General features: G+C 47.9%; 194 protein-coding genes and 1 pseudogene (2 of these 195 only partly in view). 125 read left to right on the top strand and 70 right to left on the bottom strand.

The genetic code is table 11. From position 1 onward, the window contains the following. The 3 genes from V5J77_RS02380 to V5J77_RS02390 form a co-directional block, all read right to left on the bottom strand. A protein-coding gene (locus V5J77_RS02380) for a cation:proton antiporter (RefSeq protein ID WP_338554192.1) crosses the window boundary here: on the bottom strand, positions 1-785 show its 5' portion. Its footprint begins 454 nt before the window's first position; only the first 785 of its 1,239 coding nucleotides appear in the window; it begins with the start codon at positions 783-785; its stop codon lies beyond the left edge, outside the window. 2 nt (positions 786-787) lie between these two features. Next, positions 788-1,279 (bottom strand): cation:proton antiporter regulatory subunit, encoded by a 492-nt coding sequence (locus V5J77_RS02385; protein WP_046229531.1) that lies wholly within the window; start codon positions 1,277-1,279, stop codon positions 788-790. Positions 1,280-1,353: 74 nt separating this feature from the next. Next, positions 1,354-1,719: a hypothetical protein gene (locus tag V5J77_RS02390; RefSeq protein WP_338554193.1), complete on the bottom strand. Its 366-nt coding sequence runs from the start codon at positions 1,717-1,719 to the stop codon at positions 1,354-1,356. A 154-nt stretch (positions 1,720-1,873) separates the two neighbouring features. Here V5J77_RS02390 and V5J77_RS02395 point away from each other — a divergent pair, with 154 nt between their 5' ends. Together V5J77_RS02395 and V5J77_RS02400 are read left to right on the top strand one after the other, a co-directional pair. After that, complete coding sequence (locus V5J77_RS02395) at positions 1,874-2,335, top strand: cupin domain-containing protein (protein WP_046229529.1); 462 nt, start codon at positions 1,874-1,876, stop codon at positions 2,333-2,335. Between the two features lie 329 nt (positions 2,336-2,664). Next, positions 2,665-3,885 (top strand): MFS transporter, encoded by a 1,221-nt coding sequence (locus V5J77_RS02400; protein WP_338554194.1) that lies wholly within the window; start codon positions 2,665-2,667, stop codon positions 3,883-3,885. Positions 3,886-3,977: 92 nt separating this feature from the next. On the opposite strand, the gene V5J77_RS02405 is transcribed toward V5J77_RS02400, so the two are convergent. Continuing rightward, a complete protein-coding gene (locus V5J77_RS02405) occupies positions 3,978-5,537 on the bottom strand; it encodes an HD domain-containing phosphohydrolase (RefSeq protein WP_338554195.1) in 1,560 nt (519 codons plus the stop codon). A gap of 204 nt (positions 5,538-5,741) precedes the next feature. Here V5J77_RS02405 and V5J77_RS02410 point away from each other — a divergent pair, with 204 nt between their 5' ends. Next, positions 5,742-6,935 (top strand): MFS transporter, encoded by a 1,194-nt coding sequence (locus tag V5J77_RS02410; RefSeq protein ID WP_338554196.1) that lies wholly within the window; start codon positions 5,742-5,744, stop codon positions 6,933-6,935. A 70-nt stretch (positions 6,936-7,005) separates the two neighbouring features. Here the strand turns inward: V5J77_RS02410 and V5J77_RS02415 are convergent, their stop codons facing one another. After that, the gene (locus V5J77_RS02415; RefSeq protein WP_338556514.1) at positions 7,006-8,841 is read right to left on the bottom strand and encodes a 5'-nucleotidase C-terminal domain-containing protein; all 1,836 of its coding nucleotides are present in this window, start codon (positions 8,839-8,841) and stop codon (positions 7,006-7,008) included. A gap of 209 nt (positions 8,842-9,050) precedes the next feature. Here V5J77_RS02415 and V5J77_RS02420 point away from each other — a divergent pair, with 209 nt between their 5' ends. Genes V5J77_RS02420 through V5J77_RS02430 form a run of 3 tightly spaced genes read left to right on the top strand, consistent with a single transcriptional unit; the run spans position 9,051 to position 12,147 of the window. Beyond that, positions 9,051-10,007 carry a sugar-binding transcriptional regulator gene (locus V5J77_RS02420; RefSeq protein WP_338554197.1) on the top strand — a complete coding sequence of 319 codons (957 nt, stop codon included), beginning with the start codon at positions 9,051-9,053 and terminating at the stop codon, positions 10,005-10,007. 41 nt (positions 10,008-10,048) lie between these two features. After that, the gene (gene deoC, locus V5J77_RS02425; RefSeq protein ID WP_338554198.1) at positions 10,049-10,729 is read left to right on the top strand and encodes a deoxyribose-phosphate aldolase; all 681 of its coding nucleotides are present in this window, start codon (positions 10,049-10,051) and stop codon (positions 10,727-10,729) included. Between the two features lie 5 nt (positions 10,730-10,734). Further along, a complete protein-coding gene (locus tag V5J77_RS02430) occupies positions 10,735-12,147 on the top strand; it encodes a SulP family inorganic anion transporter (protein WP_338554199.1) in 1,413 nt (470 codons plus the stop codon). A 204-nt stretch (positions 12,148-12,351) separates the two neighbouring features. Here V5J77_RS02430 and V5J77_RS02435 read toward each other — a convergent pair whose 3' ends face one another. Continuing rightward, the gene (locus tag V5J77_RS02435) at positions 12,352-13,473 is read right to left on the bottom strand and encodes a peptidylprolyl isomerase (protein WP_338554200.1); all 1,122 of its coding nucleotides are present in this window, start codon (positions 13,471-13,473) and stop codon (positions 12,352-12,354) included. Between the two features lie 294 nt (positions 13,474-13,767). On the opposite strand from V5J77_RS02435, the gene mgrA reads away from it, so the two are divergent. The 4 genes from mgrA (at position 13,768) to V5J77_RS02455 (ending at position 21,060) form a co-directional block, all read left to right on the top strand. Then, entirely contained in the window at positions 13,768-14,760 is a 993-nt protein-coding gene (gene mgrA / locus V5J77_RS02440; protein WP_338554201.1) for an L-glyceraldehyde 3-phosphate reductase, read from the top strand. Positions 14,761-14,927: 167 nt separating this feature from the next. Next, positions 14,928-18,761 carry a response regulator gene (locus tag V5J77_RS02445; protein ID WP_338556516.1) on the top strand — a complete coding sequence of 1,278 codons (3,834 nt, stop codon included), beginning with the start codon at positions 14,928-14,930 and terminating at the stop codon, positions 18,759-18,761. A 127-nt stretch (positions 18,762-18,888) separates the two neighbouring features. Continuing rightward, a complete protein-coding gene (locus V5J77_RS02450; RefSeq protein WP_338554202.1) occupies positions 18,889-19,611 on the top strand; it encodes a response regulator transcription factor in 723 nt (240 codons plus the stop codon). A 156-nt stretch (positions 19,612-19,767) separates the two neighbouring features. Then, positions 19,768-21,060: a bifunctional diguanylate cyclase/phosphodiesterase gene (locus V5J77_RS02455; RefSeq protein WP_338554203.1), complete on the top strand. Its 1,293-nt coding sequence runs from the start codon at positions 19,768-19,770 to the stop codon at positions 21,058-21,060. A 280-nt stretch (positions 21,061-21,340) separates the two neighbouring features. Here V5J77_RS02455 and V5J77_RS02460 read toward each other — a convergent pair whose 3' ends face one another. The 4 genes from V5J77_RS02460 to V5J77_RS02475 all read right to left on the bottom strand — a co-directional run bounded on the left by V5J77_RS02460 (position 21,341) and on the right by V5J77_RS02475 (position 23,418). Next, positions 21,341-21,559: a hypothetical protein gene (locus V5J77_RS02460; RefSeq protein ID WP_046229519.1), complete on the bottom strand. Its 219-nt coding sequence runs from the start codon at positions 21,557-21,559 to the stop codon at positions 21,341-21,343. Positions 21,560-21,686: 127 nt separating this feature from the next. Then, positions 21,687-22,325, bottom strand: a complete 639-nt coding sequence (locus tag V5J77_RS02465; RefSeq protein ID WP_338554204.1) for a TraX family protein — start codon at positions 22,323-22,325, stop codon at positions 21,687-21,689. 62 nt (positions 22,326-22,387) lie between these two features. Next, on the bottom strand, positions 22,388-22,696 hold the full coding sequence (locus V5J77_RS02470; protein WP_338554205.1) for a hypothetical protein: 309 nt from the start codon (positions 22,694-22,696) through the stop codon (positions 22,388-22,390). Between the two features lie 242 nt (positions 22,697-22,938). Next, positions 22,939-23,418 (bottom strand): superoxide dismutase family protein, encoded by a 480-nt coding sequence (locus V5J77_RS02475; protein ID WP_338554206.1) that lies wholly within the window; start codon positions 23,416-23,418, stop codon positions 22,939-22,941. Between the two features lie 234 nt (positions 23,419-23,652). Here V5J77_RS02475 and V5J77_RS02480 point away from each other — a divergent pair, with 234 nt between their 5' ends. Continuing rightward, complete coding sequence (locus tag V5J77_RS02480) at positions 23,653-24,069, top strand: hypothetical protein (protein ID WP_338554207.1); 417 nt, start codon at positions 23,653-23,655, stop codon at positions 24,067-24,069. 814 nt (positions 24,070-24,883) lie between these two features. On the opposite strand, the gene V5J77_RS02485 is transcribed toward V5J77_RS02480, so the two are convergent. After that, positions 24,884-25,516, bottom strand: a complete 633-nt coding sequence (locus V5J77_RS02485; protein ID WP_338554208.1) for an NUDIX domain-containing protein — start codon at positions 25,514-25,516, stop codon at positions 24,884-24,886. 89 nt (positions 25,517-25,605) lie between these two features. Beyond that, positions 25,606-26,112 (bottom strand): large conductance mechanosensitive channel protein MscL, encoded by a 507-nt coding sequence (mscL, locus tag V5J77_RS02490; protein ID WP_338554209.1) that lies wholly within the window; start codon positions 26,110-26,112, stop codon positions 25,606-25,608. Positions 26,113-26,498: 386 nt separating this feature from the next. On the opposite strand from mscL, the gene V5J77_RS02495 reads away from it, so the two are divergent. The 4 genes from V5J77_RS02495 (at position 26,499) to V5J77_RS02510 (ending at position 31,540) form a co-directional block, all read left to right on the top strand. Next, positions 26,499-28,253, top strand: coding sequence for an ATP-binding protein (locus V5J77_RS02495; protein WP_338554210.1), 1,755 nt, complete (start codon positions 26,499-26,501; stop codon positions 28,251-28,253). Between the two features lie 88 nt (positions 28,254-28,341). Next, the gene (locus V5J77_RS02500; RefSeq protein ID WP_338554211.1) at positions 28,342-29,112 is read left to right on the top strand and encodes a sporulation protein; all 771 of its coding nucleotides are present in this window, start codon (positions 28,342-28,344) and stop codon (positions 29,110-29,112) included. Between the two features lie 206 nt (positions 29,113-29,318). Continuing rightward, complete coding sequence (locus tag V5J77_RS02505; protein ID WP_338554212.1) at positions 29,319-30,458, top strand: DNA alkylation repair protein; 1,140 nt, start codon at positions 29,319-29,321, stop codon at positions 30,456-30,458. After that, positions 30,455-31,540 (top strand): aromatic acid exporter family protein, encoded by a 1,086-nt coding sequence (locus V5J77_RS02510; RefSeq protein WP_338554213.1) that lies wholly within the window; start codon positions 30,455-30,457, stop codon positions 31,538-31,540. Before V5J77_RS02505 ends, V5J77_RS02510 begins: the two co-directional genes overlap by 4 nt. 126 nt (positions 31,541-31,666) lie before the next feature. Here V5J77_RS02510 and V5J77_RS02515 read toward each other — a convergent pair whose 3' ends face one another. Together V5J77_RS02515 and V5J77_RS02520 are read right to left on the bottom strand one after the other, a co-directional pair. Next, the gene (locus tag V5J77_RS02515; protein ID WP_338554214.1) at positions 31,667-31,978 is read right to left on the bottom strand and encodes a transposase; all 312 of its coding nucleotides are present in this window, start codon (positions 31,976-31,978) and stop codon (positions 31,667-31,669) included. 91 nt (positions 31,979-32,069) lie between these two features. Beyond that, complete coding sequence (locus V5J77_RS02520) at positions 32,070-32,672, bottom strand: TVP38/TMEM64 family protein (protein ID WP_338554215.1); 603 nt, start codon at positions 32,670-32,672, stop codon at positions 32,070-32,072. 451 nt (positions 32,673-33,123) lie between these two features. Between V5J77_RS02520 and V5J77_RS02525 the strand changes: the two genes are divergently transcribed. Further along, positions 33,124-34,101 (top strand): aldo/keto reductase, encoded by a 978-nt coding sequence (locus V5J77_RS02525; RefSeq protein WP_338554216.1) that lies wholly within the window; start codon positions 33,124-33,126, stop codon positions 34,099-34,101. Positions 34,102-34,123: 22 nt separating this feature from the next. Here V5J77_RS02525 and ilvA read toward each other — a convergent pair whose 3' ends face one another. After that, a complete protein-coding gene (gene ilvA, locus V5J77_RS02530; protein ID WP_338554217.1) occupies positions 34,124-35,392 on the bottom strand; it encodes a threonine ammonia-lyase IlvA in 1,269 nt (422 codons plus the stop codon). 324 nt (positions 35,393-35,716) lie between these two features. Here ilvA and V5J77_RS02535 point away from each other — a divergent pair, with 324 nt between their 5' ends. The 9 genes from V5J77_RS02535 (at position 35,717) to V5J77_RS02575 (ending at position 42,757) form a co-directional block, all read left to right on the top strand. Then, positions 35,717-36,556: a hypothetical protein gene (locus tag V5J77_RS02535; RefSeq protein ID WP_338554218.1), complete on the top strand. Its 840-nt coding sequence runs from the start codon at positions 35,717-35,719 to the stop codon at positions 36,554-36,556. 120 nt (positions 36,557-36,676) lie between these two features. Then, positions 36,677-37,129, top strand: a complete 453-nt coding sequence (locus tag V5J77_RS02540) for a flavodoxin (RefSeq protein WP_338554219.1) — start codon at positions 36,677-36,679, stop codon at positions 37,127-37,129. Between the two features lie 54 nt (positions 37,130-37,183). Beyond that, positions 37,184-37,975 (top strand): hypothetical protein, encoded by a 792-nt coding sequence (locus V5J77_RS02545; protein ID WP_338554220.1) that lies wholly within the window; start codon positions 37,184-37,186, stop codon positions 37,973-37,975. Positions 37,976-38,135: 160 nt separating this feature from the next. After that, positions 38,136-38,990: an AraC family transcriptional regulator gene (locus tag V5J77_RS02550; RefSeq protein WP_338554221.1), complete on the top strand. Its 855-nt coding sequence runs from the start codon at positions 38,136-38,138 to the stop codon at positions 38,988-38,990. Between the two features lie 104 nt (positions 38,991-39,094). Continuing rightward, complete coding sequence (locus V5J77_RS02555; protein ID WP_338554222.1) at positions 39,095-39,766, top strand: SOS response-associated peptidase; 672 nt, start codon at positions 39,095-39,097, stop codon at positions 39,764-39,766. Between the two features lie 359 nt (positions 39,767-40,125). Beyond that, the gene (locus tag V5J77_RS02560) at positions 40,126-40,329 is read left to right on the top strand and encodes a hypothetical protein (protein WP_338554223.1); all 204 of its coding nucleotides are present in this window, start codon (positions 40,126-40,128) and stop codon (positions 40,327-40,329) included. A 218-nt stretch (positions 40,330-40,547) separates the two neighbouring features. Continuing rightward, positions 40,548-40,736 (top strand): hypothetical protein, encoded by a 189-nt coding sequence (locus V5J77_RS02565; RefSeq protein ID WP_046229494.1) that lies wholly within the window; start codon positions 40,548-40,550, stop codon positions 40,734-40,736. Between the two features lie 153 nt (positions 40,737-40,889). After that, complete coding sequence (locus tag V5J77_RS02570; protein ID WP_338554224.1) at positions 40,890-41,618, top strand: M24 family metallopeptidase; 729 nt, start codon at positions 40,890-40,892, stop codon at positions 41,616-41,618. 482 nt (positions 41,619-42,100) lie between these two features. Continuing rightward, positions 42,101-42,757, top strand: a complete 657-nt coding sequence (locus tag V5J77_RS02575) for a hypothetical protein (RefSeq protein ID WP_338554225.1) — start codon at positions 42,101-42,103, stop codon at positions 42,755-42,757. A 128-nt stretch (positions 42,758-42,885) separates the two neighbouring features. On the opposite strand, the gene V5J77_RS02580 is transcribed toward V5J77_RS02575, so the two are convergent. Continuing rightward, a complete protein-coding gene (locus tag V5J77_RS02580; protein WP_338554226.1) occupies positions 42,886-43,860 on the bottom strand; it encodes an alpha/beta hydrolase in 975 nt (324 codons plus the stop codon). A 14-nt stretch (positions 43,861-43,874) separates the two neighbouring features. Beyond that, positions 43,875-44,486, bottom strand: coding sequence for a TetR/AcrR family transcriptional regulator (locus V5J77_RS02585; protein WP_338554228.1), 612 nt, complete (start codon positions 44,484-44,486; stop codon positions 43,875-43,877). A 361-nt stretch (positions 44,487-44,847) separates the two neighbouring features. Here V5J77_RS02585 and V5J77_RS02590 point away from each other — a divergent pair, with 361 nt between their 5' ends. From V5J77_RS02590 to V5J77_RS02635, 10 genes are all read left to right on the top strand, one after another. After that, positions 44,848-46,086, top strand: coding sequence for a molybdopterin-dependent oxidoreductase (locus tag V5J77_RS02590; protein WP_338554229.1), 1,239 nt, complete (start codon positions 44,848-44,850; stop codon positions 46,084-46,086). 274 nt (positions 46,087-46,360) lie between these two features. Then, on the top strand, positions 46,361-46,777 hold the full coding sequence (locus V5J77_RS02595; RefSeq protein ID WP_338554230.1) for a hypothetical protein: 417 nt from the start codon (positions 46,361-46,363) through the stop codon (positions 46,775-46,777). A 154-nt stretch (positions 46,778-46,931) separates the two neighbouring features. Then, positions 46,932-47,747 carry a response regulator transcription factor gene (locus V5J77_RS02600; protein WP_338554231.1) on the top strand — a complete coding sequence of 272 codons (816 nt, stop codon included), beginning with the start codon at positions 46,932-46,934 and terminating at the stop codon, positions 47,745-47,747. Next, entirely contained in the window at positions 47,744-48,892 is a 1,149-nt protein-coding gene (locus V5J77_RS02605; RefSeq protein ID WP_338554232.1) for a HAMP domain-containing sensor histidine kinase, read from the top strand. The genes V5J77_RS02600 and V5J77_RS02605 overlap by 4 nt, the downstream gene beginning before the upstream one ends. 94 nt (positions 48,893-48,986) lie before the next feature. After that, positions 48,987-49,835: a sulfurtransferase gene (locus V5J77_RS02610; RefSeq protein WP_338554233.1), complete on the top strand. Its 849-nt coding sequence runs from the start codon at positions 48,987-48,989 to the stop codon at positions 49,833-49,835. A gap of 423 nt (positions 49,836-50,258) precedes the next feature. Further along, a complete protein-coding gene (locus tag V5J77_RS02615) occupies positions 50,259-52,862 on the top strand; it encodes an NB-ARC domain-containing protein (protein ID WP_338554234.1) in 2,604 nt (867 codons plus the stop codon). A gap of 626 nt (positions 52,863-53,488) precedes the next feature. Then, positions 53,489-53,659: an Arm DNA-binding domain-containing protein gene (locus tag V5J77_RS02620; protein WP_338556518.1), complete on the top strand. Its 171-nt coding sequence runs from the start codon at positions 53,489-53,491 to the stop codon at positions 53,657-53,659. Between the two features lie 368 nt (positions 53,660-54,027). After that, entirely contained in the window at positions 54,028-54,471 is a 444-nt protein-coding gene (locus V5J77_RS02625; protein ID WP_338554235.1) for a hypothetical protein, read from the top strand. Positions 54,472-54,899: 428 nt separating this feature from the next. Beyond that, complete coding sequence (locus V5J77_RS02630; protein WP_338554236.1) at positions 54,900-55,340, top strand: hypothetical protein; 441 nt, start codon at positions 54,900-54,902, stop codon at positions 55,338-55,340. Positions 55,341-55,659: 319 nt separating this feature from the next. Next, positions 55,660-55,980: an Arm DNA-binding domain-containing protein gene (locus V5J77_RS02635; RefSeq protein ID WP_338554237.1), complete on the top strand. Its 321-nt coding sequence runs from the start codon at positions 55,660-55,662 to the stop codon at positions 55,978-55,980. A gap of 350 nt (positions 55,981-56,330) precedes the next feature. Here V5J77_RS02635 and V5J77_RS02640 read toward each other — a convergent pair whose 3' ends face one another. Further along, complete coding sequence (locus V5J77_RS02640) at positions 56,331-56,633, bottom strand: hypothetical protein (RefSeq protein WP_338554238.1); 303 nt, start codon at positions 56,631-56,633, stop codon at positions 56,331-56,333. 392 nt (positions 56,634-57,025) lie between these two features. Between V5J77_RS02640 and V5J77_RS02645 the strand changes: the two genes are divergently transcribed. The 9 genes from V5J77_RS02645 (at position 57,026) to V5J77_RS02685 (ending at position 66,419) form a co-directional block, all read left to right on the top strand. Next, positions 57,026-57,868 (top strand): VOC family protein, encoded by an 843-nt coding sequence (locus V5J77_RS02645; protein ID WP_338554239.1) that lies wholly within the window; start codon positions 57,026-57,028, stop codon positions 57,866-57,868. A 365-nt stretch (positions 57,869-58,233) separates the two neighbouring features. After that, positions 58,234-60,033 carry a LamG-like jellyroll fold domain-containing protein gene (locus V5J77_RS02650; RefSeq protein WP_338554240.1) on the top strand — a complete coding sequence of 600 codons (1,800 nt, stop codon included), beginning with the start codon at positions 58,234-58,236 and terminating at the stop codon, positions 60,031-60,033. Between the two features lie 280 nt (positions 60,034-60,313). Continuing rightward, complete coding sequence (locus V5J77_RS02655) at positions 60,314-60,760, top strand: effector binding domain-containing protein (protein WP_338554241.1); 447 nt, start codon at positions 60,314-60,316, stop codon at positions 60,758-60,760. 443 nt (positions 60,761-61,203) lie between these two features. Next, positions 61,204-63,279: a methyl-accepting chemotaxis protein gene (locus tag V5J77_RS02660; protein ID WP_338554242.1), complete on the top strand. Its 2,076-nt coding sequence runs from the start codon at positions 61,204-61,206 to the stop codon at positions 63,277-63,279. Between the two features lie 118 nt (positions 63,280-63,397). Further along, on the top strand, positions 63,398-63,688 hold the full coding sequence (locus V5J77_RS02665; protein ID WP_338554243.1) for a hypothetical protein: 291 nt from the start codon (positions 63,398-63,400) through the stop codon (positions 63,686-63,688). A 29-nt stretch (positions 63,689-63,717) separates the two neighbouring features. Further along, entirely contained in the window at positions 63,718-64,263 is a 546-nt protein-coding gene (locus V5J77_RS02670; RefSeq protein ID WP_338554244.1) for a DUF3267 domain-containing protein, read from the top strand. Positions 64,264-64,885: 622 nt separating this feature from the next. Beyond that, positions 64,886-65,260: a hypothetical protein gene (locus tag V5J77_RS02675; protein WP_338554245.1), complete on the top strand. Its 375-nt coding sequence runs from the start codon at positions 64,886-64,888 to the stop codon at positions 65,258-65,260. Positions 65,261-65,398: 138 nt separating this feature from the next. Continuing rightward, positions 65,399-65,695 (top strand): hypothetical protein, encoded by a 297-nt coding sequence (locus tag V5J77_RS02680; protein WP_338554246.1) that lies wholly within the window; start codon positions 65,399-65,401, stop codon positions 65,693-65,695. Positions 65,696-65,828: 133 nt separating this feature from the next. Continuing rightward, positions 65,829-66,419: a hypothetical protein gene (locus V5J77_RS02685; RefSeq protein WP_338554247.1), complete on the top strand. Its 591-nt coding sequence runs from the start codon at positions 65,829-65,831 to the stop codon at positions 66,417-66,419. A 52-nt stretch (positions 66,420-66,471) separates the two neighbouring features. On the opposite strand, the gene V5J77_RS02690 is transcribed toward V5J77_RS02685, so the two are convergent. From V5J77_RS02690 to V5J77_RS02705, 4 genes are all read right to left on the bottom strand, one after another. After that, positions 66,472-68,754 (bottom strand): DEAD/DEAH box helicase, encoded by a 2,283-nt coding sequence (locus tag V5J77_RS02690; RefSeq protein WP_338554248.1) that lies wholly within the window; start codon positions 68,752-68,754, stop codon positions 66,472-66,474. 97 nt (positions 68,755-68,851) lie between these two features. Further along, on the bottom strand, positions 68,852-69,568 hold the full coding sequence (locus tag V5J77_RS02695; RefSeq protein WP_338554249.1) for an ABC transporter permease: 717 nt from the start codon (positions 69,566-69,568) through the stop codon (positions 68,852-68,854). After that, the gene (locus V5J77_RS02700) at positions 69,565-70,410 is read right to left on the bottom strand and encodes an ABC transporter ATP-binding protein (protein ID WP_338554250.1); all 846 of its coding nucleotides are present in this window, start codon (positions 70,408-70,410) and stop codon (positions 69,565-69,567) included. The genes V5J77_RS02695 and V5J77_RS02700 overlap by 4 nt, the downstream gene beginning before the upstream one ends. A gap of 137 nt (positions 70,411-70,547) precedes the next feature. Further along, positions 70,548-71,366, bottom strand: coding sequence for a LytTR family transcriptional regulator DNA-binding domain-containing protein (locus tag V5J77_RS02705; protein WP_338554251.1), 819 nt, complete (start codon positions 71,364-71,366; stop codon positions 70,548-70,550). A gap of 470 nt (positions 71,367-71,836) precedes the next feature. Here V5J77_RS02705 and V5J77_RS02710 point away from each other — a divergent pair, with 470 nt between their 5' ends. Together V5J77_RS02710 and V5J77_RS02715 are read left to right on the top strand one after the other, a co-directional pair. After that, a complete protein-coding gene (locus V5J77_RS02710) occupies positions 71,837-73,693 on the top strand; it encodes a methyl-accepting chemotaxis protein (protein WP_338554252.1) in 1,857 nt (618 codons plus the stop codon). Positions 73,694-73,954: 261 nt separating this feature from the next. Continuing rightward, positions 73,955-74,725: a methyltransferase domain-containing protein gene (locus V5J77_RS02715; RefSeq protein WP_338554253.1), complete on the top strand. Its 771-nt coding sequence runs from the start codon at positions 73,955-73,957 to the stop codon at positions 74,723-74,725. 27 nt (positions 74,726-74,752) lie between these two features. Here the strand turns inward: V5J77_RS02715 and V5J77_RS02720 are convergent, their stop codons facing one another. Further along, positions 74,753-76,189, bottom strand: a complete 1,437-nt coding sequence (locus tag V5J77_RS02720) for an MDR family MFS transporter (protein WP_338554254.1) — start codon at positions 76,187-76,189, stop codon at positions 74,753-74,755. Positions 76,190-76,271: 82 nt separating this feature from the next. After that, positions 76,272-76,511: a hypothetical protein gene (locus tag V5J77_RS02725; protein ID WP_338554255.1), complete on the bottom strand. Its 240-nt coding sequence runs from the start codon at positions 76,509-76,511 to the stop codon at positions 76,272-76,274. A gap of 380 nt (positions 76,512-76,891) precedes the next feature. Here V5J77_RS02725 and trpB point away from each other — a divergent pair, with 380 nt between their 5' ends. The 3 genes from trpB to dnaN all read left to right on the top strand — a co-directional run bounded on the left by trpB (position 76,892) and on the right by dnaN (position 79,628). Further along, a complete protein-coding gene (trpB, locus tag V5J77_RS02730; RefSeq protein ID WP_338554256.1) occupies positions 76,892-78,052 on the top strand; it encodes a tryptophan synthase subunit beta in 1,161 nt (386 codons plus the stop codon). Between the two features lie 187 nt (positions 78,053-78,239). Then, a complete protein-coding gene (locus V5J77_RS02735; protein ID WP_338554257.1) occupies positions 78,240-78,476 on the top strand; it encodes a ribbon-helix-helix protein, CopG family in 237 nt (78 codons plus the stop codon). Positions 78,477-78,500: 24 nt separating this feature from the next. After that, a complete protein-coding gene (gene dnaN, locus V5J77_RS02740; RefSeq protein WP_338554258.1) occupies positions 78,501-79,628 on the top strand; it encodes a DNA polymerase III subunit beta in 1,128 nt (375 codons plus the stop codon). A gap of 267 nt (positions 79,629-79,895) precedes the next feature. On the opposite strand, the gene V5J77_RS02745 is transcribed toward dnaN, so the two are convergent. The 3 genes from V5J77_RS02745 to V5J77_RS02755 all read right to left on the bottom strand — a co-directional run bounded on the left by V5J77_RS02745 (position 79,896) and on the right by V5J77_RS02755 (position 82,217). Further along, entirely contained in the window at positions 79,896-81,350 is a 1,455-nt protein-coding gene (locus tag V5J77_RS02745; RefSeq protein WP_338554259.1) for a M56 family metallopeptidase, read from the bottom strand. A 9-nt stretch (positions 81,351-81,359) separates the two neighbouring features. Beyond that, complete coding sequence (locus tag V5J77_RS02750; RefSeq protein WP_338554260.1) at positions 81,360-81,734, bottom strand: BlaI/MecI/CopY family transcriptional regulator; 375 nt, start codon at positions 81,732-81,734, stop codon at positions 81,360-81,362. Positions 81,735-81,938: 204 nt separating this feature from the next. After that, positions 81,939-82,217, bottom strand: coding sequence for a DUF2564 family protein (locus V5J77_RS02755; protein ID WP_338554261.1), 279 nt, complete (start codon positions 82,215-82,217; stop codon positions 81,939-81,941). Positions 82,218-82,901: 684 nt separating this feature from the next. Between V5J77_RS02755 and V5J77_RS02760 the strand changes: the two genes are divergently transcribed. From V5J77_RS02760 to V5J77_RS02780, 5 genes are all read left to right on the top strand, one after another. Next, positions 82,902-83,081: a hypothetical protein gene (locus tag V5J77_RS02760; RefSeq protein ID WP_338554262.1), complete on the top strand. Its 180-nt coding sequence runs from the start codon at positions 82,902-82,904 to the stop codon at positions 83,079-83,081. Between the two features lie 5 nt (positions 83,082-83,086). After that, positions 83,087-83,752 carry a hypothetical protein gene (locus V5J77_RS02765; RefSeq protein ID WP_338554263.1) on the top strand — a complete coding sequence of 222 codons (666 nt, stop codon included), beginning with the start codon at positions 83,087-83,089 and terminating at the stop codon, positions 83,750-83,752. Between the two features lie 353 nt (positions 83,753-84,105). After that, a complete protein-coding gene (locus V5J77_RS02770) occupies positions 84,106-84,825 on the top strand; it encodes an SDR family NAD(P)-dependent oxidoreductase (protein WP_338554264.1) in 720 nt (239 codons plus the stop codon). A gap of 212 nt (positions 84,826-85,037) precedes the next feature. Next, the gene (locus V5J77_RS02775) at positions 85,038-85,535 is read left to right on the top strand and encodes a sigma-70 family RNA polymerase sigma factor (RefSeq protein WP_338554265.1); all 498 of its coding nucleotides are present in this window, start codon (positions 85,038-85,040) and stop codon (positions 85,533-85,535) included. Continuing rightward, the gene (locus V5J77_RS02780) at positions 85,516-86,088 is read left to right on the top strand and encodes a hypothetical protein (protein WP_338554266.1); all 573 of its coding nucleotides are present in this window, start codon (positions 85,516-85,518) and stop codon (positions 86,086-86,088) included. Before V5J77_RS02775 ends, V5J77_RS02780 begins: the two co-directional genes overlap by 20 nt. A 132-nt stretch (positions 86,089-86,220) precedes the next feature. On the opposite strand, the gene V5J77_RS02785 is transcribed toward V5J77_RS02780, so the two are convergent. Continuing rightward, on the bottom strand, positions 86,221-87,645 hold the full coding sequence (locus V5J77_RS02785; RefSeq protein WP_338554267.1) for an alpha-L-fucosidase: 1,425 nt from the start codon (positions 87,643-87,645) through the stop codon (positions 86,221-86,223). Continuing rightward, positions 87,638-89,686 (bottom strand): beta-galactosidase, encoded by a 2,049-nt coding sequence (locus V5J77_RS02790; RefSeq protein ID WP_338554268.1) that lies wholly within the window; start codon positions 89,684-89,686, stop codon positions 87,638-87,640. The genes V5J77_RS02785 and V5J77_RS02790 overlap by 8 nt, the downstream gene beginning before the upstream one ends. Before the next feature lie 213 nt (positions 89,687-89,899). Between V5J77_RS02790 and V5J77_RS02795 the strand changes: the two genes are divergently transcribed. The 5 genes from V5J77_RS02795 to V5J77_RS02815 all read left to right on the top strand — a co-directional run bounded on the left by V5J77_RS02795 (position 89,900) and on the right by V5J77_RS02815 (position 96,777). After that, the gene (locus V5J77_RS02795) at positions 89,900-91,546 is read left to right on the top strand and encodes an extracellular solute-binding protein (RefSeq protein WP_338554269.1); all 1,647 of its coding nucleotides are present in this window, start codon (positions 89,900-89,902) and stop codon (positions 91,544-91,546) included. Positions 91,547-91,630: 84 nt separating this feature from the next. Continuing rightward, positions 91,631-92,542 carry an ABC transporter permease subunit gene (locus V5J77_RS02800; protein WP_338554270.1) on the top strand — a complete coding sequence of 304 codons (912 nt, stop codon included), beginning with the start codon at positions 91,631-91,633 and terminating at the stop codon, positions 92,540-92,542. Positions 92,543-92,562: 20 nt separating this feature from the next. Beyond that, positions 92,563-93,432: a carbohydrate ABC transporter permease gene (locus tag V5J77_RS02805; protein ID WP_338554271.1), complete on the top strand. Its 870-nt coding sequence runs from the start codon at positions 92,563-92,565 to the stop codon at positions 93,430-93,432. A 29-nt stretch (positions 93,433-93,461) separates the two neighbouring features. After that, positions 93,462-95,222 (top strand): sensor histidine kinase, encoded by a 1,761-nt coding sequence (locus V5J77_RS02810; RefSeq protein ID WP_338554272.1) that lies wholly within the window; start codon positions 93,462-93,464, stop codon positions 95,220-95,222. Then, positions 95,200-96,777: a response regulator gene (locus V5J77_RS02815; RefSeq protein WP_338554273.1), complete on the top strand. Its 1,578-nt coding sequence runs from the start codon at positions 95,200-95,202 to the stop codon at positions 96,775-96,777. The genes V5J77_RS02810 and V5J77_RS02815 overlap by 23 nt, the downstream gene beginning before the upstream one ends. A gap of 25 nt (positions 96,778-96,802) precedes the next feature. Here V5J77_RS02815 and V5J77_RS02820 read toward each other — a convergent pair whose 3' ends face one another. Then, positions 96,803-97,630 carry an AraC family transcriptional regulator gene (locus tag V5J77_RS02820; protein WP_338554274.1) on the bottom strand — a complete coding sequence of 276 codons (828 nt, stop codon included), beginning with the start codon at positions 97,628-97,630 and terminating at the stop codon, positions 96,803-96,805. A gap of 224 nt (positions 97,631-97,854) precedes the next feature. Then, positions 97,855-98,310, bottom strand: a complete 456-nt coding sequence (locus tag V5J77_RS02825; protein WP_338554275.1) for a GyrI-like domain-containing protein — start codon at positions 98,308-98,310, stop codon at positions 97,855-97,857. 420 nt (positions 98,311-98,730) lie between these two features. On the opposite strand from V5J77_RS02825, the gene V5J77_RS02830 reads away from it, so the two are divergent. Then, the gene (locus V5J77_RS02830; RefSeq protein WP_338554276.1) at positions 98,731-99,384 is read left to right on the top strand and encodes a GntR family transcriptional regulator; all 654 of its coding nucleotides are present in this window, start codon (positions 98,731-98,733) and stop codon (positions 99,382-99,384) included. Between the two features lie 65 nt (positions 99,385-99,449). Here V5J77_RS02830 and V5J77_RS02835 read toward each other — a convergent pair whose 3' ends face one another. Together V5J77_RS02835 and V5J77_RS02840 are read right to left on the bottom strand one after the other, a co-directional pair. Continuing rightward, positions 99,450-100,214 carry an SDR family NAD(P)-dependent oxidoreductase gene (locus V5J77_RS02835; RefSeq protein WP_338554277.1) on the bottom strand — a complete coding sequence of 255 codons (765 nt, stop codon included), beginning with the start codon at positions 100,212-100,214 and terminating at the stop codon, positions 99,450-99,452. Positions 100,215-100,331: 117 nt separating this feature from the next. After that, positions 100,332-101,096 carry an SDR family oxidoreductase gene (locus V5J77_RS02840; protein ID WP_338554278.1) on the bottom strand — a complete coding sequence of 255 codons (765 nt, stop codon included), beginning with the start codon at positions 101,094-101,096 and terminating at the stop codon, positions 100,332-100,334. A 242-nt stretch (positions 101,097-101,338) separates the two neighbouring features. On the opposite strand from V5J77_RS02840, the gene V5J77_RS02845 reads away from it, so the two are divergent. The 8 genes from V5J77_RS02845 to V5J77_RS02880 all read left to right on the top strand — a co-directional run bounded on the left by V5J77_RS02845 (position 101,339) and on the right by V5J77_RS02880 (position 110,914). Next, complete coding sequence (locus V5J77_RS02845) at positions 101,339-102,979, top strand: helix-turn-helix domain-containing protein (protein WP_338554279.1); 1,641 nt, start codon at positions 101,339-101,341, stop codon at positions 102,977-102,979. 97 nt (positions 102,980-103,076) lie between these two features. Next, on the top strand, positions 103,077-104,066 hold the full coding sequence (locus V5J77_RS02850) for an ABC transporter substrate-binding protein (RefSeq protein ID WP_338554280.1): 990 nt from the start codon (positions 103,077-103,079) through the stop codon (positions 104,064-104,066). Next, positions 104,067-105,095, top strand: coding sequence for an NAD(P)/FAD-dependent oxidoreductase (locus V5J77_RS02855; protein WP_338554281.1), 1,029 nt, complete (start codon positions 104,067-104,069; stop codon positions 105,093-105,095). Positions 105,096-105,283: 188 nt separating this feature from the next. Beyond that, a complete protein-coding gene (locus V5J77_RS02860; protein ID WP_338554282.1) occupies positions 105,284-105,556 on the top strand; it encodes a helix-turn-helix transcriptional regulator in 273 nt (90 codons plus the stop codon). Positions 105,557-106,388: 832 nt separating this feature from the next. Continuing rightward, a complete protein-coding gene (locus tag V5J77_RS02865) occupies positions 106,389-106,955 on the top strand; it encodes a sigma-70 family RNA polymerase sigma factor (protein ID WP_338554283.1) in 567 nt (188 codons plus the stop codon). After that, positions 106,927-108,546: a DUF4179 domain-containing protein gene (locus V5J77_RS02870; protein WP_338554284.1), complete on the top strand. Its 1,620-nt coding sequence runs from the start codon at positions 106,927-106,929 to the stop codon at positions 108,544-108,546. Before V5J77_RS02865 ends, V5J77_RS02870 begins: the two co-directional genes overlap by 29 nt. 126 nt (positions 108,547-108,672) lie before the next feature. Beyond that, positions 108,673-109,830, top strand: a complete 1,158-nt coding sequence (locus V5J77_RS02875) for a glycerate kinase (RefSeq protein ID WP_338554285.1) — start codon at positions 108,673-108,675, stop codon at positions 109,828-109,830. 157 nt (positions 109,831-109,987) lie between these two features. Beyond that, positions 109,988-110,914 carry a hypothetical protein gene (locus V5J77_RS02880; protein WP_338554286.1) on the top strand — a complete coding sequence of 309 codons (927 nt, stop codon included), beginning with the start codon at positions 109,988-109,990 and terminating at the stop codon, positions 110,912-110,914. Between the two features lie 108 nt (positions 110,915-111,022). On the opposite strand, the gene V5J77_RS02885 is transcribed toward V5J77_RS02880, so the two are convergent. The 4 genes from V5J77_RS02885 to V5J77_RS02900 all read right to left on the bottom strand — a co-directional run bounded on the left by V5J77_RS02885 (position 111,023) and on the right by V5J77_RS02900 (position 114,964). Then, the gene (locus tag V5J77_RS02885; protein WP_338554287.1) at positions 111,023-111,499 is read right to left on the bottom strand and encodes a hypothetical protein; all 477 of its coding nucleotides are present in this window, start codon (positions 111,497-111,499) and stop codon (positions 111,023-111,025) included. Positions 111,500-111,735: 236 nt separating this feature from the next. Further along, entirely contained in the window at positions 111,736-112,317 is a 582-nt protein-coding gene (locus V5J77_RS02890; protein ID WP_338554288.1) for a nitroreductase, read from the bottom strand. Continuing rightward, complete coding sequence (locus V5J77_RS02895) at positions 112,317-113,285, bottom strand: iron-siderophore ABC transporter substrate-binding protein (protein ID WP_338554289.1); 969 nt, start codon at positions 113,283-113,285, stop codon at positions 112,317-112,319. Before V5J77_RS02895 ends, V5J77_RS02890 begins: the two co-directional genes overlap by 1 nt. A 71-nt stretch (positions 113,286-113,356) precedes the next feature. Next, positions 113,357-114,964 (bottom strand): helix-turn-helix domain-containing protein, encoded by a 1,608-nt coding sequence (locus tag V5J77_RS02900; protein WP_338554290.1) that lies wholly within the window; start codon positions 114,962-114,964, stop codon positions 113,357-113,359. 258 nt (positions 114,965-115,222) lie between these two features. On the opposite strand from V5J77_RS02900, the gene V5J77_RS02905 reads away from it, so the two are divergent. Continuing rightward, a complete protein-coding gene (locus V5J77_RS02905; protein ID WP_338554291.1) occupies positions 115,223-115,654 on the top strand; it encodes a ribosomal-processing cysteine protease Prp in 432 nt (143 codons plus the stop codon). Continuing rightward, positions 115,651-116,184, top strand: a complete 534-nt coding sequence (locus tag V5J77_RS02910; protein WP_338554292.1) for an isochorismatase family protein — start codon at positions 115,651-115,653, stop codon at positions 116,182-116,184. Before V5J77_RS02905 ends, V5J77_RS02910 begins: the two co-directional genes overlap by 4 nt. A 725-nt stretch (positions 116,185-116,909) precedes the next feature. Here V5J77_RS02910 and V5J77_RS02915 read toward each other — a convergent pair. The 6 genes from V5J77_RS02915 to V5J77_RS02940 all read right to left on the bottom strand — a co-directional run bounded on the left by V5J77_RS02915 (position 116,910) and on the right by V5J77_RS02940 (position 122,406). After that, positions 116,910-117,305 (bottom strand): hypothetical protein, encoded by a 396-nt coding sequence (locus tag V5J77_RS02915; RefSeq protein WP_338554294.1) that lies wholly within the window; start codon positions 117,303-117,305, stop codon positions 116,910-116,912. A gap of 55 nt (positions 117,306-117,360) precedes the next feature. Next, entirely contained in the window at positions 117,361-118,134 is a 774-nt protein-coding gene (locus V5J77_RS02920) for an MBL fold metallo-hydrolase (RefSeq protein ID WP_338554295.1), read from the bottom strand. 264 nt (positions 118,135-118,398) lie between these two features. Beyond that, complete coding sequence (locus tag V5J77_RS02925; RefSeq protein WP_338554296.1) at positions 118,399-119,745, bottom strand: peptidase; 1,347 nt, start codon at positions 119,743-119,745, stop codon at positions 118,399-118,401. Between the two features lie 204 nt (positions 119,746-119,949). Then, positions 119,950-120,258 (bottom strand): hypothetical protein, encoded by a 309-nt coding sequence (locus tag V5J77_RS02930; protein WP_338554297.1) that lies wholly within the window; start codon positions 120,256-120,258, stop codon positions 119,950-119,952. 39 nt (positions 120,259-120,297) lie between these two features. Further along, on the bottom strand, positions 120,298-121,494 hold the full coding sequence (locus V5J77_RS02935) for an MFS transporter (protein WP_338554298.1): 1,197 nt from the start codon (positions 121,492-121,494) through the stop codon (positions 120,298-120,300). Positions 121,495-121,836: 342 nt separating this feature from the next. Then, positions 121,837-122,406 (bottom strand): hypothetical protein, encoded by a 570-nt coding sequence (locus V5J77_RS02940; protein WP_338554299.1) that lies wholly within the window; start codon positions 122,404-122,406, stop codon positions 121,837-121,839. A 429-nt stretch (positions 122,407-122,835) separates the two neighbouring features. Here V5J77_RS02940 and V5J77_RS02945 point away from each other — a divergent pair, with 429 nt between their 5' ends. The 8 genes from V5J77_RS02945 to V5J77_RS02980 all read left to right on the top strand — a co-directional run bounded on the left by V5J77_RS02945 (position 122,836) and on the right by V5J77_RS02980 (position 133,387). After that, entirely contained in the window at positions 122,836-124,482 is a 1,647-nt protein-coding gene (locus tag V5J77_RS02945) for a helix-turn-helix domain-containing protein (protein WP_338554300.1), read from the top strand. Between the two features lie 123 nt (positions 124,483-124,605). Continuing rightward, positions 124,606-125,625 carry an ABC transporter substrate-binding protein gene (locus V5J77_RS02950; RefSeq protein WP_338554301.1) on the top strand — a complete coding sequence of 340 codons (1,020 nt, stop codon included), beginning with the start codon at positions 124,606-124,608 and terminating at the stop codon, positions 125,623-125,625. Positions 125,626-125,629: 4 nt separating this feature from the next. Further along, positions 125,630-126,376, top strand: coding sequence for a (2Fe-2S)-binding protein (locus tag V5J77_RS02955; protein WP_338554303.1), 747 nt, complete (start codon positions 125,630-125,632; stop codon positions 126,374-126,376). Positions 126,377-126,578: 202 nt separating this feature from the next. Next, positions 126,579-128,621: a family 16 glycoside hydrolase gene (locus V5J77_RS02960; protein ID WP_338554304.1), complete on the top strand. Its 2,043-nt coding sequence runs from the start codon at positions 126,579-126,581 to the stop codon at positions 128,619-128,621. A gap of 157 nt (positions 128,622-128,778) precedes the next feature. Then, a complete protein-coding gene (locus V5J77_RS02965; RefSeq protein WP_338554305.1) occupies positions 128,779-129,351 on the top strand; it encodes a TetR/AcrR family transcriptional regulator in 573 nt (190 codons plus the stop codon). A gap of 182 nt (positions 129,352-129,533) precedes the next feature. After that, complete coding sequence (locus V5J77_RS02970; protein ID WP_338554306.1) at positions 129,534-130,286, top strand: SDR family NAD(P)-dependent oxidoreductase; 753 nt, start codon at positions 129,534-129,536, stop codon at positions 130,284-130,286. 248 nt (positions 130,287-130,534) lie between these two features. Continuing rightward, on the top strand, positions 130,535-131,608 hold the full coding sequence (locus tag V5J77_RS02975; RefSeq protein WP_338554307.1) for an S-layer homology domain-containing protein: 1,074 nt from the start codon (positions 130,535-130,537) through the stop codon (positions 131,606-131,608). A 207-nt stretch (positions 131,609-131,815) separates the two neighbouring features. Beyond that, the gene (locus tag V5J77_RS02980) at positions 131,816-133,387 is read left to right on the top strand and encodes an ABC-F family ATP-binding cassette domain-containing protein (protein ID WP_338554308.1); all 1,572 of its coding nucleotides are present in this window, start codon (positions 131,816-131,818) and stop codon (positions 133,385-133,387) included. A 139-nt stretch (positions 133,388-133,526) separates the two neighbouring features. On the opposite strand, the gene V5J77_RS02985 is transcribed toward V5J77_RS02980, so the two are convergent. Further along, positions 133,527-134,156: a YfbR-like 5'-deoxynucleotidase gene (locus V5J77_RS02985; protein ID WP_338554309.1), complete on the bottom strand. Its 630-nt coding sequence runs from the start codon at positions 134,154-134,156 to the stop codon at positions 133,527-133,529. A 303-nt stretch (positions 134,157-134,459) separates the two neighbouring features. Between V5J77_RS02985 and V5J77_RS02990 the strand changes: the two genes are divergently transcribed. From V5J77_RS02990 to V5J77_RS03025, 8 genes are all read left to right on the top strand, one after another. Then, on the top strand, positions 134,460-135,425 hold the full coding sequence (locus V5J77_RS02990; protein WP_338556520.1) for an ABC transporter permease subunit: 966 nt from the start codon (positions 134,460-134,462) through the stop codon (positions 135,423-135,425). A gap of 17 nt (positions 135,426-135,442) precedes the next feature. Further along, a complete protein-coding gene (locus V5J77_RS02995; RefSeq protein ID WP_338554310.1) occupies positions 135,443-136,330 on the top strand; it encodes a carbohydrate ABC transporter permease in 888 nt (295 codons plus the stop codon). Positions 136,331-136,367: 37 nt separating this feature from the next. Beyond that, positions 136,368-138,038, top strand: coding sequence for an extracellular solute-binding protein (locus V5J77_RS03000; protein ID WP_338554311.1), 1,671 nt, complete (start codon positions 136,368-136,370; stop codon positions 138,036-138,038). A gap of 123 nt (positions 138,039-138,161) precedes the next feature. Beyond that, the gene (locus V5J77_RS03005) at positions 138,162-140,060 is read left to right on the top strand and encodes a histidine kinase (RefSeq protein WP_338554312.1); all 1,899 of its coding nucleotides are present in this window, start codon (positions 138,162-138,164) and stop codon (positions 140,058-140,060) included. After that, positions 140,050-141,642 (top strand): response regulator, encoded by a 1,593-nt coding sequence (locus tag V5J77_RS03010; protein WP_338554313.1) that lies wholly within the window; start codon positions 140,050-140,052, stop codon positions 141,640-141,642. The genes V5J77_RS03005 and V5J77_RS03010 overlap by 11 nt, the downstream gene beginning before the upstream one ends. A gap of 123 nt (positions 141,643-141,765) precedes the next feature. Then, positions 141,766-142,053 (top strand): hypothetical protein, encoded by a 288-nt coding sequence (locus tag V5J77_RS03015; protein ID WP_338554314.1) that lies wholly within the window; start codon positions 141,766-141,768, stop codon positions 142,051-142,053. A 178-nt stretch (positions 142,054-142,231) separates the two neighbouring features. After that, complete coding sequence (locus tag V5J77_RS03020) at positions 142,232-143,191, top strand: ABC transporter substrate-binding protein (RefSeq protein ID WP_338554315.1); 960 nt, start codon at positions 142,232-142,234, stop codon at positions 143,189-143,191. 8 nt (positions 143,192-143,199) lie between these two features. Next, the gene (locus V5J77_RS03025; protein WP_338554316.1) at positions 143,200-143,454 is read left to right on the top strand and encodes a hypothetical protein; all 255 of its coding nucleotides are present in this window, start codon (positions 143,200-143,202) and stop codon (positions 143,452-143,454) included. A 67-nt stretch (positions 143,455-143,521) separates the two neighbouring features. Here the strand turns inward: V5J77_RS03025 and V5J77_RS03030 are convergent, their stop codons facing one another. Further along, a complete protein-coding gene (locus V5J77_RS03030) occupies positions 143,522-145,507 on the bottom strand; it encodes an AraC family transcriptional regulator (protein WP_338554317.1) in 1,986 nt (661 codons plus the stop codon). Between the two features lie 171 nt (positions 145,508-145,678). Between V5J77_RS03030 and V5J77_RS03035 the strand changes: the two genes are divergently transcribed. Then, positions 145,679-146,035 (top strand): nucleotide excision repair endonuclease, encoded by a 357-nt coding sequence (locus tag V5J77_RS03035; RefSeq protein WP_338554318.1) that lies wholly within the window; start codon positions 145,679-145,681, stop codon positions 146,033-146,035. A gap of 99 nt (positions 146,036-146,134) precedes the next feature. Here V5J77_RS03035 and V5J77_RS03040 read toward each other — a convergent pair whose 3' ends face one another. Next, positions 146,135-150,163 (bottom strand): S-layer homology domain-containing protein, encoded by a 4,029-nt coding sequence (locus tag V5J77_RS03040; protein ID WP_338554319.1) that lies wholly within the window; start codon positions 150,161-150,163, stop codon positions 146,135-146,137. Positions 150,164-150,447: 284 nt separating this feature from the next. Between V5J77_RS03040 and V5J77_RS03045 the strand changes: the two genes are divergently transcribed. Next, positions 150,448-151,074: a TetR/AcrR family transcriptional regulator gene (locus V5J77_RS03045; protein WP_338554320.1), complete on the top strand. Its 627-nt coding sequence runs from the start codon at positions 150,448-150,450 to the stop codon at positions 151,072-151,074. After that, the gene (locus V5J77_RS03050) at positions 151,075-151,824 is read left to right on the top strand and encodes a (S)-benzoin forming benzil reductase (RefSeq protein WP_338554321.1); all 750 of its coding nucleotides are present in this window, start codon (positions 151,075-151,077) and stop codon (positions 151,822-151,824) included. Between the two features lie 130 nt (positions 151,825-151,954). On the opposite strand, the gene V5J77_RS03055 is transcribed toward V5J77_RS03050, so the two are convergent. Continuing rightward, complete coding sequence (locus V5J77_RS03055) at positions 151,955-153,436, bottom strand: methyl-accepting chemotaxis protein (protein WP_338554322.1); 1,482 nt, start codon at positions 153,434-153,436, stop codon at positions 151,955-151,957. A gap of 14 nt (positions 153,437-153,450) precedes the next feature. Next, the gene (locus tag V5J77_RS03060; RefSeq protein WP_338554323.1) at positions 153,451-154,050 is read right to left on the bottom strand and encodes a GNAT family N-acetyltransferase; all 600 of its coding nucleotides are present in this window, start codon (positions 154,048-154,050) and stop codon (positions 153,451-153,453) included. A 288-nt stretch (positions 154,051-154,338) separates the two neighbouring features. On the opposite strand from V5J77_RS03060, the gene V5J77_RS03065 reads away from it, so the two are divergent. From V5J77_RS03065 to V5J77_RS03080, 4 genes are all read left to right on the top strand, one after another. Further along, entirely contained in the window at positions 154,339-156,276 is a 1,938-nt protein-coding gene (locus V5J77_RS03065) for a helix-turn-helix domain-containing protein (RefSeq protein WP_338554324.1), read from the top strand. 146 nt (positions 156,277-156,422) lie between these two features. Beyond that, complete coding sequence (locus tag V5J77_RS03070; protein WP_338554325.1) at positions 156,423-158,024, top strand: AraC family transcriptional regulator; 1,602 nt, start codon at positions 156,423-156,425, stop codon at positions 158,022-158,024. 103 nt (positions 158,025-158,127) lie between these two features. Next, on the top strand, positions 158,128-159,099 hold the full coding sequence (locus tag V5J77_RS03075) for an ABC transporter substrate-binding protein (protein ID WP_338554326.1): 972 nt from the start codon (positions 158,128-158,130) through the stop codon (positions 159,097-159,099). A gap of 321 nt (positions 159,100-159,420) precedes the next feature. After that, positions 159,421-161,397 carry a sensor histidine kinase gene (locus V5J77_RS03080; protein WP_338554327.1) on the top strand — a complete coding sequence of 659 codons (1,977 nt, stop codon included), beginning with the start codon at positions 159,421-159,423 and terminating at the stop codon, positions 161,395-161,397. A 128-nt stretch (positions 161,398-161,525) separates the two neighbouring features. Here V5J77_RS03080 and V5J77_RS03085 read toward each other — a convergent pair whose 3' ends face one another. Beyond that, on the bottom strand, positions 161,526-162,239 hold the full coding sequence (locus tag V5J77_RS03085) for a response regulator transcription factor (protein ID WP_338554328.1): 714 nt from the start codon (positions 162,237-162,239) through the stop codon (positions 161,526-161,528). Between the two features lie 117 nt (positions 162,240-162,356). Between V5J77_RS03085 and V5J77_RS03090 the strand changes: the two genes are divergently transcribed. Next, the gene (locus V5J77_RS03090) at positions 162,357-168,518 is read left to right on the top strand and encodes an S-layer homology domain-containing protein (protein WP_338554329.1); all 6,162 of its coding nucleotides are present in this window, start codon (positions 162,357-162,359) and stop codon (positions 168,516-168,518) included. 160 nt (positions 168,519-168,678) lie between these two features. Here V5J77_RS03090 and V5J77_RS03095 read toward each other — a convergent pair whose 3' ends face one another. The 4 genes from V5J77_RS03095 to V5J77_RS03110 form a co-directional block, all read right to left on the bottom strand. Beyond that, positions 168,679-170,634, bottom strand: coding sequence for an AraC family transcriptional regulator (locus V5J77_RS03095; protein WP_338554330.1), 1,956 nt, complete (start codon positions 170,632-170,634; stop codon positions 168,679-168,681). 171 nt (positions 170,635-170,805) lie between these two features. Then, positions 170,806-171,678: an S-layer homology domain-containing protein gene (locus V5J77_RS03100; RefSeq protein WP_338554331.1), complete on the bottom strand. Its 873-nt coding sequence runs from the start codon at positions 171,676-171,678 to the stop codon at positions 170,806-170,808. 142 nt (positions 171,679-171,820) lie between these two features. Continuing rightward, positions 171,821-172,759 (bottom strand): aldo/keto reductase, encoded by a 939-nt coding sequence (locus V5J77_RS03105; protein WP_338554332.1) that lies wholly within the window; start codon positions 172,757-172,759, stop codon positions 171,821-171,823. A 48-nt stretch (positions 172,760-172,807) separates the two neighbouring features. Further along, positions 172,808-173,806 carry a Gfo/Idh/MocA family oxidoreductase gene (locus V5J77_RS03110; protein ID WP_338554333.1) on the bottom strand — a complete coding sequence of 333 codons (999 nt, stop codon included), beginning with the start codon at positions 173,804-173,806 and terminating at the stop codon, positions 172,808-172,810. Positions 173,807-173,928: 122 nt separating this feature from the next. Here V5J77_RS03110 and V5J77_RS03115 point away from each other — a divergent pair, with 122 nt between their 5' ends. Beyond that, the gene (locus tag V5J77_RS03115) at positions 173,929-174,780 is read left to right on the top strand and encodes an AraC family transcriptional regulator (RefSeq protein WP_338554334.1); all 852 of its coding nucleotides are present in this window, start codon (positions 173,929-173,931) and stop codon (positions 174,778-174,780) included. 158 nt (positions 174,781-174,938) lie between these two features. On the opposite strand, the gene V5J77_RS03120 is transcribed toward V5J77_RS03115, so the two are convergent. Both V5J77_RS03120 and V5J77_RS03125 read right to left on the bottom strand, forming a co-directional pair. Further along, on the bottom strand, positions 174,939-175,223 hold the full coding sequence (locus V5J77_RS03120; protein ID WP_338554335.1) for a hypothetical protein: 285 nt from the start codon (positions 175,221-175,223) through the stop codon (positions 174,939-174,941). Further along, complete coding sequence (locus tag V5J77_RS03125; RefSeq protein WP_338556522.1) at positions 175,214-176,104, bottom strand: AraC family transcriptional regulator; 891 nt, start codon at positions 176,102-176,104, stop codon at positions 175,214-175,216. Before V5J77_RS03125 ends, V5J77_RS03120 begins: the two co-directional genes overlap by 10 nt. Positions 176,105-176,271: 167 nt before the next feature. Between V5J77_RS03125 and V5J77_RS03130 the strand changes: the two genes are divergently transcribed. The 10 genes from V5J77_RS03130 to V5J77_RS03175 all read left to right on the top strand — a co-directional run bounded on the left by V5J77_RS03130 (position 176,272) and on the right by V5J77_RS03175 (position 187,996). Further along, positions 176,272-177,435 carry a Gfo/Idh/MocA family oxidoreductase gene (locus V5J77_RS03130; RefSeq protein ID WP_338554336.1) on the top strand — a complete coding sequence of 388 codons (1,164 nt, stop codon included), beginning with the start codon at positions 176,272-176,274 and terminating at the stop codon, positions 177,433-177,435. A gap of 204 nt (positions 177,436-177,639) precedes the next feature. After that, positions 177,640-178,059: a GNAT family N-acetyltransferase gene (locus V5J77_RS03135; RefSeq protein WP_338554337.1), complete on the top strand. Its 420-nt coding sequence runs from the start codon at positions 177,640-177,642 to the stop codon at positions 178,057-178,059. A 28-nt stretch (positions 178,060-178,087) separates the two neighbouring features. After that, the gene (locus V5J77_RS03140; RefSeq protein ID WP_338554338.1) at positions 178,088-178,945 is read left to right on the top strand and encodes an aminoglycoside 6-adenylyltransferase; all 858 of its coding nucleotides are present in this window, start codon (positions 178,088-178,090) and stop codon (positions 178,943-178,945) included. Positions 178,946-179,027: 82 nt separating this feature from the next. Then, a complete protein-coding gene (locus tag V5J77_RS03145) occupies positions 179,028-179,807 on the top strand; it encodes an SDR family oxidoreductase (protein WP_338556524.1) in 780 nt (259 codons plus the stop codon). Between the two features lie 852 nt (positions 179,808-180,659). After that, positions 180,660-182,156 (top strand): aminotransferase, encoded by a 1,497-nt coding sequence (locus V5J77_RS03150; RefSeq protein ID WP_338554339.1) that lies wholly within the window; start codon positions 180,660-180,662, stop codon positions 182,154-182,156. Next, positions 182,137-183,408, top strand: a complete 1,272-nt coding sequence (locus V5J77_RS03155; protein WP_338554340.1) for a M20 family metallo-hydrolase — start codon at positions 182,137-182,139, stop codon at positions 183,406-183,408. Before V5J77_RS03150 ends, V5J77_RS03155 begins: the two co-directional genes overlap by 20 nt. Positions 183,409-183,488: 80 nt before the next feature. Continuing rightward, complete coding sequence (locus V5J77_RS03160; RefSeq protein ID WP_338554341.1) at positions 183,489-184,847, top strand: NAD(P)-dependent oxidoreductase; 1,359 nt, start codon at positions 183,489-183,491, stop codon at positions 184,845-184,847. Positions 184,848-184,936: 89 nt separating this feature from the next. Then, complete coding sequence (preA, locus tag V5J77_RS03165; RefSeq protein ID WP_338554342.1) at positions 184,937-186,241, top strand: NAD-dependent dihydropyrimidine dehydrogenase subunit PreA; 1,305 nt, start codon at positions 184,937-184,939, stop codon at positions 186,239-186,241. Between the two features lie 3 nt (positions 186,242-186,244). Beyond that, complete coding sequence (hydA, locus tag V5J77_RS03170; RefSeq protein ID WP_338554343.1) at positions 186,245-187,696, top strand: dihydropyrimidinase; 1,452 nt, start codon at positions 186,245-186,247, stop codon at positions 187,694-187,696. Between the two features lie 30 nt (positions 187,697-187,726). After that, positions 187,727-187,996 carry a hypothetical protein gene (locus V5J77_RS03175; protein ID WP_338554344.1) on the top strand — a complete coding sequence of 90 codons (270 nt, stop codon included), beginning with the start codon at positions 187,727-187,729 and terminating at the stop codon, positions 187,994-187,996. A 23-nt stretch (positions 187,997-188,019) separates the two neighbouring features. Here the strand turns inward: V5J77_RS03175 and V5J77_RS03180 are convergent, their stop codons facing one another. The 3 genes from V5J77_RS03180 to V5J77_RS03190 form a co-directional block, all read right to left on the bottom strand. Next, the gene (locus V5J77_RS03180) at positions 188,020-189,321 is read right to left on the bottom strand and encodes a PucR family transcriptional regulator ligand-binding domain-containing protein (protein WP_338554345.1); all 1,302 of its coding nucleotides are present in this window, start codon (positions 189,319-189,321) and stop codon (positions 188,020-188,022) included. Between the two features lie 197 nt (positions 189,322-189,518). After that, positions 189,519-192,398: an S-layer homology domain-containing protein gene (locus V5J77_RS03185; protein WP_338554346.1), complete on the bottom strand. Its 2,880-nt coding sequence runs from the start codon at positions 192,396-192,398 to the stop codon at positions 189,519-189,521. Between the two features lie 319 nt (positions 192,399-192,717). Then, positions 192,718-193,266: a hypothetical protein gene (locus tag V5J77_RS03190; RefSeq protein WP_338554347.1), complete on the bottom strand. Its 549-nt coding sequence runs from the start codon at positions 193,264-193,266 to the stop codon at positions 192,718-192,720. A gap of 156 nt (positions 193,267-193,422) precedes the next feature. Between V5J77_RS03190 and V5J77_RS03195 the strand changes: the two genes are divergently transcribed. Next, positions 193,423-193,857, top strand: coding sequence for a GNAT family N-acetyltransferase (locus V5J77_RS03195; protein WP_338554348.1), 435 nt, complete (start codon positions 193,423-193,425; stop codon positions 193,855-193,857). Positions 193,858-193,942: 85 nt separating this feature from the next. Here V5J77_RS03195 and V5J77_RS03200 read toward each other — a convergent pair whose 3' ends face one another. Beyond that, the gene (locus V5J77_RS03200; protein WP_338554349.1) at positions 193,943-195,403 is read right to left on the bottom strand and encodes an alpha-L-fucosidase; all 1,461 of its coding nucleotides are present in this window, start codon (positions 195,401-195,403) and stop codon (positions 193,943-193,945) included. A gap of 126 nt (positions 195,404-195,529) precedes the next feature. On the opposite strand from V5J77_RS03200, the gene V5J77_RS03205 reads away from it, so the two are divergent. After that, on the top strand, positions 195,530-196,354 hold the full coding sequence (locus V5J77_RS03205; RefSeq protein ID WP_338554350.1) for an AraC family transcriptional regulator: 825 nt from the start codon (positions 195,530-195,532) through the stop codon (positions 196,352-196,354). A 121-nt stretch (positions 196,355-196,475) separates the two neighbouring features. After that, positions 196,476-197,375 (top strand): manganese catalase family protein, encoded by a 900-nt coding sequence (locus tag V5J77_RS03210; RefSeq protein ID WP_338554351.1) that lies wholly within the window; start codon positions 196,476-196,478, stop codon positions 197,373-197,375. 118 nt (positions 197,376-197,493) lie between these two features. Here V5J77_RS03210 and V5J77_RS03215 read toward each other — a convergent pair whose 3' ends face one another. From V5J77_RS03215 to V5J77_RS03225, 3 genes are read right to left on the bottom strand one after another with little or no spacing between them, the layout of a single operon-like run. Beyond that, positions 197,494-198,270: an ABC-2 family transporter protein gene (locus tag V5J77_RS03215; protein ID WP_338554352.1), complete on the bottom strand. Its 777-nt coding sequence runs from the start codon at positions 198,268-198,270 to the stop codon at positions 197,494-197,496. A gap of 7 nt (positions 198,271-198,277) precedes the next feature. Then, positions 198,278-199,087, bottom strand: a complete 810-nt coding sequence (locus V5J77_RS03220) for an ABC transporter permease (protein ID WP_338554353.1) — start codon at positions 199,085-199,087, stop codon at positions 198,278-198,280. Next, entirely contained in the window at positions 199,084-199,956 is an 873-nt protein-coding gene (locus V5J77_RS03225) for an ABC transporter ATP-binding protein (protein WP_338554354.1), read from the bottom strand. Before V5J77_RS03225 ends, V5J77_RS03220 begins: the two co-directional genes overlap by 4 nt. Before the next feature lie 281 nt (positions 199,957-200,237). Between V5J77_RS03225 and V5J77_RS03230 the strand changes: the two genes are divergently transcribed. Next, complete coding sequence (locus tag V5J77_RS03230) at positions 200,238-202,196, top strand: AraC family transcriptional regulator (RefSeq protein WP_338554355.1); 1,959 nt, start codon at positions 200,238-200,240, stop codon at positions 202,194-202,196. 181 nt (positions 202,197-202,377) lie between these two features. Continuing rightward, on the top strand, positions 202,378-202,791 hold the full coding sequence (locus V5J77_RS03235) for a GNAT family N-acetyltransferase (RefSeq protein WP_338554356.1): 414 nt from the start codon (positions 202,378-202,380) through the stop codon (positions 202,789-202,791). 111 nt (positions 202,792-202,902) lie between these two features. Here V5J77_RS03235 and V5J77_RS03240 read toward each other — a convergent pair whose 3' ends face one another. Beyond that, the gene (locus tag V5J77_RS03240; protein ID WP_338554357.1) at positions 202,903-203,985 is read right to left on the bottom strand and encodes a M23 family metallopeptidase; all 1,083 of its coding nucleotides are present in this window, start codon (positions 203,983-203,985) and stop codon (positions 202,903-202,905) included. A 222-nt stretch (positions 203,986-204,207) separates the two neighbouring features. Between V5J77_RS03240 and V5J77_RS03245 the strand changes: the two genes are divergently transcribed. The 4 genes from V5J77_RS03245 (at position 204,208) to V5J77_RS03260 (ending at position 209,796) form a co-directional block, all read left to right on the top strand. Next, entirely contained in the window at positions 204,208-204,969 is a 762-nt protein-coding gene (locus tag V5J77_RS03245; RefSeq protein ID WP_338554358.1) for a response regulator transcription factor, read from the top strand. Next, on the top strand, positions 204,966-206,780 hold the full coding sequence (locus tag V5J77_RS03250) for a HAMP domain-containing sensor histidine kinase (protein WP_338554359.1): 1,815 nt from the start codon (positions 204,966-204,968) through the stop codon (positions 206,778-206,780). Before V5J77_RS03245 ends, V5J77_RS03250 begins: the two co-directional genes overlap by 4 nt. Positions 206,781-207,491: 711 nt before the next feature. Then, complete coding sequence (locus tag V5J77_RS03255) at positions 207,492-208,751, top strand: Glu/Leu/Phe/Val dehydrogenase (protein ID WP_338554360.1); 1,260 nt, start codon at positions 207,492-207,494, stop codon at positions 208,749-208,751. Positions 208,752-208,818: 67 nt separating this feature from the next. Then, a complete protein-coding gene (locus V5J77_RS03260; protein WP_338554361.1) occupies positions 208,819-209,796 on the top strand; it encodes a diaminopimelate dehydrogenase in 978 nt (325 codons plus the stop codon). A gap of 224 nt (positions 209,797-210,020) precedes the next feature. On the opposite strand, the gene V5J77_RS03265 is transcribed toward V5J77_RS03260, so the two are convergent. The 4 genes from V5J77_RS03265 to V5J77_RS03280 form a co-directional block, all read right to left on the bottom strand. Further along, entirely contained in the window at positions 210,021-210,779 is a 759-nt protein-coding gene (locus V5J77_RS03265) for an HAD family hydrolase (RefSeq protein WP_338556526.1), read from the bottom strand. 76 nt (positions 210,780-210,855) lie between these two features. Further along, on the bottom strand, positions 210,856-211,584 hold the full coding sequence (locus V5J77_RS03270) for a sulfotransferase family 2 domain-containing protein (protein WP_338554362.1): 729 nt from the start codon (positions 211,582-211,584) through the stop codon (positions 210,856-210,858). Between the two features lie 50 nt (positions 211,585-211,634). Continuing rightward, on the bottom strand, positions 211,635-212,237 hold the full coding sequence (gene cysC / locus V5J77_RS03275) for an adenylyl-sulfate kinase (RefSeq protein WP_338554363.1): 603 nt from the start codon (positions 212,235-212,237) through the stop codon (positions 211,635-211,637). Between the two features lie 207 nt (positions 212,238-212,444). Continuing rightward, on the bottom strand, positions 212,445-213,179 hold the full coding sequence (locus V5J77_RS03280; protein WP_338554364.1) for an SDR family oxidoreductase: 735 nt from the start codon (positions 213,177-213,179) through the stop codon (positions 212,445-212,447). A 201-nt stretch (positions 213,180-213,380) separates the two neighbouring features. Here V5J77_RS03280 and V5J77_RS03285 point away from each other — a divergent pair. The 5 genes and pseudogenes from V5J77_RS03285 to V5J77_RS03305 all read left to right on the top strand — a co-directional run. Beyond that, a pseudogene (locus V5J77_RS03285) lies at positions 213,381-213,683 on the top strand (helix-turn-helix domain-containing protein); the annotation flags it as partial. Positions 213,684-213,801: 118 nt separating this feature from the next. Further along, the gene (locus V5J77_RS03290; protein ID WP_338554365.1) at positions 213,802-214,740 is read left to right on the top strand and encodes an aldo/keto reductase family protein; all 939 of its coding nucleotides are present in this window, start codon (positions 213,802-213,804) and stop codon (positions 214,738-214,740) included. Between the two features lie 475 nt (positions 214,741-215,215). Next, positions 215,216-216,259, top strand: coding sequence for an NAD(P)/FAD-dependent oxidoreductase (locus tag V5J77_RS03295; protein ID WP_338554366.1), 1,044 nt, complete (start codon positions 215,216-215,218; stop codon positions 216,257-216,259). A gap of 37 nt (positions 216,260-216,296) precedes the next feature. After that, entirely contained in the window at positions 216,297-217,997 is a 1,701-nt protein-coding gene (locus tag V5J77_RS03300; RefSeq protein ID WP_338554367.1) for an ABC transporter substrate-binding protein, read from the top strand. A gap of 93 nt (positions 217,998-218,090) precedes the next feature. Next, positions 218,091-219,143 (top strand): ABC transporter substrate-binding protein, encoded by a 1,053-nt coding sequence (locus tag V5J77_RS03305; RefSeq protein ID WP_338554368.1) that lies wholly within the window; start codon positions 218,091-218,093, stop codon positions 219,141-219,143. Positions 219,144-219,237: 94 nt separating this feature from the next. Here V5J77_RS03305 and V5J77_RS03310 read toward each other — a convergent pair whose 3' ends face one another. Together V5J77_RS03310 and V5J77_RS03315 are read right to left on the bottom strand one after the other, a co-directional pair. After that, complete coding sequence (locus tag V5J77_RS03310; protein ID WP_338554369.1) at positions 219,238-220,245, bottom strand: ABC transporter substrate-binding protein; 1,008 nt, start codon at positions 220,243-220,245, stop codon at positions 219,238-219,240. Between the two features lie 119 nt (positions 220,246-220,364). Next, a complete protein-coding gene (locus V5J77_RS03315; protein WP_338554370.1) occupies positions 220,365-221,996 on the bottom strand; it encodes a helix-turn-helix domain-containing protein in 1,632 nt (543 codons plus the stop codon). A gap of 142 nt (positions 221,997-222,138) precedes the next feature. Here V5J77_RS03315 and V5J77_RS03320 point away from each other — a divergent pair, with 142 nt between their 5' ends. The 6 genes from V5J77_RS03320 (at position 222,139) to V5J77_RS03345 (ending at position 229,633) form a co-directional block, all read left to right on the top strand. Next, entirely contained in the window at positions 222,139-223,113 is a 975-nt protein-coding gene (locus tag V5J77_RS03320) for an AraC family transcriptional regulator (protein ID WP_338554371.1), read from the top strand. A 225-nt stretch (positions 223,114-223,338) separates the two neighbouring features. Further along, positions 223,339-223,896, top strand: coding sequence for a nitroreductase (locus V5J77_RS03325; protein ID WP_338556528.1), 558 nt, complete (start codon positions 223,339-223,341; stop codon positions 223,894-223,896). Between the two features lie 44 nt (positions 223,897-223,940). Next, entirely contained in the window at positions 223,941-225,866 is a 1,926-nt protein-coding gene (locus tag V5J77_RS03330; protein WP_338554372.1) for an ABC transporter ATP-binding protein, read from the top strand. Beyond that, a complete protein-coding gene (locus V5J77_RS03335) occupies positions 225,829-227,553 on the top strand; it encodes an ABC transporter ATP-binding protein (RefSeq protein ID WP_338554373.1) in 1,725 nt (574 codons plus the stop codon). The genes V5J77_RS03330 and V5J77_RS03335 overlap by 38 nt, the downstream gene beginning before the upstream one ends. Before the next feature lie 204 nt (positions 227,554-227,757). Beyond that, complete coding sequence (locus tag V5J77_RS03340; protein WP_338554374.1) at positions 227,758-228,681, top strand: hypothetical protein; 924 nt, start codon at positions 227,758-227,760, stop codon at positions 228,679-228,681. Between the two features lie 97 nt (positions 228,682-228,778). Next, on the top strand, positions 228,779-229,633 hold the full coding sequence (locus V5J77_RS03345) for an AraC family transcriptional regulator (protein WP_338554375.1): 855 nt from the start codon (positions 228,779-228,781) through the stop codon (positions 229,631-229,633). Between the two features lie 166 nt (positions 229,634-229,799). Here V5J77_RS03345 and V5J77_RS03350 read toward each other — a convergent pair whose 3' ends face one another. After that, positions 229,800-230,686 carry the 3' portion of a sensor domain-containing diguanylate cyclase gene (locus tag V5J77_RS03350; protein ID WP_338554376.1) on the bottom strand. The gene runs 100 nt beyond the window's last position, so 887 of the gene's 987 nt are visible here — the last part of the coding sequence; the start codon falls outside the window, past its right edge; it ends in the stop codon at positions 229,800-229,802.

A 230,686-nucleotide genomic window follows, 5' to 3' on the forward strand; every position in this document is an offset into this window, starting at 1 on the left:
ATATGAGCGGTTTCGGCAAGTACGAGTCCAACGAGCAGGGCACCGATCGCTTCTGCGACGTGAATCGTTTCGGAGAAGCCTGCAACGAGGAACAGGGCGCCAAAGATCAGCAGAAGAAACAACTCATTCGAGCGGATATTTAATACTTTGTTCAACAGAGGAACAGCTTTGCGACCAACTACGAGAACAAGGAGCATAAATCCAAGCGCATAGGATGCGGAGAGGAGTACACCGCCAACCGAGCTGGAGCCGCTGAGTACAAGCCCGGAGAGGATGGAAATATACACAGCGAGGAAAACATCCTCGAACATAATAATGCCGAGAATCATCTCGGTTTCACGATTCGCGGTTCGCTTCAAGTCCACAAGCACCTTCGCAACGATGGCGCTTGATGAAATCGTTGTAATACCGGCCATTATGAGCGTTTCCTCAAGCGGGAAGCCTAGGGAGAAGCCATAAACAAGTCCAAGCGTGAAATTGATAATAATATAAATGGTACCGCCTACGGCGATGCTTTTACCTGATTTCATCAGACGTCCGACCGAAAATTCCAGACCGAGATAGAAGAGCAGGAACAATACGCCTAATCGGCCGAGAAATTCAATGAAGGGGGCGCTTTCGATAAAGCGGAAATCGAAAACGCCGAATTTTGGAGCATGTGGCCCCACAGCCATCCCGATCAAAATATAAAACGGTATGACTGAAAATTTTACTTTATTTGCTAGTAAGCCGACTAGGGCAATCAAAGTGACGGCGAGACCAATCTCCAGCACCAGATGATCCATAATTAACGGCTCCCATTCACGAGCAATTGCTTAAGCGTCTTAAGATGCGGGCGTTCACCTGCAACAATCAGTGTAGAGTCGGCTTTGAAAATATAATCCGGACCCGGATTAATATGCTTGCCATCTTTATCAATCGCGGCGATAATCGTCGTCCCCGTCCGCTTACGGATATCCGAACCCCCGATTGTTTTGCCTACGCAGCTTGCGCCGGCTTCGACTTTATACCACTCAATGGTCAAATCGTCGAGCGCGACTTCAATCGTCTCAAGCGCCTTCGGCGTGTAGGTCATTCCTCCAATAATGGCAGCAACCTGACGGGCCTCCTCGTCATCCATGGATACCATGGAAATGCTGTCATCTGGATCATCGTATTCAAAATGGTACATTTCTCTTCTTCCGTCATCATGGATGACGACAACGAGCTTGTCGCCGCCTCTCGTCTCCATTTGATACTTACGTCCAATGCCTGGTAAATCCGATTCTCTAATATTCATTTTCGCCAGCTCCTATATTGTGAGTTTGTGTAGTTATCGCAATAGGACGGATACGTATAATGCTGGCAAACGAACTATATAAAGCTTCCGGTGAATTTAACAGGCATCAAAAATAAATCCTTTAAATGCTGCGGTATAAAGGCACGGCGAATAGATAGTGGGATCAGCCGCTGCTTTCGGCATGCGAGCAAGCCTAAAATGAGGGTGATGCCTACAAGCGTTGTCTGGGAAAGCTGCTTCAAAATGCCGGAATGATATCGGATCGCCACACCATGATGATCGCCTGCTGCAATCGTTAATTGATCGGAGGGAGATTTTAATTCGGGCAGATCCTCCGCTTGATAAGCAAATAGTAAGGCTGTACATAGCAAGGCTAATATGATCAGGCCTTTCACTAGCCGGCTTTGCCTTGCCAACTGCTGCAAAACATCGTTGTTCATCTGTTCACCCCCTGTCTCTTATTACTATTATAAATGATTGTAGGCCGAATGTCACAAGGCTGCCGCGAAAGGTATTGACGTTGTCCCAAGTGTTGGATACACTGGGGGAATTAAATGAAATAAGCATTTTTTCCAGCTGGAAGGAGACTGAATGATGAGTGAAGCGAACAAGGCGATTTCGCCGTTAGTTGAAGCGTTGGGCTTAAAACCGCATGTAGAGGGCGGTTGGTATAAAGAATTGTGGAAGGCTTCCTTCCAAATTCCGCAGGAGCTGCTTGGTGAGGCTTATTCTGGACCGCGTGCCGCAGCATCCTCGATTTATTTTTTATTGCATCCGCATGAGATGTCAGATTGGCATAAAGTACTATCTGATGAGCTGTGGATTTGGCATTCGGGCGGCCCAATTACGCTCTCACTAGGCGGCACGGCAGACGATCCAACGCTCAGAAAGGAAATTATTGTAGGCGGCGATGTGCTGAACGGTCAGCAGCCGCAAGCGGTAGTGCCGGCAGGCGAGTGGCAAATGTCGCAGCCGATTGGCGATGAGCCATCGCTGTTCTCCTGTATTGTTTCTCCGGGGTTCCATTATGATGATTTCCAATTAATTAAACGTTAATCCAAACTTTCAAACGTCTTTATAAAAATTTGCTTCAAAAAGCTTATAGAGATGTCGAGGAGCCCAGGTCATTTACACGACCTGGTTTTTTTATTTAATTCGAATCAGAAAAATGAAAATTTGAGGAAGTTACCTTCATAGCTCTCGTAGAGGAGACGACGAAATATTGGTAGGCACTCATCACAAGTACCTATAAAAATAGTTGTAAAAATTAAGTGATTATGATAAAAGTATTAATGGAATAAAAATACACAAAAAATAATTAAAGGTGTATAAATGTGAGGATTTTCAAAAAGGATGAGGTTCTCTTTATCTAAATGGAGGAAGTTATGAATCATATGAAATGCGAGCATAAGATATCCATTTTCTTCGTTTCTCTGTTTGTATTATTTGAGTTATTTAGAAGCTTCTTTCAAGCTATATACTCTGTATATTACTTAGATAGAGGACTAACTATCGGAGATGTTAGTTCGGTAAAATCATTCCAGATCGTTGCTCTATTAATATTTGCTTTGCCCGCGGGTTACTTATCAGATCGTTTTGGGCGTCTTAAGGTGCTATCATTATCCGCTTTGACAATGGCAATTAGCTTCTTATTATTAGCAAATTCATATAATTATAGCAGCTTTGCTGTCGCTGAGTTTGTTTATGGTATGGGTTTTGCTTTTTCATCAGGCACGCTTCTTTCGTACACAAATCAATACCAACAAGAGCATAATGTTAGAATTAAGCCGAGTATTATGGGCTATACAATCTCGTTATCAAGCTTATTCACTTTTATTAGCGGGAGTGTAGGAGCTTATCTATATAAGCATAGCATAGAAATTCCATTTATTTTAAGCTTCGCTGGGATGTTCTCGTACCCTATTATTATTTATATATTGTTAAAGCTATTAGGATTTAAAGATAATAGAGCGAATGTATTGGATAAAAGCGTGAATAAAGACGTGAAGAAAAATAAATTTGAAAGTATATCTGAAATAAAGAAACCGGAATTTTTCCTGTATTTATTGTGCTCCATTCTATTTGTAGGCGGGTCACAGTTTATTTATCAATATTGGTCTGTTTTTTTTATTGTCCAAAATGGTTTTAACTCAAACCTAGCGTATGCCTGCACAACGGTATCTTCCATTCTTGGTGGTGTAATCTTTGCTCGATTTTTATCTAAAAAAAGCATTTTTGTTTCTATTTTAATCATTTGTTTAGTTCTATCACTGCCATTATTTTTGATGAACGAGAAATATTCGGCTGTCTCGCTGCTATTTTTCACGATTTCGCAAGTAGGTCGTGGGATGATATTCAGTCTATTCATAAGATTAGGTAATGATATTGCTTTTCTTTTTGTAAATAAATCTTTTATGTTTCAAATAGTTAGTGTACTTACTCAGTTATTTACTATATCCTCTCTGTTGATCATTCCAAAACTACTAAATCAAACAAATATGATAGCTATGTTTCATTATACGGCTATTGTATATGTATTATTGATCCCATCCCTCCTACTAACGTATAGAAAAATAAATCCAGGCTATCATCTAAAAGAAAATTAAATACAGCCAAAAAGAGATTGCTCCAGGGGCAATTTTCTTTTTGGCTGTATTTCGTTTATTTCTAACGATCTACGCACGGCTAGCGAAAGTTCTTAAGCCTCTGCACGCGTAGCCTCCGAAGCTTGCCGCTTCTGCTCCTTATGCCAGCCGACGAACAGCCCCGTTAAATAAGGGTCCCACTGTGTTCCTTTGCCCTCCTCCAAAATGCTAAGCGCCTTGCTCACGGTCATGCCCTTGCGGTAGGGGCGATCAGAGGTCATTGCATCAAAGGCATCGGCGATGGCAATAACCTTGCCGAGCAGCGGAATATTTTCACCTGTCAGCCCATCGGGGTAGCCTTTGCCATCATAGCGCTCATGATGGGAGCGCACGCCCGGAAGCAGATGCTCCATGGCGTCGGCCGGCTCAATGCGCCGCAAAATATTTTCGCCTAAAATCGGATGCTGCTTGATCTGGTCGAACTCCTCATCGGTCAGCTTGCCGTCCTTCAGCAGCACGGCGTCGCGGACACCGATTTTGCCAATATCATGGAGCAGCGCCGATTTGCGAATCGTATCCAATACGGAATCGTCCCAGCCAGCGAGCTGCCCAATGAGGATGGAATATTCAGCTACACGCTCCGAATGTCCAGCAGTATATTGGTCTCGGGCTTCAAGCGCCGCAGCGAGTGTAATGAAATAGCTTTGCAGCAGCTGAGCGTTGCGCTTCTCGCGTTCCTTCAAGCCATCGACCATATGATTAAAGCCGGCAACGAGCTTAGAAAATTCATCCGAATAAATATCCTCGGCTTTATGGTCGAAATTGCCCTCCTGAACGCTGACCATCGCCTGCTGGAGCGTCTCAATGGGCGCTTGAATGTCTTTGGCGAGCAGCGATGCGCTAAGCCAGGAAAATAAAATGCCAATAATGAGAATGATGATGGCCCATTGCCAATAGGCGGCGGAATTGGAATCGGCAGTGGTGAAGCCCTCTATGCGAATTTGCGTTGCAAGGCTGAACATAAGCATCGGCAGCGTCCCGATAATAAAGGCGCTGAGCAAAAACTTACGCTGGATCGTCATTAAAACCTGCCCCTCAAGCGTCAAATCAGCGTTAAACCGTTTAATATGCAGCGCGCGTATGTGCGTAATGAGCGGCGGTATCGCCCTAGTTGTCAGAAAAAACTCTAGCATGGCATGCATCGCCGCAATAAGCACCGCACATGCCGCACCTATTGCAATATAGTAGTAAGGGAATACAATCCATTGCAGCTTTATAGCTATATAAGTAAGACTGCCCACGGGAATCGCCAAACCTAGAAAATGGGGGCCAACAGTTCGTTTAACCGATAGGAGCGGAAACTTATGTACTTGCAAATAGGCCTCTCGAAGCTGGGCAGAAGTAGCTTCCATGTGAAAAATAACGCGTATAGGCTTGATGTGTCGCTTGAAAGCCAGCCATTCACAGCTGAACATGATGAGCAGCGACACGATAAGCAGAAGCGCCAGCCGAAAAAATTCAATGCTGGTCAGCTGCAAGGTTGAAAATATTAGAATGCTTCCAACCCCAAGTACAGCGACAGACCCGCCAAACAGATAATTACGGATAAGCTGAACAAGAAATTTTTTGAAAATAAGAATATCAGGCTGTTCATCGCTTATCATTTGTTTCATAGACAGGCTCCTCGCTTCATGTGAAAAATGAGATTTCTGAAGACCAACCTCTTATACAGGTTATCACACTTGCCGAAGACCGCAATAGAAAGTTGAAACCCGCAATATGATCGTAGACAGGGCAGGGAAACTGCTATATGATGAACCAATCGTAAGTGGATCGAACATACATACTTAGCCAGCCAACATAAAGGAGCGAGACAAATGCGCGAGGCGCTATGGTCGAAAAATTTCATTTTATTAATGGGCTCTAATTTGCTGTTGTTTATGGCCCTTGAAATGCTGCTGCCTACACTTCCTGTATTTGCTGCGGAGCAGGGGGGCAGTCAAACGCAAATTGGCTTGATTATGGGCTTATTTACGTTTACAGCCGTCCTTTCCCGGCTTGGAACAGGCTATGGCATTAAGCGGCTGGGACAAAAGAAGCTGCTGCTTCTCGGCGTAGCTATAAGTCTTATCGCACTGACCGGCTATTATTTAGCCGCGACGCTTGCTGTGCTGCTGGTGCTGCGCGTTGTGCATGGCGTCGGCTTTGGTATTGCAACGACGCTGTTTGGCACAGCGGCATCCGATTTGGTGCCAGCCTCTCGAAGAGGAGAGGGCATGGGCTTTTTTGCTACAGGGAATTCGATTTCATTCGCTTTGGGTCCTTTTTTTGGCATTTGGATTATGACGGAATATGGCTTTAAGGCGCTGTTTTTAATTGGAGCGGTTGTTATGCTGCTTAGCTTGATCAGTACCTGCTTTGTGCGCTTTCCGCGTGTAGAGAAAAAGATGCCAGCAGCAGCTCCTGTAATCGAAGCGGGAAGCTGGCTGGACAGCGTTATGGAGCGCAAGGCGTTAATGCCTTCGCTGCTTGGCTTGCTTATCGGCATCCCCTTCGGCACGGTGCTCAGCTTTATCGCTTTGTTTGGCAAAGAGCAGGGCCTGGGCAGTGTCGGCATTTTCTTTCTTATCGTGGCCATCAGCGAGTTTCTGATCCGTTTTATTAGCGGCCCATTGTATGATCGTAAAGGACGCATGTGGGTACTGCTGCCTGCTGCTATTCTATGTATTATTGCTAGCGTCATGCTATATTTTACGCATTCTACAGCGATGCTGCTGCTGTCGGGCCTGTTTTATGGCTTTGGCTTTGGCGCCCTATTTCCTGCACTTCAGGCTTGGGTGATCGATCTCGTAGAGCCAGAGCGCAGGGGCGTAGCAACGGCGACCTATTACAATGCTTTTGACGTCGGTATCGGCATCGGGTCTATTTTGCTGGGAGCCGTAGCCGCTGTGACGAATTATGCGACGATGTATTTGCTATCTGGTGGATTTTTCGTCCTTTATATAGTGCTTTATGTCGGTTTTGAGCGCAGGCTGCGCCGCAAAGCCACGAGAAAGACCATACAAGCCTAGCACGGGCATGTCGGAGATATTACGGAAACAGCCCTTCACCATTTCAAAATGGTGAAGGGCTGTTTTGCTGCTACACCGGAATTTTGAGCTGCTGTCCGATGTAGATGCGGTCGGGGTTTTTAATTTGGTTTACGTCGCGAATAGCTTGCCATGTTGTGTTATAGCGCTTCGCAATCGACCAGAGCGTATCGCCTTTTTTCACAGTGTAATGAGCGTAGTCGGCAGCCGTCGCAGGCACATCTTTAATGGTGTCAGTTGCCGGAGCTGCCGGGCCAGGCTGAATGACTTCCGGCTTCGGTTGTGGCTTCGGCTTTGTTCCGCCGGACGAGGAGGAAGGAGCAGACGGAGTAGGCGAAGCAACGGAAGGCGTAGCACCCTCCGTAATTCGGCCCTCGACAGCGGTGCTCACTGTCCCAAGCTCCCTCAAATAGCCGGTGAGCGCTTCATCCAGCGCGCCAAACATGCCGGCTTGAGGATAGCTGGCGAACATTGTGTATTCATCCCCGCCTGCGGCTATAAAATCATTCGTCGCAAGCGTATATTGTTTTTTCGCATCAAGAGGAGCACCGCCCACGCTTACGGAATGAACGCGCGAGCCTTTTGCCTTGGCGGTATCAATTTTAAAGGAGATTCCGGATACTTGCGGAAAAGCGCCCTTCGGATTCGGATAGTCCGACACGCCATTTTCCAGCGCGGCTTTAATATCAGCGCCTGTTACGTTAAGCGTCACGATTTGATTGCCGAAAGGCAGCACCGTAATAATTTCGCCTAGCGTGATCGTTCCTTCATCAATAGAAGCGCGGATACCGCCGCCATTCGTTATGGCGATATCGGCCTTCGTGATTGAACGCAGACTGTCGGCAATCAGATTGCCCAGATTTGTTTCGCCTGCGCGAACCTGCTCTCGCTCGCCATCAAGCTTCACAGACGTTTCGCCAATCACGCTGGAGAGAACCTCCTGCTGCTCTGCGACGATGGAATCGACCAGCTCGGCGATTTTTTTGTCGGGCGCAATTGCGGCAGCGGCTTTGTCATCAATCAGCTTTGCTTCCTTGCTGACGACCTTGCCTTGATCAATCCAAAGATCGACGACGCCAATGTATTTGGTATATTCGCCGGCGCTCGCAATGAGCGTGCCATGGCCTCCCTCAAGCCCCTTTTGCAGCACCGTATGGCTGTGCCCATCAATAAAAACATCAATGCCAGCTACTTCCTTGACGATGCCAATGCTTGTATCGGCGCTGGATTCATCCTGTCCGATATGTCCCAACGCAACAATGACGTCTACCTGACCCTTGAGCTCGGCGACAATGGCTTTCGCTTCCTCGGCAGGGTCTGTGAACACTAGTCCGTCGACATTTTTCGGATGCGTCTTGTAGGCGGTTTCAGGTGTAGTTAGGCCGAAAATACCGATTTTTACGCCGTCCACCTCTTTAATAACATAAGGCTGGAACAGCGGTGAATCGTCTTTCTTTACTCTAATGTTGGCGCTCAGAAGCGGATATTCCATTTGGGGTTCAAGTTCCACGAGGCGGTTGTAGCCATAATTAAATTCATGATTTCCGGGGACAGCCGCATCGTACCTCATTGCGTTCATGACGCGGACGACGCTTTCACCTTCTACGAGGGTTGCGAAGGTAGTGCCGTGAATGGCATCGCCGCCATCAAGCAGGAGCGTATTCGGATTGCTGGCTCTGTAGCTGTCGATGATTCCGGCAAGCTGTGCAAAGCCTAGTTCACCATTGCTTTCGGATCGGACTGCTCTGGCATGCATATCATTGGTGTGCAGCAGCGTAATATGCTTGCCGGCCTTCTCTTGGGTGGATGCAGCTGCCGTGACGCTTGCAGCGCCTATAAGCAGAGCCGCGGTCAAAAGAATAGATGTGAACCACTTAAACTTGTTCAACATAGCAGGTCATACCTCCCATCAGAATGTCGTTAATGGTCGCGCCTTATACGTATTCCACATGATGGCATGAAAATCCTGTCCAAAAGCTGTAGTTGTTGTTTTGCTTTTTTCCTTATATAATGAAACTGAAATATTGCTTATTTTTCTTTGAACATATTCTCAAGATAGATAAATGTGGAAGAGCGACTCACCAAAGGAGATGCCTGATGGAGGAACTCAGCGACAAAAAGATGAAAATGATTGAAGCGGCCCGCATGTATTATGAGCTTGACTACAATCAGCAGGAAATTGCCAAGAAGCTTGGCGTGTCACGTCCAACCGTTTCGCGTTTTTTGCAGCAGGCGAAGGTTGACGGTATTGTACAGATCAAAATTATGGACCCGGCAGCCGACAACGCGGAGCGCGAACGGCAATTGCAGGAACGCTTCGGCTTGAAGCGCGCTATTGTAGCTACGGTGCCTAAATATGAGGATGCGATGGCCAAGCGCGTCATTGGTGAAGCCGCCGCTGCGTTTCTCAATGAAACGGTGCAGGATGGCGATACGATAGCCGTAACCTGGGGCACGACGCTGTATGAAGTAGCAACGAGGCTGCCGAACAAGCATGCGAAGAAGGTCAAGGTCGTTCAGCTTAACGGCGGTGTCAGCCATTCCGAGACCGATACGTACGCACACGAAATCGCGCAGCTGTTCGCTAAAGCTTATCAGACGTCGCCTTATTTAATTCCGCTTCCAGCTATTGTTGACCATGCGGTCGTGAAGCATGCGATTGAAGCGGATCGTCATATACGCAAAATTCTTGATATGGGCAAAAAAGCGAATATCGCCGTTGTGACCGTAGGTGCGCCAACCGAGGATTCGGTGCTCATGCGGGCGAATTATTTTTCCGATGAGGATTTGGGCATTATTTTCTCGCGCGGCGTAGGAGATATTTGCTCAAGAATTATAGATATTGATGGGCAGTTGGTCAGCGAAGAGCTGGATTTGCGCACGATTGGCATTGATTTGGGCGAGCTGAAGCGCAAGGAATGGTCAGTACTAGTAGCTGGCGGCCCAAGCAAAGTCGAGGCCGTATACGGCGCGCTGGCTGGACAATATGCGAATACGTTGATTACCGATCACATTACGGCGAAGCATCTGCTGGATTACAAGCCGGAAGCGTGAACAGGACATATTAGAGAGATGATAGCTGGAGGGATTTGTTAATGGGCAGTACGAATGCAGCGAACGTAGCTGGACTTATTGATCACACAATGCTGAAGGCAGATGCGACAAAAGCGGAAATCATTCAGCTTTGCGCTGAAGCCAAGACGTATCATTTTGCCACCGTATGCGTGAATGCAGGCTGGGTTGCTCTTGCAGCTGAACAGCTGGCAGGCTCTGGTGTAGGCATTACTACGGTAGCAGGCTTCCCGCTTGGCGCAACAACTTCAAGGGCGAAGGCAGCGGAAGCGGAAGACGCCATCGCCTGCGGCGCCACAGAGGTGGACATGGTGCTGAACATCGGGCTGCTGAAGTCAGGAGACGAAGCAGGCGTGAAGCGTGATGTCGAAGCGGTTGTGGCAGCTTGCAAGGGCAAGGCGCTCGTTAAAGTTATTTTGGAAACAGGCTTGCTGACGGATGCGGAAAAGGTGCGGGCTTGCGAAATTTGCAAGGAGGCTGGCGCTGATTTTGTTAAAACCTCGACGGGCTTCGGCAAAGGCGGTGCCACAGAGGAAGATATTGCTCTAATGCGCCGTACAGTTGGGCCGGATATGGGTGTCAAGGCTTCCGGTGGCGTACGCGATTTGGAAACCGCACTCAAAATGCTCGCTGCTGGCGCTACTCGTATAGGTGCAAGCGCAAGCGTCGCTATTGCGAGCGGTGGCAAGGGCGAAGGATATTAGTTGAAATGGGTATGAGTCGTTTATCTTGGAAACGTCAGTGGATGACGGATGTGCGGGTGAATGTGCTGGCGGGCATGACGGCTACTCTCGCGCTGGTGCCGGATTCGCTTGCTTTTTCGTTTATGGCGGGAGTGCCACCTGTTGTGGGCATTTATGCTTCAATCTGTATTCTGCTCGTTACGACGTTTCTTGGCGGTCGTCCGGGTATGATTTCTGCTGCGGCAGGCTCGATGGCGGTGCTGATGCTGACGCTCGTAAAGGAGCATGGCATTGAGTATTTGTTCGCAGCAACGATTTTGACGGGGATTTTGCAATATTTAATGGGTGTATTTAAGCTCGGGAAGCTAATGAGGTATGTGCCTCAGGGCGTGCTGACGGGGTTTATTAATGCGCTGGCGATTCTTATCCTCATTTCGCAGCTGCGGTATTTTCAGGGCGAGTCCTGGCTGATGTATGCACTTGTGGCGGCGACGCTGGCCATTATTTATTTTCTCCCTCGTTACTTCAAAGCAATTCCATCCCCACTGGTGGCCGTTGTGATATTGACCTTCGCCGTTTGGGTGTTTGGCATGGACGGAGTTACCCGAGTTGGGGCCATCGACGCATCGCTGCCGTCGTTTTTGCTGCCTAATATTCCGCTTAATTGGGAGACGCTAGCGATCATTTTTCCTTATTCTTTGTCGCTGGCAGTCGTTGGATATACGGAGACGATGCTGACGCATAATTTGCTTGATGAGATGACTGGTGAGCGTACGGACAAAAATAAGGAAATGCGCGGACAAGGCGTTGCAAATGTTGTCGCAGGATTTTTCGGAGGTATGGCGGGCTGTGCGCTCGTAGCGGAATCAGTGCTCAATGTGAAAATGGGCGGGAAGCATAGGCTGTCTACGCTCGTTTCCGCATTGTTCCTCTTGCTGCTCGCCGTTCTGTTTGGCGATTTGCTGGCGCAGGTGCCGATGGCGGCTCTGGTCGGCATTATGATTATGGTCTGTATCGCCATCTTCGACTGGCGCTCGGTGTTCAAGCCTCGCAGTGTGCCGCTTGCCGAAACGGTCGTGATGGTGGCGACAGTAGCAGCTGTACTGTTCACCCACGATTTGGCTGCTGGCGTGCTGGTCGGCGTACTGATCAGTTTCGTGTGGTTCGTTGTATCCGTATCCCGCAAGCTGCACATTCATAGTGAATGGGAAGGCAGTAAGCGGACTTATCGGGTGCATGGACAGCTGTTTTTCGCTTCCTCCTCTGGTCTGGAAGAGCTTATTGAGCTGGACTGCAAAGCCAATGAAATTCATATCGACCTCAGCCAGTCGCGCATATGGGATCATACGGCGCAGCTGGCACTCAATAAAGTGGTAGAGCGGCTGAAGGCTAGCGGCAAGGAAGTAACCGTGAGCAAAGGGACTGCCTTGCAAAGCTGAACGAAAACTAAAAGAAAAGCTAAATGAAGGCTAAACGTGAGTCATGCAGAGTTAGGACTTGTGCCATTTAGCTAAGCAGCCCGTATCATAATGTCTGAAAAACAAAAAGATCGCTGTCACCAAAGGCATTAAGCCTAACGGACAGCGATCTTTTTTTTAATTCATAAGCACGTTCTTAAGCACGTTCACCTTATTAGGTTGGGCTTATTGTGCTGCGCTAGCTTCAGGGGAAACAGCTGCATCTGGATTAGCACTTGCGTCTGTTTCCGCTTCATCTGTTTTCACGTCAAGCGTATTGGTAATCGTAGCTTTGTCGCGAAGCTCTTGAATCCAAGCAGCTGATTTCTCTTGAATTTGCTGATTCAGCAGCTGCTTGCGGATTTCTTCCTTCTTCTCTTCAAAAGTTGGGGAAGTAGCCGCTTTAAAGCCGGTTTTCTTAATAATATGGTAACCGAAGCTCGATTTAACGACATCGCTGATTTGATCCACTTCGAGTGCGAAGGCTGCTTCCTCGAAAGCAGGGTCCATGACACCTTTGCCGAAGAAGCCCAGATCGCCGCCGTTGTCTTTCGTGCCTGGATCGGTCGATTTTTCTTTCGCCAACGTCGCGAAGTCGCCGCCAGCTTTCAATTCCTTCAAAATAGCGTCTGCTTCTTCTTGCGTAGCTACCAGAATATGCGAAGCTTTAATCTCTTCACCTGTGCCATAGGAAGCTTTGTTTTGCTCATAAGTTTCTTTAACCTGATCATCGGTAATCGTAATGGATGGCTCAAGCAGCTTGCGGATTTTCACTTGCGTCTCAGCATCTTTACGCAGGCTCTCCAGCGTTACACCGTATTGTGCCAATGCAGCATTGAATTGCTCGTCCGTGCCGAAGCTCGCTTTCAGCGTATTAATTTCTTCATCAATATCTGCATCTGTCACGGTAACATTGGAAGCCTTCGCTTCTTGCGTAATGAGCTGCTGCGTAATGAGATTGTCGAGCGTCGTTTTGCCGCCCGATTTCAGCATTTCTTCGTAAAGATCCTCTTTCGTAATGTCGACTTTGTTAACCGTTGCAACGGCTGCATTGCTGCCACCGCCGAAAACCGGTTTAATAGCGACGATTACTAGCAAAATAGCCAAAACAGCCGAAAGCGCAATCCATGCTGTATTGCCGCTTTTACGAGCCGGCGGGGGAGTTGATCCACCCAAAGGCGCTCCTCCTGCATATGGTGAGGCTGTTGCTGGTTCAGTCGTATGTTGATTGTCCTCGTGTGTGTTGGTTTCTTGCTCCGCAGCATTTTTTAATTCTTCTTCTTTACGCTGCGATTCTTGGTTATCCATTCTTCAAACTCCCTTCATTATCTTACACTCTTTTTTATAATGGCCATGCGAAACGTTGCAGTGATCAGGGTCAGCTCACCGTAACCGTTTACGCTTGTCTAATCTACTATAACAAAACTTAGGTTAAAAAACCTTAATCTTAAATAAAAATAAAGGATTTTAAACGCGTTCGGCTTTTTTTGCACCGTTCGACCAAGCGGTGTACAATGGAAGAAGCAAGCGCTTTATTTGTATTTGAATTAATAATAGAAGTTTCGCGGCTTTTCATTTAAATAGTAGAGAGGATGTTAAACGATGACGTATTTGCCTGCAAATTCCCGCTACGATGGGATGAAATACAATCGCAGCGGCCGCAGCGGGCTGCTGCTTCCAGCGGTATCACTGGGCCTTTGGCATAACTTTGGCGGTACGGATCGTCTGGAAAATGGACGGGCGATGGTTCGCCGCGCTTTCGATTTGGGCATTACCCATTTTGACCTCGCTAACAATTATGGGCCGCCTGCCGGCTCCGCAGAGGAGGCGTTTGGCCAACTGCTCAAGCAGGATTTGGCTGCTTACCGGGATGAGCTCATTATTTCCACAAAAGCCGGATATTATATGTGGAAAGGCCCATACGGCGAGTGGGGCTCGCGCAAGTATTTAGTAGCCAGCCTCGATCAAAGCCTTAAGCGTATGGGGCTGGAGTACGTAGACATTTTTTATCACCATCGTCCAGATCCGAATACGCCGCTTGAGGAAACTATGGCTGCGCTGGACCATATCGTTCGCCAGGGCAAGGCGCTCTATGTTGGCTTGTCCAACTATAGTGCGGAGCAGACGGCAGAGGCTTCCCTTATTTTGCAGCGCCTTGGCACGCCATGCCTCATTCATCAGCCTTCTTATTCGATGTTCAATCGCTGGATCGAAGATGGCTTGCAGGATGTTCTAGATGCGGAAGGCATCGGCTCCATCGTGTTCTCTCCGCTAGCAGGCGGACTTTTGACGAACCGTTATTTAAACGGCATCCCTCTGGATTCTCGTGCGGCGGGACCGAGCGTATTTCTGCAATCCGATCAAATTACGGAAGAGAAGCTTGAAAAGATCAAGCTGCTTAACGCTCATGCTGCGGAGCGCGGGCAGACGCTTGCGCAGATGGCGCTCGCATGGGTACTGCGCGGTGGTCGTGTAACATCGGCGCTGATCGGCGCGAGCCGTGTGGAGCAAATTGATGATAACGTTGCAGCGCTCCGGGCGCTAGATTTCTCCGGCGATGAGCTGGCACGTATTGAAGCCATTTTAAAGGGCTAACACAAGCTAATTCAGTAATTATGAACCATTCCCGATCGCAATTGTATTTTTCGAACGCCAAGGCTCTGCGCCTTGGCGTTTTTGCTTCTCTCGCTTTCGTTAAGGCTGTATAATAAACGGGACAAATGACGAACATGGTCGGATGGGAAGTGAGCCGCTTGAACAATATGTCTCTAAGGGTCAAGGGACTGCTGGTTATTGTATTAATTACCTTCATTCCACTGCTGTTTGCCGGCATTATTAACTATATGGGCTTGAAACAGGGAATGATTGATTCTGCTACAGAAAAAACATTAAGTCAATTAAACAGCAGTGCAAATAATTTGTCGGCTTGGCTTGCCATTAGGCGGGCAGAGGTTCTGGTCATTAGCCGAACCGATGTCGTGCGTTTTGGAAAAGATGAAGAGAAGCTTAGCTATTTCAATCGTGAGCTGGTACGAGCAGGCTTTTCCTTTCGTAGCCTTGGGTTTGTCGGCAAGGATGGCATGGCCATTCGTACAGATGGTGCAGCACTCGATTTTAGACAGTACTCCTTCTTCCAAACAGCGATTCAAGGGAAGGTGATGATCAGCGATCCTTTCAAAGCCAGCTTTTCACCTAAAGAACAATTTGTCATCGCTGTTCCCGTCTATAATGAGGATAATCAAATTACCGGAATCGTGTACGCATCTATTGATATGGATATGATTATTCCTTATTTGCAAATGGACAAGCCGGAGGAAGCTATCTTCTGGCTATATAACCAAGAAGGCGTTGTTTTATTCTGCTCGGAGGATGGCGTATTGCCGAAGACAGCAACGATGAACGGAGCTGTGGAGGAAATACAGGTCAATCAGAAGCTGCTTTCTGAACAGTCCGGCATGGATATTTTATCGTCTAATATGACAGAATACGCCGTATTCCACTCTAAGGTAGAAGGTATTGCCGCCTGGCATTTCATGCTGGAAATGCCGATGTCGGATTTAGAGAGCGGGACGCTGCCGGTTTTGCTTAACACGCTGCTGACGCTTGTAGGCTCAGAGCTTGTCATCGTGCTGCTGTGCTATCTATTTTTTGCTAATATCGTCAATAGATTGAAAAATATACTTATCGTCACGGAGCAGGCTGCCGCTGGCCAATTTAATGCAGAGCATCTGTCAGAAATGCCGGGAGACGAGGTAGGCAAGCTATCGCGTTCAGTGAATGAGATGGTCGTGCGTTTAAGAGGCTTGTTTGAACGACTAGAGGCGGTTATTAATCAAAATCAATATTCCTTTGTTGTCCTCGACGAGCATTATCGTATTTCCTATCTCAATAAGAAGGCCGAGGAAATGATCGGCTACAAAACAGAAGAAGTATCAGGCCATGCGACGCCGCTGCTGTTCATGGACATGGAGGAAATTCGTATAGCGGCAGAGGAGCTTGGGGAGAAATTGGGCCGAGAGGTGATACCGGGGCTTGACGTGCTCAAGGAGCTGCGCAATGACCAGTTTTCCTACGAGCGGGAATGGACCTTTATTTCAAAAAGTGGAAAACGCATTCCTGTCCTGCTCAGCACGAATGGCCTGCGGGATGCAAACGGCAAATTTACCGGAGCAGTTGGCATGGTTCTGGATATAACCGATAAGCTGCAAGTGGAGAGATCGCGCAATCGACTGCTTGATATTGTAGGCTCCGCCAAGGATTTAATCGCTTCGGTCGATTCCCAGGGCGAAATGATCTACATTAATCAGGCGGGCAAGGAGATGCTCGGAATCCATGAGGAGGAGATGGATCTTTCTTCGCTGAGCGGGCATCTGAGCAGTGAAATGTTCTTTTATCTCATGAATGGCTCAGAGCTGGCCAAGCAGTACGGTTACTGGGAAGGCAATGTCGAAATTTTGACGAAAAACAAGCAATTGAAGCATGTATCGCTTGTGCTCGTATCCCATCATAATCGCAGAACAGGCGAGGACTACTTCTCCTGCATTGCACGTGACATATCGGAGCAAAAGATCATTCAGGAGGAGCTGCTTCAGGCGTCGCAGGATGCAGCGGAGGCGAATGCGGCCAAAGGCAGATTTCTTGCCCTCATGAGCCATGAAATTCGTACGCCGCTGAACGGCATCATCGGGCTCACCCAACTACTCAAACGCACGGGATTATCCTATTCGCAGAAAGATTATGTGGACAAAATCAGCACGTCATCGGAATCCTTGCTGCGCATCATTAATGACATTCTTGATTTCTCCAAAGTAGAGGCTGAGAAGGTCGAGGTTGAACTGCTCGCCTTCCATCCGGAGGAGCTGCTTGGCCGGGTAGCGGATCAGCTCAGCGTTTTTATGGGCGGCAAGGAGCAGTTCGAATTTTTAATCCATACGGCGTACAATTTGCCTAGCACGTTGCTTGGAGATTTGCTGCGGCTGGAGCAGGTGCTGCTGAATTTATGCATCAATGCGATTAAATTTACGAAGAAGGGCCATGTCAGTCTGCGTCTCGAAGTGGTAGAACTGCGCGATGCGGAAGTACAGCTGCGATTTGTTGTTGAGGATACAGGCATCGGCATGAGCGAGGAGCAGCTTGGCAGGCTGTTCCAGCCATTCAGTCAGGCGGACGGATCTACGACGAGGAAGTATGGGGGCACAGGCCTTGGGCTCGTCATCTCCCAAAAGCTTGTCACGCTGATGGGCGGCAATCTCGTTGCGGAAAGCAAGGTCGGACGCGGCAGTAAATTCAGCTTCGTTATTACATTCCCTATGCTGGAAGAAGCCCCGCCCTACAGCATGGAGCTAGGCGAGGAAATGATTGGGCAGCCGGTGTGGATCGTCGAGGACAGCCAGATGATGCGTCATCATTGGTGCGAAAGGCTGGAGTCCTTCCAAATGGCTCCGGTTCCCTTCGCTTCTTGGAAGACGGCGCGGGAACGGCTGCGCCGTATCGGTGCAGGAGCGATGCCGAAGCTGATTTTGCTCGATATGGAGATGCCCGATATGTACGGCGCGGAAACCTGGTTCGATTTCCATCAGGAAGCTGAAGCGGCGGGCGTAAAGACAGCCGTGCTGACCACATCATTTGGTCGGGACGAAATGCTGCAAATGCCAGAAAAGGATCGTCCGCTTGCTCTCCTTACAAAGCCAGTAACCCGCTTAGCGATGCTAAACGGCTTGAGAGGGATGTTAACGGAGCGTTCCTTTATTCCTCCTTGGAACCTCGCGAAGAGCGAAGTGGCAGTTGTACAGCTTGAAGGGCGCAATGCCAAAATCTTGCTTGCCGAAGATAATAAAATTAATCAAATCGTCGCTCTGGAAATGTTAAAAGAACGGGGCTATGAGGTCGGCCTTGCCGAAAATGGACATGAGGTGCTGGATATGCTGGAGCGGGAGGAATGGCATCTCATTCTCATGGATATTCATATGCCGGAAATGGATGGCATGGAGGCGACACGGCTTATTCGTTCTAACCCTAAATATGACGGACTGCCGATTATTGCGGTTACCGCTAATGTGCTGCGTGCCGATCATGAGCAGTACAGACAGCTGGGCATGGATGATATTATAACGAAGCCAATCAGCGCCGGCTTTCTCTATTCCGTACTCTCGCACTGGTTGAATCAGACGGGCATTTTGCCGGTACCAACGTTATGGGAGGATGAGCCTCATGTGCAGCCGCAATATGAGCCGTCAGCTTATTCCTCACTGCCGGTCATTCCGGGTGTAGATTTGCCGGAGGCACTCGCCAGAGTGAATGGCAAGCTTCCGATATTGATGCACATGCTGGAACAATTTCAGGCCGATTATTCTTCATTTATCGACAGATTAATCGCTTCTATGACAGAGAGGGATCTCGTTGCCGCCAAGCGCCTCGTGCATACGCTCAGGGGAGCGGCGAGCCATTTATCCGCTTATCCATTGGCGAACGCAGCGACGGAGCTGGAGTTGATTTTCAATCAGGAGGATATAGAAGAGGAGGAATGGAGCCTGAGGCTTGCAAAGCTGCGAGAAGAATTGATACATGTGCTCAAATGTTTGGAGAAAAACAAGTGACAGAAGTTCGACAAAAAAGCCTAACAATTCTCTAACAAATTATTGTGGTCGGTCATAGCTATATTGTATAGTAAGAGGACAGACTAAATTCGACAGAAATCTTCAATCCCAATAAGGGGTGACGCCAATGTATAAAGTAATAGTTATAGAAGATGACGTCATGATGAGTGATATGCTGTCTATGTATTTGTCAGAAGAAGGCTATTCTGTCAAACAAGCAGGATTGGCAAATGACGGCTTGCGTATGATTTCGGAATTCGAACCGGATGTGGTTTTGCTGGATCTTATGCTCCCAGATATGGATGGGATGGAGATATGTGCATTGATTCGCGAGCGTTCGAATGTGCCTATTATGATTTTATCCATGAAAAACGAAGTGTCAGAACGTGTGCTGGCATTGAAGTCTGGCGCAGACGATTATATGTGCAAGCCATTCAGCATGCACGAGATGACAGCGAGAGTCGAGGCATTGATCCGCAGAGCCAACATTAAGTCGGACGGAGTGGAAACCGAGCAAGAGGCAGGAGAAGAGGAGCGGAATCCGATTCAGCTTGATTTTGAGCGGAGATTGCTGCTAGTCAGAGGGATGCTGGTAGAAACAACGTTTTCGGAATATGAAATTATGAAGCTATTTTTGGCGTATCCTGGCAAGGTATTCAGCAGGGAAGAACTCATTAATGCCATTCGCGGTTTTGATTCCTTTGTCACCGACCGTGCGATTGATGTACACATTGTGAATTTGCGGAAAAAAATTGAGCAAAACCCAAAGGAGCCTCGTCTCATTCGAACGGTTTGGGGCTTCGGTTACAAGTACACAGCCCAGAATTCTTCAGTCAGCCAGGAGAAATAATAGCATGCATTTATTTGCAACCGTCTGGCTTATCCAGACGGTTTTTTTATATGGAAACTTACATTCTAACAACTATCTAAAGGTAATTGCCGTTTTTTCCTAATTATTGTATGAGAATATAGCTTTAACTTACTATTGGATCGAAGGATGGGGAATATGAGCGAACAAGTCATAGCCTTATTGCCTGCAAAGCTGAATGCCTGCCGCGAGCTAGGTCATATGCTGCTGAAAGTGCAGAAGGCAAGCAAGGGGCTTGCTGCAGTGCTGGTGCAGCTTGACCATTTTTATCGCATTGTTGAGGCTAGAGGGATGGACTATGGCTGCGAGGTGATGCAGCTGATTGAAGATCGGCTCGTAGAGGCTGGAGCGGACAGGTCGGCCATCTGGCAATTGAACGACAGTACTTTTCTAGTTGCAGCAGTGCTAGACGCTGGTCAAGCGGATGGATACAGCATGATTGAACGTTACAAAACGATGGTGCAGCATCCCGTAGGTTTTGGTTCTGATCGATTTCATCTAACAGCGAGTATTGGCGTGAGCCTGTTTCCGCAGGATGGAACGACAAGCGAACAGCTCATTTGTCATGCGGAGACGGCTCTGTATAGCGGCGTTTTAAAGGGAGAGGGGCAGATTTCCTATTACTTGCGGGCGGCAACAGAGCAAATCCATCGCCAGTTGGAGCTGGAGAACGCCATTCGGACAGCGCTGTATAAAGGACAATTTCATTTAAACTATCAGCCCATCTATCAAGTGGAAACAGGCAAGCTTAGGGGCTTTGAAGTGCTGCTGCGGTGGAATCACCCGGAGCTTGGCAGCATTCAGCCAGATGAGTTTATTCCCTTTGCCGAGAAAAACGGCATGATAATGCCAATAGGCGCATGGGTCATCAAGCAGGCCTGCCGCATGCTAGGTACTCTGCCGGATCATTCTGAACTGATTATGTCCGTCAATATTTCGCCGACAGAGCTTGCGGACTGCACGTATGCTGATATGGTGCTCAATACGCTGGAGGAGGCAGGAATACCTCCACAGTGTTTACAGCTGGAAATTAAAGCTGGCTATCATTATGTGAATTGCGACCGATCTATCAAAGCTTTGACTAGACTGCATGCGAGCGGTGTGTTTATTGCGCTGGATGATTTTGGTTCCATGCATTCGTCGCTGGCGAGCTTTCAGCATCTGCCGATCCATGCCCTTAAGCTGGACCGCTCCTTTATTAGAGAAATAGATAAGGAAGGCGTTGAACATCATATCGTGGAGGCGATGATAGGGCTCCTGCACAAGCTGGGCATATGTGTCATTGCTGAAGGCGTTGAATATGTGAAGCAGTACGAGCTGCTGCGAGGCTGGGGCTGTGATTACATGCAAGGATATTTGCTGGGTCAGCCCGCTCGGCCAGATATACTGGATATAACGATGATTCGCAGGTCTGAACGAACAGGCGTATAGGCTCCTGATATTAAGCTTGCCCAAGCGAAAGCGATAGGGCGGGCTCTTTTTTTTCCTATATGGGTTGAGAGAGCCTGCTAATAAACGCAACAAAGCCTCCAAATCCACTGTCGCAGCGGTAGGAGGCTTGTCTGAAGTATAAGATGTAATGAATGATGTAATTCATAAATGCTTTGATTACATCGCGCAGCCATTTTTTTGCTAAAAGGCGAAGAAGTCGCTTACGCTAGTTCTGGTTGGGGATGTTGTTCCTTTAATTCCAGTGGGGGCAAGAGGGTGTTTAGCTAACTTCCAGATAAAGTTTAGTGCCATCGCTGTATTGAAAAATAGCAACCTCACGCACGACTTCAACTTTAGAGATTCGTTTCCATTTTTTTCGAAAGTCGAAATTGAGTTCCATTTCACGCAGTTTATGATGAAGCTGCTCAACTGATGCGGCTTGTTCGTTAGTATAATAAACAGGTACAGAACGACTTTTGAAGGTAATGATTTTCATCATGACCTTGTCCACCTCCGATCGTTTTTTCCTATTCTATCCTAAACGTTTTAGCCGCTTATGAAACAGCCGTAAGAATATTGTTTAATTTGCTTATATATTTCTAACATATAGTGTAAGCTGGAAATTGCTACTTTCCAGCTAGGATTACATACTGTAGTGCTGCAATAATGGCAAGATGCAAAGGGTAGAAGCTGCGCCAGACACTGCGAGGAACTTTGATGGAATCAGCCGCTTGCAGCAGGCTTGGCGAGTACACAAGCAGCAGGGTTGCGGCAACGCTGAACAACTGAATAGTCCAGCCCATGTAGAATAAATAAAAGATGTTGAGCAGCAGGTGAGCCGGGGCCATAGCGTGTTTCGAGCCATAGCGGTAGATGAGGACGAGCACCAGCAAATAGGCGCCGTAGCTGCACGGAACGACTTCAAGCAGCAGCAGTAGAAAGGCGGCCAGAGACACTTGGAGGGCCGGCCTCGACTTCAATTGGTCCAGAAGCTTGAGGGAGACAAGACAGACGAGCAGAGTGCCCACCGTGTTGATTTCCCAAGTGCCGAATGCCAGGGAGTAGGGTATTTGCGATAAAGCCGCAATGGCGCTCATTCGCCACAAGTATTGATTGATATTTTTCGTGCGGAAATACCCAATGACTAGCGCATAAGCATAAAGCGGCATGGCAAGCCTGCCGATAATTCGCCAAGTATCATCTTGGGGAAACCAGATCAAGCCAATATGATCAAGCAGCATCGTAACCATTGCGATAATTTGCATATTCATCCCCCTAAGCTGTGACTATTATAGCATGGGGTTATGAACGGGAGAAGAACAGCATTTTACGTGTAAAGCAGGGTAATGACAAGCAGCTCGTAGAGAACGAGCGGAAGAATCGCATTTTGCGGAGGAATGAAGGCGCGCGGGTCCTGCACGGTACAATGCAAATACAGCAGGCAGCGGTCGACATGTGCAATATAGCCCTCGTATACTTGGCCATCCATCGTATGCACACGCACGGGCCGGTGCATATGTCCGTGGCACAAACGGTGAATCTGCTCCTGGATTTGTTGAACCATAGCCGTATGTGCAGGCTCTGCCTGATATAGCACAGCCGCCGCTTGCTCCGCAGCCCTTGCTTGCTCTGTCATATGAACATCGCTCCTTTGCCCCGCAGTATGCCAGCAGGGAGTCTCATCCTAAGCTAAGCTATATGCAAGAGAGGTGGGGATAATGACTTATAGGCAGATAAAGGCAGTAGATTTTTGGAATAACGGGGTATGTTTGGAGTGGAAGCATAAGTTAATAAACTTACAATTGAATATTCATTCAAAACAAACGCGAGCCTTAGTAGAGAAGGATCGCGTTTGTTTTTTAACTTTTTCAGCTTTGCTTATTTAATCACGCCGCAAGCGATGCGAGCACCTGAGTTGCCGGATGGATCGGTGACGTAATCATCTGCTTTCTCGTGAATAACCAGAGCAGCGCCATCTGATTTAATCAGTGAGTTAGGTGCGCCCTTGGCGAGCGTCACATTTTTTGAAATGATCTCAGCTTCGATTTTTCCAGAAGCGTCGACTTGAATATTGGGCAAATCGCCAGAGTGGAAGCCTTTGGGATTGCTGAACCCGTGCTGCTTGCTTAGCGGATTAAAGTGAGCCCCCGCCGACGTAAACTCGGGAGCCTCGCATTTCCCGGTTTCGTGAAAATGAATGCCGTGCATGCCCGGTGCGAGCTGCTCCGCCGCCAGGCGAATATGTACACCGTCAGCTTGCTCTTGCAGGCTTGCTTTGCCAATGACCGCTCCTTTGCTATTGATGAGGTCTAGCTTGATTTCAGTAGTGGGAACCGATTTTACAGCAGCATGTGCCATAGGGAGGGTAGCGCCCCCTAATGCAAGGCAGAGCGTTGTGAAGCATATGGTTTTTTGAATAAACACAAGTTTTCCTCCATTTCCAGTGATGCTACTTAATATGCCCCGTCAATCGCTTGCCTATGCGGAAATCAAGGAATATCGGATATGCGCTTGTCGCAGCATACATGTCCATACCTCTCTACTCTATTTGCATATGATATATCAGAAACTATGAGAGAGGTGGCATATATAATGTCAGTTAAATCGAAATTCCAGGTGAAAAACATTAAATCCGCTTCGCGCAAATCGAAGCGGGCTCGTACTTCTTCATGCTCTTGTCAACGCCAAGAGTCAGCAAATGACAACAGAAGCAATGGTTGTCGTCGTACAGATCCGGCGGTTGAAGGGGTACAGGATGCTGGCAAAGAATTAAGCAAAATCTTCAAACGACTGGAAAATGAAGAGGTTGCCGAGAAGCTGGTAAAAGCGATCCGCTGCCATGATGCCCGGGCGGTTCAAAACATTATCGGCTGCGATTGCAAAGTCGTTCAATTTTTCTGTACGCAGCGTTCCGATTGCGTTAGAGTCTGCTGCTTGTTCGGCAGAGACAACGAGGTTACAATTTCGTTTGATATTTGTATCAAACGAGAAAACATTCACCGCTACTAGTCGGCAGGAAGATGCCAGAATAAGCAAAAACCGCCAGACCCTTCGGGACTCGGCGGTTTTTGTTATGCTCTATTCTGTCACCTTGCTATGCGAATCGGCATACGATAGGACAGCAAGGTTTTCAGACAAAACAAGCATCAATAACGATGATAATGGAGGGGACGAACAATGCCGCTAATCCCAAATTTCCCCGCACCTTTGCTTCAAGAGCATGCTGTATGGCACCATACGCATCATGTAACGCCCGGCACCATTCCACCTCGCGGCTTCGGTGATCAGTTTTTGCGTTTTCACCGGGACTATATTAATCGTGTGTACAGCTGGTATAACAGCCAAGGCTATGACAGCAGGCTGATTGCGCCGTGGTCGGAAATTCCGGAGGCCATACGCCGCGCTCCTTGCTATAATCCGGCTGCGGAAAATCGCATTCGAAATAATCCGCGCTCCTTTGCAACGCTGGATGAGCTAGGCAGCTATATCGAATCCAGCGGCATTCATGGCTGTATGCATATGATTTCGGCCCAGCTGATGAATGAGCCGGAAATCAATGATTTCGACTTGGCACCGCGCCATACGACGTTTTATCAAATTCACGGGCTAATCGACCAGTGGTATCGCAACTGGGAAAATGCCTGGGGCCAGCGCGCTGATGCGAAAGGCCAAAGGCAAGGCCAGAGCCAGAGCCAGAGCCAGAGCCAGAGCCAGAGCCAGAGCCAGAGCCAGAGCCAGAGCCAAAGCCAAAGCCAAAGCCAGATTCAAAGGCAATGCCGCCCTGTGCCGCAGCAGCGCTCCACGGGCGGAGCCGCTTCAGCTGCTAGGTGCAATCGCGCAAGGCGCGCATTACGCTTGCGTAATATTCCGCCTTGCGCGGTACGAACTGCTCCGCCCGCACGCTCCTTACAGAAGGCGTCTGCTCGCCGTCCGGGCTTACAGCCACCCCTGATACGATTAGCTCCGTCCGCTCGTGCTCGAACAGCTGGAGCAGCTCGTTCAGGTCGGCCTCATACACGCCGGCCACCTCTTCGGCTTGCAGCTGTAATTCCATCAGCGGCAAGGAACAGACGAAGCCGAACACATCGCTGACCTCGCGGTCGATGAAACGGACGCCGCCAGCCGTTCCCTCGGTATCCTCACGCAGCTGTCCAAGCGGGATCAGGTCGCCGAAGCTAGCGGTTACGCCAATCTCCTCCTGCAGCTCGCGTGCGGCGTCGCGCATTGTTTCGCCTGCCGAGAGATGGCCGGCAACGGTAATGTCGTAGCAGTCGGGATAAGTATCCTTGCTCGACTGCCGCAATTGAAACCTAACGTAGCGGCGGTCTTTCTCCTTGCGCGTGAGCCAGCAGTGGAAGGAGCGGTGCCAGTAGCCTTTGGCATGCGTCTCCGAGCGGGTAGCTGTCCCGATTGGATTCATTTGCTCATCATAAATATCAAAATATTCCTCCGTCATAGCACGAACTCCTTTGTATAAAGAATAGGGCAGTTTGCGCGTTTAGAAACTGCAACGAAGAAGAATACCGCTAATTTCCTCGCAGCTCCTTAGTGAGAGCGTCCCGTATCCAAAGCTTCAAGCTGGGATGTGCAGTGCTTGCAGCGAGTCGCCTTCAGCGGAATGCTGGACAAGCAGTAAGGGCAATCCTTTTCCGTAGGGGCGGCCTCTGCGGGTGCTTCCTCTGCTTTGCTGCGGCGCAGCATATTAATGCCTTTAACGAGGAAGAAAATACAGACGGCAACGATGAAGAAATCCAGCATCACATTAATAAACTGTCCGTAGGCAATAACGGCAATGCCGTTTTTGGAAGCATCGTCGAGCGAGCGGATAATGGTACCGGCAGCCTCCAATTCCTCCGTATGCTTCGGGTTTAAGTTAATGAATAAGTCCTTAAAGTTAACTCCACCCAAAATTCGTCCAATCGGCGGCATAATAATGTCGTTCACAAGCGAAGTAACAATTTTGCCGAAGGCTCCGCCAATAATAACGCCGACTGCGAGGTCGATGACGTTGCCTTTAATCGCAAACTCCTTAAATTCCTGTACAATCTTCATCAAAATCTCTCCTTTATAAAATGAGCTTGCTCGGAAACAGCACATAAGCGAGCACAACAAATGCAGCCATTCAAAAGCGCTGATTGCTCTTTATTGTATATAAAATAAGCCAGAAACACCATTCCTAAAGCAGTCACCAAAAATATAATCCTTAAATTACATAAAATAACAATTACCCTTTATCAATTTGGTTGCAGGCAGCAGCGTCGGTACGATGCTCATTTCTAAAAATGCTAGTGGTAGCTTGGTCCAGGAGCGACACGTATTCGTCATTTTGCATCATTTTCCGCTTTTTTTGTGAAAAAGACATGTAAAAAGAGAGGATTTTATTGAATATTGTCGAATTTCAGTATTGTGAGTAAATTAATGGATATTTGAGGAGTTTTATGAATCACCAATTCGTTATGGGGAATCCCTTTTTTACACTGTTTTCATTTATGATTGTGTGCTTTGCCTGTTACACGCTGTTCAGCATGATTGGCTACTCGCCATTAGGCAGCAAAATAGTAGCATTCAGCCGCAAGCTCGGCAGTTCTTTCGTATTTGGTCTAGGCGTTTGGGCGATGCATGTGCTGGCCATATTCGGCTCGACTTATCCATTAGTTTTGGATTGGACGATGCTATGCACTTTGTTGGGCTGCATGGCTCTTACCTATGCTGCAATATCTGTATACGAAAGTGCCTGGCACGGATGGATGAGGAGGGTGCTAAGCAGCCTGCTGCTTGCTGTCGGCTCAACGACGCTGCACTATTTAAATCTGCTGGGGAGTTCGGTGAAAAGCTATGAGCTGGATCGTTATTTATTCATAGTGTCGATTATGGCTGCTTTTCTAGGGACGCTGGTCGCCTTTAATTTGTATGAAGGCAGAGGAAAGAATGGCAAGCTGATCAGTTGTCTTGTTCTCGGTCTGTCGATGATTATTATGCACACAATAGGCATGCAGGCTATTAAGGTGGAGTATGTGAATGTGTATACGACCGACAGCATGAACGATTCAATGATGCTCATGTCGTTTCTGCTGGGCATTGCCACAATGCTCATATTCAGCTTCTGCTTATCCACATGGATGTTCAGTCGCAAATACAGTATGGTTGATGCCAATTATAAGCTGTTGGTCGAAAATTCCCTTGATACGATAGCGATTATCAAAGCGGGAAAATGGCAATATTTCAATCCTTCCGGTTTGCGGTTGTTTGAGGCGGACAGCGAGGATGAATTGATCGGTATGTCGATTTACAATTTTCTTCATGAGAAGCATCATGAGGAAATTCGCCAATTGCTGGGCGATGAAGAGAACAAGGATCTGCTGCGCCATAAGCCTGTTGAATTGGACTGGAGAACCGTACATGGCAAGCTGCTGCATACCGAATTGGTGCGAACAAGCACAAGCCATACGGGCAGCCTTGCTTATCAGGTCATTATCCGCGATATATCGGAGCGCAAAAAAAATGAGGTGCTGCTGATTAATTCTGAGAAGCTGTACATCGCAGGCCAACTGGCTGCCGGAATTGCTCATGAAATTCGCAATCCGCTCACTTCGCTGAAAGGGTTTCTTCAGCTCATTGCATCCGGGCGCAGCAACAATCATTATTATGACATTATGAAATCCGAGCTGATCCGAATTGAATCTATTGTGAGCGAGCTGTTAATGCTGTCCAAGCCGCAGGTATATCAGCTGTGCTACAGGGATGTGCGCCCGATTATGGCGGAATCGGTGACGCTGCTGGAGACGCAGGCCGTTATGCACAATATTGAAATCCGGCTGGATATGGCTGCGGAACCGCTTTACGTCTTCGGCGTGGAAAATCAAATCAAGCAGGTGTTTATCAATGTTATTAAAAATGCAATCGAGGCGATGGCCAGCGGCGGTCTCATTCTCATTACGCTAGAGCTTGTGCAAAAGACGCGAATTGTCATCCGCATTCAGGATGAGGGTCCTGGAATTGCGAAGGAGCAGCTTTCTAAGATCGGCCAGCCCTTTTATTCGACGAAGGATAGGGGGACGGGGCTTGGTCTTATGGTTACCTACAAAATCGTCGACAACCACCTCGGCAGCATCAAGGCGGACAGTATTATGGGGAAAGGGACGACCTTCATTATTCAGCTTCCCTATCGCAAAGACCCTGAAGAAAATACGTGAAACTGTTGCCGGACATTTTTGCAACGCAAGAAGAGGACTCGACGTACAACCGAATAGCTACAAAAAAATTATTCGGTGAGGTGTCCTTATGTTTAATCGGTTATTAGCAAGCATTGGCATTGGCTCGGCAAAAATTGATACTTTGCTGGAAAAATCCCGTTATTCGCCAGGTGAAGAAGTACGCGGCGTCGTACAAATCCGCGGCGGAAGCGTGGAGCAGCGCATAGAGAAGATCGAGCTGTCCGTAATGACCGAATACATCCGTGAGAGTAATGATCAGAAGCACAAACATAACTGTGTGATTGGAAAATATCCGGTCAGTCAGCCATTTGAGCTGAAGGCTGGAGAAAATCGTGAAGTGCCGTTTTCCTTTCAGCTGCCTTTTCAAACGCCGCTCACATTAGGGAAAACGCCAATATGGGTAAGAACCGAGCTGGATATTCGCGGTGCCATCGACCCCGGCGATAATGATCGCATTGACGTTGTGCCAAATGCAGCGATGGCTCTGGTGCTTGAAGCGGTTCAGCAGCTTGGCTTCCGTCTGCGTGAAGCAGATTGCGAATACGCTTCACGGCTTGGACGCTCGCTGCCTTTCGTGCAGGAGCTGGAATTTATCCCAGCCGGAGGGCCGTTCCGCGGCAAGCTGGATGAGCTGGAGATTATTTTTTATCCGGAGGCTCATCAGATCGAACTGCTGCTGCAAATTGACCGCAAAGCGCGCGGTCTTGGCGGCTTCTTCGCTGAAGCGATGAATATGGATGAGACGTTCGTTCGCATCGCTTTTACGCAGCAGCATCTACAAGCCGGGACGCAAGCGATTGCGAGCCAGCTTGAGAAAATAATCGCCCGGCACGCTTAGCCTGTAAGCGCCGAATCAGAGGTGCTGCGGCGAGAAGCGCCATAGCAAATAGCAGCAGCCTGTCCGCCGCGAGTTTATAACGCGGTGGGCGGGCTATTTTTCAATCTAACGTTAGGCATGGGTGGTTTGATTTGTTGCTATTACTTCCGGTTGCAGGTTATGGCATAATAGATGGAGCATGTTTGATTATACTGGAGGAGCTAACGATGGCAGAACCGCTAAAGGCCTTATACGATGGCTTATTCATAGAAAATTTTGGAGCGCTGGTGCGCTCGGCTTTGCCAGCCTTTGATGAGGCAGGCTTCGCGGCGGCAGTACGAGCTGGAGATTGGGAGGAGCTGGCGCTCAAGGCGCGCTCACGGCGAATTACCGAAGCGCTTGGCGATTTCTTGCCGAGCCATTACGAGGCTGCGCTTGAGGTGCTGATGCAGATCGACTCGCAGTGCCGTGGCTTGCCTTATATTTTCTTCCCGGATTTTGTGGAAGTATACGGTATGGCGCCGCAGCATTTTGACCGGTCGATGCAGGCGCTGGCGCGGTTTACCCGTTATTCGACGGGAGAGTTTGCTGTACGTCCCTTTCTGCTTGCTGATCCTGAGCGCATGATGCGGCAAATGCTGATATGGGCTGATGATGAGGATGAGCATGTACGCCGGCTGGCGAGCGAAGGGACGCGTCCGCGTCTGCCTTGGGCGCAGGCGCTGCCGATGTTCAAGCGCGACCCGCAGCCGATTGTTCCGCTGCTGGACAAGCTGAAGGCCGATTCTTCGCTGTATGTCCGCAAAAGCGTGGCGAACAATCTCAATGATATTGCCAAAGACCATCCTGATGTAGTCGTGGCGCTAGCCCGGCAATGGTCCGGCAACAATCCGCTGACGGACTGGATTATAAGGCGCGGCTGCCGTACGCTGGTGAAGCAAGCCCATCCGGCACTAATGGAGCTATTCGGCTATGCTGCTGCTGCTGGAGAAGGCGAAGCAGGCGGCGAGAGTGGCACTTCATTAACGGTGCATGCTGAGCTTCAAGCTATGCCTAAGGTCGTGCACATAGGCGACGAGGCGCGGTTTAGCTGCGTCATTAGGCTGCGGGATGGAGACGCGCTCAAGCTGCGAATCGAATATGGTATTGATTTTATTAAAGCTTCGGGCAAGCCTTCGCAGAAGCGCTTCCTTCTGTCTGACCGCGAGTATGCGGGAGGAGTGGAAGTGACGCTGTCGCGTGTGCACCGCTTCGCCGACTTGACGACGCGCAAGCATTATCCGGGCATTCACCGCATTACGCTGTGGGTGAATGGGGTGCAGATTGCAAAGACGGAGCTTCAACTGGAGGAGGCGCGCAGCAAATGAATATTGGAGCCCGTGTTTTGAAGACCGGATTGTCCGTAACGCTGGCGATTTTTCTAAGCCAGTTTTTCGGTTTTCCGTCCAGTCTCATTACAGCAGTAGCTGCTATTTTGACAATTCAGCCTTCCATCTACCGTTCCTGGCAGCAAATTCTCGATCAAATTCAGACGAACCTGCTAGGAGCAGGAATTGCCCTTGCTGCGATGAAGGTATTCGGACATACGCCGATTGCGGTGGGCCTCGTCTGCATTGCCGTTATCCTTATTTGTATCCGTTTGAAAATGGAAGCGACCATCGGAGTCACCCTCGTCATGGTTATTGCGATTATGGAAGCCCATGGACAAGGCTTTGATGTGGCGCTGCAACGCTTTTTAATGGTTCTTACGGGTATGGGAGCTGCCTTCACGATTAATGTGCTCGTGTTTCCTCCACGCCCGCGCAAGCAATTTACGGAGCAGGTGCATCTCGCTTATGGGCAAATGTCCTTGCTGCTGCGAACCGCCGTTTCCAATGAAATGAAGGAGAGCGTGTTCCGGCAGGAGAAGGAAACGTTGCATGTGTCGGTGCGTAAGCTGGAGGATCGCTACACCTTGTTCGAGGAGGAGCGCAAGGTGCTTGCCCAAGCTAAAATAAGCCATGCCAGACAGCTGCTCGTCTCCAAGCAGACGATTAAGGCGCTGCAAAAGGGCGTTGATCTGCTTGAGGCTGTGGAGGAGCATTATTTTGCCGCTGCCGGGGCGGGGAAATGGGCGCAGCGCTTCGATCACCAAATTGAGGAGCTGACCAAATATCATGAATCGATTTTACTGAAAATCGAGGGCAAGATGAAGCCGAACCTGAGCTTCGAGCCGGAGGAGGAGCGTGAAGCCCGCCTCATTACCGACCTGACGGATTATTTCCGCGAGGGGCGGGACGAGCATAAGCGCCTCGTGTTCGTCGCGTCGGCTATTTTCGAATATGCCTACCATCTGCGGAGGCTGGAGAAGATCGTGGATCAGGTTCAGCAGCGCGGCATGTCGCCCGAGGAATGGACGACAGAAACGAATGCCAGAGGCAGAGAGGCTAAGGTCAGCGCACAGGAATAACAGACAGCTGCTTAAAGGCGAGTGCAAAAAAACCGTCCTTCATCAAACGATCGAACATTTGATGAAGAGGCGGTTTTTTATTTTTCACGTTGCTTGCTATTGGCAGCCCGTAAGTCCATTCATAGGCTATTCGGTCTTATTGCTGCCCTCATGGCGCCTTGGATGCTGCATATGCGCTTCGGGATCATTGTCATCGTCCTTGGGGATGAGCCGCGGATCGGTCCGCCCTTCATGATGGTTGTCGAAGTCTAGCTCCACCAGCCGCCAAGTCGCCGTCCCCATCTGGGGATCGGCTGGAAACACCTCGCCGCGCTCCAGCTTCTCTTCACGATTCCAATCGTTGCGGTATACGCCCGCCACTTCAACATGCTCGCCCGACATCGGCTTCATCTCATTGTATTGATGCTGCTGCTCTTGGTCCAATTGCTGTTCGTTCATCGTATCTCCCTTTCCAGGCCTGCATAGTCCGTCCAACATGACGGCGGGTCATTCTGCTTTAGCATGCCTCAAAAGGGAATATGTATGAGTGCTAATGGATATAACGTTTTTCCAGCCGCTTGCCGCCGAACCACATCAGCACAATGACGATGCAGGCAACGACGATGCGCCAAGGCTCGTGGGCGAAGTTCCCAATATCAAAGCTGAGCAGCGACACGCATAAAATCATGACTGCCTTGCCCAGAACGGTTGCGATGATGAACGTGCGGAAGGGTACCGCGCTTAAGCCCGACACAATGTTAATGAGCGAGGACGGCGAAAATGGAAAGCAGGCCAGCAGGAACAGCGGCGTAAAGCCGCGATGCTCGATCCATTCGAAGAACCGCCCGGATTTCGGGAAGCGCCGCTCGACTTTTGCTTTGACATTTTTCCCGAGCCTGCGCACGACCAAGAAGACGCCGATGGCCCCAGCAGAAACGCCAATCCAGGAAAATAAGAAGCCGAACCACAGGCCGAAAATATTAGCATTGGCCGCCACAATGGCCAGCAAAGGCAGAAAGGGCAGAAAGGCCTCCAGCAGAGGCAGCACAATGCCAAGCAGGGGTCCAAATTCCCGATAGCTTTCCAGAGTGCGCTGTAGATGCTCTAAATCCATATGCTTTATTTGTTCTATCCAATTTTGCAGCAACGCCATACATTAACACCCTCGCTCGCTTGATCAAAATATCAGCCGTTCCAGAAAACATCGTATGGCTTAAACAATACCAGAAAATAGCGGCAGATGCCAAGCTTGCGCATGTGGGACAAGCGAGCCCTTCCAGCTCGTTATCCCTGCTCTAAAATAGACGCCTTGCGGGAGGATGCCGATTGATAATATTGGACAGCTCGATCAGAGCAAGCAAAACTAATATGGAAGAAAATAGTGCCATCCCATCACACTCTCTAGTAAATGCGTAGCTTATGCCGTTGCACATGACGGGCTTATTTTTACCTCTGCAACTAAATTTTACCCGTAATCAGTGTTAATGTTTCTTATGTGAAACAGTAGGTTTTACATGCGCTTTCAGCTTGGTTGTGGACTTTCGGTTATGTATAATAGGAAGGGTATGGCAATCAAAAAAAGATTGAAGGAGTGACTTTCTTTTATGCAATACACTTATTTAGGTCAGTCAGGTTTGCGCGTTAGTCGGTTATGCCTGGGTACCATGAATTTTGGTGTGGATACAGATGAGAAGGAAGCGTTCCGGATTTTGGATGCCGCTTTAGATGCGGGAATTAATTTTATGGATACGGCGAACATTTATGGCTGGGGCGAAAACGCTGGACGGACGGAAGAAATTATTGGAAAATGGTTCAGTCAAGGCGGCGGACGCCGTGAGCGTACCGTGCTTGCGACCAAAGTATATGGCGATATGTTTGATGACCATGATGGGCCGAACCGTGAGGCTGGCTTGTCCGCTTATAAAATTCGCCGCCATCTCGATAGCTCGCTGCGTCGTTTGCAGACGGATCATATCGAGCTGTATCAGATGCACCATGTGGATCGCAACGTCCATTGGAATGAGCTCTGGAGCGCATTCGAAACAGCTGTCTCGCAAGGCAAAATCGGGTATGTCGGCTCCAGCAACTTCGCGGGCTGGGATATTGCTGTGGCGCAGGGCGAAGCAAAAGCGAGAGGGATTTTGGGGCTCGTATCCGAGCAGCACAAATATAATTTGCTGTGCCGTTTGCCGGAGCTGGAGGTGCTTCCTGCATCGAAGGCGCTTGGTCTTGGCGTTATTCCATGGAGTCCACTGGATGGGGGACTGCTTGCGGGCAATCACCGCAGGGATAATGGCGGGCGTCGTAGTGGAGACACGAAGCGTCTGGACAAGCACCGCGCGCAACTGGGCGAATATAGCAAGCTTTGTGATGAACTGGGTGAACCTGAGGATCTCGTATCGCTCGCATGGCTGCTGGCTAATCCTGCGGTTACAGCTCCTATTATTGGGGTGCGAACGCTGGAGCAGTTCGAGCGCTCGCTTCGTGCGGTGGAGCTAGAGCTGGATAGCGCGACGCTCGCCCGTATTGATGAGATTTTCCCAGGACCGGGCGGCGATGCGCCTAAAGCTTACGCTTGGTAATTGATTATAAAATAACCGTTCATCAAATTAATAAATTGAATAATACAGGGTCTTTGTTCAGCTCGATGAAGGAATAGCCTTTCATCTGCATACGGCTGATCAAGGGCCCATAGTCCTCGCGGTGCTTAAGCTCAATGCCGACGAGTGAGGGGCCATTGTCCTTATTGTGCTTTTTCGTATACTCGAAGCGGGTGATGTCATCGGTTGGACCGAGCACATCATCGAGAAATTCTCGCAGCGCACCCGCGCGCTGCGGGAAATTTAACATGAAATAATGCTTGTATCCTTCATAAATGAGCGAACGCTCCTTAATCTCCTGCATGCGGTCAATATCGTTATTCCCTCCACTAATGACGCACACGACGGTTTTCCCGGCAATCTGATCCCGGAACATTTCAAGCGCGGCTATAGGCAGCGCACCGGCTGGCTCCGCTACAATCGCATTTTCATTGTAGAGATCGAGCATGGTCGTACAAATTTTGCCCTCGGGAACAGGCACGGTATCATCGAGCAATTCGCGGCAGATCGCGAACGTCAGCTTGCCAATCCTCTTCACAGCAGCGCCATCGACGAATTTGTCGATGTGCTCAAGCGTAACGACTTCCCCTGCATCTAGCGATTCGCGCAGCGACTGAGCCCCTTCCGGTTCTACGCCAATCACTTTCGTTTCCGGCGAAATGGCTTTTACATATGAAGCGACACCAGCAGCAAGGCCGCCGCCGCCTACGGCTACAAATACAAAATCCGGCACCGTATCCGACGCCTCCATCAGCTCTTGTCCGACTGTGCCATTGCCAGCTATAATTTTCAAATCGTCAAAAGGATGAATGAAAGCCGTACCGCTGCGCTCGCTCTCCTTAATAGCTTCTGCATAAGCATCATCAAAGGTGTCGCCAGTCAATATAACCTCGACACTGTCGCCGCCGAAGAAGGATACTTGATTTACTTTCTGGCGCGGCGTTGTGCTAGGCATATAAATTTTGCCTGGGATGCCCAGCGCATGGCAGGAGTAGGCAACGCCCTGCGCATGATTGCCTGCGCTTGCGCAGACGACACCTGCGGCAAGCCGCTCCGGCGGCAGGGAACGCATTAAATGGTAGGCACCGCGAATTTTAAAGGAACGCACAATTTGCAAATCCTCGCGTTTCAGCAGGACATTGCAGCCGTAGCGCTCGGAGAGCACGCGATTATATTGCAAGGGCGTGCGGAGAATGACGTCTTTCAAATGCATTTGGGCGTGAACGATGTCTTCCAGCCCAACTCTAGGCGAATGAGAGGATAAAAATTCCATGTGAGGCCACCTTCCGGGATTAACAGTTTGCGAAAGCTTCTAAACGCGCCGCGCCGCCAAAGGACTACGACAGCCGTTTCATCTTCCTTATTGTTGCCCATTATAGCACTATCGCAGGCAATGTATAACCATGGAATTACAGGTGGAGGGCCAAGGAGTATGGCAAAAGAATGAACAACGGGCGAAAGCTGTCGACAGTTAGGCACATTTTCCAAATCCAATAGATAATGATTGACATTAGATATGAGAATAGTTATCATATACTACGGAAGTGATAATCATTATCAGTATGTCCAAGTATACATTGATGGAGCTGGTTTAATCGTGGCAGAGTTTAATCGCAAGGAGCATCAAATGAATGATGCGCCAGCCGAAACGGGCAAGCCGTGGAATTGGCAGCTGTTCCCGTTCTCATCAGTGAAGGCAGGCGAGGATGCGTTGTTCGTGGCATCTATTGGTTATGGCGTCTATCAGATTAATGGCGAAGAGCAATGGTTAAAGCTTAGTGCAGGGATGCCGCAATCGGCGATGGTTAATCGACTGCAGCTTCAAAGCAGCGTGCTTCATGCCTGCACGAGTGAAGGACTATATCAATATAAAAATGGGCAATGGGTGAATGATGGTCTCGCCATTCCTTGTTATCAATACCGGATGCTTGGCGGCACAGGCTATGCAGCAACCGATTATGGGCTGTGGTCAATTACGGGAAGCCGCTGGGAAAAGTCAGCCTGCGCCGACAAGCGGGTGTATGATTTTATGAACCTGCCGCAATATCTGGTCGTCGGTCATGAAAGCGGAGTCGCGCTGTACGACCGTTTTATGGATGAATGGGCCGAGTTTGAGCTGGGCCGTGCGGTTATAAGCCTTGCTGTATACCGGGGACATCTCATTGGCGTCAGCGATCGCGGCGAGCTGATGATTGGGGACAAGAAAGGGCAGTTTGACCGTATCCGCTTCAGCAAGCAGTTTATTTTCTCCATTGTTGTGAAGGGGAAAGATATTTATGTATGTACGGATAAAGGCTTGTTCCAGCTCGCTTATATCCGCAATCAAGTAACGCTGCTGTCTGTGAAGCTGGGTATTCCGGTCACGGATGTAGATATGCAGGGCGACAGCCTGTATATGGCCACGTTGTTTCAAGGTATTCAAATGATGGATGCCTAGTTCATATAAAATCAGCCATCGGCGTGTGGAGGAGAGGCTGCTTTCGCCCAGCTGATGGGAAACAAGGCAGCCGATTGTCCAAAAAGGCGACGGCTATTTACACTTGGGAGGAATGTATAGGTGTCTAAGGTAATTGTTGTATACGCGAGCATGACGGGTAATACAGAGGAAATGGCTGAGGCAATTGTTGCTGGAGCACAGGAAGCGGGCGTTGAAGTTGTGTCGAAGGAAGCTTTCGATGCAAATGCAGCTGATTTGCTGGAGTACGATGGCATCATAATCGGCGCGTATACTTGGGGAGACGGCGAGCTTCCAGATGAAATTCTTGACTTCTACGAGGAGCTTGAAGGACTTGATCTCAGCGGTCGGAAAGCAGCCGTATTCGGTTCGGGGGATTCCTCCTATCCTGTATTTTGCGGCGCGGTTGATACCATCGAGGCGAAGCTGCGCGAGCTAGGAGCGGAAATTGTTTCCGAAAGCCTGAAGGTGGAATACAACCCTTCCGATGATGAGAAGGAACAATGCAAAAGCTTAGGCAAGCAAGTAGCTGGTCTTGTAACTGTAGCGGGCTAATAAGCAGGGCGGCTGTTGCTTAAATGACCCGCAAGAAAGATGAGGTGACCGATTATGGAGCAATCCGCAGCAGTAAAGCTGATTGAGGATTACAAGTTGGAAGAGCTGCTGCGCTGTCCCTATCGGTTCATTAAACGGCAGACGGCGAAGAAGCGGGCAGGCGAAGTGAATGGGCGCCAGCTTATGCAATTCGCCGTCAGCCATATTGTGAATGACTTTTATGAGCTGCCGCCCCATGCCCGTACAGCTAATGTAGTAAAGAGGCTGGCGGAGCGCTGGTGGACGCCGCGAGTAGCTAAATTCGATAATGCGGAGCATTATTGGGATGCGAAGCTGCAAGCGATTGTACATTTGACGGCTTTTTTATTGGAGGAGCAAGAGGCGGCGCCGATTATTCAATTTGAGCAGCATCGCACCTTTGTTGAGCCGCTTGATATGGAGCTCACTCAAATCTTTCAAATTGTCGCCGAGGACCCGTATGGGACGAATACCGATTATATTGTGCAAAAGTTTGTTGTGGACGAGGATGAGGATGTCATCGTTACGTTCCAGCATATGACCGCCGTATTTTGCGACAGTGCTTTCGGCAAGCTGCCTAGTCGAATTGATGTTTTATCGGTAATGAGCGGTCAGCGGATTTCCTATTATCCAAGCGAAGCTGATATCGCTCAATCCTTGGATTATATGAGGCTTGTACAGACGATGCTGCCCGAAGCCGAATGGCTGCGCAAAAGCAACAATGAAGCGGAGTGCCGGAGCTGTCCGCTGCGAAGCGAATGCTTCAGCAAGACATCAGAGGCAGCAACGGAGGCTGGGCGGATAAAGTCAGCAAGTCTTACTATGTAGGCTAGAGCATCGTTCGATGGTTCATCGAACGATGCTCTTTTTTTCATGCTCATTATTAGGAATATGCATCCGAAGGCAAAGGTAGACAAACGATTGTTAGTTATGTAACATGGGGCATACATAAATACTAACTTACATCGTTGCACAAGGAGAGATTGTCGTGTCAGAGGAACTGCTGCTAACGTTTCGTTCGCCGCCGCTGCCCTTTTTTATAGAATCAAACCGCCGTACATATCAAGCGGGTGAGGAGCATCCGAACCGGACTAATATTGGCGTATTCGATATGCTGTTCGTGCATGAAGGCGCTCTGCATCTTGCGGAAGGGGATAATAAATGGCTGCTTGGCCCAGGGGATGTGCTTATTTTACGGCCGGACAGCTATCATTATTCGTATCGGCCTTGTCAGGAGACGACCGTGTTCGACTGGCTCCATTTTCAAACGGTGGGTGCATGGGAAGAAACCGAGGGGAGTCAATCGGGCTCCTTGAGGGGAGACTATTATACATATGCCATTCGGCTGCCGAAAAAAATTCACTTGTCTTACCCGGACGAGGTGAAGCTCATCTTCGCACAGCTGCATGATGCCGCGCAAAGCTCGTCGCATGGCGCGTTCTGGGAGCGGCAGCAGCGTTTTCTGCATCTGTTGCAAATGCTGGATGAAGGCTGGCGTTCGGATGCCGCAAGAGCAGGTGTATCGGTCGCAGAACGCGCCGCGGCCTATTTGAAAATGAATTACCGCAGTCCGATCAGCAATGGCATGCTCAGCGAAGTGCTGCAGCTGCATACTAACTATATAACGCGCTGTATGACTGAGGTGTTCGGTTGTACGCCGCAGCAATATTTGCTTTATTACAGGCTGGATCAAGCGAAGCTGCTCCTTATTAAGACAGACTGGACGATTTCCCGCATCGCGGAGGAAACGGGCTTCCGTCAAACGCCGCATTTCTCGCGGCTGTTTGCTGCTCATACCGGAATGCCGCCGCTAAAATTCCGCAAGCGTTTTACGACAAATTAAACCAATAAGTGAATAAAGAACCTCCTCATATGCAAATAATGGGCAAGACGATATTTTGAGCACAGCGGAATGCTTGCCCGCACAGCTTAGAGGGGGATATACAGATGATTGAGCGATATTCGGTTAGGGCAAATGTCGATGATTTGGTTCGGTCGTTCCAGGTTGGGAATATAATTGATTGTGATGTGACTAGATTTAATATAGCACCGACCCAGTCGGTTTCCATTGTCATGAATGACCGCTTAGGCGAGCGGACGCTTCAGGATGCCAGATGGGGCTTGTTTCCGTTCTGGGCGAAGGATTCCGTAAATGCGGATTGCGAACGGCTGTCTGAAAAGCCATTTTTCGAGCGGATGCTGCGCAGGCAGCGCTGTGTTGTACCATGCAGCGGCTTCTTTGGCTGGCAGCAGTATGGGCAGGAGCGAGAACCAAGGGCGATGCATATTGTTGTGCCGAGCCAGCGATTGTTTGGTGTGGCGGGGTTCTTTGATGCCTGGAAAAATTATCAGGGGCAGGAAGTGCGCGCTTTTACGATGATTACGGCCAGCTCTTCAGGGGCGTTATCCGGCTGGCAGCCTCGTTTACCTATCGTGCTTGACGAGGAAGGACTGGAGGATTGGCTCAATCCGCGCATTCATGATTTTCGTGCACTGCGCAAGCATCTCGATCCGCTGGACTCCTATCAGCTAAGAGCTTATCCGGTAACGAATGCGGTAGGCAACGAAGCGTACGAGTCGCCGGATTGCATTCAGGAAATTATGCCGGATTTTGCGTAGCAACGGCAGAGTGGCTTAGTCCGCTTATTAGTTCTATAAGAAGCTTTAAGCCAAGCCTTCGTTCCGAGGATTGTATGGAAGCGGAGGTTTTTTTGAATCAAATAAGAAAGGGCTTACATTGTGGCTCGACGGGGTAATTCGTTCCTAAGGCAGTTGAAGCTAGGCAGGGATTTCGTTATAATGAAACCTATATTTGGGAATATCTGTAGCTCAAAATGATGCGGTTATTTGCCGATAGTTACAAATATAAGGTCTTATAAATATCGCCTGTTATTGGCGTATATTTTATCCGTGAAACGGTAGCTTTGCCGCCGGAGGACGGCGATAACGTTTCACTTTGTTAGAGAGGAGCTGGGAGCATGGTTCAGGGCTGGGTCACTGCGCTGGTGCTGGCGTTCGGTATTGCGGTCGCTGTGTTTGGTGTTGTTGCCTATTTACGAATGTTTCACAAAGACCGAAGCGCAGCTTCTGTCCGTTCATCCATAGAGCGCCATGCTAGTGCTGACGAGGCTTCCGCCGGTGAGGAGGAGCGCGACCCTCCGCTAGACAGGACGCCCGATTAGCATTTTTTGCATAGATTATACGCCTGGTGGACGAGACCGTCAAATGCATGCTTTCCCAAGTGTAGCATAAATGTTATAATAGTAAGAAAAGTTCAAACATTTTGAATCATCAAACCATGGTGACGCTTGACCGATGGGAGTCCGGCGGTGTTTTAGCCGAATGTGTTCTCGGAATTTGTTGTTTAGGACGACCATCCAACGTTAAGGGAGGAGATTTCATGGCGAAGCACAGCCAGAATGAAGTCAAGGAAAGCCTGAAAGAACTTACGAGAATTTTCCAACCCAAGGATTCACGCAAATTTGTTAGGGATTACATTCGAAAGTACCGGATTACCGGCGGCTACGAGGAAGAATTAACATTGCTGGTGGAAGATGAAATGGGCAAGCTCAACTCCTCAGTCGGCTAATCGCATGGTTATACGGGCTCTATTCCCTTCGAGGGGGGTAGGGCCCTTTTGTTTTGAAGGGATAGAAAACAAAGCATTACACGAATTGTTCACATTCGTGAGAATGACCGCTTTGCTCCTCGAATATGGTGAATAGAGGAGGGAGGTTTGGATATGCTGACGAAGCTTGCGCTTGGCACGGAAGAGCAGTATGTACAGCATGCAGGGAGCATCATAGCTGCATGCCACAAAGAGCTGTCAAAGCGGATTACCTGCGGGGTGACAACGCTTGAAATTGAGCGTTTTACGGAGCGATTCATGCTGGAAAGAGGGGCGTTTCCAGCCTACAAGGGGCGCAAAGGTTATCCGTTCGCCATTTATGCCTCGGTAAACGGGATGCTGCGCGGCGGGTTTCCCGGCACGGCTCCTCTGTCCAGCGGTGATATGGTCAAAATCGAAATGATTGCCGGGGTGGATGGCGGCGCGGCTGAATTCGCCTGGACGTATGCGATAGGCGATCCCTTGCCGCATGCCCGCAAGCTGCTGCGCACCGCGCAGCACACGCTGAATCGCGGCATTGCCGAGGCGAAGGCAGGCAAAAGCGCTGGAGATATTATCGTAGCTATCCATACTTCAGCAGCTAAATCGGGCTGCCTAGTCATGAACAGCATGCCGGATATCGCGGTACACGGCATTCTTCAGCGACTAGAGCAGGGAGAGATGCGCCCGGTGGAGCAGCCAGAGGAGTTGCTCACCGAGGGCATGATTTTGACGATTGATTTAATCGCGGGCTCAGGCACGCTGGCGGGTGACACTGCCAGTGTTGAGCCGGGACTTGCGACAGCGCATGTCAAGCATACCGTTGCGGTTACCCGCTCGGGCCCGGTTGTGCTAACAAAATGAAGCGGATAACGCTGTACGCTCAGGCTCGAAAATCCCGCTCGCTTCCTCATTTGATGGGGAGCGCGCGGGATTTATTTTTTCACAAGTTGCGATTGTTGAAGATCCCTGCAACTCGTGACACGTACTGCTTGTTCGGCGGACTGAGGTTCCGTTATTTTAGCTTTTTGGTGGGTTTTGGGATACAAGCGGACAGGAGAGGCGTTATCGCCCTCCATATCCCAGCACAGTGGTCGTTTTCAGCGAAATAGCTGCTTCTGAGTCCGATTGCCTGAGCATAACTCGTGATTGGGTTGGAATAGCGGCTGCTGTGTCCAGCAAAGTCTATCCTAAGCAAGGAGAGAGCCGCTGAGATGAAGTATACGAGGATGAGGATTCCTCCCGAAATGTTTGCATGCACGCTCTAGCATGCACGCTCCAGCTTGAGCAGCTTTTTCTTGCGGCGGATTAGGAGATATAATAGGAAGAAAGAGAATGAAGCGGAGGTGAGCAGGCTGCAATTGTTTGTGATGCTAGCGGATGTAGACGGGATAAATCGGAGCAAGACATTTTTGGAGGATCACTTCGTATGCCTGTATGGCCCGGGGCTTGGCAAGTTGGAGCCCTTCGACGAGGAAGCGTGCAAGGTGCGATTAATGGAGGCTTATCATCTGGAGGGTACGGCACTGACTGAGCGTATTGCAGAGCTTCGATTGTTCGTGGAGATAGCGGCAGACGGAGATTATGTGCTTTTAGTGGATGACGATAAGGTGCATGTGGGTGATTTAGGCGAATATTATTATGTGCTGAATGCAGATAACAAGGAGGACGGCAGCTGCCATCGACGCGGTGTAACCTGGCTCAAAAGCTTGCCGCACAGCATGCTCGCCCCGGAGCTACAGTCATTGATAGCCAAGGTGATAGCCGAAGGTCTATTTCTTGCTAGGCATGAGCAGCCCGTAACCGCTTGGCAGATGGAGCTATGGTTGAGCGGGGCTGCGGGAAGCAGCGAACAGAGTGAGTCGTTTTTTGACATAGATCATAAGACAATTAGAGAAGCGGTGGATATTTTAAGGCTAGCTATGCAGGCTGAGGATGTAGAGCGCCGTGAGAGGGCAGCGGCAGCTATTCTGCAATATGCGTCTCGTTCTCGCTTTTCGTAAGCAACATGCGTGGAGGCCACTAAAATTTAATACTCCCATTTAATACTCCCTGTAAGGCAAAAGCAAGGTAGAGCTCCTCTTCATTTCTTGAGGACGCTGTACCTTGCTTTTTCAGCATAAAGGGTTAATTATTTTCCAACATACTCATCCATAAAGCGATCTACCCTTTGAAAATATTCAGTGGGGTAATGGTTGATTGCATCAATGTGCTCCGTATTTTGCGGGTACCATACTTCTGCACTTGGATTCTCTTTTAAGGATTCGTAAATAGCTTCCGTATTTTTATAGCTGATTTGCTGATCTCCTGTGCCATGAATGAGCATAACGGGCTTTTTTTGCAGCTTTTTTACCGTATCCATTGGGGAGATGGAATCTAAATCAACGCCGTAGGCCCAATTTGCCAGCCATGTCGATGTATAACTAAAGGGGAACGCAGGCAAGCCTGAAAAGAAAGGCAAGCCCTCTCTCAAAAATAAACCCGCATTGCGAAACGGACTATCTGCAATAACGGCTTCGATGTCATCACTTTCACTTGCGGCTAGCAAGGAAGTAGCAGCACCCATTGAAAAACCGATAACGCCAATGCGATCACCCGTATGGCCTCGGGCTTTTAAATAGCTTACAGCTCCCAGCAAATCGTATTTTTCATTGAAGCCCAGTGTAATCAAATCTCCGTCGGAGTTGCCTTGCGAGCTGAGGTCAAATGCCAAAACATTGTAGCCCTTCGGAACGAAATGCTCTACTAGCTTTGGAGTCCGTCCTTTAACTAAACGGTTGCTTGTATAGCCGTGGACGACAATAATCGTCTTATTGCTCGCTTCACCGGAAAGGCTATTTGCAGGGAAAAAGGAGCCTCTAATCGTATTATCATTTTTCAAGCTTGGGAACTCGACTTCTTCGTAGGGCGTTTTATCAACGTTCAATTCGTAGCTGACATTAGTGTCTCTTGGGTGATGCAGCAAGGTGTCGACTACTTTATAAGAGATAAAAAATACAAGGCCCGCCACAAGCACAAGCGTTATCCCTAGGCTCCATAGAATTTTCTTCCGTTTTTTCATACGCATAATAAAGCTCTGCTCCGGTTGTATAGATAATTGGCTCATTAAAACTCCTCCAGTTATTTTCCAGGTTGTATGGGAGCGAACAAATAATAGGCATGCCCCTTCAGATTTTCCCACTCAGGATGATGGACAATACTTTCTCCAAGAGTTAAGCCCACTCCATTTAAGAAGGAGATATAGCTGCGGGAGATCATTGCTGGAGAAAAGCTTTTGTCGAATTCTCCCATTAGCTGTCCCTTGGCATAAACGGATTCAATCGCATCTGTCATGACTTTAGTGCTTTCAAGAACCTTCTCAGTAAGCTCAGGGAATCTGGTTCGTTGTCCTAAAACAGATTGGGCAAGCCTCAATTCATTGGTATAGAAGTAGATATCGTCGAATTGCTCTTTCACCATGTTCTTAATTAAGGCGCTGGGGCTCCCTTCTTGTTGAAGACAAGCAAGCGATTTTTGCTGAATATCAGCAAGCGGCTCAAGGACGGCAGCGTGGTACAAAGACTCTTTGCTCGGGAAATATTGAAAAATGGTTCCGGGAGTCACTCCCACCTTCTCTGCAATGAGAGCCGTCGTCGTATTTGAATAGCCCCCTTCTGCAAAAAGGATAACCGCTTCTTTCAGTATGCGTTTGCGCCGCTCTAGTTTTTTCTCTTCATTGACGGGTCTAGCCACATGTATGCTCCTCTCTTTAAACGAAACCTCCATTAATTAAATGACTGATCAATTAATTAATAATATAGCTCAAATGCTGAAGTATAGCAAGATTGAAATTTATTTAGTTGCGGGCAGGCTCTTTTGGATGTCGTGACTGATCGCAGCCTCTAGGGTTATTAATCTTTTCGTAATAAGCTGTTCATACTTTTGTAAGCACTTTGTTGCCAGTTGTTTAGCTTTGTTTGCTAAGCTTGATCCATCGTTTCGTAATGACAGGTGTCAGGCGCTATAATAGAGTTAAGAGGGCTGGGACGACTGAGAATGAGCAGCCGCACATGGTAGTTAAAGTTAGGGAGCTTGGGAAGGGGACGTGTCAAAAATGAGTTCATTCATTGAGCGTTTACGCAAGGGTTACGGGAAAAAGCTTATTTCGCTGCACGCTTGGAACGGGTGGATCGTTGTGATTTTGGCTTTGACGGGACTGATGCTGCTGGGCGGTTTTTGGCGCGGTTTTCTGGGCGAAGGCCGAGTATGGCTAAAATGGCTCCACATCGTTGTCGGCATCGCTTCGCTGCTGCCTGTCGTTTATTATTTGGCTCTCGCCGCTAAGCACTGGAAGCAAATAAAGGATAAGCCGTGGCAGAAATTTAATGTAATCGTCGTGCTGGCGCTGCTCGCAGGCTGGTTTTTATCTGGTGTGCTGCTCTGGCAGTTTAGAGTAGTGGGGCCTGAAATATCGAACGCGGCACTGCTTGTACATGATTTGCTGACGTGGATTGGTCTGCCTTACATCATCTACCATTCCATTACAAGGACAAAATGGCTCAAGCAGCCGCAACGTCGCACTATAAAGCCGGTTCGTGAGGAAACGATTCATCCAGCAGCGGGACCGCAAGCGGTATATTCACGGAGACAGGTAATCAAATGGACGCTGGGCGCGGGAATTGCGATTGCGCTCGGGCCTTCTTTTCTAAAGTGGGTAGGCGGGGCGCTTGGAACTGGCTTCGGAGGAGCTTCGACGATTGATGAGCTTGTTGCGGAAAATGGCAATAAGCTGCTGCCGGAGCCGCAGCCGCTTCCGGCTTCGCTTCCGCCTACGGGCGGCGGGGCAAAGGGGAATTTTCGCGTATACACGGTAACACCGATTCCGAAATTCGATAATAGCAATTGGTCGTTTACGATTGATGGCTTGGTCGATCAGCGCTTGCAGTGGAATTGGGAGCAGTTCGTGGCGCTGAAGCGAACAGTGCAGGTGAGCGATTTTCATTGCGTGACGGGCTGGTCCGTGTACAACAATACGTGGGAAGGGATTCCGCTTAAGGAGCTGCTGAAAAGCGCAGGTGTTCAGTCGAAAGCGCAGACGGTGAAATTTTATTCCGGCGATGGTGTATACACCGATACACTGACGCTGGAGCAGGCGGATATGGACGACGTCATGGTCGCCGTCATGCATGATGGCAAGCCGATTCCAAGCGATCTCGGCGGCCCGGTCAAGCTGATTGTGCCGAAAATGTACGCCTACAAGTCGGTCAAATGGCTGAACCGCATTGAACTGATTGAAGGTGAGCATATCGGATATTGGGAACAGCGCGGGTATGCGAATGATGCGTGGGTGTAAGGGGCTGAGAGGAATGGGCAGCGCTTGGAAAGAGATTTTGGAGAGTTAGTGAGTTAGAGAGATAATGAGTGATTTAATGTGTTAATGAGAGAGAAATTGAGTGAGTGAGACATGAGTTGGGATTAATTGGACATTGTTGGACTTCAAATGCTGTTTAGATATTTGTAAGGATTTAGCAATACTTTTGCAAGCGGGTCGTTCTTGAATGGTTAGTTTTTATTGTTAAGCTGTACTTGCGAAACAATAATAACTATTTTTCAAGGGGGAAACGGTTGTGAAAAAAGGTATTCTGATGGTTATGCTTGTAGGAAGCATGCTTGCGCTGAGCGCGTGCAATGCGAATAACGCGATGAGCAAGGAGAAAATGAACGACACGAATATGAGTAATACTAGTCAGATGGATGAGAAGAAGGACATGGATGACATGGGCAAGATGGATGAGAAGAAGGACATGGATGACATGGGCAAGATGGATGAGAAGAAGGACATGGACGACATGAGCAAGATGGACGAGAAGAAGGACATGGATGACATGAGCAAGATGGACGAGAAGAAGGACATGGATGACATGGGCAAGATGGACGAGAAGAAGGACATGGATGACATGGGCAAGATGGACGAGAAGAAGGACATGGACGATATGGGCAAGATGGATGAGAAAAAAGGCATGGATGATAAGTCGATGAAGTAAGGCTGTAAGCTGGCAGTATACAACATTGGATTAGGACAATACAACGCTGGCAAGACATAGAACAGCAACGCAACACATTGTATATCAAAAACAGCTCCTCTGCCATTTGGCGGGGGATTTGTTGCTATATAAGAAGCTGGCAGGAGGAAGCCGCATGAGCGCCAAAATTATAGTAGCAGATGATGAACAAAATATAACCGACGTCTGTCGCCGCTATTTGGAGCGGGAAGGCTGGACGGTATGGGTGGCAGCAGATGGCGAGCAAGCGCTTGCGTTATGGAGAGAACATCAGCCGGATTTATTGGTCCTCGACCTGATGATGCCGAAGCTAGGCGGAATCGAGGTGTGCGACGTTATCCGGCAAGCTGAGGAAACGCCGATTATTATGCTGACCGCCCGAGGGGAAGAGGCGGATCGGCTGCTTGGGCTTACGATGGGTGCAGACGATTATATGACGAAGCCGTTCAGTCCGCGGGAGCTGGTGCTGCGGATTAAAAATATTTTGCGCCGGACGAACCGGCAGGCAGCCGAAGCGGCGAGGGGACAGCAGCCTTTGGGGGCTAGCGGGAGCGGAAAGGGGAATGGAAACGGGCAAGGAAGCGGGACGGCAAACGGAATGGTGAATTTTGGCGCTCATGGCAACGGCAACGGGGATCAGGCTCTATTTTTCGACGGATTATCAATCTTCCCGCTGGAGCGGCGCGTTACGGTTAAAGACGTGGAGGCCGAGCTAACGGCGAAGGAATTTGACCTGCTGAGCCTGCTGGCGCAATATCCGGGCAAGGTATTCTCGCGCAGCCAGCTGCTGAATCAAATTTGGGATATCGCTTACGATGGCGATACGACGACGGTGACCGTTCATATCCGTCGCCTGCGGGAGAAAATTGAAGACAATCCGTCCGATCCGCTCTGGATCAAAACAGTCTGGGGAATCGGCTATAAGCTGGATGGGAAAGGGGCAGGCGGATGAGGCTGCGTCCTTATTTAATGCTGGTTAATACGATTAGCATTGCTTTTATTATTATTTTGCTGCTGCTGTTTTATCGGTATATGCTGCTGACGAGAGAGCAATTCGAATGGCTGACGCTGGCAACGGTGGGAGCGGGGGTCGTGTCGGGCTTGATTTATTTTATGCTGGTGCGGCCGCTTGAAGTTTCGGTGAGGCGGGTGCGGGAAGGGGCGGAGCGTATTGCAGAGGGGGATTTGCAGGCGCGCATAGAGCAGAGCGGTTTAAAGGAATTTAAGCAGCTTGCTGATCAATTCAACCGCATGGGAGCGAGCCTTGAAGAAAGCTTTCGTCAGGTGAAGGCGGCGGAGTCGTCGCAGCGTGAGCTTGTTGCGAATATGGCACATGATTTGCGGACACCGCTTGCGTCGGTACAGTCTTATGTGGAAGCGCTGGAGGATGGCATCATTCAAGATGAGGAGACGTTTAGGGGATATTTGGCGACGATCCGTACAGAAACGATTCGACTCGGCGAATTGATTCAGGATTTATTCGATTTGTCCACGCTGGATGCTGAGCGGAAGGAAGAGGGCCCACGTCAGGAGGCGGTGGTCGAGGATGTGCTGATCGAGCTGCTGCCGCGTTTTGCGAAGCCTATGGAGCAGAAGGACTTGCAGCTTAAAGTGAAGCTGCCCGAGCGCCCGCTTAGCTTGTTGATAGAGCCGCGGCATTTGCAGCGGATTTTGCAAAATTTGCTGGAAAATGCCGTGCGGCATTCGCCGCGTGGCTCGTTGATTTTGATTGAGGCGGAGGTGTTAGCGGATACAGCTGATACCGATCATGTTTCCCTAGCTGCGGCGGCGAGGCCTGAAACGAGTCAGCGAAGGGAGCTTAAGCTGGTGCGTTTCACGGTTTCGGATGAGGGTGATGGAGTGCCGGAAGCGGAGCGGGAACGTATTTTTGAGCGCTTTTATCGTTTGGATCGATCGAGGAATAGACAGAGCGGTGGCGCTGGGCTGGGACTGGCTATTGCTAAGCTGCTCGTGGAGCAATATGGGGGACGAATTGGCGTGAAGCAGGCAGGCATGCAGGGAAGCATGTTTTGGTTCATCATGCATGAAGCCGGGACAGGCGCCCAGGGGCATGATCAGCCTGAAAATCGAAATTAATCCCCGAAATGGTTGCTCCTCAAGGGATTTATCGGGTACGATGGCGTTATAATGCTGGGATAAGCCAGACAATAGGTTGGAGGAGCTGAGCGGGATGACTTATTTTAAAAAGGTAGATTGGCTGCTTGAGCGTTTGGGTGCTGAAAATACAGTAATTGTCGATACACGTTATTTGCTCACTGAGCCTGAAACAGGTCGGAAATCTTATGAGGAGGCCCACATTCCGGGCGCTTATTATGCTGATCTTAGCCATGATTTGTCGGGGCCAAAGCGCCCGAATGGAGAAGGCGGACGCCATCCTTTGCCGGAGCCGGAGGTATTGGCTGCTTTTCTGGGGCGAATTGGAATTGACAATTATGCGACAGTAGTCGCTTACGATAACCAAGGCGGAGCCATGGCCTCGCGCCTGCGCTGGCTGCTTGAGTGGATGGGGCATGAGGGGCAAGTGTATGTGCTGGAGGGCGGGTTCACTGCTTGGCAGGAAGCAGATTATCCCGTTAGCTCAGAAGAGCCGGGCGCGGTAGAAGGGGTTATTTTTGAGCCAGCTTTGCGGGAAGAAATTCTGGTAAGCCGCTCTTATGTGTTGGAGAGCATTGGCAAGGACGGGATCGTCATTATTGATTCGCGTGAAGCGCCACGCTATCGTGGGGAAGTCGAGCCGCTGGACCCGAAGGCCGGACATATTCCGGGGGCGATTAATCATTTTTGGGTGGAAAGCCGCCATGTCGATGGCGTGTGGAAGTCGCCGGAGGAGCAGGCGGAACGCTTTGCCGCGCTGTCGAAGGACGACGAGATTATCGTGTACTGCGGCTCAGGCGTGACCGCTACGCCGAACTTTTTTGCGCTGCAGGAGGCAGGGTTTAAGAATGTGAAGCTTTATGCGGGGAGCTGGAGCGATTGGAGCTCGGATAGCGGGAATCCGGTGGCGGTGGGGGAAGAGTAAAGGCTGAGAGGCATTTATAGTATGCGGATTTTGAATACATCGTCATATAGGCCGAGTGCCTTGGGCGATGTATTTTTTATGTTTGAAGTCAACAAGGATTCAACGAGTGGCATCAGAAAATGTTTACATCGTGACCGTCAAGAATCTATACTCATGCTTTTGTTCGAGTAACATGTTCAATGTTACGCGAACAAAAGATATGTATTGAATCAACAAAGGGAATTTATATGGATCAAATAAACGTAGAGCCAACATTTAAAGAGTTAGTTTAATCGCGATGAGCCTTAACACAAATGACGTGAAAAACTTTAGAGTGATTAAACCTTGAATATAAATATTTTTTATAGGAGAAAGGAGGGGTTTATGTTCTATATGTAGAAAAAAGTAAATACGTAAAAACTAATTTTAGGTGGGATGTGGAAAATGGATTACATTCATCAAAAAATTGATCGAAAAATACAATTTCACAGTGGGTTTAATGAAAAAGAAAAACTAAGGGTACATTATCAAGTTAGAATAGAATATAGCTTAATGCTAATGCTGGGATATCTCTGGAATAAAAATTATAAAGATAATATATCTGATAAAACGAAAGAAGATGTGAATAAGAGGATTTTCAAACCGACTATTGGACAAATAATTTATGTTATTAGAAAACTTGATGTCAACAACGAATTTTTATCTGATCCAACGATAAATAATGTAATGACAAACTATTTGAGTACACGGAATGAAGAGATAGGTCATGGGTTTGTTTATGATGATGGAATTGATATGTTATTAGATGAACTTAAGTCTATTATAAATCAGTTGGAAAGTAGCACAGTTAAGTTATTGAATCAGAACTTGGATATTATTTATGTTCGCAATTTCGACGGTGAAAATTATATAGGCATTAACTTCAAAGGGACAGATGCGGTACCCATACCTTGGGTATCTCCGAAAACAGCCAATGAATTTAAAATTAATAATGTTTATCTTCTTACACAAGAAATGCAATATTACAGAATATCCCCATTTATACATATAAATTCAGATGACCAATACTTTATTTACGTATCAGTTGAAGATAGGTTGACTGGCAGTGCCAAGTACAATCAAATTAACCAAACTGCAAAAGAATATATTATATGGGAGGACTTTTTGAGCCTTTCTTCGCAAGAGGATGAGACTAGAAGGAAGGTGCCGAACGGGACAATCGTTAATAATTATACGAAGAACTATAAAAATTATTATGACTTTGGAATGAAGAAAAGGATTATGGATTTCATTAGAAACCGGTCATTCGTAGCAGCAACATTGTGGGGTCACGGAGGTGTTGGAAAAACTGCAACAGTTCAAAGTGTCATTGACGATCATCTTAATCACGGTTCATCAAACTTTGACTATATTGTTTTTACGTCGGCTAAAGATCGTCAGTATAATGCGGTTACAGGAGACATTGAAGAAATTCAAGATAGTGTAGATACCTTCGATCTTATAATCAAAAAGGTCAACGAAGTTCTTGGCAACGGTAAAACATTTGATGTAAGTTTTATAGTAAACCACGAAAAAAGAATGTTACTAATCATTGATGATTTCGAAACGTTTAGTAAGGATGAAAAAAATAAAATACAAGACTTTATAAACTTTCTAGATGCAACTAAGCATAAGGTTATTATTACAACTAGAGCAAATCTTATTGTAGGTGAAGAAATACCAACAAATGAGTTAGATACGGACAAGACTATAGAGTTTATAAGATCTATATTTTCTGCGGAGTATGCTAACTATAAAGATATTTTTGAGAGAGGATTAACTGAGCAAATAAAAAGTAAAATTCATTTTGTAACATCCGGCAGACCTATATTTATCTATCAATTTGCGTATATGTTAATGGCCAGGGGATTTAATGATAGCTTATGGAAAGAACTTAGTCAGTCAGAAGCAGCAAAAGATTTTCTATATGGGCGAATTTATAACTATTTATCTGATAATGCAACAGACTTATTCATAGCTATTGGTATGCTTCTGAATAATGCTGATGATGAATATTTGACTGAGCGTTTAAAATACATAGTAAGTATGGAAGATGATACTGATAAATTTAATAGAGCAATGAAGGAGCTAGTAAAGCTTAGAATTATTGAAGAACTTGATGGCTCAACATTTAGGGTATATTCAAAAGAATTATTGAGTGTAATGAAAGAACATAAGAATAAAAAGAATAGCGGCTTTATTGGTGGAATCAACTCAAGACTTAGTCAAGTAAAAAGGTACAAAAATAATTTAGACATTGATAGTGTATTGTTACAAAATGCAGATGAAGCTAGATATTCAAGAAACCTAAAAGAAGTAGAGGATTTATATAGGCAAATTCTAAATAGAAAAAAAAGTGTAGTAGAAATAAGAGTTAAAGCTTTATTAAACTTAACCAGCCACATAGTTACAACAACTGGTAACCACGATTATGCTATTGATATATTTAAGGAATACTGGGAATTTTGGGCTGACAAGCTGGTATTGAAAATGTATGTAAGTTATCTTATTACGAAGGGTTACTACAAAGACGGAATTCGGGTTCTTTCTGATTATTTTTCCATAAATAATAAGACAAATAAAGATAATGTTGAATTGTTTGGATGGTTATTAATGATAAGGTCAACTTATTGGATTAATGAGAGGGAAGAGGCGAAACGTCGGCAGCAAAATCAATATATATCGAAAGATGAAAGAGAAGCTCTAAATCAAGAGTTTACTAACCAATCAGAAGAAATGAAGGATATTTTCAGAAACCAAGGACACATCCTATTTAATGCGGTAAGAAATAAAAAGTTAAACGATTATTCTCCAGCTGCCAGGCAGCATATTGAGTCAGGTTTGTATAAATTTATTGAGGTCTGTATTAGGATAAAAAAGTTTGACTACGCTTTGGATGTCTGTAAGTATGGTCTTGAGAATTTCCACAAGCAGTACAAGGATTCGTTGAAAAAATATCCATCTAGAATTCAAAATTTCATCGCTAAAAATCAAACAGCATCAAGTTAGTGTAATGAAAATTGATCATTATACCTTAGAATATGTGATACCACAACAGGGGGATTGTAAATAAAAAATTGAAACATCTGAAACAAAATTAACAAGCGTCAAGCCGGGGCTTGACTTGGGGCGTCTGGCAGGCTAACTGCACCTATAATAAGGGGAAGAGGCTAAAGTGTCTGTGTGGTGTTTCAGCAATTACTTAACCAACCCCTCTGTTCTCCACTTCAAGCCGTTACATTCTGTAATTGTAGCTCTTTTCCCCGCCAGTCAGTATTTAGTTTTACGCATTTGCGACTTTGTAGTCCACTCCGTACGTATGAGAATAACGATCAAAGGTGATGCCAATGGAAGCATGACCAGATCGTTCATTTGCACTACGCTGAGTGTGAGAGCTTTTATGCACTGAGAATAAGATGTTAAATGCTTCTATTGGAGGTTACCTTTGTGTTATCCTACATCGTTTAATTATTGAATTATTGACAGACTGGAATTTTCCGTGTTTTACTTGTTTTAAAATTATTGAACTAGCACTTCAAGCGCTTAATCGTTCTTCTCTGGACGATTAAGCGCTTTTTTCGGTAAAAACGAGGTTATGGAAGTCTATTGTTATACGAGGATGTGTGAGTAAACGAATGGATAGTTGGTGTTATGTTGTTGAATTCGGTCGTCATCCGGAAACAGGACGCAGGCGTCAGAAAAGTAAATCCGGCTTTGAGACGAAAGTCGAAGCTGAAAGGCGCTTGCCAAAGTGTTTCACGAGCTTAATAAGAATACATATATTGAACCGACAAAAGAGGATCTAGCCACCTACATGGTTTCAAGGTTAGCGCAGAAGAAAATGAGCATCCGACCAAGGATATATAAAACGTACCGCTGGTTCCAACTGCTTTCAGAGCTAAAGAATTATCATTTAATAGATACCATTACAAGTGCGATATTCAATTTTACCCTGAATTCTCAAGAACATCTGAATTCCTTGAGAATAATGGGCGCTCCGACACAGAGCAAGTGAGATGGGAGCAACGTTTCTCAAACTCTGTGAATAATAGAAAAGGATTCCTTTCCGCTGATAGAAACGGAAATAAATCAGTAGTACCTAGAAAGTAGTACAAAAAACCAATCCAAGTCCCCTAGATAAATTAGAGGACTTGGGTTTACAGGAGTGAATTGGATGGAGTTTGATTTTTTCTTGAGGGTGATGCAAGATCGATTTAATATGGACGGTGATTATCACAGTTTAGAGTTTATGTTTTCAGATACTAGATTTAATATGAAGAAGATGAGTGATTCGCATATCTTAGTTGAAACGGATGCAATCAAGCTTACGATAGAGTCGGCTCATTCAAAGATAGATGGAAATGATGAGGATTTTGCAAGCATGATTAATTTCACTAGATTATCACGTGTAGTCATCATTGAGGTAATAAATGTAAAAAAAGATAGCAACGATCTTGCCAAAGCAGTTGAATTAATTTTGTCATACTTTCATATCTTATTATTTGAAGACAGTAAAAACTTAGATACGGGTCATATTGAAATACATGCTATTAAGCTGGGGAAGGCAACAGTAAATAATCAAGGTTTTCAAGTTTTTTCTGATCCAAGCACGCTTTAAACTGCTAATTTTGATCATTTGTTAAGCGAATGGAGAGGGCATCTGAAAAATTTTTGAATTCATATGTCAACAAAACAACGCTGCTTAATTCCATCTGTATTGAAAAATTTTTCAACCCCTTTTGTCCAACTTCTTCAGCGCTAATCCATTATCCTCTACTATATAAGTTGAGCGATAAAAGTTAGCAATAAGCGATGGTCGTCACCGCGAGAAAGGTGGGGCTTCCAGCAAGATAAAATCTGAAAACAAAGGCAGACGCTAAGCAAATGCTTACGAATTGGCTTTCCTACGGAAAGCTGTGACTCTTTCCAGTTCCAGTCTTTCTTTCCGTTTCTCCTCCTTCCCGTTGCTTTCTTTAGTAGAACTTAGATAGATACCTACCCAAGTCCCCAGCTATTAAAGGACTAGAATTCAAGGGGGTGAATCGTATGGAGTTTGATTTTTTCTTGAGGGTGATGCAAGATCGATTTAATATGGACGGTGATTATCGCAGTTTAGAGTTTATGTTTTCAGATACTAGGTTTAATCTGAAAAAGAAGAGTGATTCAGAGATATTTGTTCAAACGGATGAGCTCAAGCTAACGATAGAAGCTAGTCAACCAAAAATTGATAAAAATAACGAAAGTTTCGCCGAGAACATTACTTACATTAACTTAGCGCGAGTAGTCATTTTAAAAGACATACATATAAAGAATAGTAGTCAGATTGTAAAAGTAGTTGAATTGCTTTTGTCATATTTTCATGTCTTAGTAGTTGAAAAATGTGAAAACTTAAAGATTGCTGAAATGAGAAAACGCACGATTAAGTTGGAAGATGTAATAATAAATAATGAGGTTTTTCAAGTTTTTTGCGATCCAAGCACGCTTTAATTCGTTAATTTTAAATTTAAAAGTGTAACCTTTGAAAACAAAAACTATTAATTACCGAGTCGCAGCGTGACATGGGGTCTCTAGCAAATCCGGGATGGGCGAAGGGCTTGTTCGCTCTTCGGCAGTCAGTCCATCATCCCCCATCTTAGCCTACATTGTTTGAATGTTAATCATTTGACAGACTGGAGTTCGCCATGTTTTACTTTTTTGAAATTATTGAACTAGCACTACAAGCGCTTAATTGTCCTTCACTGGATGATCAGGTGCTTTTTTTGCGGTCAAAATGAGGTTATGGAGGTCTATTGTGATGCGAGGGTGTGTGAGTAAAAGAGGAAATGGTTGGTACTATGTTGTTGAATTCGGTCGTCACTTTGAAACTGGGCGTAGGCGTCAGAAAAGCAAATCTGGCTTTGAGACGATGGTTGAAGCTGAGAAGGCGCTCGCCAAAGTCATGCATGAGCTTAACACGAATTCGTATATTGAACCGAGAAAGGAAGACGTAGCCACCTACATGGCGTCATGGCTGGCGCAGAAGAAAATGAGCATCCGACCAGGGACATATAAAACTTACCGCTGGTTAGTAAACTTCCACATCATTCCGCGCCTTGGCCATCATAAAATGACCAGATTAGCTCCGTAACACCTTGTTGAAATGTACGATCAGTTGCTAGACGGTGAAAACAAGCTATCGGCTCAAACCATTAACCATCTCCATAAGTTGCTTCACGATGCAATGGAGACGGCGGTTCAGTGGGAGGCGATAACGAAGAACGTTGTTAAACTAGTGAAACCGCCAAAAATATTAAAAGCGGCAACAAAGCCGTTGCTCTGTGTTTGTTATGCTTGAAATCAACAAAGAGACCTCGTGCAGCCTAGACGGCACGCGGTCCTTCTCATGAAAGCAAGCCGATTGTGCTCAAAGAATAAGAAACGAGAGGCCGCAACGGACGCGGTTTGAAGAGTGGCAACGGCCCCAATTTGCTCATTCGTTTAAAGCATCATCCCGATATCATGCTGACCGACGATAAGCTTCACTGGCTCGAGGTAAACTCGTGTGAGCGCCGGTCGCGCGATGAGATCGATTTCGATATCCGTAATTTGATAGCGAGCGATTTTGCCATCCCTTTTATCGTAAACGACATTGAATTCCTTCAATCCTACTTGTTGGATCAGAACGGAGGACCCGATTGACAAGGCAGCCGTTTCGAACTCCCCATGATCGAATAACACTTCCGAAATAATTTCATCGTTCATATCCACAATCGTGACCTGTTGGCAAAAATGGTATTGCATTCGCTGACATCTCCTTTAGGTGGTATTGATGCAGAATGAGCGGATTGGTTACTCCATTCGGCTCTTCTTACTTTATCGGATAAATCGGGCTGCACGTATAGTGTGATTTTAACATATCTTTTTATTTGCCTAAGCGTGTTAGTATACTTTCAAAGTAATCGACAAACGAAATAAACAACCGTTTATGAATATATAGAGGAAGAATTTATTGAATTACAAAATGATATAACAGCTATTTGTAATAGTAAATAACGATTCAACGATAAGACCAGTGCGCAGTAGACTAATCCCGGTCTTATCTTTATTTACAATTATTAAGCTAACTAGCAGGAAAAAAATGGTCAATATAGAATTCTTACTTGGACTAAAAAAGAGGAAAGTAGGTTTTCCTGATGGAGGTTAAGCTGCAAACAACTACGGTTACGCCAGGCGTCCCTATATTGGCATATGATGGCGGACAAATTGATGTGATTTGGGACAATCATGAAATGGCTGTCCAATGGTATGAGAAACATATGGGATTTACCCGCAAGCAAGTAATGAATGGGAAGAATGAAAGATTATCTACAGCAGAGATTATGACCGAGTTGCGAGCTGGCTTATGGCTCAAATCTGTACTAACGGAGAGAAGAGTTAATCATTTTTTTGCCGAACGTGGCACTGTTGACTCAAACGTTCGTTGGTGTCATGCTGCGCGTGACTTAGAAGCCGAGCATGCTAATTTCCAAAAAGAAGGCATACGTACTTCAGAGATTTATTATACCGTCGATGGGAAGGGTCACTTCGATTTTTGGGGATTCGAGGGTACCCGCTTAACCGCAGCCGAAAGCCAAGATATTCAAGACGGTTCACGTTTTGGCGGAAGTTGGGTTCGTATTGGAGTAAGAAACCTTCAAGAGGCGAGAACGTGGTATGAAAGATATTTAGGGATGATATTATTGGAGGATTATTCTGCAAAAGGGTCTCTAAAGATGGGATTACCTTTGGAACATCATCCTGATACACACTCCGTTTGGTGGCTTGACCAACTTCCAGAAGACGCACCCGAAAACGGAATAGTAGATGGGCCTTGTCGCCCTTATTGTGTTACTCACGATGGAGAGGCTTTTGCTCAATATTTTCAATATCTGCGAGCTAGCGGTATTCGCACTTCGGACTACATTACGGGTGGTTTCTTTGCGTTTTTTCACTTTTATGACCCAGACGGTAACCGTGTTAACATATATAAATATTAACTTGAGCTAACAGGTACGATAGTTGATCAAAAGGGCTGCCCAGGCGGCCCTTTTGGTTTTAATTTACGAAATACACCGAATCATTCGTTAACACATTTATGGTTGTTTTCCCTTTGAGTTGAAAAGCCTTTTTAGCTTTGGCGATAATATTTTCTTTCTTTTTTCGAAGTGCCTCAAAGCTATTGTAAACCCGGAAGACCGTACCACAAGGAACAGCGAGTTATTGAAGAAGAAATAAAGGCGGAATAATATATTTATAGAACACATATAGGCTTTTTTGTAAGAAAACGGTTGTTATTGGCATCTATATATTGTAGGGTAACAAATGAAGAGAGTTAGTGAGTTTAAAATTGGGAGGTATTGATTTGAGTAGCTTAAAACATGGTTTAGTAGGTGAATATCTGTTTGACGGCAACGCTCAAGATACCAGTGGACTTGGACATCATGCTAGGGTGAGGGGGGCAGCTTTAACAACCAATCGTTTTGGTGAAAGCGACCGAGCGTATGCCCTTTCTGGGAATGGAGAGCATATTGTTCTGGACCCGCCTCCAGCACTGAATCCCGAGGGTTTTTCGATGTCCGTTTGGATTAAGTACGCTGAAGAAGCAAGATTGAATTGGTGGAGTAATGCCATTATATCGCAGGATGATCACGGTCGCCAGATTGATAAGTCGAGACGCGTATTACAATTAAGCACTAAGGGGAAATTTATTACTTGGCATCGGATGATGACGTCGCCTGATGCAGTCGGTAAGAACATCATTCAGCTTGGTGTATGGTACCACGTTGCTGCAGTGTATGACGGAACTTACCATAAGATTTACGTGAACGGTGAGCTTCAGGATGTGCAAGAGGGGACATTTACACCAAATGCCGAAGAACCTATTTTTTTCGGTAAGAAGAATTCGGAGGAAAGTCGCTTTTGGTTTCATGGAGCACTGGATGATATTCGAATATATAACAGAGCGCTTGCTCAAAGTGAAGTTGCTGATCTGTTCACGGAACACGGATATGCAGGCGACCCTTTGTTGAAGCCTGTTCCAAAGAAAAGAACAACGAAGAAAGCTTCAATGAGATTCCCTGTCAAAAAGACGCTGGAATTCCGTTGGTTTAATTGGAACGATTGCTATAACTCTTTTGCGATCGCCCTGTATGGTGTTTTGCAATATTCAAAAAAGCCTATTAATTTGCAGCAGACTTTAGTGTATACTGCCCAGGCTTTTGTCATTAACACGGAAGACGCTGCCATTATGCCGATGGATGTTATTGGGGACGGAAGTCATATTAGAGCTGCTCTGAACAACCTTGGTTTCGACACGGAAATACTTGCGGCTAACATCTATGGTGGAACATGGGAAGAAGATACTGTCGAAAAGGCGCTTGATATGGTGCGCGAGAGTATTCAACGTGGTTTTGCCGTCGTAGGTTGGAATCTTGATAATTATGAACATGGGCTCATTTATGGCTATGATGACGAGCGTCAAATACTGAATATTCATGATATTAATGCGCGAAATGGAGGGGAGCTTTCTTACGATGATTTTGGTAGACGTTCACGGCAGGGAGAACCCATTAATCCAGAAATGTTTGTGCTGGTACTCAAAGAACGGAATGAGAATCCGCATTTAAGTGTTACACGATACACTAAGGAGGAGGATGAAAGTTATCGAAAAGCATTGAGAACGGCATTAGCACTTGCCATTCGCCAAGTTGAAAACGCAAAACAGGAAGGAATCATTAGTAAGAACGGAATTGCCGCCATTGATGCATGGCTTTCTGCCTTTGAAGAGGGCTCGGCACATCCATTTTTCACTAGTTACAACCTTTTATGGATCACATCTACGCGGCAGTATCTGGTTCCTTTTTTCATTCAATCAGCGATCACGCAATGTATGTCTATTCAGGATAATGGGCTCCAGCAGTTAATGATGAAGGCTGCTGAAGTTTATCTGTCCAGTTACCGCGCGTGGGTAAGGTTGCGTGAGTTATTCCCGTTCCCGGAAAGTGCTGATACAACCAATCCTCGATTGAAAGCGGAAGCTATTGAATTTCTTCATGAAGCAAGGAAGGCTGAAGCGGCTGGGCTAACCATTTTACGTGAAATGGTTGAGCGATTGTCCCTTATGACCGACGAGCCCCACATTTCTGAAGGTACAGTTGTTTGAGTCACGATTGGAGCTCGGATAATATGTCATGTTTGAAAGGAGGACGGAGGCTTCGGAATGGCATGGTAATATAAAATATTTGATGGTAAATAAAGTGTTTTTCTTATAATATTAAGTAAGTATAAGGGGCAAAAGGATCAACCGGAGGGAGAAGAGTGAGAGCCGAGAGGGCGCGTCGGATGCGAGCTGGGGAACTGAAACAGGTTACTTCATGCAGGAAGGTTAGGTAGTGAAAGCGAGCACTGGATAAATACTAGAAAAAAATATGGGGTGATATGTGGTGCAAGAAAATGTAAATATTCAAAATGTTATGCAGGTACGGGTTGCAAAGCTTGAGTCTGTCAAGCTAATTGGTTTTCAAGGTGAGCATTTGGATGACCAGCATAAACTCTTCGCACAAATGGATGCACGGGCTAAGGAGATATCGCAAAAAAAGAATGGAAATCAGTATCTCGTAATATTGCCGGGACTCATTCCCATAGTGGCTGTTGAAGTTAATGATACAAGTGATGTGTTAGAAGGAATGACTGCATATACGATTCCTGAAGACGAATACGTCATCTTTAAGTTTGAGGAAAAGTACATCGGTGATTTTTGGAGCTCTATTTGCACCGAAGAAAATCAATCCAAATATAATATTGATTTGTCGAAACCAAGATACGAAGTGTTTACACACAGTCTTCAGCTTGCAGGAGTAACAGAGTGGTATATTCCGACTATTAGTTGAGTTCGTTTTCCTCCGCAATTGAGATTAATGTGCGTATCAGTTAAATTGCTGTTTTCATCCGGATATTTTCTGAGCTCATGTAAATAGCCAAACTATCAAGGTGAATACGGTAAATAGATTCGTTACATCTGATGTTTCTTGGTTATTATACTTGTTTTGAAATTATTGAGCCAGTACTGTAAGCGCTTAATCGCCCATCGCTGGACGATTAGGCGTTTTTTTCTATCTGGTTTTGATGCAAAGGCAGAAGCTGCGGAGGTGCTTGCCAAAGCCCTGCATGAGCTTAATACGAATCCGTACATTGCTGTATTTCGCTAATAGTTAGGGACATTAGTCCCTGTTTTTTGATTGTCAACCTAACATGCATCTAAATTATTCATCTCGTAGTACCGACATAATACATAAGTGTTTTGAACCTATTATATCAACTGGAGAGATGCAGCATGTTAAACGTTTTGAAAATGTGGGGATTGAAGGGAAAGCGAACGTCCAGTATGGCTAACACATTATCCATGGTGCTGTTGGTTATTATCGTCGTCGTCTTTGCTATTTTGGGTACATTCATTTTTTCCAGCACACGAAACATCCTGCTTAACCAACAAGAGGTTATTCTTCAGACGAAGACGCAGGGAGTTGTCAGTCAATTCGATGCTCTATTTAAAGAAAAAGGGTCGCTTGTAAAGCAAATGTCGACCAACGAGCTGTTCCAGCAGTATATAGAAACAACGGAGTCCTCAGAGGACGCGACCAGCTCTACGTTCGCGGCAGCTACTCAGAAGACGCTTGCAGCTATTGTCAAAGAAGAGCCTTCGTTCGCTGATGCTTGGATTGCAAGCATAGATGGAAAGGGGTTCTGGCTGCAAAATGATGGTGTGGCCTCTGCGCCAGATTTTGATATTCAGAGCCGCCCGTATTACAAGCCTGTAATGGAGGCTAACGGGCTGTACTACTCTGAGCCATACGTAGATGTCAGTATGAAAAAAGTATTAATAGGAATCTTTTACCCAATCAAAAATGACAACAATGAAATGATCGGCTTCGCAGCGGCGGATATCGCCTTCGAGGATATTCCATCCATTATGGAAAGTTATTCTCTGGGAAGTACAGGCCAATCTATTCTGATCTCCAAGGATGGGGATATTCTGTACCATCCGGATCAGGAGAAGGTTTTGAAGGAGAAAATTACCGATGACCCTGGTGAATTGGGCCAGATCGGCCAAAAAATGATTGCTGGGGAGTCGGGCATACAGCTTTATAACGATAATGGGGAACGCCGTTATATCGGCTATGCCACCAGTAAGGATACGGGATGGTCCGTGGGCTTAACGATATCCGAGAAAGAGGTTCTCGCTGAATTAAGGACGTTCACATGGATTACGCTGGGAGCATTTGCAGCTGCCACCCTCTTGCTCGTCGTTATTTGCTACATCACCCTTCGTTATCTGTTGCGTGCGATACCGCAACTGTTGTCCAAGATTAAGTCGATAGAGCAAGGCGATCTAACGGTGCAACTGGATGCAAAGTCCAATAATGAGATTGGCCAGATCGCTAATGGGCTGAATACGATGGTGCAAAAGATTCAGGGGATGCTCCAAGTCGTAGGCAACTCGGCGCAGGTTCTGAATCAGTCATCCGATGATCTGCAGTCCATATCCGCAAGAACGGCAATAACGATGAACGATACCTCTACAGCCATTAATGAGATCGCCAATGCAACAAACTATCAGTCCGTCCATACGGAAAGTATTTTAAACAAAACAGAATCATTATCCAGTCATATTGATGAAATGGCAGCTGATACTGGGGTCATGGAAACGATGGTGCAGACAGCAGTCGGGCAGAGCGGCCAAGGACTCGCAGTGGTCGAACAATTATCGTTATGGTCTGAGGAAAACCATCGTTCCACGCAGGCCGTCTCCTCCATTATTCAGGAGATTGATCTGAGCCGAAATGAAATATCTAATTTTGTGGAAACGGTGAAACAGATTGCAGCTCAGACGAACCTGCTTGCACTCAACGCCTCCATTGAGGCTGCGCGCGCCGGCGAAAATGGTCGTGGCTTCGCTGTCGTTGCCCAGGAGGTTCGCAAGCTTGCGGAGCAGACCGCTCTGGCAACAGAGGAGATTAACAAGAAAGTACAACTTATTGAAGAGCAAACGAAGCTATCAGTCGAGCATACTATGCGCGGCATGAAAATTGCGGAGGAAAATACCCAAGCTGTAGAGGATACGAAGCAAGTGTTCTTTGGCATTAACAAGGATCTGGAAGACCTGAAGCTGCGCATGCTCAAAATTGCCAGCAGCACCACCAATGTGCATCAGCATAAGGAGGAGATTCTTCAGGCGCTAGAGATCATTTCTTCCACCAAAGAAGAGAATTCTGCTTCTACAGAGGAAGTGAGCGCAAGTACGCAGGAGCAACTCGATAGCATTGAACAGGTTGCCGCCCTTTCAAAGGAATTAAATCAGCTATCCAACAAATTGCAGGATGAATTGGGTCAGTTTAAGGTTAATTCATGATAAATGTCGTTTCCCTTCGGGAGGAGTAAGACCGAGCAAAGGGGTGCAGTACCTAAAAGCGCCTAGTCGTTCTTCATTGAACGATCAAGCGCTTTTTTGCGACCGAATGAAAGTAACAATGTTAAAAAAAGGGGCAGTGGATACCCAAATTATTGGACGTTTTGGTGATCGGCACAGCTTATCGGCCAGATATATGCTTCAGGGAACGGATTATACAGGCCAGGCTTGCGAAATGTACATCGAAAATAACGGGGACATTCACAAGAGTCTGGACAATGTGTTGTTTCGTACTTCTCCCCGTATCCTTACAAACAGCAAAGCCTTGGATTATTTAAATCGGGATGTGCTCGTTGGAGAAGGGCTGCAAACAGAGTCGGGCATAGACATTAAAATGTACAGAGCCTTATGAGGCTATTAGGAATAGAAAGGGGTACAGATATGATTCATTGGTTTCGACACCTGCCGTATAAGTCTATGGATGAACCAGAATGGAGGCCGTTCATTCAAAATGCTTGGTTCCGAGAGCATTATATGAAATTTGTTTATCTGATTATGGCGATTTTATTGCTGGTGCCTATGGCGTTTAAGGCAGGGTTTGTTTTTGTTGAGAAAGTCCCTATTATTCCAATAATCGTTCTCGTGTTTATTATTCATGAAGCTATTCATATTTTCGTTATATACACGAAAGGTGATATTAGTTTAACGTTCAAGGGAATATTCTTTTGGCTACATACGAATGCAGCGTTGTCTAAAACAAGGTTTTGGCTCTTTATGAGCCTGCCCTTTATTCTATTATCGGTAGTACCTGGGGTTGCAGCGTTATTTGTATCAGGAACGACCCAATCACTTCTGCTGTTTATTTGTTGGATAAATTTCATTATTTCTTCCTCGGATGTAATAAACTCATTTTTAATTTTAATTAAGCCTAATAGAGCTGTATTTTGCAATGGGAAATACCGAGTAACTGAAATTTCGCGCAAATAATAGGGAGGGGAAGTAGCGGATTCAGGCTGGATAGTGTCCGTTATGAGCATAATGGAAGCCGATTGCGTTCTTATGGACGATTTGTCCTATGTGCTAGTTGTATTGGAATGATTGTAATAAAAAAAGTGCTTGATTGTTCCTAACTGAGCAATCAAGCGCTTTTTTTGCGATTAATCGCTCATGCGACGATGTGCTCCTGTGTTTTGTGTCGAGGAGCATTAAGGTCAGTTTGCACGCGCATGCTATTCCACCCGATTCACAGCCTAATGGGGGACAGCGGTTTCAACCCTTGCGTGGTATATAAAACGGGAGAGTGGGCAGGGGGCTAATTCACTTCTTAATTCCCGATCAATTTAGTGGTTAGTCAACAGGGATGATAATTTCCCCTAAAATTCGACAAGTAAATGATGCAAAGGAACCATCCTAAATTTGTTTTAAAAGTCTTATTATATAAATATTGACATTTTTATTATTTAATAGATTGTTTGTTTCAAGATTTTTGGGAAAGGAGGCCGAATGAGTTTCATTAAAAGACCAAACTAATGACATCAATTATAAATCTTAATTAAACACTTAAAAGTGGCTTTAACAGTAAAAACGATTGAACCAAGGAGATGAAAACATGAAAAAAGGGTTAATACCAATTGCTGTAGCATCACTTATAGCCGCCACTATCGTTACACCTGTGACCCACGCTGCTGGTAATACGGAGTTCAATCATAAATATTATTCTGATGGTCCAGAAGAATACGATGAAAAGTTGGATGAGTTTAAAAAAGAAGCATATTTTGAGGATCTTAACGGCAAGAAAACCAAAACCAAGATTGTAAGTGACGATGAGTTTACAGGCAGAAAAGAGTTTAATGATTCTACGAGTTCAGGGGGAATTACTCCACAATTCACAGAGGATTATGGCACTTATTTCTACCAATATAATTGGAAATACTACGTTCCAAACTATAACTCGTATAGTATGTATAAGTTTTATAAAGGATAAGTTACATTTCAAAATGCTTCAAGTTCGACCCAACCCGTTCCCCTAAGTTATTCGCAAACATCTTCAGTTCAATCTGTTTGGACAACGACAGGTAGAATTGAAGCAGAAGCAGGTTTTAAAGTAGCTGTGCTAGCAGAGATGAAAGCAAAAGTAGGGCTAGAAGTAAGTTATCAGCATACATCTTACACTGGTGAAACAATTGGGGCTACAGTTGAAGTGCCAGCTGGTAGAACTGGTTATATTTATAGATACAAAGCTGGTCAATATACCGGAGGAAGTGGAGCTTGGGAAAAGTGGAAAATTGTAAAGGCAACAGGACAATCAACAAATTTAGGGATTTATTATGAGACAGGAAACGCTTGGGGAATTATTGGATCAGACGATCATTGGAAAGGCGGAGATGTAGCGAATGGTTCGCCACTTCCTCCAAAGTGAAGTGAATAAATGACGTGCCCTGAAGGGGGAACGATTCAGCCCTTTTGCTTCCTAGAGGAAGTCAGAAGGGCTGATGAATTTTCACATTGTTACTAGCTTAACTAAGATTGCATACATTATGGAGGTTTGTATAATGAAAATCGAAAGAAAAGCGATGTTCATTTTATTGATTTGTATTATTTTTCTAGTTAACGGTTGTACTACACAGGAGCCTAAAGTTGAAGAGGAAATAAAACCATTTTTTTCATACGTGGAATTTAGGAATTTATTTTCCGATATGGTACAAGAGTTAGCAATTGAGCAATATGAGAAAATCGCTCAAACCACCGATGATAATTTAATTGCAATTGATAAGGAAAGCTCTTTTGGTCAAAGAAAGTTTTTAACGGTGGACGGGACTCAAGATTATAAAGAAACACAAGAAAGAATTGCATATTTTAATAAAGATATGAATGTTCTCATGTTTATTGATTTGATTTATTTAAAGCAAAATTTATCTAATGATTTACTGTTTGTAAAGCCGGATTTTATTGATGTTAATGATTATGGTATTTACTCGTACAAATCTCAAAACACGATTTTATCTTTTCATAATATACTTATTCAGATCACTCTGGTTGATAATAATGAAGATAAAAAGGCAGAATTGCTCCCTGTTATGAAGGTGACAAATGAAGTGGTCAAGTACTTAGAAAATTATGATATAACCACTTCAAATAAATGAGGTTAGCAAACGCAGAGGCCGCGATATCCAAGCCTCAAAAAGCTGCGCTGCATCAAATGTTGGACCACCTGAATAGAGGACTCAAAATTTTGCGCAACCAATAAGCGATTATCGTTGCTGGTGTCCATGCACCTGGATTTTGCAAATAGCTCTTGTATTGATCAGTGATGATATAAGTCCAAGTGGAGGCAGGGCTCCTCAGTCCGAATTTTTCCCACATCGCCGGATCATTCGAGCCTCCGAGCCTTGCGAGCATATTCGTCGACTCCTTATTTATTTTATCCGGAATTTGCTCATAGGCTTGGATGATTAGCGCATGAAATTCGTCGATTGGATTGCGGTTAACAAGGCTCGACAAATGGATGCCTTCGCGAATGTAGGAAACATACTCCAGATGGTCGGCCCAGAATTTGTCGATATAATAAAGCCTTACCCGCTGCTCCGAAGGACTCATCGGCGTCTCGCCTTTCAAAATTCTGAGCCGCTCCTCGTATAGCATGCGTCTCTGATCCTCCACCATGTCCGAATAACCGTTCAGCTCCTGACGAATCTGGAAGTTTTGGCCCATAATAATACGCTGAATATGGTCGATTTTACTGTAGAGCACCGACTCGTCGAGAGTCTCGTCCTGTCTAAGACCCCGTATCGCTTTATGGATGCCGAATCTAAGCAGCAACTCATCCTCCAAGCTTATGAAAAATATGGAGGCTCCCGGGTCGCCTTGGCGGCCGGATCGCCCGCGCAGCTGATTGTCGATTCGCACGCTCTGGTGCATATGCGTACCAATCACGTACAACCCGCCCAGCTTGGCGACAGCTTCCGCTTGCGCGGGGTTGCCGCCTCCGAGCCGAATGTCGACGCCGCGTCCCGCCATATTCGTGGACACCGTCACGGCGTCGAGCTCGCCTGCTTTGGCGATGAGCTCGGCTTCTTTCGCGTCGTTTTTCGCGTTCAGAACATGGCAGACTATGCCGGCATCCGCTAGCGCCTCCGCCAGCATGTCAGACTCCTCGACGCTTGACGTACCGATGAGAATGGGACGGCCCGTCCTATGGACGGTCGAGATTTCTTGTACAAGCGCCTTACGTTTAGCCTCTTTATGGGTATAAATCCGGTGAGGATGGTCGATCCGTATGTTTGGCCGGTTCGGCGGAATTTGCACAACCTGCAGCCCATAAATATGCTCGAATTCCATGGCGGAGGCTCGCGCGGTAGCCGTCATTCCGCAAAGCTTGGGATAAAGGCTAAGGAAGTGTTGAAGGGTGATCGTACCAAGAATGCTCCCGCCGGCTTTCGCCTGCAGCCCTTCTTTGGCCGAAAGCGCGGCTTGCAGCCTGTCCGGCAAATGCCTGTTCTCCGCTACACGCCCGGTATATTCGTCAATCAGCTCGATTTTGCCGTCTCGGACGATGTAATCGACATCTCTCTTCAATAACAATTCCGCATGCAGCGCGCAATTTAATGACATTAACAAATGACTATTATGACTGTCGTACAAATTGCCGCATCCTAGCAGCGACTCTGCTCTTGCAGAGCCTGCTTCATTTAAGTAAACGTTCCGCTGGAAATCGTCGAAGTCATAATGCCCATCCAGCTCTAGCTGCCGAGCAACTTCTGCGAAACGACTACCATCGTTGACGGAGGAGCCCGGCTCTCCGGCGATGACTAGCGGTACCCGGGCTTCGTCAAGAAGCAGTGAATCCGCTTCGTCGATGATGACATAGTGGAAAGGACGATGCACGACATCGGCTTCGTCTAAAGCGATGGTGTCGCGCAAATAATCGAATCCCGCCTCTTTAGCTGTAACATAGGTAATATCGGCGGCGTAAGCTTCCCGTTTCTCGGGTAAGCTCATACCTGCTTGAACTGCGGTTACCGTTAACCCGAGGAAGCGATAAATGGAGCCCATCCAGCTCGCATCCCGATTTGCCAAATAATCGTTAAAGGTCAGCACATGAACGCCTTTGCTGGTTAACGCATGCAAATAAGCAGGCATAACAGCAGAGAGCGTTTTTCCTTCTCCGGTAAGCTGCTCAATTAAGAACCCCTCGTGCAGAGCGATGGCAGCCATGATCTGGACATCGTAGGGCTGCAATCCCAGTGTTCTCTTCGCTGCCTCGCAGACTAGCGCATAGGCATCAACTAGCAGCTCGTCCAAAGGCGTACCTGAGTGTGCCTCTTTTTTCAGTCGGAGGGATTCCTTTTGCAGCTGCTGATCGTCCCAAGCTCCCAAATTTCGTTTTTGGATGAGCTCTGCTTTGTCCCGATAGCCTTTCAGCTTATGCCGGGTTTCGCGGTCTTTGAAGTTATGAATAAGCTTGGCGGCTAAATGCATAAGAATTTGATCCCCCTCGGTAAAAATACACCATTATAGTGCCTAAAGGTATTGAAGCATCCATAAGCAGGTGTGGTCGCTTTCTTGGATTTTATTCCTACTCATCCATTAGTCGTCGTTGGTACAAAACAACAGATACGATCGTTAAGACAACCGTCCATGCCAAAATAATAAGGAGGGGGAGTAGTAACTCTCCCGTCGTAAATTCTGTAGGGGGTAAGCCTAACAAATGAACAAGCTGACTGCTTGGCATGTAATCCAGCACTTTTAAGACGGGATACTCATTCACAATAAACGCTCCCCATGGTGCCGCAGAAAATACGATTGACACAGGAATGACAGATAATGATGCATCCAGCAACGTTTTGGAGAATAGGGCACATATCGTCCCGACTGCTGTGTATAAAATAATCGAAAGAAGGATTGCTGCCACAAACGCCCATAAACTAGCGGGCTCATAGCCAAATAGATACTTAGCAATAGCCAAAGCAACAACAGACATGACAAAGACTAAAGCGCTTTTCCCAATTAAAACATCCATGCTTGTGGCTGGAGTCATCATTAATGATCGTAAAGTGTTACGCTCCTTTTCTTCCGCAATCAAGCATGTTTGTGCGAAGCAGGTTAGGAACACAAACGAAAGATTGAGAACTGTAGCGAAAGATCCCGGCAAAGACGAGGCTGCGCCAGCAGCTCGAAGAAGGAGTGCGAGGATAATGGGGAACAGCAGCATAATGGAGAGGGCATAATTGCGTGAAAACTCTTTGTAATCCTTCACAAATATCGCCCTCGCACGTTTCAATGAGATACTCATAGCAGCTCACTTCCTGTCATTTTAATAAAAATATCACCTAGATTCGGCTCTTTCGTTTCCATTCGATCAATTATCCCTTGTTTCATCCAATCAGCTATTTGATCAGCTGCTCTATTGTTAATTACGAGCTCATAGGCTTGACCGTTGATTAATTCCACACAAACGACGTTTTCCCGATGCTGTTTTTTAAGCTCCTTTGGCGAGCCGATGGTTTGGATTTGTCCTTGATACAAAATCGCTACACGGTTGCAAAGCAATTCGGCCTCGGCCATATTATGCGTTGTTAAAAAAATCGTTGTCCCCTGCTCATTTAAGCGGCGCAGTCCCTTATAAATATGCGCGGAGTTTACCGGATCTAAAGCCGAGGTAGGTTCATCCAGAAATAATAATTCCGGCTCATGGATAATCGCGCATGCCAACAGGACACGCTGACGCATCCCTTTAGATAAGAGATTGACTTTCTTTTTGCGCTCGCCGCTTAAGTTCACAAATTGCAGCACCTTATCAATCGAAGCTTTTGGAAGATTATACAGCTTACGAAACAGCTCCAGATTTTCCTCTATCGTTAGTCGCTCATAGAGACCGCTGTTATCCGTCAAAATACCAAAGCGCATCTTCTGTGCAGACTGCTTCATCATATCTGCTGGCTCGTTAAATACACGTGCCTGTCCACTTGTCGAATTTAATTGCGCAGTTAAAATTTTTATTAATGTTGTTTTTCCTGAACCACTCGGACCTAGGAAGCCAAAAATTTCTCCTGACGGGATTGAAAAAGACACATCTCTTAATGCATCCTTACTTCCAAAGCTCTTGCGAATATGCTCGACTTGTATAACAGCCATTCACACCACTTCCTTAGAGTTGATGGCTTAAATATATAAAGAATGCTTGCTTCCAGCCATCAAAAACCGCTGAAATGTAGCTGTTATCGCCTGAATGGTACTATACCGTGCTTGATTGGTTCGACTTTGCCACGGAATTAAAGGTGAAGCAGGGATTTTAATTCCTGCAATTTTGAACGAGATAACGGAACCACCGCATCCTTACCTGTATTTAATCGCAGGCTGTAGCTATTTTTCGTCCAAGTAATAATCTCTCTTACTTTTTGCAGATTAACGATGTAGGAGCGATGACATCTGAAAAATCCGAAGCTTAGCAATCTCTGCTCAAGCTCGGTTAGCGTCAAAGCACAGTGATAATGTTCTCCACCCACATGAACAAGAATGGCTCCATCCATACTTTCTATAAAATCAATTTCAGGAGGATTAAATAAAATTACTTTGTCATTTTTCTTTGTATAAATTTTGTGCAAGGTTATATTGTCTCGATCCTGTTCCTGAGCCTCCTGCTTATCCTCCTCTGAGTCTCGAATATCTAGTGGATGAAATCCGAGCTCGTTCAAACGATAAATTTCATCGCAGGAAATAATAGCATCCTCTAAATTGGACGTTAAAATTAAAATCTGCTTTTCTTTCGCAAGGTCATCCAAAATTCGTTTTAAATGACGACGATCTTGTTCCTCCAAGTAAAAATAGGGCTCCTCTAGCACAAGTATAGGCTGATGCGCAAAATAGACACGCAGCAGTGTCACATACATCCTTTTCGATGAGCTTAGATTTTTGATTTTTACCTTGCGTTCTTCTTTTAAGGCGAAATAATCCAATAACGAAGCGGCACGGACGCTTCTATCTGTTATTTTGATTAAAAAAGTGAGCAGCTCTTCCACCGTTAAACGCATATACTCATTTTGCTGAGCTCGAAGTAAATAATATTGGGAATACTTCACTAATTGATTCATTAGAAGCTGCTTTCGCTTCAAATCCGTTATAATGCTAATCGACTGGCTCGATGTCAGCTTTAATTCAATTTTCGGTAGAATTAATTCCCCGTCATCATACACTGCTTCAAATTGCATGCCTTCCTCCTGATCAGTTCCGCTGTAGGATATATGGAACAATTATAAGGTTGGAATCCTCTTTTGTCAGTTTCTAATGATATTGAAAGGAAGTGTTAGTCTCGCACCATAAATTAAGTTCACGTAAAAGTGTCGAATATGATTGTAACTGCTCCAAAAGTCCCCTACTATGAAGGTAGCCACATTACCTTGGAGGAGGCGGGAAATGATATTATGAAAAAAAAGCGGCTTTGGAAAAAATCCCTTACCTTACGCAGCAAGCTGATTTGGTCTTTCGTGATGATCTTATTGCTACCTAGCCTGAGTATAGGAGGAATTCCTATAATACTGCTCGCGCCAAGGTGCAGGAGGAAATGTTTGCAAGTGCATCTGGTAAGCTAGCAGTGCTGAATGAAACGATTAATCAAATAGTTGGCAATACCGAAAAAAATGTGGATTTCTTGGCTGATCAGCTGCCAGCAGGCAATATTGGGTCTGTTCAGGGTGATGAGGACCCTTTCGTGCGTACGCTGCTGGATGCTTACAAAGAAAAACACGGCGATGTGGAATTAGCTTCGGTGGGCACCGATCAAGGGGTATACGTCAATGCTCCGAAAAGCGCGGTAAATCCGGCAGATTATGATCCACGCAAGCGGCCTTGGTACATAAGCGCTTCAGAAAACAAAGGAAAGCCTACGATTATCCCGCCTTACATATCAAGTAATACGGGGAATGTGGTCGTGTCCGTCGCCCAGACTACCAAGGACGGGCATGGTGTTGTGTCGGTCAGTTTGTCGCTCAAGGCATTGAGCGATCTAGTGGACTCGACCAAGATCGGGACGAAGGGCTATGTATATGTGCTGGATAAAGCAAATAAATTTATTGTGCATCCAAGTGAAAAAGCAGGCAGTGAAGCGACAGCTTCGCCATATCCGGATATTTTCGCGCAAAAGCAAGGCAGTCTCGCCTATTCGTCTGCGGTTGGCGGCAAGCAGCATGCTTTTATTACGACAAATGAAAAAACAGGCTGGGTGCTGGTGGGCGTTATCGACGATAGTGAAGTGAACGCGGCTGCCCAGCCGATTTGGTATAAAACGCTGATTGTCGTCGCGATTGCGTTTGCAGTTAGTGCATTGATCATCACTTATATGATCCGCTCCATTACACGGCCGCTGAAGCGGTTGGTGGCGGCTTCCGAGGAAATTAGCCATGGCAATTTGACGCTGGAGCTCACCGATATTAGCAATGATGAGCTTGGCCAGCTGAGCAGCAGCTTTAACCGGATGACCCAGGCGCTGCATGCCGTCATAGGAGATGTGAACAGCACAGCGATGCAGCTAGCGGAGTCGTCTGATCAGCTGTCAACAAACGCCAGCGAAACGTCCAAGGCGTCCGAGCAAGTCGCTCTGATCACGGAGGAGTCGGCAACCGGAATCGAAAAGCAAGCAGCCAGTTTGCAGCATACCGCGCAGCAAATTAAGGAGCTGTCCGATGGCGTTCATCTGATAACCGCGAGCACTCAGCAAGTATCCTCGTCTGCCCAGCAAGCGACAGGGCTTGCACGTACGGGTACGGCTAAAATTCAAAGCGCTGTAACCAATATGATAGACGTAAGCCATTATGTTCAAAATTTCGCGGGAACGGCACAGCGCCTGGGCGATCATTCCGTTGCGATTGGCGAATTTGTATCGACCATTACGGGGCTTGCGACGCAAACGAATTTGCTCGCGCTGAACGCTGCGATTGAAGCGGCCCGTGCCGGCGAGCACGGACGCGGCTTCGCAATCGTCGCAAGCGAGGTTCGCAAGCTTGCCGAGCAGTCCGGGGATTCCGCAAAACACATTGCGGAGCTGGTACAGGCGATCCGGCAGGAAATTGATGAGGTTATCGTCAGTGTGAACAGTGGTGTTGCCAAGATGGACGACGGCATTCGCTCCGTACAAACAGCAGATGAAGCTTTTTTGAGCATCAATACAGCTATTGATGATCTGACTGCCCAAGTAGAAGGGATTGCCTCCGCTTCAGAACAAATGTCCGTCAGCACCGTCGAAGTAGTGCAGGCCATTCAATTCGTTAATGAGGTGTCCGAGCGTAACGCTGCAGGAACAGAGAGCATTTCAGCCTCAACAGAGGAGCAGGTCGCTTCCATTGAAGAAATCGCTTCGTCGGCGGAGGAGCTAGCGCATTTGGCGCAAAATCTGCAAGCCTTGGTAGTTCGCTTTAAAATTTGATAGAACCGCTGATACTGATGCCCAGTATTTAGCGGGGGGAGCAGTGGTGTTCAGAACGACCCAATAACAGAAAGAAGCCGTTTCTTAACAAAATGGGAGCGTATCAGACCATTTAGTAGGAGGCGGCTTTTTCTGATGTTATGTATAAGGGGCTGATTACATATATAGCTCAAAACTATAAATTATATAGATTTTATATATTTAACTAATAAACAACGCTGTGCCATACTATCCCTAACATAACAGTTGGGGGATGATTCCATGAGTTCCGAACAAGTATGGCAATCTGAGCATTATGACAACAAGCTTGGATTTGTATCAGAATTGGGCAAGGATGTCGTTCGGCTATTGAATCCGCTGAAGGGTGAGAAAATCTTGGATTTAGGCTGCGGAACGGGCGACTTGGCGCATGAAATAAGTCAAACCGGCGCATTTGTTACAGGAATGGACTTATCAGAGCCTATGATCAAGCAGGCGCAGCGCAAATATCCTCAAATCCCATTTTTCGTCGGTAACGGTGAGCAATTTATGGTGGATGCTACATTCGATGCCGTCTTCTCCAACGCAGCGCTGCATTGGATGAAGAACCCGAGTGCGGTACTGGCTGGCGTATGGAACACCTTAAGCCCTGGCGGCAGGTTTGTTGCAGAGTTTGGTGGGAAAGGCAATGTGGGAACGATTGTTCAAGCCATTAGCGAAGTGCTGCATGAGGACTTCGGCATGGATGCAGGCAAGCTCAATCCTTGGTATTTCCCAAGCATCGCCGAATACAGCACCTTGCTGGAGCAGCAGGGCTTCCGCGTCACCTATGCAGCGCACTTTGATCGGCCAACAAAGATCGAGGATCACGAGCAAGGCTTAAATCATTGGCTTCGGGGCTTCGCTGACCATTTCTTTACTGCATTTTCTGAAGCAGAGCGGACGGCCGCTTGCTCGAAAATAGCGGATAAAGCCCGAAACGAATTGTTTCATGACGGATCATGGTATGCGGATTATAAGCGTTTAAGAGTGATGGCGGTAAAGCCGGGATAGATGTTTTTGCAGTTACCAAAATAAAGGCTAGTAGCTCCGCTCTGTTTCATGATCAGGCAGCTTTTTTATAAACCAGCTTAGTACCAAAACAAGTACGACGAGAATAAATTCGATCCAAAAAACCGTTTGCGCACCGATAACCATGCTTTGTGTCTTTTCCTGCATGGCAGCGGGGTCGAGCGAATGGTGGAGATAACGATTTGCCCCAGACGACATAATGCCGATGAATAAAGCGATGCCAATTCCGCCAGCAATTTGCTGGAGCGTATTGTATATAGTTGTGCCATGGGGAACCAGGTGACGCGGCAGCTGATTTAATCCTGCCGTCTGAGCCGGCATGACGACAAAGGATATGCCTAAGAATAAGAGGATATGATTGAACATAATGGCGCCTCGCGCTGCATCACTGTCAATTCCAGCAAACAGCCACAATGATAAGGCTATCAAAAATAGTCCGGGCAGGATAACAAATCGCGGTCCGAATTTATCGAATAATTTCCCCGACACTGGCATCATCATGCCGTTCAAAAGGCAGCCCGGCATCAGCAGCAAGCCTGTTGCGAAGGCTGTCAACTGCTTCACATCCTGCAAATAGATCGGCAGCAATGTTGTGGTTGCAAATAGAACCATCATCAGGACGACAACCAATACTGCAACCAAAGAAAAAGTGCGATGGCGGAATACGGAAAGATCGAGCAACGGCTCTTTAAGCCGGAGCTGTCGCCATACAAGCAAGAGCAAAAAGAGGCTTCCTACAGTAAGAATCCCGTAACCCTCAGGCTCAGACCAGACATTGGCTTGGCTGAAGCCATAGGTGATGCAGCCGAAGCCGGCGGTAGACATTACAATGGATAAAAGATCGACCCTTGGCTTAGTCGGCTCGGTAACATTTTTTAAGTAAAAGCTTGCATAAATAATTGAAAACAGGGCGACTGGAATGACCATATAGAACAGCCATCGCCAGTGAAGGGTATCAATGATCAGTCCAGACAAAGCCGGCCCAATGACAGGGGCGACCATAATGACGAGCCCCATAAGGCCCATGGCGGAGCCCCGCCGTTCTGGAGGATAGAGGGCAACAATCGTATTCATCATGAGGGGAAGCAGCAAGCCTGACCCGCAAGCCTGAATAACCCTGCCCATCAGCAAAATCTCGAATCCTGGGGATACTGCACATAAGCAGGTACCGGCCAAAAATAACGTCATCGCAGTCATAAACATCTGACGAGTGTTGAACCATTGCTGCAGTAATGCGGTTACTGGCACCAGTACGCCAATAACGAGCATGTAGCCTGTTGACAGCCACTGTATAGTGGAGGCGGTAACGTTAAATTCCCGCATCAATCCGGGAAGCGCGTTGGCCAGCAAATTTTCGTTAAGAAACGCAACAAATGCACCGATGAGCAGGGCGGTTAACATGGGCCCTCTTTTTATTCCGCTTGCCTCTTGTAGCTGTTTGTTCATCTTCTACCTCCCGAATATTTATTGTGTTCTGTCCTCGCATCGTGACTTAATTTGTCACGGCTTCGCCAACTCGTAACGCAGATTATCCTACGCCATCACTTTCTAGCAAGGCATAAAAGTTATCGCGATCCTCGTCATCGAATTTGCCAAGTATCCGTATTCTGACAAATTCATGCCCGCCATTCATGTCGATTTCCTCGCCATAGCTATTGTAGAGCGCGATCATATGGCCATTCTGATTCAACTCCATGTACCCGAAAGCATTCCCTTCAGGAGCTTTATTGTAAAGGCGGATAAATCTGATTTTGTCTACTCGGTTCATGCCATTCTTCCTTTCCTGTCCGTTGTGTGCATATCCCCCACATCCCCTACAGCCTTAAGAAAATTTTACGTGAAACCTTATAAAATGGAAAAAGCCATTTCGTCCTCCATGCTCTGACATTCATTCCAATTTCAATAGAATAAGGGGGGATACCTAATTATGTCGCTCAATTGCAAATTATCTCTTGACGGGATGAGGTTTGGCGATTATGATAACATGCCAGTTAACTCAGCGAGGTAAATCAATAGCATTGACACTGACTGCCTAAGTAGATTAAAGACCGTACAGGCTTACTATTATTTATGGTAATATATCAGGTAGGGACGACCCTTTCTATTTTAATTTCTTTGTCTACTTTAATTATTGGAGGCGCTTACTTTATGGATCAACAAGTGCAGCAAGAGGGGTATTTTGGAGAGTTTGGGGGCAGCTTTGTCCCGCCGGAATTGCAGGAAGTGTTGAGTTATTTGAGTGAGCAATTTTACAAGTTTAAAGACGATCCCGAATATAAGGAAGAGCTGCGCTATTACTTGCAGGAATATGTTGGACGCGAAAATCCGCTGACGTATGCGGAGCGACTGACTAAAGCTTGGGGAGGACCTAAAATTTACTTGAAGCGAGAGGACCTGAATCATACCGGAGCGCATAAGATCAACAATGCTATCGGTCAGATTCTGCTCGCCAAGCGGATGGGTGCCAAGCGGATTATTGCTGAGACGGGTGCCGGACAGCATGGGGTTGCTACGGCAACGGCCTGCGCCATGTTTAATATGGAATGCATTATCTACATGGGAGCTGAGGATACGCGTCGGCAGGCGCTTAACGTGTTCCGAATGGAGCTCCTCGGCGCGACTGTTGTTCCGGTACATAAAGGCCAAGGGAGATTGAAGGATGCGGTAGATGAAGCGTTGGACGATCTAGTTCGCAATTATAAAAATACGTTTTATTTGCTCGGCTCCGCAGTGGGACCACATCCGTTTCCGACGATGGTCAAGCACTTTCAGGCGATTATTAGCGAAGAGTCAAAACGGCAAATCGTGGAGAAGGAAGGCCGTTTGCCAGATGCCGTTGTGGCTTGCGTTGGCGGTGGCAGTAATGCCATTGGCGCATTTGCCCATTACATCGACGAGCCGTCCGTGCGTTTAATCGGCGTTGAGCCTGATCAAGCGCCATCCTTGACTCAGGGTGTTCCAAGCATCATTCACGGCTTCAAATGCTTAGTGCTGCTGGACGAGGAAGGTCAGCCGAAGAAAACGTATTCGATCGCAGCGGGTCTTGACTATCCGGGCATTGGGCCGGAGCATAGCCATCTGAAGGTGAGCGAGCGAGCCGAATATGCAACGGTCACCAATGAGGAAGTGCTGGAAGCCTTTCAGGAGCTGTCTCGCACGGAGGGAATTATTCCTGCCCTAGAGAGCTCGCACGCGCTTGCTTATGCAAAGAAGCTTGCACCGACGATGGAGCAAAATCAAATTATTATCGTCAATTTGTCCGGGCGTGGAGATAAGGACGTTGAGCAGGTATATCAAATGCTTAAATAAAACAGCGTTTGACACCATTCGCGCAATACTTTTTGAAATAGATAGGCAAGACGGCAGGGCGTCCTATGGGGCGTCCTTTATTTTTGTTTTTGGAGGAGAATATTGTAAACCGCTGCTCCATGTGCTAAGATGAAATAGAAGTTAATTGAATAAGGTTACCTAAATCAAAATATTGAGGCGAAGCTAATTGGATAATCATAAAATTAAAGTTGGTGTCTCTAATAAAGAAGGGCAGCTGGGCTTTTTATTTGCGAGAGGCGGGCTTAGAGAAGGCTCGGGTAGGAAGAGCATAGGGGTGACGAAGAAAGTATCCTTAACTGTAACGGAGGAAATATGGGACAAAATTGAAAATCAGTGTAAAGACAATAAACAATCCCGTTCGGAGGTTATCCGCAGCATTCTTGAGTCCTATTATGGAAATTAATTTAATTTGAGGTTAGGTGAGGACTTGTTAGTCGAGCTTGCAAAAGATTCTCTTATGAATGCACTTCAGCACGTCATAAAAGCTGTAGCTGCGAGTAGTCCAATACCTATACTTGCCGGAATCAGAATTCAAGCACATGCAACGGGCATCACTTTTATTGCAAGCAATACAAGTATGACCATTCAAGTGAAGCTTCCTCAAGACGGCACCTCTGTAAAGGTTCAAAGGTCAGGAGCTGTCGTTATGCCAGCACGAACTTTGTATGATGTCATTCGTAAACTGAATGACGACTCGCTTGTATTAGAGATGAAAGAGCCATTCATGCTTACCGTCCTATCAGGCCATGCTCACATCCGTTTATGCGGAATGAATCCATCAGAATTTCCTTCAGCAATTTGCGGCGAGCAGCACTACGCTAATAAACTGCAAGTAAACAATGCCTTGTTCAGATCGGCTATTAGACAGGTAGCGATAGCGGCATCAAATTCCGAGCTTAGACCAGTCTTAACGGGAGTATCCTTCATTTTCAGCAAAAATTCCCTTAACCTGATCGCTACTGACGGAGTCCTCCTTGCTTCCCGAACCCTACATATCGAAAGGAACACTAACGATAGCTTTAACGTGATTATTCCTGCGAAACATCTGAATGAAGTATCCAAAATGTTAAGCCATGAAGATGAAACGACTGAAATAACAGTAAGCAATAACCGGGTAAAATTTATCGCAAATGGACTGGTAATTGAGTCTGCCCTAATTGAAGGAACGTTTCCATCAGTCAAAAAGGTCATCCCGCCCTCTTTTTTGTGCGAAATTGTAGTGGATAAAGCTTATTTACTGACAGCGGTTGAATGTGCAACTGTACTGGCGGGTGGGAATGTAATCAGATTAGAAGCTGATGCGAATAAATTGAAACTATGGTCTAAAACAGCTGAAATTGGAGCAATTGAAAATGAGGTTCCATTAATAAAAATCAGCGGAGCAGCATTTATCGTATCCTTGAACGGAAAGTTTTTGAGCGATATTCTTCGTAACATGGATTGTGCTAAGATCCGAATAAGATATACAGGAAATAACAAGCCGGTAGTCATGTTTCCCGATGATTCGCCGAACTCTGCGCTGTTCCTGATTACGCCAGTGATAACAAATCATTGATTAGCTTGGCTTGTGAGAACAGGTGTGTAAGCAGGTGACGGCTAGCATAAGGTTTGGAGATGAAATGCTTCCGATTAGCAGGAGCCGTCTAAGCAAATTGTTTATGAGAACCGAATGGAAAAGCTTACAGACCTTTTTGAATGAGAAAAGACTTGAGGCAGCCAAACGTTTCCATAGGTGAACAAAAAAACAGTGAAAAGCGCAGGTTTCGGGCTAATTTCGCCTTGAAGCCTGCGCTTTTTGTCGTGAAATGATTCCTGCCGAAAACTATTTAACTACTGCCTCAGATGAATCGGAGGAAGGTACTAGAACGGGTACCGTGACGGCCGCTTGATAATCACTAGCTGCCTCAGCTGGATCGGAGGAAGGCACTAGAACGGGTTCGGTGGCGATCAATTGATAATCACTAGCTGCCTCAGCTGGATCGGAGGAAGGCACTAGAACGGGTTCGGTGGCGATCAATTGATAATCACTAGCTGCCTCAGCTGGATCGGAGGAAGGCACTAGAACGGGTTCGGTGGCGATCAATTGATGATCACTAGCTGCCTCAGCTGGATCGGAGGAAGGCACTAAAACGGGTACCGTGACGACCGCTTGAAGATCATTAGCTGCCTCAGCTGGATCGGAGGAAGGTGCCGGGACGGGCTCTGCTGATGAGCCGACCACTTGATTTTCAGCGCTGGCCGCTTTATCCGCAGCTACCTTGGGCGTATTGCCTGATGCCCATACCGCAGCGGAGGTACTGATTAAAGCTACGGCAAATACGGTTGAAACAGATAGAAAAATGGTTTTCTTGCTCAGGTTTTTAACATTTAGCATCAGGGATAATCTCCTTTTTAATTGTTTTCCATCACCGGATAAAGAGGCGCCAAGCTGTATGGGGGTAATTCTTGATTGTGCAATTACGTTTAAAATCGTTTGCCCGTAACGTATGCGCTCAGCCTGGGACATGCCTTTGACTACTTCTTCATCGCAGGATAGCTCGCTCCAGGTATGAATGTCCCTACGAAGAAAATGAACAAAAGGGTTAAACCAATGCAGGGCACTGGCTCCTAGCATAAACACTTTAACCCATAGATCGTTGCGTTTCAGATGAATCAGCTCATGACGGATGATCATGCTCATGTCTACGTTTGCGGAACTCTCCATAGGGAGATAAATGACAGGTTTCCAAAGGCCAACAAGAATGGGACTCTGAATAGAGGAGCTATAAGCAAGCCGGACTTTGATTTTAATTCCAAGTGTCTGCTTAATCAGGTAAAGCTGATTAATCGCCTCGCTGTTTATTGGGACGGCAGTGCTCGTATTTGCCAGCTGCTTTAAAAATCTACGGTAACAATAAGTGTGCCAGGCTGCAAAAGCTGCAACGCCGATTGCCCAAATGGCGATTACAAAAACGGCCGCATTTGCTGAAATCGTCCATTCTGGAAAGAGAGGCTCAGGCTCGAAGCTCAATAATGCTCCGGGCTGGGCATGCTGTACGCTCGAAGCAGATTCATTTATGCTGAGATTGTTTGGCATACGGAATGGAACCATTTGCGAAGCCCACTGAATGATATGAACGACGGGTAATAAATATAAGCCTACCGCCATTTTATTAATAACGTACCGCCATTTGGTAGGCCAAATCGCGGTGGATAGGTGCTGTGTTAACCAAATAAAGGTGACAACGACAGTTCCAGCTACGGTTAGGCTGGTCATCAATGCAATAAGGCTATTCATATGCAGCACCTACTTTTCCGACAGCCATTTTTTAAGCTCCGCAATATCCTCGTCAGATAGCTTATCTCCATCGTACAAAGCCGAAACCATATTCTTGACGGAGCCTTTATATAAGCCATCCAAGATGTGCTGCGTCCCTATTAGCCTGTAATCCTCAGCCGAAATAAGCGGCTCGTATTTATTGATCCGTCCATGCCTTGTAGTAGTCAGCGCCCCTTTCTCGACTAGGCGCGAGAGAAAAGTAGAAATGGTCTGCGCCTTCCATTCCTTTCCCTTTAGAGCGAACAAGCTTAGAAGCTCAGTAGATGTAACTGGCGGGATGCACGCCCAAATCACCTCCATTAGCTCTAATTCCGTATCCGACAACTTTTGAATCTGGTTCACTGTGAACACCTCTTTACTTCGTTATGCGTCCATAACGAGCATAGTTACTACATGATGTAGTAACTAAAACCTACTACAATTTGTAGTAGGTTGTCAAGTTAGCGTGTGAGATTGACGCCCTCAAGTTAAATGCTTATTGGTCAAAGCGTGCAATAAAAATAACCTCCCTTCGTTATGTACAACGCAAGGAGGTTATTTTTCTTATTACTGATCTTTATTATTTTCTTGTAGCTCGTCCAATTGATGCTCCAATAGCTCTAGCTGCTCTTTATTTTGTTGGACGGTGTCCATGTGCTCGTGATGTTGCTGTGCATTTTCTAGCGCATTTTCTGCATGTGCAATTGAATGATATGCTTGCTGGATTGTTTGCTCTTGCGGATAAGACATCGCTTGCTTCACCGCATGATTTGCCTTTTGAACAGAGTTACTGAGTAAAGTGCTTGGATGGTCCTCTTTCCAGCTTGTGTCTGTGTGCTTAGCCAAGTGTGGTTTTTCCCCTCTCGATTAGGTCATGTTGTCTACACTATAGTTTTGTAAAATATCCAAAAAAATATGCATGGATTGCAGCTAATGAACAGACATATGAGCTAAAAATATAATAAAGCCGGTAACTAAATAGCTGACTCAAGGTACAATTTACGCAAGTTAAATAAATGAAGTCCTCCGTGTACTTGATGAACGTTTCCCCTTCAGCCTCCAAACAAATACCTGTTGCATTTAATAGTACGTGCTCATGCCATGTAGTTGCCCAAGGTACTGTCGGATGTCCGCAACTGGAGCGATTTGTCTAAGAAGATCCTAGCCCTATTGAGTTATGCCAGAGTAAGCAGCAAGAATGACATCTGGGTTTGAATTTGGAATAGCCTCAAAATCAAGGCCATCCTTATCTGAAAAAATAGAATAAAATATCCATAAGAGCGCACGCTCTTTACTCTAAGAAAAAACGTAGAACTGCCTGTAAGTATTGAAAGCATACAATTTTAGATAATTGATTTGATTCGTTAGGACTATTTCTTTCGAGTTCTAAAAAAGGTAAAATTTATATATAATTACTTTTGTATACTTATCTCCGTTGAAAAGAAGGATGATTTGTAAGCGGAAACAGGTGGAGGAAGTCAGATTACGGCACTTTGTATAACAGCACAAAAAGTAGTGGGGGGAGAAATATTGAATAAAACAATTAAAATAACACTTTGCATAGTAGCTATATTTTTATTGTTAGATTCTTTCGGAAATATTTTTGGTGAAATGATATTGATGAAGAAAATATTTGCAATATTAATAGCTGTTATCTCTTTGTTAATAGGGTATTTGGCTTTACGAGATAAAAATAAAAAACAGGAGTGATTGTGTTGAGGACTAAATGGAAATTAAAATTTGTATCGGTAATCTCAGCTTTTGCTCTGCTTTTTTCGACATCCGGTGTAACAGTGAGCTTTGCATCATCCTTACCTAATGAAAATCAAATATACAATCAAGCAGTAATTGAGCTTCCAGAAATAACCGATGAAAATTTGGAAATTGCATTAGAAATCGCTAACTCGGATCTAGAAGAAACGGCTGTATTTATTAACGGTGGATTTGATAATTTTTATAAAGATTATGAATCCGCAAACGTTTCTAAAGTAGCTTTTGACAAATTTAATGAAACCTTAATTGCAATTAATAAACAAGTTGAAGATGGAATCTTTATAACAAACGGAAGTCTCTTAGATTTACAAATCAATAATGAAGCCGATGACACGATCATCGATATGGTTCAACCTTCTTTCACAGTCGAAACAGAATGGTATGGACATGTTCTTTTTATAAACGCTAGTGAGGCTAGTAAGATACAGAAAGTATTAGCTGCGGGTGGAGGAGCAGCGGGTATAGCGACGGCTTTAGGTGGGATTAGTGCTGTATGGGCCGCTGCTTTATTCTTTTTATACGGTATAGGTGAAATTTGTAATTGGAATAACAACGGGTACTATGTGCACCAACCATGGGTAGGTCCAGTTTGGTGTACTCCTAATTGAAAAGATAAAAACAACAGACTTTTACTTTGAGATATAGTTTTTTGAACTTGAAGAGGTGCCAATATATGCGCTTAATCGTCCTTAACTGGAGGATTAAGCGCTGTTTTTGTGAGTTCAAACAAAGATCTCGGGGTAGAGTGCCTCTACTTAGATGGTTTCTGAAATTCAGCCACGAAGCAAATATTGGTTATCTTGTGGAACTCCGAGCAGGAGTGTCGATTCTGTAAGCATTTTTTCTCCCGTTGCCCATTTATTCAGCTTCATCAATGCTTAAAAATTGACAGAACCATAGAATGCCAGCATGATGTAAATAGATAATTTTTATTTCATAGGGTAAGAAAGGAATATTCAACATGAAAACCTATCTTGTGTTCGGTGCCAGCAAAGGATTAGGAGATGCATTCGTCAGAGGCGTTCCTGAGCAAGGAGATAAAGTATGGGTCGTTTCGCGAAGAAAGCCTGAAAGTTTGAACTTGAATGATGGGGTAGAGCGGGTATGGTTACAGGCTGATTTGTCTGAGCTGAACGCCGCTGCACTCGTCACGGATAAGCTGCAAAACGAAACAGTGGACGTTCTCATTTACAATGTAGGGCTGTGGGAGAAGGAAGGCTTTGAAGATCATTATACGTTTGATAAAGATGAGCCAGCGGATATAAGTCAGTTGATTCATGTCAATGTCACTTCGGCCATTGTGTGCATTCAGGCAGTATTACCCCATATCAGGAAATCGACTTCTGGAAAAATAATCCTCATAGGCTCAACCGCTGGTTTGAACAATTCGAATAGTACGCAGGTCTCTTTTGTCGCCTCCAAATTTGCCATTCGTGGTATTACAGAGGCTCTCAGAGAGCATACAAGAAGTGACGGTATTGCCGTCACTTGTATCAACCCTGGTGAGCTGGCAGCTGAAATTCCTTATGAAGAAGGAAGTGAACGGGCCCTATCCGCCTATAATGGGACACGAATTCCACTTCAGGATATCGTTGCTCTAGTGAAATGCATAGTAAGCCTGTCCAAGGCAGCGTGTGTGAAAGAAATCAATATCCCAGCTTTAACGGATATGAACACCTAATTATGAGTTTGCACAACATACATATTAAGAACCAAAAGGCGCCCAAGCAGGTGCCTTTTTTAATTTCGCCTTAAAGCTATAGCAATCGGTATCTATTTCATAGTGAAATGAAACGGATATTTTAGTGGAAATCATTACATGCTAAAAAAAATTAAACGCAATGAAAAATAGTAGGGCTCTCAGTTGTATTAAAATTGAAAGGGGGTGCTGAGGTGTACAATTCATATGAGCTCAATGAATCTGTGCGGCGGGCCTTGGATCTATATTCACACAGCTTGATTAAAATAGCCTTTACGTACCTGAAAAATATAGCTGATGCCGAAGAAGTGACTCAAGAGGTTTTTCTCACCTATTTGCAGAAGCGCCCTGTGTTTGAAAACAGCGAGCATGAAAAAGCATGGTTGATTCGATTAACCATTAATAAAAGTAAAAATATGCTGAAAACCGGATGGTTCAAAAGCAGAAATCCTGTTCCCGAAGATCTTAGCTATCTTCCACCAGAAGAAAATGGGATTTTGCAGGCTGTACTGGCCTTGGACAAAAAATATCGTATTCCCATTCATCTGCACTACTATGAGGGATATTCCATCAAGGAAATTGCCGATATTATGCAGACTAAGTCGGCCACGGTAGGAACATGGCTCGCAAGAGGACGTCTTATCTTAAAAGACAAAATTGGAGGCTTGGAGGATGAAGAAATCTGTTTATAAATCCGCGATGTCTCGTGTGAAAACAAGTGAGAATTTTAAAGAGGCAACCTATCAGAAGCTAATGTCGGAAATGGAAAAGACAGCACAACCAAATAGCAGCAATCAAAAGGAGTCGTTTAAAATGGAAAAAGCTAAAAAAAGAACGTTGACAGGTTGGACAGTCGGTATTGCAGCATGCGCAGTATTATCGTTAGGCATCTTCGCTATGAATCAGGATACACCAAATACAACAAATGCTCCAAATACAGCACCTGAGTCGGCTGCTGTTGCAACGAAGCCTCCTACGAGTGGCAAAGCGGTCGTTAATATTGAGGGTGAGATTACGGAAGTGAGCGCAGATGGGAAAAGCTTCAAGGTTGGTAACTTATGGGTAACTGTAACCTCAGAAACGGGAATGGGTATCGAAGGGTCAACGGCTGCCGAGCCGTCTGAAGAGCTGCTGCAAAAGGAGTTTAAAGTCGGTAATATCGTATCTGGTTTTACGACTGAGGATGTAAGCACAGGAAAAGTGAATGCAGCACGCATCTACAATAATATGGCTCCGCAGAAATAAGATAGATACCAGGAGCGTAACGCAGATAGCTTTAAAATTTACCGTGGCACAATGAAGGCCAACAGTCACCCTCTTACGAGTGACTGTGGCCTATTTGTGTTTGTCGAGGTGTTGTCGAAATTAGGGTGAAACTCAGTGCGAGCTGAGATAAACCTCCAGTGTGGAAATGGTAGGGCACCAGCGTGATTGTTCAATAGTCAGGCGGATGTGTCTTGCTGTTATTGCTGGAAATTTAAGTATGCGTTTGTATCCAACAATCGTGCATTCACTGAATTGCTCCCAAGAACCGTTATGCAGGTACTCCATACGGAGCTTTTCGATGCGTTGACCGGATTGAATATGCTCTTTGAGCACGATTCTGTCAAATGCTTGCTCGGCAATCAAATCGATTTCGATCACGGCATGCTCAGTGCCTTCTTTTGGACACCAATACGTATTTTTGTCACCATCTAAAATACGATTGGCATCGTGGTTCTCGTCCAATGCTTCCGTCGCCGAGGCATTTGCATTCGCGGCAAGATTATGCTGGAAGGTGGACTTGATTTTTTGTCCAAGCTCAGCCATTCGCTTGGCATCGTTCTCATGAATGAGTCCGCGCTGATCGGGAGGAAGGTTCAGAAGAAAGGTCGAATTTCCACCAACCGATTTATAGTAGATATCCAAGAGCTCCTCCAGATTTCTAACCTTGTCATCCTCAGAGGCATGGTAGAACCAGCCTGGTCGAATCGAGGTATTTACTTCAGCCGGATACCAAGTGAGCTTATCTTTCCCTTGGATGGCTTCTCTGCTGCCCAAATTCTCGTCTCTTGAGTTCGTTCGCTTGGAAAACTCGCCGTCGTCTACATGCTGCGACTCCTCCTGAATTTTCTCGCAATCCTGAAGCTCTGCTGGAACGACACTCCACTCGGAATCGCGAGTATGGCCTGCCTCATTGCCGCACCAACGAACATCAGGTCCGCATACGGATATTACTGCGCCTGGCTGCAATTCCCGAATCACCTCGTAATAGCCATCCCAATCGTAAATTTGTTTTAATCCATTAGGTCCCTCGCCACAGGCTCCGTCAAACCATACACAGAAGATGTCTCCGTAATGGGTCAGCAGCTCGCGCAGCTGATTTTTCAAATAGTCGTTGTATAGAGAGGAGCCGTAACGTTGATCGTGACGATCCCAAGGGGATAAATACACTCCGAATGCAAGCCCGCCTTCACGGCAAGCATCCGCTACCTCCTTTACAAGATCGCCATTCCCGCCGCGCCATGTACTGTTCTTAACCGAATATTCCGTATACGCGCTTGGCCAAAGGCAGAATCCGTCATGATGCTTGCAGGTCAAGATCAAGCCCTTCATTCCCGCTGATTTGCAGACATCCACCCATTGCTTTGCGCTAAATTCCCTCGGGTTAAAAATGGCCGGGTCCTCGTCACCGAGCCCCCATTCCTTATCCGTAAATGTGTTGACGCCGAAGTGGATAAAGGAATAGAACTCCAGCTCCTGCCATGCCACCTGCCGTGCAGACGGTACGATTTGTGCAGCATTTCTGATTCGTTCACTCATTGGTATGCTCTCCTTTGATTGTCGATTCATACATCAGTAGTTCTACGTCATAGCTGCTGAGAGTCAGTGAGCGCTCGAAGTTTCTGCCAGTAAGGAAGCCAGAGGCTGGCCTATCGAGCTCTATCGTTTGCTCAGTGCCGGTGGTGTTCACATAGATAACGGAGCCGTTGTCCAGTTCGCGTGCAATAATTCCTGTCGGAGTAGACGGTCCTTTCTGTATGCCAAGCGCTGAATACAAGGGGTCGAGAAGTGCTGTAAGTAAGCTCGTATTGGCTGGAATGGCGACATAGATGGCTTCTCCCTTGCCGTATTTGTTCCGTGTCACTGCGGGCGACTTATCCCATGTATTGGTAAAAGTTGCTACAGTCTCGGCCGTATGAGCCTCAAGGATTTCATAATAGTCGATATCAGGCTGCAGCTCACGCCCTCCGAGTGAAATAATTGGCTTCTCACGCTCCAAGCGAAGCTCCGTCTTCTCCAGTCCGCCAGCATTTTCAATAGGCGTATGACTTCTGGTTCTTGAGAATGCTCCGCTGCGAATGCCAAATACATCGCTAAGCTCTCCCGGAAGCGGTGTGTCAAATGCGCGGCTGTGCTCATTGACCTTCGCTGAATATGCTGTCATTACAACAGTTCCACCGCCTTCAACGAAGGATCGAATGGCTGCTGCCGATGCTTTATCCATCACGGCATGTCCGGGCACGATCAAAATCTTATAATTGTTCTTCAGCTGGCGCAAATTCACAATATTGCAGTCAAGATTAGCGAGCATGAGTGTCTCATAGGCTTGCAATACTTGCTCGGTATACTCCATTTTATAATAGCTGCGATTGCCCGCCATCACCTTCAAGCTTTCGTAGGAATAAGCAATAGCGATTTCCGGCTTGGTTCTTCTAGGAAGGCCTAGCTCCTTCAAAAGGTTAAATTCCTCAGCGATTTGCTTGAACTCGTCATATTTCCAGCCTGGAGTTCCGTCATGGTCCACTAGACCGAATACATACTGCTCCTCGCCGCCCAGCATGGTCCGCCAGGTCCACGCACAGACCGCTTGACCCCTATATACTAAAGAGAGATAGGCGTACATTCTCATGGCATTGCGCGGCGAACCGTAGCCTCCAAAGTCACCGGTTTGGAATTCGAGGCACCATATCGGTTTATCAAGCTCCCCAATGCGATGATCCATAAAGAAACAAGCGGCTGTCAAAGCTCTTCTGTCTTCTGGATTAGTGCCCGGATAAAAACCGATTCCAGGCAGGTCGATTATATCTTGATACTGCTTCATATAATCGAAACCGTATCCGGGATTTTCAGACCAATGGTTGGTCGATTCCCTGGCATGTGGGGCCAAGCGTTTGACGAGAAGGCTTAAGCCATGCATAAACGCCAAAGTTTCATCGGAGTAAAAACGCCACATGTCGATTACCCGTTCCGGAGCCCCTTGTATATGACCCGAAATCGGCAGCACGACATCGTGAAAGCTGTTAAGCTTTCTGGACCAGCGATGCGTCGTCCATGCTTGATTCAAGCTGTCTATCGTTTTATATTTCTCCTTAAGCCAAGCTTCAAAGCGGTCTCTGGCAGCACTGGAATAGGAAGGCGAGCCTGAGCCAAGCTCATTGCACAAACCAAAGGCGTAAAGAGCGGGATGGTTTCGATAGTGGCAAACTAGTTTTTCTGCGAATCTGTACGCATATTCTTGAAAAGCTGGATGGCCGATATCTTCCATATATCGTGTTTGCGCTTCTAAACGAATGCCGTTTGTATCTGTGAGGTCGATCTCGGGATATTTTTTGTGCAGCCATGTGGGAGCTGGACGGGTGGCGATATCAAGAACAACCTTTATGCCAGCCTCGTGGAAAAGGTCCATTACTTCATCGAACCACTCAAATGTAAAGTTCCCCTCAGACGGCTCATAGCTGTCCCAGCAAAGATGCCCCAGTCGGACAATATTGAAGGAGGCCTTCTTCATCATTTCAATATCATGCTTCCATCGCTCGCGAGGCCAATCGTGTGGATGGTAATTCGTTCCTGCAAATAACAAGCTGATCACCGCCATATAAAATAATTAAATATACAGATCATATTAAATGCTGGATTCCAAATAAGAAATATAAAAAATCAATGCGAATATATAAGAATATGAAAACCAAAATGAACGACCAATATATTTATATAAATCTCGTTTTATTGTTATTTATGCATTCATGAGGTCAGCGATATACTAAACATCAATCATATAAAGGGAGGTCGCAGAATGAGAAAAAGATTTGTGAAGCAAGCGTCCATTGCGCTTGTAGCCGGATTAACGCTTTTGACTGCTGTTGGCTGCAGCCAATCATCCAATTCAGAGAACAATGCACAAGGGGAAACAGAGAATGCAGGTCAACAAGAGGCTACGATTACATTAGGTCGTGTTGTAGGCTCCGATAACAAATTTAAAAATGGAGAGAGCATAGAAAACAATGTTCACACCAAGTGGGCTAAAGAGAAGTTCGGCATTAACTTTAAGGTGGATTGGACCGTCGGAACCGGCGAGGCCTATTCCACAAGACTCCGTCTTTTGTTGAACTCCAACGATAAGCTGCCGGATGTTTTCACTTTGAGTGATCCGACGCTTGAGAATCAGGTGGTCGATTCCGGCAAAGTCATGGATATTGATGAAGCCTTCGAAAAATATGCTTCGCCGCGAATCAAGGAGCTGTACGCTCAATACCCTGAAATCTGGAATACAGTAAGCTACGATGGCAAGCATTATGGTCTTCCTACCTTCAATGCTGGCAGTTCCTTCAGCGTCATGTGGATACGTCAGGATTGGCTGGATAAATTAGGGCTGCAGGCTCCTAAAACCATTGAAGATATGGAAACCGTCATGGATGCGTTTGTTAATCAAGATCCTGATGGCAACGGGCAAAAGGATACCATCGGATTGTCTCTTTCCCTTAAAAAAGGCGTTACAGCCGTGAAGGATACGTATATGGTTTCCAGTGATTTCTTATTTGGACAAGCAGCTATCCCTACCTACTGGACGGAGGCGGCAGACGGATCGCTACAGTACGGGTCCGTGCAGCCAACGGTGAAGGAGGGGCTGACCAAGCTTAGCGAGTGGATGAGCAAAGGCTATCTGGATAAAGATGCAGGGGTTATGGATGAAGCCAAGGCAGCGGAGAGCTTTGTGCAGGGCAAATCCGGCATGGTGTTTGGACCTACATGGATGGCGACTTATCCGTTCAACTCCGATATGAAATTTGATTATAAGCCGGTACCGATACCAGCAGGTATTGACGGGAAGATGGGATTCGGCAGCGAGCCGCAATCCTCAGTCAGATTTTATTTCAACAAGGACTTTAAGTATATGGAAGCATTTTTCAATTATTTGGACGCTATTATGGGGCCAGGCTTCTATGATCCTGATTCGGAATTCGCCAACGGCTGGGCGGAGGGCTACGATTATATCCTGAAAGATGGAGAGCCTGTCTATGATCAGGATCAAATTCCGGGTGGATGGATCGATGTGAAAAAATATTCGATTTACGGAAACGATATCCAAACGCCAAAAAAAGAGCTTGAGGTCATGGCCAAGCTAGGTCAGGGAATCGCGCCAGAAACGCCTTATGAGAAGTATTTCTCAGCCAGACCGAAGAAATGGGCGGAAGCTGCTGCAGTATTGCAAACGTATCTCGACGATGCCGCTGTTTTTGATCGGTATACCGGACCACCAACAGCTACGATGGCTCAAAAAGGCGAATTGCTTCGCAAAATGGAAAACGAAGCCTTCCTGAAGATTATTTACGGGAACGAATCCCCAGACTCCTTCGATGATTTTGTTAGTAAGTGGAAATCCTCCGGCGGCGACGATATGACCAAAGAAGTAAACGAGTGGTATCAAGCGGTCAGCAAATAGAAGATTTTACTTCGGCAGGCCTTGCGGGCATATCGACGTAAGGCCTGTTTTATTTTCTAAATTAGCAAAAAAGGAGTTGTCTGGATGATGGAATGGAAGAAGAGGAGGATGAAGGTTTTTCGCCAGCTTCCTCTTCATTTGCTCATACTGCCATCTGTAATCTGCTTGCTGGTATTTAATTACGCGCCAATGGCTGGACTACTGATGGCTTTTCAGGACTATAAGCCTCGTCTGGGTCTTCTGAATTCGCCATGGGTTGGCTTAGAGCATTTTCAGTATATGTTTACGTATCCCGACAGCATACAAGTGATTTATAACACGCTATTAATCGCTTCGCTTAAAATTGCAGCGAACACTGTGGTGCCTATCGTGTTTGCCTTGCTTCTGAATGAAGTTCGCGTCGTGATGTTCAAAAGGTTTGTACAGACGTTCGTTTACCTTCCTCATTTCTTGTCTTGGGTAATATTAGGCGGCATCTTGACGGATATCTTAGGCAATAAAGGGATTGTGAATCATCTATTATCCCTGCTGGGAGCCGATCCTGTATTCTTTCTCGGTGACGGCACCTGGTTTCGAATCACGGTCGTGATCAGCGATGTATGGAAGGAATTCGGCTTTTCCACGATTATTTATTTGGCGGCCATGAGCGGCATTAATATGTCATTATACGAAGCAGCAGAAATGGATGGAGCAAGCCGCTTCAAGCAAACCTTCTACGTTACCTTGCCATCGCTTGTGCCTGTGATATTGGTTGTAGGAACGTTGTCGCTAGGCAATATCCTTAACGCTGGCTTCGACCAAATCTTCAACCTGTACAACCCGCTCGTTTACCGTGAAGGAGATATTATTGATACCTTTGTTTACAGAGTAGGTCTTATGAATGGATCGTTCAGCTTCGCGACAGCCGTCGGCTTGTTCAAATCGGCAGTGAGCTTTGTCCTGATCGTTGCTGCGTACCGACTTGCCTACCGATTTGGCAATTATCGTATTTTTTAAAGTAAAGGCAGGCTGATTATATGTATCGAGACACAATTGCTTATCGCTGGTTTACTGTATCCAATACATTGCTTCTGACAGTGATATCCGTTTTATGTATTTTGCCGCTGGTTCATGTTGCCGCTGTGTCTTTAAGCTCAAGCTCGGCTGCAACGGCCAGCCAGGTGTATTTTTGGCCAGTTGGATTTACGGGTGAAGCTTACTTGAGGACGCTGTCGAATCCTTTATTTTTGCGTTCCCTTATCCTATCGGTGGAAAGAACAATCAGCGGCACCTTGTTGTCCATGGCATTGACCGTTACAGCGGCTTATACGCTGTCGCGTTCCTTTTACGGCAGAGGATTTTATTCGTGGTTTTTCGTATTTACAATGCTGTTTAACGGCGGCTTGATTCCGAGTTATCTGGTAGTCACTCAGCTGCATTTGACTAATACGCTAGGAGCGCTTATCCTTCCGGCAGCCGTCAACGTGTTTAATACGATTCTTATGATGCAATTTTTCCGAGCTATTCCGAAGGAGCTTGAAGAAGCGGCTTTAATAGATGGAGCGGGTTATATGAGATCGCTGACAGCTATTTATGTGCCTCTATCGCTTCCTTCTTTAGCTACCTTATCGTTGTTTTCGATGGTATGGCACTGGAATTCATGGTTTGACGGATTGATTTATATGACCGATTACCGGCAATACCCGCTTGCTACATTTTTACAGACGATCATTCAAAGCGGAGACATGCGCAATACGAATATAGATCCCGGGCAGCTGCAGATTCTATCGGAAAGAACTGTGCGATCTGCCCAAATATTGATTGGAGCGCTTCCGATCCTGCTAGTCTATCCCTTTCTGCAAAGGTTTTTCGTTCAAGGGTTGACGATGGGAGCCGTTAAGGAATAGAATGGGCAAAAACTTGGGAGTCGAAGCGAATGATTAACAAGGAACGCAGTCTCTTTTCCAAACTAGTCGGCTCGCTTATATTATTTTTGCTGCCAGTATTCATTTTGTCCATATATTCCAATAGAGTCAACGAGAATGCGATGACTGAACAAATTAAACAGTCAAGCATCAGCAGGCTATCTACCTTAGCCACGCAATTGGACAATACTATTCTTCAATTGGAGGTATTCACCAATATTCTGATTCGTGATCCGAACGTCATTGAATTTCAAGATTTGTCTTTGGTGACCTCCAGCTATTATGAACAAATTAATCGAAAAAAAATTATTCAGGATAAGCTATATTTGCAAAGTGCATCGACCGAATGGATTAACGATGTAACCGTTTATTCCCCGCAAACCGGACAAACGATATCGACAGTAAACGGAACCTCGTTTGATCCGGAGCGGCTGCAGAGGCTAAGCAAGGAAAATTGGAATTTTATTTTGAACGATGAACAGACAAACAAACTGGGAAAGGTGACCCATCTGACCGTTGAACCTTACGAGGCAGGCGGCGGTATCTCCAAAGCCAATTCCATCATTGAAATAAGCTTTGACATGAGCAACGTAATTCATATGCTGGACAAGTTTAAGTCGCAAGGGAGCGGCGAAGCCTTATTTTATAAGTCTAGTGATACATTTTTAGCAACAAGCTCGTTCCCTTCCTATCTCCTTAGTGAAGCTGTGTCGGCTTTAAAACAAAGACAGCTGGCAGATGAGGGAGGCATTACCTTAAATATAAACGGGATTTCATATCTGCTTACTTATTCGAATGTACAAGCGCTCGATGGTTATGTAGTCAGCGTAGTGCCTTTATCCGAGATTTTAACTCCATTGCGAATGACCAATCGCTTCGCCTATCTTGTCTATGGATTGCTGCTCATCGTCGGCATTGCAGTATCCTGGTTGCTGTACCGAAATGTTCAGGTACCCTTGCGGGCACTTGTAAAAGGAGTGCAGCAAATTAAAATGGGACAATACAAGACAAGAATTCCGCTTCAGGTAAACAACGAATTTCGGCTCATTATTTCCAGATTCAATGATATGGCTGATCAAATTCAGCAGCTCATCGAGAATGTGCTGGAGCAGCAGCTGCATACGCGCGAAGCAGAGCTCAAGCAGCTGCAATCGCAAATCAATCCGCATTTCTTGTATAACAGCTTGACCTATGTCATCAGCATGACCAAGCTGAACAGGAAAGACGCGGTTCTTGAGATGGCCTATCACCTGTCAGATTATTATCGCTACACGACTCGGGTGGAGAATCAATTGGTTAAGCTGGAGGACGAGTTGAAGAACGCGGCTGATTATCTTAGTATTCATCGCATGAGGATGAGTCGTATTCGTTATGGAATTGATGTGCTGAGCGGCATGATGACCCTTATAGTGCCCAGACTAATTTTGCAGCCGATTGTGGAGAACGCTTTGATTCATGGGGTTGAAGCTTTGGAGGATGTTGGAGTTATAACGATTACGGGGAGATGCACAGGCAACGAATATTCATTAATTGTAGAAGACAATGGTGGCTCCATGAACTTCGAGCGGCTGCAAGACCTTCGTAAGCTATTGACAAGCCGGCACGGAGAAGGGGCGGAAAGCTGCGGTCTTCTGAATGTGCATCGGCGGCTCCAGCTCCGTTATGGAGCCGATTCCGGCTTGAAGCTTTCGATTAACGCTGCATCCGGACTGCGGGTAGAGCTGCATTGGAGAGGGGAGGCGGTTGACGATGAAGCTGTTGATTGTAGATGATGAAGAGCATTTGGTCGAAAGCATGACAGCTAGCATATCCTGGGCAGAGGCTGGCATTACAACCGTGCTTTCCGCGTACTCCGGCAAACAGGCTCTTGAAGTGATGGACAAGAATCCCGTAGACATTGTGGTAACCGATGTTCGTATGCCAGGTATGAATGGGATTGAGCTGATCAAAGCGATTAAGGGAAAATGGCCTCAAACGGAGTGTATGCTGCTTACCGGGCATGCGGAGTTTGAATTTGCCCGGCAAGGAGTGAAGCATAAGGCGTCTCATTATTTGCTCAAGCCGGTGAAGGACGTTGAGCTGATCGCTGCCGTTAAAGATGCGGTCCATACCGTGCTTATGGAACGAGAGAAAATGATGGCATTTGTGCAATCGCAAGCTATGGTTTATCGAAATTTGCCTATTTTACGTTCCAATTTATTGAACAATCTGATTCAAGGGCGATTGTGGCAAGAGCGGAAGCTGAATGAACAATTGCTCTTATATAATGTTCAGATCGGGATCGGAGATACGATGTCGCTGATTCTTATTCGTATAGAGGATAATGATAAGCGGTATGGTCTATCGGATATGTCCATTATGGGGTATGCAGTTACTAATATCGTCGAGGAATTGCTGTCCGGCACCTATAAAAGCTGGAGCTGCGAGGATTTGTACGGCCATATCCTGTTCATTGTAAATCACGGAGCAGGGAGCTTGGAGGATCATTATTTGGAACAGATTGCAGACGAAATGCGGCGAATTGTCAATCAGCTGCTGCATTTAACCATTTCGGTTATTTTGTCGCCTGTGGGAACTTTTCCAGCCGATGTGGAGGAGCTTTATCAGCGCTGCGTCGCCACGGTTCGTTCGCAAATCGGTTATGACAATGACTTCGTCGTCCGTCTTGGCAAGGAAAATACGAAGCCCATGTCTCATATTGTCGCTTCACTATACTCGCCGCCGCTATTCCCGCATTTGCTTGAGGCGGGAAACTGGGTGGCTGCAAGAGAGAAGCTGGAGGAAGTGCTGCGTGAATGGAAGGTGAAATACAGCGGTTCAAACGAACATTTATTTGAAATATATTACTCGTTAAAATCAGCGTTTACTTACTTTGTGCATAAGAGCGGAAGGCTGCTTGCTGATTACCCCTTGCATGCATCGGCGGAGATCAAGAGTGTTGGCGAGCTTGAGTATTGGGCCACGAGCATGCTGGATACGCTGCACAATGAAATGAATACGGAACTGTCTGCATCCCGCCATTCAGTCGTGGCTCAAATTCATCAATTTGTACAAGAGCATCTATCTGAGGACGTTTCGCTTCAGGCAATCGCCGATCACGTCTATATGCATCCAACCCATGTTTCCAAAGTGTTCAAGAGAGAAACAGGTGAGAACATATCAGACTACCTGCTGCGATTGCGGATGGAAAAGGCCGTATTTTTGTTAAAGGACAGCAGATTTAAAATATACGAAGTTGCGAACCGTTTGGGATATAAAAATCCGCCCTATTTTATCAAGGTTTTTAAGGAGCATTTTGGCGTTACACCGCAAGAATTCAGAGAGTGATGTAATAAAAAGCCCGTGTATGATATTAATTGAGATCGCGAAAACGCTGGGGAGTTATGGATTCTATTTTTCTGAAAGTAGATACAAAATGACTAGCATCCAAAAACCCTACCAAAGAGGCGACTGCCTTGACAGTGAGCTTTTTATCGTTTATCAGATACTCCTTGGCTTTCTGAATACGCAAGTGTATGAGGTATTGGTAAGGGCTCATCCCTGTTGTCGCTCTGAATAAGTAGTTCAATCGTTGTGAGCTGATTCCAGCATATTCTGCCAGTTGGAGCAATCCAATGGCGGGATTTGAATAGTTTTCTTCAAGAAACCGAATGAATGGCTTTATTCTAACCGTATGCTGGGAAAAGGAACGTTGATTATCGACTTGTCCATATCGTTTCAGGTCCATCAGAAAGCGATACACAAAGGCCGAACCATCCAGCCCATTGAAATCGAAGCCTTGTTTTGCCAAATGTCGACTCCTTTTATGCATTGTGGATAGTCGGGAGCTCGATTCCCAGCTAATCACCGTTGAGGTGGCCAAGCCGAGAGAAGAAACAATGAAAGGGACGAGGTTTCCATTGAATGTAATATACCAGGTAGACCAAGGATGTGTTTGGGTTACATAACGGTGCGGAGCATTAGGAGGCAGCAAAATTCCTTGATTTGGCGCTAGAGATAATATTTTTCCCGATATTTCAAATTCACCTTCTCCTTCGGTTGTCTGCAACCAATGATAGCAATGATAACCCTGTGGTCGGACAAACTCATCCTGCCATTCATTCCATCCCATCGTTTCGACAAAAATAGGAAGCGTACGGTCCAAGGCTGTTACAAGCATTTGTTTCATGTAATGCTGCATTGAATCACTGCTTTCATTTTTTTATATTGTACTTTAATTATACCTGATTTCACTTCTGCCAGTCATCCTATACATAAGCATGTCATCCTCTCTTGATACTCTGTGAAAGAATAGGTGAGGATTGGGATTGATCTTTTGAAGAAACGCATCGTGCATAGGTTTTGGGGCTATGATAGGCTGTGAGCAATTGACCTGTCATAGCCCCATTTGCGTGTTATCGGAATTTATAGGGGTTTAACAGGTACACATATTTCGCAAAAATCATTCTCAAGCATATTACCGATATATCTTTCTAAAATCGGTTTATTGTCCATTTGGTATCCGCCGTTTTGTAAGTATGGAAAAATTTCATGCCATGCTCTTTGAATTGCTTCCGCTGTATGCTTGATTGTGCAAATCACATACGTTCCACCATCAAGCTGGCCCTCGCAAATGGAATCATCATCTGGATATTCCTTTGAAATGACAATACATGCATCATATCGACAGTTTTCCGATAGTGTTGTTTCAGGGTTATCTTGCGGCACCCCGAGCAGGATGGTTGATTCAGTAAGCAGATTTTTTCCAATGGCCCAATTTTTCAGCTTCTCCATGGCTTGAGAATTGGCAGGACCATATGGCCCAACCTGTCGCACATAGGCAATGCGGTATTTCGGCAAAGTTTCGATTTTAATATCCATTGTTTTTTCCTTTCGTAAATAGATTGGAATACAATTGGAATGCTATCATGCTATAAAATATTATTCATTATTTTTTTGGAATAATCATTATTCCTATTCAATAATAAGGCAATCTAAACGCAGCTGACGGCTAAGATTAGCGGGATAAAGATTTGCCGAGGCAAATTTAAGGGAGGTGTCAGCTTCCCCTTAACTCAATACCTTTCGCTTTTATCGGTCTGATGAATTTCCTGCTATAATAGAATAAGCTTAACCAAACATCGTTATTTGGAGGCGGGGTTTAGAATATGGCAATCCTTACTTTTTTAAGGCGCATACTATGAGTATTTCTTACATAGATGATTTTATATATTTAAGTTATTGAATCACAACGAACGGAATGGCTGTCTATTTTTTAATAAGGAGTAAGTGAAATAGCTAATGGATAATTTTAATTTTGCTTCAATTATGGGTGACCAAACGAATTCACTGCCAGAGCAAATAGCGAATCATATATTGAAAAAAATATTTATAGGCGAATTAGTGCAAGGTGCTCGGCTGATTGAAACCAATATAGCGAAAGAATTGAATGTAAGTAACATTCCGGTTCGAGAGTCCTTCTATATTTTGCAAAATACGGGTGTTGTGGAACGGCTGCCTAGAAAAGGCGTACATGTAAAGGCCATCTCCAAACAAGAGATGGATGATTATACCGATGCCTTAGTGGAGCTATTTAAACTAGGAATCGATTTTTCGAAATCAAAGTGGAACGAAGAAAAATATGCGCAGCTTAAGCAGTATTTGATCGGGGCGCAAGAGGCACTGCGGCAGAAAAATATTTTAGAATACGTTGTTAACGTTCATCGTTTATGCGGGTATGTATTTCAAGTGGCTGAAAATAAAGCATTTAGCAAGTTTTACTCGGACATTACTTTTATTACAAATGCATACTCCCAAATGAAATGGGGAGATGTTGAAAGAACAAAAGGCCGTTACATTTACTTAGAAGAAATGGTCCATGCCATCGTCCAAGCGGATTTTGAGAAGGCGAAGGAAGCTTTTGAAATTCTGACGAGACAATCCCTAAATATATAGAACGAAGTAAGAGAAAGAGACAGCCTCCAAAGTAAAGTGGGGACTGTCTCTTTCTGCTCATTAGCTTAGTTGGCCATTACGCCGCCATCAACGATCAATTCTGTACCGGTGATAAACTTCGATTCATCCGATGCAAGGAAAAGGGACGCATAGGCGATATCAATAGGATCACCAAAGTGGCCTAGTGGTGTTTTATTCAAGTAGTATTGTTTTGCTGCTTTCATGTCTTCTGTTTCCAGAACGGCAGACATTGGCGTTCTAATTTGACCAGGACAAACAACGTTTGATCGTACATGATCTTTGCCATAGTCTACAGCAATATTTTTAGACATGCCGATTAACCCCGCCTTAGCAGCCCCATAGCCTGTACCGCCTTGTCCACCAACTAGTCCGCCGATAGAGGAAATGGTTACGATTGAACCGCCGCCATCTTTAATCATTTCAGGAATGGCATATTTGCTTCCTAAAAATGCTCCTTTTAAGTTAATCGCTAAAAGCTTATCCCACTCATCTGGATCATGGTCGGCAGCCTTCGCGATGAACGGACCAGCAACTCCTGCCGTATTCACTAAGACGTTTACTTTGCCGTAGGTTTCAACGGCTGTTTTGACAGCAACCTGCCAATCTTCAGGAGAAGAAATATTTAGTTTAACAGCGATCGCATCTCCACCGTTAGCATTAATATCATCAATGACAGCTTGAAGACCTTGTACGTTCATATCACCGCCAATTACTTTGGCGCCTTCTTTTGCAAATAAGCGAGCTTGCTCAGCTCCCATACCGCTGCCTGCTCCAGTAATAATCGCAACTTTGCCTGATAATCTTCCCATGAGAACGCCTCCATTAGTGTAATAAGCATCATCAAATAATATATAATATATAATCACGCTACTCACATTATATATTATATATTATTAAGTGTCCAATAATGGAGTGAATTATTGAACTTACAGATGAGATCCTCCGCTTGCATCAATGAGTTGCCCTGTTATCCAACGGCTGTCCGCTGAGGCGAGAAAGGCAGCGATATCCGCAACATCCTCTGGCTCACCCCATCTTTTGAAGGTAGAGAGGGCAGCGGCCATTTTTTGTCCATGGGGATCTTGCAGCGTTCCAGCATTCATTTCTGTATTAATAATGCCCGGCTGGATGGCATTCACCGTAATATAACGGCTGCCAAGCTGCTTAGCCAAGGCAAGCGTTAGAGTATCTATCGCCCCCTTCGACATGCTGTAGGTGAAAACACTAGGTGAGGCCACACGTGTAACAAAAGATGAGATATTGATAATGCGCCCTCCATCCTTAAGGCGTGGCAAGGCTTGCTGGGTAACAAATAGCGGTGCTTTAACATTCATGCTCATGACCTCATCAAAGGATTGCTCGGTTGTCTCCTCTATGTTTAAGATTTGGCCCATTCCAGCATTATTAACAAGAATATCAAAACGATTATCGCCTGTACGTTGTAGAAGCTCCTCATCCAATAACGCATATAAATCATGAATACCGTTAAGGGTTCTAAGGTCAGCACCAATTGCCAATGCGCTGCCTCCATTTTGCTCAATCTGTTGAACGACTTGCTTCGCGGCCAGCTGTTTGCTTCCATAATGTACGGCGACGATTGCACCCTCCTGTGCCAGACGCAGCGCAATGCCACGACCGATCCCCCGGCTTGCGCCAGTTACTAAAGCGATTTTACCCGTCAATTGACCCATATCCTCATCTCCTCGTATAGAATTCATGGTTAGTTATATCACATAGTGGGTTTTGAAATATTGCTCTCTTATTCCCGAAGCTATCCGAGTTAAAAAAAACACTAGTGAAAGAGAATAAATAATATAAGATAAGAGTGTAGCTATATTAGTCGTTGGTGGCTCGTGCAAACTTTAAATCGTTATTTAAATAAAATAAAATCGGGGAATGCGCTTTTTTAAGTCACAGCAGGAGGTAACCGAATTTGAATGAGGTCGAAGGATCACTACATACCGAGTGGCTCGCTCAATGGGAGTCAACTCATCCCTTAAACGATAAATGGGTGACGGTTGGCGAAGTTCACTATATTTCCTTGCATACGTTTATACTCGTGACAGATGGACAAGCGATCTGGAATATGAATGGAGAAAAGGTTCATGTTGCGTTTGGTCATTTGATTGCGATAGAAGAAAATTCATTCATCGAGGTTTTGGACGGCGGCAATTTGGACCTGTCAGGCTGGGAGATTCAATTCCATACGTATGCCCTGTTCCATAAACAACGAGAAATCATGAAATTTGAATGGCATGTGCCGACAGGGAACACCTATCAAATTACGCAATTAACGGGTGGGGCAGTAGCGGGCATCTGTCATCACATAAGCGAGCTAGCTTCCCGTGATGGGAATGAAGCGATGATTGGCAGCCAGCATTTTATTTACGGATTATTGAAGCATCTTTATCAGAAGCAGCCGAGTGGCAGACAGACTACCGAACAGGGAATGCAGCGATCTATCGTCTACATGCAGGAGCATTATGATGAGATCATTACACGCAAGCAATTAGCGGAAATGGCTGGAATAAGCCAGTGGCATTATTCTCGAAAATTCAGCGAGCGATATGGCAGGCCACCTTTGGATTATTTGGCGAATTATCGAGTCTACCGCGCACAGGAAGAGCTGTTATTGACCTCCGCGAAGACCTACGAAATTGCTAAAAAGGTGGGCTTTGAGGATGCTCATTATTTTAGCCGCCGCTTCAAGCAGCTTGCTGGAGTGCCGCCAAGACTTTACGCGCAGACCATACATCAGAGAAAAATCGTATCCCTTTCTCCGCTTTATGCGGAGGTTCTAATTGCATTAGGGGTCATCCCTCATGCTGTTGTGTTCATTCCTGTGCTTTTGCCGCAGCATCAACGACAACTATTTTCCTCGCATCAGATTCGACTGCTGGAAGCTTCGCAAAATGGTCTTGATTTGCCATTCATTCAACAGGCGCAGCCGGAATTAATGGTCGGCCGTTATTTAACAGAGGATATGAAGCGGCAGCTTCGTACAATTGCGCCTGTCATCACAGGCCTTACAGCAGATTTATCTATCCTGATTGATCAGTTCGCAGCTATTTTCGGCAAACAAGAAGCAGCAGCAAAGTGCCATGATCAGATGAACGATGAGGTGGAGGCGGCACGCAACCAATTACATTCGATCATCCGATCGGGAGCCACGGTTATGGTTCTGCGAGTAGAGCCTATTGGGTATCGCTATTTGGGAGAAAATTCAAGCAGAGTATCCCAATTGCTGTATGAAAAATTAGGTTTGACCCTTCCAGAGCCGTTAAAATCGGGAAAAGCATGGTTTAACCCGTGCTCGATTGACCAATTGTATAGTGCTAATCCCGATTATCTATTTGTGGAGAAACGTGTGATAGAGCATTATAGTGTGGATGAAAATATGGAAAAATTAATGGATAGCTACCAGTGGCGAAATTTGAAGGCGGTAAAAAATAACCGGATCTGCTATGTGGATACCAGCCTTTGGGTCGATGGCTTTGGCTTCACTGGACATGCGCTCGTATTAAAGCAAATCGTAAGCCACTTATTGGATGGAAAAAGTAATGGAGCACAATAATCCACCTCTATACGCACTTTTTGCTATGGAAGGATATCTTCTCATTTGATAATCTTTGATAGTGATAATTATTATCAATATGAGGAGAGAGGCAATAATGTCGAAACGATTAATGAAGGGGTTAGGTGTTGTGCTGTTGGCACTCAGTTTCATGCTAGCTGCCTGCTCCAATTCAACGAATACGAAAGAAGAAGCTGCTGTAGAGGCACAAGAAAGCGATGCGATTAAAGAAACGACTAAAGTGGTGCAGGATATGTTTGGCGAGGTGACTATTCCGGCCGAGTCGAAAAATATGCTCGTGACGAGCTCCATCTATGCCGAATATTTGATCGAGATGGGAATTACGCCGCAAATGGTCGTCGTAGTTCCAGAGATTGAGCCAGCGTATCGTGCTTCCTACTTTGAGGAGCATGGCGTCAAAATGATCGAGGGCGTGCAGTACCAGTACAACTATGAACAGCTGCTCAGCTTAGCACCGGATCTCATCATTGCACGGGGAGCAGGCATGGAGCAGAAGGAATACGATGAGCTGTCCAAGGTTGCGCCAACCGTATCCATCGACTCAAACAGCGAAATGGAAGATGCCATGCCCAAATTGGCAGAGCTTTTCAATAAGAAAGCAGAAACCGAAAAAATATTAAAGGAATTTGATGAAAAAGCACAAAAGGCCAAGCAAAAAATGGAACAGGCGCTCGGCAACAAAACGGTGCTCGTCCTTCGTGTAGAGCATAACCGATACCGGTACTTGGGCGCGCAGGCGGGTGACAGCAGCAGGTTTTTCTATCAAACCCTTGGATTGAATATACCTGATATTTTGAAAGATTCAAAAGACTGGTTTACACCATTTTCATTAGAAATGTTGCCTGATATTAACCCTGATTACGTCTTTCTTGAGCAAAGGATTTTAAAAGATTATGACACGGCGGACTCAATGAAAAATTTGGAGAACAGCAGTCTATGGAATAACCTGAACGCGGTTAAAAATAATCATGTATTCCCACTCAACACGAATGACTTTGTGCAAGGTACGGGTCCTATTGGCTCAGGCCTGCTCATGGATTATATCGTAGAAAGGCTGGTTCCTTAAATGAATACGAGGCAGCAGGAACTTTATGATATTACGATCATTGGCGGCGGCCCTGCGGGCATGTATGCCGCTTTTTACAGCGGCATGAGAGCGATGCGCACAAAAATTATCGAGGCCAAAGAGCAGCTTGGCGGATTTATGCGCACCTATCCCGAGAAGCTGATTTGGGATGTTGGCGGAGTCGAGCCGATACACTGTGAAAAATTGATTGAATCCTTAGAAAAGCAAGCGAAAACCTTCGACCCCACCCTTGTATTTGGCCAGGAAATTGCTTCGTTAGAGCGCCGGGAGGACCAGACTTTTGTGCTAACCTCCAAAACAGGCGAGCGCCATTATACGCGTACGATATTATTATGTGCGGGTAGAGGGATGACGCAGGTTCAGAAGCTCGATATTGAAGGGGCCAATCGCTACGAATTGACGAATCTGCATTATACGGTGACTGATTTGTCGAGATTTGCCGATAAGCGTGTTCTGATTTCAGGCGGAGGTGATTCTGCGATTGACTGGGCCAATGAAATTGCAAAATTGGCCAAGCAGGTCATCGTCGTACATCGAAGACATGAGTTTACAGCACACGAACAGCCTGTAGAGCAGATGAGAGCAGCATGCCAGGTGAAAATGCCATATAGCATTTCACGCTTATATGGAGCGGACGATCACATTGAGCATGTCGAGCTCGTTCATGTGGAGACTGGTGCAATTGAGCAATTAGATGTCGATGAAATCATTGTGAGTCATGGCTATGATCGCGACTTTGGCAATTTGTCGAACTGGGGGTTAGAGAGGGAGGACTATGGCGTGTCGGTGGATGCGCGAATGAGGACGAGCATTCCTGGCATTTTTGGAGCGGGCGATTTTATTACGTACGGCAGTAAAGTGCGATTAATCGCTGGCGCCTTTAATGATGCCGTGTTAGCCGTCAATAGCGCAAAGCTGTATCTTGAGCCGGCAGCTTCGGATATGGCTGGTGTTTCTTCGCATAATGCTCGTTTTTTTGAAAAAAATAAAGCGCTTCTGCAACAGTAGCTTGCAGGAAATGTTCAGCACAAGGCTGACATCGGTCATTGACCGGCGTCAGTCTTATGTATTTTCCAGAGTAAGCAGCCCTTTCCCCAACGCATGCTGATGCTATAATTAGGGAATTATACTAATGGCGGAAACGGCAACGGAGCCGCTTTTCTATGGATAGGTGAAGCGTAGGAGGAGGAGATAAAATGAAATTTGAGCTTGGACGCTGCTTGCTGCTTGAACGATTAGCGGAAGCCGACATGACCATCGTTCAATTAGCCGAAGCGCTGCATTATAAACAAGCGCGGATCAACGATTATATAGAAAATAAAAGAATGATGCCCTTGAAAACAGCGATTTCCATCGCTGATACGATTGAATGCCGGGTAAATGAGCTGTACGAATTAATCACGGTGGATGCCGAGGTTCCTCCCAGAGTCGAATGGGAGGCTCCTCTAAGGCGTATACCACCAAGCTGAAATTCCGCCCTGCCAATCCAATCGTAAAGACAATACGCCTGCATCACGCAAGTCCTCTTCATCGCAAAGATCACCATCCACCTGCCCCCAGATTGCAATAGTGTGTGCATTTACCCAAACTCCCCTGATTTGACATTAGTTAAGTCCACCCTGGTTCCATAATGCTCCGTGATTGAGTAGAGTCCACCCGTCAATCTCGGTAAAGGCTAACGGAGAGGTACATACCTCTGAATGGTAGTCATCGCGAGACAGCTTTACGATCGGTTGGTGGGCGAGCAAATTATAAACCGCCGCTTGACGGCCAAAAAGGTGCGAAATCGCTGCTTCTTGCTTAATGACTAATACTATTGTTGCTGAGGCTATGCGGCTCGGAAAGGTCGTCCTTTTTTGGCGGACTGAGGTTCCGCTATTCTGGCTTTTTCAACGATTTCAGGCTTTAATCGGACAGGAGATCCGTAATTGATCTAATAATCCTGGCAAAATGGTTATTGGAAGTGCATTAGCGTCTCCTGAGTCCGAAGCCTGTCCCATAACCAATCCTTCTAGTAAAATAGCGTCTGCTGAGTCCGCCAAATCTAACTTTGTTCCAGACACGTCTTAGTCGGACGGCCAGACGAACGGTTGGACAGACAGACGGCCAGACGAATGATTGGTCGTTCGGACGGACGGACGGACGGCTGTTTCTGAGGCATGCTGGCTTTTTTTAATGATATATATACCGATTCTCCACATTAGGCTTAGAAACTTTTAAAATCAAGTGAGAGAATAGGCAGGGATGGGGAGTCTTAACAGTGAGATAAACAAAAGCTGAGCCGTAAAAGGAGGGGAGCAAGTGGAGCTAAGAGACGATCATATAATTATCGAAGCCGTACTGAACGGAAATAAACAAGCGTACGCGGACATCGTTCGGCGCTATCAAAATAAGCTTTACGGACTGTTCCGCAAAATGGGCTCTTCTGAGGCTGATGCCGAGGATTTGACGCAGGAGACGCTGCTCAAGGCATACCGCAAGCTGGCATCGCATAATCCAGTGCAAAGCTTTGCTGGCTGGCTTTACACAATTGCTGTTAATTTGCAGAAGGACGGCTGGCGACGAAAAACAGCAGAATCACCCATGCAGGAAGAAGGCTGCGAACGCCAGACACCAGAAACCAAGCTTCTGCAAAAAGAGCTGCGCTCTGAGCTGGACCGATTGCTGGAGAAGCTGCCTGAACATTATCGGCTGGTACTGGTTCTTCGCTACACGAACCAGTTGAGTCACGAGGAAATCGCCAGCATAACGGGCATGTCGATAAGGCAGGTCACCAACATCGTTCACCGAGCTAAAATCAGGCTGCGGAAAATGGTAGAAGCAAAGGAGGGACAACGTTATGACATTTTGGAATCGTACAAAAGCTGAAAAAACTGAAAAAGTCGATCTTAAAGCGGGGGCTGGAACAGCATCACCGATACTGACACCGTCAGCGGAAGATAAGAAAATAGAAAACGTCTTGTTCGCGGACAAGCTTCAAGATGATTTTACCAATAGGGTGATGTTGCAGCTGGAGGGCATAGACATAGAGCCAGCGGGAAATAACGATCCGCTTGCTCTCGATCTGGACGCTTCTTCCATTACGTACCAAGTGAAACGACAACACGCGGCCAGAAGGTCATCGAGACGCAAAGTCTGGGGGCTCGCGGCCGCTGCCATTGTACTCGCGGGAAGCACGCTGTTATACGCACAGCCGACGCTTGCGGATATGGTGCGGTCGCTTTTTGCCCAGAACAGTTACGTGGACAGCGGCATGAAGCAGGCGCAGGAAGCGGGGCTGGTTCAGCATTCGGCCGCCAGTGCCGAGGATCAAGGCTATACGTTGAAGGTCAACGAAGTGATAGCCGATTCGACTCGTCTCATTGTGGGAATCGACATTGTTGATGCGAAAGGAAATGCCGTAGCTGGCGAAATTCTATCTAGTGATGGGAACTTTACTCTTTTCGATGTTGATAGGGGACATATTGGAGATATCCCTTATGGGATTAGCACTGGAGGCAATGCGACCACGAGCAGGTTCGAATTTGTTTTTAGACGGCCAGTATTGAAGGACAAGATGCAGCTCTCCGCTAACATTAAACAGATCACCCTGCATCAAGGAACACCGGGTACGGACGACTATTCGTCTAAGACGGTCAAAGGATTTTGGACGCTGCATGTCGATGTCGATTTGAGCAAGGCTAAAGCCCAGACGCTGATTACCCCTATCGGGATTTCTTATGAGACGCCAAGCGGTATCCGAATTCAGATGCAAGGAGCAACCCGCACGCCGAGCGGGGGCTCGCTTGAGTTTACGACGTCGCTGACACCAGCTGCGGCGAGCCGTGCAATAGACGGTCAAAGTGGGTTTCATCTGCTTAATTTTCATCTGGAAGATGAACAAGGCAATGTGCTAGAGAAGAGCCCAAGCATGACGGAAATGGAATTTTCAAGTCGTCATTATGAGTTTGACCGATGGAGCGGTTTGGCGAAATGGTTTTACCAATTTAATGATTTTGCCTATGACAAGCAGCAGATTCGCTTTGTGTTAGACAGCTATGTCATTCGGGAAAAAAGTGAGGCCTCGGTCGTCTTTGATCCTTCTCAAGCTTCCCCAGAGAAACCTGTATTATTCGAGGATGCTGGCGATTCACTCCTGCTCAAAGGATTGACAATCACTTCAGATGGCTACGGAAGAATTCCAATTGGCGGCACGTTCAGCAACCCCAATTTTGCGTCAGGCACCTGGATCGCTGTTGACGAGAACGGCAAGGAATACCGGATGTATGCCGGCGGGGGATATAGCCCGGATGATCCGAATTTGGATGACGGTGCCGATCTCCAATTTATGATGAGTGGCATGAACAGCATGCCGAAACAGCTGACGATCAAACGCACTGTTATCAATCGCCAGTACAAGGATGCTGACTTTTCATTCGTCATTCCGTCTACAGGAACGACGGGTGTCATTCCACAATAAGCAAGCAGTAAGGGATGAAGAGGCAGAGCTACCTTTTAATGCTCAAAAATAAAGGGATTAAGGCAATGGATCATGAAGTAGAGCAAGGTGAAGCTGACTTGTTGGATTGAAAGGAAATGAAGAGAAATGAAGGATACGACATTTGTGCTGGCTCCAGATTCATTCAAGGAAAGCATGACGGCTAAAGAGGTATGTATCGCAATGGAGAAAGGTCTGCGGAAAGTTTATCCAACGGCCCGTTATATTCATGTTCCAATGGCCGACGGAGGGGAAGGGACGGTGCAATCCCTTGTGGATGCGTCTGGCGGTACGATTCATTATAAAGAAGTAAGCGGGCCGCTTGGTCATCCTGTAGCCGCAGCATATGGCATTCTGGGGGATGGTGTAACGGCGGTCATCGAGATGGCATCGGCCAGCGGCATTCATCTGGTGGACAAGCAGACGAGAAATCCGCTTTGCACGACTACCTATGGAACGGGTGAATTGGTTCAAGCATGCTTGGATCAAGGTATCCGCAAAATCATCATTGGAATTGGCGGCAGCGCGACCAATGATGGAGGCGCAGGCATGGCCGAAGCGCTTGGTGCCAAGTTTCTTGATGCCGAGGGGCATGTGCTTGCCCGTGGAGGCGGGGCCTTAGACCGATTAGCCCGTATTGATGTGTCGAATATGGACGAGCGCTTGCGAGAGGTGCAATTTATTGTTGCCTGCGATGTAACGAATCCGTTATGCGGGAAGCATGGCGCTTCGCAGGTTTTTGGCCCACAGAAGGGAGCGACGCCAGAAATGGTGCAGCGGCTGGACGCGGCCCTGTCCCATTATGCAGATGTCGTGAAGCAGCAGCTGCATAAGGATGTACGGGATTTGCCGGGTGCGGGTGCAGCTGGTGGATTGGGCGCAGGGCTGATGATTTTCACTCAGGCAGTTTTACGCAAGGGTATCGAAATTGTTATTGAATATTCGGGACTGCGAAATCACCTGACTGAGGCGGATATCGTATTTACGGGTGAAGGCGGCATTGATTTTCAAACGAAATTTGGCAAAACGCCATATGGTGTGGCGCAGGCAGCCAAGGAAGCGGGCAAGCCGGTCATTGCAATCGCTGGCTTCATTGGCGAAGGTATCGAAACGTTATACGCAGAAGGCATTGATGCCGTATTCGGCATTGCACCTGGGGCGTCTGATTTGGAGCAGCTTCTGAAGGAAGGGCCGGGCAACGTGGAGCGCACTTCCGAGAACATTGCGAGGGTGCTTAAATTAGGTCTGTTTGCGGATAGACGGTAAGTAGACGAGAGGTAAGCTAGAGGTTAGAGAAGGTGAACCTTGCTAGTGCAGTCTGTCTTTGCCATACTTCCACCCTGTTCAGGAGCGCCGAGCTCAGACATAATTCAGTTATTGAATGAAGTCGGTGCTTTTGAATTGAACGATGGGAGGAATGGATATGTTTGATAAAAAGGTAACGCTGCAGCCTTATGCAGATATGTCAGCACATATGGAAGGCTTTGAAGTGGTTTCGGCTCAGCTTGGCGGAGATGGATGTGTGTATGTGCTGCTGATTAATCATGCCCCGGAACGGACAAAAGGTATGTTCGTCCCTTCGGCGCTAAAGGAACCTTATACCTATAAGGTGCTCATTATAGAGGATAACTATATGGAAGCAGTGGTAATAGAGGATCAGCATTTCAATTATCATTATATCCAGCCGCTGCGGAATCAGCTGTTATTGGTTGGTGCGCGTTGCAGTTATTATGGGGTAGGCAAATATGATTTGAATGCGAAAGTGTGCAACTATAAAGGCGAGACTGTTCGCGAGTTTTTGCTAGGAGATGGCATTCAGAGTGTGCAGGTAACAGAGAAGGGCACCATATGGACCAGTTATTTCGACGAAGGAGTCTTTGGAAACAACGGGTGGGGTAACCCGATTGGGGCTCAAGGTCTCCTTGCTTGGGATGAGAATGGCAACAAAATATACGAGGATCATACGTCGGACATCGCCGATTGTTATGCGCTGAATGTTGTGACTGAGCAGGAGGTGTGGTTCTATTACTACACGGATTTCTTGCTAGGCCGCATTTCAGGCGGCACCGCGCAGGCGAAGGTTACCTTCATTAACCCGAATATTGCCGGCTCGGCCGGGTTTTGTACGGATGGGTACCACTTTTTGTTCGACGGTGGTTATGGCAAGCATGAAGCCTTTATTCTTAAAAAAAATGAACAACAAGGCTGCTTGAGTGCAGGGCACACGATCCATTTTTTAAATGAACACGCAGAGCCGCTTCAACCACGTACTCGGGATTTTCGAGAAAATCGCTTGCTGTTCAGCGAAGGCAGCCGCTTGTATCAAGTGGCAATTGAGCAGTTGGTATAGTTCATCTAGGCAAGGCTTTATAGGCAGGTTTTATAGACAAACAGACAGCTCGCAGCTCATGCTTTTAATGAGTGAAGACTGTCTGTTTTTTTGGCTCTATGGCTTTTTTTATTCGAGTCCTGCCTGTGCCTTGGATAACAGCTTCCCTTTATTAAAAGAGAGCACTGCATTGGCGCCTATAGCCCCTACTCCCATATAGGAATAAGCGACCAAATCTACAGTTTCGCTCAAGGCTTTGCCATCACCGCCAACGATAACTTTTACTTCATCATAGGTCATGCCTATTTCAAGCTGCTGATATTGCTCAAAGGTGATGCGTACATTATCGCCTTTGTCAGCAGGGCCATTGCTGCCTGGAGTAGATGCATCAACGCTGCCGCTGGATGGATTAAGGGTCACAGACGCCGATTTAAGCTCCTCCACCTCTTGCTCCTTAGCGGCAAGCTGTTGCTCTAGCCCCGCAACCCGCTCCTGCAAGCTGTCGAAATCTGCTTGGGTAGGTCCTGAAGAGCCGCATGCAGATAGTGTAAACAGTGACAATATAAGAGCCGCTCCGCCTAACCATCGTCTGTAGTTTTTTTTCATAGAGACAACTCCCTTTTCTCAAAATGATGAAGAAAAAACAATATCGCCATCCAGTTTACCATAGCTCCTGACTGCTGTAACTGAGACTTTGGCTCTGGTCCTAATTTCTTATTATGGTACGAGTTGGTGTTAATAGTGGAGAACTAGGCTTCAGCCTATCCAAAAAGCCGCTAGCTACAGAGCGGACCTAGCGATCCTTTCTGCATTTAGCGGCTGCTGGCGAATGCCAAGCGGGTTTATAGATTGTTCTTCTCTGAACCGTCATGCCAGGTAATGAGGTCACCTGCTGATTTTCGTTTCCTTGCTTGCGGAATTTTATTCTCGTTCAAATAGCCCATGTGCAGGGTGCCGACAAGCTTCTCATCCGGCTGTATGCCAACGCTGCGATGAAAATCGTCTTCCCGATTGTATTCATTCGTCTTCCACACAAAGCCAATCCGCTGTTCCCAGGCCAGCAACTGTAAATTTTGAATCAAGGTGGCGGCTGCAAGCAGCGCCTCTTCCCGTCTGACTTCGGATTTATCTTGTTTAATAACGACGAGCAGATGGACAGGAGTCTCCAAGCAATATTCCTTCATTACTCCCTCACCAAAACGCGCCAGCTCATCCTCTGTGTAAGTGGCTAGGACAGCATCGGCAAACTTGCGACGATCCTCATTCATAAAAATAATAAACCGCCAGGGCTCCTCACTTGAATGATAAGGCGCCCATACCGCTGCATTCAGCAAATCCAACAACGTCTGCTTCGACAAGGGCTGATCTGTGAATGACTTAATGGTTCGACGTTCCCGAATGATATGCTCGATAGAATGGCTCATTATTTATTTCCATTCTGCTGTTTAATCGTCTCGACAATTTCATTTACTGCGTTCAATGTAGCTACGGGGGAGAAGCTGAAGTTCATCCAGTCTTTATCTCCGACGAGGTAGACATGATTTTCTTTCACAGCTTTAAGGCCCATCCATACCGCATTGCTTTTCATATCTTCATATATTTTTTGCGCGCTTGCTGCATCATCTCCAGCTTCTACCTGTAGAATAATATGATCAGGGTTTAGCTCAGGCAGCATTTCTAACGATATAGCGATGCTCTCTTCATCCTTAGGGAAAGTGGGTACTGAATGCAGCCCCAATTCCCCATGAATCACTTTGCCGCGGCTTGCTAGAGGTCCCATAACGTAGCTGTCTTTGCCAATAATCCGCATATACATAAACGTTTCCTCTCCGACTAGAGGCTTTAGACTTTCCTTGGCTTGTTTAATTTTCTCCTCATAATCCGCAATAACCTGCTCGGCCTGCTCCTTCTTATTAAGCGCTTCGCCCATATCGCGCAATTCATCGCGCCAGTTGTCACGATCAGGGAGCAAAACCGTTTTTGCAATTTTATTTAACTGATCCACATTTTTTGCATCCCGCCAATTTGCTCCGATAATAAGATCAGGCGCTGCCGCCAAAATACCTTCCAGGTTAAGAACGCCGCCCAGCTTAGGTACAGCATCGAATGCCCCGTTCAAGTAGCTTGGAAATTCGGCATTTGCGTTTTCAGCAGCTACTGGCGTGACACCTAGCGAATATAAGAAATCTGGATAGGTTACCGTAGTCGCCACTACCCGAAGCGGTTGCTCGGCTGCATCGGCCTTCGCAGTTGGACTATTTACAGTGTTATCCTCCTTAGCTCCACAAGCAGCTACAAGCAGCAGTGATAGCATGATCGCTGCAAAACCCCATTTTCGTGCGCGTTTCATTGTTCCATCCCTCTCAAGCGTAATAATAATTCTCATTCTCATTATAGGAGGTGTCCACCAAAAAGGAATGGAGAAAAGGGAAGCGAACGTGGATTTTCGCGCATTCCTCACGGTTAGCGAACGCCGCCGCGCTCAAACATTTGCAGCATATGCTGCATGGCGAAGCCGGTAGATAAGGGAGAGAAGGAGAAATTGTACCATTCACGGTGCCCAACGGTGTAGACCTGACTTGTAGAGGCTTTTATAAATTTTCTCCATTCAGGCCGCTGCAATAAAGCTTCCCGGCTGCTGTCAGCATGCTCACCCATTTGTAAAATGATGTGATCGGCTCCTAGCGCAGCTAATTGTTCAACAGACATGATTTTACCATCGCTATGCAGCAATGTTTGTTCAGGTGGAATGAAACCAAGCTCGGTATATAGTATTTTTCCTCTCGATGAGTGATTGCCGAATACGATGAGGCCTTCCGCGGTCATACGCACATAAGCGACCGTTTCATTAATTGTCAGCAGCTTTAGCTGCTCACGAGCTTCGTCGCGCTTGTCATCATACCAGCGAATAAAACGATGGGCCTGCTGCTTTTTATCCAAAATCTCGCCCACATCGGTCAGCTCATCCCGCCAATCATCATGGCTTGGCAGCAGGAAGGTAGGGGCAACTCGGCTTAGAGCCTCATAGTTTTCATAATCCTTCCATTCCGCAGCCAATATGACATCGGGCTTGAATGGTTTGAAATTTTCAGGCTCGAAGTGCTGGCTGTTATTCAGCTTGGGCACTTGCTTGAATGCCTCCAGCAAATAACTAGGAAACTCCTGATCAGGTGGAAACGCAGCGATGGGAATAGTCCCTAGCAAATACATCAACTCGGGATGAGTGACCGTCGTCCCCAGAATACGGCGATTATGCAAATAAAAGCGGGGAGCGACACCAACCTTTTGCTTAAACCTTCTACTAAAATAATGCTCATCCTCAAAGCCGACTTTACGGGCGATGGCGTACAAGCTTTCTTTGGACATGGTGAGCAATTCCTTGGCTTTATCCATACGTAGCCTAATTAAATAATCGCTCGGATTTTCACCGGTCATTTCCTTAAACAATGTTGTATACCAGCGTCTGCTGAGCTGCGCGATGCTAGCCAATTGTTCAATTGTAATAGCTTCATCGTAATGAAGCTTTAAATATTCGATGGAGCGCTCGACGGCATGGCGAGGGTCAGCATCGGTTTGCGAAGCATGAGATTCCATCAACAGATAGATAAGCTTCTGAAATAGAAACTGATTTTCAAGCTGGTGCTGCAAATCTACGAAAGTAGAAGGCTCTTGAAGCTTCTGCACCATAGCCCGGAGTGAACGAGGAGTATGCGATACGGTCTCATATTGAAAATAAGAAAAGCTCTTGACGGACGCTGCTGAAAGCTTATACTCCGCCCGGCTAAGCTGAACAACCTCACATGCAATGATGCGGATGTCCAATAAATGACTGCCTGAATTCGCTATCCGCAACGACTGTCCCGGCTTTATGATGAAATGAGTATCGGCTGCCAAAAGAGGCTGACGGTGCTTATGATCCACTTGGACCTTCGCTGTGCCGCCTAGCACAAATAACAGCTGGTGCTCATTTTTCGATGGAATAAGGACTAGCCCTCCTACTGGGACGGCATGCTTTGCTACTTTGGTCATCGTCACGAACAGATCCTGGAACGGAACATTTTTGCCGGACATGCAGGCGCCTCCTTGCTGGCGGTTTTCATTCAATTGTATCAGATTGCAAAAAAGAATAATAATGAACAACTCTAAAGTAAATTAAATGCTCTTTTGATAAGGGGAAAAGGGGCTAACAGCTTGCGGGTTAACTCTCAAGTAGCTACCTATACATAGATTAGATAGAGTGCTATAGTCAAATAAAAACAGCAGCAGGGGGATTATCCCATTTTTAATAGCGGATTTAGTATTCTTGAACCGACCGAGGAGATGGATTTCATGGAGCATGATGATATCAACATAAGAATGGATAGACAAAGGGAGATATTAGCAGAGGAACATAGAGATCCTTTCGTAATAACCTTTTTCACCTTCGCCAATCAGGAAATTTATGGTTTTATAGCTAAGGGCAGCACGGGGTTTTCCAAATATGGCTTAGATATTATTGCAGCTGCCGTGTCCACGCTGACCATTAATGCCGTTAATTCTATCAATGAATTTACAGATGACCGTCCTGAGGTAGACATGGGCAGGAACTATATGAAATGCATCATTCTTGAAAAAGTAAGCCGAGATTCGCAAATTTTATTACGGTCACTCCGGCTAGGCATGGAAGACATTCAGCGTTCCTATGGCGAGCAATATTTAGTTATTGAGGAAATCAGGGTGGAGAAGAATGGAATAGATATAGTCGGGGAGGAAACCAGATGAAGCAAGCATTAATCGTTATTGATGTGCAGGAGGTTTTTTTTGACTTGCCAGAAAATTACCTATACCAGAAAGAGGACTTGGTGCTCCGTATTAACCAATGGATTGCGGCTGCTCGCAGTGCAGATGTTCCAGTGATTTTCATCCAGCATACCGTATATGACAACGTAAATAGCCCACTCTACGTAGATTCACCCGGCTGGCAGCTCAACCACGGGCTAGATATGAAGCCAGAGGATACCGTCATCCGAAAAACAACATGGGATTCGTTCCACAACACCGAATTGTCCGTTTTATTGGAGGATAACTCGATTGAACAGCTAATTTTTGCTGGAGCACAAACCGAATTTTGCTTGGATACAACGATACGCGCTGCGTACAGCCGTGGCTATAAGTCTAATATTTTGGCGAAAAATAGCCATAGCACCCTTGCGAATGCGGTTCTGACGGCATCTCAAATTATTGAGCACCACGAGCAAATTTGGAATGGAAGGTTTGCTACGATTCGCGGCTTGGATGAGCATGTATTTTAACCCATTACTAGTCCTAGACCTGTCTTAAACTAGTCCTGAACTATATTCGAACTAGACTTGAACTATACCTAAACTAGACCCGAACTAGTCCTGAACTAGACCCGAACTAGTCCTGAACTAGACCCGAACTAGTCCTGAACTAGACCCAGCAGTTTTGGAAGCTCGATCCTTTTTTTGAGGACTGAGTTTCCGCTATTATGGGTTTTTCTGCGATTTCAGGCCGCAAGCGGACAGGGAAGCCGTTATCGCCATCATTTTCCCGTCAAACAGTCCATTTCTACGGCATTAGCGGCTCCTGTGTCCGCAGGTAGTGCCTTAACCCGTGATTCTTTCAAATAGCGGCTTCTGTGTCCGCCAAGTCTAACTTTGCGCAGACGCACTAGATTTTATGCGCTCTATCTCATATCCCATTTCCTGCATAGCGGCAAGTCCGTCCTCGATAACAACCGTCTTTAATCCGTCCCACCAGCCCCTGCTTAAACTATATAAGAATTTATAGTCTACCCCTTCAATTGCTATACCGCGCAGCTTATTCGACAATTTGATCACCTGCTGATGAGAATTTGATGAACTACTATATCCATATTCAAATAGGCCTTGCAGCCAAAATTTCTGATAGTCGCCATGTGGCAGTCAGCTTCAAGCAGAAGGGACAGGGAGTGTGCGGCGAATCTGACTCGGCTAGTCGAGTCAGATTCGAATGAACGAGCGTCCATGCAGGCAATTTACAAATTGCCGTAAACCACAATTTCGTCAGCCTGCTCCAGCACCTCGCGAACCCAGGCGGTGAACGAATGGATGAAGGCAAGCTGGTCAGGATCTTCTACAAACAGGGCATCGAGCTCTTGCACAATCTGCTCCCAGACGGCTTTCGGAATTGGATTATCCCAGCAAGGATCAAAAGCGGCATAAAGCTCGCCTGAGCGTATATCGACAAGCGGGTATTTTTGCTGAATAAATGGCAGCATATCGCTGAAATCTTCATCATAAATAAAAACCCGATTATTTGCTGGTTCAGCCTCCTCATAACGAACGGGGCTAAAGGAATAGCCGATGCCATTTTTAGGTCCGTTGTAACGATATTTCATGGTGCGGATCGCTTCCGCCTTCTTTTTGTTCATGGCTTCTTCGGCCCCCATATTCTAGTTTTTATAGATTGGTAAAGCGAAAGCAGAGCTAGAAGGCAATGACCTCTCCATCCTCAGGAATGATCGCGGCATTTTCCAACCCTTGCTCCTTTAGGAAGCTTCTAAGCTGCTGGCGCTTAAGTGTACAATGGCTAATCGCATCCATGTGAACAGCGACGAGCTTCGTTGCTGGCGAAACCTTGCGAATACGCAGGATATCTTCCGCCGTCATCGTAATAATGGTTCCCAATAGCAGCTGTGCGCGAGCGGTATGTAAAATCGCAATATCTGGCTGCTTCTCTCTGAATGTCTCTTCAATCGCAGGCGTATAGACGCAATCGCTGACCAAATATATAGAACCCTCTGCCGTTGTGCTTAGAATGAACCCGGATACAGGGCCGAGCGGCTTGGTGAAAACACCGTGGGCGTGCTGCCCTTTCACTCGTTTCAGCTGTATACCGCCCCATTCCAATGAGCTGCCAATGACTTGTACGTTGAGGAAGCCAGCGTTCTGCAAGAAGGTCTGATCCTCTGGCTGACAAAATACGGGGAGCCGCTTGTGTAACACCGAGATTGCTTTTTTATCCATATGATCAAAATGTCGATGGGTTAACAATACAGCATCTATATCCTCAAAAAAAGAAAGCGGAACGGGCAGAGGGGTTAGCGGGTTTCTGCGCAAAGTCCGAGTGAAAGGAACGGGCGGAAGCTCGCCTATGTCGCTTAACATCGGATCAATAAGTATTTTTTTGCCGTTTATCGTGATGAGCAATGTCGCGTGGCGAATATGTTGAATTGAAATTGCGATGAGAGGCACCTCCATTTAGTACCGATTGGTCTGTTTTTAAATTAACATATTTTTGGGGTGCTGTAGTGTCTGCAAGGACGCTATTTATAACTATTTTGAGAACAAATTGAAATTACGCTGGCGGCTTTTGATTATTGGTCTGCCCTGTGAAGGCTCAGCGCGACTAATGAATTTAGGAAGCAGTTTTCAAGAACAAGAGCCAATGCCGCGATTGACCGCGAGCATTGGCTCTTGTTCTTTTATACTTTTATGATGCTTCTGACCTCTTAACTTTAATGTTTAATGAGGTCGATAAGTCTGATAAGCAAAGTGGTAAAGCGACGTTTCATTTGAGCTCAAAACAGCATTATTGGAGCTGAACTGGATCGGAATAATATCAAAGTAGTGGTAGGAAACCCAGTTATCATAGACATAAACTCCAGCACCAGGCTGTATGCCGGAGATGGAGGCAGTGAATCCTCCGCTGGAATTAGTAGTGGTGGTGGTTGTATAAAGCAGATTGTTTATATCCGTTCTAATGCTCACAGTAATAGGGACATTTGCAGCCGCATTGCCGCTTGAATCTTTGGCTGATCCCGTCACGGTTATATAGTTTTGAATACGATACTTATTCCCATATCCATAAGTCATATAGCCTGAAACGTTAGGATCAGAGGTGATGCTTGATACCGTGACAGCCGCAGCGGCATTGCTCACGCTGAAGGTATAAGGCTGCGAGGCATTGAACGAAGAAGTGCTTAATACTCTAAAATAATAGGTGCCGGCACTCATGTTGTAGGTTCCACTTGAATTTTGGTTAATGGTAGCAAGCTGGTTTAGGTTCTGATTATAAATATTAACCTGATAGGTGGTGCCAGCCGCCGGATTGTTGAATGAAATCGTGTATTGCTTGGCTGTGCTTACGGTAAATTTAATCCAGTCCTCGTCAAAGGCATTGTCAATTGTCTGGCTAACGGTGAAGGCGCTTGTTTTTGCCTTGGCATAGACATAGTTGTCATCAGGCTCTGCGCTGTCATAGACAGAGGATTGAATGACGGTGAAATAGAATGGAGTGCTTGCATCAAAGCCTGACACCGTATTTACAGCCAAATAATAGATGCCTGCTGGAGCAATCCGGCTTACCTGCTCGTCCATTTGCGGTCCATAAACCGAATAATATTCCTCTACCAATTGCAAGGTATTTAAATCTAAGCGGAATAAGTGCAAATCATAGTCGACAGCTGCGGATTGCACCGTTTGTAAAAAAGCAGTCAGCTTGCTAGGTGCGGTCGTTTGAAAATTAAACCACTTCTGCCCGCCAGCTTGATCAATATAATCAAAGTAGACTTGGCCCGTATTGATCGTATAGGCGTTGCCAGGATCGGTATTGTATACCGACTGAGTGACGGAGTCGAGGGAGCGCTGCTGTAGGCTTTGTGTCGAACTAGAGATGACTGAAGGTGCAGGCAAGGCTTCATTAAGGTCAAGCTTGCTGCTTTCAGGAATATCGAAGGATGACAATTGTGTACCGCTGGTTGTCAGACTCACCTCGGGAATGGCCGTGGCATTTGCGCTAGGCGTGAAGGAAAAACCGCCAAAAACCGACGTGACTAGTAGAGAAACCGTCAACAAAATTTTCTTGAACATGGTAAACTCTCCTTTTTCATCTAGTAGACTACAATAATAATCATTACATATATTTCTATTTTTTACAATTGTAATTTTGTGAACGTTCTGAATAAGGTCATGCAATTAAAGCAACCATACACGAAAAATAGCCCCCGCCTCCATGTTGCTGTGGAGGCGGGGGCTGCTTGTGCATGAGGCAATTGTTTAGCAGGGGCTCGAAAACTACTCGTTCACGACGTCAGCGACGAGCTCGCTTGCGACCTCAATGACTTTAGGAATGACCACATCGTTCGTGCCGGAAACGTATATATCCCCTTGATAATGCCGGAAGGGAATGGAAGCATCGCCGATGCTCCACATGAAGAAATCTCCTTCAATGGACATGGTGGTAGCGCCTGTTACGGTATATACCGAGGTATACGAAAAATCAGGCTTGGACGCAAAATATTGTTTGCATTCCTCCAAAGAAATCGTCAGTGCCGACGAATGGTTATTTTGCAAGGCTCTTGTAATGCGATAGCGTTTGCTCATTGAAAACCCTCCAATTTAAGATGTGGAATAACTATTTTTTCAGTTGGCAGCCTTGCGTTCTGTCATATAGGTTGCCAGCCCGAGCGTTAGTGCTAGCCCGACAAGCACAGCCCCGACCCACGGAAGTGCATGTAAGGACAGATGGGTGATGACCCAGCCCCCGATAAAAGCACCAACGGCATTGCCGAGATTACCGGCGGAATGGCTGGACGTAGAGGCCAGCGCGGGCGCTGCTTTCGCCAGACTCATAATTCGAACCTGTAGCCCCGGCATGACCGCGAAGGAGCCGGCTCCCCAGAGGAAAATCGTCACTACAGCCGCTATAGGACTATGAATTGTAAACGTTAAGATAGCTAAAATGACAGAGATGAACACATAAAGCCCCAATATGGCAGGCATTAGCTTCCAATCGGCCAGCTTGCCGCCGACGATGTTGCCAAGCGTTACACCGCAGCCGAAAAGCACCAAAATCCACGTGACACTGTGCTCAGCAAAGCCTGACACCTGCGTAAGCAGCGGCGTAATATACGTAAAGACGGCGAACAGCCCGGAGTTGCCTAGCGCGCAGATCAGCAGGAAGACTAGGAGCTTAGGTCTGGCAAGGGCAGCTAGCTGCTGAACGATGCTCGCGGCTTGTTCCTGCTTTATTTTTGGAATGAAGATCAGTATGCCTGACAGGGCGATAACGCCCATGATGGCAATGGCTCCGAAGGAGGCGCGCCAGCCCATGTTTTGTCCGATAAAGGTGCCGAGAGGCACGCCTATAATATTGGCAATCGTCAGTCCAGCCATCATGATGGATACGGCTCCGGCCCGTTTATTTGGCGGCACGAGATTAGAGGCAATTACCGCTCCGACGCCGAAAAAGGTTCCATGTGTCAAGGCGGTTAGGACACGTGCACCCATCAGGACGGCATAGCTCGGCGCAAAAACGGAGATGACATTGCCGAGAATGAATAAAATCATCAGCAGACATAGCAGTTGCTTTTGCGGAATTTGCTGCGTAAGCATGGTCAATATGGGAGCGCCGATTGCGACGCCAAGCGCATACATCGTAATGAGCTGCCCAGCAGCCGAAATGCTGACATGCAGGTCTGTGGCGACATTAGGCAATAGCCCCATAATGACAAACTCGGTCATGCCAATGGCAAATGCTCCGACAGTAAGCGAGAGAATCGAGACGGGGAACGGCTCTTTCGCGGCTTGCTTCTGGGTCAAACGTTGGGAAAACTCCATGATGTAAATGACAACCTTTCTGCTGTGCGAACTAAAGCTCCAATCGTTACGATACATATCCGAGCAATTAGACCTATTTCATCATTATTTAGGTTTTTGCATGTAATATCAAGCTATTTATACATGGCGTTAAACAAATTTATATTAGATATTCGGCATCTGGTTATGCGCGGTGGGGAGCATGTGAAGGGCTACCGGCTGCCAGCCAGCGGCTTCATATATACAACAAGGGGTAACGCGCGGGTTGCAATGGACGGAACGGGGAAGACAAAGCAGACTTCAGATGATGGAAAAAGGGACGACCTAGAAGTCAGTTTTTACTGACTCTTTGGACAGTCCCTTTTATGCCGTGCGGAACGAACTTGTCGCAGCTATGCTGTTCTGACAGCCCGCATAGGCACTCAAATGTCCGTGATATACCAATTCCAGCTTGGGCGTATGCTGTAGATCGCCAGGTGTTACGAGCAATGGCGACTTGTCGATCAGAACCATTCCGCTTCGCTGAAACAGCGTTGCGACGAATTGCGAGCAGAAGAACGAATGCTTGCGCTCCCATTCAATATTGAATACGACGCCTAACATGCCGACCAAATTATAGCTGTACAGATCTTGATTTTGCTCAAAATGCTGGACTTGGTTTCTTAGATTGTCATAAACCACGGGGCTTACCGTGCAGCGATAAAGGGCGCACATCGATTCGCCGAAAAACGTGCTCGTCACATCCTCTCGCACGAATCCACCGAAGAAAGGATTGTTCGGATTTTTCCTGCCGAAGCTGTATACTTCGCGCAGGTTCGAATCAAAAGCGATCGAAGCATGATTCAGCGGGTCCTTCGTAAACGAGCGAATAATCTTGGTCAAGACCGTGCCTGTGTCCGTTAGAAGCACGTAAATCTCTTTTTCTATACTCATCCCCTATGACCTCCACATGAAAGAACTTTCGTCTGTTATTAACTGTAATACAGGGGAAAATTCTGTGGAACCTTCTAAGGTAATAGCTGATCCCCGACCATGGTCTAGTTTCATACGGTGGCGTATGTCATTTCTTCATAATTATGTCCGTAGCAGCTGTTATAGCTCCACACTTCATTGTATTCAGGCAAAGGAATATGGAAAAAGGCGAGTGACGGCAGTGGAAGCCTATTATTTTGCTTGGCTAGTCGCAGGCATTGTTGCTGATACCAATTGATTCGACGATAGTAAAGGGGCCGTCATCCATAAATTTTTATTGTTCAGAAGCTCGCTCACGTATAGTCGATGCATAAGGCGTGTGTTTCCTATCGGGGCTCATTCCTATAAAATGATAAGCATGTTGCGGATGAGAAAAAGGTGGTGAGCAAAATGTCTGATCATAAATATGGCTTGCAAGCGGGCCAATACGAACTGCTGGACAACATATGGTTCAAGCTTAGAGGAGTCGAAAAAAACAATGGCAGCTCTGGGAGCTGGGAGCTTCGGCTGCAATTCATTGAATCGCATATGCTGCTGCTTATAGCATCCGGCAGAGGCTGGATTACCGTAGATGGGCGGTATTTGGAGCTAAGAGCGGGCACTGCCTTTGTTTGTACGTCTGGGCAATTAATCGAGGCCTTTCATGAGGCTTCCGGTGAGCGAGGGCTCTACGCTGTACGCTTTGATGTGTTTGCTCAGCCGCAAACGTCGGAGTGGCAATCACACAATGAGCCGCTGCCACCAATTCTGCGGTTTCCCATCGAAGGAGAAATCGTGGTATCCTCCATAATTGAATGGACGGCCCTTTGCGAGGCAATGAGCCACTCTTTACAAAGCGAAAATCGTCTACAGCGTATGCGCGGACAAATTCAATTTTATGAGCTGCTGCATAGCTTGCTGCAAGCTGGCAAGCGTGTAACAGACACCGATTCCGAGGTGGCATTAGAGCGTGCCAAGCTATATATGGAGCAGCATTACCGCGAGGAGTTGACGATCGAGCTATTGGCGAAGGAGGCTGGAATCAGCTCGCGGCATTTTATCCGACTATTTAAGCAGGCCTACGGCTGGAGTGCCATTGAATATTTGGCCAGATATCGCATAAGACAAGCTCAGGAGCTGATGAAGCTTAATACGGAATACCAGCTTAAGGATATTGCCAGCTATGTCGGTTATCAGGATGAGCTGTATTTTCGGCGCAAATTCAAAAAAATAACAGGCACCCCGCCTGCTGCATTTATGAAAAACGCCAAAAAAAAGGTCGTCGCCTACCATGCTAATATGATTGGGCACCTGCTGGCGCTGTACATTACGCCTCATGCGGCTCCGGGCGATCATCCATGGACCGAATATTATCGTCGAAAATATGGCGCTCATTCTGTTCTACCCCTAGCGCAGAATGAGGATATGAGAATAGAGCAGATACGCAGCACGAACCCTGACTACATCATCGGGCTTAAAGAATACACGAGCGCGGAAGCTGGTAAGAAGCTGGAGGGACTTGCGTTAACGTATTTGATGCCTTGGCTGGAGCATGATTGGCGTATGCAGCTAAAATTGCTCGGGCAGTGGCTGGACAAATCCTCGGAAGCGGAGGCTTGGCTTGATCAATACGAGCGCAAATCTCGTGCTGTGCGAGAGCAGGTGAAGAAGGGATGGGGCAAGGAGCGTCTGCTTATCGCCCGAATATCAGGGCAGGCGATTCACATTTTGGGCAGCAGAAGCTTGGGTGAGGTCTTTTATGAGGATCTCAAGCTATTACCAGCATCTGGCGTTATTCCACATCAGCCTGAGCAGCAATGGACGCGGGAGGAGCTTATGCGAACGGATGCGGATCGACTACTGCTCATTATAGAGGATGATGTAAAGGCAGAGCGGGCTTGGCAGGAGCTAAGAGAGTCGAAGGAGTGGGGGATGGTGAAGGCGGTCAGAAACAGGCGAATCGACCAGCTTCCTTCCTACCCATGGACGGAATACACAGCCTTCACGCAGGATTTGGTTTTGGATGAGGTATTAAAGCTGTGGCGTAATCGTACATAAAATGTTGGCGACATCGTCGATAGGCGAAGAGGGACGTATCCGTTATACTCACTAACAGTGATATTAATTCTCATTTTCAAGTGAGGAGCAGACATATCGACCGTTCAGGAGGGTACAGAAAAAATGAAACATGCAAAGACAGGATTACTGCTGGTCATGATCACGCTTATGGCGCTAGTAATGGCCGCTTGCTCAAGCAACAATGGACAAGGAAATACATCCGCAGCAGCATCGCCAGCCACATCGCCAGAGGCTGCCCAAGCATCCAGCGAGCCAAGCGCCGCCGCAGCGGATAATGTTCGCACGGTAGCTAGTGAGAAAGGTGACGTTACGATTCCGGCAAACCCGAACAGAGTGATAGGGCTGTCCATTGTATATCCAGAATTTCTACAGGCGTTGGGCGTTACGCCAATAGCCGTACAAAATTTTCATCCGGAGTTCCCAAGCTATTTAGAGGAAGCGTTCAAAAATACAACTAAAATGGGCATTGCTAGAACCCCGGATTTTGAGAAAATATTAGCCGCAGCGCCTGATTTAATTATTGCGCCGACATGGTGGTCAGACAAAGATTATGACCAGCTTACGAAGATTGCGCCAACGGTATTGCTGCCGCAGCGTGATGACTGGCGCGATGAGTTGAAGGATATTGCTGGCGTATTAGGCAAGCAAGAGGAAGCGGATAAGGTTATTCAAGACTTAGTTGATCATGAGCTGGCAGCCAAGGAGAAGCTGGATACGCTCGTAGGCGACGAAACGGTTATGTATATGATGATTATGCCTGATGGCATCGTGCTTTATGGTGAAAACATTGACCGCGGCAGCTTCGTTCACAAGACGCTGGGTCTTAAACCGGTTGAGAATTTCCCTCAGAGCGAGCTTTCTGTCACGATATCGCTGGAGAAATTGCCGGAGTACAACCCGGATCATATTATTTTGCAGATGAATGATGACAGCAATGAAACGATTCAGCAATATTACAAGGAAATCCAAAGCAGCTCACTATGGAAAAACATGACGGCTGTGAAGAAAAATCAGGTGTATTTGGTAGGCGGAGAGGAATGGTTCAATCTGGGTATGTCTCCTCTGGCGAATCGTTATGCGATAGATGCCGTTCTTGATATTTTTGAAAATAAAGGTCAATAGGGCGATGACTCTATCGGAGAAGTTTTTTGTTACCTCGGTGGCAGCAGAAAATCCGTTATTGAGCTTTACGCTGGTGGAGCTGAGTGAGCCGCAAAATGCCGGGCTGCTGCTCCGAGCGTACGCTCCCATGCTTGGAACCGAGGATATGCGCGTAGCAGCCGCTTTCTTTTGCACCTGGTATGCAGGCGTTTGTGGAGCCATGCACAGCATGCTCGCCGCCGCAGATCGCAGAGCCTTCGCTTTGCGAATGAGTAATATGTCCGTGCAGCTCAGCCGAATGGACAACATGCCGCTGTTTTCCTTTTATATTCACGAGGGCTGGAGTGAGAACCCTATTGCCGAGATTCCCGACGAGGGGCTTGCTGAAAATGCTCAAGCTGCGCTGTCTATTTTTTACCGGGATGAAGTGAGCCCCATTATTGCTGCACTTTCGCAGGCTTCAGCCAATCAAGCTGCCCTGCTATGGAAGCAGATTTATAATGAACTCTACGGCTACATGGAGGAGGAAGCTATGGAGGCAACGAGCGAGGAGAGCCGGGCAGCAGTCCACGACCGATTCAGGCGCTGGACCTCGGACATGGAGCCGGAGGTGTTCGGACTGCGCCGTAATCCATTTCGTATGACACCCCAATTTATGGAGCACCCAACTGCTCCCGGGCAGCTGATGTTTGTGAAAGCGACCTGCTGCCTAGCCTACCGGCTCGAAGCGTTTCGCGGCTATTGCGGCAATTGTCCCATTGTTCAGAGCTAGAGAATCAGATGCTGCCGCTTAAAGCGCGAGGCATTAAACAGAGAAGAAGGTCTGCAGCCCCCTGCATAATGGGGAGGGAGCAGACCTTCTTTATTAGGTCTTTAGGACCATTTAATTTATGCCATTAATTACTATAATTAAAATATATACAACTACAATATGGAAAGGGAAGATGGTATTGGTATATTTCATGAGGAGAAATGTGATTTTTGTATTGTGCTTAGCGCTTATCCTGTCAGCTGGGTCAGTTGGCTTTGGTTATCAGGCAAATGCTGCCGCATTATTGGAGGATGGCTTTGATGGCGGGGCCGGAAACTGGACAGCTACTAATGGAAGCTGGTCGGTCGTACAAGACAGCGGCAATGCGGTATATTCCCAAACCAGCACAAGCGAGGGCCGCACGTCTGCTGGAAGCCAGTCATGGACTGATTATGCGGTTGAAGCGGATGTGAAGATCGTTGATTTTAATGGTTCAACTAGAACGTATGTGGCGGGCAGATACGTGAATGGAAATAATTTTTACGCCGCTTCCCTGTACAACAGCAGCGGGGGGACTCTTGAAATTAGGAAAAAAGTAAGCGGTTCCACGACAACGTTGGCGAGCAAAACGAACTTTGGTCTAGCAACCGGTGTATGGTATAAGGTGAAGCTCGAAATGAGCGGAACGAATATTAAGCTTTATGTAAACGGTCAGCTAGAGCTAACGGCAACCGATTCCAGTCTTGCTGCAGGTGCTGCGGGATTGGTTACCTTGAAGTCATTAGCTCAGTTCGATAATGTAAGCGTTACCAACTTGGCAGCAACGACTCCAACGCCTACGCCAAGTGCGACTCCGGCACCAACTCCGACGGTGCAGCCGACGACAGCTCCATCGCCTAGCCCGACTGTAACGCCGGTACCTACACCGACGGCCGGGCAGACGAGCGAATATCAATTGACTGGCTTTGCCCAAGGCAATACAGGAGGAGGCATCCTTTCAGAAACAGACGCCGCTTATATGAAAGTATACAACGCGACAGATCTTGCTGTTGCGCTGAAGAAAGGCTCGGGCTACAAGGTCGTGGAAATTATGAATGACCTCGATCTGGGCTGGAATGAAATTCCGGCAGCGGCCAAGGTATCGCCGTTCGCCTCTCACAATAGCCCATTAACGCATCCCGTGCTGCTCCAAACAGGTGTCAGCAAAATTACAGTAGACGGCTTTACAGGCCTGACGATTTTCTCAGCCAACGGCGCAACCATTAAGCATGCCGCTTTTACCTTCAAAAGAAGCTCGAATATCATCGTCCGCAATCTTGAATTTGATGAGCTGTGGGAGTGGGACGAAGCGACCAAGGGTGATTACGATAAAAACGACTGGGATTATATCACAATCGAAGATAGCAGCAAGTTTTGGATCGATCATTGCACGTTCCATAAAGCGTATGACGGACTGGTCGATGTGAAAAAGGGAAGCAACGGCGTCACCATTTCATGGTCCTCCTTCTTGAGTGACGACCGCAGCGCAGGCAGCTGGGTCACTCAGCAAATCAATGCGATGGAAGCGAATCAATCAGCTTATCCGATGTATGCTTTTTTAAGAAGCAGTGCAGTGGGTCTGAGCAAGGACGATATTATCGCGGTCGCTGCCAGCCAAAAGAAAGGGCATCTGGTTGGAGCGACGGAGCTTGCCAGCGATAACGCTGCGCTTGAAGTGACGCTCCATCACAATTATTATCAGGATCAGCAGGATCGGATGCCTCGCCTGAGAGCTGGAAACGTCCACGCCTACAACATCGTCATGGACAGCGCGGGCGCATGGAGCGCCAGATCGCTTATTACGCCAGCGATGGAGACGGCCATTTCCGGCAAGGGCTATCATTTTGGCGTCACGAGCAATGGAGCGATTTCCACAGAGAATGGCGCTGTGCTGGTCGAGAAGTCAGTCATTATCGACGTTTATTATCCGCTTCGCAATAATCAGAAAAATGCGAGCAATGCGGTCTATACGGGGAAAATAGCAGCTACAGATACGATCTATTCGCTGAATGGCACCACGTTTAGAGGAAATAGCGATACGGCGGGGAGCCCTCTATCTCCTGTGCCAGCGGCCATTATTCCTTTTTCCTGGAATGGCTTCACAACGCTTCCTTATAGCTACACGGCAGATGATCCTGCCACGTTAAAGGCAAGGCTGGTTGCCGCAAACGGAGCAGGCTCAGGCAAGCTCTCATGGGCTAAAGTGAATTGGCTGCAAACGAGCTAAGCGATGGGCTAAGTGTCTAAATTTGGCAGCAACCGAAGCAATAGGCATAGAGAGACGAGCAAGGGTGACTACGATCGCCCTTGCTCTTTCCCATTTGCGGCTTACTGTTTGCCAATCGAGCACTAAAAGGTATAATAAATTATTCGAGGTGATGACGATGGCAAGATCAAAAGAATTCGAAGTGAATGAAGTATTAGACAAAGCCATACAGCTATTCTGGACACAAGGGTACGAAAAAACTTCAATGAATGAGTTGGTTAGCTTTATGGGCATCCACCGCAGAAGTATTTATGATACGTTTGGGGATAAGCATGCCCTTTTTATGAAAGCTCTCGAGCGATATGGGGCTAAGCAAGCCAACAGAATGAAACTGCACCTTGAAACACAAAGGCCGGTCAAGGCGCTAATTCGGGAGCTGCTAGAGTCGGCTTTAACAAATGAAGGAGAGCCTTTAGGGTGTTTTTTGGTCAATTCGGGTGTTGAGCTTGGCGTGTTGGACGAAGAAGTTGCAAGCCTAGTTAATGGAAGTTATGACTACATGGAGAAATTACTCATGAACGTTGTCATAAAGGGTCAGCAATCGGGTGAGCTTAAGACGGATTTTGAGCCTGAAGCGGTTTCCCAATATTTAATGAATGCGTGGCGGGGGCTGCGTACGCTGGTTAAGACAACAACGGATCAACAAAAATTAAATCATATTTTTGATATGACAATGTCCGTCTTAGATTAAAAGTGCAATTGCAATTCGAGAGGCAAACGGTAGTCGTAAAATAATTCTTTACCGATCGTTCTAAAACTGATATGCTAACAGCAAGTTAGATCTAACTATTTTTTATTCAATTTAGAATGATCGTTCTAAAACGAGGCTAAAGCTCATTTAAACGAATCTGCACGTTATAAGGAGAGAATACGATGAAATATACCGTTATTACAGGAGCAAGCTCAGGGATTGGTTATGAGACGGCATTGGCGTTCGCTGCACGTGGCAAAAATGTGATTTTGGTAGCAAGAAGACTGGAAAAACTTGAAGAGCTGAAATCGACCATTCAAGGCTTGAATCCTAGTGTTGATGTTATCGTTCGCACGAGCGACCTGTCTGACACAGAACAGGCATACACACTGTATAACCATTTAAAGGAGCATCAAATTGAAACTTGGATTAACAACGCGGGGCTCGGAGAATCTGCTTTTGTAGCAGACCATCATTTGGGTAAAGTCCAAACGATGCTGCGTCTTAACATTGAGGCTCTGACGATTCTGTCTACTTTGTATGTGCGTGATTATGCGGATGTTGAAGGCGCTCAGCTAATTAACGTCTCATCCGCACTCGGATATGTCATTGCTGTTGGGAGTGTTGCTTATTCTGCATCAAAATACTACGTAAGTGCCTTCACTGAAGGCCTTGCAAAAGAATTAGAGCTGAAGGGTGCGAAGCTGAAAGCGAAGGTGCTGGCACCAGCTATAACGGAAACAGAATTTTTGAATAAATCCTTAGATACTGAGGCATTCGATTTCAAAGCAAATATGTCTAACTATCACACAGCAAAAGAAATGGCGGGCTTCATGGTAAATCTTTACGATAACGACGAAGTGGTAGGAATGGTAGACCATAACTATGCTTTCAATCGGAGAGACCCAATCTATCCGATCCTTTCAGAATTTTAAATTCAATTCATATATTTTCGGAATGCTTGGATTAGAAAATCGTGCTCGCTTCGAGATCGAAGTAATGAAGGCTATCATCGGGAAAATAGGGGTAAACAGAGTGAATAAATCAATCATTTTCGATATGGCAATTAGGGTGAAAAAATAAATACAGTTCCTCTAAATAACGCTTCAATATTTAAATCATTTTACCGATAACTCAATTGATAGCTGAATTACAGAGATACTCGAAGGGAGAGCGGTTATTCATGAAATTAGTCAAGTTAAGTTTATTGATTTGCCTGCTTTTAAGTGTGGCGAGCACAACTTTATTCGCCGCGACTACGAAATCAACAGCTGATTTCACTGATTTGAAGGATTTGGATGCAGCGACGAAAGCCAAGTTTGATGCTCTGCTTAGTGCGGGGGTTTTCGACGGTGTCTCGGAAGACAAGTTTGGGCTGAAGGAAGAGATGAATCGCGCTCAATTTGCGAAGGTAGCTGCTTTAATTTTCGGACTAGAGGTGAATTCGGACCTTAAAACCTCGAGCTTCAAAGATGTGAAGGATGATAACGCCTCCTTCGGCTACGCCTTGCCCTACATCGAAGCTCTTAAAACAGCAGGAATTACAGATGGTTACGGAGAGGGCACCTACAACCCAGCAGGTAAAGTTTCAAAAGAGCAGCTGGCTGCCTTCCTGATCAAAGGATTGGGAAAACAAGAAGAGGCGAAGCAAACAGAAGGTGTAAACGACAGTTCCGTATCCGAGTGGGCTAAAGGTTATGTTGCCCTTGCAATTAACAATAAGCTTTTAAGCAATGGCGATGATGGAACGTTTGGCGGAAAAAGCAATGCGACAAGAGATATGCTTGTTGTCGGTTCATATGAGGCAGCCGTACAGACAGGTGTTGTGAAAGACGTTGTTTCGACGCCTACTCCAACGCCAACACCAACACCAACACCAACATCGACATCATCATCCTCGTCATCATCAACATCAACATCAACAAACAGTCCGACGGCAACGCCGACACCAGATCCAACGGCAACGCCGACACCAGATCCAACGGCAACGCCGACACCAGATCCAACGGCAACGCCGACACCAGATCCAACGGCAACGCCGACACCAGATCCAACGGCAACGCCAACAACGGATCCAATGGCAACGCCGACAACGGATCCAATGGCAACGCCAACAACGGATCCAATGGCAACGCCGACAACGGATCCAATGGCAACGCCGACAACGGATCCAATGGCAACGCCAACAACGGATCCAATGGCAACACCGCCATATACACCGCCATATACACCACCGACCCCTTCGGAGCTTCCTTAAGAAGTGTCAGTTTAACATTATAATCAGCATGGTTCATGCTGTTAATATTTAAGTGCAAGTAGTAGAAGGAGCAATGGCGCTAAAAGCTGCCCTTGCTCTTTTTTTGCTCCTAAAGCAAAGCGGTAGGCACTAGAAGGCGGATAGCTTTCGTCAGGACATCTAATGTTATAATAGCTAGTAAACTGACGGAGTAAGAAGGGTGAGAGCATGAGTGTAATTCGTTTGGAAAATGTGACGAAGAAATATGAAGAGGCTATGATTTTTCGCGATATTTATTTTCGCGTGAGCCAGGGGGAACGAATTGGCCTCATTGGGCGCAATGGAGCCGGCAAGTCGACGGTTTTTAAGCTCATTATGGGAAAAGAAGAGCCAACGAACGGTAAGGTGGAAATAGATCCGAAGGTGAAAATCGGGTATTTTTCTCAATTTTCAGAGATGCGCGGAAGCCTGTCTGTCCAGCAGGAGCTGGAAATGTGCTTTGAGCAGGTTGCCCTTATTGAACGGGAGCTGCAAGAGGTTGGGGAGAAGCTGGGCCTCGTCTCCGATGATGGCGAAATGAATGAGCTGCTCGCGAGGCAGGCGGAGCTTTTCGAGCAAATGGATCACTTGGATGGCTGGAACGTGTCTGTCGAGATCAACACCGTTCTGACGAAGCTGGGCTTCACCGATCGTTCACGCCATCAGCCCATTGATGAGCTGTCTGGCGGCTGGAGAAACCGTGCAGCTTTAGCGAAAATGCTCATTGAGCTGCCTGATGTCGTTCTGCTCGACGAGCCGACTAACTATTTGGATATGGAGGGCATTGCGTGGCTGGAGCAGTGGCTCTACCGCTTTAATGGCGCGATGATCCTCATTTCTCATGATCGGCAGTTTATCGACAAGGTCGTCACGCATATCATCGAGATAGAAAATTATCATTTTCAGCAATACGAGGGCAATTATACAGACTATATTCGTAAAAAGAAGCTGCGAAAGAAGGAGCTGGATCGGCAGTTCGAATGGGAGGAAGAGCTGCTGCTGATGGAGTCGGAGGCTATCGACAGCCGCTCCAGCAAGAAATCGTCCAAAGACCGACTGTCCCGCAAATTGGCGGATAATAAGAAGCGGGTACAGCCGAATCCGGTGAACGTGCTGATTACGGATATTTACGAAAAGATGCGTTTCCCGGATAAGCTGTGCGAGGTTAAGCAAATCGGGCAAACCTATGAGGAGCGCGCTATTTTTCAGAACGTCAGCTTTGATATTCAGAAGGAGGATCGCCTGGTCATCGTTGGGCCGAACGGGAGCGGGAAGTCCACGCTGATCAAGGTGCTGACGGGGCAGGAGCAGCCGGAATCAGGCGAGGTCACTTGGGAAAAAGGGGTCAGCTATGCGTATTTCAACCGAATGTGGGAGGAGCTTGATCCTAAGGATACGGTGAGCCATGCCGTCAATACGTACGGTCTTGGACTCGATGCCCCGCGAAAAAAGGTAAACAAATTTCTGTCGATGCTGCAATTTTCCGAAATGGATTTAAGCAAGGTCATTGGCAGCCTTTCCGGTGGACAAATGGCCCGAGTCGCCTTGGCTAAATGCCTGCTTTCTGGTGCGGCTGTTATCATTTTGGATGAGCCGACGAACCATCTGGATTTAATGAGCATTCAGGTGATGGAGCAGGCGCTTATACACTTTCCCGGCGCTGTCGTAACTGTAAGCCATGATCGGTTTTTTATTGATAAAATTGGCACCAAGATGCTGGTGTTCGACCCGGAATTAGGCATTACTCAGCAAAATCTATAACAGGGGATGACGCCGATGAACTGGAAAGTAAAGAGGACGGCCAAGCAGTTGTCGAGCAATATTTTAAAGTGTAAATGTCCTAATTAGCTAAAAAGCTCAAAAAAAACGGTACTTCATCAAAAGATGGAGTGCCGTTTCTTTATTGTGCGAGCGCTTCTTCGGTTATTTTGCGAATATCAATAGGGGAGAGGGTGCCTTCATGAATAATATCTGGAAGGATATGCTCGAGGAAATATTTTACGCAGTGGAGATTGATGTTTTTGATTTTAATGATTGCATAGCGGTACATGACGATAAATTCCTTCTCGGTATTTCCGCGCTGGAGCTCAGCGAAGGCCTCATACACCTGATCCATTTTATCAGCAACTTCCAAAATCAGACCCTCTACTGAATGGTCTTTGCCCTCACGCAGCTGCCTGCGGAAAGTAGCCTGAAACTCCTCAGGTATATTCTCCTGAATAAAATGCTCGACCATGCCATCCTCAACCTGCTGGAGCATTGACCGCAGCTCAAGGGAGTAGTGCTTGACGGGCGTCTTAATATCACCGATAAATATTTCGCCATAATCATGGCTGCTTGTAATTTCATAAAGCTTCTTCCAATCAATGGCGACGCCGTTCTGCTCCTCGATATCGGCAAGCGTCTTGGCGTACTGAACGACCTTCCAGGAGTGAGCCGACACGCTATGCTCCTCAAACTTGAATTTGCCGGGAGTACGAATAATGCGTTCCAAATCGTTAAGGGATCTAAAGTACGTATGAATGCCCATGAGTACATCATCCTTTATTGTAGTTGAGTATGATTCGACTATACGCCGGCAATGTTATCGCAGCATTAACGCTATGTGTCGCTCAGGTCAATTTTCAAATTCATTGATAGCGACAGCAGGAATTCCACTATGCCTCTCATTAGCCCATCCAAATCGCTATTTGCAGCGAATCCGAAAAATGGATCCCTAATACGAAATTTGAAGCCTTACCGGAACGGAGATGGGCCTCTACAATGGATAAAGAAGGCATTTCAGTCTGTAGAGCAAGATTCCAACGTAGTATGGGGGATTTAGATAGTGAAAATACGGCACGAAGCACAATCGGCGGCACCGCTTGTTGCAAGCACGAGAGCGGCTAAGCGCAGCAGATGGTTCAGGAGGCTGTACGGCCAGAGGCATGTGCAGGTAATGGCGCTGCTTGGCATTTTATGGATGATTATTTTTAATTATGTCCCGATGTACGGCATTATTATAGCGTTCAAAGAGTTTAATATCGTCAAGCCCATTAGCGCAGCGCCTTGGGTAGGCTGGTCGCATTTTCAAGAGTTTTTTCAAGACGAGAGCTTCGTCAATGTCATGCGCAATACGCTGGGCATCAGCTTGATTAAGCTAGCAATCGGTTTTCCGCTGCCGATTATATTCGCTTTATTTTTGAACGAGGTACGGTCGGTGCTGTTCAAAAGATCTGTGCAGACGATATCCTATCTGCCGCATTTTTTATCATGGGTTATCCTTGGCGGTATTTTGACGACTTGGCTGTCGGATGTAGGCATCATTAACCACGTACTTCTGGCGCTTAACGTCATTAAGGAACCGATCTCGTACCTGGCAGAGCCCGATTATTTCTGGGGTATTATTATTACCTCTGATATCTGGAAGGAGCTTGGCTGGTCAGCCATTATTTATTTGGCCGCAATCTCCAGCGTATCGCCCGAAATGTATGAGGCTGCTACGATTGACGGGGCGGGCCGCTTTCAAAAAATGTGGTACGTTACACTGCCAAGCATCAAAGCGACGATTTCGATTTTGTTCATTCTCGCTGTGAGCGGCGTATTGAACTCTAATTTTGATCAAATTTTGGTGCTAAGAAATTCCTTGAATGAAAGCGCCAGCAATGTGATTGATATGTTCGTCTACCAGACGGGCATGCAGCAGGGACGCTATTCCTATGCGACAGCTGTTGGCTTGTTCAAATCCGTTATCGCCCTTATTTTGCTGCTAATAGCCAATCGTGTAACGAAAAAAATCAACAACACCTCGTTGTTTTAGGAAGGAGGCGACTGGCTTTGCTCAGTTTGAAACGAAAAACAAAGGGAGAAGCGGTATTCGACCTCTTTAATAGCTTAGGCATGCTGCTCGTGTGCTTTGCGACCCTGTATCCCATCTGGTACGTTCTCGTGAATGCATTCAATGAAGGGCAGGACGGCATGCGCGGAGGCATTTACTGGTGGCCTCGGGTGTTCAGCTTTGAAAGCTTTGAGGCGGTATTCCATAGTGCGGGCATTATGACGGCAATGGGCATTACTGTAGCGAAAACGCTGCTTGGTGTTCTGCTGCATGTTTTTTTCACTGCGATGGTAGCCTATGCCTTTTCTCGCAGAGGGCTGATCGGCGGCAAAATGTACATTTTAATTGGCACGGTTACGTTGTTTTTCGGCGGCGGCCTGATCCCTACCTATTTGCTGATTAGAGATTTGCATCTGCTGGACAATTTTCTCGTGTACATTATTCCGGCGATGTTCAGCTTCTTCGATCTCATTATATTCATGACCTTCTTCCGGGAAATTCCGGATGGGCTGGAGGAAGCAGCGAAAATCGACGGAGCGAATGACTGGGGCATTTTCCTCAAGGTGGTGCTGCCCGTATCACTGCCGGTCATTGCGACGATTGCGCTGTTCCATGGGGTCTATCAGTGGAATGACTATTTTGCCGGAGTCATCTACATGAACAACATGGATTTGCAGCCGATCCAAACGTATTTGTACCGGGTAGTGGCACAGTCCAGCTCGAATCAGATGGTTGCTGCCATTCCGGGAGGCGTAGGAAAAACAGTTACGTCGCAGTCGATCAAGCTGGCAACGATGGTCGTCACGACGCTTCCGATTGTACTGGTTTATCCTTTCTTGCAAAAGTACTTTGTCAAAGGCATGATGATTGGCTCTATTAAGGGCTAGTCAACATTCTAATCAAATAGAAAAGGGGAAAATAATAATGGTTAAGCAACCGACATTGAAGCAGCTACTATTGCTGCCGCTTGCCGCTGCTCTCGTATTTACGGCCGCTTGCTCATCGAACAGCACTACGAACGAGGGGGCAACGAATGGGGGCACGCCTGCGGCCTCCACTGAGGTGAAGCTGACGCAAGAGGATAAAGGCTGGGAAGTGGATAAAAGCCCGATTACTTTCGATTGGTATATTAATTTTTCGTGGTTTCCTAATAAGTGGGGTGTAGACGACACATCCAAGTATATTACGGAGAAAACAGGCGTAGACATTAACTTCATCGTCCCTGCCGGAAATGAGGCAGAGAAGATGAATACGATGATTGCCTCCGGCAGCCTGCCTGATTTCATTACGCTCGGCTGGTTCGAGGATGCCGTCAAGAAGATGATAGAAGGCGATATGGTGCTTCCGCTTAATGAACTGGCTGACCAGTATGATCCATATTTCTACAAGGTGACCGACCCGGCGAAGCTCGCCTGGTACAAGCAAGAGGACGGTCATATCTATGGGTATCCGAACGCCTCCTCCTCGCCAAAGGATTACGAGAAGTTTGGCGACAGTATCACCTCTACACAGACGTTCCTTGTACGCAAGGACATGTATGAGGCTATCGGCAGCCCGGATATGCGGACAACAGAAGGCTTTCTTCAAGCATTGGCTGCTGCAAAAGCGAAATTTCCCGACATTAACGGGCAGCCATTAATTCCGCTGGGGATGTATGATTTTAATGAAAAGGGCAACAGCTCGCTGCAAGCTTACCTTCAAAACTTTTTAGCTATTCCATACGAAAAGGATGGACAGCTGTATGATCGCGACACAGATGCTGAATATGTAAAATGGCTCAAGACGATGCGCCAAGCGAATGAAAACGGCCTGCTCTCGAAAGACATATTCATTGATAAGCGCCCACAAATGGAGGAGAAAATCGCCCAAGGCCGTTACTTTGCAATGCTGTATTCGAGATCCGATCTGGCTAACCAGCAAAATGCGCTATTTGCAAACGATCCTAACTCTATTTATATTGCGGTGGATGGGCCAGCTAATGCTTCGCAGGCTCAAGCAACGCTTGCAGGGCCATCCATTTCTGGCTGGACCGTTACCCTCATCTCCAAAAATGTGAAGGATAAAGCGCGGGCGATTCGCTTCCTGGACTACCTCATTTCCGAAGAGGGCCAGCGGGATATGTTTTTCGGCAGGCAGGGCGTAACCTGGGATACAATAGACGGAAAAGACCAATTTTTACCTGATGCATTGGAGCTGCTTAATTCCGATCGTGGTGCCTTTGATAAAAAATATGGTGCCTCCCATACCTTCTGGATGCTGATGGATACGAATTTGACGCCGGAATGGTCGCCGCCAGCCGTTGAGCCATTCAAGCAGATGGAAGACTGGACGCGCGGGAAAGCGCTCAGTCTGTCGCAATTTGATCAGCTTGACCCGACGGGTGCTTCGGAGGAAGGCATTATGAAGACGAAGCTGGACCATGAATTTGGCAAGGCGCTTCCGAGGCTGCTGCTTGCGAAGTCAGATGCCGAGTTCGATAGCTTATGGCAGGAGTATTTGAACAAGCGCGATTCTCTTGGCTTTGCCACCGTTCAGGCGTATAAGCAGAAAAAGTATGAAGAGAACGTAGCGAAGCTGGCAGCATTCATTAACTAATACAGGCCAGAACCGGGCATACATCCCGGCATCAGGTGCGCCAAATCCATGATGGACTGGCGCGCCTTTTGCCGCCTGTAAGCAAGGCGGGGGCTGGGCCGTGAAGATGGAAGTGAGCCTAACGTGGGAAGGCAAATTCGGAGTTATTTTCAGACGACGGCTTATTGGCTGGGCAGAAGATCCATGCAAAGCCGTCTGGTCGCCGCGTATATTTTTATTTTGCTGTTTCCTAGCATTGTGGTGTCGAATTATTTGTTTGGCGAAATTAGAGACAGTCATATAAATGACACGCTTAGGCAGGGGCAGTATTTGGTGGAGCTGGAGAAGGTAAATATACTAAACCAAATCGAAGCGATGGAGCTGGCAGCCCAGCTTACGATGCTAAGCGCGGATATTACCGGCTATGTGTCTGCACATAAGGAGTTTACGACGGAGGAGCTGCTCGATTTGTACCGGGGGCCGCTAACCGATGTTATCAATATTCAAACGAACAATCCGAACATCGCCCATTTGCGCCTGTTTGCAGACAATGACTACATATCAGAAATGTGGCCGATTGTGTTTCATGAGCGGCGTATTCAGAAGGAGCCTTGGTATTCAGAGCTTACGGAGCTAGGCAGCAAGGAGCTGTGGGTTTTTAAGGAAGAGGATGCCGATATTTTGCACCGGAATGTGACGGATGTCCATAACCAGCTGCCGAAGGTTTCCCTGATGCGGGTCGTCCGGGCAGGCAGCGAGAGGATTGGCGTCATTCAGGTGGAAATGCTGCTGAAGCATTTTGCACCAAAGGCATTTGCAAGCTTGCAGGATGAGGGCTCGCAGATGATGCTTGCGGACAGCAAGGGAAGCATTGTGTTAGATGAGCTCCAAGCTTTCGCGGGCACAGGCAGCAATCCGAAGCTGCGAACAGCCATTAAGGAGAATTACGCTTCAATGAAGGAGCTTGGGCAGCAGGAATTACGTTTTGCTGTGGATGACCATCCTTATTTGCTTATTCGTACGCCGGTGGAGCAAGCGGATGCAGATTTACTCCATATCATTTCCTTGGAGCTCGTGTATGAACGCGTATCCCATGCGCAATTTCGAATTATGGCGGTTAATGTTGGGCTGATTGGCTTACTGTCTATCATTACGTATATGATGAATGCCATTATTCTCAAAAATTTGCGGCGCTTGACCGAGGCGATGAAGAAGGTTCGGCGGGGCGAGACGCCGACGGGGCTGCCCCTCAGCGGGGGCGGGGAAATCGGCGAGCTGGCGTTCCATTTTAACAAAATGATGCAAACGATTAATGAACTGATTGCCCAAGGCGTAAGAAAGAAGGCACTGACGAAGGAAGCGGAGCTGCGGACGCTGCACAGCCAGATCGACTCCCACTTTTTGTACAATACGCTGGAAAATATTAAAATGCTGGCCGAAATCGAGAACCAGCGAACCATCTCCGACTCGCTTACGTCGCTGGGCGGCATGATGCGCTACAACTTCAAGTGGTCAGGGGAATATGTGCGCTTGCAGGATGAAATTCGCCATATTCAAAACTATATTGATGTCATGAATATTCGCTTCGACGAGCCAATCGTTCTTGAACCGAGCATTGAGCCGGACTTGCTGGAGGTGGAGATGCTTAAAATGTCCTTGCAGCCGATCGTTGAAAATGCGCTTAAGCATGCCTGGCCAGAGCTGGGGGAGCGGCAGTGTCTTATCCAGATTGCCGCTTTCGAGCAAGCGGATAGCGTAATTGTCATTACATTGCGCGATAATGGGGCAGGAATTGCTCCTGGGCCGCTTGCGATTCTCAATGAACGCATCCAGCTGGAACGGGCAGGCGACCGCCTAATGGATGAATATGAACGAAGCGCAAAGCCGTTGTACGGCATAGGGCTGCGCAATGTGCATCAGCGCATTCGCATCTATTACGGCAAGCCCTATGGCTTGCAGGTGCGCAGCGAGGAAGGTCATTTTACTGAAGTTATCATAACGCTGCCTAAGGTATTGATTGCAGGAGGAGGGAATGACGATTAAAAAGCTGCTGATCGTAGACGACGAGAAAAATATAAGAATTGGCCTGAAAACGATGATTGAGCGGGAGTTTCCAGATCATTACCATATTCGGTTAGCTATTCATGGAGTGGATGCGCTGGCGCAATATGAGAGCGAGCAGGCCGATATCGTCATTACGGACATTCGCATGCCAGTGATGGACGGCCTTGAGCTGATCAAGCAAGTGATGAAGCAGCCGGAGGAGAAGCGAAAGCCCGTTTTTATTATTTTGAGCGGCTATGATGAATTTACTTATGCGAAGGCAGCGATTGAGTATCAAGTCAGAGATTATATTTTGAAGCCGATTCGCCGGGATGAGCTGTTTGAATCGCTGCGCAAGAGCGAAAATTTTTTGCAGGCTCAGGCTGAGCTTGCCCGAAAGACGGCAGAGGGCGACAAGTACCGTGAGCAGGTTCGAATGAGCCGTTTGAAGGAATGGCTCAGTCAAGGTGAGCTGATGGATGGGCAGGAGGAGGGGGCGCGTCTCGATCTAGATATTCCCTTCGAAGCGATCACCTTGCCATGCCATGTAGCTATACTCAGCTATAAATCCGAGAACGGGGAAGCGTTGAACCGCGATGAGCTGGAGCCGCTCGCTTGGAGTCTGCTTGGGCAGCTGGGCGGAACGATTGCTGCATCCTTTATGGACAGCGTGGGCAGGCTTGTGCTGATAGGGGACCGGGCAGCGCAGTTTCACGAGCTGCTGAGGCAGACTGGGGGCAAGGAGCTCGAAGGGCTGCGTTTGGGGCTAAGCACAGAGGCAGCTAGGTATGAGGATTTGCGCAGCTGCTATAAGCAGGCAGAGGAAGCGCTGCACTATTCCTTTCTATATCCGGGCAGCCGCTTGCTCCTGTATCAGGATATTCGCGCGTCGCAGCGCCGCATGCATCCGATGCCGGATGAAAACATTCGCAAGCTAGGCAATATGCTGGGTACTGAGCGGGAGAGGGAAATTCAAGCGCTGCTTAAAGCTATTTTTCGGATCGAAGAATTGGCTGATATAGATATTAATTATTTGCGTCAGGTGGGCAAGCGAATGAATGAGCAGGTGCTTGATGAGGTGTTTCGCCTGTACGGAGAAGCTTCTATTGACGTGCTGAAGCTGTACCGCAGAGTCGGCAGCATGGACAATTTCCGCAGCTTTCATGATTATTACCGCAGTCTGGAGCATTTGCTATACAGTGTGAATGAGTATGTGAGAGGCATTCGTGCTGCCTATAACGAGCACGCAGAAATCAATGCGGCTATCGCTTATATGGAGACGAACTATGTCCGTCCGCTTAATATGGCGGTTGTCAGCAATTATGTCGGCCTCAATTACTCTTATTTCAGCGAAGCGTTTAAGGCGCAAACAGGAGAGAGCTTCGTCTTGTATTTGAAAAAGCTTCGTATCCGCAAAGGTAAGATGCTGCTTGAAGGCACGAATGATAAAATGCAGGATATCGGAAGCGCTCTAGGCTTTGAGAGCAGCAAGCAGTTTACTCGTGTATTCAAGGAACTGGAAGGGATCTCTCCGCAGGAATATCGGCTTAAGGTTAGAGCTGCGGCTAGTCTTGGGGAATGAACGACTTAGGGAAAAATGTGAAGCTGCATTGACACCAGCCCGTCAATTAGCGATGATGAAGGTATTCGTTCTTGGAATAGTTTCTTTCAACAGGCGAATAGGGAAAGGAAGGGGCTGACACATATGCAATTAATCGTTGAGCAGCCAGCGGCGAGCTGGTACAAGCAGCAGTTGGAGCTGAAAAATGGAGAGTCGGTCAGAATATTTGTAAAGCTTGGCGGCTGCAGCACAGTCGTACCTGGCTTGTCACTAGGCGTTAATAAGGAATTGCCAATAAACCCAGGACTTAGTACGACCGTTGAAGGAATTACCTTCTTCATCGAGGAAGCCAATTTGTGGTATCTCGACAATAAAGGACTGCGTATTACGTTCGATGAGCTGCATGAGGAAATTGACATGATTGTGGAATAAAATAAGAGGCAGGGGCCGTTCAGGGCTCCTGCCTTTCTCGTTCATTTAGAGCAGCGTGCGGGAACCATATACTGTTGTATCATATTTTTGGCGGAAGCCTGTTTTATCCATTGTGCGGAGTAGCTATATCCCTTATATTGATAATAATTATCATTAATTGAAAAAGAGGGGTTTTCTCATGTCTACGAAACCAGTCAGAACATTCATTGCCGCCCTACTTCTATTATCCTTGGGATTGCTGGCGGCCTGCGGCTCCACAGGTGGTGCGGAAGCAACCGCGACAGATACACCGACCTCGACAGAGCCAGCAACACGAATCTATAAGGATTTTAGCGGGCATGAAGTGACGATTCCAACTCATCCTCAGAAAATCGTATTGCTTGGCGATATTCCAGGGGATTTGCTGGCACTGGGCATTACACCTGCGGGGAATGATTGGGTGAGTGAGCCTTATATCTATAAAGAGGATTTAGCGGGGGTTGTCGACATTGGCTATCCGCATAATATGGAGAAGGTGCTGGAGCTTGCGCCGGACCTCATTTTGCAGGCCGGGTATGGTGGGCCGGATGATACCGCAATTTTTGATAAAATGTCCAAAATCGCGCCGACGGTCATCTTCAATCGAGATGCGGAAACGTTCGACCGCTTGCGAGAGGTTGCTGACATTGTTAATAAGAAGGAAGAGGCGGAGAAGTGGATTGCCGACTATGAGGTTAAGGCGAAGGCAATGTGGGAGAAAATCGGCTTGAAGCCTGGAGAGTCGGCGACAGTCTATCTAAGCCTAGCTGGTGACTTCTATGTGATGGGCAATTTCAGCTTAACGATGTCGCTTTACCAGCCAGGCGGCTTCAGCCCAAGCGCGAAGGTACAGGAGCTCATCGACAAGAAGGAGGTATTCTCGCTCATTTCCATGGAGGTGCTGCCTGAGTATGCGGGGGACCACGTGTTTTTGCTGAGCTCGCCGGGTACCGATGATGAAGCAGCAGCGAAAAAGCTAGTGGAAGGCCCGCTTTGGAAGTCGATACCTGCTGTCCAAAACAATCATGCTTATACAGCCGATATTAGCTGGAATGCCAGCGATCCCATTACAATGGAACGGTTTCTCAGTGAGCTTCCGAAAATGATGGGCATTAAATAAGTGGCTCCATGAGCGGTAGACAAAATGGCGATCTTGCTTTCATGTTTGGCTATCCGGCCACGAAGCACTGTGACTGCGAGATCGAGGCGGCGCTTATGCTGATGACAGGCAAGCCATATGAATACAGCACAGACAAAGCGATGAAGCAGCTGGCGGATCATTTCGGAGGCAACGTAGAACAAGCCGAGCAGGAGGCTGCGGATACGCTCGTGCTGCTGGCTGGGAAATTTTCGCGTACGTATTGTTCGCTGTATTCCAGCTAACAAGTAGGAAAAAGCATGTTCATCGGCATTCTGCTGCTGGTGAACATGCTTTTTTATTATGCCTAGCTTACGCCTCTGTGCCTAGAAAGCTTTCTACAATGAATTGTAATTGTGCTTCCAAGGAAATCGGGTCGTTATAATAGGAGCCTTCAGCATTTATAAAATAAACCTGGTTCTGCTTCACAGCAGGAAGCCCCTTCCATAAGCTGCTCCCGTAAACGACATCAGGGTTCCCATCATCCCAGCCCCAGTTGCTCGTAAAAATATAGTCTCCGGCATACTCCGGCAGCTGTTCAAGTGATAGGCTTGAGCCAAACTCAGCGCCATCAATAAGAGCCTTCTGTATAATAGCAGGAGCCTTCAGGCCAAGATCACCGTAGATAATCTCTCCGCCTCTGCCGCCTTTATTGCCCCAAGCGTAAATACCCTTCGCATAAGGCTGCAAAATCGAGACGGTTTTATCTCCGACAACTTTGGTAATTTTGGGCTTCACCTCGGCGATTTTCGCATTCCATTCCGCTATCCATGCTTGTGCGATTTGCTCCCTGCCGGTTATTTTGCCGAACTCGGTTAATAGGTCAGAAGGGTTAGCTGCTCCATATTTAAGCCGTACCACTGGAGCAATTTGAGCTAGCTTCTCATATTCGCTTTCTTCCAGAAAATCATAGACAATAATTAAATCTGGGTCGAGGTTCAGAATGGCCTCCATATTAGTGCCATCTCCTATATCTACGATCCCATCAAGCTTGCCTTCGTGATAGGGGTTAACTAATGCTTCCGCCAAAGCCGCGACAGGCTTTAAATCCAGCTTAAGCAAATTTCCGATGGCGCTCCCCGTCAAATCAACGATCCGTTCCGGGCTTGCAGGGATCGTTACCGTTCCTTTACTGTCCGTGTAGGCTTTAGTCGCTGCAGTAGAGCTGCTGGCAGGTGATGGTTCCGCCGATGGTTGGTTTGAGCTTTGCACGGTAGGACTGCTGCTTGTCCCCGGCTGACTTGCGCCTGTGTTTGCTGCGCCAGAGCAGGCGCTTAACAGCAAGGTCATACATAGCAGAAGCGTGGCCACCATGGAATAAGGCCTGTGTATTTTTGACACTGAAAATCCTCCACTTCTCATTGAATGATAATGATACTCGTAATCATTTAAACTATAGCATTGCGTATAGGGAGGGACAATGGCAATTTTAGTACAGAACACGGGCGATTTTGGTATAAGGCTGTTTTGCCGATAGCTCGTTTTATATTCGGATGGCGGCATTCCATAATATTTTTTAAAGCTGCGTCCGAGTGTGTGGGCATCGGGATAACCGACAAGCTCTGCTGTTTCTTGCAGGGAGGCCTCGGTATGCGCCAGTAAGTCGGCTGCTTTTCTCATGCGAATTTTAGTCAAGAGGCGGATAGGGCTCTCGTTCATTTGTTTTTTGAACAGCTTCGTTAAATAGCTTACACTGCAATCGAACAGCTCCGATATCGTTTCCAGCGTAATGGGGTCTCTATAGTTTTCATGCATATATCGCAGCATCTGTGCCATTAAATCCGGACGGGCTGGAGCAATGCCTTGACGCTGCATTTGCCAAAGCAGCTCATGTACAAATTGATAGAGTAAAGTCCGAGCATGCAGCAGATTAATGGGATCAGGCCTCATCCACGCCGTATGCAGCTTTTCCAGCGTTTCCAGCAAAGGCAGGGGATATAAAGGATTAAAGCTGTATTCATATTGAAAAGGGCGGTTCATATGATGCAGCTGCGCTAGCTGGTGAGAAGCAGGCAGCATGAGAACGGCCTTATATAGAACCAGGTAATAGGTAAAGGGCTCCGCTGCTATAATTGATAAGTACGCACTTCGCCCGCCATGGAGAACATGGTAGCGCTTCATAGGATGCTGTGATTGATCGAGCTGTACGTGTGCGCTGCCATCAATGACATAGAGAAAGGCATTAGCTGGCAGGCGATAAGGGGACAGCCGTTCTCCAGCTTCCAGTCGTGTATAGCGGAAATCCATGATTTTCACAGAAGCATGATTCCAAAGCATGATATGATCATCTAGTTTCATTGCAGTGTTTTAATCCTCCTAAGTGGGCCACTTTCTTCTTCTATTATTATATGGATACGTCATTTAAGCGTAAATAAGCAGGCGGAGAATGAGCGGGGAAATTTAAAATGGTGTTGCGGCGGGTTTTATGGTAGTATTTATTCTTATATTGAATGAGGACGTGAGCAGCGCGTGATTAAAATAACGATTCCAACGCCGGATGTAACCATTGAGAAGCAAATTTCTCCTGAGCTGAGCAACATTTATGGTTTTACTGATTTTCACCTGATTCCCCGTGACAAAGGCGGCATCTTCATGTTCTATAACAAGAGCAAGGAGCTGCTGTTTGTTGGCAAAGCAAGAAAGCTGAGACCGCGGATCAAGAAGCATTTTGAGGATTCGGTATCCCCAATGAAGCCGCATCGCGACGAAGTGACGACGATCGAGGTTTGCATTATTGAAGAGCCGGTCGATAGAGAAATCTACGAGACGTATATCGTGAATAAGCTAAGAGCGAAATACAATGTCGATAAGGTGTTTTTTAAGTAATATGAAAAAAAAAGATTGCCCTGCTTATGCCTATTAACTGGCATGAGCGGGGCAATCTTTTTGAACATAGAGCAATTATAGGTTTCACCTTGTTTAATTTTAAATTAAATCAGAGGCTTTAAGCAGACGTTGGATGATAGAGGCGACCTCAGCCCTTGTAATAAAGGCTTTAGGCTCAAGCTGTGCGTCGCTTCTGCCTGATACTATGCCAGCTTGCACGCTGTCAGCGATGCCGCCGAGTGCCCAAGCAGATGCCTTGCCCGCATCCTTGAAAGCCTGTAAGGTCTGCTCTATCGATTGTGCTGGAAGCTGTGATTTAAGGTTCGTCAGCTTCATTGCTTTAGCGATCATAAGCATCGCCTGCTCACGGGTTATGCGGTCATTAGGGCGATACGTCCCATCCTCGAATCCGCCAATCAGCCCATAAGCATGAGCAGTGTTGACAGCTCCGCTGTACCAAGCAGATGTTGGTACATCTGAAAATACCGCAGCTCCGCTTTCCAACTGAAGTCCTAACCCACGCACAAGGATGGCAGCAAACTCAGCACGAGTAATATCGCGTGCCGGGCTGAACAAGCCGTTGCCAGTACCCTCGATTACAAGGCGTGAGCCCATTTCATTAATTGCATCTTTCCCCCAATGCGTTTGGACATCATCAAACGTAATCGGATTCCAAATAACGGAATACAGGCTGTTGGTCAAGCTGTTGATTTTCGCGTAAGCCTTGCCGTCCTTCTCAAAGATGATCGTTGGGACGTGGCGGATCGTGCCGTCAGGCTCAATGACGATTCCAGTTGTAATTTTACTTGTGTCTATTCCATCAGGAAGAGTTAGTGTGCGCTCTACATAAGCATTAAACTTTGCAACATCAACCGATTTTCCTCCATACGCAGCCTGAACGATAAAATCAATTGGAGGAATGGCCAGAGCTAAGCCTTGTTTAGCAGCTGCACTTTGGGCTGCACTCATTTGAGCAGCTGATGGTGCACTAATTTTAATAGTAATTTTAATTTGATTTAAAGATAACGAGCTGCCAAGCTGGGCAGCCAACGCATCGACGTTAATTTGTTCGGCTGGCAAAGTATACATGGCTTGGGGCGTTCGAATATCCAGCGTTATTCCCTTGCTGATCAAGCTCTTGATCAACTCGCCGTCACCTTCAATAATCATCGTATCAGAGGTGCGGTTCACAGAAATACTAGCAATCTGCGTGCCTTGCTGAAGAAGCTGGTTCTCTAGCTTATTTTTGTCCAATGTAACAGTTGTTACGAGCTGTTCGTTTTGCTTGGTGGTAACGACTGTACCAACATCAACGGTCTTGCCGTTAAGCTGCAAATCTAACGCTGTATTGGTTGTAGTTGTAGTATTGCTGCTGCTTGACGACGACGAGTACGGAGTAACGGCAGCTGATGCTTCAGATGAAGCGCTGCTTCCAACTGCATTAATAGCCTTTACCGTAAATGTATAGCTCGTGCCATTGCTGAGGCCCGTAACTGTAATCGGGCTTGTCGTACCGCTTGCGATAATATTGCCCGGAGAAGCCGTCACTACATAGCTCGTAATGGTATTTCCACCATCGTCGGCCGGTGCGTTAAAGCTGACTACCGCCTGACCGTTGCTGGCGACAGCCGTTACATGCGTAGGTGCAGAAGCGACAGCAGGAACCCAGACGATCGTAGAGCCCTCGCTTAGTACGCCATTAATGCTTTGCACGGCATAATATGCACGACCTGGAGAAGGCTCCTCGAACCGATAGATGCCATTGCCTTGATCGACAGGGCTGCTTGAGACGGGACTGCCGTCAATCGTGTAAAGCGTAACCGTTGCCCCTGGATATACATTGCTAATATCGACATAGGTAAGACCAGCATTGGCAATAGGTGTTCTCAGGCTGGCATTGATAAAGCTGGAATTTAAACTTTCCTCTGCTCCTACCGTTTGGGTCACATAATAATAGAGAGAGTTTGGCTCTATATCGTTAAAGGTATAGGTAGAGCCCGTAACGCTTATTGCTGTAGCTTGCAAGGAGCCATTGGTCAAATAAAGCTTTAAGGTTGCGCCTGGTTCGAAGCCGCTTGCCGTAATGCTTTCTTCGCCGCTTGCCGCGGTTGGAGCAGCATAAATATTAGGCTTGACAGTCACGGTGCTGCTAGCAATGCTATCTACGCCATTAATGCTTTGAACGGCATAATACTCGCTTCTAGCTGTCAGTCCATCGAAACGGAATACCCCGCCGCCCTGATCAACGGGTGAACTGGATACGCTGCTGCCGCCTGAGGTATAAAGCGTGATGCTAGCGTTCGGATGAACATTGGTAATGTCCACATAGCCAATACCGGCAGTCGCAACAGGTGTTCTAAGGCTGGCATTAATAAAGCTTGAATTGGTGCTCTCCTCCCCGCCAACCGTTTGGGTCACATAATAGGAGAGCGAGTTTGGCTCTACATCGTTGAACGTATAGGAAGGATCAGTGACGTTCGTCGCTGTAGCCTGTAAGGAGCCATTGGTCAAATAAAGCTTTAAAGTCGCGCCTGGTTCGAAGTCGCTCGCCGTAATAAGTTCTTCGCCACCGACTGCAGTTGGAGCAGTTGGAATATCAGGCTGGACCGTTACGATGCTGGTGGAATCGCTATCTATTCCATTAATGCTTTGCACGGCATAATACTCGCTTCTAGCTGTCAGTCCATTGAAACGGAAAACACCGCCGCCCTGATCAACGGGTGAACTGGACACGCTGCCGCCGCCTGAGGTATAAAGCGTGATGCTAGCGTTCGGATGAACATTAGTAATGTCCACATAGCCAATACCGGCAGTGGCAACAGGTGTTCTAAGGCTGGAATTAATAAAGCTTGAATTGGTGCTCTCCTCCCCGCCAACCGTTTGGGTCACATAATAGGAGAGCGAGTTTGGCTCTACATCGTTGAACGTATAGGAAGGATCAGTGACGTTGGTTGCTGTATCTTGTAAGAAGCCATTGGTCAAATAAAGCTTTAAAGTCGCGCCCGGTTCGAAGCCGCTCGCCGTAATGCTTTCTTCGCCGCTTGCCGCTGCTGGAGCAGCAGGAATATAAGGCAGTACGGTCACGGTGCTTGTAGCAATGCTATCTACGCCATTAATGCTTTGCACGGCATAATACTCGCTTCTAGCTGTCAGTCCATCGAAACGGAATACCCCGCCGCCCTGATCAACGGGGGAGCTGGATACGCTGCCGCCGCTTGAGTTATACAGCGTGACGCTAGCGTTCGGGTGAACATTGGAGATGTCGACATAACCGATGCCTGCGGTGGCAACGGGTGCTCTAAGGCTGGAATTAATAAAGCTTGAATTGGTGCTCTCCTCCCCGCCGACGGTTTGGGTCACATAATAGAGGAGCGAGTTCGGATCTACATTGCTGAAGGTGTAGGTAGAATCGGTAACGCTGGCTGCCGTAGCTTGCCAGGAGCCATTGGTCAAATAAAGCTTTAAAGTCGCACCCGATTCGAAGCCGCTCGCCGTAATGCTTTCTTCGCCGCTTGCCGCTGCTGGAGCAGCAGGAATATAAGGCAGTACGGTCACGGTGCTTGTAGCAACGCTATCTACACCATTAATGCTTTGCACGGCATAATAGTCGCTTCTAGCTGTCAGTCCATCAAAACGGAATACCCCGCCGCCCTGATTAACGGGGGAGCTGGATACGCTGCCGCCGCTTGAGTTATACAGCGTGACGCTAGCGTTCGGGTGAACATTGGAGATGTCGACATAACCGATGCCTGCGGTGGCAACGGGTGCTCTAAGGGTGGAATTGATAAAGCTTGAATTGATGCTCTCCTCCCCGCCAACCGTTTGGGTCACATAATAGTAAAGGGAGTTTGGCTCTACATTGTTGAAGGTATAGGAAGGACCAGTGACGTTCGTCTCTGTAGCTTGATGGATGCCGTTGCTCAAATAAAGCTGGAGTGTAGCTCCAGGGGTGAAATTGCTGACTGTAATGCTTTCTTCCCCGCCTGCAGCGTCAGGAGCATCCGGAGCTGCTGCTAGAGCAATGCCGGCAAAGGATTGGAGCAAAATAAGGCTAATGAGCAGGCTTAGCTGAGCCCGTTTGAAAAGCTGACGTGCGAGCTGGCTTTTTAAATCGTACACGTTTTTCATGGTGTTGGACCACTTCCCTTTTTTGAGGTTGTTTAATATTTATATACGACATTATTTTCGACAAATAATGCTAAAGTCCTGCAAACTCAGCGCGGAAGCGAACACAAAATATGAATTCAGCCGATTTTTTTAGGAATAATTTATGTCTTTCTTGCGATGAAGGTGTTAGGAAGGCTAGAGTTAGCATGATAATTTTTTAACTATCGGTAGTTAGATTATTGACGAATCGTTTTTCTGTCGCTTATAATCATTTCCAACAGAGTGGAATAAAGGAGTTGGGCGGATTGAAGAAAAAAGAGCTTACAACGAATCAAATTATAGAGGCGGCATTTGAGCTTTTTGCCGAGCAGGGGATCGAACGAACGAGCTTAAGCATGATTGCTGGCAAAGTCGGCATTACGAAGCCGTCGATTTATTATCATTTTGCGACGAAGGACGAGCTGGTCAGCCGGACGTATGAATATATTTTTCGAAATCATCAGTTCGGTAAATATTTTCAACAGGAGCCTGTTATGAGCGCAAGCTTTAGAGAAACGTTATATCAGGGCGGATTGCATATGCTCCCGGATGGCAGCAAGGAGCATTTGGCCTCGCTACGAGTGTTAAGTGAGTTTATGATGCTTGCCGAGCGAGATGAGCTGTACCGGGCTCGCCTTACCGATATGCAGCAGGAATTTTTGGATGGATTCCATAACCTGCTGGTGAAAGGCGTAGAGTTAGGGGTGGTCGCCCCCCGAAATGTAGCGTACAAAGCCCATATGCTCGCCTTGGTCATTGATAATTTATCCCGCTGCATGATGATGAAGGTGGTCATGGACTATCAGGGAGTTTGGGGCGAAACGGTCGACAGCATTCTGCTGGACGCGGCCAAAGAGGAGCATAAAATAAGCAAAATAGGGAGGAGTGGCTAAATGAAAATCTTTTTTATAACAGGCACGTCAAGAGGAATTGGGGAAGCATTGGCGGAGCAATTAATGACAGAGGAGCATCATTTATTTTGCCTATCGCGGACGGAAAATGAACAGCTGATCGAGCGGGCTATTCACAGCAAGACGAGTATGACCTATTATCCTTTTGATTTGAATCAGCTGCTGCAAATTGAGCCAATGTTCACGGCGCTGTTCAGCATGATTCCACAGGACATAGAAATAACAGGCTTCTATTTAATTAATAATGCGGGGATGCTGGCTCCAGTGGCACCAATCGAACTAAATTCAGCTCAAAGCATGATTGAAAATGTGAGCATTAATTTGCTGGCTCCAATGATTATGACTGCAAATTTCCTCAAGCATACAAAGGAATATGAAGGGGATAAGCGGATTATGAATATTTCGTCCGGATCTGCCCGTTATTTGCTGCCCTCACAAAGCTGTTACAGCACTTCGAAAGCGGGTGTGGACTCTTTTTCCAAAAGCGTGAGCTTGGAGCAGCTGAATCAGCCGTATCCGGCCAAGGTAGTATCTGTCTATCCGGGGATGATTGATACGGGGATGCAAGCGGAGATACGAGCGACATCTAAGGCAGATTTCCCCTACGTTGATCAATTCATTCAAATGGCAGAAGAGGGCAAGCTGCAAACACCTGAATATACGGCGGCAAAATTAATAGAGCTGCTGTTCAGTGAAGATTTTGGCAGCAGCGTTGTGGTTGAAAATATGTAATCTATGAGAGTGGATTATTATGAATATATAAACGGCGAAAGCTAACCGTTTAATGGCTAGCTTTCTTGTTCATTTTAGAAAACGAAGAGCGAAAGGATTGATCAAACGGATGAATCATTCGTATATCAGGCTACTGCTTTGCTACCATCGCCTTGAGCTCTGACAACAATTGATCCAGTTGGCCGTACTCCTGCACCATCGTATGGATCTTCATATCCTGCGTCTCCATGCTGGCATGAACCTCTTCTACGGAGGCCATATTCTGTTCAGTCGTAGCTGCAATATTGACCATTTCATCGGCCATGCTTGTATAACGCTCATGCAGATCGCCTGCGGAATTGCCTACTGTATCGGAGTGCTGCCTCACGAGCTCCATATTTTCGCCGATGCGATCAATAAGCTGCTGTACTTGACGCGAAACATCCCTGCTGGTGGTAACGGCTGTTTGTCCGTTTGTTACCTGCGCGTGAACAGCGCTGATTTGCGCACGGATACCGGATAAAATCGTCGTAATTTCGTGTGTCGCCGTTCTTGAATGATCGGCGAGCTTGCGCACCTCGTCGGATACGACAGCAAAACCTTTGCCATGCTCACCTGCTCGTGCCGCCTCAATAGCGGCATTTAGCGCTAGCAGATTCGTCTGCTCCGCAATTTCGCCAATCGTTCCTACAATCGAGCTTACGCGGTCATTTTGCTCATTAAGCTGATTCATCATCTCGACGGTATGCGTAATAATTTCTCTAACACGCTCAATCTCGTCTGACAGGGCAGCCATTTGATCCCTGTTCTCCAAGGTCAACGCGGCATTGTCCGTTGAATATTGTCGCAATAATTCCGTTCCATCAAGCAAGCTCTTGACGGATGTGTCTATCAACTGTGTCGTATCGCTAATATTCATAATAGTTCCCGTTTGCGTCTCAATGGCAGCCGACATGGACGAGAAGGTCACCGTCACCTCTTTGGAGATTTCTCCAGTTGAACGAACCGTCGCTTGCTGGCTGCTGCTGAACTCGGTAAGCACAAGAATGGATGATTTCAGCTTGTTCAGCAGTTCCTCCGCCATATCCTTGGAGGCTTCTGCCTCGCGCTGCCTGTCTGTAACCTGCTTTTGCAGCCGCTGGGTAAAGTTGGCCGAGAATGCCAGCGCCCCTGTTGCAAACATTAAATACAAAAACAAATAGGCAAGCGACTCCCCTGGGAAAAGCTTAGGCTGAAGCACAGGGTCCAAAAATAAATAAGTGCTCAGTGCAGCTCCCAGTACGCCTGTGAAAATAATTGGCCGATAATCGGCGTACAAGGTGATGATAGCCAGATTAACATAAACTAAAAAATAGGTGCTTACGATGGGATTCGGGTCGGAAATGATAAGAAAGGAGACAATTATCGTTAAAATGCATGGAACCATATACTTAATGTAGGCTGCAAGGATGCCCCTATAGGTCATAAAAGTGGCTGCCGCACTCATACCGCCGCCAACTAAGGCAAGGAACAGAATGATACTTTTATCCAGACCGATGACAATATCTGTGGCTATTCCTAGAGCGAGCACGCCCCATAGTATTTTTATTAACAAGCGGTTCCGTTTATCAAGCTCCGTCAATGTTCTCTTCATACTAATCCACCTTTTTATAATTTAAACAGCTCAGCTGATTCCTCTCTAGCTCCTGCGTTGCTTATTTGTGTAGTGAACGTCTGCTGCGAATAGGAAAGCCAAGCATATTTTTGTTTATTCGCATAAATTTGCTCCACATTAAAGATCATGGGAACGACATAATCTCCTTTATAAAATACCTTCTCTCCGAGCTTGTCTAACGGCAGCTTGAAAGTTACCCGCAATGCCCGTGAAAATACAGGCTCCAGCAAGGAAACAAAATACTTGATCTGCCGTTCCTCCGCGGTATAAATAAGGGAGGAGAGCAGCTCCGAAATATATTGCTGCCCACGGTATGGCTTTAATAAGGCAATTTTGTCAATTTCCGCGGTTTCTCCCTGTGCGAGTATTAGCTCCGGGTGCTCCTGAAAAAATCCGGTTTCGTTGATCGTGCTTGCAGCACTATAAGGCTTAAGCTCCGCCGTGCCTACATAATGACCCTCCTCGGTGACAACCATAAGTCGCTCTAATGCATGAGCGGAAAACTCAAGATCAAATCCTTTTTCCCTCCAGACGGTAGTCCAAACCCCATTAAACATCGCCAGCTCCAGCTCATTCTCCACTCGCTTAAACATACGTATGCTCTCCTTTGGTTTTTATTTACCAAGTGTTCTATGTATATAATATATTTATCGGGATAATTCACTTAATAATGTACATGCAGGTAAAACATTATTTGCTTTTTATTTAGTAAAAAAGTTCATCTGTTTAGTATCCCATATTTCTTTACATACTGAGGGTTTCAAAATGGAGCAGTCTGCTAAAAAAGAAGAGTAATAGGACTGACGGGCTTGCTGACGTAAGGTTATCCTTTATAATTAAGGGAGCAGGTTCAGCATTCATTTTCGTTTCGAGGTGTTTTTATGGAATGGCAGAATATGATTCAAGTATGGAATCAAAGGCCTGTTCAAGTGCTGGATATTCGCTATATTACGATGAAGCCGGGAGAGAAGCGTTTAGCCTATCGCCTTCCTGCAAATGCTTTTATATATGCCAATCAGGGCAATGCCAGAGTAGTAATGGAGGAGCTGAATGTGCCTTGCGATCATGGCTGTTTGCTGCATGGTGGAAAAGGCTCCAGCCTGAACATATGGTGCGGGGAAGAGTCATTTGACTATTATTTCGTTTTATATAAACCACTTGGTGCGATAGGCAAGCAGGCAAAGCAGGACAATTTTGAACAGCAGGATGTGCTCGGGCAGCGTTATGCCTTTGAGGTGATGCATGCCTTGTCGCTGCTGTCATTGCTGGAGCAGATGTTTCAGCTGTGGGAAAGCAGCGAGGAGCTGGATCGGCTTCAGGTAACGGGAATATTCTATCAATTCGTAGTGGAGCAGTTTCGTCAACTGCAAATGGTGAAAACCGAAGCAGCCGTGCCGGATTTATCGGAGCAAATCGCTGAGTACATTCATGAGTATTTTCCTAAAACGGTAACGATGGAGACGATGGCTGGGAAGTTCCATTACAGCACGCATTATTTGGCAAGGGTGTTCAAACGCAGGTTCGGCTGTAGTCCAATGGAATATTTGATGCAAACGCGGATCAATCGAGCAAAATTTTTGCTTACTGAGACAGATACGCCGCTTCGCAGCCTCGCTGAGAAGGTAGGCTATACCGATATTTATTATTTCAATCGTTTGTTTAAGAAGCTGACAGGAGTAACGCCTACTCAGTTTAAAAAGCTTAATCTTAGCGCAATTGGTTCAATTCGTCCGAAAATCATGCCCGAATCGTACATTGCTCCGCAAGCCGGACAAATCTATATTGATAATAACGAGAATCATTATCAATATAATGCATGGAGAGTGAACGAAATGAAGTGGGGTTTTAAGCCATCTTTTGCCGTAACATTATTATTTAGCTTGTCGCTGCTGCTTGCCGCATGTGGTGGTACAGCCGCAGAGCCTCAGCAGAGTGCTCAAGGCAGCAATGCTCAGCCTAATGCAAGCGCCACGGCTGATGCAGCATCGGAAGCAACGACAAGAATGTATAAGGATGCACTCGGGCGTGAGGTGGAAATGCCATCGAACCCTAGCAAAGTGGTTGTGATCACTTACGGCGGCTATTTGCTGCCGCTTGGCTTAAAGCCAGTTGGTGTGGATCAGTCTGTGCTTGATCTTTATCCAGAGGAGCTTGCAGGTGTCACAAGTATCGGCAAAGGTTTAGGGAACGTCGAGGCGGTTTCAGCGCTTGAGCCGGACTTAATTGTTTTGCCGGAATATTATGATGCTTCAGTCTACACTCAGTTTGAGAAAATTGCGCCGACTATTGCTGTCTCATGGGGCGGAGATCCAGATGTTATCCAAACGCTGCGGGACATGGGCGACATTATGAATCGCAAGCAAGAGGCGGAAGCGTGGATTACTAAATTTGAAGCGAAGCTGCAAAGCGTCCGCGATCAGCTTGAAGTAAAAGTAGCACCTGGCGAAACGGCGATCACCTTCATTCTTTACGAGGGAGAGCTGCTTCTTGGCGGCGAAGGCGGTACGCTTGGCAAATTGATTTATGAGGATTTCGGCTATCAGATGCCAGAGCAGTTTAAACCCTATGCAGATGGTGGAGCTGCACTTTCCATAGAATCGCTAGCTGATCGTCCGGCTGACTATTTCTTTACGCAAATGACCGATAGGGAATTAGTGGAAATGAATAAGCTGTTCCAGGAGCCGCTGTATCAATCAATTCCTGCGATAAAAAATAATCGGATTATTAACGTAAGCCGCGATAAATGGAACTATGGTCCTTATCTGGCGGAGCAAGCGGTTGATGAAATGATTGAAAAAGTAGCGAAGGCGCAAAAATAAACAGGTGTAATTAGGAACACAATGTACAAAAGCAAGACTGCAAGTCCGGGTGCTCGTCTCCCGGACTTTTTTGCTTCATTCCGATTGTTTTGGTAAGGTTTTAATTATATAAGCCATTCCAATTAAATATATACAAGGTGAAGCATATGGAACAGGTTAGGAAAATGATGCTGGCACTCGTCGCGGCGAATGTACGAATGGAGCACATTCAATATGAGCGGTTAGAGGGAAATCAGCATATTCAGCTGAGTAATAAAGAGGGCGGCTGTCTGGTGCTCGTAGCAAGCGGCGAAGGCATGCTGGTTAACGGAGCGGGAGGAAGCAGGCAAATGTTACGACGGGGCAGCTTCTTCATCAATCTACAAGGCATTGATGCCGTTGTACATGCAGCGGATGAAGAGGCGATCGGCTTGTATGAGCTTGTTTTTCAGCATGATTTGTTGCAGGTTGATTCAACTGCCTCTTGTTATCAGGCAGAGCTGTCCAAGCGTGCAATCGGACCACTCATTGACCGCATGAAGGAGCTGTATGTGAATCGCTTGAATCAAGGTGAGCTGGAGCGATTCCGCCTGCATATTGATTTTCAGGAGCTGCTTTACAGCTTGTTTGAGGATGCTGAGGAGAAGCGTGATTTGAGTCATGCGGAAGCGTTGCTGCGAACCGCCTGCTACATGGAGCGGAATTTTCATGAGCCGCTATCGCGGGATAAAATGGCGGAAATGGCCGGTATGAGCGCGCCATATTATTCAAGAGCCTTTAAGAAGCAGCTGGGCAAGACACCTCAGGAATATTGGACAGGAGTCCGGCTTAATCATGCGAGGAAGGCGCTTATCCAAGGAAAGGACAAAATGAGCGAGATTGCGGAATATACCGGCTTTGGAGAGCCTTATTATTTTAGCCGTGTGTTCAAAAATGTACTCGGCGTCTCGCCTACAGTGTATCAGAAGCAGCCGCGTCAGCGGGTCGTCTGCCTGTATCCCCCGTTTATCGACTGCATGCTGGCGCTCGGCGTTGTGCCGTCCGCAGTTATGATCGATTCGGCTCATCCACTGAGCGGGCGCTTGGATGGCTCGCTTCATTTAGGAAGCTCAGAGACAGAGCTTGGTGTACGTGAGGCGAGTCTGCTGGAGGAGCAGCAGCCGGAGTTGATTTTGTGCAGCGATTATATTCATCCTGATCAGGAATTGTTGCTCAGCCGTATCGCACCAACTGTAGCTGTTACGTGGAGAAGGGAGCGGCGGACGGATTTGCTGGAAATTGCAGGGCTGCTGGGAAGAAGCGAGGCAGCGGTGAAGCTGCTTGAGGAGCTTGATCAGCAGCTGGATCAGGCACGCGAGCAATTAAGCCGAAGTTTAGGGCGTGCGAGCGTAGCGATGCTGCGATTTCATGCTCAGCAAATGCGCCTTTACGGCGGCCCGAAGCAGGGCTTTGTCGGGCCGATACTCTATCGCGATTTGAATTTGCAGCCGCCATTGCTTGTCCAGCAGCTAACTTGGGATAAATGGTGGGCTTCGCTTGAGCCTTCTCTGCTGCCTGCGCTGGATGCCGAGCATTTGCTGATCGTGATTGATCCCGGCATGGAGGAAGAAGCGGGCCTTATGATGAGTGGAGAAATATGGGCGGAGCTTGCTGCTGTCCGAAAGGGACAGGTTTATCTAGCCGATTATTATACGTGGATGAGCAGCGGCATGGAGATGGATAAGCTAAAGATTGCGGAGGCGCTGCGCCTGTTCGCTACTAACTCTTAGGACACAAAAATCCTATAAAAAAAGTCGATTTGTCCTTGGGAAACCATTGAAAAAAGAATATAGTGATAACGATTATCATTATATTTGAGGAGTGGTTGGAAAGATGTTTAAGGCGGGTTTAGTGCCCAGCATGCTGCTGGTGCTGATTATTTTGATTTCGGGCTGCGGGGCAGCGGAAGGAAACGCTGTGGGGGCCGGAGCAGAAAGTACGCCTATGGCAACCGAAGCTGCAGCAACTGAGAAGAGCATAGACGAGGAGCGCGTTGTAACAGATGAGATTGGGCATGAAATTACGATTCCGGCGGAGCCGAATAAAATCATTGGTATTTATTTAGAGGATGAATTGACAGCACTAGGCGTTACGCCAATCCGTAAATCCAGAATCGGCACATGGAGCGGACAAGACTATTTAGGGCTCACAGTAGAGGATATTGATATTGCAGGGGATGTCGAGGCTTTTGTGAAGGCGGAGCCCGATTTGATTTTGACCAATGTGTATGAGGAGAAGCAGTATGGGCATTTATCCAAGGTTGCTCCAATGTATGCCTTCACGGATGCGCGCGCAGACTGGCGCTCGACGATTCGGACACTAGGCGACCTGCTTGGCAAAAAGGACAAGGCGGAAGATGTAATTGTCTCCTATGATAAAAAAGCGGAGGAAGCGGCAGCTACTCTTAAAGCTTCTATCGGCCAGGAGACGGTTGCGATACTGCGTGTTCACGCCAAGTCGCTTAGACTTTACGGAGGACCGGGTTATGCTGGGCCTGTCTTGTACAACGAGCTTAAGCTGAAGCCGAGCAAGCTGGTTCAGGAGCTCGTGCTGGACAAAGGGGAGAAGGTGGTCAACTTGGCGATGGAAATGATCCCGCAATTGGATGCGGATCATATTTTTCTCACCATAGATACGGGGGCAGAGGAACAAGCGAAAGAACTGCTTGAAAGCAATTTGTGGAAAGGCCTTCAAGCAGCTAAGAGCGGAAACATTCACGAGGTTAATTTTGAGACGTGGATGAAGAGTGGACCGATTGCTGACAGCAGTAAAATGGATGATGTGCTTGCAGCATTGGCGCCATAATTCATTTTTTGAAATAGATGAGGCTGTTTCTGGCGTTTTGCTGGGGGCAGCTTTTTTCTATTATCCCTACCGATAATATTGAAATCCAAGCTGACTGATTAAACCACTTTTTCATTTTTCATATTATTTGTTCAAAGTGAAATGGAGGTAAAGTAGCAAAGAAAGATTTCGAATTCATTCATTTTCGTTCCAACACAACGAGAGCAACCGGAAACAGGGTGAAAAGCTTTGACGTTTGACAGGACGGGCGTTATGCTAAAAAGCGCCGGAGCCATGTAGGCCGGAAGAATGAATAAACGATGTGGGAAAGAGGAATTGAATATGCGAATCAAGTGGTGCTTCCTGGCCATCCTTGCGATGTGGGTATTCAGCACGGGCATTGTGCAAACGGCACACGCTGGAGACGATACCGCTGCTGCTGCGAAGCTGATTGCAAGAGACGGAGCAGGCGTGTATTCCGTCAACTATAACATGGCGATTCTGGAGGACAAGGAAGGCTCATGGAGCCTGACGGATGTGCAGTCGCCGAAGTTGCAGAATCAGTTCGTGCCGGTCGAGGGCAAAAGCTCCTTTGGCTACACCAGATCTGTGTACTGGATGAAAATTACAATTCGTAATGAATCCAGAAGCGAATACTGGCAGCTGAGCCTGCAAAACCCGCTTATGGATCACTTTAACGTGTATTCGTCCGCCGAAGTGAAACGGATTCGACATCACTACCCTTCATACAGCCTTCAATTGCCTGCCCACTTGGATACAACAATTTATATGCGGTTCGAGACGCCTGGCCCCTTTATTATTCCGATGCGTCTAACGGAGCCCGATGCGATATATGAAAAAACATCCTTGGAATTTGTGCTGTACGGCCTGTATTATGGCATTATTTTGACCATTGTCATGTACATGCTGTCGCTTTATGCTTCTATTCGCAATTCATCATATATCTTCTATGTTCTATATATTTTATGCTACAGCGCCTCTCAATTCGTCTGGGACGGACTGGCGCTGCAACTGCTCGGAGAAAACTGGTTTACGACCGGGGGCGGCGGTATTCTTTTTGCAAGCCCTGTAAGCACGTATGAGTTCTTTTTTGTTCTGAGCATCTGGTTCGGCTTTATTGCAACTCGGAGGATTTTAAAGCCGGTCGCGTTTTCTCCGTTTCTGGACCGTTTATGCCGTGTCATGATCTGGTTGTGCCCGGTCGGGGCAATCGGCAACGCATTTTTTTATATGTATGGCCTGTCGTTCATCTGGTTCAGCTTCAAAATTACCGCCATCCTTATGCTTCCGGTTATAGTCGTGGGCTGCGCTCTGCGGGGCAGCTGGCTTGGTCGTCATTTGACGATCGCCATATTGCCGCTGTATGCCATTGCATTGCCAAGCTCACTGCTTTCAACTGGCGTATTGCCCGATAATCTGTTTACCCATTTTGGGATGCAATTTGGATCAGTCATCGAGTTTATCATCATGTCGATTGTTCTATATGAGCAGGTCGCTCAAATGCGCGAGAAGCAGCATCGCGTGCAGAAGGAGCTGGCGAATACGCTCGCCAACTGGAACAAGACGCTAAAAATAAAGGTAGAGGAGCAGACAAAAAGCCTAAAGCGCTCCAATGACGAGCTGATTCTCGCCGAGCAATCCCGCACACGGCTGCTGCAGAACATTTCACATGATATCCGAGGGCCCCTCAACTATGTTCAGGGAGGCATTCAGGCGCTAAAGCAAAGGCTGATTCAGGAGCCTGAGCGACAGCAGGAGATTTTAGATAATGTGTATGGCAAGGTTATCGAGGTTAACCATTTTCTGGACGAAATGAATCGGATTGAAGAGGGAGAAAGCCCTCAGAGCTTGGAGATGGTAATGTTTGCAGAGTGGATTGACGATATTTTCGCTGAAATGGCGGCTGATATTCGTTATGGCAATTTGCGATGCGAAACCATTGTGAAGGTGCAGGAGGATGCGGATGTACTTATTGCCCCGCATGCCATCAAGCGAGCTATTGTGAACCTTGTGCACAATGCGTGCAAGTTTACTCCCACTGGCGGATTAATCGTTCTAAAGGCCACGCAAGATGACCACTGGGTAACGTTGACGGTAGAGGATGCTGGGAAAGGCATCGCTGCAGAGCGCCTTCCGTTTATATTTCACCGGCATTACATGGAGGATAAGATGAGCGGACGCGGTCTTGGCCTTGCCATAACGAAGGAAATAATTGAGCGTCATGGCGGCCAAATCAGCGTCTGGAGCGCCGAGGGAAGAGGCAGTCGCTTTTCCTTCACCATTCCGAAGGTCCAGTAGTTGTCCGAACCGGCATTGTTTACTGGTCTCGACTATGAAGACATAGAGCGGCCCCATGCCCCATGCTTGAATTTGGCGCAGCTTTTGCGTTTTGCAAGTGCTCAGTGCAGCGGGCTATTACGAAGTGGCTATGACGAAGTCATCGGCTCAAATTTGTATCCAAATCCCTTTAAGGTGTGAATATATTTCAGACTTGAGGCATCTGGTTCTATTTTTTTGCGGAGATTATAGATTTGCGTTTTGATTACATCTGGATTGTATGCGGCTTGATCGCTCCAGACCAGCTCGTACAGTTGCCTGGGGTGATAAACTCTGCGCGGATTCCGAGCCAGAACGATGAGCAGATGAAACTCCTTGGCCATCAGAAGGACAGGCGTCTTCCCGACACATACTGTAAGGCGCTCCAAATCGATTTCCAGTCCAGGAAAGCTAAGCTGGTTTCCCTGACTTTGCGGATTTTTGTATGTATGCAAAAGCTGGCTCCAGCGCAAGTGCGCGTTGACTCTTGCCAGCAATTCCAGATGATCAAAGGGCTTGGTGATATAATCGTCGCCGCCAGCCTGAAGCGACTGCAGCCTCTGCTCCCGCTCGGTATTGCCTGTCAGGAACAAAATAGGCTGATCATATAAGCCGCGAACACGGCGGCATAATTCCACGCCATCCATCCCAGGCATCGACAAATCCATAATAATCAGATCGGGCTGAGGCCCGCCCTCCTTCAAATATTTCAGACATTGTTCCCCGTCATACGCCTGCCATACCTCAAAGCCTTCCGCTGACAAAAAGATGCTCAGCATATCCTGAATTTCGCGGTCGTCATCTACCGTCAGAATCGTTGTCACTGTTGCAGCCCCCTATGCGGCAAGCCTTTGCAATAGGCCATACTCATTTTTTCTGCCGCGATTCTATTCTATATTAGCGGCTGGATCTCACCCAGGCAACAGGGAGATGAGATCTGATTGCGGCATTTTACCTCTATTTCACCTCGCTTCGATAAAATGGAACAAAACAGCCTGCCATTCGACAAAAATGAGCGAGTGGAACAGGGGAGACGGGGAATTGGCATGATATCGGTAATGTCGCTTAAGATTAAAAAGTGGATAGGCTTGCTTCTTGTTGTTACTATGCTCACTAGCTTGATGCCTGGTTACGGTACAGCCAGTGCAGCAACGAAAGAAGCGGAGGCTGAGCTTGCAGCCGCCTTGTCGACAATGCTTGCAAATGGCGGAACCTCCGGAATACCGGACGCTCCGGTCGCACAGCCAAGCGATATTTCTGGAAATTGGGCACAAGGGCAAATTGAAGATTGGATCGACAAGCAGCTCATATTCGGTTTCCCAGACGGGACGTTCAAGCCGAATAACAAAATTAGCCGCGCAGAGCTGGCGGCGATTATTAACCGAGCGTTTAGCTTCTCGGAGCAAGCATCAAGCGCGTTCAACGACGTCCCTGCGGCCAAGTGGTATTCAGCGGACATTGCCAAGGCGCAGGCAGCAGGCTATATGCAAGGAGACGGTAATGGCTCCTTCCGCCCCGATGCCCCCGTTTCGCGTCAGGAGGCCGCAGTCGTTCTGGCCAAGCTGCTCAAGCTGGATACAGCAGGCTCAGACTCCGCCGATAAATTTGGGGATAGCAACAAGATATCCGCATGGAGCAAAGGGGCAGTCAGCGCTGCGTTGAATGACGGTTTAATCAACGGTTACGGCGATCATACATTCAGACCCACTCAGCCAATTAGCCGGGCAGAGACCGTCGTTATTCTGGATCGGGCGCTAAAGATGGCGACTGGTGGAACGGATACCGCCGACTTGCCCACTGCATTGATTAAGGCTGGTACATACGGCCCCGAGAATAGAAAGGCAACCTATGCCGGCGATTTGACAATCGACGCGCCTGATGTCGTCCTTCGCAACGTGACCATTACAGGCAATCTGGTGCTCGGGGAGGGAATTGGCGAGGGCGATGTCACGCTGGATGGTGTCACTGTACTAGGAACAACAACTGTGAAGGGCGGCGGCAAAAACAGCATTCATCTGCTCGATTCCGCTCTCACACGAATTATTATTACGAAGGTAAACGGCCAGGTGAGGGTCGTAATTGAAGGCTCTACAGCCGTCGATCAAGCAACGGTAACAACGGGAGCCACGCTGCAGGTTGTGGGCGGAGGCGGTGCCAGCTTCGGCACTGTAGAGGTTTCCACAGCCGGGGAAGTAACGCTTAGCGGGAACTTCCCGAACGTAGTCCTCGTCGCATCGGCAACGGTCACGATTACGGACGGAAGCGTCGACAATTTGACGCTGACGGATCTCGCTGCGGGAGCAAAAATTGAAGTGAACGAAACGGCGAAAGTATCCAGCCTCAATGTGGGCTCTGCGGCTACCATTTCCGGGCAAGGTGCAATCACAAACGCTACGATTACGGCAACGGGTGTCACGATGGCGCAAAAACCAGATAAGGTCGCGATTGCGCAGAGCATCTCCGCACAAATCGGCGGGCAGACGGTGCAGGGGACACTTGTGTCGAGCGGATCGTCTGGGTCGTCTGGGTCAACGACAACCGCATCACCCGGACCTACCTCGTCGCCTGCACCGACTGAACCACCTGTGTCGACGGCGACGCCTATATCGGTAACGGTAAGCAATCCATCAACGGCTGGACTCACCATTTCGCTTGTTCCGCCGTTGCCTGGTCTTACAACGGGGGATCTGGTTCTGACAAATCCGGAGGGGTACACCATTTTTAACTCTGCCTTGAGTACGACCGATAATGGCTCAACCTATCAATATTCGGGCATATTTCGGGGTGGAGATACGTATGCGCTGTCCATCGCCAAGTCCGGCTACAGCTTCGGCAGCAGTAAAACAATTGCAATACCGGATCTGACGGCTTTCACAGGTGCGATACTCAGTCCGGACGGCGGGAAGGTGACGCTGCTCTTCACGAAAGAGCTTGCGCGCTTGTCCGTATCGCCCGCAGGTTTTGCCGTCAAATCCGGCGGAGAGGCAGTCGCGATCGTCTCAGCGGAGAAAGTTTCCGGGGCGCGCGTCGATCTCACATTGGCCTCGGAGATAGGTGCCGATCATTTTGAACTGTCGTATACGCCGGGGGCGGTTACCTCGACTGACAGCAAGCCTCTCGTAGCCTTCAAGGCAACCAGCATTATGGATGGAACGACAGCGGCGGGCATCGTGAATTACAGCAAGCTGGAAGGGAAATCGGCTGCTGAAGCAGCAGACGCGCTGCAAGAGCAGAATGGCGGCTCCTTGACCGGAGCGGAAATCGGAACGGCTCTATTGGAGGGCGGTTATTCGGGCATTGATGTCGTTAAAATGCTAAGTGAGGAAAATTATTTCCCTTACCCCGATACGACCGCTATATTCCTGATTGAACAAGGGTACGGCGTTACCAATGCTCTGATTACGCTGGAGGAAGCAGGCTTGATTAGCTTGGGGAATAGCGGATTCGGCAAGGCGATGAAGCATATGGGAATTACGGCCAAGGATCTATTTCAGGCGATGAAATTCAAGGGGTATGGTATCAACACAGCCTATGAGGAATCGGGCTACTTCGATAATAACGAGAGGTATGCGGCGCTGCGACAAGTATTCGGCTTGACGGAAGAGGAACTGGCAGCCTTCCTGAACGAAAAATTCGTTTCTGCCCGTGAAGCGGCGGCCGTGATGCAAGCGAGCAAGGCCAGCACGCCATCTTCCATTGTGACGGCGCTGCAGCGCGCGAACTATACGGAGGAGCAGGTCGGTGAAATTCTGAAGTCGGCGGATTTGTTCAACGTCAACGCGTATCGTGCAGTGGCACTGCTGCTCGACGCAGGCTTTAATATGCATGCAGCTTCCAAAATCATGAAAGATTACTACGGAGCAAGCGCTGACCAGATCGTAGCCGCGCTTGCATTAAGAGGCATGACGTTCGCGGAGATCGTTGAGGTCATCGGCAGCGGCACGCTCGGCTTTACGCAGGAAGAACGGTGGGCAGGACTTCGTGCCGCTTACACAACGAAGCAGGTCGCCGCACAGTATTTGAAGTGGGAATGGACCGCTTCCGAGCTCATCTCCTATCTGGCGAATGCCCATTATCCGGCCGAGGAAGTCGAGGAGGCGGTCTCGACCGTTTATAGCGGGAGCAGATTCCTGGACGGCTCAATTGAAGCCATGCTATGGGACAACTACACGATTAGTGAAGTCGCAGCCGGGATGAAGCGTTCCGGCGATAGCATTAAAGTGGTCGCTGAACTGCTCGCCTCCAAGGGCTACAAAAACATTTTCTCCGCTGGAGACGAGGAAGAAACGATTGTGGATATGCTGCTTAAGGCTGGCTTTAGCGTTATCGAAATTGCCCAGTATTTGCGGCCGTTTGGCAGCAGGCAAGATAGCATGTCTACAGATGAGATGGGCAGAGTTCTGCTGCAGTTTAAGGATGCTGGCTTCACGGCAGTCGAGCTGACGAATCTCATGTCCGAGATGATTCGCTATTCGAGCTTGCGTTCAGGAGGCGCAGAAAGCTTTGTCATCCTCATGTACGATATGACGGATTTGACAACGGATACCGGGCGGACGCTGACCAAATTCAGCGCTGACGATATCCCCCGCGTATTGGCGGCAAGAGGTCTTGAACCGAAGGAAATGAAAAGATATTTATCTTATCGCTTCGCCACTTCATTGCAAATTGCCGAGCTTCTGAAGACGAGCTTCTCTTTCGATGCGGCCGAGCTTCTGGAGGTTATTCGAACGTCGAATAGCGCGTTTTGCGGATCTGCTTGCAGAGTGAATGAATTGCTGCGAATTATTAAGGCTTCGTACAGCGATTTGACTTATGAAGAGGCCGCATCGGTTTTGTACAGCTCCGGATTTTCCTCCAATTTTGGTGCAGGGGTGTTCAATAGCGACCTGATTAACGGAGTTCGGGAAGTGTATGGCGGGAATCCCAATCTCGTACCCATGTTTAGGAGGCTGGGCGAGCCGCTGGGGAGCCTTATCAATTTGTCCGCATATTCAAATTACAGTTCAAGTTCTTGGAGATCAAACGGCTATACGGCCATTGAGGTTCTCCCCTACCTGCTTCTTGGTTCTGTTGGCAATCTTCAGGATCTGAAAAACGCAGGCTATAGCCTGGAGGAGATTGTGCTCGCTGCGAATAAAGTATATGGCGAATCTGGGGTTACGAACGTCACCGCAACCGGCCTGTACTCGGCAGAGGAAATTGCTGATGCCGCTGCCGCAGTGCTCGGTCAGGACTCCAAGGCGACGATGGCGAGGCAAATGCGAGACAACCATGGCTGGGCATACGATACGGCAAACGCGCTTCGCACAAGCTATGATGTGACCGATCCGGTTGAAAGCGCGATGCTGCTTCAGGGCGCCGGTTATTCACAAAATGAAGTGCTCGGCGGTATCTTTTACGCCTTCTGCGCCGGCAACGCCTTTTCTGAAGGAACCTATGCGACGCTGAACGCCGTCATAAGGAGCCTGTACAGCGAGGTTACTGATCCACTTGCTTTAAGCTTAAATATCGCGGATGCAACGTCGCCTACCAAAGGCGTTAATATCTTCCGAACGATCGGCTATACGCCGGTACAGATTGTCACGGTCCTTAAGGAACAGTATCAGCTCTCCAGCAGAGACGCGCTTAGAGTGTACCTGAATGCCGGAGGTGCCACGCCGATTACAATTCTGACGGCCATATCATCCGTATTCAACGTCGAAGCCGCATCCTTTGTCACCTCACAAGAGAAGACGGATGGCAAAGACGCGTATATGACAAGAAAGCTGCTTAGCAGCAACTACGGCTATACCGATGAGCTGGCTATCGCAAAGGCGCTAGCGGATGGCGGCTACTCGCAGGAGCAAGTGCTGGCGGCCATGTTCCATCAGTCTGGCAACCGTAATATACTGGTCGCTAGCATCCTGAAGCAAAATTACAGCGTTACCGACCTTGGTGTCGTCTCCACGTGGCTTCGTAATCTCGGAGAGTCCACGAGCAGCACCTACCAGGCGCTGCGAAGCGTCTACCCTGATGCTAGCACGGGCGATGTCATCACCAAAATGACGGAGAGCGGGTACAGCATCTATACGATATTCGGCCAGCTTCTGGATCGGCCAGAAAGCGATGCCAAGAACGATTCGACAATTGCCGCCGTACGCGGACTCGGTTTAGAAGCCAAATATGCGATGGGCATGCTTCAGGGCTGGGGCTACTCGCTCAAGGATCGATTCTCGAAGCTGCGGACGACAGGCGGTTATACATTTGAAGAATTAGGGGAAGCGATGAAGGCCAGTGGCGAAACGGGGCTTTCGGTGGCAGCTGCGATGGCGAGCCTGCGATACAGCATACAGGAAGTCGCGCCAATCGTTTACGCTATGGATACCCGCTATCAGGTGCTCGCTCTTTACTTGTACGGAGCGGGCTGGTATGATCCCGCCGTTCTGGCGATGGGGCTGCTGGAGGTTGGATGCCCTCCTGAGGACATTATCACGGAGCTTAAGTCAATGGTGGACGAACTGCTGCTGGACTATGTGTTCCTTAAAAAGATCGAGGCGCCAATTCCGAACTGGACGTCGACTTACATGGCAATACGGCTCTCCTGGACGGATATGTCAATGAACGAGCTGGCTCAAAGCCTTATCAAGGCGGTTGATAATGACGAATACAGGGAAACCGACCTGTTCTGGGGCTTGCGGGCACTAGTCGAGATCGGGCTCTTCGATCAGATCAAGGCCGATCTGCCAGCAGACGCCGGGGACTACCTATACGGTCGCAACGACGGCATTCCGTTTATGGTTTTGAAGGAATCGGGACTTAGCGCGAATCGGGCAGCGGGACTGATGCACGACTTGGGCATTCAATGGCAGCCTGCCATCATGTTCCTTATCCAGGCTAATTACAGCTCAAGTGATATTGCGTCCGCCTTCTTCTCTCACTATTCCCTGGATGTCCTCCTCTCCGTTGCGGAAATTATCGCTACGATTGCTACGAGCGTCAGCGACGGAAAATGGAGCAATATTTTAAAAATACTCAAAATCGTAGGACAGGTTGCCTTCAACGTCGGAATGAAAAACTATCACACCGATTTCAGCGGTAATCCCGACCGGGCGAGTACCGGCTAGAAACTTGCTTTAAATATTTTTAGTCATTCAGCGCAGTACTAGGCACGTAGGGGTTAACATAAAAAAGCAGCAGCCACAGGCCCGTTCAGCCCGTTGCTGCTGCTTTTTTATGGAGCTAAACATTTACCCCATTAGTCATATCCTTTAACCTATTAAATCATTATTTCGTACTCACAAGCCAGTCAGCCAGCTCTCCCGTTTGGGTCAGAATGGCGATCGGGTCCCAATACCAGGAGCGTTCTTTGCTCCAAATAAATACCCGGTCATTTTTGACGGCGTCGAGTGTGGACCAGATCGGGTCTGCTTTGAGATCGTCAATAGATAGCCTATCGGTCGTGAGCACAATATAATCCCCTGCATATTGAGGCAATACCTCATTCGAAAGGGTTGCCCAGCCTGGATCGCTTATCTCAGCAGCTACTGCGGCAGGAGGCTTAAAGCCAAATACATTGTAAATGGGCTGTCCGCCCTTGCCATAGTTGGCGCCAACCGCCGAAACATCCTTGCCGATCCATTCCAAGACGGAAAATGTACTGTCTGCGGGAATGACCTCAAGCACTTTTTCTTTCGCAGCAGCTATGCGCTTATCGTAGTCGGCTAGCCATGCAGTCGCTTCCTGCTCCTTGCCCAGCAGCTCGCCAAAATAAGTAACTTCCTCATGTACCGATTTAAGCGAAGCATAAGGAATAATGACAGTTGGCGCGATTTTGCTTAGCTGATCATTCATTTCAGTATACATGTCATCCATAATGATCAGGTCCGGCTCCATGGAAACAATTTTCTCCAGACTGCCGTTCCCATCTCCTAAATCCTCTACATCCTTTAAAGCTTCGCTTAGATAAGGATTGGAGAGATGATGGGTGGAGGTGCCAACCGGAATGACGCCGAGTGCCAGCAGGCTGCCTAAATATTCTCCAGCCACTACTCGTTTTGGATGCAGTGGAACTTCAATATCGCCCATAATGGTGGATACGGTTTTAGTTCCTTCTTGCTCAGGCACGGCAGTTGCCGTTGCTTGCGGTGAACTGCTTGGTTCAGTAGAGCTTGCTGCACCAGTGGCAGCATTATTGCTAGACGCTTGCGTACCGCAGGCGCTGAGAAGAAGCATAAAGCTGAGTAATAGTACCGCCGCCATGGACGGTTTTAATTCACTAAACATGACAGACTCTCCCTCTTTGCTACGTTGATAATCGTTATCAGCTCCATCAGTATAGCGGAGCGTTTTTTGAGGGGCAATGGAGAATCTCATGATTGTAGCAGGACAATCTTCTAAACTTTGCTTGGCGGAATGCTCTGCTCTAAATAGAGAGGGAGAGACGCCTTTATATTTTTTGAACAGTCTGCCTAAATAATAAGGATCACGGTAGCCAACACCAGCCGCTATTTCGCTTATCGTGGCATCCGTTTCAAGCAGCAGAGCGGCGGCCTTGTCGATACGGACCTTGATCAAATAATCAATGGGGCTTACACCCGTCCGGCTTTTAAAATAGGAGGATAAGTGAGGAACGCTGTAATTTAGGCTTTCTGATAAAGACTCAAGCGTAATGGGCTCGGCATATTGCTTATGAATAATTGCAATGATTTGCGCGGCCAAATCGCTTTTTTCTGAACGAGTGCCCTGCAGCTTCAGTTGATTGAATAGCTCTTGGACGAACTGAAGTAGCAGGTTTTTGGCACGCAGCTGTCCAAGCGCCTCCGCCTTGCTCCAATCCTTGTGCATGTCCGTCAAGCAGCGATATAAAACGACGGGGTGAGAAGGCGCAAGTTCATATAACGTGTGAAAAGGGCGCAGCCGCTCAGCAAGCTGAGTTATTGACTGCGGCACAGGCTGTGGAATCGTTGCTTTATAGTAGACGCTATAATATTCAAGGCCGTGCTCGCCAGCCTGAAAATCAATTGCTGCTCCTTTGCCCATATGCAAAATCGTAAAACGGCTTAAAGGATGCCATTCTCCGTTAACCTGCACCTGTGCGCTTCCGCGTATACACATAATAAACAGGCTGGCGGGGACCACGTAGGGTCGAGTAGATTCACCAAATTTCAAAATAACTCGGCGAACATCCAGCAGCCTGCAATAGGCGTAGCTCCATATCGCAATATGATTATGTACATCCATCCTCCGAAACCTGCCTTCTCAATAAATGCCGGTCTGCTTGTTGCTTGTATGTACTATTATAGTTGACAGCTCTTATAATCAACAACTAGCGGAGAGACAACAAAAGGACAGACCCTAAAGCCATCTTGGATGACTTGAAGGGCTGCCCTATTGCAGTGGATCTCATTGTAATTATTGAATCAGGTCTGATTTTTGCAGCAGTCTTTGCATAATGGCAGCAACCTCTGCTCTAGTGATAAAGGCTTTAGGAGCCAGCTCGGTGCTGGTTCGCCCGGATACAATGCCTGCAAGCACGCTGTCGGCAATGCCGTTTTTCGCCCATTCGGCAGCCTTGGACGCATCCTTATAAGGGAGTAAGGTTTGTTGAGCTGAGGCATTGGCAGGCTGAGCCTTTAAATTCGTAATGGTCATGGCTTTGGCGATAATCACCATGGCCTGCTCCCGCGTTATTTTGTCGTTTGGACGGAAGGCTCCATCTTCAAAACCATTGATTAAATCATAGGCATGAGCGGTATAAATAGCAGAGCTATACCAGTCTGAGGCTGATACATCTGAAAAGGCTGCCGCACCGTTTTCCAGGCGCAAGCCTAGTTCTCGGACAATTACAGCTGCAAACTCTGCGCGTGTAATTTCGCGGTTAGGATGAAAGAGTCCTTGTGTATCGCCCTCAATAATCATTCGCGAGCCCATATCGTTGACTGCAGTTTTGGACCAATGCGAAGCAACATCGCTAAACTCATAGGGATGCCATACAATGGCATACGTACTGTTGGTCAAGCTATTAATTTGTGCAAAATAAGCCTGTTCCTCCTTAACGACCTTTGTTGGAACATGACGTACGGTTCCATCCGGTTCAACGACAATTCCCGTTGTAATTTTGCTTGGGTCTATGCCAGTTGGAATGGCAATCGAACGCTGCACATAACGATTGTATTTTGTAATTTCAAAGGTTTTATCGCCGTAGACACCCTTGACCGTTAATTCTGCCGCTAGCGCTCCCCCAATCCTACAATTATCTGAAAATAACAGTAGATAATATAACAAGCAATGTTCGACGAATAGGTACAAATTTCCTATTCCGTTCGACAGTATTGCTTTTAAAATTTATTTCGTGAAAAGCAAATCAAAAAAAACCGCCAAATGCTTGGCGGTTTAAGGATACTGATTAGATTAGTGTCTCGTCATATTAGCCGCGATCCGAGGTCAGATCCAGCCAATTCCGCTCTTCCGCTGTCAATTTAACGAGCGCGCCCTCATCGCAGGAGCGCAGCTCCTCCAATGATTGTGCGCCGATTAAGGCGCAGGTTGGAAACGGCTGGTTCAGCACGTAAGCAAGTGCGATTTGAATGGCTGTGACACCTTTGCGCGCTGCAAGCTGCTTGGCACGCTCAAGCCTTTCCCAGTTGCCGTCGCTGTAGAAGACGCGAACTAGATCGGCATTCGAGCGATCCTCGGGTGTGAAGCGTTCTGTGAAGAAGCCTCTTGCTTGGGACGACCATGAAAATAACGGCATTTGCGTTGCTTCATGCCACGCGGATGTTTCCTCATCGGCGGAAACGCAGCCGGCCCAGAACGGTTCGTTTGCTTTGGCCAGGCTGAAGTTAGGGCTGTTGAAGGAAAAGCCGACTAAGCCTTTGGCTGCTGCATAAGCATTCGCTTCCTTAATACGCTGCCATGACCAGTTGGACACGCCAATCGTCCGGACGGTGCCTGAGGCAATATGCTCATTCAAAATATCAATGACCTCACCAGCGGGAACGGCTGGATCATCCCGGTGCAGTGCATACATATCAATGTAGTCGGTTTGCAAACGCTCGATGCTTTTGTTTAAATCGCTGCGAATAGCTTCGCTGCTTACGCGTGGTCCATTCTGATCATGGTGCGCGCCTTTGGTTAAAATAACCCACTGCTCGCGATTGCCTCTTTCCTTCAAATAACGGCCGATAACCTCTTCGCTTTGCCCGCCGCAGTAAATATGAGCCGAATCAATCGAATTGCCGCCGATAGCGAAAAACGCATCCAAATTTGCCGCAGCTTTATCGTAGCGCTCATGGGTGAAATAATCGGAGCCTTTCATTAACCGGGATACCGATTTGTCCAGGCCATGCACCTTTAAATATTCCATTGCTGTCGAAGCCTCCTTAGTAGACTAATGCTCTTGATGTTAGCTGGTTTATAAAATAACCCTTTGACGCTCGCGTGCAGACAGCAGGCAGGCATCAATTACTTTCATATTGCGGATGCCATCCGCAGCTCCGAAGGTTAAAGCTTTGCCTTCTGTAATGGCTCGTGCCATATGGTCCGCTTGCGCGGTATAGGCATTGACATAAGGGACTTCAATCTGCTTGCGCTCGCCGCCAGATTTGACGAAAATCGTGCCGCTTTCTGGTGTAGGCGTTATAAAAGCAGAAGGAACCTCGATTATTCCATCGCTGCCTATTATCTCAAGCGGGTTGCGGAAAGAAGACCACATGCCGCAATCGAAGGTGAGTGATACATTGCCCTCGAATTCGACTAATCCGAACGCCGTCATATCTACATCGTCATGCTCGGGTGAAAATTGAGCGTTCACCGTTACCGCTTCAGGCTCCTTGCCGAGCAGTAGGCGGGCTGCATTAATCGGGTAGCAGCCTACGTCATAGAGGGAGCCGCCGCCCCAAGCTTTGCGAAAGCGGACGTTTGCTGTGTCGCCTGCATTATTGAATGTAAAAGCACTGCGAATGCCGCGTACTTCACCGATGGTACCGTTTGCAATCAATTCTTTAATCGTTTCGTAACGGGGATGGTAGCGATACATAAAGGCCTCGGAAAGCAGGACGCCAGCTAGCTCAGCGGCTTCAGCCATTTCTGCTGCTTCGCGAGCCGTAAGGGCAAGCGGCTTTTCGCATAAAATATGCTTGCCCGCAGCGGCAGCCTTGATCGTCCATTCCTTATGCAAATGGTTAGGAAGCGGTATATAAATGACGTCGATGGAGCTGTCTGCCAAAAGCGCTTCGTAGCTGTCGTATGCAGTCGGAATTTGGAGTTGCTCGGCAGTTTGCTTTGCCTTTTCTCCGTCGCGGCTGGCGATGGCTGCCACTTCATTTAATTCGGATAAATGCAGCCCCGGGATAACAGCATTTTTCGCAATTCCAGCACAGCCTACAATGCCCCATTTTAACTTTTTGCTCATAATTCAACCTCGCTTTGTATATTGATTTATGATGATATTGCGATTATAGAGGATGTGAATTAAAATTAAAATGATAATATTTTGCATACTATTAAAACAATATTGTCATTGAGGTGTTGAATTTGCATCGTCAAAGCCATTTACTTACCCTTCCAAATATGCCTTACTTTTGTTTTCCGGAGTCGATTGGAAATTACAGTGAGCAGCCCGAGCATAGCGTGTATCGGGAAGCGGGCGCTTTGAACAATTTTAATATTCATTTTGTTGCCGCAGGCAGAGGGTTTGTGGAATTGGACGGTATCGTCCATGAGCTGCGAGCGGGGGAGGCGGTGCTTTATTTTCCGCTGCAAAAGCAGCGTTATTACAGCAGCAAGGATGAGCCGTGGGATATCCGCTGGGTTCACTTTTATGGCGGCAGCGGGCTCCGTGATTATTTGCTTGAGCAGGGCTTGCATAAAAGCCCCTTATGGAGGCTTCGTCAGCCTGCGATTTGGGAGAAAACTCATGAGGAGCTGTTGAGAGAAGCGGAAACGTATCGCATGCTGCATCCGGCTCATCTCTCTATGCTTACTTATGCTTTGCTTACGATATTCGTCGAGCAAGCAGTAGCGCTGAATCGGGGCAAGGCGGAAACGTCCGCCGACCGAATTATGGAGCTGCTTCCGCTGATGCAGCAGGAGGCCGTGAAGCCGTTTATTTTGGATGAATGGGCGGAGAGGCTGGGGGTATCGCCTTATTATTTCTGCAAGCTGTTTCGGGCGGCGACGAGGATGACGCCGATGGATTTTATTACGCGCTGTCGTCTTCAGGCAGCTAAGCAATGGCTGTTGGAGCGCAAAGACGACAACATTGGGCAAATTGCCGAGGAGGCAGGCTATCCAAGCGTCAGCTATTTCAATAAGCGATTTATGCAGCATGAAGGGATGACGCCGACTGCTTATCGCAGACTTTATGGAGTATATGGGAAGGAATAGAATGGACTTGTATAAAAATAAAGCCGGGTATCCTCTTAAGAGGAGAACCCGGTTTATATTTCTAAGGCAAAGCTCTTCATCGCCATGGAAGGATGACGAAGTCGTTTTTGCTTGATCATTCATTACTCCTAGTGAGCCTAGAAATTAGAAATGTGTGCTTAAGAGGAATGTTTTTTCAACTCGGCTTTTTTGCTTGTAAGTTGTCGAGCTGCATCCGCTTGTTTTTTCGTGTTTTCGGCAATTTCCTCTTTTAATTTATTGATGCGTGTCAGCTTGTTGCTTAAATCGCTCGGCAGGCTGCTTTTTTTGCTGTCTTTTTGCAACTGCTTGAGTTTAGTCTGTGCTTTGGCAATTTTATTGTTTGCCAGTAGAATTTGAGCTTCTAATTCTGTAATTTCTCTTTTAAGCCGGCTTATAATTGATGAAGTAAAGCTTATGGACATAAAGGCACCTCTTCACTGTATTGTGGAACATATTTTCTTCGCTGAATATGCAGCCGATATTGATGCGGCGTCTGTCCCATCTGCTGACGAAACACCTTGCAAAAATAAGAGGGATTGCCCATGCCGACACGGGTGGCAATTTCGGGTACAGTCAGCGTCGTTTGAATTAAATAGAGGCAGGCATGTCGGACACGCGTCGCCTTGGTGTAGTCCATAATGGTCGAGCCCGTGGCCTGCTTGAACAAATGGACGACGTGATAGCGGGACAGATGGAGCGCTGCGGCCAACTGCTCCAGTCGAAACGGCTCCTGATAGTGCTGCTCAATCCACTCCATCATTTCCTCCGCGCGATGGCTCGGCCTTCTTATTCGTAGGACGGACTGGCTGCCGGGCTTTTGGCGAATGGCTTTTAATTGCCGCAGCAGCTCCAGCAGCAGAAAATGATCGTCCTCCTCTTCTGCTTGTTCACCAGCGGCGAGCCGCTCCCGGGTCTCCTTAAACTGCTTCAACAGCAGCACAAGCGGCGATGTCTCAGCGATTTCGTACCAAGGCTCACCGCCGGATTGGAGCAGCAGCTCCTCAAAGAAGGCATTCAGAAGCGGGAAGGCGCTCCAGTATTTTTTGAGCGACGACGGCTCAAACATGAGCACGGTGCGGATGAACGGCTGCTCCGCCGATATATCCATCTGTACCCGGTGCAGCTGAAAGGGATGGAAAACCATTAATGTATGGGGCTCAACCCGGTAGCGCTTGCCCTCGACAATGAGATTCCCGTGTCCGGCATGGACATAGGCAAACTCCATTTGGGAATGGGCATGAAACACCTCCCAGAAGCTGCTATCGGATGAGATGCGATAATTGAACGAAAACTGCTCCTCCATTTTGTACACGACTGGCCCGCCTCCTTATCCCGCAAATAATTGCAAACGCTTCAAAAACCGCAATATAGTTGTATTTTATCACAACTCCCAAGCATAAATGCTACGAATTTTCGATTAAAATAAAAGGGGATAACATCAGCTCATTCGTGGACGGGGGAGTTCGTTTTATGCTAAAAGTAGCGGTTATTGGAGCAGGGGCTATTAGCTCCGCACATTTGGAAGCGTACAAAGCATTCGGAGAGCGCTGCAAGGTTGTAGCGATTTGCGATTCTTACATGGATAAGGCACAGGCGAAGCAGGAGCAGTTTCAATTAGAAGGCGCTAAAATTGCAGCAGACTATAAGGAGCTGCTTGGAGCGGAGATCGACTTGGTGTCCATATGTACGCCGCCATATACCCATGCGCCGATTGCGGTCGATTTTCTGAACGCCGGCAAGCATGTACTCGTGGAGAAGCCGATGGCCTCTTCATTACAGGAATGCGACCTCATGAATGAAGCGGCCCGCCGCAGCGGGAAAATCCTTTCCGTTGTGGCACAAAACCGCTTTAAAACGCCGATGATGAAGCTGAAATCGGTAGTAGATAGCGGTTTAATGGGGCCTATCGTCCATGCCCAAGTCGATTCCTTCTGGTGGCGGGGGCATTGCTATTACGATTTATGGTGGCGCGGCACATGGGAGAAGGAGGGCGGCGGCTGTACGCTGAACCATGCGGTGCACCATATTGATGCGCTGCTGTGGATGATGGGCCAGCCTAGCGAGCTGCAAGCCTTTATGGCGAATACCTCGCATGATAATGCAGAGGTTGAGGATTTGTCGATGGCGATGCTTCGCTTCCCGCAAGGGGCGCTCGGTATGGTGACCAGCTCGGTCGTGCATCATGGCGAGGAGCAGCAGCTGATTTTTCAAGGCAAGCAGGCCCGTGTATCCGTTCCATGGAAAATGAATGCTTCCATCGCGCAGCCGAATGGCTTTCCGATTGCCAATGAAGAGCTGGAGCAGCAGCTGCAAAGCCTTTATGACGGGCTTCCGGAGGTGGCGTATACGGGCCATTCTGGGCAAATTGATAACGTGCTGACTGCGATTGAGACGGGTGCGCCGGTTCTCATTGATGGCATCAGCGGCCGCAGCACGCTTGAATTTATTACGGGCATTTACAAGTCGGCAAGCACAGGAGAGAAGGTATCTTTCCCGCTTATACAAAGCGACCCTTTCTATACGCGCGAAGGCCTGATCGCGAATACACCTCGTTTTTATGAGAAAGGCGCCTCGGTAGAAAATTTTCAGGAAGCCGCCATTACGACAGGCAGCAGCTTGGAAAATAAAGTGTAGCGACGCAAATGAACGACAGCCTAGCCCAAGCATTCGGTTGCTTGGGCTAGGCTGTTATTCATTTTGCTCATCCGATATGAATGGGTAAAAGGTAAGCTGCCTCTGAATGATAGACTTGATTTGGATATAGCTTTTTTTCCAATTGAGGTTGATAATACAAGTATGGGATAGGAATGATCTAGGAGGAAACAGAGGGGGAGAAGCATGGAGCTCCAAATTATCAATGAATTGAATTCAGCCGATAAGAAAGCTGTGCTAGATAAGCTAATTTCCTTTAATAGGAAGCACTTTCCGAAAGAATTAAGCGAAAGATACCAAGAGATTAATTTGATTTTAAAGAAGGATGATGGTGTCGTATATGGCGGGCTTCTAGGCGAGGTGTGCTGGAACTGGCTGGAGGTACACATTTTGTATGTAGATGAGGAGCTGCGCAAGCTCGGATATGGGTCGAAGCTTCTGGAAGAAGCGGAAAGACTCGCCAAAGAGAGTAAATGCGATTTCATTAAGCTGGATACGTTAAGCTTCCAAGCGTTGGATTTTTATAAGAAGCATGGCTATGAGGTGTATGGAATGATAGACAACGCCGGGGGCCATCAGCATTATTATTTGAAAAAGGATCTTTAGGCGTCCACAAGCGAAGGGGGGAGTGATAATGGTGGATTTATACAAAAACCTGGAGCAGCGAATCGTTAGCTGGGCTGGTGGGAACGAAGACATACAAGCGATGTATCTCATGGGATCGCGGGCAAGAGCGGATAAACCATTTGATGAATTTTCCGATTTGGATATCGTCATTTATTCGACCAATCCGGACTATTATTTTGAAACTAATGATTGGCTGCTGAACATCGGGGAAGTTTGGACGAGCTTCATGTACCGAACGGCAGGAGGAGATCCTGAGAAATTAGTACTTTTTGACGAGGGGTTGCAGGTGGATTTCTTGTTTTGTCCTAATGCTGAGCTAGAGCGCTTGGCGGCTGGCAGGCAAGTGCCGCAAGGCTTTAAGCGCGGGGTGAAGCTGCTGCTGGACAAGACGGGCAAAGGGGAAAAATTGCTTCCAAAAACAGCTGTCCCTGACCTGCCGCCACCGATTACAGAAGCGGCCTTCCAGCAGGTCGTTAACCAATATGGGTTTGCCTGCTTGTATGTGGCGAAGCAGATTTTGCGCGGAGAATTATGGGTCGCTGGCGAAAGGGATCATGCTTGCAAGCAACTGCTGCTGCAAATGCTGGAGTGGCATGCCAAGGCGATTCATGGCCCCAATTATGACACCTGGCATGCGGGCAAGTTTATTGCAGAATGGGCAGATGCTGCGGTTATAGCGGACTTAAAGCAAGCGTTCGGAGGCTTTGATCAGCTTGCTAGCTGGAAAGCCTTGAACGTTTCCTTTGAATTATTCAGCCGTCTGTCCTTGGAGACAGCGCAGGTTCATCATTATGATTACCCGCATAGCTTGTATGGCAATATTAAAGCTTGGCTGCAAGCGAGACAACTGGTGAAAAACAAGTAGTCTTAACGTTTTACTGCAACACGCTAGGTGAATATTGATGATATACAAATAATAAATAGGGTGAATTATAATGACTTCTGCAATAGCTTCAATGAAAAATAAAATTGCCATCGTGACAGGCGCAAGCCGCTCCACGGGCATTGGAACAGCGATCTGCCGCGCGCTTGCGGGCAGTGGAATAGATATCTTTTTTACCCATTGGCAGGCGTTTGATGAGTTGGAGGGTAACGGTCTGGATCAGGGTTGGCCGGAGCAATTGCAAGTTGAATTGGAACGTTTAGGTGTAAGGGCAAGCCATATGGAGGCTGATTTTTCCAATCCAGATATGCCCTCTCTCATTATGAATGAGGTAGAGCGGACGCTGGGAAATCCCTCGATATTAATTAATAATGCGGCTTATTGTGCGCCGACTAATTTTCGGACGCTGGATCTGTCACTGCTTGAGCAGCATTATGTGGTGAACAACCGTACAACGATGCTGCTTAGTACCGAGTTCGCAAAGCGTTTCGAGCAAAACCAACCAGCAGGAACGAACGGAAGAATCATATTTATGGTGTCTAAAGGGCCGGATGCGGACAATCTCGCCTATACGGCTACGAAAGGCGCTTTAATCGCTCTCATCGAGCCGCTTGCAGTAGGGCTTGCTCCCTTGCAAATAACGGTCAATGGCTTCGATCCGGGGCCGACTGATTCGGGCTGGATGGATGATGAGATGAAAGCCGGCTTCCTGCCGCTGTTCCCAATGGGAAGAATTGGCCTGCCGGAGGATGCGGCGAAGACGATCCGTTTTCTAGCCAGCGACGACGCACAGTGGATTACGGGGCAGGTCATTAGATCCGAAGGTGGATTTTTAGGTAAGTAAAGCATGTAGAGGAGCAATCCTATGAACATCTATTATTCTCAGCTTGGAAGAAGGATGAACCCTTCGGAGTATTACAGGATTGGAAGCGGCTGCTATAATGCGGCCGCTTTTATTTTTTAGGCATATGCCACAATAATTAGACGATGGATAGTGCTGGGAAGGACGGCATATGGCGTTAATGTGTATTCCCGGCCGCGTGAAGGACAAACGTTTGGAGGAGCTTGCGCTGTCGGCTGTTGGCGTGTGGAGCGCTGTGCTGAGAGTGTGCAGCTTGGCATAGCCGCTCTTTTTTTGGCGGACTGAGCTTCCGCTAATCGGACTTTTGACGCGATTTCAGGCAAGAAGCGGACAGGGGAGCGGTTATTGCCCTCCTTATCGTGTCAACATGGCTTTTGGCAGCGCATTAGCTGCTCCTGAGTCCGCCAATTCTGTCATCACCTGCGATTTTGTGGTAATAGCGTCCGCTGTGTCCGCCAGGTCCGCTGTGTCCACAGGTCTAACATCGTCATATTACCTCTCATGGAAAAGCGCAGCAAGCAGCCATTTAATCGAAAAATGGACAATATGTCCAATGGACTTTTGTGATTATGTAACACTCTGTCTAATGTAATTCAAACTGAGTGTTATATAATATTACACAAGGATAGTGCTGCTTGAGCTTGAATGGCGCACGGTCAAGGACAATATTGAGCCGTTAATGGAAATAATGAAGCATAAAAAGTCTGAATATTCTGTAATTAAAATGTGAAAGTCACTTAGGCTCAGTGCATAAATGGCTGTTGCAAGGCATAGACAACATAAACGGCAGATCGAGCACATAGACGGCAGTCGGCGGAAAGGGTGAAGAAGCTGATGGATAATCACGAAGCAATGGATGAGGATGCCAAGCAAGAAGCCAAGCAGGCAGCCAAGCAAGAAGCCAAGCAAGAAGCCAGGCAGGAAGCCAAGCAGGCAGCCACGCAGGCAAGCGAGCTTAAGGAAACGCTGCTGGAAAAGGATCGAGCGTACCTGTGGCATCATATTACTCCCCATAATGATCATCCGATGATTGTAGTGTCAGGGGAGGGCAGCTGGATCAAGGATGTGGACGGCAATCGCTATTTGGACGGCATGTCAGGGTTGTGGTGCGTCAATGTAGGACATGGGCGCAGGGAAATTGCCGAGGCTGCTGCTGCGCAAATGACGACACTTGCTTATTCGCCGCTCATTCAATCCCATGCCCCGGGCATTGAGCTGGCGGCAAAGCTGAACGACTGGCTGGAGGGGGAGTACCGCATTTTCTTCTCCAACTCAGGATCTGATGCCAATGAGGTTGCGTTCAAAATCGCCCGCCAAGCCTTTCATCAACGTGGAAAGGCGACCAAGCACAAGTTTATTTCGCGCCACCGCGCTTATCACGGCAACTCAATGGGGGCGCTAGGCGCAACGGGGCAGGCACAAAGGAAGCTGAAATACGAGCCGCTAGGGGTAGGCTTCTCCCATGTGCCGCCACCTTATTGCTATCGCTGCCCTTTCGGCCAAACTAGCGGAGCCTGCGAGCTGCAATGCGCCAAAGCCTATGAGGATGCGATCATCTGGGAGGGGCCGGACTCCGTCGCCGGCATTATTGTTGAGCCCGTCATTACCGGGGGCGGCATGCTCGTGCCGCCGGACAGCTACCTGCCGAAGCTGCGCGAGATTTGTGATAAGCATGATGTGCTGCTCATCGTCGATGAGGTCATCTGCGGCTTCGGCCGTTCAGGGCGAAAATTCGGCCATCATCATTTTGGGGTAAGGCCTGATATCGTTACGATGGCGAAGGGGCTGACGAGCGCCTACTCCCCATTGTCGGCAACGGCGGTGTCCGCCGAGCTGTATGAAAGCTTCAAGGAAGCCTGGCCGGACAGCCACTTCCGCCATGTAAATACGTTTGGCGGCAACCCGGTGTCCTGTGCCATTGCGCTGAAAAATCTGGAGATTATTGAGCGCGAAGGGCTTGTTGAGCGTTCAGCTCTCATTGGCAGGCGCATGCGAGGCCGAATGAAGCCGCTGCTGTGGCATCCGAATGTCGGAGAAATTCGGAGCTTCGGCTCCGCCGTAGGCATCGAGCTGGTCGAGGATAAGGAGACGAAGACGCCTGCCGCTGCTGCGCTTGTTGCGGGCGTGATTGCGGATTGCAAGGCACGAGGCCTGCTTATTGGCAAAAACGGAGATACCGTCCCGGGCTTTGCGAATATTTTGACGCTTAGTCCGCCGCTTTCTTCGACGGATGAGGATGTCTCTTTTATTACGGATACGCTGCTGGCCGTTTTCGGAGTCGCAGGCGATACGTCAGAGGAGGGGATGCGGCATGAGGCCGCTTCAGGCTAAGGACAATAGGCATCATATTCAGGCGGAGCGGCTGCATCAGCGGATTATGGCACTGGCGGAAATCGGCAAGATCGGCACGACAGGCGTCTGCCGGCTCGCATTATCTCCGGAGGACCGCGCTGGAGTAGAGCTCGTAAAGGGCTGGATGGAGGAGGCGGGCATGTCGACGCGAATCGATCCTTTTGGCAACCTGATCGGAGTATATAAGGGACGGGATGAGCAGGCGCCCGTACTTATGCTGGGCTCGCATATTGATTCGCAGCCTTATGGGGGCCGCTTCGACGGAGTTATTGGCGTCCTCGGCGCGATTGAGGCGGTACAGACGATGGCGGAGCGCGGTATTCGCCCAGAGATGAATATAGAGGTCGTCGCCTTTTGCGATGAAGAGGGCTGCCGCTTCAATAAAGGCCTGTTTGGGGCAAGGGGAATGACCGGAAAGCTGGAGGAGGGGGAGCTTGCGCGAGCCGATAAAAACGGCGTTACCCGCAGGGAAGCACTGCTGCAGTTCGGCTGCGATCCAGCGCAATATGACCGCTATTCCTTTGAAGAGGGAAGAATTAGAGCTTTTCTGGAGCTTCATATCGAGCAGGGCCCGGTGCTGGAGATGAAAAAGGAGCCGATCGGCATCGTCAGCGGCATATCCGGCCCCGTCTGGTGGACGGTCGAAATGACTGGCTTTGCCGGTCATGCCGGCTCCGTGCCGATGGCGATGCGCCGCGATGCAATGGTCGGCTGCGCCAAGGTGATTGTCGCGCTGGATGAGCTGGCGCGGCGCGAGCCGGGTGCGCCGACAGTCGGCACCGTCGGCTCGGTCGCTGTTTTCCCGGATTCCCGCAACATTATACCGGAGCAGGTCAGCTTTACTGTGGATTTCCGGGACATTGAGCTGGAACGGAGAAACGAGCTGGAGCGGGAGCTGCGAGCGGTAATCGAGCAGGTCAGCCTGGAGCATGGGCTCGCGTATGCGATACGCGAGGATACAAACAGCGAGCCGAGATATTGCGCGGATTGGCTGAAAACGATTTTGCATCGCGAGGCCGCGGGTATGGGTCTTACGCCGCCGGAGCTGATGAGCGGGCCGTTTCATGATTCGCTCACGATGTCTTATGTGTGCGATTACAGCATGATTTTTGTCCGCTGCAAGGAAGGGATTAGCCATAATCCGCGAGAGTATGCCGCACCGGAGGATATTGTGCTTGGAGCGGAGCTGCTGTACCGCGCAGCTGTTCAGATTGTCGAGGGGAAGGAGTGAGGCGGGGTGAGCGGGTAAGGGGGTAAGCGGATCATTTTCATCACAAGCAAGCACTTGAAAAAAAAGGAGGGGAAGCAGCTATGGGCATCGCTTTTATATCGGAGCAATCGCTCCGGCGCAATTTTGCCGAGGTGAAGGCAGGCATGAAACGGAAGGAAGCGGTCGACGAATCGAATCGCTGTCTGTATTGCTATGACGCGCCGTGTATTACGGCCTGCCCAACCGGTATCAATATCCCTTCTTTTATTAAAAAGATCGCTTCCGGCAATATGAAAGGCTCCGCCAGAGCGATTATGGATGCGAATCCGGTCGGTGCGACCTGCTCGCGCGTATGTCCAACCGAGGAGCTGTGCGAGGGCGCATGCGTGCTGAATCATTCCTCCACGCCGATTCGGATTGGCGATTTGCAGCGCTATGCTACGGATTGGGCCATTCACAAGGAGCAGCAGCTGTTCACGGCCGGGAAGAGCAATGGCAAGCGGGTCGCGATTATTGGCGGCGGACCGGCAGGGCTGTCTGCGGCAAGAGAGCTGGCGCGACTCGGCTTCGCCGTGACTGTGTTTGAGGCGAAGGAGCAGGCGGGCGGTCTGGATACGTACGGCATCGTTTCCTTCCGGCTGCCGCAGGAAATCTCGCTCTGGGAGGTTGAGCAAGTACGGCAGCTGGGCGTAGACATTCGGACGAATACAAGGGTAGGAGTGGATGTAAGCATTGAGCAGCTGCGCCGCGAAAATGATGCCATCGTGATGGCGATTGGCATGTCGAAGGTACCGTCGCTCGGCATTGAAGGGGAGACGCTGGACGGCGTATTTGATGCCATTGATTTTGTGGAGTCGACCAAAACGGCTGTGCGTACTGATATGGCGGGCAAGCGCGTAGCTGTAATCGGCGCGGGCAATACGGCCATTGATGCGGCCACCTGCTCGGTGCGTCTGGGCGCGATGAATGTGAAAATCGTCTATCGCCGCAGCGCCGCCGAGATGACGGCTTATGCGTTTGAATATGATTTCGCCAAGCAGGATGGCGTCGAATTTCAATGGCTGACGGCGCCAGCTCGCATTATCGGCAATGCCAAGGGGCATGTGACGGGGCTGGAATGCCTCAGGATGGAGCTGGAGGAAGCAGAGGAAGGGCGTGCTCGCCCGGTGCCGATTCCCGGCTCAGCGTTCAAGCTGGAGGTGGACGTCGTTATTTTGGCTATTGGACAAACGCGTCATCTACCGCTGATAGAGCAGCTTGGCATCGCGCATAAGCGCGGCATTGTGAAGGTGGACGAAAGCAGCTATCGAACGTCCGACCCGCAAATTTTTGCCGCCGGGGACGTTATTTTTGGCGAGGGTCAAGGAGAGGCGATGGTCGTCTCGGCCGCCCAGCAGGGCAAGAAGGCAGCTTATGCCATTTACAAACAGCTCATTCAGCAGCAAGAGGAGCTGGCATGATATGTCTGCTTTTAAATTTAAATTAAAATTACAATCGCGCATTTATACGACTGCGAAACGATACCGATTGCTCTAGGAGGGGAACGATAATGGCAGATTTGAGGATCAATCTAGCGGGTATAACATCTCCGAATCCTTTCTGGCTGGCATCTGCGCCGCCTACCAATACGGGCTATCAGGTGCAGCGCGCATTCGAGGCAGGCTGGGGCGGCGCTGTGTGGAAGACGCTGGGCAATCCCATCATCAATACGTCCTCGCGCTTTGCCGCTGTTCATTTTAACGGGCAGCGGGTTGCGGGCTTCAACAATATTGAGCTCATTACGGATCGTCCGCTGGAGGTCAACCTAAAGGAAATCTATGAGACGAAAAAAAGATTCCCGAATCATGCAGTCATCGCTTCGCTGATGGTCGAGCCAAGCCGCGAAAAATGGCATGAAATTGTCAAAAAGGTTGAGGCGGTCGGCGTAGATGGCCTTGAGCTGAACTTCGGCTGTCCGCATGGAATGGCGGAGCGCGGCATGGGTGCGGCCTCCGGGCAGCAGCCGGATTTGGTCGAAGCACAGACGATGTGGGCGAAGGAGGCGGCGCAGACGCCGGTTATCGTGAAGCTGACTCCGAACATTACCGATATTACGGCAACGGCAAAGGCGGCGACGCGGGGCGGAGCGGACGCGATTTCTCTAATTAACACGATTAACTCGCTCGCTGGCGTTGATCTGGATTCTTGGCTCACGATCCCGCATGTGGGCGGCAAAGGTGCGCATGGGGGTTATTGCGGCCCTGCCGTGAAGCCGATTGCGCTGAATATGGTCGCGGAATGCGCTCGTAATCCGCAGGTAAACATCCCCATTTCGGGAATCGGCGGCATTTCCAATTGGCGCGATGCGGTCGAATTTATGCTGATGGGCGCGACGGGGGTTCAAGTGTGCACGGCAGCGATGCATCACGGCTTCAGCATCGTCGAGGATATGATTGACGGCTTGAACCATTATCTGGACGACAAGGGACTGTCGTCGGCGATGGAGCTGATCGGCAAATCGGTACCCCGTTATTCGGACTGGGGCGATCTCGATTTGAATTACCAAGTCGTTGCTCGCATTCATGAGGAAGAATGTATCGTATGCAACAAATGCCATATCGCCTGCGAGGATACCTCGCATCAATGCATTGAGCGGCATACGGACGAGGGCGGGCGCGCCTATTTGAAAGTAAGGGAAGAGGACTGTGTCGGCTGTAATTTGTGCTCCATTGTTTGTCCGGTCGAAGGTGCAATCTCGATGATAGAGGTGCCGTCTTCCGCAATGCCGATGTCCTGGAACGAGCGTCAGGCAGCGATTGCAGGCTTGGGCGGCGGCGATGGAAATGCCAAATCAAGCGCGAGAGAGGCGGTGTAGCCTATGGCGAAGCTGATTCGAAATGGGATAATCGTAACTGCTGCGGATACGTATCAGGCGGATGTACTGATTGAAGGAGACACGATTAAGGCTATCGGGACGGAGCTGGAGGCTGCTGGCAGGGCTATCGGCGCGGAAATCATTGATGCGTCTGGAAAATATTTATTTCCCGGCGGCATAGATCCGCATACGCATCTGGATATGCCGTTCGGCGGAACCGTGACGGCGGATGATTTTGAGACGGGGACGATGGCTGCCGCATTTGGCGGAACGACGACGATTATTGATTTTTGCCTGACGGATAAAGGAAAGCCGCTGGCCGATTCGATTCAGAGGTGGCATGCCAAATCAGCCGGCAAGTCGGTAATCGACTACGGCTTCCATCTCATGATTGGCGAAATCAACGAGGCGGTACTGGCTGAGCTGCCGGACATCGTCCACACGGAGGGTATTACGTCGTTCAAGGTATTTATGGCCTACAAAAATGTGTTCCAAGCCGATGATGGCACGCTCTATCGTACGATGCTGACCGCAAGCGAGCTGGGAGCGATGGTAATGGTTCATGCCGAGAACGGCGATGTCATCGACTATCTCATTGCCAAGGCATTGGCGGAGGGACATACGGAGCCGATTTATCATGCGCTGACCCGCCCATCAATGCTGGAGGGAGAGGCGACGGGAAGAGCAGCGAAGCTTGCGGGCTTGACTGGGGCGAGGCTGTACGTCGTGCATGTCACCTGCGAGGAGGCGGTAAAAGCTATTGCTGAGGCGAGGGAGCAGGGCTTTGACGTCTGGGGAGAAACCTGTCCGCAATATTTGCTGCTTGATCAATCGTATTTGGCGCTGCCGGAGTTCGAGGGAGCGAAGTACGTATGGTCGCCGCCGCTGCGCGAGGCTCGGCATCAGGATGTCTTATGGAATGCGCTGCGTACGGGCGGGCTGCAAACGATTGGCTCGGACCAATGCTCCTTTAATTTCAGCGGACAAAAAGAGCTCGGACGCGATGATTTCAGCAAAATTCCGAATGGTGGCCCCGTCATCGAAGACCGCTTCTCGCTGCTTTATTCCGAAGGCGTGGCGAAAGGGCGATTAACGCTGAATCAGTTTGTCGATCTCGTTTCGACGCGCAGTGCGAAGCTGTTCGGGCTGTTTCCACGCAAGGGCACAATTGCGGTAGGGAGCGATGCCGACATCGTGATTTTTGATCCTGCCGTCCAGAGGGTGATTTCGGAAGCGACGCATCATATGAATGTGGACTATAATCCGTTTGAGGGAATGGCTGTAGCCGGAGCTCCGGTCAGTGTGCTGTCGCGCGGCGAGTTCGTCATTCGCGATCAGGCCTTTGTCGGAAGAGCAGGCGCCGGACAATATGTGAAGCGCGCACCTTACAAACAGCCCTTGCAGGGGGAGCTGCCAGCCGCACCTGATATAGAAGTCAGCACAAGCAGCAAATAGACGATTCAACAATAGCGAGGAGGGAGCCGAGTGTCGGACTATCAGCAGGTTTTGGAGGAGATGGCGAAGCTGGACGGCTACATGGCTAGGCAGTTTGAATTTATCCACATTGAGGAGAATTTGAGCGGAGCGACGGTCATGCTCCAGCACCCGGGCGGCGAAGCCGCAACCGTGCAACTGCTTACTGCCGATGCGCGCAAGCATTTAACCAACTTGCTAATCAAGCAGCTGGCACAGGCTAGGGCATCGACCGCTGCATCCCCTTCCAGCTCTAGCTCTAGCGCTGCGCCATCTGCATAAACGTTGCCATCCGCTGCCTCCCTTTAGCGGATGACTCCACGCGTATATTCATAGGCGTTCACCGCAAGCTCAATGGCGAGCCGCTTATCAGCGTGCATAAAGTCTTCGCCCAGCAGCGCAATAATTTTATCCAGGCGATGATATAGCGTCTGCCGGGCGATGAACAGCTCGCGGGCTGTATCCTGCTTTGAGCCGGAATGAATGAAATAGGTTTTCAGCGTGAGCAGCAGCTGGCCGTGTTTTTCCTTATCATAGGAGGCAAGCGGCTCAATGTAATCACGGATCAGCTCCTCCAGCATCCCGCTTTTTTTCAGCGCGGAAATGATTTTGTATGTGTGCAGCTCGTCGAAAAAAGGGGCTGGCAACGGCCCGGCATCCAGCTGAATCGCTATCGTCTCCTTCGCGGTTGCATAGCTTTCCGCCGCTTGGTCAGGGCACATCATTGACTTTCCGATGCCCCAAAGGCCTGAAAATATTGCCGGCTCATGCTTCATATCTGTATGGCGCAGCTGCTCCACCGCTTGCAGCAGGCGCTCCTTCCACTTAAGCTGTTCCAGCTGATCCAGCAAAATGAATACAAGTTGCCCTTGCAGCAGCAGCGTGAGCAAAAGAAAGCCCTCTCTCTCAAAAATCACCCTCGCCAACCGATTGCGTTGCAGCATCAGCACTGCAAAATCCTTCGTTTCCATTTGCGCGGCTTCCAATTGAAACACGCATACAGCTCCGCTGCCGAGCTTGGCAGACGGTTTAATATAGCGAATATAATAGCTGATTTCGGTTAAGTCGTGTTTTCCAGCTAGCCAGTCAGCGAGCCATAGATCATCTTGATAACGGCGCTTTTCCTCGAAATATTGGGTCCGCAGCTGTCCGAGCTGCGTAGATAATGCTTCCAGCTCTGATACCGTTTTATGATGCTGAGTAATGAAGTGGGTATGCAGATCCTGGGTGATGTCGATGTAGCGAACTTGCTCGTGGAAGAGGAGAATGGGGAAATGCTCGTTTTTTGCCAGCTCGAGCATTCGTTTCGGTGGTCTAGCTGTATAAGTGACCAGCTCAATACATAGCCCGGAAGCGCCTGAATGAAGCAGCTGCTGTAGAAAGATCAGACTGCGCTCTTCATCCTCCTGCCAACCGATGCCTGTCGTCAATATAAGCTCGCCGCCGCTTAAAAGCTGACCAGCTTGAATGACCTCCATAATATGAACCCATCTGACCGTACGATTCAAGGCTTCTTCACTTGCGAGCACCTCAGCCTTTTGGAACGGGGGCCGTTGTAAAATATCGCGGATCGTCAGCTGTAGCAGCGTTTGTACGATAGCGTCCACCTCCTCATGTGAAGATAGTTGACACTATTATACAGGATAGAGGCTCGAAAATAAAAGCGGTCTGTGAGCTCCAAAATGCTCCAGGTCATCAAAAAAACCAGCATGACCGCTAAATCGGTCATACTGGTTTTTTGATGGTTCATTCAGCGGCTGCCTGAATTTTGGGCGCTACCGCTGCTTTATTTTGTTGCAGCCTATTAAGGTGCAGCTTGTGGATCAGGCTGTTGCTCTGGTTGCTGCTCAGGCTGAGGCTCTTGCTCGGGTTGTGGCTCCTGCTCTTCTTCTTGCTCTGGTTCTTCAGAAGGTCTTTGATTGTTATCTACAAAGCTCAGACCTCCTGCAGGACTCGTATTCGAGAAGGTGTTAACATCCGTGAATGTCACTTGACCCTCCGTAATCGTCATCGTGAATACAGTCCAATAGAGCTCATTGCCTCTATCGGTTGGTACTTCGTACACTTTAATTGGTGTAGGGGAAGAACCACGGTACACTTCAACTTTTGCACCAGATGCCGAAATCGTGCTTGCTCCAGAGAAGTGATGCACATAGAAAGTATACGTGCCGTTTGTGTCTTTACGGATCGTTGTGGTTTCAGGTCCATACGAGGTTACATCATCCAAGTCTAGATCAACCATTTTTATATTGTTATAATAATAAATTTTACTCCCATACCAAGTGTGAAAGATTCCGCCCTGTGCAGCCGGTCCGATCAGATGTGAATCCAGATCAGCAGGGTCCTTGCCCCATGTCAACACGATGCGCGTTTCATTTTCGGATGGGATGCCGATTGCAGTTTGGTTTTCATTCTGGTTATTTACATTGACAGCTGATACTGCGGTCATATAGGTCGTTACATATGATGTGCCTACGCCGCCGAGCTCACCTGTGTAAATGCCAGGAGCTAAATAAATGTAATATTTTCCGTTAGCATCGGTTACAGCTGTACCAACAACAGGGCCGCTTGTAGCGCCGAGTCCTTTGCGGAACTCAATCGTCAGGTTAGCTACAGGATTGCGGGCAACATCAATAATTTGACCGCCAAAGCCTGTCAGTTTAACTGCGCCGCCTTGGCTTCCTGCGAACTTGGTTTTGGTTTCATTTGCTTCAATATGAACGTACAATGTAGAGCCATAGCTTTGAACCGGATTAAAGGTAATTTTGCCGTCCGCATATTGCAAGCCGCTCAGCGCATATGCTGCACCGTTCAGCGTTGCGGAAATGGCGAAATCAGACAGGCTCACATCATCTACTTGCTGATCAAAAGCAACATCAACTGCGCCGTTCGTCACTTGTACCGCCGAAATCGTCGGGTACCCTTGCTCATAAACGGCTACCGTTACAGGAACCTGTACATTATACAAGCCATAGGTAGCTGTAATGAAGGTTGTACCTTCTCCAACTGCTTTAACCTTACCGTACACGACTTCGGCTACGGATGCATCTGAGCTGGTCCAGCTTGAATGTGTCGTAATATCTTTAGCGTTAGCTGTGTTTTTCACGCCTGTCGCTACGATTTGACGAGTTGCTCCAATTGCTGAAAGCTCAAAGCCTTGTGCAGGCTCCGCAATGATGCTGGAAACGGCAGGATCGGCTTGCAGGTTTGGCTGGCTTGGCAGCGAGCTGAAGTCCACGCCATCTGCATTGACGACCGCGTCAGTAATCGCACCTTGTCCAAGGAAGGAAACGACCGCATCAAGAACGGCATTTGCAACATTTGAGCCTTGTTCCAGGTGGAAAATAGTATTCAGTGCGCTTGCGAATACATCCAGTTGACCGATGGAGCCGTTCTCGCCAAGCGTGATCGCCGCTTGCTCGGCATAGACGGAAACCGAATTAAATACGCCGTTTAACGCAACCTGAGCATTATGTGGAACGCTGCGTGAGATGTTGATGTTTCCAACCTGTCCAACCCCTGGCTGTGTTTCAAGAATAGCGCCGGAGCTAATGGTAACCTGCTGGACATCCGTTCCGCTCTCCAATACAAGACGAATGCTTCCGTCTTGCTTATTTACAATGACAGTTGCCAGTGTGGAGTTTTGTACATGAATACTGTTGGGGCCGCCGCCATTAATGGTCGTCGATCCGCTAACGGTAACGTTCTCGAGCGTTACATCGCCATTGCCGATGCTGCTTTCCAAGAACAGATTACCCGTAATCGTTGTGTTTTTAAGCGTTACATCGGCAGCATAGATGCGCACATCGCCTGTGACTGCACCGAGCGCGTGCTCACCTGCGGTATTAATGGAAGTGCTCGTCGAACCACCGTTATTTCCGCCATTGCTCCCGCCGCTATTTCCACCACTACCACCGCTGCTGCTGTCTGATGACTTCGGCGGGTTTGTTGGAGTTGGTGTAGCAGACGGCGCTGGTGTAGCAGCTGCACCAAGCGAAGCGGCAGCTAGATCGTAGGTTGTCTTATTGAAGACGAACTCATAGGCTAGACGAGCCAAAGCTTGTCGATCAGCTACGCCTGCAGGGTTGAAGCGAGTTGTACCGTCTGCGTTAGCTACGCCTTTAATGAAGCCGATTTGATAGGCGAAGGAAACATAGCTTTTCGCCCATGTGGATACAGTGGAGAGGTCCGAAAGCTTCTCATCCAGCGGTACCGCTTGAGCAGCCTGCTCCAAGCCAAATGCACGAATAAAAAATACAGCCAGCTCTTCGCGTGTAACGGTTTTGTTCGGAGCGAACTGGTCGGCGGAAATACCTTGCGTAATGCCGGATTTCACCAGTGCGCCAACATAGCCGCTATACCAGCTGCTGCTGTCCACATCCTTGAAGGGTGCTGCGCTTGCGGCATCCTGCTCTTTACCTAGAGCAAGCACAAGCACTTTAGCTAGCTCCGCGCGTGTAATGGAGTTTGAAGGCTTAAAGCTGCCATCGCCATAACCGCCGAGTATACCTTTTTCTACTAGAGCGCTTACTTCATCCTTGGCATAAGATTTCTCAATGTCTGTAAACGACACGGAGGAGGCTGCCTCTGCCCCAAATGCGATGTAGTTCGTGGAAAAAATCGATAAGACCATTGCAAAAACAAGTGCGACAGAAATGCGTTTGCTTGCCTTGTTGCCAATCATTATAACTCTCTCCCTTATCTATTCTCTGTTTGTAAAACAATTGCATATTGTGCATTGGACCTAAAATACTGAGACGATGTGCTTACTCTAGAAGATGATAGAAATAGGTCTTTTTGCTCAATAGTATAATACTACCATGGAAAATTATGTGGAGGGAAGATGTTTTATTGAATTTTTCAAAATATTTTGTTGAATAAAGTTGAAAAAAACAGAAAAAACGTATGTATACGTAGGGATTCGAGCAATAATTTATTTTGGGTAACTGTTGTAAATTTAAAAAACGTCAAGGCCATCTTTACATTCCTCAATCAATTCTCTATTAATCTAGTTGCGTGGAAGCATTGCTTGCAGCAGAAGCCTCGACCAATGCTCGCAGCGTCAACAGAACATGCTCCAGCAGGCTCGGAATATCCTCCATTTGCTCCTCGTTGATTTTGCGCTTGAATGTCAGCTTAATCTCATTTTGATGCACCGTCTGCCCCTCTGTATAGATAAAGCTGAGCGTCTGCACAGGAATGGGGTTTTCGGGCCAAATTCGCTGGAATACCGCCTCAATTTGCGGACATTGCTGCTCGAAATTCGTCATTTTCATATGAAAAAGCAAGCTCAGCTCGCAGCCGGGTGCTTCTCCCGTCAGCTCCAATAGCTCGGCGGCGAGCTCCTTCAAGGAGGCTTTGAGCCGCAGCTCAGCAGTTACCGCTTCCTGCCCGGTCAAGTGAAAGGAAAGGCTGAAGGCTCGTCCCATCACGGACATTTCCATCGTGTCCTTGCGGCCAGTTATCTGGATCGTTTCGTCGAGCGTATCCAGATCGTACAGCTGATTTTCAAAAGCAACCTTTAAATTATCGAATACGGTTGGATCAAACATTTTTATCCCTCGCAGTGGTCATATTTTAAATGTCAAAGCACATATTGAAGCGTTTCAATAGAGCTGTGTTTATTATACAACGGATTTCTGGCGGAGGTGGGAGGGAGCGGTTATACTATTTTTAACATTAGAGATTTAAATCGGTGGAGGTGCCGTATGGAGCTGAATTTCAAATCATATGTGGTGAGTGATGATAAGCAGCGTATTCAGGTGCAGGTGGTTGTGGATTATTTGGCAACCAGCTATTGGGCGAGCAAGCGGCCTGCTGCGAAAATTATGAAATCAATTGAAAATTCCATTTGCTATGGCGTATACGAGCTAGTGAATAACCAAGAAAAAATGATTGCTTTTGCCAGAATCATTACGGATGGAGCGACGACCTACTATTTATGTGATGTGTTTGTGCTGGAGGCTTACCGTGGTCAGGGCATTTCCAAAAAACTAATGGAAACGATAACGAATGCTCCAGAGTTCGAAGGGATGACAGGGCTGCTCGGCACGAAGGACGCGCACGGTCTGTATGAGCAATATGGCTTTGAACGGGATCAGGCACGGTTTATGCGCAGACCAGTGCAAATTAATAGAGTTTGAAGGTATAACAGTAAAACCCACCGCTAGCCTTTATCCGGCTGTTGGTGGGTTTGCTTTTTTTAGATGTAGGGGTACCTAGATCCGATTAGTCCACAGTAATCTTCAACACGACCGGATAAGGACTGCGAACCGAGTTCGTCTTCACGACGAGCGCTTCTGCTGTGCGTTCCCAGACAGGCTGCTCCTCGAAGCCGAGCACTTCGATCTGTTGAATAATGCCTTGGAAATCGTGAGATTTCTCCTTCAAAGACGTAATTTTCACCTCGCCGTCCTCTGGATAGACGAGCACGGTCGCATACAGGCAGCTTCCCTTCACCGTAAAGCGGATGTCCTGCGGCGTGAAGATTTTGCTTTTGCCGTCCGTGAACTGCCCTTCCTCTACCTTCGTTGGCCCCTCGCCATAAGTACGCCAGTAGCTTGTACCGTAGATCGCTTCGCCATTTGTCTCAAGCCAGCCCCCAATGGCAAGCAAAATGTCCCGATCCTCCTGAGGAATCGTGCCATCGGCCTTCGGCCCAACATTGAGCAGCAGATTGCCGTTTTTGCTTACGATATCGACCAAATCTTGAATGAGCTCCAGCGGCGATTTATAATCATTGTTAGGCGTATAGCTCCATGAGTTACGGGCTACAGCGGTATCCGTCTGCCAGTAATAAGGCTTCAACTCGGCAAATTGTCCGCGTTCTACATCGGGAACGGCGCTGCCCAGCATGAAAGCATCATGCTTATAATTGATAATGCCTTGAAAGCCGAGCTCTGCGGATTTATTGTAATAATACGCCGCGAGCTTTTTCAAATACGGCTTGAATGAGGCGTGCTGAATCCACCAGTCAAAATATAAAATTTTTGGCTCGTAATTATCAATGAGCTCGCAGCAGCGAATGAGCCAATCCTCCATATATTCATCCGTCGGAGGGGATTCATATTGATTGAAATGATCCTCTGGCTCCGGCATGGATGGCCAGTAAAAGTCGCCGCATACAAGCGGTTCGTGAACGTCGGATTCAAACTTCTTGCCATGCGACATGAAGAACCAATGCTCCGCACGGTGGGATGAGACGGTAAAGGTCAAATTCCGTTGCTCAAAGGCGATTTTCATTTCCTGCAACAAATCCCGTTTAGGCCCCATTTCGTAGGCATTGAAGCGGGAGATGGCGCTTTTGTACATTTGAAAGCCGTCATGATGCTCCGCAACGGGCATTACATATTTCGCTCCCGAGCGCTGGAACAGGTCAGCCCATTCCTCGGCATTAAATTTCTCAGCCTGAAACATCGGGATAAAATCCTTATAGCCAAAGCTTTTATGCTCGCCATAGGTGGCAATATGATGCTCGTATTCCTTGCTGCCCTGAATGTACATATTACGCGAGTACCATTCGCTGCTGAAGGCTGGAACGGAATACAAGCCCCAGTGAATAAAAATGCCGAATTTAGCTTGCTTATACCAAGCCGGTATTTCAAAATCGCTGAGCGATTCCCAATCGTCACGATACGGCCCTTGCGCAATCGTTGCGGTTATTTGCTTCAAATAATCTTGTTTATTCATGGTTATGTTAACCGTCCTTTCTGAATGGAAAGCTATAGGGCTATTCTAGCAAGCGCCAGCAGAATTAAGAATGTGGGACACTAACTTTTATTTGTATAAAATTAACCACGGAAGCAGGTTTGCCTCATGAATGCTCATTCCTTGCTCGCCTATTATTTATCCCATATGCAGATCGAGTTATTTATCGCCCACCATAATACGGTCAGCACGGAATGGCGTGATCTCGATTTTACGCCGGATTACAGCAAATTTTATTTCATCGAGCATGGCAGCGGCTGGCTCAAAATTGGCGATGAGGAGTATGCTCCTGTTCCAGGTCAGCTTATTCTGATGCCGGAGGGAGTGCCTCAATCGTATTCGGTTATAAAGGGGAGCGACACCTACCGTAAATATTGGTGTCATTTCAGCGCCAAGGTTGGAGAAATCAACCTGTTCAAGCTGCTGGATATGCCCTATCTCTGCACGGCTGTTGATCAGGAGCGGGTGCGGACGATTTTTGCCGAGCTGGTGCTTTATGCGAATGATCAGACGGTCTACGCTAGGCTGCTTGCCAAAGCGAAGCTGCTGGAGCTGTTTTCGTTGTTCGTTATGCAGCAGGGCGAGGAGAGCATCAGCTTGAAAAAGGCGGCAGTTACTCAGCGGCTGACTGAGATTTTGAGCTATATCCAGTTGAATAGCGGCAGCGACATTACCATTCAAGATTTGGCGCAGCGGGCATGCCTGCATCCGAACTATTTTATAAGAATGTTCAAGGAGCAAATGGGGGTGCCGCCGATTCAGTACATCGCCCGTTTGAAAATTGAAAAGGCAAAGGAGCTGCTGGCTGACTCCTCGCTCAGCGTTAGCGAGGTTGCCGAGCAGACGGGCTTTAATGACCTGTTTTATTTTTCCAAGCAATTCAAGAAAATAGCGGGAGTGTCTCCGACGGAGTTTAGAAAACAAGGATCATAAACGTTATTCCCTCCAGCCCCTCAATGACGGATATCTTTCCCTGACGCAGCCAATAATAAAGTGTCGCAACCTATTGGCGCTGTCAGAGAAATCCAATCTTGAGAATACGGGAGGCAGATGCATGTTTAAACGCTTGGATGAAGTGTTGATCGAAATTCCGAATGTCGGGCGGCCTGAGCCGAACGCGGCTGCTGCTGTGCAAGAGCTGCTGGGCGGGAAATTTGGCGAAATGTCTACGCTCAACAACTATTTGTACCAGTCGTTTAATTTTCGCTCGAAATCGAAGCTGCGTCCGTTTTATGATTTGGTTACGAGCATTACAGCAGAGGAGCTTGGCCACGTCGAGCTTGTCTCCCACGCGATAAACCACTGCCTGCATGGCTCTACATCGCCGGGCAAGCCGGATGAATCGCCGCTGAAATCGGTGAAGGACTGGCGCATGTCGCTACCGTTTCTATCTGGTGGACAAGGCGCATTGCCTGTTGATTCCATGGGCAGGCCATGGACGGGCGAGAATGTATTTAATAGCGGGGATTTGGTTGAGGATTTGCTGCATAACTTCTTTCTGGAGGTAGGCGCCAGAACCCACAAAATGAAGGTGTACGAAATGACCTCCCATCCGGCTGCGCGCGAAGTGGTAGGTTATTTGCTCGTGCGGGGCGGTGTTCATGTAGTAGCCTATGCTAAAGCGCTGCAAGTAGCAACCGGCGTAGATGTAACCAAGCTGATTCCGATTCCTTCACTTAATAATAAAGCGTTCAATGAAGCGCGCAAGTATGAGGAGAAGGGCGTTCATACGAAGCTGTATACGTACAGCGACAATGATTTTAAAACGATCGACCAAATTTGGAAGGGCACGCATCCAGAGGATGGGCAGCCGCTTGAGGTTATCCATGGGGTGCCGAAGGGCGTGCCTGTACCGGAATATCCAGAGGTGGAGGAAGAATTTGCGCCGGGCATTTCTGCGGAGGATTTCGCCGCCATTGCGGAGCGGCTGAAGGCTGCGGGAAATATTCATTAGCTTTGAGCCTTGCTTTTAAAAAAACGACAAACAGCCAGTACCTGCCGTCTATTTTCGGCTAGTGCTGGCTGTTTGTTTTTCTAAACGACTAGGGCGTGTCTGAAAACCCGTTCACGCCCTAAGATCCGGTTGAGCGATAGCGCCGAACGCCAATTTGCCAGATTAGCAGACACGGGGCAAGGAACAGCAGCCCTGCGAGCGGCAGAAAAGCATATAGCGGATTTTCCTCGCGGCCGAGTATGTATTGCAGCGGCAAATAATTGGCGCAGCCGAAAGGGATGACAAAGGTGAAAAATTGCTGAATGCGTCTATGATAGATGCTGAGTGGGTATTGCGCCATTTCTCGTCCGCCGTCGGTCAAAATATTAGCGATTTCGAGCCCCTGAACGGTCCAGAAGCTGAATGAGGCACACAGAATAAAGATACTGGCGAAAATAATGACCCCCGATGCTTGTGAAAGCACGAGCGCAGTTATTTTTAACAGGGTCCACTCCATATCCAGATTTGTAATTGCCCAGATCAGCACGCCGATGCCAAGCAGCAGGCGCCCGACGCGGGAAAATTCAAATTTGGAGCTGAGCACCTGAAGAATGGTGCCGCGCGGACGGACGAGCAGTCGGTCGAAATCTCCGCTTACGACTAGCGAGGAGAACATATCAAACCCGCGCGCGAAGCATTCGGTAATCGAGAAGGCCATATGCGTAATGGCAAAGCACAGCATCACCTCGTAGAAGCTCCAGCCTTTCATATCCCCGAAACGCTCGAACATGAAATATAGCCCGGCAAATACGGTGAAGGGCGTTAAGCATTGTCCAACCACGAGCAGCAGGAAGGAAGCGCGGTACTGCATTTGCGCTTTGAACAGCAGCAGCATGTATTTAAAATAAAGCGTCATCGCCGCATCACCCTCCTTGTACAACGACGCGTCGCAGCGCCTTGTTCATCGCGATTTTGCCTATGAAAATGAGCGCAGCGAGCCATAATAGCTGAAACAGCAATCCCGTTGCTGCATCCAGCTTGGGAATGTTGCCGGTGTAGACGCGAAATGGAAAGTCGACGGTCCAGTGGAAGGGCAGGGCGTAGACAATCCGCTGCATCCAATCCGGCATAAGCGGTACCGGAATAATCATACCGGCGAAAAACTCGCCAAACACGCTGAACATCAGCAGAGAGCCAGCCGGCGACATTGTAATGAATACGGATATATAAATAAGCATGGAGATAGCTACGATCAGGAATAAGCCTATAATAAGCGAGCAGACGAATAGGAAAAAGGCGGCAAAGTCAGGCGGCAGCTCAAGCCTGTAGGGCTGGGGCAGAACCAGACTCACCAGCAGGATCGGCAGGCAGCGAAGCAAAGCGCTGGACAGCCGCTGGGCGAGCAGCTTCGCATACCAGAGGCCATAAATGCCGCTTGGCCTGCACAGCTCATAGGCGATATTGCCACTCGTAATGAGCTGAAACAGCTCATTGTCCCGCAGCCATAAGACGATGAAGGCAAGGAACGCTTGCTTAAGCCAGCAGTAGGCGACAACCTCCGAGAGGCTCATCTGCGGTGCGGCGGCACGGGTCTGGGCATAGAAGGCAACAAACACCATAATGAAAATAAAGCCGAAAAAAAACTGCGTCCCGATGCCTGCGTATGCGGCGGCACGGTATTGCAGGCCGTTGCTGAGCCGCAGTCTGAGTACGGCGTAATAAGGCTTAATCATAGTGCATACTCCTTATACATTTGCACGACAATGTCTTCAATGGACATGCTGCTATTGGACGGGTCTTGCTCAGCTGCTGAGGCAGGGGCCTGCTGGAGCCGCGAGGCTGGTGTCGTCCCGTTTGTGCCTTCATAACGGCTGCGCAGTCCTTGAACGGTGCCGTCATAAAGCAGCCTGCCTTTGCCGATAAGCAGCAGCCGGCTGGCGAGAGCCTCAATATCATTCATATCATGGGTCGTCAAAATGACAGTGACGCCTTTTTCCTCGTTGATCGTTTTAATGAACTGCCGAACGGCGATTTTCGATACGGCATCTAGCCCAATCGTCGGCTCATCCAGAAACAGCAGGCTGGGGCTGTGCAGCAGCGAAGCGGCAATTTCACAGCGCATGCGCTGTCCAAGACTGAGCTGTCGAACGGGAGTATGCAGCAGCGCTTGTAAATCCAGCGTTTCTACGAGCAGTGTCAGAGTAGATCGGAATTCCAATGGAGGAATGCGATAGATGTCGCGCAGCAGCTCGAAGGAGTCCTGCACCGGAACGTCCCACCATAGCTGCGAGCGCTGCCCGAATACGACGCCGATATTTTTCACATAGGCAACCCGTTCCTTCCAAGGCGTGTACCCCATAATCGAACAAGTCCCGCTATCGGGCACGAGAATCCCGCTCATCGTCTTAATCGTTGTTGATTTTCCCGCTCCATTCGGTCCAATATAACCGACAATTTCTCCGGAGCCAATCGTGAACGAAATATTTTGCAGCGCCTCCACGACCGTATATTCCCTTCGAAAAAGCGATTTTACCGCATGCGCCAAGCCCGGCGGCCGCTTCGACACCAGGAATGACTTGCTTATTCCGTTAACCTCAATCAAGTGCTTTCCTCCTCACGTTGTTAAAAATATTAAGAATTTATACGTTTCCCCCGTACGCTTCGCTTATATTTCTCCGACAAAGCTCTTCGTTCGTCCCAAAAGGACAACGAAGTCGTTTTTGCTTGAATGACAGGGAGAAGATAATATCATTTTATGGGAAGCGCTGTCAATCCATTGTTATAAAAGTAATTTATGGTGATCCTGTTGTAAATGATAACGGTTATCAACTATGATGGATAATAAATAACGTTATTGCCTATTGCGCAAATGAGAGATAGGGAGTGAACAAAGTGCTGCAATTGAATGAGCATACCGCCTTATGGAATCGCGCTTCGATTAAGCTGCTGGATATAAGACGGACGGTATTAGGTACAAATGAGGAACTGCGGGCTTACCGCATTCCGTCGAGCTTTTTTTTATATGTGCTCCATGGCCGTGCTGAGGTGGAGCTGGACAGCGCGACCAGCAGCATGAAGCGATTTCACGTTTTGCACGGCGGCAAAGGGGCGTGTCTGGACATCAGGCCGTCAGCAGAGCCATTTGAATATGTCATTGTATTTTATAAGGCAGTTATTCCGCTTCCCAGCAGGCAGGAGATTTTGGATTTGCTGCATAAGCATCGCCCCTTCCAGCTGCAATATAGCTTGGTGCCGCATTCTTCCTTAAGTTTATTTGCAAAAATCGAAGAGCTGGAGCGCAGCTGGGAAAATGGCGGGGAGCTGGAGCATTTCCACGCTAAAGCTTTATTTTATCAGTGTGTGTACGAGCTGCTATGGCAGCTTCATAGAGATGGCATACAGCTGGCGCGGGCCGATCTGGTCTCGCAGGCGATTCGTTATATGGAGGAGCAATATGCCAGTGCGATTACGCTGGACGTTCTTGCTGACCTGCTCGAATGCAGCGTAGGCCATCTCGTTAAATTATTTAAGAGAGAGACTGGTGTTAGCCCGATTCAATATTTAACGAAGATCAGGCTAAAGCACGCCAAGGGGCTGCTGCTTAACTCAGAAGCGACCTTGGAAGAAGTAGCGATATACACAGGCTATCCAGATAAATATTATTTTGGGCGGATGTTTAAAAAACATATCGGTCAGTCTCCAATTCTGTTTCGCACACAGAGGGGACAAATCGAAAGAGGAGCAAAAAATCCAGCGCTTGGGCGCATATTCTCCATTGGCAACGTTAGCTCCAGGCTTTATAGTGTTGATGAGAATTATTATCAACGTGGAAAAGAAGGGGAGTTAGCTATGTTTAGCCATAAAAAAATGCTGGCCACGATGCTCATCAGTTTGACCCTGTTTTTGAGCGCCTGCTCAGGTGTAACGGCACCGCAGGGAGCTGCCTCGGGCAATGCTGGAAGCGTACAAGCATCAGCAGAGCAGAAGTCGCCTGAGAAATCGTCGCAGGCTGATGCGGTAAGTGGAACACGGATTATTAAAACCATTAAAGGAGATATAGAAATACCTAATCAAGCACAGCGCGTCGTGGTGGACCTTTATTTGGGCAGCTTTATTGCGCTTAATGTGAAGCCGGTTGGCACGCCGCAAAAAAATCTCGAAAATCCCTACTATAAGGCCGAGCTTGCCGGCGTAGAAAATATCGGTGAATACGAAAGCATTTCGCTAGAGAAAATTTTGGAGCTGCAGCCGGATTTAATCGTTACCGGCAATGAAATGGCTTATGAATCCTTTAGCAAAATTGCGCCAACCGTGCTAGTGCCCTTCGGCAATTTGAAAACGGTACATGAAGAAATTGAATTTTTTGGACAAGTGCTGGGCAAGGAGCAAGAGGCGGCGGCATGGCTTGCCGATTTTGATAAGCAGATTGTACAGGCGCGCGAGCAGGTTGCGCAGCATGTGCCAGCCGAAGCGACGTTCTCCCTCATGGAGGATTGGGGCAAAACAGTAGGCGTATTCGGTGATAATTTTGGACGTGGCGGACAGGCCATTTATCATGCGCTTGACCGCAAGCTTCCGCCCAAACATGCAGCGGAGGTCATGAAGGAGCAGGCGCTTGAAATATCGCTGGAAATCTTGGAAGAGTATGCGGGCGACTATATTATTTTCACCTCCGAGACGCATACACTTGAGGATTTGAAGGCAGATTCGATCTGGGGAACACTCGATGCTGTTAAAAATGATCGGGTCTACATCTGGCATGGCGATAAATCCTGGTACTTTGATCCAATTGCCACATCGGCCCAATTGGAAGAGCTCACCGCTTGGCTGGTAAAACAATAACGCGTCAACCTACATCACACATCAATAGTAAACAGAGCAAGAGAGGAGCCGTTTTCTTGCTCTGTTTTTTTGTTTGCCAAGATGACTAGGCGAAGTGTTCAGAATCAGTTCAGTTATATTTTATATAATGAATTATAAATGACGCGAAGTAGATTGTACGCTCAAAGAGGTGATGGAGCAGATGATAATCAAAATAGCGCTCGTATCCGATGCCGAAGCCATTGCTGCGTTGAAGCAAGCGGCGAGCAGAGGTCAGGCTGGGCGATTCGGAATGTATAGGGTGGAGACTTCAAATACGTCCTTAGCGGCTATAAGGGAGCAGTTTCAAGATCATATTTTTCTCAAAGCGGTTGTAGAGGACGATTCTATCATTGGCTCGATCCATTTGCATGTGCGGGGGGAGGTTCCATATATCGGCGGGCTGATCGTACATCCAGAATACTTGGACAGAGGCGTAGGGAAAGAGCTGCTGTTGGAGGCGGAAGCGCTGTTCAGGCTAGGCCAGCAGCTTGAGGCTCCGCAGCTTCTTGATGAGGAGCAGGACTATCGTAAAACAGCTTTCGTCTATAAACGCTTAATCCGGTTTAATGGATAAATACGGAGTGTAATAGGTGTCCGCTTGGCACAAAAGCTCATGAGAAACTAAAAAACAGCTGCAAGCTGGGTCTGAAAAGACCGATGCTTGCAGCTGTTTGCTTATGCTGGCTTATTCAGCGCTGCCAATCGTTTCTCCTTGAATGGGCTTAATGCCGCCTTCCCATTTCACGGCAATTGCCTTTGAGGTGAACAAGTCATCCCCGTCAGACAGCTGAAAATGCAAATGGGCCTCGCTGGAGTTGCCGGAATTGCCTGTCAAGCCAATGACATCGCCTTTAGTGACCTTGTCGCCAGCCTTTACAGTAGCGGAGCCTTTTTTCATATGGGCGAGATAGCTGTATTCGCCTCCATGATCAATGACAACCACATTGCCGGCAGGCGCCTTTTCATTCATGACGCCAACGGGCTCGTTATCGGCTATATCGTTAACAACCGATACGACTGTACCGTCCGCAGGGGCTAGAATTTCCTGACCGAATGCGAAGTAGCTTTCATTTTTCAATGGATCGCCTTCATAGGAATTACCATCCTTCGCCTGTACAAAATCATAAGCGTAGCGCTGACTCTCATATTCATAGTGATAATTGACTAGCACATTGTTGCCTCCCCAAATGACAAGCCATTCCCCGCGAAAGGGCAGGCTATAGCTGTTTTTGGTCAGCAGGCTGTCTGTTTCCGTTGCAGGGGTGAGGTCCTTTACTTGCAGCCCAACAATCGTGCCCTCCATATCAAAAACGCCGACGATTCCCTTCGTCCCGGAATCGCTCACCCATGTGCGCTGCTCGGCGCCGCCTTTGTTCAAAATAGAGGTGTTTTCGAGCGACTTAACGCCGCTCATGAAGGATTCGGCCATTTTTATAAAATCAGCCTCGCTAACCTGCCCCTTGAAAGATGCGCTAAAGCGTTCATAAATTCCCGTATAGTCGCCTGCAAGCAATGCCTTCGGTAATTGCTCCGGCGTAACCAGCGCTTCACCTGCATTCGTTGCTGTCTCTGAAGCAACTGGTGCACTCGAGGCAGCACCTTCTGCCTGATTAGCAGCTGCGGGGGAATTTGTTGCCCCGCTATTGCTTGTTGCCGCTGTATCCCCGCCCCCGCAGGCCGTTAAAATTACGGCAAGCGTGCCTACAGCAGCCGCCCATTTTACGGATGTGCCTGCTTGCTTGATCATTGTAAATGATGGTTTCTTCATAGTTGACTCCTCCTCATTATCCTTATCGTCTATGCTCATATAATAGCAAGCCACTCTTAGTAGTAATGAAACAGCGGATTAACACGGCCTTAACTTTCGCATCAAGCTGGTATGGCGAATTAAGCTTCCGTTAAGACGGCATACCGTATTTATTCAGGGCTATCATGCTATGATGTAGAAATAGCGCAAAAAAAAGCACAGGTAAAGAAGGGCGGCGGCATAATGGAAAATGCAGCGATTTTGCTTGTAGATGATGAACAAGCGCTGCTGGAATTATTGCAAACGGTACTGCGCAAGGAAGGCTATACGAATATTGATAGCGTGGGCACAGGTGAAGCGGCGATTGCTGCCTGTACGGCGAAAAAATATGATCTGATCGTTTTGGATGTGATGCTGCCGGGGCGCAGCGGAATCGAGGTATGTCCATTTATTCGGCAAACGACAGATGCGCCGATTTTATTTTTGAGCGCGCGCACTTCCGATTTCGACAAGCTGACCGGCTTTGCCATCGGAGGGGATGATTATATAACAAAGCCGTTCAATCCGCTTGAGGTGGTGGCGAGGATAAGGGTGCAGCTGCGGCGATATTTGGGCGCGTCAAGCTCAGTAAATAGCGGCAGAGCGGTGGAGCTGGAACGGGAGCGGGGACATGACAGCCCTGTTTTCGATTATGGGCGATTTACATTGGATGAAGCAGCGGGCGAGCTGAAGGTGGAAGGGCAAGCGGTTGCCTGCCCGGCGCTTGTATTTCAATTGCTGCTGTTTTTATGTAAAAACCCGAATCGGATTTTCAGCAAAAGCGAGCTGTACGAGAAGGTTTGGGGCGACGACGCCTTCAGCGACGATAATACCGTCATGGTTCATATTCACCGTATTCGGGAACGAATTGAGCCCGACCCTGCCAATCCGATATTTATCGTTAATGTGAGAGGACTTGGCTACAAGCTCGTTCAAGGGCTGGTGCAGGAGAATGGAACGCGATGAATATGCGGCGGCAATTGACGATAAGATTTATTCTGCAATTGGGAATAGCGGGCACCATTGTATTGCTTATGTCGGCTGTAACGGTAGTCTGGATGCTGCAAAAGTTTAACGAAATTAGCATTACGCGTGATTTTGCCAGCGTTGGGCTGGAGAAGCTAGTCGAATCGTCAGAGCTTGGAGCGGAGGGAATCCGATTTGATGCGAGCTTGCTAAACCAGGTGAAGGAAAATGGCGGCTGGCTGCAAAGCTTGGACGAGCTCGGGCAGGTGGAAAGCTCCTATAATACGCCTGCGGATGTTCCCAAGCACTATGGACCGGGCGAGCTGGTCGCTTATTGGACGGAAAAGCAGCCGTTTGCTTATCATTTGGCCGTATGGATTCAACAGAAGGATGGAAGGCTTTACACGCTCGTTTATGGAGCGCCGAATTATATCGGGCCGGTATTAGCACAGGTGAAAAAAGGTGGATTTCCAGCGCGGGACGGTCGGCTTATACTTCCTGATGCGTTGGGGTACGAGCTGAAGAGGGGCCAAGTGTACGTGCAACTGCTGGATCAGGAAGGTACGGAGCTTGCTTCCTATAATAAGCCAGATGCCATTCCGGAGTACTATTCCGTTCAGGAGCTGGCACTACGGACGATCTACTCTGAAAGGTATGGCTATATTATTCAATCCTCCTACAATGAGCAGACGAAGCAAACATGGATTGTGGGACAAAAAAATATTGGAGCAGGGGGCTCTGGCAAGCAATCGCTCATTCCAGCCGAGGCACAAATCGTCATTGTTGGCGTTATTGCCATGTTCGCTGCGATGCTGATCCTGTTCTTGCTGCTGTCGCTCTGGCAAGCACGGCGGTTTGGGGCGCCTTTGCTGCATATGCTCGTATGGCTCGATGCGATTGGCAATGCTGTTTACCAAGAGCCACTGGATCGTAAGGGCTTGCCGCGCAGCCGGTTGCCTTCTGGCAAGTGGCGTCGTCGATACCGTGTTTTTGCTGATGTCATCACATCCATTGATAAGCTGTCTGCTGCTTTACAGCGCGAGCAGGAGATGCGGAGGCAGACGGAAAGCTGGCGGGAGGAATGGATCGCCGGGGTGACTCATGATTTGAAGACGCCCTTGTCATCCATTACGGGCTATGCCCATCTGCTCGCAGAGCCCAAATACGAGTGGTCGCAGGCGGATGTGCGCAAGTTTTCTGCTACGATGCTGGAAAAATCGGCGCATATGGACATGCTGATCAGCGATCTGGCGATGACCTATCGCTTAAAGACGGGGATTTTGCCACCCGATATTGAGGAGGTGGAATTAAGTGGCTGGCTGCGGGACACACTGAAGCTGGCTGCGGATGATCCTCTGTTTGGCAAAGAGCGAATTCGGTTCCAAGCATCTACTCAGAAAGGCGTGTGGGTTCAGCTCTATATCCCGTGGCTGGAGCGTATCGTTAACAATATTGCTGCAAATGCGCTTTTGCATAATGCACCGGATACGGTTTTAAGCGTCTCTTTGATTGTTGCGAATGAGAAGAAAAATGAAGGCATTACGATCGAATTTGCCGACAATGGCGGCGGAATGGATGAGAACACGCTGAATCGGCTGTTTGAACGGTATTATCGCGGCACGGATACCGCCTCTTCGCCAAATGGCTCGGGGCTTGGAATGGCGATTGCCAAAGGGCTGACAGAAGCGATGGGCGGCCATATCTCGGTCGTAACGACTTTGGGGCAAGGCACAATCATTCGACTTGTTTGGAGCGATTTAATAGTGAAGGAGTCAGCTAGAGCTGGCAGTGGAGCTTCAGACACGCCCTAGAGAAGCTTTAACGGGTAAAATGACAGTGGGGCTTCCTTTCGATCAGGGGGAGGGGCAAATGGTGCAAGACAAGGCTGGATGCATAAAGCGTCTAGCCTTTCTTTTTTGGCAGGAAATGCTCCTGTCACCTTTTATCTTATTTTGGCGTTGCAATTATTTACATAAAATTAGCGAAATATGCCTTTGGGCTGCCTGAGAAGAAAAAACGAATGGTAGAAAATGTGACTCGTCAGTATTTTCCCTGCTTAAAATCGAGTTTTAACACAAAATCATAGATTTATATATCATTCGATGTCATATGTCACTTCTTATAACTTTTGAAGAAACTTAACGTTACAATGGACGAATTGAATATTTTTTTGCATTATTATCAAGAAAATTCTTTTAATATGCAGGGGAAACAGGTAAAATGAAAAAAACTCATTGTCGGTGTAACTCGATAGTGCGCGGTCGCGGTAAAGCGGCAGTTTTCAAAATATAAGAATGTATAAGCTTCACACTTGTACTCCGCTTATATTTCTAGGGCAAGGCTCCTCGCACGTCCTAGAAGGACGACGAGGTCGTTTTTGCTTGAAATATTAAGAATGTATAAGTTTTGGACTTATATATGGACTTATATTTCTCGTGGTGAAACGCGCTGCGCCGCCAAAGGATGGCGACAGCCGTTTCACCTTGTGCAGACCAATTTAGAGTGAAGGAATGATTTCGAAGATGACAGTTGTTGTTGCAGAAGAAACATTAAACCCTTATAAAATTGCCCAGCAGCAGATTGATACCGCAGTTGCCCATCTGAAGCTGCCTGAGCATGTGACTCAAATTTTGAAGCATCCGATGCGCGTATTGTCGGTTAACTTCCCGGTTCGTATGGATGATGGTTCTGTGCAGGTTTTTGAAGGCTACCGTTCCCAGCATAATGATGCGATTGGGCCAACTAAAGGCGGCATTCGTTTCCACCCAGACGTTACGCTAGATGAAGTAAAAGCATTGTCGATGTGGATGAGCTTCAAATGTGGCGTTGTTGGCTTGCCTTACGGCGGCGGCAAAGGCGGCGTTATCTGTGATCCTCGCAAAATGAGCAAGGGTGAGCTGGAACGTGTAAGCCGCGCATTTATGGAAGCTATTGCCGACTTTGTTGGACCGGATAAAGATATTCCTGCTCCAGACGTGTATACGACGCCGCAAATTATGGGCTGGATGATGGACACGTACAGCAAGATGAAAGGCAAAAACTCCCCAGGCGTTATCACAGGCAAGCCGCTTATTATCGGTGGCTCCAAAGGTCGTAATGAAGCAACGGCGCAAGGCTGTGTTTATACGATTTTCGCAGCGCTTAAAGATAAGAATCTTCCGGTACAAAATGCGACTGTAGCCGTTCAAGGCTTCGGCAACGCAGGAAGAATCGCAGCTCGTCTGCTTAGCGAAGCAGGCTGTAAAATCGTAGCGATCAGCGATTCGCGCGGCGGCATTTACGATCCAAACGGACTGGACTACGATAAAATTTCCGATCTTAAAGACAATGCGTCCATTTTGGACTACGGCCAATCGTTCGTTATTTCCAATGAAGCTTTGCTGGAGCTGGATGTTGACATTTTGGTGCCAGCTGCGCTGGAAAATGTAATTACAGCTGTTAATGCAGACCGCATTCAAGCAAAAATCATCGCTGAAGCCGCAAACGGCCCAACGACGCCGGAAGCAGACCGCGTTCTGTTCCAGAAGGGCATCGTTGTTATTCCTGACGTCCTTGCAAATGCAGGCGGGGTTACGGTATCCTATTTCGAGTGGGTACAAAACCTGATGAATTACTACTGGAGCGAGGCTGAAGTGCTTGAGAAGCTAGAGACGAACATGATTCAGTCGTACGTGGCTGTTCGTGATTTGGCGAAAGAGCACAGCACTGATCTTCGTACAGCAGCTTATATGATTTCCATCAAGCGTATTGCTGCTGCAATGGAAGCAAGAGGCTGGGTGTAGAACGGACGTTTAGTGCCGCTCTGCCTGCAATCATTTTTTTAATTTATATTATGAGGTGGCGATACACATGGCTGAACAAATTCGCATTGGCATCGTAGGTTATGGCAACTTGGGCCGCGGCGTGGAGCTTGCCATCAAACAAAGTCCAGACCTTCGTCTGGATGCTATCTTTACTCGCAGAGATCCAGCTTCCATTCCGTCTGAGACGAAAGCTTATTCGATCGAGGACGCGGAAAAATTCACGGGCGACATTGACGTTATGATTTTGTGCGGCGGCTCGGCAACCGATTTGCCGGAGCAGGGTCCAGCTTTTGCCCGTCTTTTCCATACTGTGGACAGCTTCGATACGCATGCTCGCATTCCTGAATATTTTGAGCAGGTGGATGCGGCTGCGAAAGCAAGCGGCAAAATCAGCGTCATTTCCACAGGCTGGGACCCGGGCTTGTTCTCCCTTAGCCGTTTGCTGGCGGAAGCGATTTTGCCAGAGGGCAAGGAGTATACGTTCTGGGGCAAGGGCGTTAGCCAAGGCCACTCCGATGCGATTCGCCGCGTCAATGGCGTGAAGAACGGCGTGCAATATACGATTCCCGTTGAAGAAGCGGTCAATCGTGTGCGGAGCGGGGAAAATCCTGAGCTCACAACGCGTGAGAAGCATCTTAGAGAGTGTTATATCGTAGCAGAAGAAGGCGCGAATCAGGAAGCGATTGCTGATGAAATCCGCAATATGCCGAACTATTTTGCCGACTATGATACGGTTGTGCATTTCGTAGACGAAGCGACGCTGAAGGCAGAGCATTCGGCAATGCCGCATGGCGGCACCGTGCTGCGCAGCGGCAAAACCGGAGTTAACAGCACGCAAATTATCGAGTTCGGGCTGACGCTCGACAGCAACCCTGAGTTCACAGCTAGCGTGCTTGTCGCTTATGCGAGAGCAGCTTACAAGCTTGCTCAAGAGGGTGGGGCTGGCGCGAAAACCGTCTTTGATATTCCGTTCGGTCTGCTATCGCCGAAATCCGCAGCCCAGTTGCGTAAGGAATTGCTGTAATTCGTTCATCTCAGACTAGCTCGTAGCTATTTCGCTAGTTATTAACGCTATAAAACACAAACAAGCCGTCCTTCAGCCGTTTATTGTGCGAAAGGGGCGGCTTGTTTTTGTTGTGTTGGCACGGAACAGCTGGATTGGCGTGTTGTGAGCAAGCGTTACTTCGAATGGCATATATCGCATCCGTGACAGAGCAGATAGACGCCAAGCTTATTGGCTCAGTTGGACTAAGCGTCCTTGCGATCAGGCAAAGGCAAAATACCCATTTTCACCAGCTGCTCCTGCAAATCTGTGTAATCAGACATGATGTAAGCGGGAGCATGCTCCGTTAACGGCTGCACCTGACGGTGATTGAACCAAATGGAAGTCCAGCCAGCTTGGAGGGCGCCTACTACATCATTATTCCAAGAGTCGCCTATGTAGATGCAATTTTCCGGCAGCGTGCCTGTCTGCTCATTCACCCTTTTAAAAATCCGCGGGTCGGGCTTGTCCCAGCCGACTTCGCCGGAAATGAACTGACGGTCACGCGGTATCAAAGCGTCAATATCCATCGCTTCGATTTTGCGGCGTTGATGGGCGCCTGCTCCGTTGGTAATGAGGCCAACGATGTACCCGGCTTTTGCAAGACGCTCAAGCATGGCCTTTGCCCCCGGAAACATCACGATGTCGTATTGGCAGCCAATGTAGGCAGCCTGCATAGCTGCCGCCTGCTCGCCTGTAAGTGCTACGTCGAACTCGCCTAGTGCCAGCTGGAAGCGGCGCGTCCGCATCAGCTCCGTCGCCGCCCCAGCCTCAAGTGCGCCAGCGCCGCCCATTTGCTCGGATAACACATCGCTGTAATGCCTCATGCGGCGGTAGGCTGCTTCATAAGGGAAGGCTTCGCTAAGCTGAAGCACTTCTTGTACTGCTTTCGTGAAAGGAGGCAAATGATCATACAGCGTATCATCCACATCGAAAAAGATGCCTTTTTTTAAGCTAATATCCATCATGGCGAGTTCTCTCCCGTTTTTGTCTATTTCATTGTCAGTTCCTCTAATAGTACCCCAAGTCGTCCTCGCCCTGCTAGCGGCAATTGTGTTTATACAGGCGGAGCTCCTCCCGAGAAGCGTGTGAAAGCTTATAAAGCTTTTTTTGCAGAAGCTGGCGGGCAAAATAGTACAGCTCAACATCGCTGGCATTTTTACTATGGATGAGGTCAATGATATCGCGGGTCAGCTCTGTATTTGGCGGGCGGCATTCATTGGCATTCATTTTCGAATAAACTTTCGGCTCCCAGCCCATTGCTCTCATAAACAAAAATTGCGATTCCGCATACAGCTCTGTAATGCCGGTGAATGAAACATGCTGCTTCAGGCTTCTGGTCGCTTTGCTTAAGTCGGGAGTTGTGCTCCATAGCTCTCCGCTCAGAAAGCGGGTTTGCAAGTTTACATATTCGGGATCAAAACGCGGATTATTCAGAAACTCCTCGAACGTAAGATAAGGATTGTAGTAGTCGAGATAGTTTTTATTTTTGTATTTAAAATAAAAGAAGGAGGCGATCTGCTCCACTGGATCACGCAGCATCGTCACGTATTGGCAGGGGCGACTAGTAGCTTTGTGAAGTCCAAATGGGAGGTGGCCGGATAGCGCATCGGCCTGTTGGAGAGCTTGCCGCAGTAAATCAGGCTTATCTGCTACCTGAAAATAGTAGACAGCGTTCGGGCAATGCTCGTTAATCGCCTGCGTGAAGGAGGTACCTCCTGTTTTTGGAATGTGTATATAGAGCAGCAAAGGCTCCTTGGCTGTTCTCATTATTTTTCACCTCACCTTATTCTTGAAAAACGAGCTGATGCCTTCGGCGCTTATAAGCAGCCGTTGTCTCTTAAATAATCCAAAATGAGGCGGACGGATTCCTTAAGCGTATGCCTGTCGCTTTCGATGATGATTTCAGGCTGCTCCGGCGCTTCGTAATCGGAGGAAATGCCTGTGAAATCATGGATTTTACCGGCGCGGGCTTTTTTGTACAGTCCCTTCGGGTCTCGTCGCTCACATTCGGCTAGCGGGCATTTGACATAAATCTCAATAAACTCATCCTCGGAAAAAAAGGATCTGACCCGCTCGCGATCGGCTCGGTAGGGGGAGATGGCAGCGACCAGCGCGATTAATCCGGCATCGGAGAACAGCAGGGCGGCTTCGCCAATGCGGCGGATATTTTCACTGCGGTCCTGCTGGCTGAAGCCGAGCCCCTGATTTAAGCCAAGCCGCAGATTGTCCCCATCCAAAACATAGCTGTGCATATGGCGCCTAAACAGCTCACGCTCCACTTCGAAAGCTAAAGTCGATTTGCCGGAGCCTGACAAGCCGGTAAACCATAGCACGCAGCTTTTATGCCCATTTTGCTGCTGCCGCTCGTTCTTGCTTACTTGGGGAGAATGTCGCACAGTAGGGGGTGTTTCATGTTTCATATATCCACATCACTTCCGAAAGGGTGTTACAGACCTTTTTATACTAAATTATGTTGCGCTGCGGCAAGCGTTCGTACAAAAACACAAAATCAGGCACAATAGCCTGTGCCTGATTTTGTGGGGTACGGAACTTCCTCTCTATGTCCGGCCTTGCTGGCAGACTTGCGGGCTCCGGTTTGACCGTCCTACTAGTTAAATCTAGTGAGGCTAGCGCAGTAAATACCCGCCGTCGGGATGCAGCGTCGTGCCGGTCGTGTAGCTATTCGTCATTAAATAGACAACCGTATGGGCGGCCTCAGCCGCTTCTCCAACCCGCCTCAGCACATTCATATTTGTGTAAGCATCATAGGAGGCATCGCGGGTTGCTTGCTCGGCCCCCTCCCAATTAAATGCCGTATAAATCGTGCCTGGCGAGATGACATTAGCTCTAATTTTCTTCGGTGCAAGCTCGACAGCGAGCGCTTTGCCCAAGCTTTCAATTGCGCCATTGCAGGCTGCATAGGAGGCTCCATCCGCAAGCGGCCGTTGGCTGAATGCGCCCGACATGAGCACGACGGAGCCGCCCGGCTGAAGATGAGGAAGCGCGTATTTCACCGCATAATATTGCGGCCAGAACTTCGCCTGAAAGCAGCTTTCCGCTGTCGCTTCATCCGAAGTGATTGGCCCCCGCACATAAGAGGCTCCTGGGGTGAACAGGTGGTCGAAGCTGCCGATTTGTTTGAAAAATAGTTCGAGCTGACGGTTGTCGCGATTATCCAGCGCATACGTCTCAACCTTGTCGGAGCAGAGCAACTGCCGGGCGGATGCCAGCTTCTCCTTGGAGCGTCCTGCAATGATGACGGATGCTCCTTGTTCAAGTGCCTGCCGAGCTGTCGCCAGGCCAATTCCCGAGCTGCCGCCAATAATGACGACGCGTTGATTTTTCAAAGTGAAAGCGGTCATAGGTAAACCTCCTGATTTTTATCGTTGGGCGAATATCGCCGCTAAGGTTATTATTGGAGACAAGATAAACGTTGCCAAGTACGCATTTTTTTCGTACATAGTCCGAAATTTCGTACCATCAGTAAGCAGGCGGGAGTATGGCGGCGGGTGTGCAGGATAGGCATTTAACTGGTATGATGGTAGAGAGAGGAGTAGACTGGGATGAATTTACAAGAGCCGAGATTGGCAGGAGTTATTGCAACGCTGGAAGTAATCGGAGGCAAATGGAAGCCGCTCATCCTGTTTATTTTACTCGTAGAAGGTACGAAACGGTTTGGCGAGCTGCGGCGGTTAATAATGGGTGTATCGCAAGGTACGCTTGCGAAGCAGCTTCGTGAGCTGGAGGAAGACGGGCTTGTGCAGCGTGAAATATTTCAGGAGATCCCGCCTCGTGTAGAGTACAGCCTGACCGAGCATGGACTTAGCGTGTCGGCAGTGCTGGACAGCATGTGCGGCTGGGGCAGGAAGCATGCCCGGTTTGTGAAAGAGCTGGAAACCAATAAGGCCACGGATTCCCTCCAGCCAAAGGCATCAGCCGAAGCGACAGGGAAGACGGACCGGACATATGAGGAGATGAGTTCAAATGCAATTTCGTAATTTAGGAAGAAGCGGTTTGAAGGTCAGCGAGATCAGTCTGGGAAGCTGGTTGACATATGGGGGCTACGTGGAGCGGGATAACGCCGTCAAAGCGATTCAGACCGCCTATGGTCTTGGCATTAACTTTTTTGATACCGCCAATGTATATGAGCGGGGCGCAGCCGAGAAGGTAATGGGCGAGACGCTGCGTGCCTATCCTCGTGAATCGTATGTGCTTGCAACAAAGGTGTTTGGCAAAATGGGAGATGGGCCCAACGATCAAGGGCTGTCACGCAAGCATATTACAGAGCAGTGTCACGCCAGTCTGAAGCGTCTTGGCGCGGATTATATAGATCTCTATTACTGCCATCGCCATGATCCGAATACGCCGATGGAGGAGACGCTGCGCGCACTGGATGATCTGGTTCGCCAGGGGAAGGTGCTCTATGTCGGCATTAGCGAGTGGACGGCGGCGCAGATGGCGGAAGCCCATGCGATTGCGGATCGTTATTTGCTGGATCGTATTATAGCGAATCAGCCAATTTACAATATGTTCAACCGTTACATTGAGAAGGAAGTCATTCCTTTCGGAGAACGAGGCGGTATTGGTCAAGTGGTGTTCTCGCCGCTGGCACAGGGCTTGCTGACGGGTAAATACAGTTCGGCAAGTGAGCTTCCGGCGGACAGCCGAGCAGCCAAGCTGGAGAACATGCGCAAAAACGTGACCGACGAGAAAATTGCCAAGGTGCAGCAGTTGGGCAAAATCGCTGCGGAGCTGGAGCTGTCGGTTGGACAGCTGGCACTAGCCTGGATTTTGCGCCAACCGAACGTATCTAGTGCGCTTGTGGGCGCGAGCCGCCCGGCACAGGTCGAAGAGAATGCCAAGGCGGCAGGCGTGAAGCTAAGCGCTGACGTGTTGGAGCGGATTGAGGAAATATTGGCGTAATATAGAAAGTTAAGATAAAGAATCTAAATTAAAGAATCTAAATTAAGAACTCTAAATAGAAGAATCTAAATTAAAGAATTGAAAAGCAGGCCGTTTGGGGTTATTCCCAGGCGGCTTTTTTATTTGCGGACTGACGTTCCGCTATTGTGGCCTTTTTGCCGATTTTAGCTGCTAAGCGGACAGGAGAGCCGCTATCGCTAGCCTAAATCTGATGAAAGGGGGATGGACGGGGTATTAGCTGCTCCTGAGTCCGCAGTCGCTATCTAAACCTATGATTTTGCCGTAATAGCTGCCGCTGTGTCCGCCAAGGCTAGCTTTTTCAGGGGGGAATCCCATTCGAGCGTTCCGCCCGTGCGATTGTTGGATTTGTTTAAAAGATTGTTCTATTTTGTCCATTGCTCTTTGTTAGAATAGGAGGCTAAAATGAATAATATATTGAGAATGAATATCAACTTCAATTTTAGGAGGAAGAAGGGTGACAGAACAGCTAGAATTATACGATGTAACGATTATTGGCGGCGGTCCGGCAGGATTATATGCTGCTTTCTATAGCGGGATGAGGGACATGAAGACGAAGGTGATTGAAGCTCAGGAGGAGCTAGGCGGACGGATGCTCATTTACCCGGAAAAAATGATCTGGGACGTAGGAGGCGTCACTCCAATTTTATGCGAGAAACTCATTGGACAGCTCAAGCAGCAGTCGCAAACCTTCGATCCGACGGTCGAGCTTGGGCAGCAAATTCGGAATTTGACGAGGCTTGAGGACGGCACTTATATGCTTGAAGCATCTACGGGGGAGAAGCATTGGACGCGTACCGTTATTTTGGCGATTGGCCGGGGCATCTTGAGGATGGCAAAGCTGGAGCTTGAAGGTGCTGAGCGCTACGAAGTGTCCAATTTGCATTATACCGTGCAGGAGCTGGAGCCGTTCCGCGGCAAGCGCGTGCTTATTTCCGGGGGCGGCAACTCGGCTGTCGATTGGGCGAATGAGCTGGAGCCGATTGCGGCACAGGTGACGGTCATTCATCGTCGGGAGTATTTTGGCGGTCATGAGAAAAACGTCATCAGGATGAAGGAATCCTCTTGCGAGGTACGCACGCCATGGGAGGTTACGCAGCTAACCAGCAGCGATGGATCAACAATCAGCAAGGTAACGGTGAGACATTTGGAGACGGACGAAACAGAGCAGCTGGAAGTAGATGCGGTCATCGTTAATCATGGGCTTAAATCCGATTTCAGCGGTATTAAAGATTGGGGCATCGGTATGGATGAGTGGTGCGTATACGTCACTTCGAAGCTTGCGACCAATCTGCCGGGCATCTTCGCCGCGGGCGACTTTGCTTCCTATGACAGCAAGCTGAATCTGATTGCCGGAGCATTCACTGATGCCGCGCTGGCAGTGAACAGTGCGAAGCTTTTCATCGACCCGAAGGCGGATGGGGCTGCATATGTATCCTCGCATAATTCCCGCTTTAAGGAGAAAAACCTGGCTCTCGGTGTTAAAGAAGAGGATGCTTAATGAAAGTAAGAAAATTAGACAGTTTAGGATGTGAAAAATGATGCTGCACTCTTCGGCTGAGGCTGGCCTGCCGCAAATCCAGCATAGCTTCTATATGCCTGTGCGGCTGCTGGAGCTTCCGCAAGGTCTGAAGGAATTACAGCAGGAGGAGGAAGTGAGGCCGCTCTACCGGATGCTCATCGTATGGGGCGGGGAGGGTGCGCTTTATATTCATAACTATTATCATGAGCTGTCCCGAGGCAGCGTATGGCTTAGCGGCCCCGCGCTGCCTAAGCTGCAAATAGAGCCGCGTATGGAATTGCGCGGTATCCTGCTGGAATACAGCTGTATTCCAGCTGCTGGGGAAGCAGGAGCTGGGCTTGAGCATGCTGCTCCGCTGCAGCGCTGTCCAGCTGTCATACTGCGGCTTGCCAGCGAGCTGGCGAATGTGTGGAGCGCGCATGATCCCCTTTCGCCTTTTCGCGTGCAGCAGCTATTTACAGAGCTGCTTGCAGAGCTGCATAGGGAGCTGGAGAGCCGGCAAAGACCCGCCAATTCGTGGCTGGAGCAAGCAGAGGCGTATATTGAGCAGCATTTCAGCGAGGATATAACGCGGGAGCAGATGGCTATTCGGGCCGGAGTCAGCCCGGAGCATTTTTCCCGAATGTTCAGGAAGCATATGGGCAGGACATTCAATGCCCATTTAACAATGTTTCGTATACGGAGTGTTCAGCAGCGTTTGCTGGCGGGAACAGCTCCTGATCTTGGTACGCTGGCGCAGGACGTTGGCTACAAGGAGGGCGTCTATCTCAGCCGTAAGTTTAAGGAAGGCATAGGCTTGTCGCCAACCGCTTATTTGCACAAGCGCAAACGGCTCGTTTCGCTGAATTTGAATCATACCGCCAGCCTACTGGCACTCGGCATTATTCCGGAGCTCGGTGTATATACGTCATGGCTGGAAGGGATGCGGGGAGGCATGCAGCCGCAGCTGTGCCAGAGTCAGAACGGAAGCCGAAGTCGAAGCGGGAGGGGGAATGGAAACGAGAACGAGAACGAGAACGAGAACGGAAGCTTTAACCCCTACGGGCATACGCCGCTTACGTTTTACGAGGCAATTGCGGCAGCTAAGCCGGATGTCATTATCAACTATAGCGGCGCAAAGGAGAATAGGCGGCTGCTGCCACTTGCTCCAGTCATTGAGCTGCCCTTTCGGACAATGAGCTGGCGAGAGCAATTTTTGCTGATTGCTGGCATCGTAAATCGCAGGCAGCAAGCGGAGGAATGGCTGCGGCAATACGATGAGCGGATTTATGCTATTAACCGCCAGCTTGATCGAGAGCTGGGTAGCAGGGGGACGGCGATCGTCTGGGAAATCGGCCACAATACCGCTTATTGCTTCAGCAGCAGCTTTGGAAGAGGCTGTCAGATTCTTTACGATGATATGGGCTTTCGCCTTCCAGCACCGTTACTGGAGCAAAATATTTCCGCCAAAGGCTTCATCGAAGCCGGCATTGAGATGCTGGCCGCCTATCCGGCGGATCACATTTTTATAACAGGACTGCCCACTTATGCTGATGATAAAAAGCGGATGCAGCGTTTGTTCCAATCGACAGGCTGGAGAAAGCTAGACGCTGTGCGCGAGAATCGCGTACATATTTTGCAAGAGTCGGAGCTGTTCTGCGGGTATGATCCTTTGTCTTCGCAGGCACAGCTAAGGGAGCTTGCCAGCGTACTGGCGCCGCATCACAAATTTGCATAGTGCCAGATCATTTTAAGGCATAGTCATTTGCTCGCTTACACGTTAAAGTTTAAATGAGAATGATTATCGACATAGAATGAGGGGGATTTACACGTGTTTCTGAAAAAACAAGACCGAAATCATAAGCGCAGCATGGCTGCTATGCTAGTTATGCTAGTTATGCTGCTGCTTTGCGTAAGCGTCTTTACAGCATGTGGTGCGGCAGCAGATTCGAATGAGAGCAGCAAGGCGAATGCAGAGAGTGAAGCGGCGGCGCAGTCATCGAGTGAAGCAAGTAGTGCCGGGGCTACAGAAGCAACACCGGAGGCGAGCGCTGAGCCTAACGCAGTCAAAACCATTTCTACCGTAAAAGGGGATATCGAAATTCCCGCTCAGCCGAAGCGGATCGTAGCCGAAGAATATTTAGGCAGCCTAATTTCCCTTGACGTTGTGCCAATCGGTGCGCCGGGATTAACGCTGAAAAACTATTATTTTAAAACGGCGCTTACCGGCGTTGAAGATACAGGCGAATATGGCAAGCCATCTGTAGAGAAAATTGCAGCCTTAGCTCCTGATTTAATTATTACGGGCAATGGAGATAACTACGAGCTGCTGAGCAAAGTCGCGCCTACCCTCTTTATTCCTTATGGTGATCTCAAAAATGCGCATGAAGAGCTGACCTATTTCGGGAAAGTGCTGGGCAAAGAGCAGGAGGCGAAGACGTGGCTGGAGGAATTTGATCGCCGCATCGCTGAAGCGAAGGCGAAGGTTGATGCGGCCATTCCGGCAGACGCAACCTTTTCTATTTTTGAGCATATGGAGAAGTCGACCTATGCCTACGGAGACAATTTTGGACGTGGCGGTCAGCCGGTCTATCAAGCGCTTGGACGCAAGCCTCCAACCGATGTAGCCGAAGTGATTATGGAGAAGCAATGGGCCGAGCTATCAGCAGAAATCGTTCCGCAATATGCCGGGGATTATATTATTATGACCTCGAACATTTGGACGGCAGCTGATTTTGAGGCTGATCCGATTTGGAGCAATCTTCCGGCAGTGAAAAACGGCAAGCTGTACGTATGGCCGGAGGAGCGCTCTTGGTACTACGATCCGCTTGCGGTGCTGGCTCAGACCGAGGAGCTTGCGGACTGGCTTACTAATGGCAATTAATCATTAGCTGGATGAAGCTTTCAATACGAGAAGCCGCACGAAAAGCCGCCGAAGCAAGTTCGGCGGCTTTTTTTAACATTTGACCCTTAAAGGACTAATTCTGCTTGGCTTGCTCCGTGAGCATGCTTACAATTTCCTGAATTTGCAGCTTCAAGGATACGGGATCATTCCCCCAGAACAATTCAGGGTCAAGATTGAACACGCGATTATTTTTGACTGCAGCTAATGACTTCCATAGCCCTTGGTTGCTGCCCCAGACTTCGGAAATCATTTCTCCCTGATCCAGGAAAATATAATCGCCGGCATAATCTTCAATGACCTCATAGGAAATTTGGCGATAAGCCTCCTTGCCGATCATTTCTTGCTTCTGCTTGTCAGGAGGAGTCAGCTTCAAATGCGTATAAATGGCTTCGCCCCCGCGATAGCCGCCATCTCCATAAATGTAGAAGCCGCTATCCACAACGAAGACACCCATGAGCGAGAAGGTATCCTCAGGTTTAATGATGTCAACGAGCTTTGCCCGCTCCTGTGCAACCAGCTGGTCAAAATCAGTCAGCCACTGCTCAGCAGCCGCTTCTTGGCCCACAGCAGCCGCAAGGAAACGCAGGGTCTCATGAATATCGGTGTAGGTGCTGTACGGTAAGGAAACGGTTGGGGCAATTTTATCGTATTGCTCTAGAATTTTCTCGTCGCTGGTCCAAGTTACGATGACATCAGGCTTGAGATCAAGTATTTTCTCAAGATTGCGTTCGCCTGTGCTTTCAATTCCGTCAATTTGGTCCTGAATAACTTTATTGTCCAGCTCCCAGGTTGTGGAGCCTATAGGCTTGATGCCCATGACGAGCATTTCCGGCAAATAGCCGTCCGTTACGACACGCTGCGGTTTAGCAGGCACCTCAACGTCACCGCGAAGCGTTTTTACGATGCGGGTCGTCGCTTCGACCTCTGCGGAAGCTGATGGTGAAGGAGATGGAGAAGCGGAAGCCGCAGCAGCAGTATTGCTGCTGTTATTGCTGCCACCTGCCGAGTTGCCGCAGGCAGCGAGCGATAGCGCGAGTAGGAGCAACACAAACATTTTCGTAGCTTTATGTAATTGATGCATATAATCCTCCGATAAAATAATAATGATTATCATTCGCGATGATAATGCTATTATAACGGTAACGGAAGAAAAAGGTCGATGTGATAAAGTTGGATATTTGGCTGGGAAAATTGTTGGATTTATTCGTCTGTCGTCGCACCTGCGGCACTTTCAGCTAGAAGAAGCTCCACCATAATATCCAACTGCTTCTCGAGCGACACCCCGTCGTCCATCCAAAATTCATGCAGCTTCAACAGATAGATTTTACTGCCTTGCTCATTTACGAGCTGCTGCCAGAAGCTGCGCCCCATCAGCTTGTTTCTGAAGGCTTCCGTGTCATCGGCAGATACGATCAAAAACATATGCTTGGCGGTATAAGGCAGCAAATGCTGCTCCTGCAAAGCCAGATGGCTGTTCGCTTCAATGATTTCCCTCTGGATAGCGGCGGGCGGCTTTAGACCAAGCAGCTTATATAGAATAAAGGCGGCTCGGACGGGCGGATGAAGAATCATCCATGAGTCCTCATATCTCAGCTCATATAAGCCGAACGTATCCTCAGAAGAAAAATGCTGCTCAAGCCGCTGCTTTGCTGCTGCACCCTGCTGCTGCAGGCGGGCTATCCAATTTTCAGCCTCGGCTGTACGGCCAAGCAGCTTGCCGATCATGCGTACCTCCTCCAGCTTGTCCATTTCACCCCATGGAAGCATGATGACGGGAGCGACTTGCTCAAGCGCCTTCAGCATATAAGGCATGTTGTAATGGTAAGTAGGTGCAATAATTAATTCGGGTGCAAGCGTTCGAAGCTCCTCGACCTGCTCGATGTCCGCAAGCTCTACGATGCCGGGCAGATAGTCCCGCAGCAGCGACGAAGAACGAAGCACCTCGCGCGGCGCGGCGAGCGGCTGAATGCCTACAGCAAGCAGGGCTCCAACAAATTGCATGCCCACGATGCGCGTTGCATGCTTTCTGCTGCGAAAGCTGCTGGGTGACAAATGGGCAATTTTTTGAAACGTTTTGCCCAAATAGGAGCCGTCGGCAAAGCCGGTTTTATAAGCGATTTCCTGCATTTTATCGTTGGTGAGCAGCAGCAGTCGCTTGGCCTCGTCTATGCGTATTCGGTACACATATTCGGCGAAGCTCCAGCCGGTTTCCTTGCGAAACAGCGAGGAGAAATAGCTCTCGTTGAAGCCGGCCATTTTTGCCAAATACGATCGGCTGAGCGGTGAGCGGTAATGCTGCTTCATATAAGCGAGCACCTGATGAATGGGCTTATCCTTTTTTAAATAATGGTTGCTATACAAATCGCGGGCAAAAAGCACATCCAGCAGCTGATGCAGCATAAGATGCAGCTTTGGCGTATTTTGAATAGAGGCTGTCAGCTTGACCACCTTTATTATCTCATCAAGCAGTCCCGCAGCTTGGCGCGGAAATTCGAGCAGTTGTCCATGCTCAGGCAGCTGCTCGTTATATAACTCATAAATCAAGCGGCTGTTTCCGCGTTCGGCCATTCGGTAGCTGTTGAATGAAATGCCGTAGACGGGCTCGAACGGCTTGCCATCAGATCGTCGTATATGCGGCTTGCTTTCTGCATGCCGGAGCAAAATCGCCTGCCCTTTCTCTACTGGATAGGCATGGCTCTCAGAACCGACTATGATAGCCTCGCTTGGTATGATGATGGCTGGGAAGGCTTTAAAGGTAAGGACGGACGGGCTCGTCGTCCCACTATCTGCAAGCAGAGAAGCGCCTAGCAGCTCATAGGTAATGGGGTTCATAGTTAACCACCTGTATTTTTATTTGCTACTCAGTCTATCATTGCTGGCTAAAGAGTACAATTCACATTTATGCTTTTCAATAGGGCTCGATACTGATACAATTGTAAATGATAACGTTTCTCAATAAAGGCGGGGAATAACGATGAAGCATACGTTGGAGGCCCAACATATCGAGTCTTTATATAATGAATGGATTGGTGTAGAGCTAGGCGTTCCGGTGGAGCAGCTAGCGGATACGGTAAAGCTGCCCGAGCAATGGGGAGACGGCTATTTGCAGCGCACGCGCCTGCGGCCGGGCATGGAGCTGCATACGATTGATGTGAAGCTGCATGAAAATCATATTTTTCATATTGATGTACAGTATCCGCATTTGGAAATTTCATTAACGCAGCATGGCAACGGCTGTTGGTCGATCAAGGGCAGGCGCGGGGAGCGAGCGATGGGCTCGGGCGGGTCGCAAATGATCTATTTGCACGATACGCGCATCCATTTCGAGCAATTGCATTCAGACCGACTAGCCCATATGGAGCTGCGGATTGATTTTAGAATATGGAAGCATTTATTCTCTTATTTTCCTTGGCAGCCTGGCGATACGTTTTATTGCGAGCAGCAGCAGCTGACACCGGAAATAAAGCAGGTATTCGATCAATTGAAAAACTGTTCGTATACTGGTCCAATCCGGCAGCATTATTTGGAAGGCAAAGCCTTTGAGCTAATTGCGCTGTTCTGGTATGGGCTGGAGCAGAAGAGCGAGCTGGAGTGTGTCGCCTCACGTCTGAAGTCAGCCGATGTGGAGCGGCTCCATCAGGCGAAAAACATTTTGTACCATAACCGCACCAACCCGCCAAGCCTGCTTGCGCTGGCACGCCAGACGGGGCTAAATGATTTCAAGCTGAAGGCTGGCTTTAAGGAGCTGTTCGGCACAACGGTATTCGGTTACATTCGCGAGGAGCGAATGAGAGAGGCGAAGCAGTTGCTGGAGCAGGGGAGAATGAATGTCAGTGAGGCGGCGATTATGGTCGGGTATACGAATATGAGTCACTTTGCCTCGTTGTTTCGGAAAACCTTCGGGATAAATCCGAGTGAATATGCAAGGCAGCAGAGCCGCTCGGTGTGAGTAGAACGCAGTTTAAATCGTATAGGAAGGCCGAAGCCACGGCGACGTTAACGTTAGAAATGACGATAGCGGACAGGGCTTCGGCCTTTTTTTATATAAGAGGCTGTTAGGGGGATGCTTCTCCGTCCACCGTTAGGAATAATCCGTCCAGAGGTAGTTCAATTTAAATAATAATGATAATGTTTCTCAATAGCGACGTTGTAAAGGGAGGATTTTCGTTTGAAGATGCAGGAGCTGATTAAAGACAGAAGGACGATTCGGAAATTTAATACAAAGCCGCTTTCCCAGGAGACCATTCTGGAGCTGATGAATGTCGCGGTGTGGGCGCCAAATCATAAGCTGCGCGAGCCATGGCGCTTTATTTGTGCAGCGGACACGGAGTCGAAGGCGAGGCTGTCAGAGCATATCGTAGCTTCGCTGTCGGAGCTCAAGCGCTATAAGCTGATGCCAAGCAAAATTAAGCAGATGTATAAGGATAAAATCCAGCAAATACCTGCGATTTTGTTCATAGTCGTGAAGGAGGAGAAAAGCAAGGTGAAGCGCGATGAGGATTTTGCTGCGGCATGTGCCTTGATTCAGAACCTTCAGCTCTGTGCTTGGGAGCAGGGCATTGGCATGGTATGGTCGATTGATGAGATTTTATGCGGAAGCGCGCCCTTTGTCAGTGCGTTAGGCGTTCGGAGCGATGAGCGCATCGCCGGCATGCTGTATTTAGGGTATTACGATCAGAAGCCTGCACCGGGCAACCGCACTTCTGCTGATAAAAAAATGACGTGGCTGTAAGCGCCCCGTTCGGATGATTTTTGCCTGGAGGAGATGAGGCTATAATGGCTGGTAAATCAGCTGGTAAAGCAGCTAATAAGACAGGGATTGCAAGATTGCTGGAGCTGGCAGGGGAGAGACGCGGGCTGCTTGCCGTTTCAGGGGTGTTCTCGGCGCTAAGCGCGGTATGCATGCTGGTTCCGTATATATCGGTTTATTTTATTATCAAAGAATTGCTGGAGCATGCGGCGAATCCGCTGGCTGCGGATGGCGGCTTTATGGTCCGCTGGAGCATGGTCGCATTAGGCGGCTTGCTCGCCAGCTTGCTGTTGATGTATGGCGGAGGCCTTGCCTCGCATATTGCAGCTTTTCGTATTTTGTACGGACTGCGGGTGAGGCTATCAGCGCATATTGGCAAGCTTCCGCTAGGCTGGCTGAACAGCACATCCACCGGTGCGGTTAAAAAGACGCTGGATCAAAATGTTGAAAAGGTTGAAACATTCGTTGCCCATCAGCTACCCGATCTCGTGCATATGGCGGTCACGACGATACTGATGATTGTTGCGATGCTTTGGCTTAACGTTTGGCTGGCTGCGGCTTGCTTGATCCCAATTGTGATGGGGTTCGCCTTACAGGGGCTGATGATGTCAGGATCGAAGGCGCAAAGCAGCATAAAGCAATATTACAATTCGCTGGAGCGACTGAATGGCTCGGCTATTCAATACGTGCGGGGAATGCCCGTCGTGAAGGTGTTTGGACAAACGGTATTTTCCTTCCGCCAGTTTTACGACGATATGGTGAAATACCGTGATTTTTGCGTGAAATATACGGATCATTTCCAATACGGCTTTTTATCGTTCAAGGTTATTCTCAGCTCCTTTGCCACCTTCCTGCTGCCCGTTGGCGTGTTTCTGCTCCAGCGTGATCCGGGCAATGTGGCCTTTGCCGCGATGCTGCTCTTTTTCCTGATCTTGTCGCCAGGCATTTCTGCGCCGATGTTCAAAATCATGCACATGGCATCCTCGCTGCGCAATATCAATGAAGGCGTTTCACGGATCGACCTGATCTTCGCAGAGAAGCCGATTCCTGAACCGAAATATCCAAAGGTTCCTGCTGCCTATGAGGTGTCCTTTCACGATGTTTCCTTCTCATACGTCAAGGGGAACAAGGACAAGGATGGGAATAAGGATGAGAAGCAAAGCACAAGCGCAGCTGCAGGTGGAAGCGATGATGGAAATGTGTTGTCTAAGGTCAGCTTTGTGGCTCAGCAAGGGGAAGTAACGGCACTTGTCGGTCCTTCCGGGGCAGGGAAATCGACCGTTGCGAGCCTGCTGCCGCGATTCTGGGATGTCGGGTCGGGCTCCATTCAAATTGGCGGCGTGGACATTCGCGACATGGCTACGGATGAGCTGATGAACACGGTAGCGTTTGTTTTCCAGCAGACGTTCCTATTTTACGATTCTGTCTACAACAATATTGCAGTTGGCGTGCCGAATGCTTCGCGAGAAGCAGTATATGCGGCAGCGAAGGCGGCACAGTGCCATGCGTTTATTAGTCAGCTTCCACATGGCTACGATACGTTGATTGGCGAAGGGGGCGTCTATTTGTCCGGCGGCGAGGAGCAGCGGATCGCGGTAGCAAGAGCGATTTTGAAAAATGCTCCGATCCTTGTCCTCGATGAAGCTTCAGCCTTTGCCGATCCTGAAAATGAATTCGAAATGCAGCTCGCCTTAAAGGAGCTGACGAAGGGAAAGACGGTCATCGTCATTGCCCACCGTCTGTCGACCATACGTGATGCGGCACAAATTATCGTCATGGACCAAGGACGAATTACAGAAAGCGGAAAGCATGAGAAGCTGCTTGCGGCCCGCGGGCTTTATTCAATATTATGGGAGGCTTACACGGCAGCGACTGGCTGGCGAATAGGCTTAGGAAAGGAGGCAAAGAAACAGCATGGGAATGATGCGGAATATAACAGCAGGCAGTCCTAAGGCATTATGGAAGCCGATCGGCTATACCGTGCTTTCCAACTTGGTTGCCATTATCCCGTTTGTGCTGCTGGTAGAGGTGGCCCAAATTATTTTCAATTCCTTTGCCGATCCTGCCGCTTCACTCGATATTACGCGGCTTTGGTGGATTTGCGCCAGCATGGCCGGAGCGATGGTGCTGCTCTTCATAAGTGAAATACCCGCTTATCGTGCGCAATATCGCGGAGCCTATACGACGGCGGTTGAGGGAAGAAGCAGGCTAGCGGAGCATCTTCGCAAGCTGTCGCTGGGGTATTTGAATAAACGTGATCCTGGCGACCTCGCCAACATGATGATGGGAGACTTTGCGCTTGTTGAGCATGGGATTTCCCATGTTGCCCCGCAGCTGTTTGCCGCTGCGCTGACGCCAATTTTGGCGCTGTTAGGGCTTTCGCTGCTCGATTGGCGGCTTGCGCTTTCCTTGTTTGCAACGCTGCCTTTTACCATTTTGCTGATGCTTGCAGCCACCAGTCTCACCCGAAGGCTTGGCGCTAATCATATGCGGGCAAAAATTAACGCCTCCAACCGCTTGCAGGAATATTTGAACGGCATACAGGTCATAAAGGCTTTTAATTTGACCGGTGATCGCTTCGTTCGGCTGGAGCAGTCGTTTAAAGAGCTTATGCAGCAAAGCATTCGCATTGAGGGAGCGTTAGGGCCGGTCGTGCTAAGCGCAATTGCCTTCCTGCGAGCGGGTCTGACGCTCATGGCGATTATTGGGGTTCATTTGCTGCTCGGCGGCAGTCTGGATTTGCTTACGTTCGTAGCCTTTTTGCTCATAGGCACGAGAATTTATGATCCATTGACAACGGCGTTGACGAGCTATGCAGAGTTTCGTTACACCGAGCAGGCTGGGAAACGAATCATTGAGCTGCTGCAGGAGCCTGTCATGCCGGGAGAAAAGCAGCCCCCTTCTGGGCATGATCTTGTGTTCGACAAGGTAACATTCGGCTACAATGAGCATGCTGTTATTCAGCAGGCAAGTCTTAGTCTGCCATCAGGCTCCTTCACTGCGCTCGTTGGCCCATCGGGGAGCGGCAAAAGCACGGTGCTGCGGTTGATTGCCCGTTTCTATGATCCGAGCGAGGGGCAGGTGCTGCTCAGCGGGGAAAATATTCGGGAGATGAACCCGGAGGCGCTGCTGCGCAAAGTGTCCATGGTGTTTCAGGATGTGTATTTGTTTCAGGATACAATTGCCAATAACATACGTGTTGGCAACGCTGGCGCGACTCAGCGCGAAGTGGAGGATGCGGCTCGGCAGGCGTGCTGCCATGATTTTATTATGAAGCTGCCGCAAGGCTACAACACTTTGGTTGGAGAAGGCGGCAGCACCTTGTCTGGCGGAGAAAAACAGCGGATTTCCATTGCGCGGGCGATATTGAAGGATGCGCCTATTGTGCTGCTGGATGAAGCGACTGCTTCCCTCGATCCTGAGAATGAAGCTGACATTCAGCAGGCGATTGATAGGCTAATTCAAGGTCGTACCGTTATCGCGATAGCCCACCGTTTGAAAACGATCATGAATGCCGACCAAATTATTGTGCTCGATCAAGGTCGGATCGTCGAACAGGGCCAGCATGATGAACTGCTGGGAGCAGACCGCCTGTATGCAAGGCTTTGGAAGCTTCAGCAGCAGACGGCGGGCTGGTAGTTTTCATCTTAAATAGTTCAAGAACAGAAATATTAATGGTGATAATTGTTAAAGTGAAGTTTCGGGAACTATCTGCTTTATCCTTCTGGAGTCTGAGTCAAAACCCGCTTTCCGTCCTGTGAAATACTAGTTAAAGGTCCGTTTCGGCCACCCTGTCCATTCCTATAAAGTTAAAGCAAGAAGCTAATAGGGAATGGGTGGGATATGATGATTCGGATTATAGGTGCGGAAGATGACCCGAAAAGTGAGGAGCCAGCAAGAAAGATCCGTTTGTTTCAGGGAGAAGGCTTGCTGGTGTCGCTAGGCCTATTTGGTTTTGTGCTGGCAGCGATATGCGTAGTATGGATGCTGTTTTATGGAAGTGAGGTTGCGCCTTATGGGAATGTGAGCAAGGCAGCTTCCTTTAATGCAGCATTAGGCATTTTTCTAATCTCGACGGCGGCAGTATTGCCTTTGTCCGCTATGAGTGCAAGAGGCAAGGCGATTTTTCGCTGGTCCTATGTGATGCTTTCCTTGTATTCTTATTTTGCTGAAAATGTCCAAAATATGCGCGGCATGAATCCGCGATTTGTAAAAGGCGGCACTAGCTTTGATCTAGCGGTTGCGGCAGGTTTTACCCTTGTGGCGATGCTGCTCATCGTGTTTTATTGCGTGCTGGCAGTCGCTTTTTTCCGCAGCAGATCGTATGAGCTAAGACCAGAGCTTGTGCTCGCAATCCGCTACGCGATGGTGGCGGTATTGATTTCCTTCGCTGCTGGCATTTGGCTTTCAATGACGGGGAGCCGTCTTACAGGAGGGAATGGCAATATGATCTGGCTGCATGGGCTGGGCTTCCATGCTATCCAAGCTGTTCCGTTTGTTGCATGGCTGTCGGAGCGCACAAGTCTGCGTCCTCAAGATCGCTGCAAGTGGGTGCATATGGCGGGAGGCGCCTATATGATTGGCTTGCTTGAAGTAGGCTGGCAAACTTGGATCGGTGGTGCAATGCTAGAGCTGTCGCCGCTTCCGCTGCTCGCTTTGTTCTTCTTCTTGCTGTCGATCGGCGTTGGGTGCTATATGTTATGGCAGTCGGTAGTAGGCAAGAAGCGCTCTAAGGTGAGCCGCCCATCACTGGAGCTTGAGGGATAATAGGTTACAGGGGAGAAGCCTTGCATTCTTGTGCAGAGAATGCAAGGCTGTTTTATGTTATTTTAAGTATAGTAATGAGCAGAGGAGGCGCTTGGTTATGGATTGGGTTGTACAGATGAACGCGGCCATCGGCTATATGGAAGATCATTTGACTAATGAAATTGATTATGCGGAAGCCGCCCATATTGCTGGATGCTCGCTCTATCATTTTCAACGGATGTTTTCTTATATGATGGAGGTGTCTTTATCGGAATACATTCGCAGGCGGCGGCTCAGTCTGGCGGCGTTTGAACTGCAGAACAGCACGGTTAAGGTCATTGATGTAGCGCTCAAATATGGTTACGATTCCCCCGAAGCTTTCGCCCGCGCCTTTCAGCAGCTGCATGGTACAACACCAACTGCTGCAAGAGGCGCAGGAACGAAGCTGAGGGCCTATCCGCGCCTATCCTTTCAAATTTCAGTAAAAGGAGCGGCTGCTATGAATTATCGAATGGAGGAGCTTGGCGGATTTTCCGTCGTGGGCATTTCGGAGCAGGTACGCAATAGCGAGGTGTTTGAGACGGTGCCGCGTCTGTGGGCTGAAGCAGCACAGGCGGGCCTGTTTGAAAAGCTATGGGAAATTCGCGCGACCAAGCCTGTGATCCATGGCATACTTGGCGTATGTGCTGATGGAGGGCATGGGCAAAATGAGTTTTTAAACTACATTTTAGCAATAGAATCGGAGCAGGAGGCTCCTGAGGCTATGGTTCGCCGCGAGTTTTCACCATCGACATGGGTCGTATTTGAGGTGGAGGGCGGACCAGATCAACTGGGCGGCATTTGGAAGCGATTATATACGGAATGGCTGCCTACCTCGGCCTATCGACTCGCCCATTTGCCTGCTATCGAATGTTATTTGCCGCCAGAGGAAAATCGTAATGAGCTGTGGGTGGCGGTTGAGGCGAAAGCTTAATAGCGATAACTAGTGGTAATGAAGAGGCTGCACGATTTAGTAGGCGATTTGCTCATATTTCGGCAAGCTGGGAAGTGTGAAATATAACAAACGAAGAAGCCGTCTACGCCTCGCAGATGGCTTCTTCGTTCAGTTGGGGCATAGCTGCTCTACTACTTGTTATTTGCTACTTGCTGTTGACCAAATGGTCCGCATGAGTAATGCGGTTTCTTCCACCAGTCTTGGAAGCGTAGAGCGCTGTATCGGCTCGATTGATCAATGACTGATCGGTATCGCCAGGCATGACGGTTGCTGCGCCAATGCTGACTGTAATACTATACTCGCCCCAATCCGTAGAGGCTATCGTCGTGCAATATCGTTCTGCGGCAATGATCGCTTTTTCCTGATTAGCTCCGGAAAGAATGATGACAAATTCCTCGCCCCCATAACGGGCGGCGATGTCTCGATCCCGTGACATGGATTGCAGCAGGCGGGCCAAATTAGTCAACACGAGATCGCCGACAGGATGTCCATACGTGTCGTTAATTTTTTTGAAATGGTCGATATCAACAATGAGCAGCGAGAAGGGGCGCTGTGTTTCTTGGAACAAGGCAAGCTGTGCCAGCAGGCTGTCTTGGAAAAAACGCCGATTTTTAAGCCCAGTCAGCGCATCTGTAGAGGCCATCATTTCAAGGCGATGGTTGACTCCGAGCAATTCCTGCTGTTTAAGCTCGTACTCCTCATGCAGCAGCTCAAGCCTCTTATTGGCTTCATTAGTCGCCTGATAAAGCTCTTCAAGCTTCGTTTTGGTTTGTAAAATATCCTTCTCGTGCTCAATGCGCTTGCGCATCATTAACACAACACAGTCAATGAATGTGACTCCGTTACGCTCCTGCCGGACCCCGTTTAGCAATACAGGCATATCCTCATGGCTGCTCGTCCGAAAAGAAAAGTACATTTCATCGACATGCCCATACAATTGAATGTACGGATAAAAGTACGTTTGAAAAAACATTTTGTTCGTCACCGACATGGTGGAGTGAATATGCTGACCAAGCAGCTCATTGCGCTCAT

It is taken from the genome of Paenibacillus sp. KS-LC4, from assembly GCF_036894955.1.
GTDB lineage: Bacteria > Bacillota > Bacilli > Paenibacillales > Paenibacillaceae > Pristimantibacillus.

Bases quoted from the DNA above. Each gene is read 5' to 3' on its own strand.
- V5J77_RS02485 (WP_338554208.1), bottom strand. From the start codon at position 25,516: ATGACGGAGGAATATTTTGATATTTATGATGAGCAAATGAATCCAATC.
- V5J77_RS03240 (WP_338554357.1), bottom strand. From the start codon at position 203,985: ATGAAGAAACCATCATTTACAATGATCAAGCAAGCAGGCACATCCGTA.
- V5J77_RS02610 (WP_338554233.1), top strand. From the start codon at position 48,987: ATGACTTATTTTAAAAAGGTAGATTGGCTGCTTGAGCGTTTGGGTGCT.
- V5J77_RS02630 (WP_338554236.1), top strand. From the start codon at position 54,900: ATGGAGTTTGATTTTTTCTTGAGGGTGATGCAAGATCGATTTAATATG.
- V5J77_RS02560 (WP_338554223.1), top strand. From the start codon at position 40,126: ATGGTTCAGGGCTGGGTCACTGCGCTGGTGCTGGCGTTCGGTATTGCG.
- V5J77_RS02785 (WP_338554267.1), bottom strand. From the start codon at position 87,645: ATGAGTGAACGAATCAGAAATGCTGCACAAATCGTACCGTCTGCACGG.
- V5J77_RS02935 (WP_338554298.1), bottom strand. From the start codon at position 121,494: ATGGAGTTTTCCCAACGTTTGACCCAGAAGCAAGCCGCGAAAGAGCCG.
- V5J77_RS02640 (WP_338554238.1), bottom strand. From the start codon at position 56,633: ATGCAATACCATTTTTGCCAACAGGTCACGATTGTGGATATGAACGAT.
- ilvA (WP_338554217.1), bottom strand. From the start codon at position 35,392: ATGGAATTTTTATCCTCTCATTCGCCTAGAGTTGGGCTGGAAGACATC.
- V5J77_RS02795 (WP_338554269.1), top strand. From the start codon at position 89,900: ATGAGAAAAAGATTTGTGAAGCAAGCGTCCATTGCGCTTGTAGCCGGA.
- V5J77_RS02390 (WP_338554193.1), bottom strand. From the start codon at position 1,719: ATGAACAACGATGTTTTGCAGCAGTTGGCAAGGCAAAGCCGGCTAGTG.
- V5J77_RS02925 (WP_338554296.1), bottom strand. From the start codon at position 119,745: ATGTTCAAGAAAATTTTGTTGACGGTTTCTCTACTAGTCACGTCGGTT.
- V5J77_RS02700 (WP_338554250.1), bottom strand. From the start codon at position 70,410: ATGGCTGTTATACAAGTCGAGCATATTCGCAAGAGCTTTGGAAGTAAG.
- V5J77_RS02515 (WP_338554214.1), bottom strand. From the start codon at position 31,978: ATGAACGAACAGCAATTGGACCAAGAGCAGCAGCATCAATACAATGAG.
- V5J77_RS03215 (WP_338554352.1), bottom strand. From the start codon at position 198,270: ATGACGCTTTATTTTAAATACATGCTGCTGCTGTTCAAAGCGCAAATG.
- V5J77_RS03140 (WP_338554338.1), top strand. From the start codon at position 178,088: ATGGTGGATTTATACAAAAACCTGGAGCAGCGAATCGTTAGCTGGGCT.
- V5J77_RS02570 (WP_338554224.1), top strand. From the start codon at position 40,890: ATGCTGACGAAGCTTGCGCTTGGCACGGAAGAGCAGTATGTACAGCAT.
- V5J77_RS02615 (WP_338554234.1), top strand. From the start codon at position 50,259: ATGGATTACATTCATCAAAAAATTGATCGAAAAATACAATTTCACAGT.
- V5J77_RS02715 (WP_338554253.1), top strand. From the start codon at position 73,955: ATGAGTTCCGAACAAGTATGGCAATCTGAGCATTATGACAACAAGCTT.
- V5J77_RS03055 (WP_338554322.1), bottom strand. From the start codon at position 153,436: ATGAAGAGAACATTGACGGAGCTTGATAAACGGAACCGCTTGTTAATA.
- V5J77_RS02460 (WP_046229519.1), bottom strand. From the start codon at position 21,559: ATGATGAAAATCATTACCTTCAAAAGTCGTTCTGTACCTGTTTATTAT.
- V5J77_RS02830 (WP_338554276.1), top strand. From the start codon at position 98,731: ATGGATAATTTTAATTTTGCTTCAATTATGGGTGACCAAACGAATTCA.
- V5J77_RS03105 (WP_338554332.1), bottom strand. From the start codon at position 172,759: ATGGAATATTTAAAGGTGCATGGCCTGGACAAATCGGTATCCCGGTTA.
- V5J77_RS03050 (WP_338554321.1), top strand. From the start codon at position 151,075: ATGAAAATCTTTTTTATAACAGGCACGTCAAGAGGAATTGGGGAAGCA.
- V5J77_RS02915 (WP_338554294.1), bottom strand. From the start codon at position 117,305: ATGAACAAAAAGAAGGCGGAAGCGATCCGCACCATGAAATATCGTTAC.
- V5J77_RS02800 (WP_338554270.1), top strand. From the start codon at position 91,631: ATGATGGAATGGAAGAAGAGGAGGATGAAGGTTTTTCGCCAGCTTCCT.
- V5J77_RS03335 (WP_338554373.1), top strand. From the start codon at position 225,829: ATGGGAATGATGCGGAATATAACAGCAGGCAGTCCTAAGGCATTATGG.
- V5J77_RS03080 (WP_338554327.1), top strand. From the start codon at position 159,421: ATGCGAATCAAGTGGTGCTTCCTGGCCATCCTTGCGATGTGGGTATTC.
- hydA (WP_338554343.1), top strand. From the start codon at position 186,245: ATGGCGAAGCTGATTCGAAATGGGATAATCGTAACTGCTGCGGATACG.
- V5J77_RS02480 (WP_338554207.1), top strand. From the start codon at position 23,653: ATGTCAGTTAAATCGAAATTCCAGGTGAAAAACATTAAATCCGCTTCG.
- V5J77_RS02465 (WP_338554204.1), bottom strand. From the start codon at position 22,325: ATGCAAATTATCGCAATGGTTACGATGCTGCTTGATCATATTGGCTTG.
- V5J77_RS03110 (WP_338554333.1), bottom strand. From the start codon at position 173,806: ATGAGCAAAAAGTTAAAATGGGGCATTGTAGGCTGTGCTGGAATTGCG.
- V5J77_RS03345 (WP_338554375.1), top strand. From the start codon at position 228,779: ATGGATTGGGTTGTACAGATGAACGCGGCCATCGGCTATATGGAAGAT.
- V5J77_RS02870 (WP_338554284.1), top strand. From the start codon at position 106,927: ATGACATTTTGGAATCGTACAAAAGCTGAAAAAACTGAAAAAGTCGAT.
- V5J77_RS02820 (WP_338554274.1), bottom strand. From the start codon at position 97,630: ATGCAGCATTACATGAAACAAATGCTTGTAACAGCCTTGGACCGTACG.
- V5J77_RS02950 (WP_338554301.1), top strand. From the start codon at position 124,606: ATGAAACATGCAAAGACAGGATTACTGCTGGTCATGATCACGCTTATG.
- V5J77_RS03155 (WP_338554340.1), top strand. From the start codon at position 182,137: ATGAGGCCGCTTCAGGCTAAGGACAATAGGCATCATATTCAGGCGGAG.
- V5J77_RS03290 (WP_338554365.1), top strand. From the start codon at position 213,802: ATGCAATTTCGTAATTTAGGAAGAAGCGGTTTGAAGGTCAGCGAGATC.
- V5J77_RS03280 (WP_338554364.1), bottom strand. From the start codon at position 213,179: ATGACCGCTTTCACTTTGAAAAATCAACGCGTCGTCATTATTGGCGGC.
- V5J77_RS02780 (WP_338554266.1), top strand. From the start codon at position 85,516: ATGAAGAAATCTGTTTATAAATCCGCGATGTCTCGTGTGAAAACAAGT.
- V5J77_RS02510 (WP_338554213.1), top strand. From the start codon at position 30,455: ATGAATATTGGAGCCCGTGTTTTGAAGACCGGATTGTCCGTAACGCTG.
- V5J77_RS03250 (WP_338554359.1), top strand. From the start codon at position 204,966: ATGAATATGCGGCGGCAATTGACGATAAGATTTATTCTGCAATTGGGA.
- V5J77_RS02445 (WP_338556516.1), top strand. From the start codon at position 14,928: ATGTCTCTAAGGGTCAAGGGACTGCTGGTTATTGTATTAATTACCTTC.
- V5J77_RS03120 (WP_338554335.1), bottom strand. From the start codon at position 175,223: ATGTCCATAAGCTTTACTTCATCAATTATAAGCCGGCTTAAAAGAGAA.
- V5J77_RS03340 (WP_338554374.1), top strand. From the start codon at position 227,758: ATGATGATTCGGATTATAGGTGCGGAAGATGACCCGAAAAGTGAGGAG.
- V5J77_RS02855 (WP_338554281.1), top strand. From the start codon at position 104,067: ATGAATACGAGGCAGCAGGAACTTTATGATATTACGATCATTGGCGGC.
- V5J77_RS03125 (WP_338556522.1), bottom strand. From the start codon at position 176,104: ATGGAGGAGCAGTTTTCGTTCAATTATCGCATCTCATCCGATAGCAGC.
- V5J77_RS03200 (WP_338554349.1), bottom strand. From the start codon at position 195,403: ATGAATAAACAAGATTATTTGAAGCAAATAACCGCAACGATTGCGCAA.
- V5J77_RS03210 (WP_338554351.1), top strand. From the start codon at position 196,476: ATGTTTAAACGCTTGGATGAAGTGTTGATCGAAATTCCGAATGTCGGG.
- V5J77_RS02665 (WP_338554243.1), top strand. From the start codon at position 63,398: ATGTTAAAAAAAGGGGCAGTGGATACCCAAATTATTGGACGTTTTGGT.
- mgrA (WP_338554201.1), top strand. From the start codon at position 13,768: ATGACGTATTTGCCTGCAAATTCCCGCTACGATGGGATGAAATACAAT.
- V5J77_RS02420 (WP_338554197.1), top strand. From the start codon at position 9,051: ATGGAGGAACTCAGCGACAAAAAGATGAAAATGATTGAAGCGGCCCGC.
- V5J77_RS02525 (WP_338554216.1), top strand. From the start codon at position 33,124: ATGCAATACACTTATTTAGGTCAGTCAGGTTTGCGCGTTAGTCGGTTA.
- V5J77_RS02940 (WP_338554299.1), bottom strand. From the start codon at position 122,406: ATGAGTATAGAAAAAGAGATTTACGTGCTTCTAACGGACACAGGCACG.
- V5J77_RS02405 (WP_338554195.1), bottom strand. From the start codon at position 5,537: ATGAAACAAATGATAAGCGATGAACAGCCTGATATTCTTATTTTCAAA.
- V5J77_RS02410 (WP_338554196.1), top strand. From the start codon at position 5,742: ATGCGCGAGGCGCTATGGTCGAAAAATTTCATTTTATTAATGGGCTCT.
- V5J77_RS02955 (WP_338554303.1), top strand. From the start codon at position 125,630: ATGACTCTATCGGAGAAGTTTTTTGTTACCTCGGTGGCAGCAGAAAAT.
- V5J77_RS03135 (WP_338554337.1), top strand. From the start codon at position 177,640: ATGGAGCTCCAAATTATCAATGAATTGAATTCAGCCGATAAGAAAGCT.
- cysC (WP_338554363.1), bottom strand. From the start codon at position 212,237: ATGAAACATGAAACACCCCCTACTGTGCGACATTCTCCCCAAGTAAGC.
- V5J77_RS03030 (WP_338554317.1), bottom strand. From the start codon at position 145,507: ATGAAACTAGATGATCATATCATGCTTTGGAATCATGCTTCTGTGAAA.
- V5J77_RS02625 (WP_338554235.1), top strand. From the start codon at position 54,028: ATGGAGTTTGATTTTTTCTTGAGGGTGATGCAAGATCGATTTAATATG.
- V5J77_RS02450 (WP_338554202.1), top strand. From the start codon at position 18,889: ATGTATAAAGTAATAGTTATAGAAGATGACGTCATGATGAGTGATATG.
- V5J77_RS03060 (WP_338554323.1), bottom strand. From the start codon at position 154,050: ATGTTTAAGCGAGTGGAGAATGAGCTGGAGCTGGCGATGTTTAATGGG.
- V5J77_RS02970 (WP_338554306.1), top strand. From the start codon at position 129,534: ATGAAATATACCGTTATTACAGGAGCAAGCTCAGGGATTGGTTATGAG.
- V5J77_RS02435 (WP_338554200.1), bottom strand. From the start codon at position 13,473: ATGGATAACCAAGAATCGCAGCGTAAAGAAGAAGAATTAAAAAATGCT.
- trpB (WP_338554256.1), top strand. From the start codon at position 76,892: ATGGATCAACAAGTGCAGCAAGAGGGGTATTTTGGAGAGTTTGGGGGC.
- V5J77_RS02900 (WP_338554290.1), bottom strand. From the start codon at position 114,964: ATGTCCGGCAAAAATGTTCCGTTCCAGGATCTGTTCGTGACGATGACC.
- deoC (WP_338554198.1), top strand. From the start codon at position 10,049: ATGGGCAGTACGAATGCAGCGAACGTAGCTGGACTTATTGATCACACA.
- V5J77_RS02720 (WP_338554254.1), bottom strand. From the start codon at position 76,189: ATGAACAAACAGCTACAAGAGGCAAGCGGAATAAAAAGAGGGCCCATG.
- V5J77_RS02810 (WP_338554272.1), top strand. From the start codon at position 93,462: ATGATTAACAAGGAACGCAGTCTCTTTTCCAAACTAGTCGGCTCGCTT.
- V5J77_RS02835 (WP_338554277.1), bottom strand. From the start codon at position 100,214: ATGGGAAGATTATCAGGCAAAGTTGCGATTATTACTGGAGCAGGCAGC.
- V5J77_RS03015 (WP_338554314.1), top strand. From the start codon at position 141,766: ATGCAATTAATCGTTGAGCAGCCAGCGGCGAGCTGGTACAAGCAGCAG.
- V5J77_RS02690 (WP_338554248.1), bottom strand. From the start codon at position 68,754: ATGCATTTAGCCGCCAAGCTTATTCATAACTTCAAAGACCGCGAAACC.
- V5J77_RS02555 (WP_338554222.1), top strand. From the start codon at position 39,095: ATGATTGAGCGATATTCGGTTAGGGCAAATGTCGATGATTTGGTTCGG.
- V5J77_RS02890 (WP_338554288.1), bottom strand. From the start codon at position 112,317: ATGAGCCATTCTATCGAGCATATCATTCGGGAACGTCGAACCATTAAG.
- V5J77_RS02770 (WP_338554264.1), top strand. From the start codon at position 84,106: ATGAAAACCTATCTTGTGTTCGGTGCCAGCAAAGGATTAGGAGATGCA.
- V5J77_RS03150 (WP_338554339.1), top strand. From the start codon at position 180,660: ATGGATAATCACGAAGCAATGGATGAGGATGCCAAGCAAGAAGCCAAG.
- V5J77_RS02980 (WP_338554308.1), top strand. From the start codon at position 131,816: ATGAGTGTAATTCGTTTGGAAAATGTGACGAAGAAATATGAAGAGGCT.
- V5J77_RS02875 (WP_338554285.1), top strand. From the start codon at position 108,673: ATGAAGGATACGACATTTGTGCTGGCTCCAGATTCATTCAAGGAAAGC.
- V5J77_RS03325 (WP_338556528.1), top strand. From the start codon at position 223,339: ATGCAGGAGCTGATTAAAGACAGAAGGACGATTCGGAAATTTAATACA.
- V5J77_RS02685 (WP_338554247.1), top strand. From the start codon at position 65,829: ATGAAAATCGAAAGAAAAGCGATGTTCATTTTATTGATTTGTATTATT.
- V5J77_RS02455 (WP_338554203.1), top strand. From the start codon at position 19,768: ATGAGCGAACAAGTCATAGCCTTATTGCCTGCAAAGCTGAATGCCTGC.
- V5J77_RS02660 (WP_338554242.1), top strand. From the start codon at position 61,204: ATGTTAAACGTTTTGAAAATGTGGGGATTGAAGGGAAAGCGAACGTCC.
- V5J77_RS02505 (WP_338554212.1), top strand. From the start codon at position 29,319: ATGGCAGAACCGCTAAAGGCCTTATACGATGGCTTATTCATAGAAAAT.
- V5J77_RS03070 (WP_338554325.1), top strand. From the start codon at position 156,423: ATGGAACAGGTTAGGAAAATGATGCTGGCACTCGTCGCGGCGAATGTA.
- V5J77_RS03185 (WP_338554346.1), bottom strand. From the start codon at position 192,398: ATGATTGGCAACAAGGCAAGCAAACGCATTTCTGTCGCACTTGTTTTT.
- V5J77_RS02520 (WP_338554215.1), bottom strand. From the start codon at position 32,672: ATGGCGTTGCTGCAAAATTGGATAGAACAAATAAAGCATATGGATTTA.
- V5J77_RS02565 (WP_046229494.1), top strand. From the start codon at position 40,548: ATGGCGAAGCACAGCCAGAATGAAGTCAAGGAAAGCCTGAAAGAACTT.
- V5J77_RS03270 (WP_338554362.1), bottom strand. From the start codon at position 211,584: ATGAGAACAGCCAAGGAGCCTTTGCTGCTCTATATACACATTCCAAAA.
- V5J77_RS03020 (WP_338554315.1), top strand. From the start codon at position 142,232: ATGTCTACGAAACCAGTCAGAACATTCATTGCCGCCCTACTTCTATTA.
- V5J77_RS02920 (WP_338554295.1), bottom strand. From the start codon at position 118,134: ATGGAGGTGCCTCTCATCGCAATTTCAATTCAACATATTCGCCACGCG.
- V5J77_RS03065 (WP_338554324.1), top strand. From the start codon at position 154,339: ATGGAATGGCAGAATATGATTCAAGTATGGAATCAAAGGCCTGTTCAA.
- V5J77_RS02580 (WP_338554226.1), bottom strand. From the start codon at position 43,860: ATGAGCCAATTATCTATACAACCGGAGCAGAGCTTTATTATGCGTATG.
- V5J77_RS02965 (WP_338554305.1), top strand. From the start codon at position 128,779: ATGGCAAGATCAAAAGAATTCGAAGTGAATGAAGTATTAGACAAAGCC.
- V5J77_RS02910 (WP_338554292.1), top strand. From the start codon at position 115,651: ATGAAGCAAGCATTAATCGTTATTGATGTGCAGGAGGTTTTTTTTGAC.
- V5J77_RS02825 (WP_338554275.1), bottom strand. From the start codon at position 98,310: ATGGATATTAAAATCGAAACTTTGCCGAAATACCGCATTGCCTATGTG.
- V5J77_RS03040 (WP_338554319.1), bottom strand. From the start codon at position 150,163: ATGAAAAACGTGTACGATTTAAAAAGCCAGCTCGCACGTCAGCTTTTC.
- V5J77_RS02880 (WP_338554286.1), top strand. From the start codon at position 109,988: ATGTTTGATAAAAAGGTAACGCTGCAGCCTTATGCAGATATGTCAGCA.
- V5J77_RS03310 (WP_338554369.1), bottom strand. From the start codon at position 220,245: ATGCATCAATTACATAAAGCTACGAAAATGTTTGTGTTGCTCCTACTC.
- V5J77_RS02815 (WP_338554273.1), top strand. From the start codon at position 95,200: ATGAAGCTGTTGATTGTAGATGATGAAGAGCATTTGGTCGAAAGCATG.
- V5J77_RS02805 (WP_338554271.1), top strand. From the start codon at position 92,563: ATGTATCGAGACACAATTGCTTATCGCTGGTTTACTGTATCCAATACA.
- V5J77_RS03315 (WP_338554370.1), bottom strand. From the start codon at position 221,996: ATGAACCCCATTACCTATGAGCTGCTAGGCGCTTCTCTGCTTGCAGAT.
- V5J77_RS02745 (WP_338554259.1), bottom strand. From the start codon at position 81,350: ATGAATAGCCTTATTGCATTGATGACCAGCCTAACCGTAGCTGGAACT.
- V5J77_RS02710 (WP_338554252.1), top strand. From the start codon at position 71,837: ATGTTTGCAAGTGCATCTGGTAAGCTAGCAGTGCTGAATGAAACGATT.
- V5J77_RS02680 (WP_338554246.1), top strand. From the start codon at position 65,399: ATGAAAGCAAAAGTAGGGCTAGAAGTAAGTTATCAGCATACATCTTAC.
- V5J77_RS03160 (WP_338554341.1), top strand. From the start codon at position 183,489: ATGGGCATCGCTTTTATATCGGAGCAATCGCTCCGGCGCAATTTTGCC.
- V5J77_RS02545 (WP_338554220.1), top strand. From the start codon at position 37,184: ATGGAGCAATCCGCAGCAGTAAAGCTGATTGAGGATTACAAGTTGGAA.
- V5J77_RS02695 (WP_338554249.1), bottom strand. From the start codon at position 69,568: ATGAGTATCTCATTGAAACGTGCGAGGGCGATATTTGTGAAGGATTAC.
- V5J77_RS02590 (WP_338554229.1), top strand. From the start codon at position 44,848: ATGAGTTCATTCATTGAGCGTTTACGCAAGGGTTACGGGAAAAAGCTT.
- V5J77_RS02705 (WP_338554251.1), bottom strand. From the start codon at position 71,366: ATGAATCAATTAGTGAAGTATTCCCAATATTATTTACTTCGAGCTCAG.
- V5J77_RS02400 (WP_338554194.1), top strand. From the start codon at position 2,665: ATGAATCATATGAAATGCGAGCATAAGATATCCATTTTCTTCGTTTCT.
- V5J77_RS02860 (WP_338554282.1), top strand. From the start codon at position 105,284: ATGAAATTTGAGCTTGGACGCTGCTTGCTGCTTGAACGATTAGCGGAA.
- V5J77_RS02985 (WP_338554309.1), bottom strand. From the start codon at position 134,156: ATGGGCATTCATACGTACTTTAGATCCCTTAACGATTTGGAACGCATT.
- mscL (WP_338554209.1), bottom strand. From the start codon at position 26,112: ATGAAGATTGTACAGGAATTTAAGGAGTTTGCGATTAAAGGCAACGTC.
- V5J77_RS03075 (WP_338554326.1), top strand. From the start codon at position 158,128: ATGTTTAAGGCGGGTTTAGTGCCCAGCATGCTGCTGGTGCTGATTATT.
- V5J77_RS02895 (WP_338554289.1), bottom strand. From the start codon at position 113,285: ATGAGAATGAGAATTATTATTACGCTTGAGAGGGATGGAACAATGAAA.
- V5J77_RS03190 (WP_338554347.1), bottom strand. From the start codon at position 193,266: ATGTTTGATCCAACCGTATTCGATAATTTAAAGGTTGCTTTTGAAAAT.
- V5J77_RS03245 (WP_338554358.1), top strand. From the start codon at position 204,208: ATGGAAAATGCAGCGATTTTGCTTGTAGATGATGAACAAGCGCTGCTG.
- preA (WP_338554342.1), top strand. From the start codon at position 184,937: ATGGCAGATTTGAGGATCAATCTAGCGGGTATAACATCTCCGAATCCT.
- V5J77_RS02905 (WP_338554291.1), top strand. From the start codon at position 115,223: ATGGAGCATGATGATATCAACATAAGAATGGATAGACAAAGGGAGATA.
- V5J77_RS02930 (WP_338554297.1), bottom strand. From the start codon at position 120,258: ATGAGCAAACGCTATCGCATTACAAGAGCCTTGCAAAATAACCATTCG.
- V5J77_RS02670 (WP_338554244.1), top strand. From the start codon at position 63,718: ATGATTCATTGGTTTCGACACCTGCCGTATAAGTCTATGGATGAACCA.
- V5J77_RS02850 (WP_338554280.1), top strand. From the start codon at position 103,077: ATGTCGAAACGATTAATGAAGGGGTTAGGTGTTGTGCTGTTGGCACTC.
- V5J77_RS02470 (WP_338554205.1), bottom strand. From the start codon at position 22,696: ATGACAGAGCAAGCAAGGGCTGCGGAGCAAGCGGCGGCTGTGCTATAT.
- V5J77_RS02840 (WP_338554278.1), bottom strand. From the start codon at position 101,096: ATGGGTCAATTGACGGGTAAAATCGCTTTAGTAACTGGCGCAAGCCGG.
- V5J77_RS02975 (WP_338554307.1), top strand. From the start codon at position 130,535: ATGAAATTAGTCAAGTTAAGTTTATTGATTTGCCTGCTTTTAAGTGTG.
- V5J77_RS03265 (WP_338556526.1), bottom strand. From the start codon at position 210,779: ATGGATATTAGCTTAAAAAAAGGCATCTTTTTCGATGTGGATGATACG.
- V5J77_RS03320 (WP_338554371.1), top strand. From the start codon at position 222,139: ATGAAGCATACGTTGGAGGCCCAACATATCGAGTCTTTATATAATGAA.
- V5J77_RS03000 (WP_338554311.1), top strand. From the start codon at position 136,368: ATGGTTAAGCAACCGACATTGAAGCAGCTACTATTGCTGCCGCTTGCC.
- V5J77_RS02500 (WP_338554211.1), top strand. From the start codon at position 28,342: ATGTTTAATCGGTTATTAGCAAGCATTGGCATTGGCTCGGCAAAAATT.
- V5J77_RS03220 (WP_338554353.1), bottom strand. From the start codon at position 199,087: ATGATTAAGCCTTATTACGCCGTACTCAGACTGCGGCTCAGCAACGGC.
- V5J77_RS02620 (WP_338556518.1), top strand. From the start codon at position 53,489: ATGGATAGTTGGTGTTATGTTGTTGAATTCGGTCGTCATCCGGAAACA.
- V5J77_RS03010 (WP_338554313.1), top strand. From the start codon at position 140,050: ATGACGATTAAAAAGCTGCTGATCGTAGACGACGAGAAAAATATAAGA.
- V5J77_RS02430 (WP_338554199.1), top strand. From the start codon at position 10,735: ATGGGTATGAGTCGTTTATCTTGGAAACGTCAGTGGATGACGGATGTG.
- V5J77_RS03300 (WP_338554367.1), top strand. From the start codon at position 216,297: ATGATGCTGCACTCTTCGGCTGAGGCTGGCCTGCCGCAAATCCAGCAT.
- V5J77_RS03260 (WP_338554361.1), top strand. From the start codon at position 208,819: ATGGCTGAACAAATTCGCATTGGCATCGTAGGTTATGGCAACTTGGGC.
- V5J77_RS03205 (WP_338554350.1), top strand. From the start codon at position 195,530: ATGAATGCTCATTCCTTGCTCGCCTATTATTTATCCCATATGCAGATC.
- V5J77_RS02495 (WP_338554210.1), top strand. From the start codon at position 26,499: ATGAATCACCAATTCGTTATGGGGAATCCCTTTTTTACACTGTTTTCA.
- V5J77_RS02600 (WP_338554231.1), top strand. From the start codon at position 46,932: ATGAGCGCCAAAATTATAGTAGCAGATGATGAACAAAATATAACCGAC.
- V5J77_RS03235 (WP_338554356.1), top strand. From the start codon at position 202,378: ATGATAATCAAAATAGCGCTCGTATCCGATGCCGAAGCCATTGCTGCG.
- V5J77_RS02945 (WP_338554300.1), top strand. From the start codon at position 122,836: ATGTCTGATCATAAATATGGCTTGCAAGCGGGCCAATACGAACTGCTG.
- V5J77_RS02885 (WP_338554287.1), bottom strand. From the start codon at position 111,499: ATGAAAAAAAACTACAGACGATGGTTAGGCGGAGCGGCTCTTATATTG.
- V5J77_RS03195 (WP_338554348.1), top strand. From the start codon at position 193,423: ATGGAGCTGAATTTCAAATCATATGTGGTGAGTGATGATAAGCAGCGT.
- V5J77_RS02725 (WP_338554255.1), bottom strand. From the start codon at position 76,511: ATGAACCGAGTAGACAAAATCAGATTTATCCGCCTTTACAATAAAGCT.
- V5J77_RS03130 (WP_338554336.1), top strand. From the start codon at position 176,272: ATGCTAAAAGTAGCGGTTATTGGAGCAGGGGCTATTAGCTCCGCACAT.
- V5J77_RS02645 (WP_338554239.1), top strand. From the start codon at position 57,026: ATGGAGGTTAAGCTGCAAACAACTACGGTTACGCCAGGCGTCCCTATA.
- V5J77_RS03095 (WP_338554330.1), bottom strand. From the start codon at position 170,634: ATGGATGTACATAATCATATTGCGATATGGAGCTACGCCTATTGCAGG.
- V5J77_RS02675 (WP_338554245.1), top strand. From the start codon at position 64,886: ATGAAAAAAGGGTTAATACCAATTGCTGTAGCATCACTTATAGCCGCC.
- V5J77_RS03025 (WP_338554316.1), top strand. From the start codon at position 143,200: ATGAGCGGTAGACAAAATGGCGATCTTGCTTTCATGTTTGGCTATCCG.
- V5J77_RS02395 (WP_046229529.1), top strand. From the start codon at position 1,874: ATGAGTGAAGCGAACAAGGCGATTTCGCCGTTAGTTGAAGCGTTGGGC.
- V5J77_RS02385 (WP_046229531.1), bottom strand. From the start codon at position 1,279: ATGAATATTAGAGAATCGGATTTACCAGGCATTGGACGTAAGTATCAA.
- V5J77_RS03255 (WP_338554360.1), top strand. From the start codon at position 207,492: ATGACAGTTGTTGTTGCAGAAGAAACATTAAACCCTTATAAAATTGCC.
- V5J77_RS02475 (WP_338554206.1), bottom strand. From the start codon at position 23,418: ATGGCACATGCTGCTGTAAAATCGGTTCCCACTACTGAAATCAAGCTA.
- V5J77_RS03330 (WP_338554372.1), top strand. From the start codon at position 223,941: ATGGCTGGTAAATCAGCTGGTAAAGCAGCTAATAAGACAGGGATTGCA.
- V5J77_RS02605 (WP_338554232.1), top strand. From the start codon at position 47,744: ATGAGGCTGCGTCCTTATTTAATGCTGGTTAATACGATTAGCATTGCT.